200 protein-coding genes, 3 tRNA genes and 2 pseudogenes (2 of these 205 cut by a window edge) are annotated in these 228,757 nt (G+C 69.8%); 122 read left to right on the forward strand and 83 right to left on the reverse strand.

Annotated features, from left to right (window positions below):
• From ABGB01_RS18445 to ABGB01_RS18455, 3 genes are all read right to left on the reverse strand, one after another.
• Positions 1–18, reverse strand: partial view of a hypothetical protein gene (locus tag ABGB01_RS18445; protein WP_347774671.1) — the start only. The gene continues 1,494 nt to the left of window position 1, outside the view; 18 of the gene's 1,512 nt are visible here — the first part of the coding sequence; its start codon is at positions 16–18; the stop codon falls past the left edge of the window.
• A gap of 434 nt (positions 19–452) precedes the next feature.
• Complete coding sequence (locus tag ABGB01_RS18450; RefSeq protein WP_347774672.1) at positions 453–1,961, reverse strand: hypothetical protein; 1,509 nt, start codon at positions 1,959–1,961, stop codon at positions 453–455.
• Positions 1,962–3,049: 1,088 nt separating this feature from the next.
• Positions 3,050–6,031, reverse strand: coding sequence for a BTAD domain-containing putative transcriptional regulator (locus ABGB01_RS18455; RefSeq protein ID WP_347774673.1), 2,982 nt, complete (start codon positions 6,029–6,031; stop codon positions 3,050–3,052).
• Between the two features lie 453 nt (positions 6,032–6,484).
• Here ABGB01_RS18455 and ABGB01_RS18460 point away from each other — a divergent pair, with 453 nt between their 5' ends.
• Positions 6,485–13,702, forward strand: a complete 7,218-nt coding sequence (locus ABGB01_RS18460; RefSeq protein WP_347774674.1) for an RHS repeat-associated core domain-containing protein — start codon at positions 6,485–6,487, stop codon at positions 13,700–13,702.
• Positions 13,699–14,187: a hypothetical protein gene (locus tag ABGB01_RS18465; RefSeq protein WP_347618352.1), complete on the forward strand. Its 489-nt coding sequence runs from the start codon at positions 13,699–13,701 to the stop codon at positions 14,185–14,187. The genes ABGB01_RS18460 and ABGB01_RS18465 overlap by 4 nt, the downstream gene beginning before the upstream one ends.
• Positions 14,188–14,268: 81 nt before the next feature.
• On the opposite strand, the pseudogene ABGB01_RS18470 reads toward ABGB01_RS18465, so the two are convergent.
• Together ABGB01_RS18470 and ABGB01_RS18475 are read right to left on the reverse strand one after the other, a co-directional pair.
• Positions 14,269–14,431 (reverse strand): annotated as a pseudogene (locus tag ABGB01_RS18470) (IS5/IS1182 family transposase); the annotation flags it as partial.
• A gap of 58 nt (positions 14,432–14,489) precedes the next feature.
• Entirely contained in the window at positions 14,490–14,981 is a 492-nt protein-coding gene (locus ABGB01_RS18475; protein ID WP_347774675.1) for a hypothetical protein, read from the reverse strand.
• 137 nt (positions 14,982–15,118) lie between these two features.
• On the opposite strand from ABGB01_RS18475, the gene ABGB01_RS18480 reads away from it, so the two are divergent.
• The gene (locus tag ABGB01_RS18480; protein ID WP_347774676.1) at positions 15,119–16,195 is read left to right on the forward strand and encodes a DUF418 domain-containing protein; all 1,077 of its coding nucleotides are present in this window, start codon (positions 15,119–15,121) and stop codon (positions 16,193–16,195) included.
• A 25-nt stretch (positions 16,196–16,220) separates the two neighbouring features.
• On the opposite strand, the gene ABGB01_RS18485 is transcribed toward ABGB01_RS18480, so the two are convergent.
• The gene (locus tag ABGB01_RS18485) at positions 16,221–16,457 is read right to left on the reverse strand and encodes a GntR family transcriptional regulator (protein ID WP_347774973.1); all 237 of its coding nucleotides are present in this window, start codon (positions 16,455–16,457) and stop codon (positions 16,221–16,223) included.
• Between the two features lie 417 nt (positions 16,458–16,874).
• Between ABGB01_RS18485 and ABGB01_RS18490 the strand changes: the two genes are divergently transcribed.
• Positions 16,875–18,911 carry a sugar transferase gene (locus ABGB01_RS18490; protein ID WP_347774678.1) on the forward strand — a complete coding sequence of 679 codons (2,037 nt, stop codon included), beginning with the start codon at positions 16,875–16,877 and terminating at the stop codon, positions 18,909–18,911.
• 126 nt (positions 18,912–19,037) lie between these two features.
• Here ABGB01_RS18490 and ABGB01_RS18495 read toward each other — a convergent pair whose 3' ends face one another.
• The 3 genes from ABGB01_RS18495 to ABGB01_RS18505 all read right to left on the reverse strand — a co-directional run bounded on the left by ABGB01_RS18495 (position 19,038) and on the right by ABGB01_RS18505 (position 22,568).
• Positions 19,038–19,811: a hypothetical protein gene (locus ABGB01_RS18495; RefSeq protein WP_347774679.1), complete on the reverse strand. Its 774-nt coding sequence runs from the start codon at positions 19,809–19,811 to the stop codon at positions 19,038–19,040.
• A gap of 182 nt (positions 19,812–19,993) precedes the next feature.
• Entirely contained in the window at positions 19,994–21,103 is a 1,110-nt protein-coding gene (locus tag ABGB01_RS18500) for a trypsin-like serine protease (protein ID WP_347774680.1), read from the reverse strand.
• A 340-nt stretch (positions 21,104–21,443) separates the two neighbouring features.
• Positions 21,444–22,568, reverse strand: a complete 1,125-nt coding sequence (locus ABGB01_RS18505; protein WP_347645529.1) for a trypsin-like peptidase domain-containing protein — start codon at positions 22,566–22,568, stop codon at positions 21,444–21,446.
• A 284-nt stretch (positions 22,569–22,852) separates the two neighbouring features.
• On the opposite strand from ABGB01_RS18505, the gene ABGB01_RS18510 reads away from it, so the two are divergent.
• The 6 genes from ABGB01_RS18510 to ABGB01_RS18535 all read left to right on the forward strand — a co-directional run bounded on the left by ABGB01_RS18510 (position 22,853) and on the right by ABGB01_RS18535 (position 28,002).
• Positions 22,853–24,304 carry an acetyl-CoA synthetase gene (locus ABGB01_RS18510; RefSeq protein WP_347774681.1) on the forward strand — a complete coding sequence of 484 codons (1,452 nt, stop codon included), beginning with the start codon at positions 22,853–22,855 and terminating at the stop codon, positions 24,302–24,304.
• 99 nt (positions 24,305–24,403) lie between these two features.
• Entirely contained in the window at positions 24,404–24,682 is a 279-nt protein-coding gene (locus ABGB01_RS18515; RefSeq protein WP_132513837.1) for a hypothetical protein, read from the forward strand.
• Positions 24,669–25,097 carry a type II toxin-antitoxin system VapC family toxin gene (locus ABGB01_RS18520; RefSeq protein ID WP_347774683.1) on the forward strand — a complete coding sequence of 143 codons (429 nt, stop codon included), beginning with the start codon at positions 24,669–24,671 and terminating at the stop codon, positions 25,095–25,097. The genes ABGB01_RS18515 and ABGB01_RS18520 overlap by 14 nt, the downstream gene beginning before the upstream one ends.
• A gap of 44 nt (positions 25,098–25,141) precedes the next feature.
• Entirely contained in the window at positions 25,142–26,047 is a 906-nt protein-coding gene (locus tag ABGB01_RS18525; RefSeq protein ID WP_347774684.1) for a hypothetical protein, read from the forward strand.
• Positions 26,048–26,112: 65 nt separating this feature from the next.
• Entirely contained in the window at positions 26,113–27,069 is a 957-nt protein-coding gene (locus ABGB01_RS18530; RefSeq protein WP_347774685.1) for a zinc-binding dehydrogenase, read from the forward strand.
• A 75-nt stretch (positions 27,070–27,144) separates the two neighbouring features.
• A complete protein-coding gene (locus ABGB01_RS18535; RefSeq protein ID WP_347774686.1) occupies positions 27,145–28,002 on the forward strand; it encodes an oxygenase MpaB family protein in 858 nt (285 codons plus the stop codon).
• 33 nt (positions 28,003–28,035) lie between these two features.
• Here ABGB01_RS18535 and ABGB01_RS18540 read toward each other — a convergent pair whose 3' ends face one another.
• The 5 genes from ABGB01_RS18540 to ABGB01_RS18560 form a co-directional block, all read right to left on the reverse strand.
• Positions 28,036–28,776 (reverse strand): PadR family transcriptional regulator, encoded by a 741-nt coding sequence (locus ABGB01_RS18540; protein ID WP_347774687.1) that lies wholly within the window; start codon positions 28,774–28,776, stop codon positions 28,036–28,038.
• Positions 28,773–29,576 carry a DUF4097 family beta strand repeat-containing protein gene (locus tag ABGB01_RS18545; RefSeq protein WP_347774689.1) on the reverse strand — a complete coding sequence of 268 codons (804 nt, stop codon included), beginning with the start codon at positions 29,574–29,576 and terminating at the stop codon, positions 28,773–28,775. The genes ABGB01_RS18540 and ABGB01_RS18545 overlap by 4 nt, the downstream gene beginning before the upstream one ends.
• A 98-nt stretch (positions 29,577–29,674) precedes the next feature.
• The gene (locus tag ABGB01_RS18550) at positions 29,675–29,854 is read right to left on the reverse strand and encodes a DUF6104 family protein (RefSeq protein WP_090772809.1); all 180 of its coding nucleotides are present in this window, start codon (positions 29,852–29,854) and stop codon (positions 29,675–29,677) included.
• Between the two features lie 98 nt (positions 29,855–29,952).
• Positions 29,953–33,591 carry a multifunctional oxoglutarate decarboxylase/oxoglutarate dehydrogenase thiamine pyrophosphate-binding subunit/dihydrolipoyllysine-residue succinyltransferase subunit gene (locus ABGB01_RS18555; RefSeq protein ID WP_347774690.1) on the reverse strand — a complete coding sequence of 1,213 codons (3,639 nt, stop codon included), beginning with the start codon at positions 33,589–33,591 and terminating at the stop codon, positions 29,953–29,955.
• A gap of 204 nt (positions 33,592–33,795) precedes the next feature.
• Complete coding sequence (locus ABGB01_RS18560; RefSeq protein ID WP_347774691.1) at positions 33,796–34,440, reverse strand: phenylalanine--tRNA ligase beta subunit-related protein; 645 nt, start codon at positions 34,438–34,440, stop codon at positions 33,796–33,798.
• Between the two features lie 74 nt (positions 34,441–34,514).
• Between ABGB01_RS18560 and ABGB01_RS18565 the strand changes: the two genes are divergently transcribed.
• Together ABGB01_RS18565 and ABGB01_RS18570 are read left to right on the forward strand one after the other, a co-directional pair.
• Positions 34,515–35,090, forward strand: a complete 576-nt coding sequence (locus ABGB01_RS18565; RefSeq protein WP_347774692.1) for a helix-turn-helix domain-containing protein — start codon at positions 34,515–34,517, stop codon at positions 35,088–35,090.
• Positions 35,087–36,370: an MFS transporter gene (locus ABGB01_RS18570; protein WP_347774693.1), complete on the forward strand. Its 1,284-nt coding sequence runs from the start codon at positions 35,087–35,089 to the stop codon at positions 36,368–36,370. Before ABGB01_RS18565 ends, ABGB01_RS18570 begins: the two co-directional genes overlap by 4 nt.
• Here the strand turns inward: ABGB01_RS18570 and ABGB01_RS18575 are convergent.
• Positions 36,318–37,163: a glutathione S-transferase C-terminal domain-containing protein gene (locus ABGB01_RS18575; RefSeq protein ID WP_347774695.1), complete on the reverse strand. Its 846-nt coding sequence runs from the start codon at positions 37,161–37,163 to the stop codon at positions 36,318–36,320. The two genes, ABGB01_RS18570 and ABGB01_RS18575, sit on opposite strands and share 53 nt — an antisense overlap.
• A gap of 55 nt (positions 37,164–37,218) precedes the next feature.
• Between ABGB01_RS18575 and ABGB01_RS18580 the strand changes: the two genes are divergently transcribed.
• The 12 genes from ABGB01_RS18580 to ABGB01_RS18635 all read left to right on the forward strand — a co-directional run bounded on the left by ABGB01_RS18580 (position 37,219) and on the right by ABGB01_RS18635 (position 50,117).
• Positions 37,219–38,277, forward strand: coding sequence for an MBL fold metallo-hydrolase (locus ABGB01_RS18580; protein WP_347774697.1), 1,059 nt, complete (start codon positions 37,219–37,221; stop codon positions 38,275–38,277).
• Positions 38,278–38,414: 137 nt separating this feature from the next.
• On the forward strand, positions 38,415–39,287 hold the full coding sequence (locus ABGB01_RS18585) for an SDR family oxidoreductase (RefSeq protein WP_347774698.1): 873 nt from the start codon (positions 38,415–38,417) through the stop codon (positions 39,285–39,287).
• Positions 39,288–39,489: 202 nt separating this feature from the next.
• On the forward strand, positions 39,490–40,647 hold the full coding sequence (locus ABGB01_RS18590; RefSeq protein WP_347774700.1) for an ROK family transcriptional regulator: 1,158 nt from the start codon (positions 39,490–39,492) through the stop codon (positions 40,645–40,647).
• A 36-nt stretch (positions 40,648–40,683) separates the two neighbouring features.
• Complete coding sequence (locus ABGB01_RS18595; RefSeq protein WP_347774701.1) at positions 40,684–42,168, forward strand: sugar ABC transporter ATP-binding protein; 1,485 nt, start codon at positions 40,684–40,686, stop codon at positions 42,166–42,168.
• Entirely contained in the window at positions 42,168–43,199 is a 1,032-nt protein-coding gene (locus ABGB01_RS18600) for an ABC transporter permease (protein ID WP_347774702.1), read from the forward strand. The genes ABGB01_RS18595 and ABGB01_RS18600 overlap by 1 nt, the downstream gene beginning before the upstream one ends.
• The gene (locus ABGB01_RS18605) at positions 43,196–44,242 is read left to right on the forward strand and encodes an ABC transporter substrate-binding protein (RefSeq protein WP_347774703.1); all 1,047 of its coding nucleotides are present in this window, start codon (positions 43,196–43,198) and stop codon (positions 44,240–44,242) included. Before ABGB01_RS18600 ends, ABGB01_RS18605 begins: the two co-directional genes overlap by 4 nt.
• 11 nt (positions 44,243–44,253) lie before the next feature.
• Positions 44,254–45,405 (forward strand): Gfo/Idh/MocA family oxidoreductase, encoded by a 1,152-nt coding sequence (locus ABGB01_RS18610; protein ID WP_347774705.1) that lies wholly within the window; start codon positions 44,254–44,256, stop codon positions 45,403–45,405.
• A gap of 3 nt (positions 45,406–45,408) precedes the next feature.
• Complete coding sequence (locus ABGB01_RS18615; RefSeq protein ID WP_347774706.1) at positions 45,409–46,410, forward strand: sugar phosphate isomerase/epimerase family protein; 1,002 nt, start codon at positions 45,409–45,411, stop codon at positions 46,408–46,410.
• 495 nt (positions 46,411–46,905) lie between these two features.
• Complete coding sequence (locus ABGB01_RS18620) at positions 46,906–47,304, forward strand: peptidase inhibitor family I36 protein (protein ID WP_347774708.1); 399 nt, start codon at positions 46,906–46,908, stop codon at positions 47,302–47,304.
• Between the two features lie 55 nt (positions 47,305–47,359).
• Complete coding sequence (locus ABGB01_RS18625; RefSeq protein WP_347774709.1) at positions 47,360–47,749, forward strand: peptidase inhibitor family I36 protein; 390 nt, start codon at positions 47,360–47,362, stop codon at positions 47,747–47,749.
• Between the two features lie 82 nt (positions 47,750–47,831).
• Complete coding sequence (locus ABGB01_RS18630) at positions 47,832–48,725, forward strand: hypothetical protein (protein WP_347774711.1); 894 nt, start codon at positions 47,832–47,834, stop codon at positions 48,723–48,725.
• Positions 48,726–48,761: 36 nt separating this feature from the next.
• The gene (locus ABGB01_RS18635) at positions 48,762–50,117 is read left to right on the forward strand and encodes a Fic family protein (protein ID WP_347774712.1); all 1,356 of its coding nucleotides are present in this window, start codon (positions 48,762–48,764) and stop codon (positions 50,115–50,117) included.
• An 18-nt stretch (positions 50,118–50,135) separates the two neighbouring features.
• On the opposite strand, the gene ABGB01_RS18640 is transcribed toward ABGB01_RS18635, so the two are convergent.
• From ABGB01_RS18640 to ABGB01_RS18650, 3 genes are read right to left on the reverse strand one after another with little or no spacing between them, the layout of a single operon-like run.
• Entirely contained in the window at positions 50,136–51,224 is a 1,089-nt protein-coding gene (locus tag ABGB01_RS18640) for a Zn-dependent alcohol dehydrogenase (RefSeq protein WP_347774713.1), read from the reverse strand.
• Between the two features lie 59 nt (positions 51,225–51,283).
• Positions 51,284–51,475, reverse strand: a complete 192-nt coding sequence (locus ABGB01_RS18645; protein WP_347774714.1) for a ferredoxin — start codon at positions 51,473–51,475, stop codon at positions 51,284–51,286.
• Positions 51,472–51,924, reverse strand: coding sequence for a pyridoxamine 5'-phosphate oxidase family protein (locus tag ABGB01_RS18650; protein WP_347774715.1), 453 nt, complete (start codon positions 51,922–51,924; stop codon positions 51,472–51,474). The genes ABGB01_RS18645 and ABGB01_RS18650 overlap by 4 nt, the downstream gene beginning before the upstream one ends.
• An 85-nt stretch (positions 51,925–52,009) precedes the next feature.
• Between ABGB01_RS18650 and ABGB01_RS18655 the strand changes: the two genes are divergently transcribed.
• The gene (locus ABGB01_RS18655) at positions 52,010–52,639 is read left to right on the forward strand and encodes a class I SAM-dependent methyltransferase (protein ID WP_347774974.1); all 630 of its coding nucleotides are present in this window, start codon (positions 52,010–52,012) and stop codon (positions 52,637–52,639) included.
• Here the strand turns inward: ABGB01_RS18655 and ABGB01_RS18660 are convergent.
• The 5 genes from ABGB01_RS18660 to ABGB01_RS18680 form a co-directional block, all read right to left on the reverse strand.
• Positions 52,636–53,955: an MFS transporter gene (locus ABGB01_RS18660; protein WP_347774976.1), complete on the reverse strand. Its 1,320-nt coding sequence runs from the start codon at positions 53,953–53,955 to the stop codon at positions 52,636–52,638. The two genes, ABGB01_RS18655 and ABGB01_RS18660, sit on opposite strands and share 4 nt — an antisense overlap.
• Before the next feature lie 112 nt (positions 53,956–54,067).
• Positions 54,068–55,063: a DUF1702 family protein gene (locus ABGB01_RS18665; RefSeq protein WP_347774716.1), complete on the reverse strand. Its 996-nt coding sequence runs from the start codon at positions 55,061–55,063 to the stop codon at positions 54,068–54,070.
• Between the two features lie 131 nt (positions 55,064–55,194).
• Positions 55,195–56,277, reverse strand: a complete 1,083-nt coding sequence (locus ABGB01_RS18670; protein ID WP_347774717.1) for a prenyltransferase — start codon at positions 56,275–56,277, stop codon at positions 55,195–55,197.
• The gene (locus ABGB01_RS18675) at positions 56,274–56,984 is read right to left on the reverse strand and encodes a methyltransferase domain-containing protein (protein WP_347774718.1); all 711 of its coding nucleotides are present in this window, start codon (positions 56,982–56,984) and stop codon (positions 56,274–56,276) included. Before ABGB01_RS18675 ends, ABGB01_RS18670 begins: the two co-directional genes overlap by 4 nt.
• 41 nt (positions 56,985–57,025) lie before the next feature.
• Positions 57,026–58,270 carry a glycosyltransferase family 4 protein gene (locus ABGB01_RS18680; RefSeq protein WP_347774719.1) on the reverse strand — a complete coding sequence of 415 codons (1,245 nt, stop codon included), beginning with the start codon at positions 58,268–58,270 and terminating at the stop codon, positions 57,026–57,028.
• Positions 58,271–58,519: 249 nt separating this feature from the next.
• On the opposite strand from ABGB01_RS18680, the gene ABGB01_RS18685 reads away from it, so the two are divergent.
• Positions 58,520–59,551, forward strand: a complete 1,032-nt coding sequence (locus ABGB01_RS18685) for a GDP-mannose 4,6-dehydratase (RefSeq protein ID WP_347774720.1) — start codon at positions 58,520–58,522, stop codon at positions 59,549–59,551.
• A gap of 102 nt (positions 59,552–59,653) precedes the next feature.
• On the opposite strand, the gene ABGB01_RS18690 is transcribed toward ABGB01_RS18685, so the two are convergent.
• Entirely contained in the window at positions 59,654–60,508 is an 855-nt protein-coding gene (locus ABGB01_RS18690; protein ID WP_347774721.1) for an AraC family transcriptional regulator, read from the reverse strand.
• A gap of 60 nt (positions 60,509–60,568) precedes the next feature.
• Here ABGB01_RS18690 and ABGB01_RS18695 point away from each other — a divergent pair, with 60 nt between their 5' ends.
• The 6 genes from ABGB01_RS18695 to ABGB01_RS18720 all read left to right on the forward strand — a co-directional run bounded on the left by ABGB01_RS18695 (position 60,569) and on the right by ABGB01_RS18720 (position 64,402).
• Positions 60,569–61,147 (forward strand): helix-turn-helix domain-containing protein, encoded by a 579-nt coding sequence (locus ABGB01_RS18695; RefSeq protein WP_347774722.1) that lies wholly within the window; start codon positions 60,569–60,571, stop codon positions 61,145–61,147.
• Positions 61,140–61,973: an SRPBCC domain-containing protein gene (locus ABGB01_RS18700; RefSeq protein WP_347774724.1), complete on the forward strand. Its 834-nt coding sequence runs from the start codon at positions 61,140–61,142 to the stop codon at positions 61,971–61,973. Before ABGB01_RS18695 ends, ABGB01_RS18700 begins: the two co-directional genes overlap by 8 nt.
• Before the next feature lie 52 nt (positions 61,974–62,025).
• Entirely contained in the window at positions 62,026–62,436 is a 411-nt protein-coding gene (locus tag ABGB01_RS18705; protein WP_347774725.1) for a DUF2000 domain-containing protein, read from the forward strand.
• Between the two features lie 153 nt (positions 62,437–62,589).
• Entirely contained in the window at positions 62,590–62,940 is a 351-nt protein-coding gene (locus ABGB01_RS18710) for a nuclear transport factor 2 family protein (RefSeq protein ID WP_347774726.1), read from the forward strand.
• Between the two features lie 172 nt (positions 62,941–63,112).
• Positions 63,113–63,448, forward strand: a complete 336-nt coding sequence (locus ABGB01_RS18715; RefSeq protein WP_347774727.1) for a hypothetical protein — start codon at positions 63,113–63,115, stop codon at positions 63,446–63,448.
• A gap of 138 nt (positions 63,449–63,586) precedes the next feature.
• On the forward strand, positions 63,587–64,402 hold the full coding sequence (locus ABGB01_RS18720; RefSeq protein WP_347774728.1) for a hypothetical protein: 816 nt from the start codon (positions 63,587–63,589) through the stop codon (positions 64,400–64,402).
• A 148-nt stretch (positions 64,403–64,550) separates the two neighbouring features.
• Here ABGB01_RS18720 and ABGB01_RS18725 read toward each other — a convergent pair whose 3' ends face one another.
• Complete coding sequence (locus tag ABGB01_RS18725; RefSeq protein WP_347774729.1) at positions 64,551–65,735, reverse strand: cytochrome P450; 1,185 nt, start codon at positions 65,733–65,735, stop codon at positions 64,551–64,553.
• 366 nt (positions 65,736–66,101) lie between these two features.
• Here ABGB01_RS18725 and ABGB01_RS18730 point away from each other — a divergent pair, with 366 nt between their 5' ends.
• Genes ABGB01_RS18730 through ABGB01_RS18760 form a run of 7 tightly spaced genes read left to right on the forward strand, consistent with a single transcriptional unit; the run spans position 66,102 to position 73,405 of the window.
• On the forward strand, positions 66,102–66,947 hold the full coding sequence (locus ABGB01_RS18730; protein WP_347774730.1) for a fumarylacetoacetate hydrolase family protein: 846 nt from the start codon (positions 66,102–66,104) through the stop codon (positions 66,945–66,947).
• Entirely contained in the window at positions 66,944–68,236 is a 1,293-nt protein-coding gene (locus ABGB01_RS18735) for an enolase C-terminal domain-like protein (RefSeq protein WP_347774731.1), read from the forward strand. The genes ABGB01_RS18730 and ABGB01_RS18735 overlap by 4 nt, the downstream gene beginning before the upstream one ends.
• Positions 68,237–68,238: 2 nt before the next feature.
• A complete protein-coding gene (locus ABGB01_RS18740; protein ID WP_347774977.1) occupies positions 68,239–68,964 on the forward strand; it encodes an SDR family oxidoreductase in 726 nt (241 codons plus the stop codon).
• Positions 68,965–68,986: 22 nt separating this feature from the next.
• A complete protein-coding gene (locus ABGB01_RS18745) occupies positions 68,987–70,009 on the forward strand; it encodes a sugar ABC transporter substrate-binding protein (RefSeq protein WP_347774732.1) in 1,023 nt (340 codons plus the stop codon).
• Positions 70,009–71,490: a sugar ABC transporter ATP-binding protein gene (locus ABGB01_RS18750; RefSeq protein WP_347774734.1), complete on the forward strand. Its 1,482-nt coding sequence runs from the start codon at positions 70,009–70,011 to the stop codon at positions 71,488–71,490. The genes ABGB01_RS18745 and ABGB01_RS18750 overlap by 1 nt, the downstream gene beginning before the upstream one ends.
• A gap of 11 nt (positions 71,491–71,501) precedes the next feature.
• A complete protein-coding gene (locus ABGB01_RS18755; RefSeq protein ID WP_347774979.1) occupies positions 71,502–72,476 on the forward strand; it encodes an ABC transporter permease in 975 nt (324 codons plus the stop codon).
• 2 nt (positions 72,477–72,478) lie between these two features.
• Positions 72,479–73,405 (forward strand): aldo/keto reductase, encoded by a 927-nt coding sequence (locus ABGB01_RS18760; RefSeq protein WP_347774735.1) that lies wholly within the window; start codon positions 72,479–72,481, stop codon positions 73,403–73,405.
• A 10-nt stretch (positions 73,406–73,415) separates the two neighbouring features.
• On the opposite strand, the gene ABGB01_RS18765 is transcribed toward ABGB01_RS18760, so the two are convergent.
• The 3 genes from ABGB01_RS18765 to ABGB01_RS18775 all read right to left on the reverse strand — a co-directional run bounded on the left by ABGB01_RS18765 (position 73,416) and on the right by ABGB01_RS18775 (position 76,832).
• Positions 73,416–74,672 carry an ATP-binding protein gene (locus ABGB01_RS18765; protein WP_347774736.1) on the reverse strand — a complete coding sequence of 419 codons (1,257 nt, stop codon included), beginning with the start codon at positions 74,670–74,672 and terminating at the stop codon, positions 73,416–73,418.
• Between the two features lie 186 nt (positions 74,673–74,858).
• Positions 74,859–75,806 (reverse strand): DNA polymerase ligase N-terminal domain-containing protein, encoded by a 948-nt coding sequence (locus ABGB01_RS18770; protein ID WP_347774737.1) that lies wholly within the window; start codon positions 75,804–75,806, stop codon positions 74,859–74,861.
• Positions 75,807–75,815: 9 nt separating this feature from the next.
• Complete coding sequence (locus ABGB01_RS18775; protein WP_347774738.1) at positions 75,816–76,832, reverse strand: LacI family DNA-binding transcriptional regulator; 1,017 nt, start codon at positions 76,830–76,832, stop codon at positions 75,816–75,818.
• A gap of 81 nt (positions 76,833–76,913) precedes the next feature.
• On the opposite strand from ABGB01_RS18775, the gene ABGB01_RS18780 reads away from it, so the two are divergent.
• Positions 76,914–78,410: an alpha-N-arabinofuranosidase gene (locus ABGB01_RS18780; protein ID WP_347774740.1), complete on the forward strand. Its 1,497-nt coding sequence runs from the start codon at positions 76,914–76,916 to the stop codon at positions 78,408–78,410.
• A 31-nt stretch (positions 78,411–78,441) separates the two neighbouring features.
• Here the strand turns inward: ABGB01_RS18780 and ABGB01_RS18785 are convergent, their stop codons facing one another.
• The 6 genes from ABGB01_RS18785 to ABGB01_RS18810 all read right to left on the reverse strand — a co-directional run bounded on the left by ABGB01_RS18785 (position 78,442) and on the right by ABGB01_RS18810 (position 83,697).
• Positions 78,442–79,122 carry a FadR/GntR family transcriptional regulator gene (locus tag ABGB01_RS18785; protein ID WP_347774741.1) on the reverse strand — a complete coding sequence of 227 codons (681 nt, stop codon included), beginning with the start codon at positions 79,120–79,122 and terminating at the stop codon, positions 78,442–78,444.
• Between the two features lie 25 nt (positions 79,123–79,147).
• Complete coding sequence (locus tag ABGB01_RS18790) at positions 79,148–80,170, reverse strand: MBL fold metallo-hydrolase (protein ID WP_347774743.1); 1,023 nt, start codon at positions 80,168–80,170, stop codon at positions 79,148–79,150.
• A gap of 44 nt (positions 80,171–80,214) precedes the next feature.
• A complete protein-coding gene (locus tag ABGB01_RS18795; RefSeq protein ID WP_347774744.1) occupies positions 80,215–81,330 on the reverse strand; it encodes a steroid 3-ketoacyl-CoA thiolase in 1,116 nt (371 codons plus the stop codon).
• Positions 81,331–81,373: 43 nt separating this feature from the next.
• Positions 81,374–82,369: a sigma-70 family RNA polymerase sigma factor gene (locus tag ABGB01_RS18800; RefSeq protein WP_347774746.1), complete on the reverse strand. Its 996-nt coding sequence runs from the start codon at positions 82,367–82,369 to the stop codon at positions 81,374–81,376.
• A gap of 225 nt (positions 82,370–82,594) precedes the next feature.
• Positions 82,595–83,269: a TetR family transcriptional regulator gene (locus ABGB01_RS18805; RefSeq protein WP_347774747.1), complete on the reverse strand. Its 675-nt coding sequence runs from the start codon at positions 83,267–83,269 to the stop codon at positions 82,595–82,597.
• A gap of 167 nt (positions 83,270–83,436) precedes the next feature.
• Positions 83,437–83,697 (reverse strand): hypothetical protein, encoded by a 261-nt coding sequence (locus ABGB01_RS18810; protein ID WP_347774992.1) that lies wholly within the window; start codon positions 83,695–83,697, stop codon positions 83,437–83,439.
• Here ABGB01_RS18810 and ABGB01_RS18815 point away from each other — a divergent pair.
• From ABGB01_RS18815 to ABGB01_RS18845, 7 genes and pseudogenes are all read left to right on the forward strand, one after another.
• A pseudogene (locus tag ABGB01_RS18815) lies at positions 83,645–83,752 on the forward strand (hypothetical protein); the annotation flags it as partial. The gene ABGB01_RS18810 and the pseudogene ABGB01_RS18815 overlap by 53 nt on opposite strands.
• A gap of 98 nt (positions 83,753–83,850) precedes the next feature.
• Positions 83,851–84,060, forward strand: a complete 210-nt coding sequence (locus ABGB01_RS18820) for a hypothetical protein (RefSeq protein WP_347774994.1) — start codon at positions 83,851–83,853, stop codon at positions 84,058–84,060.
• Positions 84,060–85,091: an acyl-CoA dehydrogenase family protein gene (locus ABGB01_RS18825; RefSeq protein WP_347774749.1), complete on the forward strand. Its 1,032-nt coding sequence runs from the start codon at positions 84,060–84,062 to the stop codon at positions 85,089–85,091. The genes ABGB01_RS18820 and ABGB01_RS18825 overlap by 1 nt, the downstream gene beginning before the upstream one ends.
• Positions 85,091–86,245 carry an acyl-CoA dehydrogenase family protein gene (locus tag ABGB01_RS18830; RefSeq protein ID WP_347774750.1) on the forward strand — a complete coding sequence of 385 codons (1,155 nt, stop codon included), beginning with the start codon at positions 85,091–85,093 and terminating at the stop codon, positions 86,243–86,245. Before ABGB01_RS18825 ends, ABGB01_RS18830 begins: the two co-directional genes overlap by 1 nt.
• 32 nt (positions 86,246–86,277) lie before the next feature.
• Positions 86,278–87,174 carry a bifunctional MaoC family dehydratase N-terminal/OB-fold nucleic acid binding domain-containing protein gene (locus ABGB01_RS18835; protein WP_347774751.1) on the forward strand — a complete coding sequence of 299 codons (897 nt, stop codon included), beginning with the start codon at positions 86,278–86,280 and terminating at the stop codon, positions 87,172–87,174.
• Positions 87,174–87,587 (forward strand): MaoC/PaaZ C-terminal domain-containing protein, encoded by a 414-nt coding sequence (locus tag ABGB01_RS18840; RefSeq protein WP_347774753.1) that lies wholly within the window; start codon positions 87,174–87,176, stop codon positions 87,585–87,587. Before ABGB01_RS18835 ends, ABGB01_RS18840 begins: the two co-directional genes overlap by 1 nt.
• A 17-nt stretch (positions 87,588–87,604) precedes the next feature.
• Positions 87,605–88,771: a lipid-transfer protein gene (locus ABGB01_RS18845; protein ID WP_347774754.1), complete on the forward strand. Its 1,167-nt coding sequence runs from the start codon at positions 87,605–87,607 to the stop codon at positions 88,769–88,771.
• Between the two features lie 26 nt (positions 88,772–88,797).
• On the opposite strand, the gene ABGB01_RS18850 is transcribed toward ABGB01_RS18845, so the two are convergent.
• The gene (locus ABGB01_RS18850) at positions 88,798–90,300 is read right to left on the reverse strand and encodes a sigma factor-like helix-turn-helix DNA-binding protein (RefSeq protein WP_347774755.1); all 1,503 of its coding nucleotides are present in this window, start codon (positions 90,298–90,300) and stop codon (positions 88,798–88,800) included.
• 266 nt (positions 90,301–90,566) lie between these two features.
• Here ABGB01_RS18850 and ABGB01_RS18855 point away from each other — a divergent pair, with 266 nt between their 5' ends.
• From ABGB01_RS18855 to ABGB01_RS18875, 5 genes are read left to right on the forward strand one after another with little or no spacing between them, the layout of a single operon-like run.
• Positions 90,567–91,625, forward strand: coding sequence for an ABC transporter ATP-binding protein (locus ABGB01_RS18855; RefSeq protein ID WP_347774756.1), 1,059 nt, complete (start codon positions 90,567–90,569; stop codon positions 91,623–91,625).
• Positions 91,618–92,298, forward strand: coding sequence for an ABC transporter permease (locus tag ABGB01_RS18860; protein WP_132517367.1), 681 nt, complete (start codon positions 91,618–91,620; stop codon positions 92,296–92,298). The genes ABGB01_RS18855 and ABGB01_RS18860 overlap by 8 nt, the downstream gene beginning before the upstream one ends.
• Complete coding sequence (locus ABGB01_RS18865) at positions 92,295–92,987, forward strand: ABC transporter permease subunit (RefSeq protein ID WP_347774758.1); 693 nt, start codon at positions 92,295–92,297, stop codon at positions 92,985–92,987. Before ABGB01_RS18860 ends, ABGB01_RS18865 begins: the two co-directional genes overlap by 4 nt.
• Before the next feature lie 37 nt (positions 92,988–93,024).
• On the forward strand, positions 93,025–93,945 hold the full coding sequence (locus tag ABGB01_RS18870; protein ID WP_347774759.1) for an ABC transporter substrate-binding protein: 921 nt from the start codon (positions 93,025–93,027) through the stop codon (positions 93,943–93,945).
• A gap of 40 nt (positions 93,946–93,985) precedes the next feature.
• Complete coding sequence (locus ABGB01_RS18875) at positions 93,986–94,468, forward strand: flavin reductase family protein (protein ID WP_347774761.1); 483 nt, start codon at positions 93,986–93,988, stop codon at positions 94,466–94,468.
• 91 nt (positions 94,469–94,559) lie between these two features.
• On the opposite strand, the gene sppA is transcribed toward ABGB01_RS18875, so the two are convergent.
• Complete coding sequence (sppA, locus tag ABGB01_RS18880; RefSeq protein WP_347774762.1) at positions 94,560–96,257, reverse strand: signal peptide peptidase SppA; 1,698 nt, start codon at positions 96,255–96,257, stop codon at positions 94,560–94,562.
• A gap of 158 nt (positions 96,258–96,415) precedes the next feature.
• Here sppA and ABGB01_RS18885 point away from each other — a divergent pair, with 158 nt between their 5' ends.
• On the forward strand, positions 96,416–99,175 hold the full coding sequence (locus tag ABGB01_RS18885) for a BTAD domain-containing putative transcriptional regulator (protein WP_347774763.1): 2,760 nt from the start codon (positions 96,416–96,418) through the stop codon (positions 99,173–99,175).
• A gap of 473 nt (positions 99,176–99,648) precedes the next feature.
• On the opposite strand, the gene ABGB01_RS18890 is transcribed toward ABGB01_RS18885, so the two are convergent.
• The 8 genes from ABGB01_RS18890 to ABGB01_RS18925 all read right to left on the reverse strand — a co-directional run bounded on the left by ABGB01_RS18890 (position 99,649) and on the right by ABGB01_RS18925 (position 112,960).
• The gene (locus ABGB01_RS18890; RefSeq protein WP_347774764.1) at positions 99,649–101,004 is read right to left on the reverse strand and encodes a S8 family serine peptidase; all 1,356 of its coding nucleotides are present in this window, start codon (positions 101,002–101,004) and stop codon (positions 99,649–99,651) included.
• 122 nt (positions 101,005–101,126) lie between these two features.
• The gene (locus ABGB01_RS18895) at positions 101,127–102,497 is read right to left on the reverse strand and encodes a S8 family serine peptidase (protein ID WP_347774765.1); all 1,371 of its coding nucleotides are present in this window, start codon (positions 102,495–102,497) and stop codon (positions 101,127–101,129) included.
• 193 nt (positions 102,498–102,690) lie between these two features.
• Positions 102,691–104,685 (reverse strand): S8 family serine peptidase, encoded by a 1,995-nt coding sequence (locus ABGB01_RS18900; RefSeq protein ID WP_347774767.1) that lies wholly within the window; start codon positions 104,683–104,685, stop codon positions 102,691–102,693.
• Positions 104,686–104,847: 162 nt separating this feature from the next.
• Positions 104,848–107,013: a 1,4-alpha-glucan branching protein GlgB gene (gene glgB / locus ABGB01_RS18905; protein WP_347774980.1), complete on the reverse strand. Its 2,166-nt coding sequence runs from the start codon at positions 107,011–107,013 to the stop codon at positions 104,848–104,850.
• A 186-nt stretch (positions 107,014–107,199) separates the two neighbouring features.
• Positions 107,200–107,715, reverse strand: coding sequence for a pyridoxamine 5'-phosphate oxidase family protein (locus ABGB01_RS18910; RefSeq protein WP_347774769.1), 516 nt, complete (start codon positions 107,713–107,715; stop codon positions 107,200–107,202).
• A gap of 53 nt (positions 107,716–107,768) precedes the next feature.
• Positions 107,769–109,094: a phosphotransferase gene (locus tag ABGB01_RS18915; RefSeq protein WP_347774771.1), complete on the reverse strand. Its 1,326-nt coding sequence runs from the start codon at positions 109,092–109,094 to the stop codon at positions 107,769–107,771.
• Between the two features lie 3 nt (positions 109,095–109,097).
• Positions 109,098–110,798 (reverse strand): maltose alpha-D-glucosyltransferase, encoded by a 1,701-nt coding sequence (treS, locus tag ABGB01_RS18920; protein WP_347774772.1) that lies wholly within the window; start codon positions 110,796–110,798, stop codon positions 109,098–109,100.
• 71 nt (positions 110,799–110,869) lie between these two features.
• Complete coding sequence (locus ABGB01_RS18925; RefSeq protein WP_347774773.1) at positions 110,870–112,960, reverse strand: alpha-1,4-glucan--maltose-1-phosphate maltosyltransferase; 2,091 nt, start codon at positions 112,958–112,960, stop codon at positions 110,870–110,872.
• Between the two features lie 289 nt (positions 112,961–113,249).
• Here ABGB01_RS18925 and glgP point away from each other — a divergent pair, with 289 nt between their 5' ends.
• Together glgP and ABGB01_RS18935 are read left to right on the forward strand one after the other, a co-directional pair.
• Positions 113,250–115,832, forward strand: a complete 2,583-nt coding sequence (gene glgP, locus ABGB01_RS18930) for an alpha-glucan family phosphorylase (RefSeq protein WP_347774774.1) — start codon at positions 113,250–113,252, stop codon at positions 115,830–115,832.
• 42 nt (positions 115,833–115,874) lie between these two features.
• A complete protein-coding gene (locus ABGB01_RS18935; protein ID WP_132604877.1) occupies positions 115,875–116,771 on the forward strand; it encodes a MurR/RpiR family transcriptional regulator in 897 nt (298 codons plus the stop codon).
• Here the strand turns inward: ABGB01_RS18935 and ABGB01_RS18940 are convergent.
• The 4 genes from ABGB01_RS18940 to ABGB01_RS18955 all read right to left on the reverse strand — a co-directional run bounded on the left by ABGB01_RS18940 (position 116,734) and on the right by ABGB01_RS18955 (position 123,369).
• On the reverse strand, positions 116,734–118,647 hold the full coding sequence (locus ABGB01_RS18940; protein WP_347774776.1) for an N-acetylmuramoyl-L-alanine amidase: 1,914 nt from the start codon (positions 118,645–118,647) through the stop codon (positions 116,734–116,736). The two genes, ABGB01_RS18935 and ABGB01_RS18940, sit on opposite strands and share 38 nt — an antisense overlap.
• A gap of 143 nt (positions 118,648–118,790) precedes the next feature.
• Positions 118,791–120,542: an ABC transporter ATP-binding protein gene (locus ABGB01_RS18945; protein ID WP_347774777.1), complete on the reverse strand. Its 1,752-nt coding sequence runs from the start codon at positions 120,540–120,542 to the stop codon at positions 118,791–118,793.
• Positions 120,514–122,259, reverse strand: coding sequence for an ABC transporter ATP-binding protein (locus ABGB01_RS18950; RefSeq protein WP_347774778.1), 1,746 nt, complete (start codon positions 122,257–122,259; stop codon positions 120,514–120,516). The genes ABGB01_RS18945 and ABGB01_RS18950 overlap by 29 nt, the downstream gene beginning before the upstream one ends.
• Before the next feature lie 132 nt (positions 122,260–122,391).
• Positions 122,392–123,369, reverse strand: coding sequence for a zinc-binding dehydrogenase (locus tag ABGB01_RS18955; protein ID WP_347774780.1), 978 nt, complete (start codon positions 123,367–123,369; stop codon positions 122,392–122,394).
• Positions 123,370–123,525: 156 nt separating this feature from the next.
• On the opposite strand from ABGB01_RS18955, the gene ABGB01_RS18960 reads away from it, so the two are divergent.
• From ABGB01_RS18960 to ABGB01_RS19000, 9 genes are all read left to right on the forward strand, one after another.
• Entirely contained in the window at positions 123,526–125,604 is a 2,079-nt protein-coding gene (locus ABGB01_RS18960) for a family 10 glycosylhydrolase (RefSeq protein WP_347774782.1), read from the forward strand.
• Positions 125,601–127,550 (forward strand): beta-galactosidase trimerization domain-containing protein, encoded by a 1,950-nt coding sequence (locus ABGB01_RS18965; protein WP_347774784.1) that lies wholly within the window; start codon positions 125,601–125,603, stop codon positions 127,548–127,550. The genes ABGB01_RS18960 and ABGB01_RS18965 overlap by 4 nt, the downstream gene beginning before the upstream one ends.
• Positions 127,551–127,650: 100 nt before the next feature.
• Positions 127,651–128,937, forward strand: a complete 1,287-nt coding sequence (locus tag ABGB01_RS18970) for an extracellular solute-binding protein (protein ID WP_347774786.1) — start codon at positions 127,651–127,653, stop codon at positions 128,935–128,937.
• Between the two features lie 9 nt (positions 128,938–128,946).
• Complete coding sequence (locus tag ABGB01_RS18975; protein WP_347774788.1) at positions 128,947–129,849, forward strand: sugar ABC transporter permease; 903 nt, start codon at positions 128,947–128,949, stop codon at positions 129,847–129,849.
• Entirely contained in the window at positions 129,849–130,730 is an 882-nt protein-coding gene (locus ABGB01_RS18980) for a carbohydrate ABC transporter permease (RefSeq protein WP_347618440.1), read from the forward strand. The genes ABGB01_RS18975 and ABGB01_RS18980 overlap by 1 nt, the downstream gene beginning before the upstream one ends.
• Positions 130,727–131,656: a D-2-hydroxyacid dehydrogenase gene (locus ABGB01_RS18985; RefSeq protein ID WP_347774790.1), complete on the forward strand. Its 930-nt coding sequence runs from the start codon at positions 130,727–130,729 to the stop codon at positions 131,654–131,656. Before ABGB01_RS18980 ends, ABGB01_RS18985 begins: the two co-directional genes overlap by 4 nt.
• Positions 131,657–131,714: 58 nt before the next feature.
• Positions 131,715–132,401, forward strand: coding sequence for a GntR family transcriptional regulator (locus tag ABGB01_RS18990; RefSeq protein WP_347774791.1), 687 nt, complete (start codon positions 131,715–131,717; stop codon positions 132,399–132,401).
• 8 nt (positions 132,402–132,409) lie between these two features.
• Positions 132,410–133,216: a TIM barrel protein gene (locus tag ABGB01_RS18995; protein WP_347774792.1), complete on the forward strand. Its 807-nt coding sequence runs from the start codon at positions 132,410–132,412 to the stop codon at positions 133,214–133,216.
• Positions 133,213–134,253, forward strand: a complete 1,041-nt coding sequence (locus tag ABGB01_RS19000) for a 2-hydroxy-3-oxopropionate reductase (protein ID WP_347774982.1) — start codon at positions 133,213–133,215, stop codon at positions 134,251–134,253. The genes ABGB01_RS18995 and ABGB01_RS19000 overlap by 4 nt, the downstream gene beginning before the upstream one ends.
• Before the next feature lie 26 nt (positions 134,254–134,279).
• On the opposite strand, the gene ABGB01_RS19005 is transcribed toward ABGB01_RS19000, so the two are convergent.
• Entirely contained in the window at positions 134,280–134,930 is a 651-nt protein-coding gene (locus ABGB01_RS19005; protein ID WP_347774793.1) for a helix-turn-helix domain-containing protein, read from the reverse strand.
• A gap of 109 nt (positions 134,931–135,039) precedes the next feature.
• Here ABGB01_RS19005 and ABGB01_RS19010 point away from each other — a divergent pair, with 109 nt between their 5' ends.
• The gene (locus ABGB01_RS19010) at positions 135,040–136,071 is read left to right on the forward strand and encodes an NADP-dependent oxidoreductase (RefSeq protein ID WP_347774795.1); all 1,032 of its coding nucleotides are present in this window, start codon (positions 135,040–135,042) and stop codon (positions 136,069–136,071) included.
• Between the two features lie 136 nt (positions 136,072–136,207).
• On the opposite strand, the gene ABGB01_RS19015 is transcribed toward ABGB01_RS19010, so the two are convergent.
• Positions 136,208–136,348: a hypothetical protein gene (locus tag ABGB01_RS19015; RefSeq protein ID WP_347774796.1), complete on the reverse strand. Its 141-nt coding sequence runs from the start codon at positions 136,346–136,348 to the stop codon at positions 136,208–136,210.
• Between the two features lie 72 nt (positions 136,349–136,420).
• Positions 136,421–136,705, reverse strand: coding sequence for a HesB/YadR/YfhF-family protein (locus ABGB01_RS19020; protein WP_132595371.1), 285 nt, complete (start codon positions 136,703–136,705; stop codon positions 136,421–136,423).
• Positions 136,706–136,831: 126 nt separating this feature from the next.
• Here ABGB01_RS19020 and ABGB01_RS19025 point away from each other — a divergent pair, with 126 nt between their 5' ends.
• The 12 genes from ABGB01_RS19025 (at position 136,832) to ABGB01_RS19080 (ending at position 150,347) form a co-directional block, all read left to right on the forward strand.
• Positions 136,832–137,488, forward strand: coding sequence for an endonuclease (locus tag ABGB01_RS19025; protein ID WP_347774797.1), 657 nt, complete (start codon positions 136,832–136,834; stop codon positions 137,486–137,488).
• A 102-nt stretch (positions 137,489–137,590) separates the two neighbouring features.
• Positions 137,591–138,364 carry an enoyl-CoA hydratase-related protein gene (locus ABGB01_RS19030; protein WP_347774798.1) on the forward strand — a complete coding sequence of 258 codons (774 nt, stop codon included), beginning with the start codon at positions 137,591–137,593 and terminating at the stop codon, positions 138,362–138,364.
• 110 nt (positions 138,365–138,474) lie between these two features.
• Positions 138,475–138,897, forward strand: a complete 423-nt coding sequence (locus ABGB01_RS19035; RefSeq protein ID WP_347774799.1) for a hypothetical protein — start codon at positions 138,475–138,477, stop codon at positions 138,895–138,897.
• The gene (locus ABGB01_RS19040) at positions 138,888–140,093 is read left to right on the forward strand and encodes a DUF6395 domain-containing protein (protein WP_347774801.1); all 1,206 of its coding nucleotides are present in this window, start codon (positions 138,888–138,890) and stop codon (positions 140,091–140,093) included. The genes ABGB01_RS19035 and ABGB01_RS19040 overlap by 10 nt, the downstream gene beginning before the upstream one ends.
• 37 nt (positions 140,094–140,130) lie before the next feature.
• Positions 140,131–140,973, forward strand: coding sequence for a M55 family metallopeptidase (locus ABGB01_RS19045; RefSeq protein WP_347774802.1), 843 nt, complete (start codon positions 140,131–140,133; stop codon positions 140,971–140,973).
• A gap of 54 nt (positions 140,974–141,027) precedes the next feature.
• The gene (locus ABGB01_RS19050; protein WP_347774803.1) at positions 141,028–142,578 is read left to right on the forward strand and encodes a flavin monoamine oxidase family protein; all 1,551 of its coding nucleotides are present in this window, start codon (positions 141,028–141,030) and stop codon (positions 142,576–142,578) included.
• A gap of 60 nt (positions 142,579–142,638) precedes the next feature.
• Entirely contained in the window at positions 142,639–143,151 is a 513-nt protein-coding gene (locus ABGB01_RS19055; RefSeq protein ID WP_347774804.1) for a YbaK/EbsC family protein, read from the forward strand.
• 131 nt (positions 143,152–143,282) lie between these two features.
• Positions 143,283–145,289, forward strand: a complete 2,007-nt coding sequence (locus ABGB01_RS19060; protein WP_347774806.1) for a protein kinase — start codon at positions 143,283–143,285, stop codon at positions 145,287–145,289.
• Between the two features lie 16 nt (positions 145,290–145,305).
• Entirely contained in the window at positions 145,306–147,093 is a 1,788-nt protein-coding gene (locus tag ABGB01_RS19065) for a protein kinase (protein WP_347774807.1), read from the forward strand.
• A gap of 36 nt (positions 147,094–147,129) precedes the next feature.
• Positions 147,130–148,344 carry a serine/threonine-protein kinase gene (locus tag ABGB01_RS19070; RefSeq protein WP_347774808.1) on the forward strand — a complete coding sequence of 405 codons (1,215 nt, stop codon included), beginning with the start codon at positions 147,130–147,132 and terminating at the stop codon, positions 148,342–148,344.
• A gap of 248 nt (positions 148,345–148,592) precedes the next feature.
• The gene (locus ABGB01_RS19075; protein ID WP_347618458.1) at positions 148,593–149,372 is read left to right on the forward strand and encodes an electron transfer flavoprotein subunit beta/FixA family protein; all 780 of its coding nucleotides are present in this window, start codon (positions 148,593–148,595) and stop codon (positions 149,370–149,372) included.
• Positions 149,373–149,393: 21 nt separating this feature from the next.
• Positions 149,394–150,347 (forward strand): electron transfer flavoprotein subunit alpha/FixB family protein, encoded by a 954-nt coding sequence (locus tag ABGB01_RS19080; RefSeq protein ID WP_347618459.1) that lies wholly within the window; start codon positions 149,394–149,396, stop codon positions 150,345–150,347.
• 123 nt (positions 150,348–150,470) lie between these two features.
• On the opposite strand, the gene ABGB01_RS19085 is transcribed toward ABGB01_RS19080, so the two are convergent.
• From ABGB01_RS19085 to ABGB01_RS19095, 3 genes are all read right to left on the reverse strand, one after another.
• Entirely contained in the window at positions 150,471–150,968 is a 498-nt protein-coding gene (locus ABGB01_RS19085; RefSeq protein ID WP_347774810.1) for an HIT family protein, read from the reverse strand.
• Between the two features lie 16 nt (positions 150,969–150,984).
• Positions 150,985–152,172, reverse strand: coding sequence for an MFS transporter (locus ABGB01_RS19090; protein WP_347774811.1), 1,188 nt, complete (start codon positions 152,170–152,172; stop codon positions 150,985–150,987).
• A gap of 312 nt (positions 152,173–152,484) precedes the next feature.
• Positions 152,485–152,997 (reverse strand): TetR/AcrR family transcriptional regulator, encoded by a 513-nt coding sequence (locus ABGB01_RS19095; RefSeq protein ID WP_347774812.1) that lies wholly within the window; start codon positions 152,995–152,997, stop codon positions 152,485–152,487.
• A 54-nt stretch (positions 152,998–153,051) separates the two neighbouring features.
• Between ABGB01_RS19095 and ABGB01_RS19100 the strand changes: the two genes are divergently transcribed.
• Positions 153,052–154,281: a cysteine desulfurase family protein gene (locus tag ABGB01_RS19100; protein WP_347774814.1), complete on the forward strand. Its 1,230-nt coding sequence runs from the start codon at positions 153,052–153,054 to the stop codon at positions 154,279–154,281.
• Between the two features lie 70 nt (positions 154,282–154,351).
• Here the strand turns inward: ABGB01_RS19100 and ABGB01_RS19105 are convergent, their stop codons facing one another.
• Complete coding sequence (locus tag ABGB01_RS19105) at positions 154,352–155,404, reverse strand: DUF695 domain-containing protein (protein ID WP_347774816.1); 1,053 nt, start codon at positions 155,402–155,404, stop codon at positions 154,352–154,354.
• Positions 155,405–155,483: 79 nt separating this feature from the next.
• Here ABGB01_RS19105 and mnmA point away from each other — a divergent pair, with 79 nt between their 5' ends.
• Positions 155,484–156,542, forward strand: coding sequence for a tRNA 2-thiouridine(34) synthase MnmA (gene mnmA, locus ABGB01_RS19110; RefSeq protein ID WP_347774818.1), 1,059 nt, complete (start codon positions 155,484–155,486; stop codon positions 156,540–156,542).
• Here mnmA and ABGB01_RS19115 read toward each other — a convergent pair.
• Complete coding sequence (locus ABGB01_RS19115; RefSeq protein ID WP_347774819.1) at positions 156,535–157,167, reverse strand: MBL fold metallo-hydrolase; 633 nt, start codon at positions 157,165–157,167, stop codon at positions 156,535–156,537. The two genes, mnmA and ABGB01_RS19115, sit on opposite strands and share 8 nt — an antisense overlap.
• A gap of 24 nt (positions 157,168–157,191) precedes the next feature.
• On the opposite strand from ABGB01_RS19115, the gene ABGB01_RS19120 reads away from it, so the two are divergent.
• The 8 genes from ABGB01_RS19120 to gatB all read left to right on the forward strand — a co-directional run bounded on the left by ABGB01_RS19120 (position 157,192) and on the right by gatB (position 167,515).
• Complete coding sequence (locus ABGB01_RS19120) at positions 157,192–158,190, forward strand: methionine synthase (protein ID WP_347774821.1); 999 nt, start codon at positions 157,192–157,194, stop codon at positions 158,188–158,190.
• Positions 158,191–158,466: 276 nt separating this feature from the next.
• Positions 158,467–160,656, forward strand: coding sequence for an NAD-dependent DNA ligase LigA (ligA, locus tag ABGB01_RS19125; RefSeq protein WP_347774822.1), 2,190 nt, complete (start codon positions 158,467–158,469; stop codon positions 160,654–160,656).
• Positions 160,657–161,013: 357 nt separating this feature from the next.
• Complete coding sequence (locus tag ABGB01_RS19130; protein ID WP_347774823.1) at positions 161,014–163,086, forward strand: EAL domain-containing protein; 2,073 nt, start codon at positions 161,014–161,016, stop codon at positions 163,084–163,086.
• Between the two features lie 103 nt (positions 163,087–163,189).
• Entirely contained in the window at positions 163,190–163,708 is a 519-nt protein-coding gene (locus tag ABGB01_RS19135) for an AAA family ATPase (RefSeq protein WP_347774824.1), read from the forward strand.
• Between the two features lie 67 nt (positions 163,709–163,775).
• Positions 163,776–164,117, forward strand: a complete 342-nt coding sequence (locus ABGB01_RS19140) for a hypothetical protein (RefSeq protein WP_347774825.1) — start codon at positions 163,776–163,778, stop codon at positions 164,115–164,117.
• A gap of 121 nt (positions 164,118–164,238) precedes the next feature.
• Entirely contained in the window at positions 164,239–164,538 is a 300-nt protein-coding gene (gene gatC, locus ABGB01_RS19145) for an Asp-tRNA(Asn)/Glu-tRNA(Gln) amidotransferase subunit GatC (protein WP_347774826.1), read from the forward strand.
• The gene (gene gatA / locus ABGB01_RS19150; protein ID WP_347774827.1) at positions 164,535–166,025 is read left to right on the forward strand and encodes an Asp-tRNA(Asn)/Glu-tRNA(Gln) amidotransferase subunit GatA; all 1,491 of its coding nucleotides are present in this window, start codon (positions 164,535–164,537) and stop codon (positions 166,023–166,025) included. Before gatC ends, gatA begins: the two co-directional genes overlap by 4 nt.
• Positions 166,026–166,027: 2 nt before the next feature.
• Complete coding sequence (gene gatB / locus ABGB01_RS19155; RefSeq protein WP_347774984.1) at positions 166,028–167,515, forward strand: Asp-tRNA(Asn)/Glu-tRNA(Gln) amidotransferase subunit GatB; 1,488 nt, start codon at positions 166,028–166,030, stop codon at positions 167,513–167,515.
• Between the two features lie 124 nt (positions 167,516–167,639).
• On the opposite strand, the gene ABGB01_RS19160 is transcribed toward gatB, so the two are convergent.
• From ABGB01_RS19160 to ABGB01_RS19170, 3 genes are read right to left on the reverse strand one after another with little or no spacing between them, the layout of a single operon-like run.
• Positions 167,640–169,160, reverse strand: a complete 1,521-nt coding sequence (locus tag ABGB01_RS19160) for a tripartite tricarboxylate transporter permease (RefSeq protein ID WP_347774828.1) — start codon at positions 169,158–169,160, stop codon at positions 167,640–167,642.
• Positions 169,161–169,646 (reverse strand): tripartite tricarboxylate transporter TctB family protein, encoded by a 486-nt coding sequence (locus ABGB01_RS19165; RefSeq protein ID WP_347774829.1) that lies wholly within the window; start codon positions 169,644–169,646, stop codon positions 169,161–169,163.
• Positions 169,646–170,614: a tripartite tricarboxylate transporter substrate binding protein gene (locus tag ABGB01_RS19170; RefSeq protein ID WP_347774830.1), complete on the reverse strand. Its 969-nt coding sequence runs from the start codon at positions 170,612–170,614 to the stop codon at positions 169,646–169,648. Before ABGB01_RS19170 ends, ABGB01_RS19165 begins: the two co-directional genes overlap by 1 nt.
• A 165-nt stretch (positions 170,615–170,779) precedes the next feature.
• Here ABGB01_RS19170 and ABGB01_RS19175 point away from each other — a divergent pair, with 165 nt between their 5' ends.
• The 3 genes from ABGB01_RS19175 (at position 170,780) to ABGB01_RS19185 (ending at position 175,091) form a co-directional block, all read left to right on the forward strand.
• The gene (locus tag ABGB01_RS19175) at positions 170,780–172,357 is read left to right on the forward strand and encodes a sensor histidine kinase (RefSeq protein WP_347774831.1); all 1,578 of its coding nucleotides are present in this window, start codon (positions 170,780–170,782) and stop codon (positions 172,355–172,357) included.
• Positions 172,354–173,016 carry a response regulator gene (locus tag ABGB01_RS19180; protein ID WP_347774833.1) on the forward strand — a complete coding sequence of 221 codons (663 nt, stop codon included), beginning with the start codon at positions 172,354–172,356 and terminating at the stop codon, positions 173,014–173,016. Before ABGB01_RS19175 ends, ABGB01_RS19180 begins: the two co-directional genes overlap by 4 nt.
• Before the next feature lie 92 nt (positions 173,017–173,108).
• Positions 173,109–175,091 carry a VanW family protein gene (locus ABGB01_RS19185; RefSeq protein WP_347774835.1) on the forward strand — a complete coding sequence of 661 codons (1,983 nt, stop codon included), beginning with the start codon at positions 173,109–173,111 and terminating at the stop codon, positions 175,089–175,091.
• Between the two features lie 16 nt (positions 175,092–175,107).
• Here ABGB01_RS19185 and ABGB01_RS19190 read toward each other — a convergent pair whose 3' ends face one another.
• The gene (locus tag ABGB01_RS19190; RefSeq protein WP_347774836.1) at positions 175,108–176,196 is read right to left on the reverse strand and encodes a PQQ-dependent sugar dehydrogenase; all 1,089 of its coding nucleotides are present in this window, start codon (positions 176,194–176,196) and stop codon (positions 175,108–175,110) included.
• Positions 176,197–176,234: 38 nt separating this feature from the next.
• Between ABGB01_RS19190 and ABGB01_RS19195 the strand changes: the two genes are divergently transcribed.
• From ABGB01_RS19195 to map, 7 genes are all read left to right on the forward strand, one after another.
• Positions 176,235–177,143, forward strand: a complete 909-nt coding sequence (locus ABGB01_RS19195; protein ID WP_347774838.1) for a 2-hydroxyacid dehydrogenase — start codon at positions 176,235–176,237, stop codon at positions 177,141–177,143.
• A gap of 235 nt (positions 177,144–177,378) precedes the next feature.
• Complete coding sequence (locus ABGB01_RS19200) at positions 177,379–180,006, forward strand: EAL domain-containing protein (protein WP_347774840.1); 2,628 nt, start codon at positions 177,379–177,381, stop codon at positions 180,004–180,006.
• Positions 180,007–180,211: 205 nt separating this feature from the next.
• Positions 180,212–181,951, forward strand: coding sequence for an acetolactate synthase large subunit (locus ABGB01_RS19205; RefSeq protein WP_347774842.1), 1,740 nt, complete (start codon positions 180,212–180,214; stop codon positions 181,949–181,951).
• Positions 181,944–182,468: an acetolactate synthase small subunit gene (ilvN, locus tag ABGB01_RS19210; protein WP_132595400.1), complete on the forward strand. Its 525-nt coding sequence runs from the start codon at positions 181,944–181,946 to the stop codon at positions 182,466–182,468. Before ABGB01_RS19205 ends, ilvN begins: the two co-directional genes overlap by 8 nt.
• A 23-nt stretch (positions 182,469–182,491) precedes the next feature.
• Positions 182,492–183,475: a ketol-acid reductoisomerase gene (gene ilvC, locus ABGB01_RS19215; protein ID WP_347774986.1), complete on the forward strand. Its 984-nt coding sequence runs from the start codon at positions 182,492–182,494 to the stop codon at positions 183,473–183,475.
• 222 nt (positions 183,476–183,697) lie between these two features.
• Positions 183,698–183,856 carry a hypothetical protein gene (locus ABGB01_RS19220; RefSeq protein WP_347774844.1) on the forward strand — a complete coding sequence of 53 codons (159 nt, stop codon included), beginning with the start codon at positions 183,698–183,700 and terminating at the stop codon, positions 183,854–183,856.
• A gap of 269 nt (positions 183,857–184,125) precedes the next feature.
• A complete protein-coding gene (gene map, locus ABGB01_RS19225; protein ID WP_347774846.1) occupies positions 184,126–184,893 on the forward strand; it encodes a type I methionyl aminopeptidase in 768 nt (255 codons plus the stop codon).
• On the opposite strand, the gene ABGB01_RS19230 is transcribed toward map, so the two are convergent.
• Positions 184,880–186,091, reverse strand: a complete 1,212-nt coding sequence (locus ABGB01_RS19230) for an acyltransferase family protein (protein WP_347774848.1) — start codon at positions 186,089–186,091, stop codon at positions 184,880–184,882. The two genes, map and ABGB01_RS19230, sit on opposite strands and share 14 nt — an antisense overlap.
• Positions 186,092–186,350: 259 nt before the next feature.
• Here ABGB01_RS19230 and ABGB01_RS19235 point away from each other — a divergent pair, with 259 nt between their 5' ends.
• Together ABGB01_RS19235 and ABGB01_RS19240 are read left to right on the forward strand one after the other, a co-directional pair.
• Positions 186,351–186,602 carry a hypothetical protein gene (locus tag ABGB01_RS19235; RefSeq protein WP_347774850.1) on the forward strand — a complete coding sequence of 84 codons (252 nt, stop codon included), beginning with the start codon at positions 186,351–186,353 and terminating at the stop codon, positions 186,600–186,602.
• Positions 186,603–186,916: 314 nt separating this feature from the next.
• A complete protein-coding gene (locus tag ABGB01_RS19240) occupies positions 186,917–187,174 on the forward strand; it encodes a hypothetical protein (protein ID WP_347774851.1) in 258 nt (85 codons plus the stop codon).
• An 8-nt stretch (positions 187,175–187,182) separates the two neighbouring features.
• Here ABGB01_RS19240 and ABGB01_RS19245 read toward each other — a convergent pair whose 3' ends face one another.
• Complete coding sequence (locus ABGB01_RS19245) at positions 187,183–188,166, reverse strand: adenosine deaminase (protein WP_347774853.1); 984 nt, start codon at positions 188,164–188,166, stop codon at positions 187,183–187,185.
• 165 nt (positions 188,167–188,331) lie between these two features.
• Here ABGB01_RS19245 and ABGB01_RS19250 point away from each other — a divergent pair, with 165 nt between their 5' ends.
• The gene (locus tag ABGB01_RS19250; RefSeq protein WP_347774855.1) at positions 188,332–189,531 is read left to right on the forward strand and encodes a helix-turn-helix domain-containing protein; all 1,200 of its coding nucleotides are present in this window, start codon (positions 188,332–188,334) and stop codon (positions 189,529–189,531) included.
• Here the strand turns inward: ABGB01_RS19250 and ABGB01_RS19255 are convergent.
• Complete coding sequence (locus tag ABGB01_RS19255; RefSeq protein WP_347774857.1) at positions 189,496–190,677, reverse strand: amidohydrolase family protein; 1,182 nt, start codon at positions 190,675–190,677, stop codon at positions 189,496–189,498. The genes ABGB01_RS19250 and ABGB01_RS19255 overlap by 36 nt on opposite strands.
• Positions 190,678–190,894: 217 nt before the next feature.
• On the opposite strand from ABGB01_RS19255, the gene ABGB01_RS19260 reads away from it, so the two are divergent.
• From ABGB01_RS19260 to ABGB01_RS19275, 4 genes are read left to right on the forward strand one after another with little or no spacing between them, the layout of a single operon-like run.
• Positions 190,895–191,944 (forward strand): ABC transporter substrate-binding protein, encoded by a 1,050-nt coding sequence (locus tag ABGB01_RS19260; protein WP_347774859.1) that lies wholly within the window; start codon positions 190,895–190,897, stop codon positions 191,942–191,944.
• Entirely contained in the window at positions 191,941–192,726 is a 786-nt protein-coding gene (locus ABGB01_RS19265) for an ABC transporter ATP-binding protein (protein ID WP_347774861.1), read from the forward strand. Before ABGB01_RS19260 ends, ABGB01_RS19265 begins: the two co-directional genes overlap by 4 nt.
• Positions 192,723–193,472 carry an ABC transporter permease subunit gene (locus tag ABGB01_RS19270; RefSeq protein ID WP_347774862.1) on the forward strand — a complete coding sequence of 250 codons (750 nt, stop codon included), beginning with the start codon at positions 192,723–192,725 and terminating at the stop codon, positions 193,470–193,472. The genes ABGB01_RS19265 and ABGB01_RS19270 overlap by 4 nt, the downstream gene beginning before the upstream one ends.
• Positions 193,469–194,242 (forward strand): ABC transporter permease subunit, encoded by a 774-nt coding sequence (locus tag ABGB01_RS19275; protein WP_347774863.1) that lies wholly within the window; start codon positions 193,469–193,471, stop codon positions 194,240–194,242. Before ABGB01_RS19270 ends, ABGB01_RS19275 begins: the two co-directional genes overlap by 4 nt.
• A 159-nt stretch (positions 194,243–194,401) precedes the next feature.
• Here ABGB01_RS19275 and ABGB01_RS19280 read toward each other — a convergent pair whose 3' ends face one another.
• The 5 genes from ABGB01_RS19280 to ABGB01_RS19300 form a co-directional block, all read right to left on the reverse strand.
• Complete coding sequence (locus ABGB01_RS19280; protein WP_347774864.1) at positions 194,402–195,154, reverse strand: CAP domain-containing protein; 753 nt, start codon at positions 195,152–195,154, stop codon at positions 194,402–194,404.
• A gap of 205 nt (positions 195,155–195,359) precedes the next feature.
• Positions 195,360–196,904 (reverse strand): D-alanyl-D-alanine carboxypeptidase/D-alanyl-D-alanine-endopeptidase, encoded by a 1,545-nt coding sequence (gene dacB / locus ABGB01_RS19285; protein WP_347774866.1) that lies wholly within the window; start codon positions 196,902–196,904, stop codon positions 195,360–195,362.
• 99 nt (positions 196,905–197,003) lie between these two features.
• A complete protein-coding gene (locus tag ABGB01_RS19290; RefSeq protein ID WP_347774867.1) occupies positions 197,004–197,552 on the reverse strand; it encodes a DUF1707 and FHA domain-containing protein in 549 nt (182 codons plus the stop codon).
• Between the two features lie 121 nt (positions 197,553–197,673).
• Positions 197,674–199,035: an MFS transporter gene (locus ABGB01_RS19295; protein WP_347774869.1), complete on the reverse strand. Its 1,362-nt coding sequence runs from the start codon at positions 199,033–199,035 to the stop codon at positions 197,674–197,676.
• Between the two features lie 93 nt (positions 199,036–199,128).
• Complete coding sequence (locus ABGB01_RS19300; RefSeq protein WP_347774870.1) at positions 199,129–199,983, reverse strand: hypothetical protein; 855 nt, start codon at positions 199,981–199,983, stop codon at positions 199,129–199,131.
• Positions 199,984–200,226: 243 nt separating this feature from the next.
• Between ABGB01_RS19300 and serA the strand changes: the two genes are divergently transcribed.
• From serA to ABGB01_RS19315, 3 genes are all read left to right on the forward strand, one after another.
• Positions 200,227–201,816, forward strand: coding sequence for a phosphoglycerate dehydrogenase (serA, locus tag ABGB01_RS19305; RefSeq protein ID WP_347774871.1), 1,590 nt, complete (start codon positions 200,227–200,229; stop codon positions 201,814–201,816).
• Positions 201,817–202,353: 537 nt separating this feature from the next.
• A complete protein-coding gene (locus ABGB01_RS19310) occupies positions 202,354–203,391 on the forward strand; it encodes a 3-isopropylmalate dehydrogenase (protein WP_347774872.1) in 1,038 nt (345 codons plus the stop codon).
• Positions 203,392–203,600: 209 nt separating this feature from the next.
• On the forward strand, positions 203,601–204,698 hold the full coding sequence (locus ABGB01_RS19315; protein WP_347774874.1) for a branched-chain amino acid aminotransferase: 1,098 nt from the start codon (positions 203,601–203,603) through the stop codon (positions 204,696–204,698).
• A gap of 34 nt (positions 204,699–204,732) precedes the next feature.
• Here ABGB01_RS19315 and ABGB01_RS19320 read toward each other — a convergent pair whose 3' ends face one another.
• Complete coding sequence (locus tag ABGB01_RS19320) at positions 204,733–205,272, reverse strand: Uma2 family endonuclease (protein ID WP_347774875.1); 540 nt, start codon at positions 205,270–205,272, stop codon at positions 204,733–204,735.
• Positions 205,273–205,350: 78 nt separating this feature from the next.
• Positions 205,351–205,995 carry an O-methyltransferase gene (locus ABGB01_RS19325; protein ID WP_347774876.1) on the reverse strand — a complete coding sequence of 215 codons (645 nt, stop codon included), beginning with the start codon at positions 205,993–205,995 and terminating at the stop codon, positions 205,351–205,353.
• Between the two features lie 56 nt (positions 205,996–206,051).
• On the opposite strand from ABGB01_RS19325, the gene ABGB01_RS19330 reads away from it, so the two are divergent.
• Complete coding sequence (locus tag ABGB01_RS19330) at positions 206,052–206,696, forward strand: thioredoxin domain-containing protein (RefSeq protein WP_347774877.1); 645 nt, start codon at positions 206,052–206,054, stop codon at positions 206,694–206,696.
• Positions 206,697–206,923: 227 nt separating this feature from the next.
• A complete protein-coding gene (gene cimA / locus ABGB01_RS19335) occupies positions 206,924–208,501 on the forward strand; it encodes a citramalate synthase (RefSeq protein WP_347774879.1) in 1,578 nt (525 codons plus the stop codon).
• Between the two features lie 45 nt (positions 208,502–208,546).
• Here cimA and ABGB01_RS19340 read toward each other — a convergent pair whose 3' ends face one another.
• Positions 208,547–210,199: a heparinase II/III family protein gene (locus ABGB01_RS19340; protein ID WP_347774881.1), complete on the reverse strand. Its 1,653-nt coding sequence runs from the start codon at positions 210,197–210,199 to the stop codon at positions 208,547–208,549.
• Between the two features lie 151 nt (positions 210,200–210,350).
• Here ABGB01_RS19340 and ABGB01_RS19345 point away from each other — a divergent pair, with 151 nt between their 5' ends.
• Positions 210,351–210,947: an HD domain-containing protein gene (locus ABGB01_RS19345; protein ID WP_347774883.1), complete on the forward strand. Its 597-nt coding sequence runs from the start codon at positions 210,351–210,353 to the stop codon at positions 210,945–210,947.
• Between the two features lie 6 nt (positions 210,948–210,953).
• Here ABGB01_RS19345 and ABGB01_RS19350 read toward each other — a convergent pair whose 3' ends face one another.
• The 7 genes from ABGB01_RS19350 to ABGB01_RS19380 all read right to left on the reverse strand — a co-directional run bounded on the left by ABGB01_RS19350 (position 210,954) and on the right by ABGB01_RS19380 (position 214,210).
• Positions 210,954–211,295, reverse strand: a complete 342-nt coding sequence (locus tag ABGB01_RS19350) for an antibiotic biosynthesis monooxygenase (protein WP_347645340.1) — start codon at positions 211,293–211,295, stop codon at positions 210,954–210,956.
• Between the two features lie 16 nt (positions 211,296–211,311).
• Positions 211,312–211,887: a hypothetical protein gene (locus ABGB01_RS19355; RefSeq protein WP_347774885.1), complete on the reverse strand. Its 576-nt coding sequence runs from the start codon at positions 211,885–211,887 to the stop codon at positions 211,312–211,314.
• Entirely contained in the window at positions 211,884–212,528 is a 645-nt protein-coding gene (locus ABGB01_RS19360; protein WP_347774887.1) for a DUF6286 domain-containing protein, read from the reverse strand. Before ABGB01_RS19360 ends, ABGB01_RS19355 begins: the two co-directional genes overlap by 4 nt.
• A complete protein-coding gene (locus ABGB01_RS19365) occupies positions 212,525–212,977 on the reverse strand; it encodes a hypothetical protein (protein ID WP_347774889.1) in 453 nt (150 codons plus the stop codon). Before ABGB01_RS19365 ends, ABGB01_RS19360 begins: the two co-directional genes overlap by 4 nt.
• Positions 212,974–213,162 carry a DUF2273 domain-containing protein gene (locus ABGB01_RS19370; RefSeq protein WP_347774891.1) on the reverse strand — a complete coding sequence of 63 codons (189 nt, stop codon included), beginning with the start codon at positions 213,160–213,162 and terminating at the stop codon, positions 212,974–212,976. The genes ABGB01_RS19365 and ABGB01_RS19370 overlap by 4 nt, the downstream gene beginning before the upstream one ends.
• Positions 213,159–213,416, reverse strand: a complete 258-nt coding sequence (locus tag ABGB01_RS19375) for a hypothetical protein (protein ID WP_347774892.1) — start codon at positions 213,414–213,416, stop codon at positions 213,159–213,161. The genes ABGB01_RS19370 and ABGB01_RS19375 overlap by 4 nt, the downstream gene beginning before the upstream one ends.
• 308 nt (positions 213,417–213,724) lie before the next feature.
• Positions 213,725–214,210 (reverse strand): Asp23/Gls24 family envelope stress response protein, encoded by a 486-nt coding sequence (locus ABGB01_RS19380; protein WP_347774894.1) that lies wholly within the window; start codon positions 214,208–214,210, stop codon positions 213,725–213,727.
• A gap of 174 nt (positions 214,211–214,384) precedes the next feature.
• Between ABGB01_RS19380 and ABGB01_RS19385 the strand changes: the two genes are divergently transcribed.
• Both ABGB01_RS19385 and gltX read left to right on the forward strand, forming a co-directional pair.
• Positions 214,385–215,161: a fumarylacetoacetate hydrolase family protein gene (locus tag ABGB01_RS19385; RefSeq protein WP_347774895.1), complete on the forward strand. Its 777-nt coding sequence runs from the start codon at positions 214,385–214,387 to the stop codon at positions 215,159–215,161.
• On the forward strand, positions 215,154–216,527 hold the full coding sequence (gltX, locus tag ABGB01_RS19390; RefSeq protein ID WP_347774896.1) for a glutamate--tRNA ligase: 1,374 nt from the start codon (positions 215,154–215,156) through the stop codon (positions 216,525–216,527). The genes ABGB01_RS19385 and gltX overlap by 8 nt, the downstream gene beginning before the upstream one ends.
• Before the next feature lie 124 nt (positions 216,528–216,651).
• Here the strand turns inward: gltX and ABGB01_RS19395 are convergent, their stop codons facing one another.
• The gene (locus tag ABGB01_RS19395; RefSeq protein ID WP_347774897.1) at positions 216,652–218,622 is read right to left on the reverse strand and encodes a M3 family metallopeptidase; all 1,971 of its coding nucleotides are present in this window, start codon (positions 218,620–218,622) and stop codon (positions 216,652–216,654) included.
• A 164-nt stretch (positions 218,623–218,786) separates the two neighbouring features.
• On the opposite strand from ABGB01_RS19395, the gene ABGB01_RS19400 reads away from it, so the two are divergent.
• A tRNA-Gln gene (locus tag ABGB01_RS19400) sits at positions 218,787–218,858 on the forward strand.
• Positions 218,859–218,893: 35 nt separating this feature from the next.
• Here the strand turns inward: ABGB01_RS19400 and ABGB01_RS19405 are convergent.
• Positions 218,894–219,832, reverse strand: a complete 939-nt coding sequence (locus tag ABGB01_RS19405; protein ID WP_347774898.1) for an alpha/beta hydrolase — start codon at positions 219,830–219,832, stop codon at positions 218,894–218,896.
• A 108-nt stretch (positions 219,833–219,940) separates the two neighbouring features.
• Here ABGB01_RS19405 and ABGB01_RS19410 point away from each other — a divergent pair, with 108 nt between their 5' ends.
• The 5 genes from ABGB01_RS19410 (at position 219,941) to ABGB01_RS19430 (ending at position 222,745) form a co-directional block, all read left to right on the forward strand.
• On the forward strand, positions 219,941–221,131 hold the full coding sequence (locus ABGB01_RS19410) for a sensor histidine kinase (RefSeq protein ID WP_347774900.1): 1,191 nt from the start codon (positions 219,941–219,943) through the stop codon (positions 221,129–221,131).
• A gap of 31 nt (positions 221,132–221,162) precedes the next feature.
• Entirely contained in the window at positions 221,163–221,777 is a 615-nt protein-coding gene (locus ABGB01_RS19415; protein ID WP_347774901.1) for a response regulator transcription factor, read from the forward strand.
• 140 nt (positions 221,778–221,917) lie between these two features.
• Entirely contained in the window at positions 221,918–222,499 is a 582-nt protein-coding gene (locus ABGB01_RS19420; protein WP_347774902.1) for a hypothetical protein, read from the forward strand.
• A gap of 79 nt (positions 222,500–222,578) precedes the next feature.
• A tRNA-Glu gene (locus ABGB01_RS19425) sits at positions 222,579–222,654 on the forward strand.
• Between the two features lie 18 nt (positions 222,655–222,672).
• Positions 222,673–222,745 (forward strand) — tRNA-Glu (locus tag ABGB01_RS19430).
• Between the two features lie 554 nt (positions 222,746–223,299).
• On the opposite strand, the gene ABGB01_RS19435 is transcribed toward ABGB01_RS19430, so the two are convergent.
• Together ABGB01_RS19435 and ABGB01_RS19440 are read right to left on the reverse strand one after the other, a co-directional pair.
• Complete coding sequence (locus tag ABGB01_RS19435; RefSeq protein ID WP_347774903.1) at positions 223,300–225,006, reverse strand: hypothetical protein; 1,707 nt, start codon at positions 225,004–225,006, stop codon at positions 223,300–223,302.
• A 70-nt stretch (positions 225,007–225,076) separates the two neighbouring features.
• Positions 225,077–225,793, reverse strand: a complete 717-nt coding sequence (locus ABGB01_RS19440) for an IclR family transcriptional regulator (RefSeq protein WP_347618522.1) — start codon at positions 225,791–225,793, stop codon at positions 225,077–225,079.
• A 180-nt stretch (positions 225,794–225,973) separates the two neighbouring features.
• On the opposite strand from ABGB01_RS19440, the gene leuC reads away from it, so the two are divergent.
• From leuC to ABGB01_RS19460, 4 genes are all read left to right on the forward strand, one after another.
• Positions 225,974–227,359, forward strand: coding sequence for a 3-isopropylmalate dehydratase large subunit (gene leuC / locus ABGB01_RS19445; protein WP_347774904.1), 1,386 nt, complete (start codon positions 225,974–225,976; stop codon positions 227,357–227,359).
• A gap of 120 nt (positions 227,360–227,479) precedes the next feature.
• On the forward strand, positions 227,480–228,067 hold the full coding sequence (leuD, locus tag ABGB01_RS19450; RefSeq protein WP_347774905.1) for a 3-isopropylmalate dehydratase small subunit: 588 nt from the start codon (positions 227,480–227,482) through the stop codon (positions 228,065–228,067).
• The gene (locus tag ABGB01_RS19455; protein WP_347645311.1) at positions 228,046–228,285 is read left to right on the forward strand and encodes a hypothetical protein; all 240 of its coding nucleotides are present in this window, start codon (positions 228,046–228,048) and stop codon (positions 228,283–228,285) included. The genes leuD and ABGB01_RS19455 overlap by 22 nt, the downstream gene beginning before the upstream one ends.
• Positions 228,286–228,384: 99 nt before the next feature.
• Entirely contained in the window at positions 228,385–228,684 is a 300-nt protein-coding gene (locus ABGB01_RS19460) for an HU family DNA-binding protein (RefSeq protein WP_132334500.1), read from the forward strand.
• Between the two features lie 44 nt (positions 228,685–228,728).
• Here ABGB01_RS19460 and ABGB01_RS19465 read toward each other — a convergent pair whose 3' ends face one another.
• Positions 228,729–228,757, reverse strand: partial view of a hypothetical protein gene (locus tag ABGB01_RS19465; protein ID WP_347774907.1) — the 3' portion only. It continues 178 nt past the right edge of the window; the window shows 29 of its 207 coding nt (coding positions 179–207); its start codon lies beyond the right edge, outside the window — the gene reads right to left on this strand; the stop codon is at positions 228,729–228,731.

Here is a 228,757-nt window from a genome sequence, read left to right on the forward strand (position 1 = left end):
GATGAGGATGCGCTTCACAATGACTCCTTGCGCTGTCGTGGAACGCCTCTTGCGTCCCATGCGTCAGTAAAGGGATAGCCAGGAACATACAGTGTCGATCTTGGTGACCGGTAGCCGCTTTGGTAGGAAAAGCTGCGACAAGTCGGGCGTGATCATTTCGTGATGTTTAACTGGCCGAACCGCAGGAGCTGAGCGAAGCTCACCTTGTCATCGTTTGCCCTGATCAACATAAGTGCGTTGTCAGTGTGGCCGGTGAGGCGCGAAGGCCACGCGGACCAAGGCCGACGAACCTATGTGACACAGATCACAACGCATGCATGGCACCATCTGGCGGTCCCATGCGTCCAAATGCCTTCACTTCTGGGCCGGAAAACGCGAAGGGGCCCGGCAGATGCCGAGCCCCTTGCTGGTAACGCCTGACGAACGGTTTAGGGCCGGTCGCTATGGGTTACTTAGACGACCTTGCCGGACCACGAGGCCGCAGCGGCCTTGTAGACGGTGTTGGTCTCGCCGTCGAAGTACGGCGACGAGATGTAGTCAACGCGGCCGTTGCCGTCCTGGTCGTTGAAGGTGCTGATGACACCGTTCACGTAGCCGAGACGCTTGGCGTTGCTGTACTTGTACAGCCACGGGCCACCGTCGGCGCCCTCGGTCATGGCGCACTTGAGGGCGACGTGCTCCTCGATCTTCTTGGCCTTCGAGCCGACCAGCTTCTTCGTGGTGTTGCCGTAGCACCACTTCGGAGTAATGCCGGTGTAGGCCTTGTTGCCGTCGGGGTGAGGAGCGGCCGGGTAACCGAACACGCGGACGGCCTTGCCGGTGGGCTGGTTCCAGGCGAAGCCCTGGCCACCCACGTTGTCGCCGAGGCGACCGGCGTCCTTGGCGAAGTCCTCGATGATGTAGAAGTTCGTCCTGTAGTACTTCACCGAAGTGGACTTCTTCACCCAGTACTTGAGGAAGTAGTGGGTGATGGTGAAGTTACCCCTGGAGTCGATCTTCTGGTAGCCCGGGCCCTTGTAGGCCTTGTACTCGGACTCGGTGACGAACTCGGTGACCGTGGCCTTGACAGCCTTGGAACCGTTCTTCTTGCCGGTCGGAGCAGCGGTGTACTGGTCCTTGGAGACTTCCTTCAGGACCTTCACGGCACCGGGGTAGTCCGGGCCGACCGGGTCGCCGACGGTGCTGGCCTTGGCCCAGCAGTCCGGGGTCTCGCCGCCGTGGTAGTCCTTGCACTTCTGGTACTCAGAAGCGCTGATCTCCTCGTCCTTGGCGGTCTTGACGCCCTGGAACTTGTCCCACTCGTCCTTGGTGACCTTCTTGCCCTGACCCTCGCCGAGCTTGACGCCGTTGTACACGGTCACGAACGCGTAGTCGCGGTCGTAGTCCTCGTACACGTCGAAGTCGTAGTGGGTGAAGGCGGTCTTACCGACGTAGATGCCCCACGGGGACTTGCCCTGGTAGTAACCCGGGACGAAGACCCACTTGTCCATGGTGGCGGAGTTCGTCGCGGTGTCGTACACGCAGTGACCGGCCGTGGCGACCAGGTTGCGGTACTTCGACTGGATCGAAGTGGCGGAGCACCACTTCTTCTCGCCCTTGCTGTTGACGAAGAACACCTTACCGATGGTCTTCGGGAAGTTGACGTTCTGCGTCTTCGACGAGGACTTCTTCTCCTGGCCGATCGGAGCGGTCGAACCCGGCTTGGTGTCCGAGCTGTAGCCGCCCTTGCTCTGCAGCTTGGCGACGTCGGACTTGGTCCAGACGTCGGACTGCTTGGCGGCCTTAAGGGCAGCGCCGTTGTTGTCGGCCCAGAAGCTCGCGATGGCCTTCGCGTTGGCCGCGCTGGTCGCCATGTTGTCCTTGGCGACGTCGCTGTCGGCCTGAGCCGTACCGGCGAGGCCGGCGGCCAGAAGACCGGTGGCGAGAACGGCACCACCGGCGGGGATGAGAATGCGCTTCAAGGGAACTGCTCCTTGCTCTGTCGTGGGTCGCAACCTGCGTCCCATGCGTCAGTAAAGGGATAGCAAGGAACATAGCGTGGTGATCTCCGCAGGTGGAACCCGGTTTGGAACATCCGGAAGGCACCCCTACCGCCGTTACCGGACTGTTACCATTCAGAGATCTTCGCGTATGGTGACCGAGAGGTTACGTCTTTGCAGGGTATGGGCGACATGTTGCTGCTGGAACGAAAGTTCCGTTAGTGCCCTGACACAGTACGTAGCCAGCCAAACGTGACTTAGATCACAGGAACCGAAATGGAGCCTGCCCCGTCTAAAATGCTTGCCTCCGTTCAGGCGATCTTCAGGTTCCGACCCAATACATCCGCATTGGCCCTGTTTGTCGGGATTTCGTTGCCCGCGCAACGAGGCGCGTTCCCCTCGGGTGGCGACTCGGGACGGCGGGGCCGCTGCATGGCCGCCGCCTCACTTGCTGTGGAAGGCCGGCCGTCCCGGGCTCCGAGGGACGTTCCCCTATATAGAGGTGAGCCCTGGCTCGCCGTACGCGACCTATACGGTCCTCTGGCCGACGACCTCCGCCAGGTGGGCGCGGAGCCGCGCCAGCACCGGATCGCTCGGAGCCGCTCTCTTGCGCCGAGGTGCCGGCGGCGGGACGGCGCGCAGCTTGGGACGACTCGAGGCATCGTTGGGCGTCCGGGCGCTCGTGCCCTGAACGACTTCGATCGCGGACAACAACTGTTGCCAGGTCCCGTCCGCCGCCCACCGCCGGTGACGCTTATATATGGCGACCCAGCATCCGAACCGCTGTGGCAGATCTCGCCAGTGCTCCCCGGTGCGGGCCTGATAGAGCATCCCGTTGATCGCCGCCCGATGGCCGGTCCGCGGACGCCCGCGTCTGTCATCAAGGGGCAGTAGTTCTTCCGGGGGTAGCAGCGGGGCCAGCCGTTCCCACTCGGCGTTCGTCAGATCACCATGACGCATACGCTCATCGTGACCAGTTAAACACTGAGTGTCAGGAGAACCATAGAAGATCTTCCTACCAGGATGGCCCTGCCTACCTGGCTCCGCCGCCTTCCCCTTCTTCTGGATGCCTATCGGGTCGTGCGAGATCGTTCAAGCCCGTCGCGGGCCGCTGACATCTCGTACGGATCTTTGATTTTCTCAGCGATCTCCAGCGCGGTTTTGTGGTGCTGCATGGCCGCTTCGTGGTCCCCCAGGGCATGACATGTGCCGCCAAGGCTGTTCAACGCCCGGCACTCCAGGAGCCGGCCAGGCTGTTGTCTCGCCAGAGCCAGTCCTTCTTCTTGGGAACGGAGAGCCTCCGCGAACAGCCCCTGCTGCGCCTCGACGCTCCCGACTCTGCAGAGGGCCTCCGACTCCACCTCCCGGTTATCGATCTCGCGGCTGATCCGCAGCGCTTCGCGGTGACAGCCGAGCGCGTCGCGCAAGTTCCCGAGCCCGGCGTTGGCCAGGCCCATCTCCATGAGGGTGTGCGCCTCGTCGTAACGCCTTCCCCGCTCGCGGAGCCACTCCAGGCTGATGTTCAGGTGCTTCAACGCGCGAGGCATGTCACCGAGCCGCACGTAAATCTTCCCGAGCAAGTCGGTGACGGCGAACTCGCCTGCGTCGTCGTCATTCTCGCGGTACAGGTCGAAGGCCTGTGTGCACGTGTCGAGGGCGGATGGCAGCTCGCCCGTGCGGTAGAGGCCGTAGGCGACGTAGAAGAGCGCTTCTGCCTGCATCGCCCGGTCGTTGGAGAGGACCGCGAGATCCACCGCGCCTCGCTGGCAGTTCAGGAACTCCTCGTACTGGTCGGCGGCCAAAAGGGCATGGCCGAGCGCAGTGAGGATCTTTGTCTCGCCACTTCGATCGCCGAGTTGCCGGACGGCCTGTAGGGCGGCGCGGTGTGTCGCGATCCAGTCGTCCACGTACCCCATGAGGTGGAAGTGGTACGCGGTGATGTAGGCGAGCTGCCACGCATGCACAGGCCGGTCGTCGTCGGCGGCCAGCAGGACGAGGGCGACCGTGTTGCGGTGTTCGGTAGAGAGCCAGGCCATGGCCTCGTCGCGCACGATGAATCGTCGTACGCCTCCGGCGGGCAGCGGTTCAGAGGGGTACAGCAGGCCAGGCGCGGGATCCACGAAGGCCATCGCGGCGCGGGCGGTGTGGGCGTGCCAGTTGAGCAGGCGTGCCAACGCCAGCCGGTGTCCTTTCTGCGCCAGAGCCAGCTCCCTGGCGTACTCGCGGATGAGGTCGTGCATGGTGAGGCGATGCTGTGCATCGTGATGGACAAGGTGCGCCCTGGCCAGGGTGTCTACCGCATCGCGAGTCTCCTCGGGAGCCAGACCGACCATGGCTGTGAGCGCGTCCAAACTCAGGTCCGGACCAGGATGCAAGCCGAGCGATCGGAATACGGACTGTGCCGATTCGGGCAGCGCCTGGTAGGAAAGGTCGAAAGCGGCGCGTACGCCGATGTGGGGATCCTCGGAGATCTCCAGGGCGGTGAGTCGGTTACCCGCCCGTAATCGTGAGACCAGTTCGCGCGCCGAGCCCGCCTGGCGACCTCGCACATGCGCGGCCGCCAGGCGCAGTGCCAGCGGGAGACGGCCACACAACCGGGCGAGCTCGCTGATCGTGTCGTGCTCGTCGTTCCGCTCGTCCCCAAGGAGAATTCGGAGTAGCGCAGTCGCCTCCTCCAGCGGAAGCACATCAAGGAAATGGATGCCGACGTCATGGGTGGCCGCGAGTCCGCGCAGTGAGTCCCGGCTGGTAATCAGGGTTCTGCTCGGCGAGGCTCCTGGGAGCAGCGGGCGTACTTGCTCGGCGGTGGCGGCGTTGTCAAGCAGGATCAGCATGCGCTTGCTGGAGATCATGGATCTGTACATGGCCGCGCGTTCCTCCGGATCGTAGGGGACCTGGTCCGAGGCCACGCCGAGCCCGCGCAGTAGCTGGTGGAGGGCCCGGGCCGGATCCACCGGGGCGCTTCGCGAGTATCCGTGCAGGTTCACGTAGAGCTGACCGTCGGGGAAGTGGTCGGCTCTCCGGTGCCCCCAATGCGTGGCCAGCGCGGTCTTGCCTACGCCGCCTGCGCCCACAACCGCTGAGAGCACCAGCGTTCCTGTGTCGTGTGAGGCATCCAGCAGCTCGTCCAGCACGTCGAGGCTTTCCCCGCGGCCGGTGAACCGAGCGATGTTGGCGGGAAGTTGCCGGGGGACGAGACGATCAAAGGGCTTCTCCACCGTCAGGCCTGCCGCAGGGGCGCCTTGGGCGAAGTGCAGACCGGGGTCGGCGGCGAGTACTGCCTGATGGAGCCGGCTGAGCGACTCTCCCGGTTCCAGCCCGAGCTCGTCGCGTAAGCACGTACGCGCCAGCCTGTACTGCTCGAGCGCGTCTGCTCGGCGCCCGTCCCGGTACAGCGCGAGCATCAGCTGCTCGCGGAAACGCTCGTTCAACGGGTTGGCGTCGACCAGATGCCGCACCTCGCCGATCAGGTCCGCATGCCGCCCCAAGGCGAGATCCACATCGATCCGCTCGGCGAGCGCGGCGATCCGCCGTTCCTCCAGCCGATGGCCTTCCGCGCCCTGGAATTCCAGGCGGGTCCCTGAGAGGGCAGGGCCACGCCACAGAGCCAGGGCCGCCCGTAGCCCTTCGGCGGCTTGGACGAGGTCGCCGCGCAGACGGTGTTCGCCGGCAAGGGTGACCTCTGCATGGAAGGCAGCGAGATCCGAACCATGGGCCGAGAGAGCGAGCGCGTAACCTCCGGCACGTGTGGCGATCTCGGCGTCGTCGCCAAGGGCACGGCGCAGAGACCACAGATGGTTGTGCAGGGCCCTTCGCCCCGTAGGAGGTTGCCGGTCGCCCCACAGAGCGTTCAGCAGGTCCTCGTACGGGACGATCTTGTTGGCCCGCAACACGAATATGGCGAGCAGCGTCCGTTGTTTCTCCCCGATGATCGGTACCACCCGGTCTTCACTCTGGATGTCGACCGGACCCAGAATCCGAATCTGCAATGAACGCCCCCTCGATTCGCTTTCCTGCGAGACATCGTCCGCCACAGCGGTCTCGGTGGACACAACGTGCGGTAACAGATCTATGTGACAAGATCATGACAGACTCTGGAGAATCTCGAGAGAACCGGCATTCATGCTTGGTAGGTCATCTCCGGTCGAAGGGCTCGGCGCCACGGCCCGCGACCGGAGACCCCTCCAACGTGAATGGAGATACGGGTGCGCCTACGCCCCCCCACGCCGGTACGCGTCCGCAGGCACGTAGCCGCCGGATGCCACCGATCTGAGGGACTCCGCCCGCCTGCGGGGGCCAGCTGGGATACCCCTCATCCATTTCTTTTGACTTGTCTGTTTGCGCTCCGGGCTGCACGTGTCAGGGCTTCGGCCTCTGCCGGGTGGGGTGGAGCTTCGTCCGGTGTCCAAGGGCGCCCAGCACGGTTCGGAGTGTGACGGAGTATGCGTTGGTCATTGTCGCGCCCCTTTCTGTCCCGAGCAGCGGTCCTCATTCTTGTTGCCGTCATGCCCGGCTTGCTTTCGCTGGCAGTCGGTCCGGCATCCGCGCAGGCGGCGGCGAGCGGGGTGGCCGGGGTGCAGGGGAATTTAGCCTTCCCCAAGCAGCAGTTGGGTTCCGCGGGTGTCGTGCCCAGTCTCGTGACCACCACATCGGTCGCGGGCGGGCAGAAGCCTGTACGGGATTCCCGAGTACCGGGAGCCCTTCCTTTGGATAGGCGTGGCGAGGCGCTGGAGGTGGAGAAGTCCGATTTGCCGCCCGGTGTCGAGCGCGCGGAGCAGAGGGATCGGCAGGCTCTGCCGGCCGCGTTCCCGTTGATCAATCACGTGTATCCCGGCACGGGGTCGTTGGTCAGCGCGACTCCGCTGCTGACCGTGCGCGCGACCCGTCTGGGCGGTGGGACGGAGGCGGATCTGCGCTTCAGGTTCAACATCTGCGAGAAACCGGAGGAGGACGAGGGCCAGTTTCCTGACCCGGGGGAGCCGTTCCCGACGCCGCAGTGCTGGCAGTCCGCCGCCCAGTTGGGTGTGAGTAGTTGGCGGGTGCCTGAGGACACGTTGGAATGGGGCCAGCAGTACGAGTGGTGGGTTCGTGTCGTGGACCCGGAGAGTAGTGAGTCCGCGGTCAGTGACAGGCAGTTGGTCGTTACAGGTGCGCGTCAGCCGTTGAACAGTCTTCATCTGGGAGAGCGTGCGAGCGAGGGCCAGGAGTTCTCGCCCATTGCGGGGAACTACACCACGAGCGCTGTGGACGCGCAGGTGGCGACGGCGAGTCCGCCCTTGTCGGTGATACGGACGTACAACAGCCAGGATCCGCGCACGGACGGCATGTTCGGCGCCGGCTGGTCGACGCCCTGGGACATGAAGGTCGTAGCGGAGTTGTCCGGAACGTCGACGACGAGCCTGTTGGTGAGCTATCCGAGTGGTCGGCGGGTGCGGTTCGCCGCCAAGGGTGACGGTACGTACCAGCCGCCGCCGGGGATGAAGGATGTGCTGGCGGAGGTGGAGGGTGGCGGCTGGCGCCTGATGGACATCTCCTCCACCTCCTATTACTTCAACGCGTCGGGACGGCTGCTCAAGATCACGGACAAGCGGGGCCGGACGCAGACTCTCTCTTACGGAGATGACGGCACGTTCAGCTCGGTGACGGGAATCGGCGGCCGGGCGCTGCATTTCACCTGGAACGGGCCCCGCGTGGCCACCGTGTCCACGGACGCGGTGGACGGCAAGGTACTGACGTGGACCTATAGCTATACGGGTGACAACCTGACGTCGGTGTGCTCGCCGGCGGCCGCGCCGAACTGCACGACCTACAGCTATGGGGAAGGCTCCCGGTACCAGGGCATCGTTCTCGACGCCGAGCCCGTGGGCTATTGGCGCCTGGGCGACGCAGAGGACGAGCCCGCGGCCAACCTCGGCAGTGAGGGCGGCACGGGCATCTATTCCGGCGTTACCGTGGGCGAGCCGGGTGCGCTGGAGGGAAGCAGCGACACCGCCGCTGGTTTCACGAAGTCCACCATGGAACTTCCGTTCGACATGTTGGATCGTCTGAGGAACGAAGTCTCGGTCGAAGGCTGGATCAAGACCACCCAGAGCGGGGTCGTGCTCTCCGCTGGTCAGTTCGGCTACCAGTTCGGCGCAACAAGACCCGTCCTGTACGTCGGCACTGATGGCCGGCTGCGAGGTCAACTGGGCGAGTTGTCGGGTTCGGGGTTCACCCCGATCACCTCGGCCGATCCGGTCAACGATGGTCAGTGGCATCATGTCGTGCTCACGGTGGGGGGCGAGCAGCAGAAGCTCTATCTCGACGGTGAACTCGCCGGTGAGCTGAGCGGAACGATCGTGCCGGACTACCGCGCGTACGCGTTCGTCGGCAGCGGTGACCGTGCCACCTCCTGGTCGGATGTTCCGGGAGGCCAGACGGCTTCCGGTGCCTTCGCGTTCAAGGGCACGATCGACGAGTTCGCGGTCTACGGCAAGCCGTTGCCGGAGGCCACGATCCAGGCGCACTGGGCTGCCCGTGCGAAGGTCGGCAACAAGTTGACGCAGGTCACGCTGCCGTCTGGCCGGATCTGGGCCAAGAACACCTACGACACCGCGACAGACCGCCTCCTGACACACGTCGACAGGCACGGGGGCACGTGGAAGATCGGCAAGCCCGAGGTCGACTGGGTCGAGAAGGTCAACACGGTCGAGGTCATCGATCCGCGCGACGGCAAGCAGACCTACGGCTATGACCGGGGACGTGCCGATCGCCTGGTGTACGAGATCGACCAGCTCCAGTTCAAGACCAGCTACGAGTACGACACCGGTGGCTTCCCGGCCAAGAGGATCGACGGCAACGGAAACGTTGTCCGCTGGTGGAACGACGAGCGCGGGAACCCGATCCGCGGCAGGTCATGTCGTACGGACTCCAGTTGCCAATTCGGCTACGCCGACTATTACGTCAACGAGGATGACGAGTTCGACCCGCGCAACGACAAGATGGTCGTCCATCGGGATGCCCGCTCGTCCGACCTGGAGAGCGACACCTACGCGACCACGTGGGAGTACAACCAGTACGGCGAGCAGACCAAGCAGACCACCCCCGCCACCTCCGGCTTTCCCGACGGCCGCTCGGTCACGACCTCCTACACTGACGGCACGGAAGCAGCCGTCGGGGGTGGCACCACCCCGGCCGGGTTGGTCGCCTCCCAGACCGATCCCAGGGGCAACACGTGGACCTACCGCTATACAGCGGCCGGTGACCTGGCCGAGCAACGGGACCCCGAGGGATTGCAGGTCGAGCTGGACTATGACGCGTTGGGCCGGCTCCGCGAGAGCTCGCACGTGTCCGAAGCCCACCCCGACGGGGTGAAGACCGTCCTCACCTATGACGTGCTCGGCCGCCTGGCGACGCGGACCGAGCCGGGTGTGAAGAACGAGGTGTCCGGAGTCACGCACACCAAGCGCACCACGTACGCCTATGACCCGGACGGCGCCAAGCTGCGCGAGGCCGTCAGCGACCTGACCGGCGGCGACGCCGAGCGCGCGACCGTCTACACCTACGACGACCACGGCAGGGTGGAGACGATCACCGACCCTGAGGGCGGTGTGGTGCGTCAGAGCTGGAACACCATCGGCAAGCCGGCGACGGTGACGGACGCCAGGGGCGCGGTGGTCGAGCACGCCTACAGCGAGCGCGGCGAGCTGATCACTCAGACGTTGAAGGGCTGGACCGGCAGCCCGGTCGACCCGCAGCCCGCCACGGACAAGGTCCTGGCGTCGTTCGGCTATGACGCGGCGGGCCGCCTGGCGACCCAGTCGGACGCGATGGGCCGCAGGACCTCTTTCGACTATTTCGGCGACAACCTGCTCGCCAAGAAGATCGCCGACGACGTGAAGTTGAACGGCTCCGCGACCGCGCGGGACGTCGTGCTGGAGAGCCACACCTACGATGCGGCGGGCAACCAGATCAAGCTCGTCACCGGTGGCGGGAAGTCGACGACCGAGTATGTCTACGACGCGGCCGGTTTCCTGACCTCGCAGAGGTTCGACCCCGGCGGGCTGGACCGCAAAACCGCCTTTACGTACGACGCCAACGGCAACATCATCAAGACCACCCGTACCAGCGCCGGCAGCGACCGCGCCGAGGTCACCGAACAGGCCTACACCACGACGAACCTGCCCACCAGGACGACCGTCGAGAACGGCGAGGAGGACCTCGTCACCACTGTCGACTATGACGATCGCGGTCTGGCCACCGCGTCGACCGAGCCGCGCGGCAATGTGGCGGGCGCCGACAAGGACGCGTACACGACCGAGATGCGCTACGACGCGCTCGGCCGCCTCGTAGAGACCACCGGACCGCAGGTCAAGGTCGAGAAGGTCGGCACGGCCGGCGACGCGCGCCCCACCGTGCGGTTCGGCTATGACGTGCTCGGCGCCAAGACGCACGAGACGGACGCCGAGGGCCGTACCGTCACCGCGGTCTTCGACAAGGCCGGCCGGCTGACCGGCCAGAAGGCGCCCAGCTACACCCCGCCCGGCGGCACCGCGCTCACCCCGGCCACCTCGCTCACCTACGACGCGGCCGGCCAGCTCACCTCCACCACCGACCCGCGCGGCAACACCACCACTTTCGAGTACGACAGGCTCGGCCGTCAGGTGCGCGTCACCGACCCCGCCCCCGAGGGGCAGCAGGGTGGGACGTGGGTGACGGAGTACGACATGGCGGGGGAGAAGCTCGCCACGGTCGACCCTACCGGGGCGCGTACCGGTGCGACCTACGACGACCTCGGCCGGCAGATCACCGCCACGCAGATCGAGCGCAAGCCGTCCACGGCGTCTTACACCACCACCATGGAATACGACGACGCGGGCCGGCTGGTCAAGCAGACCGCCCCAGGCGAGCCGGGTGAGAAGGTCACCTCTTACGGCGTGAACGCGGCCGGTGAGGTCACCTCCGTGACGGACCCGCTGAACAACACGACCAGCATGGCCTACGACCTGGCCGGACGGCTGATCAAGACCACCGACCCCAACGGCAACGCGAACACCGCCGACTATGACCTGGCCGGCCGGCAGATCGCCGCCAAAGACCTCGACCGCAGCGGCGATGTGCTGCGCACCTACCGTTTCGGCTACGACGCCGCTGGCAACCAGACCAGCCTCACCTCCCCCGAGGGACACCTCACCCAGCACAGGTTCGACGCCCTAGGACGCCCCACCTCGCTCATCGAGCCGGTCTCGGACGGCGAGTCGATCACCACGAGCCTCGGCTACGACGCGACCGGCGCCCGCACCCGGCTCACCGACGGCCGGGGCAACGCCACCTGGACCACCTACAACAGCCTCGGTTTGGCCGAGTCGGTGACCGAACCCGCCACCACGGCCCACCCGGACGCGGCCGACCGCACCTGGACCCACCTCTACGACGCGGCCGGCAACCCGGTCGCCACCCTCCAGCCCGGCGGCGTCCGCATCGACCGCGTCTTCGACCACCTCGGCCGCCTGGCCAAGGAAACCGGCGCGGGCGGCGGCGCCGCCACCGCTGAGCGCACCTTCGGCTACGACCTGGCCAACCGCATGACCGCCGCCGGGAACCTGACCGTCGACTACAACGACCGCAACCTGCCGTTGAAGGTGATGCGCGGCAGCACCCAGGAGACCGCCTACAGCTACGACGCGCTCGGGAACCCCATTCAGCGGGTCGACGCCGCCGGCACCGCCGCCTTCACCTGGGACAACGCCAGCCGATTGGCCACTGCGACAGACCCGGTGACCGGCCGCACCCTCACCTACGGCTACGACCAGGCCAGCCGCCTGAAGACCGTCACCGCCACCAGCGGCCCGGCGAGCACCCAGAGCTTCGACTACGACCCCATGGACCGCCTCACCGGTCAGACGCTCGAGAACGGCTCCGGCACCCAGCTCGCGAAAATCACCTACGGCTGGGACAAGGACGACAACCTCACCACCAAGACCACCGCAGGCACGGCCGGGGCGGGCACCAGCACCTACGCCTACGACCACGCCGGCCGCCTCACCTCGTGGACCGCCCCTGACGGCGCCACCACCGCCTATGAGTGGGACGCCGCCGGCAACCGCACCAAGGCCGGCGACAAGACCTTCACCTACGACGAACGCAACCGGCTGCTGACCGGCGACGGCAGCACCTACACCTACACCCCGCGCGGCACCCTGGCCACCGAGACCAAGGCCGGCACGACCACCGACTACACCTTCGACGCCTTCGACCGGCTCATCGCAGACGGCGACAGCGTCTACGCCTACGACGCCCTCGACCGCCTCACCAGCCGGATCCACGGCACCGCCAAGCAGACCTTCGCCTACGCAGGGCTCGGCAACGACCTGGCCGCCATCACCGACAGCAGCGGCGCCGTCCAGGCACGCTACGCCCGCGACGTCGGCGGCGGCCTGCTCGGCCTCAAGGAAGGCAGCGGCGCGGCGGTGGCCGCGTTCACCGACCTGCACGGCGACCTGGTGGCCACCTACACCACCACCCTGCAGACCTCCACCGCCTACGACCCCTTCGGCGCCGTCACCGCCCAGACCGGAACCAAAACCAACCTCGGCTACCAGGGCGAATACACCGACCCGGACACCGGCAAGGTCAACATGCACGCCCGCTGGTACCAGCCCGACACCGGCACCTTCACCAGCCGCGACACCATGACCCTGGACCCGAACCCCTCGATCCAGGCCAACCGCTACACCTACGCCAACGCCTCCCCCCTCACCGGCACCGACCCCACCGGCCACAACACCGTCAGCACAGGAAGTGGGCACTACACACCAGGCATCGGCTACCAATCAGCCACCGATATTTATGCCCAGCACGGCATTGTCTACGGTGGCGACGAGGGAGGCGCAGGCGGCTATTGCATTGGTAGCTGTGGTATATCGAGAGGTGGCGGACCCATCGGCTGCGACACCTACGGTGGGTGCGGCGCGGTTGTCACCAATCTGGTCAACGTGATGACTGTCGAAGAAATGAAGCGAATGAACCTTCTCCCGAATGGATGGATCACTGCAAAGGGATTTTGGCAGTCGAGTGAGTGGATAATAGATGGATTTATCAAAGAAGCATATAACGGCATTGACCCTGCCGTACTTGACTTCGCGTGGAAGTATCGCCAGAAAGTGTTGCGTGAATTGGGGGAGCGGTCTGCAGTAGAGAAGAATGGCGGCGGCGGTGTGAGCGTCGTCCTCAAGGCTTCCAGTCCTTCCGATCGCATCTCGGAGGCCGAAAAGAACTGGTGTAAAAACAATCCGGTTTTATGTTTCCAGTCCTATGGATATGCCGAGTTGGTATCCGAATATCTCGACGAAAAGTACGGAAATAGAAAAAATACTCCTTCGAGAAATGCCATTCGCCACTTCATCTGGCAAGCTCTTTTGACGTGGGAGTATGGTGCCGATGCCGCCAAGGAGATCGGCGACGCGCACGAAGGTGGCGGTAAGCCTTGCAAGCCTCGCCTTTCATGTGACACTCGGGTCGACCAGTATAATAATAATGTGGCGCGCCAATGGGCATTGGATCATCGAACCGAGTGGTATCCGAGCTATCAAGTGGCGCGGAATGGCGCTCCTTGGAATGAAAGTATGAAGCCATTGCTGGATCGACTGTTCAAGGTGGGTCGAGACCTCTACGACAATAACGAACTGACAAGTGAAGATCGCATGTGTGTTGCGTATGGAGGAAGCAGAAAATGTAGGTCATGATGCGATCTGTTGAAGTTTCATGCCTCTGGGTGGAGATGGGAAATCGTATGGGAAAAAAGGCGTCCTGGCTACTCGTTCTTGTGGCATTCCTTGGCGCGGGGTGTACGGAACAGGGCAATGCGAATACTTCAGAAGGTCTGGAGTCCTGTTATGCCAAAGCTGAGGGCGAAGCGGAACTACTGGAAAAGGCAACTGCGCCTTTATTGACGCCGGAGATGCAAACGACACTGCAGACATACAATGATTGCGACTCTGACGTGGAGGGTGGTGTTTGGATTACCTATGATGCTGACACTGGCAAGACTTCTGCGGAATTATTGCGCAAATTTTATTCCGCGGGATGGGTTAATGTGTCACTGCCAATCGAGCCGTGTGGCGATCGTTGTGTTGCAGGAGTGACCAAGATCGTGCAGGGTCGGCGTATTCTGGTAACTGTTGAGAATTTCCCGGCTGATCGCGACCTAGTGGTTGTATTTGACGACTAGCTAGGATGAGGGGCAGTGGCGCAAGTCACGTGTGCAATTGAGCGAAGTGCTCATTAAGGCTGGTTGGGGGCCTCGCAGCGAGTATTCCTTGTCGGCCAGGGCAATGATCCCGGCCCGCTCCGGCGCGCAGGATGCCCCAGACCCGGGCGGCGCTCAGTTTGCGGTGTTCGCCCGGCAGCGCTCCGGAGGTCCACACGATCGTTCTGTCCGGGGAGGCGATCACCTGCACGTTCACCCGATGCCTGTAGCGCCATCATGCAGGATCAGCCGACGAGTGCTCCGTGCCGTTGTCATTCGGCGTCTTAGTGTGGGGAAGTCCGCGACTTTGTTACGTGCCCGTCGGGCAAGGAAATGTCCAGTTGCCGACACCAGGATCGGGGTGGTGTCCATCCCTCGGCCGGCGTGAAGTTCAGATGCAGCAGGCGGGCTGTGTTGGGAACCGGCCCGCCCAGGTGGCGAGTTCCATGCGCGGCCGTCTCGCCGTCCGGGTCGAATGCACCGTTGTTGTAGTCGTTGTAGGGGGTACCGAGGTCGTCCTCCGTGGACAACATCCAGTACCAGAAGAAGGGGCCCTTGGTTTCCTCCTCCTGTTCCCGCAGTCCGGGCACGAACTCGTAGTGCAGCACGCCGCCGGCGTCCGTCAACTCCAGCCCGCGGGCGACCACGTGGTGGCCTTCCACCAGCTCTCCGAGATCGACGTCGAAGACGATGTCGAGGCGTACCGATCCGCCCATCTTGGAGAGGTAGGCGTCGGTGGCCGTGCGCGGCGGAATGCGGAACATGACATCCAGCATCGGGCACGATCAGCAACCGGCCGACCCCGGGACGTCGCCACCGCCTGTGACTTTGCCCGAAAGTACGATCATGGATGCTGCTGACCCTGCTTTCGGCCGATACCGTCCCCGCGGGCGGCCCTGCAGGATTCGGCCCTATGCCTCGCGAAGAGTTCCCCCGAGAACCGACCAGCCATCCCGGTCGCCGTCTCCCGCACGACGCCACCGCCTCTACCGCTACGCCCGCGTCCGGCCGGCCGCAGACAGGCGCGCTCTCCTCCGGCCGGCCGCGGATCATCGCGCTCGACGTGCTGCGCGGGTTCACGTTGTGCGAGATCCTGTTCGCCAACATCCAGCTGATCGCCAACCACGGCACCGCCGTCGTGACGCAGCCCATGGGTGACTGGGATCCGTGGCTCGGGTTACCGATCTTCTCCCTGCTGTTCGGCATCGGGTTCACGCTGCTGCTGGACTCCGCCGCCGACCGCGTCTCCCGCCCGTGGCTGGTCCTGCTGCGACGGCTGGTGGCGCTGCTCGCGATCGGGCTCGTGCACATGGTGTTGTGGCCGGGGGAGATCCTGACCAAGTACGCGGTGGTCGGCGTGCTGGTGCTGCTGCCCTCGTCCTGGCTGCCGCGATGGGCCGTGGCCGGCCTCGCCGCCGTGCTCGTTCCGGTGGCGCTGTTCGGCGGGGGAGGGCCTCTGCTGATCGCCGGGCTGTTCCTCCTCGGCTCGGCACTGGTCCGGTACGGGGTGATCGAGCGGATCGAGCGATCCACCCGAGGGCCGCTCCTGCTGGGGCTGGTCTTCGCGGCTGGGGCGGCCGCTGCCCTGTGGGTGCACGCCCAAGTGGAGACCGGGACTGAGCTGATGCAGCCGTCGTTCCCGTCCAGCCTGGCCGACCTGCTCATCGCCGGCGTGGTGGTGTGCGCCCTGCTGGTCTTGCTGCGTACGCCGCTGCGGCCGGTGCTTCGGGTCGTCTTCGCGCCGCTGGGCCGGATGGCCCTGACCAACTACCTGACCGCCACGCTGCTCGTCCTGGCGGCCAGTCGCATCCTCGGCCTGCCGGTCGGCCAGTCCTTGCAGGTGGCGTTCCTGACCGCGGGAGCCATCCTCGCGGCCCAGTGGCTGCTGTCCGCCTTGTGGCTGCGCCGCTACCGCCAGGGCCCGCTCGAATGGCTCTGGCGCTGGGCCACCTGGGCCCGCCGCCCGCCCTTCAATCGGGTCGGTACGTGACGAGCTCGGGTCAACGGGCCGACAGTCATGTGCTCTCGGGAATGCTGACGAAGCTGCCCATGCCTCGCACGGTGTAGATGGAGCCCTCCTCGCGGAGGGCTCTCATGGTCTTGTGCGCCGTCATGCGAGCGATGCCGAACTCCTGCATGAGGTCGTTCTCGCTCGGCACCCGGGAGCCGGGACGGTATGTCCCTTCGGCGATGCGCTCGCGAATCACCTGGGCAACCTGCTGCCATCGGGGCTGGTCTTCGCGGAACTCCATCACCAGGCCACTGTAGAAACCTGTGCACCAGACCGGTAGGCGTACGACGCCATGACGGTCCCGGAGCCGTTCGCCTGGGGCGACTACCATGGCGTACACGTGCCGGCTCCTCAGCCTGGAGCTGAACGGGTGGACTGGCGACAAGGCCATCCACGCGGTTGCCGGATCCGGGTCAATGACTACACCTGCGACTGCCGGCGGCCCTCGTATGAACTGTGTGCGGCAGGGGGCCTGTCGTTCATTCGCCGAGCGTCCGGAGATAACGACGTGCCTGTGATCGTCGAGAGTCCTTGGACGTCGGTCCGCGAGGCGCAGGTGCTGTGGCTGCGTATCGTGAGCGGTCGAGCGTGGTGACACGTTGCCCCATGCGAGGAGTTCTGTATCCGAATTGCACCGTTCGGTGATCCTTGTACACTCTTGACAGTCTTCGCGACAAGATCAACCCGATCGTCGGTAACGCTCGCTGGGGTCGCAACCATGCTGGAAACCGCATTCTCCGCCAAACTCTGGATGGGAGCCGGGGGTGGCGTCCAGGACGCGGTGCGCGACCTGCGGATCGGTGTGGACGAGTTCTGCGACGCGATGAGCGAGCGGCCGTTCGGGAGTGACGATCTGGGCCGGGCCCTGTACGAGGGCGACCGGGCGCGGAAGGCGCCGGGTTTCGTGGGGCTGCGCGACGCCCTGCTGGAGAACCTGGTCGGTACGGTGAACCTGCTCCAGGGCATGGGCGCCGGGATGGTCAACGCCGGCACCGCCTATCGCAGCGCGAACAGCGCGACCATGGATGTCCTGGACGGGCAGAGGTCCTCGCAGCCTTCGCCATCCGCCGCGTTGGAGGAGATCGAGGAGTATCGGCCGGCGATCGAGGGCGGCAGGCTGCCCTCGACGGTCGAGCCGCCCGGTTTCGTGCAGCAGGCGGCATGGTTCTTGCAGGCCATGGGTTTCGGGTGCGCCTACCCTGACGGCGACATCGGCAAGGTGAACGTGCTGCGCGAGGCCGCGCTGTCGGTCGGCCGTGTGGTCGATCGGGTGGCGGAGGCGGTCGATCAGCACGCGGGGCGGGTGATCGCGTCCGGGGAAGGGCCGAACACGGACGAGTTCAAGAAGGCCGTGAAGATGCTCACCGGCGAGAAAGGGCTGCTGGAGGAGCTGAAACGGCAGTCGGATGAGCTCGCCGACTACTGCCGGACGGGGATGGACGCGATCTCCAAGGCGCAGTGGCACTACTGGGTGGCCGCCGCCTACGTGGTGGCCTTGGTGTATGTGGCGACCGTCATCAACCCCTACCTCAATGCCGCGGCGGCGAGGGCCATCCGGCTGGAGGGGATGGCCCTGCAGATCACCTTGCGGATCATTCGCGAGGCGGTGCTGGGCATGGCCTTCGCCGGTGGGCTGAACGTGATCGACCAGCTGTTCGCCACCGGTGACGTCGACCTGAAGCAGCTGCTCCAGACGACATGGCACGGGGCGGTCGCCGGCGGCCTCATGGGCGGCGCGCACGGCGCCCTGCCCTCGCTTCTGCGCAAGGGCGGCCCGCTGCTGACCGGTCTGGCCGCGGCAATGGAGAAACCGGGCTGGGAACGGGTCCTCTCCCGCCTCCTCGTCGGGGGAACGGTGAGCACCGGCGCCCTGGCGACGGCCGGATGGGCGAGCGGGTACGGCTGGGACTGGAAACATGCCGCACAGGCCGGCTTCGGCATGGCCCTTCTCGGCACCGGCGCGGAACTCGCCGGCAAGACGTTCGCGGCCGGCCGGCAGCGTGTGTCTCCCGAACTGGGACTTCGCCTGCCGTGGGAATCCTTCCCCAAGAAGGGACTGCAGTGGCTGCGCAGCCCCGAGAAAAGGTGGATGGAGTTCAAATGGTCCATGGCGTTCATGCCGCTCGCCGCGCCCGTGGCCGGCTTGACGGCGCTGGTGAAGTTCGCCGAGGACGGCAAGAATCCCTTCATGTCGCAGCCGCGGCTCGGGAAGGACGGCGAACTCTTCAACATGTGGAAACTGCGCTCGATGAAGAGCTCCGACGGCATGGATTCCAGCCTGGGATCCGCTGATACCCGGGTCACACGATTCGGCAACGTCATGCGAACCGCCGGATGGGACGAACTCCTGCAGCTGCCGCAGGTCGCCACCGGGAAGATGTCGTTCATCGGACCCCGTTCCCTGGTGCAGGCGACGCATGACGAAATGGCACGCGACCTGAGCCCGCAGGTCAACCACACGTGGACGACCGGCAAGAAGGCGGCCACTCCGGGGATGTGGAGCCACTTCGGGTACTACAAGGAGTACTTCGGCTATGAGGCGGCTTCCCCGCAGTTCAACGGGCTACGGGGAAAGCTGGACAACTGGTATTTCCAGCACGCCAGCGAGCCGATCGACCGGGAGCATTTCCGTAAGGAATTCGGGAAGATGATGAAAGCCTGGGGTTCCGCGGTGACGGGGGGAGGGAAGGGCTGAGCCCATCTTGCGTGCCCACATTCGAAGCGGATCCGCGCTGGGCGGGTGTCAGGGAGGGAGCGGGACAGTCGCCCGACTTGCCTTCGCACTTCACCCGCAGACCCCGACAGGGCAGAGCGGAGGGCGTTACAAGATACCTGGAGGGTTTTCGAAGTCCGGGTGGCATGAGGCAAGAAAAGCGAACGCGGTGGTGGCGTCTCTGGTCCGGTAGAAGCCGACCATGGTGGTGTTGAACTCCGCCCGCCGTGCGGCCGGCACGCTGATGGCGTCGATTCCGTGCGACATCAGGTGCCCGTTCATCATCGTACGGCCGGTGCGTTTGTTGCCATCGAAGTAGAACTGCTGGAGAGCGGCGAACAGGAAGTATGCCAATGCCTGCTCGAACGGCGACTCGATCTCGGTCCGGATGGCTGCCACGCCGACGGTGAAAATCCGGCGAAGGTTGTCTCCTCCAGGCTCGGTCGGAGGTGGCATATACCTGCCGTGTTCTCCCAGGCTTACTCCGGGCGTGAGAGTAAGCGGGCCTTCTCCTCTGAAATGCCCCACTTCGAGAGCCTCGCCCTGTGCGATCAGCTGCTGGAAATGATCCGACGTCGGCTTGTCCAGCGTGAATTTCTCAGATTTTACGACCCTGACCAGCTCCTTGGCCGACTCGGCGAGGTTGACCACCTGCCGTTCGTCGCTGATCTTGCGACCTCCCACCGTGATGCCGTCCATAATCGTCTGCACTTCTGGGTAGGTGAAGGGATTTCCCTCCAGTGCGGCGGCATCCCACACGAACTCCGGGAGCGCGCGCTGATAGCGCCAGACGGCCCGCTCAACCGAGTGCACACCCACGTCGTGCCTGATCGAGTCTCTGTCCCAGCGGAACCCCAGTGCGTCCGCCAGCTGCTCGGTCATCACATCTCCCGTGGTCAAAACTCTCGTCATGCATAGCAGAAGCGCTTGCTTCGCCCCGGCGCTGGTCGGTATCTGTCCGGCCGGGTATCGGCGTCCTATTTTGGCAGAAGCCCGGACGCCTCGAGCAGGCAGCTTCTCAGCTGGTGGATGCATCACATCGCTTGGACGTGCAGCGCCTGGGGTCAGGTGACTTTGGAGATCGTTCGTACGGAGGCGGCGTGCCGGTAGACCTCGCCCGTGGTGGTGTCGAAGTACGGTGACGACACGGCGTCGTACCAGCCCTGGGCGTCCCGGTTCCAGGTGAGGCTGTTGACCCCGACCAGGGTGCCGAGCCCGCGGTTCTCGTTCCAGCCGATCAGCCAGGGTCCGCCGCTCGCGCCGTGGCTGAAGTCGCACGGCTGGAGTTGTACGCCCTTCTGCAGGTCGAAGGCGGGGGCCACGGCTGCCCACAAGGTGGTGCCTCTCTCGCAGGTGCGCAGCTTCTTGCCGTTGAACGGGTGGCTTCTGTCGGGTTGGGGGCCCGCCGGGTAGCCGAACGAGAACGCCGAGTACGTGGACGGCTTCTTGTTGAGGTCGAGTCCCTGCCCGCCGACGTTGTCCTGGAGCCGGCCGATGTCCTTCATGACGTAGGAGTTGTTCTTCTTCGTCCAGGTGAAGCCGCGGTGCACGGTCACGAACGCGTAGTCGTAGTCGTAGTCGCCCTTGCCCGACCAGTCTTCGTGCATGCTGATGGCGGCGCCGACGTAGATGCCCTGGGATGCTTCGCCGTTGGGGCCGGGATTGGGGACGAAGATCCAGGAGTCGGCGGCTCTGGCCTGGCGTGAGTCGTACGCGCAGTGGGCGGCCGTGGCGACGACGCTGCGGTTTCGGGCGGCGACGGCGCTGGCCGAGCACCAGTACTCCTTGTCGCCGAAGCGGAAATAGACCTTGCCCATGGTCGTGGCCATCTTGCCCTTGCGCGGCATCGCGGACGCCACGCTCTGCGCGGCGAGGGTGCGCCTGATGGCGGCGACGGGGTTGCCCTGATCTGTGGCGGTCTGGGGCTCGGAGGTCGGGGCGGCCTTGGCGCCGGGCGTGGCCGGGCTGTAGTTGTCGGCCACCTTGAGCCGGTCGGGCTTCCAGTGCTCGGCGACCCTCTTCACGTCCGCCTGGGTCGTGGCCAGGGGGACGGCGTACACCTTGCTGTTGACTGTGCTGTTGGCTGTGGCGTCGGCGATCCCCGTGAGGGCGGACAGCACGAGCAGCGCGCTGCTCAGTGCAGCGAGCGCGACGTGCCTGGCCCGGGGGATCATCTTTTGCCTTTCTTAGGGTCGTAAGGTGGGATTTTTCCAGATGTACAGACGGTATTGCAGCGAGGATAGAGATTCGTTACCTGATCAAGGGTGCACTTCGCACTATAAGGAACCTGTCAGACATCCCCTCGGGATACCTCTAAATGATCATTAATCGGCGGCATCTTCGCAGGTCAGCGTAGGTGTAGCGGGCTTGATGATGCGTCGCGAAATGTCGTCATTCAGCTGTGTTTCGGTGTCGATCGAGTGGCGCACACCACGTCGCCGCCCACCCCATTCCGCCGCCAGGGGAAGGCCCCGGATCCCATCCGGGAACCGGGGCCTGGGGTGCCCGGCTTGATCACGGCATGTTGCCGGTCCAGCGGTTGGCGGCGGCCTTGTAGACCTTGTAGGTGTCGGTGTTGAAGTACGGCGACGAGATGTGGTCGTAGCGGTCGTTGCCGTCGGTGTCCCACGCGACGCTGTTGACACCGATCAGGTAGCCGGTGCGCGACGCGCTCTTGTAGGAGTAGAGGAGCGGCCCGCCGCTCGCTCCGGCGGTGAAGGAGCACTTGAGGCCGACGTGCTCCTGCAGGTTGTACTTCTTGGCCTCTGGCATCGGCTTGGTCTTGCCGTAGCACCACTTCATCGTGCGCCCGCTGAACGGCTTGTCGCCGTCGGGGTGCTCGCCGGCCGGATAACCGAAGGAGAACACGGTCGCCTTCGTGCTCCGGTTCCAGGTGAAGCCCTGCCCGCCGACGTTGTCACCGAGGCGGCCGACGTTCTTGACCGTCCACCTCCAGCGGCCCCTGTCCTTGGCCCAGTCGACCTTGATGCCGTTGTAGACGTTGACGAACGCGTAGTCGTAGTCGAAGTCCTCCTTCACCAGGAAATCGTCGTGCGCGTTGAACGTCTTGGCGGCGTAGATGCCGTAGGGCGCCTTGCCGTCCCAGACGCTCTTGCCGTCCCAGTACGACGGAATGAACACCCAGTTGTCGTAGAAGGTGTTCTTCTTGGTGTCGTACACGCAGTGGGCGGAGGTCGCCACGAGGTTGCGGTACTTGCCCTGCACCGAGCTGGCCGAGCAGTAACGCCAGTTCTTCGGGTTGCGCGGGTCGGCCTTGGGCAGCGTGAAGAACACGCGGCCGACGGTGTTCGGCAGGTTGACCTGCTTGCTCTTCTTGGTCTTCGTCTTCTTCTCTCCGCCGATCGGCGGAACGGATCCGGCGGGGCCGTCGGGGGTGCTGTTGCCGCCCCTGATGCCCTTGGTGGTCAGGTCGATGGTGTCGTCGTGGTCGGTCGCCCGCTTCACGCGGTCCGGCGTCCAGAACTGGATCGCCTGCTCCGCGGGGGTGGCGGCGTTCTTGGACACGACGTCTGAGGGTGCCGTCGCGCCGGCCGCGGCGCCGCTGACCGTTCCCGCGGCCAGTCCGACGGCCACCAGGCCGGCCAGCGGGATCGCGACGCGCCTTGCTCGGGAATTCATGGAGCTCCTTTCGGCTTTCGGCGGCCCAGAGCGGGGTGCTGCGCCCCGGGTGGGCCAGGAAAACGTTCGGAACGTTAATGAATGGCCGGACCGGCGGCCAGGAAACGGCCTGAAAAAGCATGGCCTGGTTCCGTTCCGTTATATAAATAGCGAGATCGCATGTATTCCTGATCGGCATTTCCGCAGGTGAGGGGTGCTGGTATTTCTTCTCCGGCAACAGTGGTAACTCGCTTTATCAGACACCACTGCTTATCAACCGAATGTTGTTCTGGTTAGATGGTTTCATGGATCCTCGCACGCCCTGCCTCATTGGCATCGCACAACGCACCATTCGCGAGCAGCCCGGCCCGGAGCCGCTCGACCTGTGGGAGGAGGTGGCGCGCGCGGCCACCGCCGACGCCCGCCTCCCCGCCGGGCGGCTCGACTCGATCCAGCTCGTCTACACCGACTCCTGGCAGTACGACTCCCCGGTGGGCCGCCTCGCCGAGCGCCTCGGCGCCGCGCCGCGCCACCGCGCCTACTCCAAGGTCAGCGGTACGGCTCCGCACCTGCTCATCGGCGAGGCCGCCGCGAGGATCGCGGCAGGGGAGATCGACTCGGCGCTGATCGCGGGGGCGGAGGCGCTGGCGACGCGCCGGGCGTACCGGCAGGCGGGTGAGAGCGTGCCCTGGAGCCATCCGGCCGTGCCCAAACCCCCTTACGGATGGGAACGGCCGCCGCATCCGGCGGCGCTGGCCCACGGGCTGTTCATGCCGGTGCACACGTACGCGATCATGGAGACGGCGCGGCGGGCGGCGCTCGGCCTCACGATCGAGGAGGAGATGCGCGAGCGGGGGCGCATGATGGCGCCGATGACCGAGGTGGCCGCCGCCAACCCGTACGCCTGGCGCAGGACCGCGCGCACCCCCGGCGAGCTGGTGCACGGCAACCGCTTCGTCGGCTGGCCCTACACCAGGAACACGGTCGCCGTCATGGAGGTGGACCAGGCGGCGGCCGTCGTCCTGGCCGGCTCGCGGCTGGCCGACCGGCTCGGGGTGCCCGCCGGTCAGCGCGTGTACCTGCGCGGGTGGGCGTACGCGGAGGACACCTGGGAGGTGGCGGCGCGGCCCGCGCTCGGCCGCTCGGAGGCCATGGGCAGGGCCGCGGAGGCCGCCTTCGAGCGCGCGGGGCTCGGGCCGGACGATGTGCACGCCCTCGACCTCTACAGCTGCTTCGCGATCGCGCTGCGGCAGGCGTGTGACGCCATCGGGTTCGACCCGCTGGACCGGCGCGGGCTCACGGTGACCGGCGGGCTGCCGTACGCGGGCGGGCCGGCCAGCGGTTACGTGCTGCACTCGACGGCCACGATGGCGGGGTTGCTACGCGCGCAGCCCGGGCACGGGCTGGTGACCGGGGTGGGGATGCACCTGACCAAGCACGCCTACGCCGTCTGGTCCAGCGAGCCCGGCGGGCTGCCGGGCGGGCTGCTCGACGCGGCCGCGCCGGTGTTCGTGGCAGAGGAGGCGCCGATCGTGCCGGCCTTCTCGGGGGAGGCGGTCGTCGCCGGGTACACGGTGGCGCACGGGCGGGACGGCGCGTCCGAACGAGGGGTGCTCGTGGTGGACGTGCCCTCCGGCGGGCGGGCGTACGCGGTGGTGACGCGGGACGAACTGCTGGCCGACGCCGAATCGCGCGAGCTGGTCGGGCAGGTGGTGCGGGTGGCCCACGACGGTGAGGTGAACGTGGCGACCTGGTGATCCTCTAAAGTGGATGCAAAATCTGTGACCGTGTGACTACTATCCGGTGTTGACATTTTTATGTCACTCGCCCAGGCTGGAGTCATGCGGAGGACCACGGTGCGCATCGACGAGACGCTCCTCAACGAGGCGAAGGCATACGCGGCGAGAAACGGACGCAGTCTCAACTCAGTGATGGAGGACGCCTTGCGGCAACTCATCAACCGCTCCACGGAAGTGGCGGAACGTCCCCGCGTGGAGCTGATCACATCAACCGCCGAGCCCGGCTACCAGACATGGGTCCAGAGGCGGCTGGACGCCGGCGAGAAGCTGGAGCACATCGTCTACGACCTCGATGACGAGGAGCGCTACCCGGAGCTGTTCCATGCTCCTCGCTGACATCAACATCCTCATCAACGCCTTCCGCCACGAGTCTCCCGATCACGATCGATGCCATGTGATCGTGGAACAGATGGTGAACGGTGACTCCAGCTACGCCGTGAGCGATTTCGTCGTCAACGGCTTCGTCCGCACGGTCACCAACCGGCGCATCTACAAAAACCCCGACGACCTCGATCGTGCCCTGACCTTCGCCTCGTCCTACCGCAACCAGCCGCATGCCCTGGTGGTCAGCGGCGCGGACAGGCACTGGGAGATCTTCGTCAGGCTGTGCCGGCAGGCGGGGGCGTCGGGCAACTTGATCCCGGACGCCTACCTCGCGGCGCTCGCCATCGAGCATGGTTGTGAATTCGTGACCTGCGACAAGGATTTCGCCAGGTTCGAGGGCTTGCGCTGGCGGTCCCCCCTCAACTGAACTGGAGGGAAAGGCGTAAGTCAGGCTACTCGGCGAGGAACGTCGTGGCTGACCGGTTCGACGTCATCGAGTCAGGCGGCGAGCGCGGACGCCGCCGCTGGATCGGGCTGGTGGTGGTGCTGGCGCTCCTGCTGGTCCCTGCTGTCAGCCTGCTCGTCAGCCGGGAGCCCGAGCGTGATCCCGAGCCCGAGGCCGTGCTGCCGCAGCCGGTCCCCGAGCCCATCAGGTCCTTACGGACGATCGACAACCCGCCCAACGTCCTGCACGCCCACGCCACGAAGAAGGGCGGGGACGAGGTCATCGACGTGGTGTTCCCGCACGGCGCGCGCGCCGAGGTGCGCTATCCGGCCGAGCTCGGCCTCGCCGAGATGGGCGTGCGACCGTTCCAGGGCGCCTGGGTGGAGGGCAACTACCGCCAGTTCGTCGCCCCGTACGGCGGCGAGACGCAGATCACCCAAGGCGGCGAGCCGATCAGGAACTACGCCCCCAACGTCACGCTCTGGCCGCGCCCGGCGGGCAGCGGCGGCTACGGGCAGGTGCTGATGTTCGCGTTCGGGCCGTGGCGGCTGGCGATGTACGACCGGGGGAGGGGGCTGTCGTTCGACCAGCGCACGACGCTCGCCGAAAGGATCAAGGGCAAGGTGACGAAGGACGGCTACCTGGTGTTGTCGGCCGGCGGCTCCACAGACGGCGTGCGCCTGGCCGGGCCTGGAGACACCGTGCGGGGCGAGCCGGTGGGGCCGCAGTTGTGGTTCGGCGGCGGGGCGGGGACGATGGTGGTGCTGGCGCCGGCGCCCGGTTGTAAGCGCACCGCCGCGATTCCCTACGTCATCGACGGACGCGGGCGGCCCGTCGACTCGGTGTGCCGCAGCGGGGTGCAGGTCACCGTCACCGGCCCCCAGACGTTCCGCGACCAGGCCATCAAGGGCATCCGGATCGCGTTCGACTAGAACGTGCGACGCGCGGCGGCAGGGTGGCGGGCCGTCGAGCGAAATCTTGTTAGTAGGGTGCGGCCATGTTCGCCGTAACCGCCACACAGACCGATCCTGACAATCCGCTCGCCGGGCTGACGCTCGGCGAGCACCCCGAGCCCAAGACGCCGGACGGCTGGACGACCGTCTCCGTGCGGGCCGCCGCGCTCAACCACCACGACCTGTGGACGCTCAAGGGCGTCGGCATCCGGCAGGACCGGCTGCCGATCGTGCTGGGCTGCGACGCCGCCGGCGTGGACGAGGACGGCAACGAGGTCATCGTGCACGCGGTGATCGGCTCGGGCCCCGACGAGACGCTGGACCCCAGGCGCAGCCTGCTGTCGGAGACGTACGACGGCACGTTCGCCGAGCGGGTCGCCGTGCCGCGCCGCAACCTCGTGCCCAAGCCGGCCGCGCTCAGCTTCGAGCACGCCGCCTGCCTGCCGACGGCGTGGCTGACCGCGTACCGCATGTTGTTCGACAAGGCCGGGCTCCAGCCCGGCGCCACCGTGCTGGTGCAGGGCGCGGGCGGCGGCGTCGCCACCGCGCTGATCGCGCTCGGCAGGGCGGGCGGCTACCGGGTCTGGGCGACCAGCCGTACGGAGGCCAAGCGCGAGCGTGCCCGCGAGCTCGGCGCCGACCAGGTCTTCGAGACGGGCGCGCGGCTGCCCGAGCGGGTCGACGCCGTCATGGAGACGGTCGGGCAGGCGACCTGGGACCACTCACTCAAGTCGCTCAAGCCCGGCGGCCGCATCGTCGTGTCCGGTGCCACCAGCGGCGCGGTCCCGCCCGCCGATCTCAACAGGGTGTTCTTCCTGCAGCTGTCCGTGGTCGGCTCGACGATGGGGACGCGCGACCAGCTGCAGCGGCTGGCGGTGTTCCTGGAGCAGACCGGAGTACGTCCGGTCGTCGACCGTACGGTGCCGCTGGCCGAGGCGCGTGACGGGTTCGCGGCCATGGCGGAGGGGGAGATCTTCGGGAAGATCGTCTTTTGCGGATGAATAAGTAAATGGTTACTTCTGGCGCTTCTGGGTGATACAAGCAGAGAAAGCCGTATCACCCGGGAGGTCGTCAGCATGGACGTCGAACCCTTCGGCCCAGGTTCGCTGCACTGGGATACGGCCGGTGAATATCGCAACCTGCTCGTGGCCGGCAGCGCGCTGGTCCTCCAGACCATGCACCCGGCCGTGGGCGCGGCCGTAGCCGAGCACTCCACGTACAAGTCGGACCCGTGGGGGCGGCTCACCCGTACGCTCGCCTCCGTCCAGACCTGGGTGTACGGCGGCGCCGGCGGCCCGGCGGAGGGCGAGCGGCTCAGGAGGCTGCACCGGGACATCAGCGGGGTGGACGAGCACGGCAGGCACTACCACGCGCTGAACGGCGAGGCGTGGGCCTGGGTGCACCTCTCCCTGTTCGAACGCTTCATCGCGCTCAACCGGTGGTTCGGCACCCCGTTCACCCATGAGCAGGAGGAGCGGTTCTACGCCGAGTCGCGGCAGCTCGGCGCGATCCTGCGGGTGCCCGAGCGGGAGATGCCGGGCGATCTGGCGGCGTACTGGCGGTATTTCGACGACATGGTGGCCGACCGGTTGGAGCCGCACCCGACCGCGCTGGAGGTGCTGGCCGTCATGCGGGGCACCCCGGCGCCGCCCGGCCTGCCCCGGCCGCTGCGCGGGTTGTGGACGCCGGTCGGGGTGGGGTCGGGGGAGTTCAACCACTTCGTGACCGTCGGCACGCTGCCGCCGGCCGTACGCGGGAAGCTGGGGCTGCGATGGGCGGCCCGGGACGAGCGGCGGCTGCGGCGGATCGGGCACGCGGTGGCGACGCTCACGCCGCGCCTGCCCGAACGCCTGCGCTACATGCCCATCGCCTACGGTGCCCGCCGCACCGCACGGAGGGCACGTCGTGTCGAGCGTCTCCTGCGTCCCGCCTGACGCCCACGCTGCGGGCGGGGTGCGCGGGTCGGGTCAGCGTTCGAGGATGTCGCGGACGTTGCGGGCGGCGTCGTCGAGCGTCACGCGCAGCGCCGCCACCTTCTCCGGTGTCAGGCGCGTGCCCGACGCCTCCTCGCGCGTCTGGGCGACGAAGTCGGCCAGCAACTCGCCCAGCTCTGCGTCGAGGTCGGCCCGGTTGGGCGGCGCGCCCCCGAGGGTGGCCCAGACCTCCGACCAGATCCTGCGCCATTCCTCGCTGAGCCGTTCGCCTTCGCCCTGCCAGTGGTCGGCGTGTTCCATCCACTGGCGTTTCTGCTGCTCCTTGAGCCGCCTGAGGCCCTCCCTCTGCTTGTCGAGCAGGTCCCTGGCGTCGTCGTGGCTGCTGGTCCGCACGTCCTTGGCCATCCGGGTCAGCTCGTCGCGCAACGACTTGACGGTGTCGCGGACGTCCTCCTTGACCTCGCGGGCGATGTCGCGCACGGAGGCGGAGATCTCCTCCTCCAGGTCGTCGAGCTCGTCGAGCCGGTCGTTCAGCTCCTCACGGCCCCGGTCGGTGATCGAGAACACCTTCTTGCCCTCGACCACCTCGTGCGTCACCAGGCCCTCCTCCTCCAGGCGGGCGAGGCGCGGGTAGATCGTGCCGGGCGAGGGCGAGTAGACGCCGAGGAACCGGTCCTGGAGCAGCCGGATGACCTCGTAGCCGTGGCGCGGGCTCTCGTCCAGCAGCTTGAGCAGGTACAGCCGCAGCCGGCCGTGACCGAAGACAGGGCTCATTCCTTCTCCCCCTTGAGCAGCGTGACCTCACCGGAGACCGTGATCGCCGACAGCGAGGCCATGCCGCCACCCAGCCGCCCCGACAGCGCTTTGGAGCCGGGGCCTCCCGTGTTGGACAGTTCGTCGAACGTGCTGACGAGCCTGCCCGAGGTGGATCTGAGGCTGACGTCCGCCTCGACGTTCTCCGGCAGTCTGACCAGGATGTCACCGGAGACGCTGTTGAGCGTCACGTGACCCGTGGGATTCAGCGCCAGGTCGGCCGTGAACCGGCCGGAGATCGTGGTGGCCTTCAGTCTGCGCGGAGAGCCGTCGGCCACCGTCAGGTCGCCGGAGACGCTCTTGAACGCCAGGTCGCCGGACATCGCACGGCTCTCGACAGGGCCCGAGACGGTGTTGGCCAGCACGTCGCCGCTCACGGCGTCGAGCACGATCTCGCCCGACACGCTCTTGACGTGGGTCCTCGTCTCGAACCCGGCCACCACGGCGGGCGCGGTGACCACGCCGGCGTTGACCCTGCACGTTTTCGGCACGGCGATCGACAACACCGTCCTGCGGCGGTCGCGGCGCAGCCAGCCGAGCATGCCGTCCCACGTCAGGTCCTTGTAAGCGACGGTGAGCGACCGGGTGTGCTCGTCGTAGGTCACGATGAGCGGCGCCGCCGAGTCGACCTCGGCCACCTCCAGCGTGGGTGGGCCCTCGCTGGCGAGCACGGCCAGCCGTCCGGCCACGATGCGTACGTCCAGCGTCTCCACCTGGCCGAACGTGAGCTGCTCGGGTGCCTCGATCGCCCACTGTTGCATGATCCCTGCCCTTCTTGGCGACACGTCGTCTAGTGACACGATATGTCGCGTCTGACGAGATCTCAAGATGTATCGCGTTTATGGGCGTCAGGAACGAGTCAGTCGTCGTCCTCGTCGTCCAGCCGCGCCAGCCACGTGGCCAGCCGCTCGACGGGCGTCTCGAACTCGGGGTTGAGGTCGACGAACTCGCGCAGCCGCTCGCCGAGCCACAGGAGGCTGACCTCCTCCTCGCCCCGGCGCTCGACCAGTTCCTCGATCCCCCGATCGGTGAAGTACATCGTCGTCCATTCCTTCCAGCGGGCGAATCGCCCGGCTCAACCTGTCAGAACGCCAGTGAGCCCCCGGACGGGCCGGGGGCTCACCGTGCGGACCTGCTTCAGCCGAAGAGCTGCTCGACAATGGCCTCGAGCTCATGGTCGTGCGTGTTGTGCGAGCCCGTGGCCGGCGAACTGTTGGGGGTGCGCGACACCCGCTGCAGCCGCCGCCCGCCCAGGACCTGCGGGTCCTCGGCCAGCTTGAGCGTCAGGTAGGGCCACGGCCCCATGTTGACCGGCTCGTCCTGGGCCCAGACCAGCTCCGCCTGATCGCTGTAACGCGCCAGCTCGGTGGCCAGCTCGTCGGCAGGGAACGGGTAGAGGCGCTCCAGCCGGACGATGGCGACGTCGTCACGGCCCTTCTTGTCGCGCTGCGCGGCCAGGTCGTAGTAGAGCTTGCCGGAGCAGAGCACGACCTTGGTGACCTTGCCCGGGTCGGCCGTCGTGTCGCCGAGCACCGGCTGGAAGGTGCCCGAGGTGAAGTCGGACGCCTTCGACGTGGCCGCCTTGAGCCGCAGCAGCACCTTGGGCGTGAAGACCACCATCGGCTTGTGCCGCTTGGACTCCACCTGCCAGCGCAGCAGGTGGAAGTAGTTGGCCGGCGTGGTCGGCTGCGCGACCGTCATGTTGTCGAGCGCGCAGACCTGCAGGAACCGCTCGATGCGGGCCGAGGAGTGGTCGGGGCCCTGGCCCTCGTAGCCGTGCGGCAGCAGCAGCACGACCGAGGACCTCTGGCCCCACTTCTGCTCGCCCGACGAGATGAACTCGTCGATGATCGTCTGGGCGCCGTTGACGAAGTCGCCGAACTGCGCCTCCCAGGCGACCAGCGCGTCGGGCCGCACGACGCTGTAGCCGTATTCGAAGCCGAGCGCCGCGAACTCGCTGAGCAGCGAGTCGTAGACGTAGAACTTCGTCGTGCCGTGGTTGAACGTCTTGAGCGGCGTGTGGTCGGCACCGGTCATCCGGTCCACCAGGACGGCGTGGCGCTGGGTGAACGTGCCGCGCCGGGAGTCCTGGCCGACCAGGCGCACCGGGTGGCCGTCGATCAGCAGCGAGCCGAACGCCAGCGTCTCGCCCATCGCCCAGTCGATGGCGTCCTGCTCGACCATCTGGCCGCGGCGCTGCAACACCGGCGCCAGGCGCGGGTGCGGCGTGAAGCCCTCGGGCAGGCTCAGCTGGGTGTCGACGATGCGCTTGAGCGTCTCGTCGCTGATCGCCGTCGGCGTGTCGTCGTGCGACCACTTGTCCACCTCGGCCGGCGGCACCCGCATGGCGCCCGCCTCCAGCGGCTTCTTGGCCGCCTCGCGGGTCTCGGTGAACGCCTGCTCCAGCTTGGCCTGGTAGTCGCGCAGCGCCTGCTCGGCCTCCTCGACCGTGATGTCGCCCCGGCCGATCAGCGCCTCGGTGTAGAGCTTGCGGGTCGAGCGCTTGGCGTCGATCAGGTCGTACATCAGCGGCTGGGTGAAGGCCGGGTTGTCGCCCTCGTTGTGGCCGCGGCGGCGGTAGCAGATGAGGTCGATGACGACGTCCTTGCGGAACGCCTGGCGGTATTCGTAGGCCAGCTCGCCCACGCGCACCACGGCCTCGGGGTCGTCGCCGTTGACGTGGAAGATCGGTGCCTGGATCATCCGCGCCACGTCGGTCGCGTAGACCGACGAGCGGGACGAGGCGGGCGAGGTGGTGAAGCCCACCTGGTTGTTGACCACCACGTGCACGGTGCCGCCGGTGCGGTAGCCGCGCAGCTGCGACAGGTTGAGCGTCTCGGCCACGACACCCTGGCCGGCGAAGGCCGCGTCGCCGTGGACGAGGACGGGCAGGACGGTGAAGCCCTCCTCGCCGCGCTCCAGGAGGTCCTGCTTGGCGCGGACGACGCCCTCCAGGACCGGGTCGACCGCCTCCAGGTGGGAGGGGTTGGCGACCACCGACGCGGTGATCGTCTTACCGCTCGGCGCGGTGAACTCGCCCGTCGCGCCCAGGTGGTATTTCACGTCGCCGGAGCCGTGCGCCGTGCGCGGATCGATGTTGCCCTCGAACTCGCCGAAGATCTGCGCGTAGGACTTGCCGACGATGTTGGCCAGCACGTTGAGCCGGCCGCGGTGGGCCATGCCGATGACGACCTCGTCGAGGTCTTCGTCGGCGGCGTCGCTGATCACCGAGTCGAGCAGCGGGATCAGGGACTCGCCGCCCTCCAGCGAGAAGCGCTTCTGGCCGACGAACTTCGTCTGCAGGAACGTCTCGAACGCCTCGGCGGTGTTGAGCCGCGACAGGATGTTGAGCTGCTCGTCGCGCTCGGGCGACTTGTGCGGCTTCTCCACCCGCTCCTGGATCCAGGCCCGCTCTTCGGGGTTCTGGATGTGCATGTACTCGATGCCGACCGTGCGGCAGTAGGAGTCGCGCAGCACGCCCAGGATCTCGCGCAGCTTCATCAGCGGCCGGCCGCCGAACCCGCCGGTGGCGAACTCCCGCTCGAGGTCCCACAGCGTCAGGCCGTGCGACTGGATGTCGAGGTCGGGGTGCTTGCGCTGCTTGTATTCCAGCGGGTCGGTCTCGGCCATCAGGTGGCCGCGCACGCGGTAGGCGTGGATCAGCTCCAGCACCCGCGCCGACTTGGACACGTCGTCGTCGTGCGACGTCGACACGTCCTGGACCCAGCGGACCGGTTCGTACGGGATCCGCAGCGACTCGAAGACCTCGTCGTAGAAGCCGTCCTCGCCCAGCAGCAGCCGGTGGATCTGGCGCAGGAAGTCGCCCGACTGGGCGCCCTGGATGATCCGGTGGTCGTAGGTGCTGGTCAGCGTCATGACCTTGGAGACGGCCAGGCGCGAGAGCGTGTCGGGCGAGGCGCCCTGGTATTCGGCGGGGTATTCCATCGCGCCGACGCCGATGATCGTGCCCTGGCCGGGCATCAGGCGGGGCACGGAGTGCACGGTGCCGATGGTGCCGGGGTTGGTCAGCGAGATCGTGGTGCCGGCGAAGTCGTCGACGCCGAGCTTGCCGCCCCGCGCCTTGCGGACGACCTCTTCGTAGGCCATCCAGAACTGCCGGAAGTCCATCTCTTCCGCGCCCTTGATCGAGGGCACGAGGAGCTGGCGCTCGCCGTTGCTCTTCTGCACGTCGATCGCCAGGCCGAAGCCCACGTGCTCGGGCTTGACGAGCGTGGGCTTGCCGTCGATCTCCGTGTAGGAGTAGTTCATCTCCGGCATGGCGCGCAGCGCCTTGACGATCGCGAAGCCGATCAGGTGGGTGAAGGACACCTTGCCGCCGCGGCCCCGCTTGAGGTGATTGTTGATCACAATGCGGTTGTCGACCAGCAGCTTGGCCGGGATGGCGCGCACGCTGGTCGCGGTCGGCACCGACAGCGACTGCTCCATGTTGGCGGCCGTGCGGGCCGCGGCCCCGCGCAACTTCACCTCCTCGGCGCCCTTGGGCACCGGGGTGGCCGGTTGCTTCGGCTTCTCGGCCGCAGGTGGCGCCTTCGGCGCCGCCTTGGGAGGCGCGGGGGCGGTCACAGTGCCGTTCCCCGCCTCCTTGGCCGGGGACCGGCCCGGTCCGTAGTCAGGGTTGTAGTCAGCGAAGAAATTCCACCAAGCCTTGTCGACCGACTCGGGGTCTTGGAGGTATTTCTGGTACAGCTCGTCGACAAGCCACTCGTTCTGACCAAAGCTTGCCAGCGGGTTTGTCCGCGACGACTCAGACGACACGGCGGAAATCGCCCTCTTCCGCAGATCGGCGTTGATGTTAGAGAACCTTTCCAAGGCTACTCGCCCGGACTGGCAGCGCGCGCCTAGGTGGGCGTGCCGCCACGCACGATCCTCTCAGGACGGCGCGATGAGGTCACGACCCCCTAGTCAACCCGGGGGGTTGCGCGATTATCACTATTTGGTATCAACACCCTGTCCGGAGGTTTACTTCCCTCCAGACACCAATCTGCTGGCGATTCGCACCTGAGGGGACAACACGGACAGTAGGTCGGCGAGTTCCTCGCCCGCCTGCTTGAGCTCCTCCAGCGACATCGGCTCCAGGCGCTCGAGCAGGAAGATCGCGTTGGTGGTCTCCTCGGTGAGCCGGGTGCGCGCCACCTGGCGCCAGTTCCACCTGCGGCAGGTCACCCCGAGGTCGTCGCGCCAGATCACCTCGCCGGGGTCGGGCGTGCCGAGCGCCTCCTCGGAGGCCTCGTCGCCGCTCGCCCTGACCAGCCGTGCCGGGCCGGAATAGCGGTCGAGGTCTTCCCCGCCGATGGGCAGCGCGTGCTTCACGCTGATCGAGTTGTAGGCGTCGACGACCTGGTTGATCTCCGGAAGCGGCATCCGGCGGGTGAGCGCGTCGACCGAGGGCCTGGTGCGCTGCGGCTTGGCCCCGAACGCGCGGTAGGCGTCCTTCCAGGCGTCGATCTTGTCGGTCTGGACGGAAACGGCCGAGGCCTCGGCGAGCCAGGCGCGTGAGCGCTCGTCGGTGGGCCCGTTGCGCAGGTCGCGGGCGGTCATGACGAGGACCGCGAAGTCGGGGCGCAGCGCGAAGACCGCGTCGTCCACCTGGATGTCGTCAAGCATCCCCACAGTTTATGAGCCGGAGAAATCGCCAAATACACTTTGCAAAATTGTCTTTGCGGTCTACGGTGGAGGGCATGGAGGAGCAGTACCAAATCAGTGACGCGCAGGTGCTCAAGGTCGTCGCCCACCCGCTGCGGGTGCGCCTGCTCGGCCTGCTGCGCAGCGACGGGCCGGCCACCGCGAGCGAGCTGGGCCGCAAGGTCGGCGAGAGCTCCGGCTCGACCAGCTACCACCTGCGCGAGCTGTTCAAGTACGGCTTCATCGAGGAGGACCCCGACCGGCGCGACGGGCGCGAGCGCCGATGGCGGGCCCGTCACCGCTACACCTCCTGGGACGCCGTCGAGCTGTCCGGCACCGAGGAGGGCCGCGAGGCCGTCAAGGTCGTGCACCTGCGGCAGGCCGAGATGGTCGGGCGGCTGATGGAGGCGTTCGACCCCGGTGACTGGGCCGACGACTGGGTGGAGGCCGCTGGGATGAGCGACCACCTCCTCACGCTGCCGCCCGCGGCGATCCAGGAGCTGAAGAACAGGATCGAGGAGCTGATGGGCGAGCTCTCCACCCGCTACGCCGCCGACCCGGCCGCGAGGCAGGTCACCGTCTGGTTCGGCGCGATCCCGCGCAACCGTGAGGAGGGGCGGGACGACCGATGACCGCGCGATCGGCCTTACACCGCTACATGCTCGTCAGCTTCCTGACCTGGTTGCCGCTCGGGCTCGCGATGGCCGCCCAGGTGCTGCTGATGACCGAGCGAGGCCTCAGCCTGGCGCAGATCGGGCTGGTGACGACGGTGTTCTCGATCGTGACCGTGAGCCTCGAACTGCCCACCGGCGGGCTGGCCGACGTCCTGGGGCGGCGCGTGGTGCTGGCGGCCTCGGCCGCGTTCACCGTCGCGGGCCTGGCACTGATGAGCGTGTCCACGACGCTCGGGATGTTCATGGTGGCCGGCGTGCTGAAAGGCGTGGCCAGGGCCCTGTCCAGCGGCCCCGCCACCTCCTGGTACGTCGACACGCTGCACGGCCTCGAGGGCCACGACGCAGACCTCAAGCCCGGCCTGGCCAGAGGCGGCGCGATGGAGTCCGTGGCCCTGTGCGTCGGCGTCCTGGCGGGCGGCGGCCTGCCGCTCCTGGTGCCGCCCTCGCTGATCCTCCCCCTGGCCGCGCCGTCGATGCTGGGCGCGGTAGCGGCGGCGGTGCTGCTGTTCGTGGTCATGCTCGCGCTGCCCGAGCCGGCCCACCCGCGCCGCACGCTGTCGAGCGTCCTGCGCGGGGTGCCCGTGACGGTGGCGGGCGGCATCCGGCTGGCGGCGGGCCACGCGCTGCTGCGCAGGCTCATGATGGTCGCGGTGGCGACGGGCGTGGTGCTGATGACCATCGAGCTGCTCACCCCCGGACGGCTGGCCGAGCTGGCGGGCACGGCGGAAGAAGGCAGCCTGGCCTATGCCGTGGTCGCGGCGCTCGGCTTCGCGGGCAGCACGATGGGCAACGTGCTCGCGCCGCGCGTGGCCCGGGTGGCCGGTGGCTCGGCCGGGGGAGCGGTCGCGGGGACGGTGCTGGCCGCGCTCTCCGTGGGCGCGCTGGCCGCGACCGCGGGCCTGGACGGCCTGCCGGGAACGCTGAGCGCGGGGATGGCCTACGTCGTGCTGTTCGTCGGCCTCTCGCTGACGGGCGTGCTCTGCCTGGAGCTGACCCACAAGGCCGTCACCGCCTCCGAGCGCACCACGGTCACCTCGACGAGCTCCATCGCCCTGCAGTCCGGCGGGACCCTGGCCAACCTCACGCTCGGCGCCCTGGCCGCCCAGGCGGGCCTCGCCGCCGCCTGGGGTGTGGTGGCCGTGGTGACGCTGGCCTCGGCGCTGTTGTTCGTCCGGATACCCGCGCCTACAGGCTCCAGTCCAGCTCGGGCCCTACCGGCACGATCCGGCTCGGGTTGATGTCGGTCTGGGTGATGTAGTAATGACGCTTGATCTGGTCGAAGTCGGTGGTTTCGCGGAAGGCCGGGAGAGCGTACAGCCTGCGCGCGTACGCCCACAGCGCCGGATAGTCGGTCAGCCGCCTGATGGAGCACTTGAAGTGCGCGTGGTAGACGGTGTCGAACCTGGCGAGGGTCGTGTAGAGGCGCACATCACTGTCAGTGAGCGTGTCGAAGAGGAACTCCGACTCCGCCAGGCGTACCTCCAGGAGGTCGAGGGTGGTGAAGACGCGGGTGACCGCCTCCTCGTACACCTGCTGGTCGCGGGCGAAGCCGGCCTCGTACACCGCGTTGTTGAGGCCGTGGTAGAGGCGGTCGTTCATGATGTCGATGTCCGGCCGCAGTCGCTCCGGGTAGAGGTTCGGCGAGGTGCCCCATGACGTCTCCAGATCGAGGGTGATCTGGGGGAAGTCGTTGGTGACGATGCGCTGGTCCTTCGTGTCCCAGACGCAGGGGACGGTGTAGCGGCCCGTGTAGCCGGGGTCCGTCGCGTGGTAGAGCTCCGAGAGATATTCCGGGTCGCCGCCGGGAACGCGCCAGCCCTTCTCGTCGCGGACGGGATCCACGATCGTGACGTCCAGCAGGTCCTGCAGCCCGAGAAGTGACCGTACGATCAGCACGCGCTGCGCCCACGGGCAGGCGTAGGAGGCGTAGAGCCGGTACCGTCCGGGCTCGGGCGGGCCGAGCCGGTCCGTGAAACGGTTGGGCTGCCGGACGAAGCGGCCAGTGTCGGAATGCTCGCGGCTCTGCTTCATGATCCTAGTAGAACATGATTCGGATGCCGAACCTCGTTCGGGCACAATCGAGTCCATGACGAAACTTGTGGTGACCCCTGCCAATGTGGCACAGCGGGACGCGTGGGCGGGCGGGGCGATCCCCGAGGTCGAACGGGTGCGCCCGGGGTTGTGGTCCGTGCCGGTTCCGATCCCGGTCAATCCCCTGCGGTACGTGCTGGTCTACGTCCTGGAGCTGCCCGACGGGGTGGCGATCATCGACGCCGGGTGGAACACCGACGAGGCGTACGACGCGCTCGTCGCCGGCCTGGCCGTGGCGGGCTACGCGATCACCGACGTCAAGGGCGTGCTCGTCACCCACATCCACCCTGACCACTACGGGCTGGCCGGGCGCGTCCGTGAGATGTCGGGCGCGTGGATCGCGCTGCACCCGGCCGACGCGCGGCTGGTCCGCGAGCGTTACGACGACGCGGCCATCGACTCCCTTGTGGAACGGGAGCGCGAGCTGCTGCGCCGCTGCGGGGTGCCCGAGCTGACGCTGGACGAGCTGGCCGGGGCCTCGATGATGATCCGGCACGTGGTCACCATGGCCAAGCCCGACCGGCTGGTGGAGGACGGCGACGAGCTCGGGCTGCCCGGCTGGGACCTGCGGGCCGTCTGGACGCCCGGCCACTCGCCCGGGCACCTGTGCTTCGTCTCGCCCGCGCGCAGGGTGCTGTTCTCCGGCGACCACGTGCTGGCCAAGATCACGCCGATCGTGGCCGTGCACCCGCAGTCGGGCCCCAACCCGCTGGCCGACTACCTCGACTCGCTGGCCGCCGTGCGCAAGCTGGACGTCGAGGAGGTGCTGCCCGCGCATGAATACCGTTTCCTGGAGCTGGCCGAGCGGGTCGACACCGTGATGGCGCACCACGACGAGCGGCTGGCCGAGATCGAGCGCGTGGTGGGCTCACTCGACGGCGCCGCCTGCTGGGACCTGGCCACCCGGCTGACCTGGTCGCGGCCGTGGGAGACGATCCCGCCGTTCATGCGGCGCGCGGCCAACAACGAGACGCTCGCGCACCTGGCCTGGCTGGAGGCCAGAGGGCGGGTGCGCCGGGTGGCGGGCGAGCAGGACCTGTGGTTCCCGGCCTGACCGCGGCGCCGGCTCCGTGGTTCCGGGTTTGATCGGTGCCGCCGGGACGAGGGCTCCCGAGCGCCGGGCGGGCGCTGGAACCGGCGGCGGGTTATCGTACCCGTACTAGAATGTTGTTCTCCTGCCTGGGAGGTTCGATGCTTCGGTTCGATGACAGGGTCGCGATCATCACGGGGGCGGGGCACGGCCTCGGCAGGTCGCACGCGCTGCTGCTGGCCGAGCGCGGGGCCAAGGTCGTGGTCAACGACCTCGGGGGCGCGCTCGACGGCACCGGCGCCTCCGCGGGGCCCGCCGCCGAGGTGGCCGAGCTCATCACGAAGAACGGCGGCCAGGCCGTCGCCAGCACCGACAACGTCGCCACGCCCGAGGGCGCCAGGGCCATCGTGAGCACCGCCGTCGACGCGTTCGGCAAGGTCGACATCGTCGTCAACAACGCCGGCATCCTGCGCGACAAGTCGTTCGGCAAGATGACGGTCGAGGACTTCGACGGCGTGCTCGCCGTGCACGTACGCGGCTCCTACCTGGTCACCCAGGCCGCCTACCCGCTGATGAAGGCGGCGGGCTACGGCCGCATCGTCAACACCTCCAGCCCGGCCGGCCTGTTCGGCAACTTCGGCCAGGCCAACTACTCGACCGCGAAGATGGGCCTGGTCGGCCTGACCAAGACCCTGGGCATCGAGGGCGCGCGCAACGGCATCAAGGCCAACGCCATCGCCCCCATCGCGTGGACCCGGATGACCGAGGCGCTGCTGCCGGCCGAGTTCGAGGCCAAGTTCACGCCCGAGCGGGTGAGCGCGCTGGTGGCCTACCTCGTGCACGACTCGTGCGAGGCCAGCGGCGAAGTGTTCAGCGTCGGCGGCGGCCGGGTGGCGCGGGTGTTCGTGGCCGAGGGTCCCGGCTGGAAGACCGACGACCTCACACCCGAGACGATCGCCGGCAACTGGGAGGCGATCATGGCCGAGCAGCCGTACGTGCTCACGGCGGGTGACTCGATGAAGGCCATGCTGTAAGGCGGCGGCCTCCCGAGCCGGTCCTCGCCTGTGGCGGGGACCGGTTTCGTCGTTCTGGGGTCATCAGACAACTGGCCAAATGTCAAGCAATGGGGGGAATGTCGGGAATCGAATAGGCTTTGTTCGATCTTCGGCGGAAGTTGGGGGAGTTTGGGCGATCTATACTCTTGATTTGCCGTATCGGTGATCTTATTGTCGCCACATGACCCCCCAGCCGGGCTCCGCCGGCGACGTGCTGACGCTGATCAGCGCCGGATCGGCGACGACCCGTTCCGATCTCGCGCGGCTCACCGGCCTCGCCAGATCGACGATCTCGCAGCGGGTCGACGCGCTGATCGAACGCGGCCTGGTGGAGGAGACCGAGAGCGGCGAGTCCACCGGAGGGCGGCCGCCGCGGCAACTGCGCCTGCACACCGAGGACCACGCCTTCGCCGGCGTCGACCTGGGGGCCACGCACTGCCGCGTCGCACTGATGGACATCTCCGGCAACGTGCTCGCCGAGTGCGAGGACTCGTTGCTGATCAGCGAAGGCCCAGAGAAGGTGCTCGCCCACGTCGACCAGCGGCTCGACCGGCTGCTCGGCACGGCGGGACGGCCCAGGTCCGCTCTGCGCGCCGTCGGCGTCGGGGTTCCGGGACCCGTCGAGTTCGCCACCGGGCGGCCGAACAACCCGCCGATCATGCCGGGCTGGAACGACTACCCCATTCCCGACTACTTCGACGGGGTGGAGGTGCTGGTCGACAACGACGTCAACGTGATGGCGCTCGGTGAGCACCGCACCTCCTTCGCCGACGCCGGCCACCTGCTGTTCGTCAAGGTCGGCACCGGCATCGGCTGCGGCATCGTGGCCCAGGGCAGACTGCACAGGGGCGCGCAGGGCTCGGCGGGCGACATCGGCCACATCAGGGTCAGCGGCCACGAGGACGCCGGCTGCCGGTGCGGCAACAGCGCCTGCCTGGAGGCCGTGGCGGGCGGCGCCGCGATCGCCAGGCGGCTGACCGAGCTGGGCCTGCCCGCCGAGACCGGGGCCGACGTCGTCGCGCTGGTGCAGGCCGGCAACACGCAGGCGCTGCGGCTGGTCAGGGAGGCGGGCCGGCTCATCGGCGAGGTGCTGGCCAGCCTGGTCAACTTCTTCAACCCCGAGGTCATCGTCATCGGCGGGGCGCTGTCGCGCGTGCACGAGCACCTGCTCGCCGGGATCAGGGAGACGGTCTACCGCAGATCCCTCCCGCTGGCCACGCACCACCTGTCGATCACGCCCAGCCGTACGGGCATCAACGCCGCCGTGCTCGGCGCCGGGATGCTCGCCATCGAGCACTACCTGTCCCCCGACAACATCAACCGCATCGTCAACGCCTGAGCAGAACGCCCGGCAAGAACGCTGAAGGGATCTCCGATGCTGGTCATGAAGGGCATCGTCAAGCAGTTCCCCGGCGTGCGCGCGCTGGACGGCGTCGACCTGGACGTGCGGGCGGGCGAGGTGCACTGCCTGCTCGGCCAGAACGGCGCCGGCAAGTCCACGTTGATCAAGGTGCTGGCCGGAGTGCACCAGCCCGATGAGGGCACGATCGTGTTCAACGGCGCCGAGGTGCGCCCGAGCAGCCCGATCGACGCCATCAGGCTCGGCTTCGCCACCATCTACCAGGAGCTCGACCTGGTCGACGGGCTCAGCGTGGCCGAGAACATCTACCTCGGCCACGAGCACGCCCGCTTCGGCTTCGTGAACAGGCCGGCCGCCCGGCGCGCCGCCCGCGAGGTGCTCGAACGGCTCGGCCACGGCGAGATCCGCCCGTCGGCCGAGGTCGGCCGGCTGTCGCCGGCGGCCAAGCAGGTCGTCTCGATGGCCCGTGCGCTCTCCCACGACGCCCGCCTGATCATCATGGACGAGCCGTCGGCGGCGCTCGCCCACGACGAGGTCGCCAACCTCTTCCGCATCATCCGCGAGCTCACCGCCCAGGGCGTGGCCGTGGTCTACATCTCACACCGCCTGGAGGAGATCCGCGAGATCGGCGACCGGGTCACCGTGCTGAAGGACGGCCGTACGGTCGCCGTCGGACTGTCCGCCCGCGACACCCCCACCACGCAGATCGTCTCCCTCATGACCGGCAGGAACGTCGAATACGTCTTCCCCGCCAAGGCGGGCCGGCCGCCGGGCGAGGAGGTGCTGGAGGTCGAAGGGCTGAGCTCGCCGGGCGTCTTCTCCGACGTCTCGTTCTCCGTGCGCGCGGGCGAGATCGTCGGGCTGGCCGGCCTCGTCGGCTCCGGGCGCTCGGAGATCCTCGAAGCGGTGTACGGCGCGCGCCCGGCCACCGGCCGCGTGCTGCTGGCCGGCCGGCCGGTACGCCGCAGCGTCGTCGGCACGGTGCGCCGCGGCATGGGCCTGGCGCCCGAGGAACGCAAGGCCCAGGCGCTGCTTCTCGACCAGAGCGTCACCGCGAACATCACGCTGGGCAGCCTGACGGGATTCGCCCGGTTCGGCTGGCTTGACCGTAAACGCGAGCGGGAGGAGGCCAAGCGGTTGGCGGAGATGCTGGACATCCGGCCGCCCGACCCCGAACGCCCGATCAGGACCCTGTCGGGCGGCAACCAGCAGAAGGCCGTGCTCGCCCGCTGGCTGCTCGGCAGCCGCAAACTCCTCCTGCTGGACGAGCCCACGAGGGGCGTGGACGTGGGCGCCAGAGCCGAACTGTACGCGGTGATCCGCAACCTGGCCGAGCAGGGCATCGGCGTGCTGCTGGTCTCCAGCGAGGTGCCCGAGGTGCTCGGCCTGGCCGACCGCGTGCTGGTGCTGCGCGAGGGGAGCGTCATCCACGAGGGCGACGCCGCCGGCCTGGACGAGCACGGCGTACTCGACATGATCATGAATGGGAGGGCGGCGTGATGAGCGAGCCCACGAAAGCGGAGGCGCCCTCGGCCGCGGGAGGCGGCGGGCCGTCGCGCGGAGGCATACCCGGGCTGGGATCGCTGGGCGGCCTCGGCGAGATGCGGCATCTCGGCCTGATCGGCGCGCTGGCGCTGCTGGTCGTCGTCGGCCTGGTCACCCGGCCGGACAACTTCGCCACCGCCTCCAACCTGGTCAGCATCCTGTCCCTGGCCGCCACGATCGGCGTGATCACGGTCGGGGCCACGTTCGTGATCATCGGTGGCGGCATCGACCTGTCGGTGGGCGCGGTCATGGCGCTGGCGTCGGTCTGGGCGACGACGGTGGCCACGCAGTCGTACGGGCCGGTGGTGATGGCGATCTGCGCGATCCTCGTCGGCACCGGGGCGGGGCTGGTCAACGGGCTGCTCATCGCCTACGGGCGGCTCGTGCCGTTCATCGCCACGCTCGCCATGCTCGTCGCCGCCCGCGGTCTGGCGCAGCGCATGTCCGACCGCAAGACCCAGCTCATCGACGCCGACAACGCCGCCCTCGTGGAGTTGTCGACCACCCGCGTGCTGGGCATCCCGCTGCTGGTCTACATCTTCGCGCTGGTCGTGGTGCTCGGCTGGGTGGTGCTCAACCGCACGACCTTCGGGCGGCGGACGTACGCGGTCGGAGGCAACCCCGAGGCGGCCAGGCTCGCCGGGATCGACGTGCGCAGGCACACGATGCTGCTCTACGCCCTGTCGGGGATGTGCTGCGGCATCGCCGCCATCCTCATCATGGCCCGTACGACGACGGGCTCGTCCACCCACGGAGACCTGTACGAACTCGACGCCATCGCCGCCGTGATCATTGGCGGCACGCTGCTCACCGGGGGCCGGGGCACGATCATGGGCTCGATCCTGGGCCTGCTGATCTTCACGCTCATCACGAACCTGTTCATTCTCAACGGGCTCAACACCAGCGACCAGCTGATCGCGAAGGGCCTGATCATCGTCGCCGCCGTCCTTCTCCAGCGGCGGAACCTGAAGGAGAGAGCACCATGAGTGAGAACGTCGCGCGCAGGGGATTCCTCGTCGGCGGAGCCGTACTCTTAGCGGCGGGCTGCACCAGCAACGAGCCCGAGGCCGCGCCGACCAGCGCGGCCGCCGTTCCCGCCCCCGCGGCCAGCGGCAACGACGAGCCGGGCCAGAAGGTGGTGATCGGCTTCTCGGCGCCGGCGGCCGACCACGGGTGGATCGCGGCCATCGCCAAGAACGCCGAGGCCACCGCGAAGCAGTATTCCGACGTCGAGTTCAAGCCGGTCGAGCCGACGAACGACATCAACCAGCAGATCTCCGCGGTCGAGTCGCTCATCGCGGCCAAGGTGAACGCACTGGTGATCCTGCCCAACGACGGCCAGCAGCTCAACCAGGTCGCGCTGCAGGCCACCGAGGCGGGCATCCCCGTCGTCAACCTCGACCGAGTCTTCCCCGACAAGCTGGCCTACCGAACGTGGGTCGGCGGCGACAACTACGGCATGGGCGTGGCGGCCGGGCACTTCATCGGCAAGCAGCTCAAGGACAAGGGCGTGTCGAACCCGGTGATCGTCGAGATCCAGGGCATCGCCACGCTGCCGCTGACCCAGGACCGCACCAAGGGCTTCGCCGACGCGCTCAAGACGTACGGGTTCAGCGTCACCGCCAAGCAGGACGCGCAGTTCACGGTGGAGACCGGCAACGAGGTGGCCACGTCGCTGCTGCAGGCGCACAAGAAGATCGACGCGCTGTGGAACCACGACGACGACCAGGGCGTCGGCGTGCTCGCCGCCATCAAGGAGGCCAGCAGGAACGAGTTCATCATGGTCGGCGGGGCCGGCTCGCTGAACGCGATGAAGGAGATCCAGTCGGGCACCTCGGTGTTGCAGGCCACCGTCACCTACAGCCCGACGATGGCCTCCTCGGCGATCAAACTCGCGCGTCTGATAGCACAGGGTAAGGGCATGAGTGATCTGGTGGAGAACCAGGTTCCGCAGTCCATCACACTCGCGTCCGAGACCATCACCAAGGAGAACGTCGAGAAGTACCTGTCGCTCGGCTTCGAATCCTGATCGGGGGTTGCATGTCAGACAGAACCACCATCGGCGTGGGCATGGTCGGCTACGCCTTCATGGGCCGCGTCCACTCGCAGGCCTGGCGGAGCGTGGGGGCCTTCTTCGACCTCCCGCTGGCGCCGCGCATGGCGGTGCTCGCGGGCAGGTCGAAGGAGCGCACCGAAGCGGCGGCCGCGCAGCTCGGCTGGGACGCCGTCGAGACGGACTGGAGAGAGCTGGTCAAGCGCGACGACGTGCAGATCGTCGACATCTGCACGCCGGGCGACTCGCACGCCGAGATCGCCGTGGCCGCGCTGGAGGCCGGCAAGCACGTCCTCTGCGAGAAGCCGCTGGCCAACACCGTCGCCGAGGCGGAGGTCATGGTGCGGGCCGCCGCGGCCGCGCCGGGCAAGAGCATGGTGGCCTTCAACTACCGGCGGGTGCCCGCGGTCGCGCTCGCCCGCCGGTACGTCGAGGAGGGCAGGCTCGGCGAGATCAGGCACGTGCGGGCACAATACCTGCAGGACTGGATCGTCGACCCGGAGTTCCCGCTGGTCTGGCGGCTGCAGAAGGACAAGGCGGGGGCCGGCGCGCTCGGCGACATCGGCTCCCACATCGTCGACGCCGCCCAGTTCATCACCGGACAGAACGTGGTGGGAGTGTCCGCGCTGACGGAGACGTTCATCAAGGAGCGCCCGCTGGCGGCCGAGTCGGCCGGGCTCGGCGCGACCGGCACCTCCGCCACGGGCCAGGTCACCGTCGACGACGCCGCGCTGTTCATCGGCCGGCTCTCGGGCGGGGCGGTGGCCTCGTTCGAGGCGACCCGCTTCGCCACCGGGCGCAAGAACGCCATGCGCATCGAGATCAACGGCTCGCTCGGCAGCCTCGCGTTCGACTTCGAGGCCATGAACGAGCTGTGGTTCAGCGCGGGCGGAGGCGGTTTCGAGCGCATCCTCGTCACCGAGCCCGACCACCCCTACGTGGGTGCCTGGTGGCCGCCCGGGCACGGGCTCGGCTACGAGCACACCTTCACCCACGAGGTCAAGGACTTCCTGGAGGCGATCGCCACCGGAGCCGATCCCACGCCGTCGTTCGCCGACGGGCTGCGGGTGCAGCGGGTGCTGGCGGCGGTCGAGCAGAGCGCGGCTGAGGGCAGCCGCTACACGAACGTGGAGGACTGACTCATGCGACCCGTCACGCTGTTCACCGGACAGTGGGCCGACCTGCCGTTCGAGGAGGTGTGCCGGCTGGCGGCGGAGTGGGGCTACGACGGCCTGGAGATCGCCTGCTCCGGTGACCACTTCGACGTCGCCCAGGCCGTGGCCGACCCGTCGTACGTCGAGCAGAAGCGCGCCCAGCTGGACAAGCACGGCCTCAAGGTGTGGACCATCTCCAATCACCTCGTCGGCCAGGCCGTCTGCGACCTCATCGACGAGCGTCACAAGGCCATCCTGCCCGCCCGCATCTGGGGCGAGGGCGACCCCGAGTCGGTGCGCCAGGCCGCCGCCGAGGAGATGAAGGACACCGCGCGGGCCGCCGCGCTGCTGGGCGTCGACACGGTGGTCGGCTTCACCGGCTCGTCGATCTGGCACACCGTCGCCATGTTCCCGCCGACGCCGGCCTCGATGGTGGAGGCCGGCTATCAGGACTTCGCCGACCGCTGGAACCCGATCCTCGACGTCTTCGACGAGGTCGGCGTGCGTTTCGCGCACGAGATCCACCCGAGCGAGATCGCCTACGACTACTACACCACCCAGCGCACGCTGGAGGCCATCGGCCACCGGCCGGCGTTCGGGCTCAACTGGGACCCGTCGCACATGGTCTGGCAGGACCTCGACCCGGTGGCGTTCATCCTCGACTTCAAGGACCGCATCTACCACGTCGACTGCAAGGACACGCGCATGCGCGTCGGCGACGGGCGCAAGGGCCGCATGTCCTCGCACCTGCCGTGGGCCGACATGCGGCGCGGCTGGGACTTCGTCTCCACGGGCCGGGGCGACGTGCCGTGGGAGGACTGCTTCCGCGCCCTGAACTCCATCGGGTACGACGGCCCGATCTCCATCGAATGGGAGGACGCCGGCATGGACCGGCTGGACGGGGCCAGGGAGGCGCTGAGCTATATCCGCACGCTCAACTCCATCACCCCGCCCGCCACGGCCTTCGACGCCGCCTTCTCCACCGAGTAGCCCCCCTCCGCGCGGCGCGCCACCGGTCTCGGCCGGCGCGCCGCGCTTGCCACTGGACGCGGAGTTCGTCCTGCCTCCCCCAGAACACCTCCACCCGTTCACCGGGCAGTGGGCCGCACGGTTGTCAACCTGCGCCGCCTGGCTCCCCTCGCGAGTCTGCCCGATCAGTCTGGTGCTGCTCACCGGTCGGATACCCATATCGGCGGCCTGACCGCGTCGTAAAGGCACGCCGGAGACCCAGGCCGGAAGAGGTCCGCTGGGACACCTGGGCTGTCCTAAAGTGAGGGATTTCTGGCCGCGCATTCTGCCGTCGCGACTCGCGCCCCATCGGTAAAGTCTTTGTCGCGCGCTGCTCATGACATTTGTTTGGGCGGCGCGACCTCCGTATCGAAACGGCGGGACTCACGGTCGGTGAAGTTCTTCTGCGATTCCCGAGCGGCCTGGGTGATGCCCCGGCCGGGCTTTCGGCGTACGCACAGAACGGAAAGGGTGTAAATGAAGAAGGTCGTTGTCGGGTCTTTGCTTGCGGTGGTCGCCGTGGTGGGGGCGCCTGGGGTCGCGGCGGTGCAGGCTGATTCGCGGTCGTCGTCGGCTGCGGGGTACTTCTACCTTTATGAGCATGACAACTACAAGGGCGGATGGGCCCGTTTCAAGACAGGTGACGGTGACCTGAGGAACAACCGCTGGAGTGGCACCAGCCGGTCGGTCAACAACGGTGCGAGTTCGATGAAGAACCAGACCAGATACTACGTTCACCTGGTCGACAGCACGAGCGGCGGAGTGTCGGGCTATATCGCCAGGCCGTACTCCGTGGACGCCGACCTGACGAATAACTCCGGTCAGAAGTCGTTCGACAACAAGGCCAGCAGGATCTTCTTCCGCAATTACGGATGAGGAATATTATTCACCGGCCGGACGAGGTTCGGCCAGTAAAACAGAAAGGATCTTCATGAAGAAGGTCGTTATCGGTTCTTTGCTTGCGGCTGTGGCCGTGGTGGGGGCGCCTGGGGTGGCGGCAGTGCAGGCTGATTCCCGGACCTCGTCGGCGGCAGGATCCATCTGTCTTTACGAGCATGACAACTACAAGGGCGGCCGGGCCTGTTTCAGCAAGAGTGACAGTAACCTGGCGAACAACCGATGGAGCAGCACCTACCGGTCCGTCTATAACGGTGCCAGTTCCATGAGGAACAACACCGGATACAGGGTCCACCTGTGGAGCGGCCGGTTCTACTCGGGCACGTCCTACACTGCGCAGCCGTACTCCTACGACGCCGACCTGACGAAGAACTCCGGCAACCCGTCGTTCGACAACAATGCCGAATCGTTGAAGATCGGCTAGGGCCGTTTGGATCAGTGCATGAACGCGGGCCCGTTCCTTCCCCATCGGACGGGCCCGCTCCGGCGCCATCAAGGAGTTTCGGATGTATTGGCGTTCGGTGACGGCTGTCTGTTGTGCGCTGTTCCTCGCCGGGTGCGGTGACCAGAGCCGCGAGGGTGAGGTGGTGGCCGCTCTGCCCGCCGGTCCCGAGGCCAAGGTGCTGCGCCTGCCGCTGGACGCGTACAGGTTGAGCGCTGACGAGTCCGCCATGCTGGACCATGCCGCGGACACGCTGGTCGAGATCTGCATGCGCGGCAAGGGCGTGCCGTGGACCAGGTTGCCCCGTTTCCACGTCGATGACGCTCCCCACCGCAGGAGGTACGGGGTCATCGAGGAGGAGGTCGCGAAGCGATTCGGCTACCACCCCGTGCGTGACCCGGGGGAACTGCGGAAAGAGCAGGCCTGGCAGGCGCGCGACGACAGGCTCACCTCGGAGGAGCACGTCGCCGCCTACGGCGAGGACGGCAAGAGCGGTTGCATGAGGGACGGCTACGTCCGGGTCAACCAAGGAGCCGCCGAAGGAGAAAGCCGCGCGCTGAGAAGGCTCGACCAGGAGTCCTACGACATCTCCGCGAAGCATCCGGAGGTGCTCTCGGCGTTTCGGAAGTGGAGCGCGTGCATGCGCGAGCAGGGATTCTCCTACTCCGATCCGGCCGAGGCGGTGGGTGATCCCCGGTGGCGGGCTCCCGCTCCGACCGGCGACGAGATCCGCACCGCCGGCGCCGACGTACGGTGCAAGAAGCTCTCGAACCTGGTCGCCGTCTGGTCAGGGGTGGAACGGGAGTTGCAGGAACGCGGCCTGCGAGAGCACCGCGATCAATTCGCGGCTCTCGCGGACGGGAAGTCCCGGTGGCTGGAGGATGCCGAGTCCATCATCTCCCGAGGGCTTCCGAGTCACGGACCCTCCAGCAAGCGTGCCGGACAGGTCAGTCGATGACGACGATCCCCGTATCCTTTCGCTGAGGCAGCCTTAATGAAAGGATACAGGTTATCCTTTCATCGCCAGAAGCTGTGTGAAAGGATATCCGCCGTGGCTGCATACCTGGAGGCATCGTGGCCCGCGGCATGGGGCGCTCCGAGTCGGCGAGACAGACGGGGCGGGGTCTACCGTCCTTATCTGCCCGATGAGTTGGTGAGTGGGCCCCTCGTGCTGTCGCCGGAAGTGGCACAAGAAGCAGCCAGGGCGGAAGGTCTCGTGCGGCGCCTCACCGCGCATTCCGCCGGCCACGGCGTTGACGGGCTCGCCCGCTTCCTCCTCAGGTCGGAGGCGATCGCCTCCTCCCGCATCGAAGGGCTCCAAACGTCCCCCCAGCAGGTGGCTCTCGCTGAACTGGCGGCCCACGAGAGCGGTGGGGTGTCCAAGGGCTTCACGGCGACGGCGGCGCTGGTCGCCAACAACGTCTCGACGCTTCGGCAGGCCGTGACCGAACTCGTCGCCGTCGACGCGGTCTCCATCGAGGACATCGTCGCCCTGCACGCAATGCTGCTTCCCGAGGAGAAGCATCACGGGCTCCGCGAGGTGCAGACCTGGGTGGGGGGCGGGCATTGGCAACCGCTGGACGCGGAGTTCGTTCCGCCTCCACCGGAATACGTCCGGCCGTTGATGGACGATTTCGTGTCGTACGTCAACCGGGCGGAGCACGCGCCCTTGATCCAGGCGGCCATGGCACATGCACAGTTCGAGACGATCCACCCGTTCACGGATGGCAACGGCAGGGTCGGCCGGGCAATGGTCCACACGATTCTCACCCGACGTGGCCTGACACCCCATGCGATTCTCCCTATCAGCCTGGTGCTCCTCACCCGATCGGACGCCTACATCAACGGTCTGACGGCGTACAGGTACGCCGGAGACGCCGGGTCGCAAGAGGCCAGGCAGGGGATCGACGCGTGGCTCCGCGTGTTCCTGGCGGCCACCGTGACCGCTGTCGAGCAGGCCGAAAGGTTCGCGGACGAGCTTGAGGAGTTGCGCGAAGAGTGGCGTGAGCGGCACCGCCGATTCCGCGAATCCCAAGGGCTGCGGCCGGTGCCGCGGGCTGACTCGGCCGTCGTGCGCCTGCTGGACCTCCTGCCCGCCGCGCCGCTCGTGACGGCCAGAACAGTGCAGGGTCTGCTCTCAGTCACGCACCCGGCCGCACGGCAGGCCCTGGAAGAACTCTCGGCGGCGGGCATCCTGCATCCGAAGCAGGTCGAGAGGAACACCAGGGGATATCTCGCTCGTGAGGTCTTCGACCTGCTCACGTTGACGGAGCGCCGCCTGGCGAGCACTCGCTGGGACACCCGCGAATCACCGCCGGCCCGCCTCGTGCCCGCCCGCCCTCAGCGGTAAAGGGCCAGGGCGGGATTGTCAGTCCATGATGACGATCTGGCGCAGGACCTCGCCGCCGCGCAGGGCCGCGACCGCGTCGTTCAGGTCGGCCAGGCGGATGCGCGAGCTGATCATGGATTCCAGGTCGAGCTTGCCGGCCTTGTGGAGCTTGGCGAAATAGGGGAAGTCGTGGCGTACGTCCGCCTCGCCGTACAGGCTGGACAGCAGGTTCTTGCCCTCGAACAGCAGGCTGAACGCCGAGATCGACACCATGTCGTCCGTCGCGCCCGCGCCGACCACGACGACGTCGCCGCCCGCCCGCGTGACCTGCCAGGCGCTCTGGATGGTGGCCGACTTGCCGACGACCTCGAACCCGTAGTCGAAGCCCGCGCCGCCGGTGAGCTCGCCCACCGCCTCGGGGACCTGCTCGGGCGTCACCGCGTGCGTGGCCCCGACCTTCCTGGCCAGCTCGTGCTTGGACTCCAGCGGGTCGACCGCGAGGATCGTGCGCGCGCCGGAGAGCCGGGCGCCCTGGATGACCGACAGGCCGACGCCGCCGCAGCCGATCACCGCGACCGTGGAGCCGGGGCGGACCCTGGCGGTGTTGATCGCGGCGCCCACGCCGGTCGTGATGCCGCAGCCGATCAGGGCCGCCGCCTCCCACGACACGTCGTCGTCGATCTTGATGGCGCCCTGCCACGGCACGATGATCTCCTCCGCCCAGGTGCCGCACCCCGCCATCCCGAACACCGTCGCCTCGTCGCCGCCGAGCCGGAAGTTGCCCTTGCTGAAGGACTCGATCACGTACTTCATGCACAGGTACGGCTGGCCGCCCACGCACAGGTCGCACTCCTGGCAGGCCGGGCGCCAGCTGATGACGACGTGGTCGCCCGGCTTGACGGAGGTGACGTGCTCGCCCACCTCGACGACCTCGCCCGCGCCCTCGTGGCCAGGGACGAGCGGCACGGGCTGCGGGAGCACGCCGCTCATGGCCGACAGGTCCGAGTGGCAGACGCCCGTCGCCCTGACGCGCACGCGCACGTCCGACGGCCCGACGGGGGCCAGGGTGACGTCGTCGCGGATGTCGAGCTTGTCGTTGCCTACGGCGTGCAGGATCGCGGCGCGCATGTGGAGTCCTCCTCGGTGGGACGTGTGCGGGGTGCTGGGGGCGGTGAACCCCCATCGGGCTATTCCTCCAGCGAAAGGGCGGCCTTGGGGCAGGACCTCACCGCGTGGCGGACGCGGTCCTGCATCTCGGGCGGTGGTTCGGGCAGCAGGATGTGCAGCTGGTCGTCGTCGTCCACCTCGAACACCTCGGGCGCGAGGCCCATGCACACGGCGTTGGCCTCGCAGACCAGCTCGTCGACGGTGATTTTCATGCGAGCCTCCTGTGATCCCATGAGACCACTTTGGTGCGCTCGACGACGTACGCGACCCGTTTGAGCCCGGTTTTCTCGACGTACGGGCGCAGCAGCTCGTCCGGCACGCCGGGCGTCGTCCTGCGGGCGACCATCATGCCGACGTCCATGACGCGGTCGCGGTCGTCGAGGCGTTCGGCCCTGCCGTAGACCAGGACGCCGCGCAGCTCGTCGTAGGCGTCGCCGGTCTCGACGAGGCAGGTCACCCGGGGGTCGCGGGCGAGGTTGCGGGCCTTCTGCGACTTGGCGTAGGTCCAGAAGGCGATCCGCCCCTCGGAGAGCCCGTAGAACATGGTCACCAGGTGCGGCGTGCCGTCCCTGTTGATGGTGGCCAGCTGCAGCTTGCTTGCGGCCTCCAGGAAGGCGGTGACATCGTCGTCGGACATCGCGATGCGAGCGCGCTGATTCACGTTGCAAGTAGAACAGGTTGCAGAAGGACCGGGCAAGAGCCCGACGGAATGTTATTCGGTTCGGCTAGGGTGCATGCTCATGACCATGCCGCCAGAGCTGCTCCGCGCGGCCGAGCACGCCAAGGGATTCATGCCGCCAGAAGAGGGGATCGCCCTCTTCGAGACGGCCCTGCGCTACGGCCCGCTCGGTCCCATCTGCGAGATCGGCACCTACTGTGGCAAGTCGGCGATCTACCTCGGCGCGGCGGCCAGGCAGGCGAGGTCCGTGGTCGTCACCGTCGACCACCACCGGGGCTCCGAGGAGATCCAGCCGGGCTGGGCCCACCACGACCCGACGCTGGTCGACCTCCGGTTCGGGAAGATGGACTCACTGCCGACGTTCCGGGCCACGATCGCGGCGGCGGGCCTGGAGGACGAGGTGATCGCGGTCGTGGGGAGGTCGGAGCGGGTCGCCGGGCTCTGGAACACCCCGCTCGGCATGTTGTTCATCGACGGCGGCCACTCCGACGAGCCGGTGACCCTCGACTACGAGGGCTGGGCGCCGCACGTGATGGAGGGCGGCGCGCTGGCCTTCCACGACATCCATCCCGACCCGGCCGACGGCGGGCAGGGCCCCTACCGGGTCTACCGGCGGGCGCTGGCGTCGGGCGCGTTCGCCGAGGTGGCGGTGCACGGATCGCTCCGCGTGCTGGAGCGCGTCGGCCCGGGCATCTAGACGCGTGACCGTACGCCCTCCTCTGCGGTTTCCGCGCCGGTCCGCGTCTCGGGCGTCGTGAGCGCCACCGCGAGCGCCACGAGGGCGACGACGAGCAGGTAGCAGCCCGGTGCCACCGGCGTGCCCGTGACGTCGACCAGCCAGGTGGAGACGAACGGCGCCGTACCGCCGAAAAGCGCGAGGGCCGCGTTGTAGCTGATGGCGGCGCCTGTGACGCGGGTCGCCGACGGGAGCAACTCGACGAAGAAGGTGTAGCTGCCACCTCCGTACGCGCACAGCGCCGCGGCGAGCAGGAGTTGCCCGGCCACCGCTGAGGCCAGGGACCCGCTCGTGACCAGGAGGAACGCGGGCAGGCTGACCATCGCGACCGCCGCGGCGCCGGCGACCAGCATCGGCTTGCGGCCGAACGCGTCGGAGAGCCTGCCCCCGATCGGCAGCAGCACCGTGAAGGAGAGCAGCGCGACGGCGTTGGCCACGAGCGACTCCAGCAGGCTCAGCCCGCCGACCGTCTGCAGGGAGGTGACGAAATAGCCGACGAGGACATAGAAACCGAGCCCGGACAGGGCCATGACGGCGAAGATCTGCCCCAGCCGGGTCCCGTTGCCGCGCAGGCTGCCGCGCACCGGATGGCGTTCGATGGCGTTGTGCCGCTTGAGCTCCTGGAACACCGGGCTCTCCTCGGTACGCCCGCGGATGTAGATGCCGATCAGGGAGAGCGGCAGGGCGACGAGGAAGGGGACACGCCAGCCCCACGAGGCGTACGCCGCGTCGGACAGCACTCCGGAGACCGCCATGATGAACACCAGAGCGAGCACGGACGCCGCCCCCGTGGCCGCGACCGAGACGGCGATCCAGGTGCCGCGGCGCTCGAACGGAGCGTGTTCGAGCACGAACGAGGGCGCGCCGACCGCCTCACCTCCCGCCGAGAACCCCTGTACCAGGCGGCACACGACCAGCAGGACGGGCGCCACGGTCCCGGCGGCCGCATACGCCGGCAGCAAGCCGATCAGCGCGGTCGCGACGCCCATGCACATGAGCGTCGCGTAGAGGACGGCCCGTCGCCCGGCGCGGTCGGCCAGCGCGCCGAAGAACACCCCGCCCAGCGGCCGGGCCACGAACGCGACACCGTACACGGCGAAGACCGACAGCAGGCTCGCCACCGGGTTCGCGCCCGGAAAGAACGCCTCGGCGACGGCCACGGCCGAGAAGCCGTAGATCGCGAAGTCGTAGAACTCGACGAACTGGCCCGTGCCGGCGCCGAGGAGCACCCGGCGCTGCGCCGCGGTCGTGCCGCCGGGGCTGATGAGGTCGCGCATCAAGAGAAGGGCTGCCTCCTTCCGGCCTGGTGGTCAGACCGAGAAGGCTAGCGCGTACGCGCCCGGAGCTCGCGCTGGTCAGCCACGGGAAGGCCGGCGCGCGTGCCGGTGGTCAGCTGCGCAGGCGGTGGGTCCACGAGCGGCGGATCTGTGCCTGCCAGCCGCGGAAGTCCTCGTGCGTGTGCGCCTCGTGCCCGAGCGCGATGAGCGCCCGGTCGGTCCACGAGGCCGCCTCCTCCGCGTCGGTGCCGGCCAGGATCGGCACGGCCCGCGCCGCGTGGCCGGGCAGCACTCCCGAACGCAGCCGCGCGGCCACGGCGAACGCGCAGCCCTGTGCCAGGTGTGCCCGGAACCCGTCGGCGCCCGCTTGCTCGGCCAGCCACCACAACTCGTCGGTCTCGGCCCCGCCCGTGTAGGTGGCGGCGAACCCGATCCCGCTCCACAGATCGGCCCGCCGCCCCGCGGGGAACCCGGCGATCCTGGCGGCGAGGTCGCCGGCCGAGGCGCCGTCGTGGTACCACAGCAGCCGCCCCAGCCCCTGGTCGAACACGGCGCAGTGGGCCCTGGTGAGCAGGTCGGGCATCATCCGCTCGCCCACCATCCGGTCCGCCCTGGCCAGGCTCCACTGGAACCCGAACCCGTCGACGGCAAGCCAGCGCAGCAGCGGATGGGCGCGCCGGGCGCCCCTGACGGGCCGCAGCCGCAGCAGCGCGTACCCGCGGCCGGCGCCGAGGTAGGCGGCGTGGCGATGGTGCTGGGCGGGGCCGGCCAGTAGCTCGTGAAGGCGCCGGCCCCGGGTCAGCGTGAGAAGGTCGAGGACGGTGCAGGCGGAAGCGGCCCCTTCGTAGCCGAAGGGCCGCTGCTCAGCCGACATTTCCTCGATCTTCTCGACTTCTCGCGACATCACTGCATTGAAGCCGAGAACGTACGACTGCTCGGCATCGGTGAATTCTGTCGGAGAAGCTCCATCTCTGAGCCGGAACCTTCGCCGGCCCAGATCGGAATCCCGTGCGTCTTTGGCCAGGAACCTCCGCCATCCGCGTGCCGGAGACAGTGTCGGCTCGGTCCTGACCTGGTCCAAGAACGTTGTTGTGCCCGTGTCGCCCACGCTTCCCCCGAAGACGTCTCGTACCGGCCACTGACGAAGCTAGTTACCTCATTGGGCCTTTCATCGGCGGCGCACCGGATTTCCCCGGCAAAGAACCCGCAAAAGGCCTTGTGGACCGCCGAAGTACCAGGTCAGACACCTTCCCCCGGGCGCCCCTCGGTCACCGGGGGAGGCAGGCGCCGGCCTGTCCCGGCGGCGCAACCGCAGACATCCGGGTCGAACACGGACGTGCCCGCGATGTCGCGGAACAGCCCGGACCCCGGCGAGATGCCCATCAGCGCGTCGGCCGCCAGGACGACCGCCGCCGCGGTGTAGCCGGACCGCTCGTGCGGGAAGTGTTTGCGGTTGGCGTACTGCCACCCCGTCCAGTACGAGCCGTCCTCGTGCCGCAGATGTTGCGCGTCGGCGAACAGCGCGGCCGCCCGCTCCCGATCGCCCAGCGCGTCGAGCGCCAGCACCAGCTCGCACGTCTCCGCCCCCGTCACCCACGGCTGGTCGGACACGCACCTGATGCCGAGCCCCGGCACCACGAACGTCGCCCACTCGCGCTCCAGCAGTTCGTACGCCTGCCGCCCGCGCACCGCGCCGCCCAGCACCGGGTAGTACCAGTCCATGGAGAAGCGGCTCTTGTCCGCGAACGCCTCGGGATGCGCCGCCAGCACGTGCGCCAGCCGGTCGGCGGCCAGCTCCCAGTGGGGTTGCGGGTCGCCCAGATGGTCGGCGAGCAGCACGCCGCAGCGCAGCCCCTGGTGGATGGAGGAGCAGCCGGTGAGCAGCGCGTACGCCGAGGGCCTGCCCTGCGCGTCGCGCTCCCAGGCGATCTCGCCCCGCTCGGTCTGCAGCCCTGCCACGTAGTCGAGCGCGGCCTTCACCATGGGCCAGCTCTCCTCGGTGAAGCGCTGGTCAGCGGTGACGAGATGGTGGTGCCAGACGCCGGCGGCGACGTAGGCGGCGTGGTTGGTCTCGCCGCCCGGCTCCGCGGGCACGCCGTCGACCAGCTTCATCGGCCACGAGCCGTCGGCGCGCTGGTGGCGGGCCAGCCAGGCGTAGCCGCGGCGTACCGGCTCGGCCAGCCCGGCTACGGACATCGCCATCAGGCACTCGATGTGGTTCCACGCGTCGACGTGGCCCTCCGGCCACGGTACGCCGCCGTCGTCCTGCTGTATCGCGGCGATGCTCTCGGCCGTACGCACGACCTCCGCGTGGGAGATCATGGCTTCCGGACGTAGAGGACCACGCTCTTGCCGATGACCGGGTTGAGCACGGCCTCGGCGATCCTGGTGGCGGCAGGGCGTTTCATGATGTCCCAGACCAGCAGCTCGTGGTAGGCCTTGGCGAGCGGGTGGTCGTCGTTGTTGACGCCGACCGCGCACTTGATCCACCAGTAGGGCGCGTGCAGGCCGTGGGCGTGGTGGTGCGGGCCGATCACGAAGCCGACGGACTTCAGCTTGGCCGACAGCTCCGCCAGCGTGTAGATGCGCACGTGGCCGCCCGGCGCCGTGTGATAGTCCTCGTCCAGCGCCCAGCAGATACGTTCGGGCAGGAAGCTCGGCACGGTCACCGCAGCCGTGCCGCCGGGCCGCAGCACGCGGAAGATCTCACGCATGGCCGCCATGTCGTCCGGGATGTGCTCCAGCACCTCGGCGGCGATGACCCGGTCGAAGGCGCCGTCCTCGAACGGCATGTCGAGCGCCGTGCCCTGGACGGTTCCCCCGGCGCCGCCCTCGGGCACCTCGCCCGCCTTGTCCATGGCCGCGAACATGGCCGCCACGCTGTCCAGCTCCGCCTGATCCATGTCGAACGCGGTCACGTCCGCGCCGCGGCGGAGCACCTCGAAGGCGTGCCTGCCACCGCCGCAACCCAGGTCGAGCACGCGTACGCCGGGGCCGACGGGAAACCGGGCGAAGTCCACGGTCAGCACTTGTCGCTTCTCCTCGTGATCGAGTAGTGATCGAGTGTTGATCAGCTCGCGCGGGCCGCGATGGCCTCGCGGTAGGCCTCGACGGTCCTCTTGGCCACGACGTGCCAGGTGTAGCGCTCCATGACGCGGTCGTATCCGGCTTTGCCGACGCGTTCGCGCTCCTCGGGGGAGTCGTGCAGGCGGCGCAGCACCGCGGCCAGCTCCTCGGCGTCGCCCGGCGGCACCTGCACGGCCGCGTCGCCCACGACCTCGGGCAGCGCGCCCGTACGGCTGGCCACCAGGGGCGTGCCGCAGGCCATGTGCTCGACGGCGGGCAGCGAGAAGCCTTCATAGAGCGAGGGCACGACGGAGATCTCCGAGGTGGCGATCAGCTCGCCCAGCTCGTCGTCGGAGATGCCGTGCACGAAACGCACGCGGTCCTGCAGCGACAGCTCCTGCACGAGCTGCTCGGTGGGGCCGCCGGGGGTGGGCCGGCTGACGACGGTGAGGTTGACGTCGCGCTCGGTGGCCAGCTTCGCCACGGCTCTGAGCAGCGTGGCGACGCCCTTCATCGGAGAGTCGGCGCTGGCGACCGCCACGATGGACCCTTTGCGCTTGGGTTTGCCGGGACGGGGGTGGAAATAGCGGGTGTCGACGCCGAGGGGGATCAGGCGCATGTTGGCCTGGGGGACGTTGAAGTCGCGGTGGATGTCGGCCAGCGACGACTCGCTGACGGTCAGGATCGGGCTCAGCCGGGGAGCGACGCGGGCCTGCATCTTGACGAACGCGTACCACCGGCGCATGGTCAGCTTCTTCGTGCCGCGGGCGGCTTCGAGCTCGATGCGGCGGTCGACGCTGATCGGGTGGTGGATGGTGCCGACGACGGGGAACAACTTCTGGATGCCGAGCAGGCCGTAGCCGAGGGTCTGGTTGTCCTGCACGACGTCGAAGTCGCCGACCCGCTTCTTCAGCTCGCGGTAGGCCCGCATGGTGAACGTCAGTGGCTCGGGGAACCCGGCCGTCCACATGGTTCCGACCTCGAGCCAGTCGATCCAGTCGCGATATTCGTGCAGCTTGGGCGTTCTGAACGGGTCTTCGTCGCGGTAGAGGTCGAGGCTGGGCACCTCGCGCAGGACGACGCCCTCGTCGAGCTCGGGGTAGGGCTGGCCGGAGAACACCTCGACGTGGTGCCCGAGTGCGACGAGTTCACGGCTCAGATGGCGGAGGTAAACGCCCTGGCCACCGCAGGTGGGTTTGCTGCGGTAGGACAGCAGCGCGATCCGCAGCGTTCGCTCCCGCACGGACACCCCTTTCTCGCCGGTATGGCCCAGAGACGGGCGTGTACCGTAAAGATGACCTTAGTGCGAGAAGGCTACCATTCGGTAGGTTGCCGAGAATTGTTCACAGTGGCTCTCACAGGCCGTGCGAACTGCGAAGTTGCAGTAACCGAGCGTGGTTCGGTGGAACGCGTTCTAGGTGGCTTGATGCCCTATCGGGGCGCTTAGCTGTACATTCCCGTCCCAAAGGGACGCGGGACGCGATCGTTGGAGGACCCCTTGGCCAGGCGCGCTCTGATCACCGGCATCACCGGCCAGGATGGTTCCTACTTGGCGGAGCACCTGCTGGAGCAGGGCTACGAGGTCTGGGGGCTGGCCCGGGGACAGGCGAACCCGCGGGTGTCGAGGATGCGTAAGCTGCTCGCCGACGTACGCGTGGTGCGGGGCGACCTGCTCGACCAGGGTTCGCTGATCTCCGCGGTGGAACGCGTTCAGCCGGACGAGGTCTACAACCTGGGCGCGATCTCGTTCGTGCCCATGTCGTGGGAGCAGGCCGAGCTCACGGCCGAGGTGACCGGGATGGGCGTGTTGCGGATGCTTGAGGCGATCCGCGTGTGCTCGGGCGTGTCGCGGGGCGGCGGGGGTGCCGGCTCCTCCGGACAGATCCGCTTTTATCAGGCTTCATCCTCCGAAATGTTCGGCCAGGTCAGCGAGACCCCGCAGACCGAGAGCACCTCGTTCCACCCGCGCTCGCCGTACGGGGTGGCGAAGGCGTACGGGCACTTCCTCACCCAGAACTACCGCGAGTCGTACGGGATGTTCGCGGTGTCCGGAATCCTGTTCAACCACGAGTCGCCGCGGCGGGGGGCCGAGTTCGTCACCAGGAAGGTGTCGCTCGGGGTGGCCAGGATCAAGCTGGGGCTGGCCACGCAACTGCGCCTCGGCAACCTGGAGGCCCGGCGCGACTGGGGCTTCGCCGGCGACTACGTCAAGGCGATGCACCTGATGCTGCGGGCCGCCGGCCCCGAGGACTACGTGATCGGGACCGGGCGGATGAAGTCGGTCAGGGAGCTGGCGGAGGCGGCGTTCGCGGCCGCGGGGCTCGACTGGGAGCGGCACGTCGTGACGGACCAGGCGCTGCACCGGCCGGCCGAGGTCGACCTGCTCTGCGCCGACCCGAAGAAGGCGCGCACGCAGCTGGGGTGGGAGCCGAAGGTGTCCTTCGACGAGCTCGTCGCCATGATGGTCGACTCAGACCTGCGCCTTCTCGCCGACGGCGGCGACCCCGATCAGGACTCTTCCTGGCCGTAAACCATCTTCATCCTTTACGGCACCGCCAAACCGCGGTCCGCGCGGTCACCGTCGGCGTGGCCGCCTCCTGGCCCGGCCCGCTGTTCTTGCCCGGTTCACCGTTCACCCCTGGTCGCCGTTCTCGCCGGGCCCTGCGGGGTGGATGGCCCGGCGGTAGGTGCCTGGGGTCAGGCCGAAGTAGCGGGTGAACCACCGGGTCAGGTGGCTCTGGTCGGCGAAGCCCGTCGTGGTGGCGGCCTCGCTGATGGGGACGCCGCCGGCGATCAGCGCGCGGGCGGTCCTGAGCCGTAGCTGGCGCTGGTAGTCGCTCGGCGGCAGGCCGTACTCGGCGTGGAAGGCACGGTAGACCGTGTAGCGGCTGGCGCCGGTGGCGCGGGCCAGGTCGTCGATGGTCAGATCGTCCATCAGGCGGTCGTGAAGGAGCTGCCTGGCCTGTCGCGCCACCCGCGCCGATCGTCCCGCCGGGCCCGCAGAGTGGATCGGGCGGGTGGCGGCGCGGCGTACGAGCCGGGCGATCGCCGTCGTGAGCAGCTCGTCGCGGCGCAGCGACGGGGCCTCGCCCAGCAGGGCGCTGTGCAGGAGGCGCAGCGTGCCCGCCAGGCCGGGGTCGTCGACCACGGGCTCGGTGAAGAGCGGCAGGCCCGTCAGGCGGCCCGTCGCGTCCGTCAGGGTGTCGGAGACGAGCTCGGGGCCGATGTGCACGATCCGGTAGGTGAACCCGAGGGCGTCGGTGGCGTGGCCGTCGTGCGGGTCCTCGGGGTTGAAGGCCATGATCATGCCCGCCGCGCTGGTGTGCGCGGAACCCCGGCAGGTGAACGACTGCGCGCCGCTCTCCGTGACCCCGAACGAGTAGGTCTCGTGGCTGTGCCGGTGGTAGACGTGCCGTTCGAAGTGGGCGTGCATGGCCTCCAGCGGGCGGTCGGGTGAGCGCCAGTAGCGCGACCAGTCCTGCGCCATGTCTCCATTCTCCCCGCCCTATTGACAAGATGGATTTTTACGTAAAGGATTGTTTTTGCGATGAGAGACATCCTGTACCTGGAAGAGATCGAGCAGGCCGAGGCACTGCTCAAACCGCAGCGCGTGGAGGTGCTGCGGCAACTGGCCGAGCCGCGCACCTGCTCTCAGGTCGCCGAACGGCTCGGCCAGACGCCGCAGCGGGTCTACTACCACGTCAAGCGGCTGGTCGATGCCGGTCTCGTCGACCTGGTGTCCGAGCGCAAGGTCCGCGGGATCAGCGAGGGCATCTATCAGGCCGGCGCGCGGTCGTACTGGCTGTCGCCGCGCCTGGTGGGCCGGATCGGGCTGCGCAAGGCTCGTGACGAGCTGAGCCTCGGCTACCTGCTCGACCTCATGGAAGAGGTGCAGGCCGACATCGCGGCGCTCGACAGGACCGCGCCCGAGCTGCCGTCACTCGGCCTGTCGGGAGAGATCCACGTGCGCCAGGAGAACCGGCACCAGTTCATGACCGAGCTGCAGGCCATGCTGCAGGACCTGTTCACCCGGTACGGCGGCGCGGAGGGTGACGCCTTCAAGATCGCCGTCGCCTGCTACCCCAAGACCACGGACCACCCAGAGGAAGAGCGAGACGATGACTGAGCCCATGATCATCCGTGTCCGCGTCCAGGCGCCGCTCAAGACGGTCAGGCACGCGCTCACCGACCCGGCCGCGCTCCGCGTCTGGCTGGGCGAGCACGCCGAGGTGGCGCTGCCCGCCACCTTCGGGTTCTGGGGGCGCACCATCCCCGAAGGGGACGCGCCGCACCAGCGGCCGCTGCACGCCGACGAGCGCACCCTGCGGTTCGCGTGGTTGCTCGACGGCGAGGAGACGACCACCGAGTTCACGCTCGAGGAGGACGGCGACGCGACCATCGTGTCGGTGTCCCAGACGCACTTCGACTTCCAGGACGTGATCACGGGCAAGAGCGTCAGGGGCGTGCTGCAGACGTTCTGGTGCTGCGCGCTCGCCAACCTGGCCGAGCACCTCGAAGGGCGCGAGCTCACGCCCAGGGTCGACTTCACCACTTCGGAGATGCGGGCCCAGATCACGATCGACGCCTCGCCGGCCGACGTGTTCGGCTCGCTGACCGACTCGGAGGCGGTGACGCGGTGGTTCGGCTATCCCATCGAGATCGAGCCGTACGTCGGCGGGCGCTTCGCCATGGGCGGGCTGGCCGACAACCCCGACCCGGCCAAGGTCGTCGAACTCGAGCCCGGACGCAAGCTCGCCGTCGACTGGGGCGACGCGGGGGTCGGCACGTGGGAACTGGAGGGGTCCGGCGGCAAGACACGGCTGACGCTGGTGCAGAGCGGGTTCGACGAGGGCCGGCCTCCGTACGCGGCGTGGGGCGGCTTCCTGTCGGGGCTCGCGGAGCTGCGGCGCTACCACGAGGTGCCGGACTGGCAGCCGATGTTCCTGCCGTAGGTCGCGCACGAGCGTTCAAGACCTGCCGGGCGGTGACGTCGAGACTTCAGCCATGCGATTCGATACCAAGATCGGCATTGTGGTGCGCGCGGATCTGGCCGCGTGGCAGAGGCTCAACGTCACCGCCTTCCTGTCCGGCGCGGTCGCGGGCGGGGTGCCGGACACCATGGGAGAGCCGTACGAGGACGGGTCGGGCAACGCGTACCTGCCGATGATCCGGCAGCCGGTGCTGATCTACGCGGCTGATCTGACGCAGCTGCGGGCCGTCAGGGAGAAGGCGATGGCGCGGCAGATGGACGTGGCCGTCTACATCGAGGAGATGTTCAAGACCGGGCACGACGCCGACAACCGGGCGGCCGTACGCGCTGTGGAGGCGGAGGAGCTGGCGCTGGTGGGCGTGGCGGTCCACGGGCCGAAGAACGGCGTGGACAAGGTGCTCAAGGGCCTCTCCCTGCACCCCTGACCGCTCGCTCGTCTCCCGGGGTTGACCTTCACATGGATGTGACGCCCTAACGTCGGCGCGGTCAGGCATCATCCAGCGAAGGGGTCGTCCCATGCCACTCTCAATCGGAGCAGGTCCGTCATCCGGCCAGGCGGGGACGAGAGGTGACGGCCGGTGACCGGCCTCACAGGCACGAGCCCCGCGCACGACGTCGTCAGGGAGACACTGGACCGGTGGCGGCGCGCGTTCGACGGCCGGTCGGTGGCCGAGATGGTCTCGCTGTTCGTCGAGGACGCGCTGTTCCAGGGCATCAGTCCGCGGCTGCGGGCCGGCAGGGCCGAGATCGCCGAGTACTACGGCGACGCCGGGGAGGGAACGCGGGCGACCGTGCAGGTGCTGGAGGCGCAGCGGCTGGGCGACGGACTCGTGGGGGGGTTCGCGGACGTGACCTTCACCGCCCGCGCCGGCGAGACCTTTCCATCCGCCTGTCGGTCGTGGTCCGGCACCGCGAGGACGCCTGGCTGATCAGCCAGTACCACGCGGCGGCCCGCTGACGCGTCACCAACGAGGCGCTGCGTCGTACGGCGAAGCGCGTGGCGGCAGGGCCGGCCCGGGTAGCGGGCCCGAAGAGCGGCGCCATCCACAGAACGTGGTTCGGTACGTCGGCGCCCCGGGCCCGTGGAGCACCCTTGGCGGCATGCAGCAGCCATCCCGCACCGCCTCCCTGATCGTCCGGGCCGCCAGGATCACTCGGGCGGTGCCGCAGGCCGTCGTGTGCCGCCGGACGGCCGCCCACATCTGGGGCGCGAGCGTGCTGACCGCTCCGGAAGCCGACTGGCCCGTCGAGCTGGCCGCTCCCGCCCACCTGGCGCTCCCCGGTTGCGTCACCTACCTGACTTCGCTTCCCGGCGCGGACGTCATCGCGCACAAGGGCGTCCGGCTCACCACCATGGAACGCACGGCTCTCGACTGCGCCCGCTGGTTGCCGCGACACCGGCGAGCGGGCGGCCGTACGAGCTGCGGAGGCGCCTAAAGCACGTGAATTAGCATCACTTATCGTGCTGGTGATGTAACACTTAGTGTCATGCCGTCCCCCCGACATGACACTCTGGTCAAGATGTTCGGCGACCGTCCGCAACTCGCCGTGGAGATTCTGCGCGACCTCATGGGTGTGAGCCTGCCCGACACCCCGCTGATCCGGCAGGAGGAGCGGACCTTCAACACGCGCAACTCCGACGACATCGAAGTCGATCTGATCTTCACTCTGGGGCCACCGAACGAACCCGCACACGCCATCATCGTCGAAATCCAGCAGGGCACCTCCAAAGATCCCCGGCAGCTCGCCCGCTACGCCGCCGCCACCTGGTTGCTCCTGGGGTGCGACGTCACCGTGCTGATCGTCTGTCCCGACCACAAGACCGCCGCACACTACGCGCGCCCCATCGAGTCAGGGCTGACCGGCTACTGCCTGCTCCCCGTGGTGCTCGGGCCGGACGGCATACCGGCCATCACCGATCCCCAGCAGGCCGCCGCCAACCTCGACCTCGCCGCCATGTCCGTCATGATCCACGGCAACGACCGCAAAGTCGTCGAGGCATTCGCCACAGCACTCGCCGACACCCATGACGAACACGCTCCGCAGTACTATGAATACGCCTACAGCATTGCCGCGCCCGAGATCCGCTGCCTCATGGAGGAGATCATGACGTCCACCACCTGGCCGGTCTACAGTCCTTTCGCTCGCGAACATTTCGGCCGTGGCCTCCAAGAGGGCCAAGCCAAGGGCAAGGCGGAAGGCAAGGCGGAAGGCAAGGCGGAAGAGGCGGCGCGGATGGTGCTGCTGGTGTTGACCGCTCGCGGGTTCGACGTCCCTGACGACACCCGCGCCCGGATCGTGACCTGCACTGACGTGGCGCAGCTCGAGGCCTGGGCCGTCCGCGCTGCCACGACCCAGACTCTTCACGACCTGTTCGGCGAACCGGCCTGATGCTGGGCGCCCCGAAGCCGGGTGCTCGCGCGAACTGACCTTAGAGAAACGGAGCCGAACGCATCTGCGGCGCCTTGACCGTGCGAACTGGCGCGGCGGGGACGATTGCGTCGGCGGGCGTCCTGACGAGGGATGTATGGCCGGGGCGTCAACCGATGGTTACCGGGAGTTCCTTGATGCCGTTGATGAAGTTCGAGCGCAGCCGGCGGGCCGGGCCGGTCTGGCGGAGGCGGGGGCGGCGGCGGGCGAGTTGTTCGAAGAGGATGCGGAGTTCCAGCTTGGCCAGGTGGTTGCCGAGGCAGAAGTGGGCGCCACCGCCGCCGAAGCCGATGTGCGGGTTCGGGTCGCGGCCGATGTCGAAGACCTCGGCGTCGGGGAAGACCGTGGTGTCGCGGTTGGCGGAGGAGTAGAAGACCACGACCTTGTCGTCGGCCTTGATCTGCTGCCCGCCCAGCACCTGGTCGGTCGTCGAGGTGCGGCGGAAGAGGTTGACCGGGGAGACCCAGCGGACGATCTCGTCGGCGGCCGTCCTGGCGAGGGCGGGGTCGGCGACCAGGCGCTCCCACTGGTCGGGGTGCTCGAAGAGGGCGAGCATGCCGCCCGAGGCGGCGTTGCGGGTGGTCTCGTTGCCCGCCACGACCAGGAGGAGGACGAACAAGTCGAATTCGTTCTCGTCGAGCGTCTCGCCCTGCTCGTCGGGCTGGATGAGCTTGGTGACGATGTCGTTCTTGGGGTTGGCCCGGCGTTGCGCCGCGAGCTGGTTGGCGTAGGCGTAGACCTCCATGGCGGCGGCGGAGCCCTCTTCTGGAGAGGCGGCGTAGTCAGGGTCCTGGGCACCGATCATGCGGTTCGACCAGTTGAAGACCTTGTCGCGGTCGGCCACGGGCGCGCCGAGCAGCTCGCAGATCACGTAGAGGGGGAGGGGCGCGGCCACTTCGGTGACGAAGTCGACCTCGCCGGAGCACTTGTCGAGCAGGTCGTCGCAGATGTCGCGGATGTGCTGCTCGAGGGCTCCGATCGTGCGCGGGGTGAAGCCCCGGTTGACCAGGGAACGCCGCCTCGTGTGCTCGGGCGGGTCCTGGTTGAGCATCATGTGCCGCTGGAGGGCGATCTGGTCGTCGGCCATCTCGTCGAACAGGGCCAGCCGCCGGTAGGAGGAGAAGAGATCGGAGTGCCGTGAGACGTGGACGACCTCGTCGTACGTGGTGACGGCCCAGAAGCCGGGATCACCGTCGTGCCAGTGGATCGGCGAGTTCGCGCGCAGCCAGGCCAGCTGGCCGTGCGGAGGGCCGGTGGTCGCGTAAACGTCCCTGTCGACGAGGTCGATGTGCACCCGGATCACCCTCTTGATCAAGCGCTTGGTTACGCTGTACTGAAACGTGTTCTATTACGTCACTGTACGGCCGTCAAGGAGGCCTGTCCGTCGAAGCCTTAGATCGTTCCTGGCAGGCTCGATGGATGCTCCCGCCGTCTTCCTTCCATGGTGCACGTTTTACCTCCGATGTTTGGGGCGGTGAAATTCTGGCTATGTGAACGTAGCCATCGGAGCGATACCGCGTTTCACAGCCCATGACCCTGTCCCAGGAATCTTCCACGAGTCACGTATCGGATGTATCCGGGTCGGTGCCCCTTGACATGCTCAGCACGCTCGCACGAGCATCAGGGTTGAGACATCCGATGTATAGATGAAGGATGCGGTGTGAAGCTGCTGCGAGTAGGACCTGCCGGCCAGGAGCGGCCGGTGGTGCTGGATGACGCCGGGAAGCTGCGCGACCTCGGGGAGCCCGAGATCGACGGCGCCTTCCTCGCCTCCGGGGGAGTGGCGCGCGTCCGCGAGGCCCTCGAACGCGGCGATCTGCCCGTCGTCGACGCCGAGGGGTTGCGGATCGGCGCCCCTCTCGCGCGCCCCGGCAAGATCGTCTGCATCGGCCTGAACTACAGCGACCACGCCGCCGAGTCCGGCGCTGAGGTGCCGGCCGAGCCGGTCGTGTTCATGAAGGCCTCCAGCACCATGATCGGACCTGATGACGAGGTGCTGATCCCGCGGGGGAGCGTGAAGACCGACTGGGAGGTGGAGCTGGCCATCGTCATCGGCCAGGAGGCCCGCTATCTGGGCAGCGCGGAGGAGGCCCGAGCGGTGATCGCCGGCTACGCGATCTCCAACGACGTCTCCGAGCGCGAGTTCCAGCTCGAACGCGGTGGCCAGTGGGACAAGGGGAAGTCGTGCGAGACGTTCAACCCGTTCGGTCCCTGGCTGGTGACGGCCGACGAGGTGGGCGACCCGCAGCAGCTGCCCATGCGCCTCTGGGTGAACGGCGAGCTGCGCCAGGACGGCGACACCAAGAACATGATCTTCGATGTGGCCGAGGTGGTGCGCTACCTGAGCCAGTTCATGGTCCTGGAGCCGGGCGACGTGATCAACACGGGGACGCCCGCCGGGGTGGCGATGGGGATGCCGGGCCAGCCGTACCTCCGGGCCGGTGACGTGATGGAGCTGGAGATCGAAGGGCTGGGCCGGCAGCGCCAGACGGTGGGCCAGGCATGAGCGGCTACCGCATCACCGGGATGAGGACGCACGACGTGCGTTTCCCCACCTCGCGTGAGCTCGACGGCTCGGACGCGATGAACCCCGACCCCGACTACTCCGCCGCCTACGTCGTCCTCACGACCGACGACGGGCACGAGGGCCACGGGTTCGCGTTCACGATCGGGCGCGGCAACGACATCCAGACCGCGGCCATCACCGCGCTGGAGCCGTACGTCGTCGGCCAGGACGTCGAAGACCTCGGCGCCCTCTACCGCGACATGGTCAACGACTCGCAGCTGCGGTGGCTGGGGCCGGAGAAGGGCGTCATGCACATGGCGATCTCCGCCGTGGTCAACGCCCTGTGGGACCTCAAGGCCAAGCGGGCGGGCAAGCCCTTGTGGCGGCTGCTGGCCGAGATGTCGCCCGAGGAGATCGTCGGCCTCATCGACTTCCGTTACCTGAGCGACGCACTGACCCAGGACGAATCCCTCGAAATCCTGAAAAAGGCGGAAAAGGGGAAGTCGGAGCGGATCAGCCACCTGGTCGAGGCCGGCTACCCCGCGTACACGACCTCGCCCGGCTGGCTCGGCTACGACGACGAGAAGCTGCGCAGGCTCTGCAAGGAGGCCATCGACCAGGGCTTCGGGCAGATCAAGCTGAAGGTCGGCGCCGACCTCGACGACGACCGGCGCCGCTTCAGGGTGGCCCGCGAGGTGTGCGGGGCCGGCTACCCGATAGCGATCGACGCCAACCAGCGCTGGGACGTCGGCTCCGGCATCGCGTGGATCAACGCGCTGCGCGAGTTCGGCCCGCACTGGGTCGAGGAGCCGACCAGCCCCGACGACGTGCTCGGCCACGCCGCCATCGCGCGGGGCATCGCGCCGATCCCGGTGGCCACCGGCGAGCACGTCCAGAACCGCATCGTGTTCAAGCAGCTGCTGCAGGCCGAGGCCGTCTCCTACGTGCAGATCGACTCGGCCCGCGTCGGCGGGGTCAACGAGAACCTTGCGATCTTGCTGCTCGCGGCCAAGTTCGGAGTCCCGGTGTGCCCCCACGCGGGCGGCGTCGGGCTGTGCGAGCTGGTGCAGCACCTGTCGATGTTCGACTACGTGGCGGTCACCGGCTCCATGGACGGCCGCGTGATCGAGTACGTCGACCACCTGCACGAGCACTTCGTCGACCCCGTCGTCATCAGGAACGGCCGGTACGTCGCCCCGTCCGCGCCGGGCTTCAGCGCGGAGATGCACGCGGCGTCGATCGCCGCCCACACCTTCCCCGACGGAGAGGTCTGGAGGAACGCGTCGTGACGATGAAAGCGATCGTGACCGGCGGCGGTTCCGGCATCGGCCTGGCCACGGCCGCCGAGCTGACCGGGCGCGGGATGAAGGTCGCCTGCCTCGACCTCAACCCGCCGGGCGAGCCGTACATCGGGATCAAGGCGGACGTCACGGACGACGCCGTGGTCAGGTCCGCGGTGGCGGAGGCGGCCGAGCGCCTGGGCGGCATCGACGTGCTGGTCAACAACGCGGGCGTCGGCGCTCAGGGCACCATCGAGGACAACCCGGACACCGAGTGGCACAAGGTGTACGACATCAACGTGCTGGGCATGGTCCGGGTGGCACGGGCGGCGCTGCCGTACCTCAGGAGGTCCGAGCATGCCGCCATCGTCAACGTCTGCTCGGTCGCGGCCACCGCGGGGCTGCCGAACCGGGCGCTCTACAGCGCGACCAAAGGCGCCGTGCAGTCGCTGACGCTCGCCATGGCCGCCGACCACATCCGCGAGGGCATCCGGGTCAACTGCGTCAACCCGGGCACCGCCGACACACCGTGGGTCGCCCGGCTGCTCGACGTGGCCGACGATCCCGAGGCGGAGCGGGCGGCGCTGAACGCCAGGCAGCCGATGGGCCGCCTGGTCACCCCGGAGGAGGTCGCCGCGGCGATCGCCTACCTCGCGGACCCGCAGGCAAGCGCCACCACCGGCACCGTGCTCGCGGTCGACGGCGGCATGCAGGGGTTGCGGCTCAGACCCAACTGATCGAGAAAGGTGACACCCCCCCATGAAGCTCGGATCGGCGGTCGCGGCGGCGGCCCTGTTGACGATCGTCACCGCGTGTGGATCAGGGACCACGGCGGGAGGAGGGAACGGCGGCACCAAGATCGGCATCGATCACCCGCGCGCCGACTCCGACTTCTGGAACTCCTACATCAAGTACGTTCCGCAGATGGCGGGCGAGCTCAAGGTCGACCTCATGCCCGCCACCAACTCGCAGAACGACGTGGCGAAGCTGGTCAACAACGTGCAGGCGCTGATCGGTCAGGGGGCCAAGGTGATCGTCATGGCCCCGCAGGACACCGGCGCGGTCGCCAACACGCTCCAGCAACTGGAGAACAAGAAGATCCCCGTCGTGACCGTCGACACCCGGCCGGACAAGGGCAAGGTCTACATGGTCGTACGCGCCGACAACCGCGCGTACGGCACCAAGGCGTGCGAGTTCCTCGGCGAGAAGCTCGGCGGCAAGGGCAAGGTCGTGCAACTCCAGGGCGCGCTCAGCTCGATCAACGGCCGGGACAGGTCGGAGGCGTTCCTGCAGTGCATGAAGGCCAAGTTCCCCGGCATCACGGTCTTCAGCGAGCCGACCGAGTGGGAGGGCAGCAAGGCGGCGTCCATGTTGCAGACCCGTCTGGAGCAGAACCCCGACATCAAGGGGATCTACATGCACGCCGGTGGTGTGCACCTGGCCCCGACGTTGCAGGTGCTCAAGCAGAAAGGGCTGCTCGTGCCGCCGAGCGACCCCAAGCACATCTTCGTGATCTCCAATGACGGCATCCCGCAGGAGTACGAGTCGATCCGCAAGGGGGACATCGACGCCACCGTCTCGCAGCCGGCCGACCTGTACGCGAAGTACGCGCTCTTCTACGCCAAGGCGGCGGCGGACGGCAAGACGTTCAAACCCGGCCCGACCGACCACGGCAGCACGATCATCCAGCTCCCGAACGGCCTGGAGGACCAGCTTCCCGCGCCGCTCGTGACCAAGGAGAACGTGGACGACAAGGGTCTCTGGGGCAACCAGGCCGGCTGATGAACCATCACGTCGCAGCCAGGAACATCGTCAAGAGGTTCGGCCCCACCACTGCGCTCGACGGCGCGGGCATCGAGATCGCCGAGGGCGAGACCCGCGCGCTCGTCGGCAGGAACGGCGCCGGCAAGTCCACCCTGGTGTCGATCCTCACCGGACTCCTTCGCCCCGACCAGGGCGAAGTGCTGTTCTCGGGAGAGCCGGCCCCGCCCCTCGCCGACCGCGACGCCTGGCGGCGGCGCGTCGCCTGCGTCTACCAGCACTCGACGATCATCCCGGCGCTGTCGGTCGCCGAGAACCTCTTCCTCAACCGCCAGTCGGGCAGGGGCAGCGTGATCAAGTGGCGGGCGCTGCGGGGCAGGGCGCGCGAGCTGCTGGACACGTACGAGGTGGACGTCGACGCGCAGGCGCTGGCCGCGGACCTCACCGTGGAGCAGCGCCAGCTCGTCGAGATCGCCCGCGCGCTGTCGTTCGGGGCCAGGTTCATCATCCTCGACGAGCCGACCGCGAGGCTGGACGGGCCGGCCATCGAGCGGTTGTTCGCCCGCATGCGCTCCCTCCGCGAGCAGGGCGTCACGATGATGTACATCTCCCACCACCTCGACGAGGTCTACGAGATCTGCCAGAGCGTCACGGTGTTCCGCGACGCCCGCCACATCGTGACCAGCCCGGTCGCCGACCTCCCGCACGACGAGCTGGTCACCGCGATGACGGGGGAGACCACGGTCGCGTACGCGTCCCGCTCGCGCACGCCCGGCGACACCGTCGTGCTGTCGGGTGCGGGCCTGTCGCTCGCCGGCCGCTACCAGGACGTCGACCTCTCGGTCAGATCCGGTGAGGTCGTCGGCCTGGCAGGCTCCGCGAGCAGCGGCAAGGTCGGCCTCGCCGAGACGCTGGTCGGGCTGCACAAAGCCGATTCCGGCACGGTCACGGTCAACGGCAGGCGGATCCGGCCGGGCGACGTGCCCGCCGCGCTGCGGGCCGGGCTCGGCTGGGTGCCACAGGACCGCCATCGCGAAGGGTTCGTCCCGCGGCTGTCCGTGGGGGAGAACGCCACGTTCCCGATCGCCCGCAAGCTGGGGCGCTACGGCCTGGTGTCGCCGGCGCGCCGCCGGGCCAAGGCAGAGGAGATGATCGAAAGTTTGCACATCAAGACGGAAGGAGCCGATCAGCCGGTCGGCGACCTGTCCGGGGGCAACGCCCAGAAGGTGGTGTTCGCGCGGGCGCTCGTGGACGACCCGTCGGTGCTGGTGGTGATCAACCCGACCGCGGGCGTCGACGTCAAGGCCAAGCAGGCGCTGCTCGGCGCCGTCGAGGACGCCGTCGAGCGGGGCGCGGGCGCCGTGGTCGTCTCCGACGAGCTCGACGACCTGCGCATCTGCGACAGGGTGCTGGTGATGTTCCACGGCAGGGTCGTCAAGGACATGCCGCGTGGCTGGACCGACCACGAGCTCGTGGCCGTGATGGAAGGCATGGAAGAGTGACCAGTTTGACTGTGCCGGCCCCCCGGGTGCGGCTGGCCCGGTTCCGCGACCTGACGCTCGTGCCGGTGATCGTGCTGCTGCTCGTCGTGGGCGCGTTCCTCGACCCGACCTTCCTGACGGCGGGCAACCTGACCAACGTGCTCCAGCAGCAGGCGGCGATCTCGCTGCTCGTGCTGGCCGAGGCGATGATCCTCATCGCCGGCAAGTTCGACCTGTCGCTGGAGTCGACGGTCGGCACCGCGCCCGCGATCGCCGTGATGCTCATCATCCCGGTGTCGGCGGGGGGATTCGGCATCGGCCTGCCAGGGACCCTGGTCATCCCGCTGGCGCTGCTGGTCGGCGCCGCCATCGGAGCGTTCAACGGTTTTCTGATCATCAGGTTCCAGCTGTCGGCGTTCATCGTCACGCTGGCCATGCTGATCGTCGTACACGGCTTCCTGCAGGGGCCGACGGAGGGCAAGACGCTGTTCCAGCTGCCCGACTCGATCCTCTATCTCGGCAGCGCGCTGTGGCTGGGCCTGCCCGCGGCCATCTGGATCGCCGGCGCGCTGTTCGCCGCCGGCATCTTCGCCCTCGGCTATCTCCGCGTCGGCCGCGCGCTCTACGCGATCGGCGGCAACGCCGACGCCGCCCGCGCGGCCGGCATCCGCGTCGACCGGGTGCTCTGGGGCGTGTTCATCCTGGGCGGCACGCTGGCGGCGCTGGCCGGGATACTCGAGACCGGACGTCTCGGGGCGATCGGCAACAACCAGGGCGTCGGGTGGATCTTCATGGTGTTCGCGGCGGCCGTCATCGGCGGCGTCAGCATGGACGGCGGCAAGGGCACCATCCTGGGCGCGCTCACGGGCGTGCTGGTGATCGGCCTGGTGCAGAACATTCTCACGCTGATCGGCGTGTCGGGCTTCTGGCAGCCGGTCATCTACGGCGCGATCATCCTCATCGCGCTGATGATCAGCAGAATAGCGGGCGGGAAGGCACAAGATTGAACATGATGGAGCTGCCGCGCCACGGGCTCGGCGGGGCGCCCCTGGGCAACCTCTACGAGTCGGTAGCCGACGAGCAGGCCCGCGCCACGGTGGACGCCGCGTGGGAGCGGGGCGTGCGCCTGTTCGACACCGCGCCCCACTACGGGCTGGGCCTGTCGGAGCGCCGCATGGGCGCGGCGCTGGCCGGGCGCTCGGGCCACGTGCTCTCCACGAAGGTCGGCCGCCTGCTGGTGCCCACGTCGTCGCGGGGCGGGCATGACGGCGAGGGTTTCGACGTGCCGGCCGCGATCGAGCGGGTGTGGGACTTCTCGGGCGACGGCGTACGCAGGTCGCTGGAGGAGTCTCTCGACCGACTCGGGCTGCCGGCCGTCGACATCGTGTTCATCCACGACCCGGACGACCACGTCGATCAGGCGATCGTGCAGGCGTACCCTGCGCTGGCCGAGTTGCGCGACCAGGGCGTGGTGAAGGCGATCGGCGTCGGGATGAACCAGTGGCAGGCGCCGCTGCGCTTCGTCCGGGAGACCGGCATCGACGTCGTCATGCTCGCGGGCCGCTACACCCTGCTCGACCAGTCGGGCCTTCCGCTGCTTGAGGAATGCGTCGAGCGCGGCGTCAGAGTGCTGGCGGCCGGGGTGTTCAACAGCGGCATCCTGGCGACGCACGAGCCGTCGGGCACCTACGACTACCAGCCGGCGCCGGCCGAGCTGGTGGCGCGGGCCAGGAGCATCGCCGCCGTCTGCGAGCGGCACGGCGTCACGCTGCCCCAGGCGGCCATGGCCTTCCCGCTGCGCCACCCGGCCGTCGCGTCGATCGTCGTGGGCGCCCGCGCCCCCGAAGAGGTCCACACGAACGCCGCCCTCTGGTCCCGGCCGGTCCCCGGCATGCTCTGGGACGATCTCAAGGCGGAAGGGCTGCTGCCGGGCTGACCCCGGCCGCTCACCCGGCCTCCCACAGGGCGCTCACGGGGATCGCGCGCATCCGGTCACCGAAGGACAGCGTCTGCGTGCCGGTGTGCAGGACGATCCCCGCGATCAGGTCGCCGCCGAGCCGATCGGCGAGGTGCCGCAGCCCTCTGAAGTCGTCGGCCCGGACGGTCGAGGCGGCCTTGACCTCGATGCCCACCGCCTCACCACGCCGGTTCTCCAGCACGGCGTCCACTTCGACTCCGTCCTTGGTCCGGTAGTGGTAGAGGTCGGCTGGGGTGTCCGACCACGTCAGCTGGCGTGCCAGCTCCATCAGAACGAATCCCTCGAGCAACGGGCCGAAAAGGCCGTTGGGACGAACAAGCCCGCGTGCGTCGATGCCGAGCAGGTTCGCCGCGATGCCGGAGTCCACGAAAGCGATCTTCGAAGCGTTGACGGCGCGGCTGCTGAGATTGCGGGACCAGGCGGGAACACGTTTGATCAAATAGACCTCTTCGAGCAGGCTGAGGTATCTGGATGCCGTGCTCGCGGGCAATCCCAGCTCGCCGCCGACCGACTGACGTGCGAGCAGTTGCCCGGATCGTGCGGCGAGCAGGCGAATCAGCGCATGCATGTCGGGCACCCGCTCGATTTCCGAGAGCTCACTCACGTCACGGGCGACCAGATCTCCCACGTAGGAATCGAAGAAGCGTTGCCGCCTCCGGACGTTCGTGCGGGTGACCGCTTCGGGGAAGCCTCCTCGAACGATGCGGTCCGCATAGTCCGCGCGCGTGACCTCGGACGTGTGACGCAGGTCGGTGCCTTGTGCGAAGACCGCGTCGATGAAGCGGTCAGGAGTGCCGTCGATCTCCCCCTGTGAGAAAGGCCAGAGTTCGATGGTCTCCATGCGCCCCACAAGGGTGTCCGGCAACGTCCGCAGGCCGAGTACGCGAGCGGAGCCCGTCAGCAAGTAGCGGCCGGGTCTGGGATCGGCGTCGACCTGCGCCTTGATGGACAGCAGCAGGTGCGGCACGCGTTGAACCTCATCGATGACCATGAGCCCCGGGAAGTCGACGAAACCCTCCGGATCGCTGACCGCCGCTTGGCGCACGAACTCTCGATCCAGATCTCGCCACTCCGCCGATGGTCCTTTGGCGACCTGTTTCACCAGTGTGCTCTTCCCGGACTGGCGCGCACCGTTGATCAGGACCACACGGGTGTCCGCCAGGGCTTCCGCCACGGCTGCTTCGGCATGACGGGACACCATCCGGCCGAGAGGAGTATTCACCATGGCTTCAGCATGGCACGTGAGCGGGCCCTCAGTGGTGGTTTGGTCGCGGGTCCCATGGTGGTTTGGTCGCGGGATACGTGGTGGTTTGGTCGCTGTAGCCATGGTGGTTTGGACGCCGGCCTCGTGGTGGATCGGTCGCCACGGACGTGGGCGTCGCGGCCATGCCGGCGGCGGTGGATCGGGTGGTCAGGAGGGGATGAAGAGCCAGGACTTGGACGGCCCCGGTTCGTACGGTGCGTCCAGTCGCTTGGCCACCACCCCCGGCAACCCCTGTTCGCGGGCCGCCTGCCGCACCGGCCCCGCCTCGCCCGGCCAGGACGGCGCGGTCTGCCAGTGGGCGCCCGCGAGGTCGAGCGCCTCCAGCGCGGTCCTGCGGGCCGTGTAGGGCTGGTCCACCAGCGACTGCCCGTCGTCGTAGAGGAGGTCGTAGAAGACCAGGATCTCGGCGCCCCCGAGGGTGGCGAGCTCGCCGTCGAGCAGGGCCGTGCGGCTGCCGAACGACTCCGCCAGCTCGCGCAGCCACGGGTGCTCGCGGGATGCCGTGGTGCGGCCGCCCTCGACGGGCACCAGGAGCCGGCGCCCGCCCCACGCGAACTCGTAGGCGTAGGCGGAGGCGTCGCGCGGCGGTCTGGCGCGTTCGGTGGGCAGCATGGGCTCGACGTCGGGGAACGGGTCGCGGACCGGGGGGTCCATGCGGTGGATCATCCAGTTGTCGCCCCGGGTCTGGAACAGCACGAACCGGCCGGAGGCCCGCGTGCCGTGCAGGACGACCTTGACCTCGCGCTCCGACCACTTCTCCGTGTCGTACGTGCCGGTGTCCCAGATGGTCATGGTGCCGCCGCCGTACTCGCCCTTGGGGATCTCGCCGTGGAAGGTGAGGTATTCCATCGGGTGGTCCTCGGTGTGCACGGCCAGGTGGTTGGTGGCGGGGTCGGCGGGCAGGCCCTTGGGCACGGCCCAGGAGACCAGCACGCCGTCGCGTTCCAGCCGCAGGTCCCAGTGGAGCGACCGCGCGTGGTGCTCCTGGATGACGAACGCCCGGTCGGCTCCAGGGGCCGGGGCTTCGGCGGGGATGGGTTCGGGGGTGCGTTTGTCGTCGCGCTTGCTCCGATATCTCGCGAGTTTGTCGGACACAGCAGGGTCCTACCCGCCCGTGCTCTCTCTGATCATCAGCTCGTACGCCACCCGGACCTCCCGAGCCTCGGCCGGCGAGCCCTTGGCCATGCGGGCGGCCAGCAGATCGACCGCCTGGCGGGCGATCGCCTGTTTGTCGGGGGAGATCGTGGTGATGGTCGGGGTGGCGTACCTGCCGTCCTCGATGTCGTCGAAGCCCGCCAGCGCCACCTCGCCGGGCACGGCGTGGCCGCGCTCCAGCAGCGTGCGCAGGGCGCCGAGGGCCAGCAGGTCGTTGAAGCAGAAGACCGCGTCCGGCGCCTGGCCCGAGTCGAGCAGCCGGGCCATCGCGCGCGCGCCGTCGGCGCGGTGGTAGGTCTCGACGTGCTGGACGAGCCGGTCGTCGGCGGGCATGCCGGCCTCGGCGAGTGCCTCGAGATAGCCCGCCAGCCGCAGCCGTGACGTCTCCGCCGCGGGGTCGTCCTGGGCGCCGATCGCCGCGATGCGCCGCCTGCCGGTCGCGGCCAGGTGAAGGGTGGCCTCCTTGGCCGCCGCCACGTTGTCCACCACGACGTGGTCGGCGGGCCCGTCGTAGACGCGCTCGCCCAGCAGGACCATGGGCGTGTCGTCCATGCGGGCGGCCAGGTCCTCGGGCGTCAGCGCGAGCGGGCTGAAGATCAGGCCGTCGATCAGGTGGGCGCGGAACCCCTCGGCGACGAGCTGTTCGCGCTCGCGGGACGCGCCCGTCTGGTCGATCAGCACGGTCAGCCCGTGTTCCCCCGCCGCGGTCACCACCAACCTGGCCAGCTCCGCGAAGTAGGGGATGTCCAGCTCGGGCACGGCCAGGGCGATGATCCCGGTGCGGCCCTGCCGCAGGTTTCTGGCCGACAGGTTGGGACGGTAGTTGAGCTCCTTGATGGCCGCCTCGACCCGGCTCCTGGTGGCGGAGGTGACGTGCACGTAGCCGTTGACGACGTTCGAGACGGTCTTCACCGAGACTCCGGCCAGCCTGGCCACGTCCTTGAGACCGACACGGGGTTTCTCCATGACGTGTAAGTGTAAAACCTGTTTACAACGTTGAATACAACGATGTATAGATGGGCAGAGCCCCGAGAAGGAGGACTGCCCATGGAATCCGCCAAGCTCACCCTGGACCCGGCGTTCGAGGTCGGCCCGGTCGAAAGACGACTGTTCGGCTCGTTCGTCGAGCACATGGGGCGCTGCGTGTACACGGGCGTGTTCGAGCCCGGGCACCCGCGGGCGGGCGACGACGGGCTGCGCCGCGACGTCATCGAGCTGACCAGGGAGATGGGCGTCACCACCGTGCGCTACCCGGGCGGCAACTTCGTCTCCAACTACGAATGGGAGGACGGCGTCGGGCCCGCCTCCGAGCGGCCCACAAGGCTCGACCTGGCCTGGCGGCAGATCGAGACGAACGCCTTCGGGCTGGACGAGTTCATGACCTGGATGCGCGAGGTGGACGCCGAGCCGGTGATGGCGGTCAACCTGGGCACCAGAGGCATCCGGGAGGCGCGCGACCTCGTCGAGTACGCCAATTTCCCCGGTGGCACCCGGTGGTCCGACCTGCGGATCAAGCACGGCGTGCCGGAGCCGTACGGCATCAGGGTCTGGTGCCTGGGCAACGAGATGGACGGGCCCTGGCAGATCGGGGGCAAGACCGCCGACGAGTACGGCAGGCTCGCGTTCGAGGCGGCCAAGGCCATGCGCCGGGTGGACCCCGGCCTGGAACTCGTCGCCTGCGGCAGCTCGAACATGCGGATCGCGACGTTCGGCTCGTGGGAGGCCACGGTCCTGGAGCACTGCTACGACCAGGTCGACTACATCTCCGCGCACTCCTACTACGACCCGGTGGGCGGCAGCCGGGCCGACTTCCTGGCCTCGGCCGTGGAGATGGAGCAGCAGATCGAGGGCGTGATCGCCACTGCCGACCACGTGGCCGCCAAGCTCGGCAGCCGCAAGCGGCTCAAGGTCTCCTTCGACGAGTGGAACGTCTGGTCGCAGAGCCTGTTCGGCGGCGAGAGCAGCCTGGACTGGGAGCACGCGCCGCGCATCATCGAGGAGGAGTACGACGTGGCCGGCGCGGCCGTCGTAGGCAGCCTGCTTATCACCCTGCTCAACCATGCCGACCGGGTCGGCATCGCCTGCCAGGCCCAGCTCGCCAACGTGATCGCCCCCATCCGCACCGAGCCGGGCGGGCCCGCGTGGCGGCAGACGATCTTCCACCCGTTCGCGTTGACCGCCGCCCATGCCTGCGGCCGCATCCTGCGCGTGCAGGCCACGGCGCCGGTCATGCCGACCGAGCGGTATGGAGAGGTGCCCGTGCTGGCCACCGCGGCGACGCTGGACGACGACCGGCTCGCCGTCTTCGCGGTCAACCGCGGCGACCGGCCGCTGCCGGTGGAGATCGACCTGCGCGGCCTGCCGCAGGCGTCGGACCTCTCGCACGTCACGGTCGCCGACGACGACACGGGCGCGCGCAACACCGAGAGGGACCCGCACCGGGTCGAGCCGAGGATCATCGACGGGGCGGCGATCGACGGCGACCGGCTCACCGCGGTCCTGCCGCCGGTGTCCTTCAACGTCCTGAAGGCGCGGCTCTCCTAGCGCCGGGAATCGGCGGCGTGCCGCCCGGCGATCAGTCGAGCTCCAGGGCCCGGCGCAGCCACGACTCCACCCCGGCCACGTGCACGGTGGCCCAGGAGCGGGCGACGTCGGGCCGGCGGGCGGCGATGGCGTCGTAGATCGCGGCGTGCTGCTCCCTGGTCTTCTCCATCGCGCCCTCCTGCGTGAGCCCGCGCCAGATCCGCGCCCGGGTGGTCGGACCTGACAGGCTCTCGATGAACGAGCAGAGCACGCTGTTGCCCGACCCCCTGGCGATGCGCTGGTGGAACTTCAGGTCGTTGGCCACCAGCTCCTCGACCGTGGGCTCGGCGGGCAGCGCGTCGAGGATCTCGCGCAGCTCGGTGATGTCCCGGTCGGTCATCAGCTCGGTCGCCATCGCCGTCGCGGCCGGCTCGAGGATGCGGCGGACCTCGAAGAACTGCAGCACCGTGTCGTCGCGGTGCAGGTCGAGCACGAACGACATGGTGTCGAGCAGCAGGCGCGGCTCCAGGCTGGTGACGTAGGTGCCGTCGCCCTGGCGCACGTCGAGCACGTTGATCAGCGACAGCGCGCGCACGGCCTCGCGCAGCGAGTTGCGTGACAGGCCGAGCCGTTCGGCGAGGTCGGCCTCCTTGGGCAGCCGGTCGCCGGGGGCGAGCTCGCCGGAGACGATCATCTGCTTGATCTTGTCGATGGCCGCGTCGGTGACCGCCACGCTTCTCTCCCTAGACATCGGATGTCTAGGAGTCTAGGGCCTGGAAGCGGACCGGCTCGACACCGGCGTGGCGGCGCACGTGGCCCTGCACCTCGAGGGCGCGCAGGTGGGCCGCGGCCTCACCGGCCGCCATGCCTCTCAGCATGGGGGACAGCTCGTCCCACGGCCTGTTCCAGGTCATCATCGCGGCGACCTCCCAGATGGTCAGCGGCTCCGGCCGCTCGGCCAGGAGGGCGCGCAGCCGTTGGAGCTTCTCCTCGTGATGGTCGCGGATCTCGGCCGCCCGCGCGGCCACATCCGGAAATGTCCATTCATGTGCTGGCAGCGCGTCCAGCGGCCCGAACCCGGCCACCCGGTCCAATGATTGCAGGAAATCACCGAGCGGATCGATGTCGTCCCGGTCGTAGGGATAGATGCCGACGTGCGGGGTGATGCCGGGAAGGACGTGGTCACCGGTGAAGAGCCGATCCGCGTCCTCCAGGTGCAGGCAGATGTGGCCGGGGGTGTGGCCGGGCGTGTGCACGGCCCGCAGCCGGCGTCCAGGCAGGTCCACCAGGTCGCCGTCGCGCAGCTCGCGATCGGGCGGCGCCGGCGGCGCGGGACGGCCGCCCATCGCCTCGCGCGCCTCGCCGGGATCGGCCCCCGCCCGCCTGAGCATGTCGGACTGGAACGCGTCGTGCGCGTCGCCCGCGTACTCGATCATGAGCCTGACCAGCGCCGCGTCGTCCTCGTGCATGGCGATCCACGCCCCGGACGCCTCCCTGACCTGCCCGGCGAGCCCGGCGTGGTCGGGGTGGAAATGGGTGACGACCACCCCGTGCACGGAGGCCACGTCCATGCCGAGCGCGGCCAGGCCGCCGCTCAGCGCCTCCCACGCCTCCGGGTGGTTCCACCCGGCATCGACCAGCACCGGCCCCGCGGGTGACTCGACGGCGTAGACGAGCGTGTAGCCGAGCGGGTTGCCGGGGATCGGCACCGGCACGCTCCACACCCCGCCGCCGAGGTCCTGCGGACGTTGCTCGATGTACGGCCTGCGTCTGGTCTTCATATGCCCCCGATCGTGTTTCCCTGCGTGACAAGCGTGCTGAAGAATCAGCCGATGCGCTCCAGGATCGTCGCCGTGGCCAGCGCCCCACCCGCGCACATCGTCACCAGCGCGGTCGCCGAGTCCGACCGCTCCAGCTCGTGCAGAGCCGTGGTGACCAGCCGCGCTCCCGTGGCGCCCACCGGGTGGCCGAGCGCGATCGCGCCGCCGTTCGGGTTGACCCGGTCCAGGTCGGGCTCGTGCACGCTCGCCCATGACAGCACCACCGACGCGAACGCCTCGTTCACCTCGAACCTGTCGATGTCGCCGATCGTCATGCCGGCCGCGGCGAGCGCCTTCGCCGTCGCGTCCACCGGTCCGTCCAGATGGTAGTAGGGCTCCGCGCCGACGAGGGCCTGCGCCAGGATGCGCGCCCGGGGCCGCAACCCGTGCCGGCGCGCCGCCCCCTCGCTCATCACCAGCACGGCCGCCGCTCCGTCGGAGATCTGGGAGGACGTGCCCGCCGTGTGCAGCGCGCCCTCCGCCACCGGCCTGAGCCCCGCCAGGCTCTCCACGGTGGTCTCGCGCAACCCCTGGTCCCTGCGCACCTCGCCGACGGGCACGATCTCCCGCTCGAACCGCCCGTCGGCCCACGCCTTGGCCGCCAGCCGCTGCGAGCGCGCCCCGAACCAGTCGAGCCGCTCGCGCGTCAGCCCGCGCCGCCGCGCGATCCGCTCGGCCGCCGTGAACTGGTCGGGCAGGTCGATGGCCCAGTCGTCGGGGCGCGGGCTGGCGGGGCGTACGTTGCTGCCCAGCGGCGCCCGGCTCATCACCTCGACCCCGCACCCGATGCCGGCCTCGATCACGCCCGCGCTGATCAGGGCCGCCGCCAGGTGCACCGCCTGCTGCGACGACCCGCACTGCGCGTCGATCGTGGTGACGCCCGTCTGGTAGGGCAGCCCGGCGTAGAGCCACGCGTGCCGGCCGACGTGCCCGCCCTGCTCGCCCGCCTGCGTCACGCAACCGGCGAACACCTGGTCGACGGCGGCCGGCTCGAGGCCGGAGCGCTGCACCAGCCCGTTCAGGGCCGTGGCCAGAACCTGTTGCGGTTTGAGATCGGCGAGCCAGCCAGCCCGCTTGCCGATGGGAGTGCGGACGGCCTCGACGATCACAGGTGTGCCCACTGTCGCCTCCAGAACGATGCTCTGGAGGCGACAGTAACGCGTTCTACTTTGTCGCGGAAGCCTCGGCCGGCAAAGTCTCCGGCAGGCCGAACGTGTCGAACAGGCGCTTTTCGAAGAACATCCCGACGTGGCCGATGTGCTCTCCGGAGAACGTCACCACCATCAGCGCGAACCGCCGGTGGACGCCGCCCTCGAGGTGGTAGAGCGCGTAGGCCGGCTGGCCGTTGGCCGCGATCGGCACCAGCCGCAGGTCGCCCGCCTTCTCCGCCGGGCAGCGCCCCTTGACGAGCTCGACGATCGTCCGCGGCCCTTTGTACCACCCCACGAACGGCGGCATCTCCCAGATGGCGTCCTCGGTGAACAGGTGGACCAGGCTGTCGATGTCGTAGCTCTCGAACGCCGCGACGTAGCGGTCGAGCTGGTCACGCTGCTCCGGCGTCAGCGGCTCGACCGGGTCGTCCATGGTCGGCGACACCTCCTTGAGCTGGGCACGGGCCCGCTGGTGGAGGCTGTTGACGGCCGCGGTGGAGACGCCGACCGCCTCGGCCACCTCGGCCGCCTTCCACCGCAGCACGTCGCGCAGGATCACCACCGCGCGCTGCCGGGGCGGCAGGTGCTGCAGCACGGCGATCAGCGCGAGCCTGATGCTCTCGCGCGAGGTCACGATCGTGGCCGGGTCGTCGGCGCCCGCGCCCGCCAGCGCGTCGGGCACGGGCTCCAGCCACGGCACCTCGTGGTCCTGCACCAGAGGCGCGGTGGCCTCCGTGCTCGGCGCCCCGAGGCCCGTGGGCAGCGGCCGCCTGCCGCGGCTCTCCAGCGCGGTCAGGCAGGTGGTGGTGGCAATGCGATAGAGCCACGTACGCAGCGAGGAGCGACCCTCGAAGCCGTCGTAGGCGCGCCACGCGCGGAAGTACGTCTCCTGGACGAGGTCCTCGGCGTCGTGCACCGAGCCCGTCATCCGGTAGCAGTGCGCCAGCAGCTCGCGCCGCATCGGATCAGCCTGCCGAAGGAAGTCTTCGTTCGTCGGCTTGTCGGTCATACCTCCCTGTATAAACGCCGCCACTGACATAACGGCGATTCCTTTACCTTCGGCCGGTCGAACCGGGTGGAACAATCATGAATCGACAGGGAAACCACGACCGGTCGGCGGGCCCAGGGCACGCTCCGTAACGGTGGCGCGCCACTGAAGGGTCAGCGGGCGTTTCCTGGAGGGCGGCCGGCCGGCGACGGCGGGTGGCCGGCCACGGCGGAGCCGTAAGGGATCTCAGATGTCGGCGAGCAGTCTGGTGGCGGCGGTCTCGATGCGGCGCTGGATCTGGTCGTACGTGCGCCGCCCGCGCAGCATCTCCAGCAACTCCTGTACCCACACGCTCGCCAGCGACCCCGCGAGGTCGAGCTGCTCCTCGCCGGCGTCCTCGATCGGCAGGCCGTCGGCCGAGACGCGCAGCAGCAGCCCCGTCATCCGGTCGCCGAACGGGGTCTGCACCTCGGCCATGATCAGGGAACGGATGAGCGCGTCGGCCAGCTCGGGCTCGCGCATGAGGCCGCGGGTCGCCCGCATCAGCACGTCGACCGCGCGGCTCGCCGGGGTGGCGGCGCCGGGCGGACGCCGCTCGATGCTGCTCTCCAGCAGGTCGATCTCCTCGCCGACCACCGCCACGACGAGATCCATCTTGGACGGGAAGTAGCGGTAGAGCGTGCCGAGCGCCACGCCCGCGCGCTCGGCCACCGTGCGCATCTGCATGGCCTCGACCCCGCCGCGCGAGGCCAGCGCCGCCGCGGCCTGGACGATGCGCTTGCGGCGCTGGTGCTGGCTGCGACTACGGACGCTGTGCCCGCCGGGGGCGGGGTTGCTGTCGACGGCCCCGTCGATGGGCCCGTCGATGGGCCCGTCGGCGTCGCCGGAGGGCGCGGGGGGCGTCGCGTGCGTGGTACGCATGAGAACACGTTATCTGATTTCTCGATGGCGCGGCTTGTTACTCGCGGGTTACAAACTTGCCGTATAGCCCCATGTCTGTGGGGTTACAGGCGTATATCCCGACTCATTGTGATTGGTGACTACTGGACAGATATTAGAATCTGTTCTAGTTTGCGATTCGTCTGAACCTAGCGCTTGCTGGAGGAGCGATGATCGCGGACACGCTCGCGTCCCTGCTTCTCGCCCGGGCCGAGGACGACCGGCCGGGGCTCGGCATCGCGACCCTGCCCCTGCCCTCCGTCCCGCCCGGGACGTCGCAGCCGGCTCCAGCCGAGCCCGCGGAGCGTCATGTTGTTGTTCACGTCCGGCACCTCGGGACGTCCCAGGGCCGTACGGATCGCGCAGCGCAAGCTCGCCGTCCCCGGCACGAGCCTGGCCGTGATGCTCACGCCCGAGGACGTCGTCTACTGCTCGATGCCGCTCTTCCACTCCGGCGCCCTGATGGCCGCCTACGCCCCCGCCGTGGCGTCGGGGGCGGCGCTGGCGTTGCGGCGGCGTTCCTGGCCTTCCTCGAGTCGCGCCGCGACCTGGGCGCCAAATCCTTGCCCCGCTATATCCGTCTTTCTGAACACTTACCCCAGACGCCGTCGCACAAGGTCATCAAGCGGATCCTCGCCCGCGAGGCCTGGCGCGCCGCCGACCCGGTCTGGCTCCGGACCCCCACCGGGTTCCGGCCGCTGACCGGCGCGGACGTCAAGGGGATCGAGGAGGAGTTCGTACGGCACGGCAGGCACCACCTCTTGGAGCGGTGATGGATTTCAATCTGGACGAGACCCAGCAGGATCTGAAGAAACTGGCGGCCGAGGTCCTGGCCAGGGAAGGGGACGAGGACCGGCTGTGGCAGGCCGGGCTCATGGGCGTGTGCGTCCCCGAGGCGGCGGGCGGGGCCGGGCTCGGTCCGGTGGAGATGGCCGTGGTGCTGCGCGAGGTGGGGGCGCGGGCGGCGCCTGTCCCCGCGCTCGCCACGTTGGTGAGCACGCTGGCCGTGGCCCAGTATGGCACCCCTGACCAGCAGCATCGCGTCACCCGGGCCACCGTCGCGCTCCGCGAGCCCGGCCGCGCCCTGACCGATCCGCCCGTGACGGCGGCGCGCCGTGCGTCCGGTGGGGGCGATGGCGGGTGGGAGCTGACGGGGCGGAAGGTGTCGGTGTCCCATCCCGGTGCGGCGATGCTGGTCGCCGCCGACGAGGGGCTGTTCCTGGTCGAGGATCCCTCCGGCGGCGCACAGACCGGGGCGTCCGGGGGCGGGGTGCGCGGGATGGAGGTGATCCCCGAGTTCGCCTCCACCGGCGAGCCCGCGGCCACCCTCGTGCTCGACCGGACCCCGGCCGAGCGGGTCGGCGGGCCGGAGGCGGTGGACGGGACCAGGCGGCTGTTCATGGCAGCGGTCGCCGCCCAGGCCGCCGGCGTCCTCGCGGGAGCCCTGGAGCTGACCACCTCGTACGTCAGGACGCGCCGGCAGTTCGGCCGGGCGCTGGCCGAGTTCCAGGCGGTGACCATGCAGATCGCCGACGTCTACATCGCGGGAAGAGCGCTCGACGTGGCCGTGTGGTCGGCGGCGTGGCGGCTGGGGGAGGGGCTGCCGGCCGACCAGGACCTGGCGCTGGCCGCGTACCACGTCGGCGAGGCCGTCAAGGCGCTCCACACCTGCCAGCACCTGCACGGCGGGCTCGGCCTCGACGTGACGTACCCGCTGCACCGCTATTTCGCGCAGGCCAAGCACCTGTCCCACCTGCTCGGCGGCGCCGACGCCCAGCTCGACCTGATCGGAGCGCTCGTCTGATGCTGATCGACCTCACGCCTGAACAGCGCGCGCTCCGGGACGAGTTGCGCGAGTACTTCCAGGGTTGCCTGACCGCCGATGACCGCAGGAAGATCGCCGAGGACCCGTTCGGCGAGACGTACATGGAGCACTGCCGCATCCTCGGCCGCGACGGCAAGCTCGGCCTGGGCTGGCCCAAGGAGTACGGCGGTGGCGGCTACGGCCCCCTGGAGCAGCAGATCTTCGCCAACGAGATCGCGCGGGCGGGCGTGCCGTACCCGATCATCACGGTGCAGACCGTCGGGCCCACGCTCATGCAGTACGGGACGCGCGAGCAGAAGGACTTCTTCCTGCCGCGGATCCTCGCCGGCGAGTGCCACTTCGCCATCGGCTACAGCGAGCCGGAGGCGGGCACCGACCTGGCCTCCCTGCGGACCACGGCGGTGCTCGACGGCGACCACTACGTCGTCAACGGGCAGAAGATCTTCACCAGCGGCGCGCACTACGCGCAGTACATCTGGCTCGCGGCCCGTACGAACCCCGAGGCCAAGAAGCACAAGGGCATCACCATGATGATCGCCGCCACGGACGACCCCGGCTTCTCGTGGACGCCGATCGTCACCATGGACGGCCGCCACCACACCAACGCCACCTACTACTCCGACGTGCGCGTCCCCGTGACCATGGTGGTCGGCGAGGTGGACCGGGGCTGGGACCTGATCGTGAACCAGCTCAACCACGAACGGGTCACCCTGGGCCCCGCGGGGAACCTCGGCCAGACCTACGACCGTTTCCTCGCCTGGGCCCGCCGTACGGGGTTGGCCGACCATCCGGACGTACGGCGCGCGCTGGCCAGGGTGTGGGCGGCCTTCCGCACCAACGAGCTGCTCAACTGGCAGGTCGCGGCGAACATGGACCTCGGCTGGCTTGGGGCTCCCGACGCGTCGGCCACCAAGATCTACGGCTCGGAGCGGATGCAGGAGGCGGGCAGGATCGTCGGCGACACCCTGGCCAGGTACGGCGACCCGTCCGATCCGGAGACGGCCGAGCTGCTCGAACGCGTGGACCACGGGGTCAAGGGCGCGGTGGTGCTGACGTTCGGCGGCGGGGTGAACGAGGTGCAGAGGGAGCTGATCGCGATGCTCGGGCTGGGTCTGCCGAGGCCCCCGCGATGAGCGACCCGCGACCCGGAACTCGCGCTCCCGCGATGAGCGAGGACGAACTGCACGAGCTCGCGGGCAAGCAGGCGGCGCTGGGCGAGGTGCGCGGCGCCCCGGCCCCCGACCCCGTGAACGAGCCCATGATCCGGCACTGGCTGGCCGCCATGGGCGACGCCAACCCGGCCTACCTGGACAAGGGCCTGGCCCCGCCCGCGATGGCGCAGGTGTGGACCATGCGGGCCGCGCGAGCCAAGGACCGCTCGCCGGTGGACGACCTGCTGGCCGCGCTCGACGCCGGCGGCTACACGGGCGTGGTGGCGACGAACTGCGAGCAGACCTACCACCGCTACGCGCGCCTGGGGGAACGGCTGACGCCCGCCACCAGGTTCACGGACCTGGCGGGCCCCAAACGGACCGCGCTCGGCGTGGGCTACTTCGCCACCTGGAACGTCACCTGGTACGGCGACGGCGACGAGCCGGTGGCGGAGATGCTCTTCCGCGTGCTCAAGTTCCGGCCGCGGGAGGGCGCCCGCGAGGAGCGGCCGCCGTACCCGCTCCAGCCGGCGACCAACCAGGACACGGCGTTCTTCTGGGAGGGCGCGAAGAGCGGCGAACTGCGCATCCAGACCTGCGCCGACTGCGGGCGGTTACGCCACCCGCCGGGCGCCCTGTGCCCCCGCTGCCGCTCCTCCCGCCTCACCTACACGGTCGCGAGCGGCCTCGGGACGCTCTACAGCTACGTCGTCCACCACCATCCGCCGGTGCCCGGCCGCGAGACCCCGTTCGTGGTGGGCGTGGTGGAGTTGCCGGAGGGCGTACGGATCGTCGGCAACGTCGTGGACTGCCCGCCCGGGCAGGTGGAGATCGGCATGGCGCTGCGCGTGACGTACCGGCCGATGGACGACCGGCTCGTCCTTCCGATGTGGGCCCCGGAGGAGTCGTGATGCGAACGCTGACAGCGGACGAGGTCGAGGCCGGCTCCGAGCTGCCGGAGTCGTCGATCGACCTCACGCCCACCGTGGTCGTCTCGACCGCCCTGGCCACCATGGACTTCACCCCGGTGCACCACGACCGGGACCGGGCCCGCGCCCAGGGCTCGAAGGACATCTTCCTCAACATCCTGACCACCATGGGCCTGGTCGAACGGTACGTCACCGACTGGGCGGGCCCCGAGGCCGTCATCAGGGGCATCGACGTCCATCTCGGCGTCCCCGCGTACGCGGGCGACCGCCTGAGCTTCACCGGGACGGTCGTGTCGCGCGAGGACGGCCACGTCACGGTCGAGGTGCGCGGCAAGGTGAGCCTGGGCTTCCACGCCACCGCCACCGTCGCCCTGACCCTTCCCCCAGCCGGTTGAACCAGAAGGAGCAGGCGTTGTCGCGAACGAGCGCCGCCATCGCGGGCATCGGCGCCACCGAGTTCAGTAAGAAGTCAGGACGATCGGAGCTGCGGCTCGCCGCCGAGGCCGTGCTGTCGGCGCTGGACGACGCCGGGCTGTCACCCGGCGACGTGGACGGGCTGGTGACCTTCACCCAGGACGCCAACCAGGAGATCGCCGTCGCCAGGGAGACCGGCATCGGCGAGCTGACGTTCTTCTCCCGCGTCGACTACGGAGGCGGCGCGGCCTGCGGGACCGTGGCGCACGCCGCCATGGCCGTGGCGACGGGCATGGCCCGTACGGTGGTGTGCTACCGCGCCTTCAACGAACGTTCGGGACGCCGCTTCGGCCAGCCGAACGCCGGGTTGGGTGGCGAACCGACCTCGCAGGGGCTGGAGATGAGCTGGCACGTGCCGTTCGGGCTGATGACGCCGGCGGCCTGGGTGGCCATGTTCGCGCAGCGCTACCTGCACGTCCACGGCGCGACCTCCGAGGACTTCGGCCGGGTGGCGGTGGCCATGCGCAGGCACGCGGCCACCAACCCGGCCGCCTGGTTCTACCAGCGGCCCATCACGCTGGAGGAGCACCAGGCGTCGAGGTGGATCGTCGAGCCGCTGCACCTGCTCGACTGCTGCCAGGAGAGCGACGGCGCGGTGGCGCTCGTCGTGACCAGCGCGGAGCACGCCCGCGACCTGCGCCGCTCCCCGGCGGTCATCACCGCGGCGGCCCAGGGCGCGGGCGCGGACCAGATGATGATGACGAGCTACTACCGGGACGACATGACCGGCCTTCCCGAGATGTCCGTCGTCGGCCGGCGGCTCTGGGAACAGTCCGGCCTGACGCCCCAGGACATCCGGACCGCCATCCTGTACGACCACTTCACCCCGTTCGTGCTCACCCAGCTGGAGGAGCTCGGCTTCTGCGGTCGCGGCGAGGCGCCGGAGTTCCTCAAGGACGGGGGCATCGAGCTGGACGGCCGCCTGCCGGTCAACCCGCACGGCGGGCAGCTCGGGGAGGCGTACATCCACGGCATGAACGGCATCGCGGAGGCGGTGCGACAGATCAGGGGCACCGCCGCCAACCAGCTCACCGGCGTCACGAACGTCCTGGTCACGGCGGGAACGGGCGTGCCCACCAGCGGCCTCATCCTGTCCGCGGGCTGACCCGCGGGCCCGGTGGCCGGCGGGCCTCAGCCGTTGAAGACCGGCATGGAGAAGAAGACGATCATCGCGATCGCCACGCACATCAGGAACCCGACCAGCTCCCAGGCCCAGTCGTAGTGGCGATCCCCGCGGCGCCGCGCCTTCTGCGGCCCGACCGGCGCAGGACGTCGTTTCGGCGCGGGCCTGGCCCGCACCGGACGCGGCGCCAGCACGGACGTTTCGCGAGCGGACGTCTCGCGAGCGGGCGCCTCGCGAGCGGGCGTCTCACGAGCGGACGGCTCGAACGCGGACGGCCCGAACGCGGACGGCTCGCCGGCGGGAGCCTCCTTGCTCAGAGGGTCCTTCTGCAGGTCAGGCAGCCGATAGACCGGCTCGGGCGGCTTGGCGGGCGTGGTGGACGGGGCGGGCGCGGCGGGTGTGGGTGCGGCGGCCTTCCCGCCGGTCCTGGTACGCGGCCGGAACAGTGGCGCGGCCTCCCGCACCTCGTCCTCCCCCCGCGACGGCGGCGCGACCGCGCGGGCCGGCCCCTTGTGGACGAGGACGTCCCCGGTCATGTACGGGTCGGGCGCGTCCTTGGGCAGGATCACGTCGCCCGTCGCGAACGGCCCGGGACCGTCGGGCTCGGGAGCGGCCATGAAGAACGGACGTTCCCCCGCCGGCGAGGAGGACGGCCAGGAGCCGCCGAGCGGATCCCTGAGCGGCCTGATGGAGCCCAGCGGGTCGCGCAGCCGATGGTGATCGTCGGTGGACTCGCGGAACTTGGGCATCGGGGCGGTGGTCGCGTCGTGCTCCGGCACCTGCGCAGGCGAGGGCGGCGTCAGCAGCTCGGCGGGGAAGATCACCGTGCTGGTGGCGGGGTCCGCCTCGGCCAGTGGCTGCGGCCACATCGGTGGGCTGGGCCAGCGCGGCTTCACGAACAGCGGCCCAGGAGCCGCGGAACGGGAGCCCGCGAAGTGGATGCGCAGCGCGCCGGGCGGCTGCGGCCACGGCAGGCGGCCGAGCACGTCGTGCAGCGGCGCCACGTGCAGCGCGCCGTAGACGTCCGCCACCGGCTTGGGCACGCGGATCCCGGTCGCGGCCAGTGCCGTGCCGAGCGTCTCCCTGAACCGGTTCGCGGCCGCCACCGTGAGCTCGTCGGCGGTGTCGGGCGCGATGTCCAGCACCCACGCGAGCTCGGCCCTGCTCAGCCCGCACACCGCGGACAACACCAGCACCTCGCGCTGGTGGGGCCGCAGCTCGCGCAGGACGCGCTCGACGAGGGCGGTGGCCGGGTCGATGAGCGGGTCGACGGCGGGCGGCGAGTAGACGATGTCCCGCCGGTGGATCTCGCGGCGGGCGAACGCGTAGAGGGCTGCGCGGGGCGGCTGGGCGACCGGGACCCCGGTCAGCACGGCCACCAGGACATCGGACGCTGAGCCGAGGTCCCCGAGCTGGTCAGCGCAGTACGCGAACAGCCCGGAGGCATGACGGTCGTAGAGCTCTGCGATCAGTTCGGCGCGGGGGCGCTGATCGGTGAGCGGCTGGGACACGGGCCGATCCTCTTGCTGTGGGCCGACGCTGAGGGTGAGGGTGCGCGTCAGGAGATTGTTGTGGTAATCATGCCAACCCGGATGGTCCGGCGCACTACCAGATGCAGATTTCGTGTGAATATCCCTGGTCAGTGAAACGCTTAAGCCCGCCCCGATGGGGACAGAGCGGTCCGGATCGCCGTAGTGTGTGGGTTCAAGAGATCATGCGGCGGTCGTGGCAGGGGGCTGCGACCCCTGCCAGAAGCCCACGGAGCGAGAGTTCGCGCGTGATCACATTCGACGCTGTCACCAAACGTTTCCCGGACGGAACGGTCGCCGTGGACGACCTCACCATGGAGGCTCCCACAGGAGAGATCACCGTGCTCGTCGGGCCCTCGGGCTGCGGCAAGACGACCTCACTCCGGATGATCAACCGCATGATCGACGCCTCGGAGGGACAGATCCTCCTCGACGGGGTGCCGGTGCAGAGCATCGACCCGCCGACCCTGCGTCGCGGTATCGGGTACGTCATCCAGCAGGCCGGCCTGTTCCCGCACCGGAAGATCGTCGACAACATCGCCACCGTCCCCTACCTTCTCGGCTGGGACCGGAAGAAGGCCCGCGACAGGGCCATGGAGCTGCTCGAACGCGTCGGGCTCGACCCGGCGCTGGCCGGCCGTTACCCGTTCCAGCTCTCGGGCGGGCAGCAGCAGCGCGTGGGCGTGGCCAGGGCGCTGGCCGCCGACCCGCCCGTGCTGCTCATGGACGAGCCGTTCAGCGCGGTCGACCCCGTGGTGCGCACGACCCTGCAGGAAGAACTGCTCAGGCTGCAGGACGAGCTGAACAAGACCATCGTGTTCGTCACGCACGACATCGACGAGGCCATCAAGCTCGGCGACCGGGTGGCGGTGCTGCGCGTCGGCGGCCGGCTGGCGCAGCTGGCCGCGCCCAAGACGCTGCTGTCGGAGCCGGCCGACGACTTCGTCCGCGAGTTCCTCGGGCACGACAGGGGGATCAGGCGGCTGCAGTTCGTCTCGACGGAGGGGCTGCGCCTGCGTACCGACCTGACGGTCCGGCAGGACGGCGGCGGCTCGTCGCAGGAGCCGTGGCGGCTGGTCGTCGACGAGCAGGGCGGGCCGGTCGGCTGGATCTCCGGGGAGCGCCCCGACGAGCTGGAGCCGTTCGGGACGTTCCTGTACGGCCGCGACTCGATGCGCTCGGCGCTCGACGCGGCGCTGCTGTCGCCGTCCGGCTGCTCGGTGGCCGTGGACGACGAGGGCAGGGTCGTCGGCGTGGCCACCAGGGAGGCGCTCGACGAGGCGCTGGCGGAGGCCGCAGATGGGTGACGGTCCCCCCTCTCTGTGGGAATGGATCGGGCGCAACTGGGACACCGGCCGGGCGGGCAGCATCAAGGACCTGCTCATCGACCACCTGACCATGTCGCTCGTGCCGATCCTTTTCGCGCTGATCGTGGCACTGCCGCTGGGCCTGGCCTGCGTGCGCTGGCGCTGGCTCTACCAGCCCGCCTCCGGCCTGATGAACGTCGTCTACGCGCTGCCTTCGCTGCCCGTCTTCATGCTGCTGATCTCGGTGACCGGGCTGTCGCAGACCACAGTGATCATTCCGCTCGCCTTCTACGGTGTGGCCGTCCTGCTCCCGGCCGTGGTCGGCGGGCTGGACTCGGTGCCCGACCACGTGCGCCAGTCGGCGGTCGCGATGGGCTTCTCGCCGCTGCGCCGGCTGCTGGCGGTGGAGCTGCCGATCGCGGTGCCGGTGGTGCTGGCCGGCCTCCGGGTGGTCGCGGTCTCCAGCATCAGCCTGGTCAGCGTGGGCGCGCTGATCGGGCAGGGTGGCCTCGGCGGGCTGTTCACCCGGGCGTACCAGAACCCGTTCATGCCGCCGGTGATCGTCGGCATCGTGCTGATCGTGCTGCTGGCACTGATCGCCGACGGTCTGCTGGTCCTGGCTCAGCGGGTGCTCACCCCCTGGGTACGCGTGCGGAAGGGGGCGGCGTCGTGAACTGGCTGACCTCGTTCTTCGTCTGGATGGCCGAGTTCTTCGGCAACGGCGCCAACTGGTCGGGGCCCGGCGGGATTCCCACGCGGCTGCTGGAGCACCTCGAGTTCTCGGCGCTGGCGCTGCTGCTGGCCGTGCTGGTGGCCGTGCCGCTGGGGCTGGCGATCGGGCACACGGGCCGGGGAGAGGTGCTGGTCGTCGTCTCCGCGAACCTGGCCAGGGCGCTGCCCACGCTGGGGTTGCTGGTGATGTTCGTGCTGCTGCTGGGCACGGCCTCGATCTGGCCGGTGATCATTCCGCTGGTGTTGTTGTCGGTGCCGCCGATCCTGGTCAACACCTTCGAGGGCATCAAAGGGGTCGATCCCGAGCTGCGCGACGCGGCGTACGGGATGGGCCTGCGCGGCGGGCAGGTGCTCGGCCGGGTGCTGGTGCCGGTCGCGCTGCCGCTGATCCTGCTGGGCTGCCGGCTGTCGGCGATCCAGGTCGTGGCCACCACGACGGTCGCGGCCTACACCGGGCTCGGCGGCCTGGGACGCTACGTGATCGACGGTTTCGCGACGAAGGATTACGCGAGCGTCGTCGGGGGTTCTGTACTCATTGTGCTGCTCGCGCTCGTGGTGCAGCTCCTGTTCGCGCTCGCGCAGAGGGTGACGGTCTCGCCGGGGGTGAGCCGGCGAGTAAATGTTCGATAGCCTCCTGTATTACCTCCCGCTTGAGAAGGGAAACACCATGAGACGCATGTTCGGCACCGCGGCGGTGCTCGTGTCAGCGGTCCTCACGCTGGCCGCCTGCGGTGGCGGCGGCAGCACGGGCAACCCGCTCGACACCACGAGCGCGGCCCCCAGCGGTTCGGCCTCGGGCGGGGGCAAGGCCGTCATCGGATCGTTCGACTTCGACGAGAGCGTGCTGCTCGCCTCGATCTACGCCCAGGCCCTCGAGGCCAAGGGCGTGCAGGTCGAGGAGAAGCCGCGCATCGGCAGCCGCGAGGCCGTCTACGACCAGGTCAAGAGCGGCGGCCTGACCATCGTGCCGGAGTACAACGGCAACTTGCTCGCCTTCATCGACCAGGCGGCCACGGCCGCCACCACCGACGAGGTGAACACCGCGCTGAAGGAGAAGCTGCCGGCCGAGCTGGAGGTGCTCGACTCCTCGCCCGCCGAGGACAAGGACACCCTGTCCGTCACCAAGGACACCCAGACCAAGCAGTCGCTCACCACCATGGAAGACCTCGCCAAGGCCTCCAAGAGCATGATCGTCGGTGGCCCGCCCGAGTTCAAGAAGCGGTGGGAAGCGCGGTTCAAGGAGGTCTACGGGGTCGAGTTCAAGGAGTGGAAGCCCACCGGGCCCACCACGGCCGACGCGCTGAAGGACGGCACGATCCAGGTCGGCAACGTCTTCAGCACCGACCCGAAGATCGCCGCCAACAACCTGGTGCCGCTCCAGGACACCAAGAACATCTTCCCGGCCCAGAACGTGACGCCGCTGCTCCACAAGGCGTCCGCCTCCGACACGATCCGCACGACGCTCAACGGCATCTCCGCCAAGCTGACCACGCAGTCGTTGCTGGAGATGATGCAGAAGATCTCCGTCAACAAGGACGAGCCCGCCATGGTGGCCGAGGAATGGCTGACCTCCAACGGCCTCGCCTGACGCCCGCCGCGAGGGCCCCACGAAGCCGGAGGCCCTCGCGGTGAGCGAGTTCACGGAGGCGATGGCACAGCTCGCGGCCGGCGTGGCGGTGGTGACCGTACGCGACGGGCGCGACGACCTGGGCGCCACGATCTCGGCGCTGATGTCCGTCTCGATGGAGCCGCCGCTCGTTCTGGTGAGCCTGGGCAGCCGCGGCTACCTGAACGAGGTGCTGCTGCGCCAGGACCGCTGGGCGGCGTCACTGCTGTCGTCGGGACAGGCTGCCATCGCCAGCCGGTTCGCCACCCCCGGGCGGCCCAGCGCCCGCCTGCTGGTGGCCGGCACGCCGCACCACCGGGGGCCGCACACGCAGGCGCTGGTGGTGGAGGGCGGGGTGACCGCGCTGGAGGCCGAGACCACCAAGGTGGTGCCGGCCGGCGACCACACCCTCTACATCGCCACCGTCCTCGCGATCGACTACGTCGAGCCCGAGCTCCAACCCCTCGTACGACTCCGCGGCCGCTATCGCCCCACAGGCGCGTGACCGCGGGTGTCACGTCACCCGACGGCTCCGCTGCCGCGCCACGCGCGCGTGACGGCGGATGTCACCCCGGCGGGCTTTACGTCAACCGAGGTCAGCGGATCGTGTACCACGCGGGCAGGATGAGCGGACCCGCGGCGGGCAGGCCGAGCTCGGCCGACAGCCGGGCCAGCGGTCCCCAGGCGTCCATGCGGATCCTGGCCAGCGCGGCCGACTTGTCCTCGCTCGAGTCGGGGCCGCGCAGGCGCTCCAGCGGGTTGAGCCGGGGATAAGCGCGCACCGGTGCGTCGTCGGCGAGCCCGGCCCGCCTGCGCGCCAGGGCCAGCGCGTCCTCCAGCCCGCCCAGCTCGTCGACCAGCCCGCTCGCCTGCGCGTCTGCGCCGGTCCACACCCGGCCCCTGGCCAGCTCGTGAGCGCGGTCGCGGGTGAGGTCGCGGCTCGCGGCCACCTTGCTCACGAAGTCGTCGTAGATCCGGTCGAGCCAGGCGTTGATCCGCTCCCACTGCTCGGGGGAGAACCCGCGGGACGTGGCGAACATCCCGGCGTTGGCCCCGCTGCCCACGAGCTCGGTGTTCATCCCGATCTTCTCGAACAGCTCGGCGAGGACGGCCTTGCCGCCGTAAACGCCGATCGAGCCCGTCAGCGTGCCCGGCTGCGCCACGATCACGTCGGCGCCCATCGACACGAAGTAGCCGCCGGAGGCGGCCACGTCGCCCATCGACACGATCACCGGCTTGACCTTGCGCGTCAGCGTCACCTCGCGCCACACCGTGTCGCTGGCGACGTAGGAGCCGCCCGGGCTGTCGACCCGGAACACGACGGCCTTGACGTGCTCGTCGCGCCGGGCCGCCCGGAGTGCGGCGCTGATCGTGTCGGAGCCCATCGCCCCGCCCCCGCCGACCGGGCTGCGCCCGCTGCGGCCGGACCTGATCATGCCGTGGCCGTGGACGAGCGCGACCGCGTCGGCCATCGGCTGCGGCAGCTTGCGCACGGCCGCGCTCTTGGCGTAGCGGGAGACGTACAGCAGGTGCGCCTCGGCCCCCGCGGAGCGCTTGACCTCGTCGTAGACCTCGTCGCGGTAGGCCAGCTCGTCGACCAGCCCCGCCTCCAGCGCCTCGGCGGCGGTGAACGGGCCCCGGTCGATCAGCTCGCGCACCTTGGCGGGGTCGAGCCTGCGCCCCTCGGCGATGCCCGCGACCAGGCTCTCGGTGACCGACTCCACGATGCGGCCGATGGACTCGCGGTGGGCCTCGGTCATGTGGTCCTGGGTGAAGGTGTTGGCGGCGGTTTTGTACTCGTGCCGCTGGCCCACTTCGTAGCCGACGCCCAGCTTGGCCAGCGTCCCCTTGACGAAGCGCTGCTCGACCGCCACGCCGGTCAGCCCGACGTCGCCGCTCGGCTGCAGGTAGACGCGCTCGAAGGCGGTGGCCAGGTAGTAGGGCACGGTGCCGCCGCCGAACTCGCCGAACGTCTCCGCGAACGCCACGGCCGGCTTGCCCGAGGCGCGGAAGTGGGTCACCGCCTGGCGCAGCTCCTGCACCATGGCCAGGCCCATCGGGTGTCCCCCGACCTTGACGACCAGCCCTCTGACCCTGGGGTCCTGCCTGGCCCGCCGCAGCCCCGACAGGACGTCGGACAGGCGCGGTTTGCGCATCGACAACACCGCGGCGAGCGGATCCGACGGCGGGCCGTCGGTGAGGCCCTCGGTGAGGTCGAGCTCCAGCACCAGCGGGGCGGTGCGCCGCTGGCGAAGCTTGTCGACGGTTTCGAAGATCGCCTTGCCTGCGTCCATGAAGCCACCCTAAGCGACACGATTCGAAACGCGCTTAGGAGTACGCAGCTACGGGAGACGTCCGGCGGGTCGCCCTCGACGACCTGTACGCGTGAGCACCCGGTTACCGCGATAGCTTCGACCTGAACGCATGGCTCAGGAGAAAGGAGCGGAGCGGGGTGCCCGAGGTTTCGATCCGTCTTCTCGGACCGTTCGAGGTGCGGCTGCCGGACCGTACCGTGACGATCGCCTCGAAACGGCAGCGGGCTCTGCTGGCGAGCCTCGCCCTGCCGCCGGGGCGCGTCGTGCCCGTCGACGTCCTGACCGAGCGCATCTGGGGCGCCGACCTGCCGTCGAGCCCTCGCGAGGCCGTGCAGAACAACGTGCACCGGCTCCGGCGGCTGCTCGGGCCGGAGTTCGGCGGGCTGGTGCGCAACGTCGTCGACGGCTACCTGCTGGACGTCGACCCCGATCAGGTGGACGCGTCGCGGTTCGACCGGCTCGTCCGCGCCGCGGAGCAGGCCACGGACGAGCCCGGGCGCGCCCGGGAACTGCTGCGGGCCGCGCTGGAGTTGTGGCGGGGCGAGCCGCTCGGCGACGTCGCGTCCGACTCGCTCGAGCGCGACCACGCGCCCGCGCTGACCGAGCTTCACCTGGCGGCCGTCGAGCGGCGGATCGATCTGGACCTGGCGCTGGGCGACCGCCCGCCGAGCGCGATGATCGCCGAGCTGCGCGTGCTGACCGCGCGCTTCCCCGTACGCGAGTCGCTCTGGGAGCGGCTGCTGACCGTGCTGATCACGGACCGGCGGCAGGCCGAGGCACTGGAGGCGTACGAGTCCGTACGGAACACGCTCGCGCACACCCTCGGCGCGGACCCGTCGGCGCGGCTGCGACGCCTGCACCGGCAGTTGCTGGCGGGAAGCCCCGAGCCGGAACGCGTGACGCCGCGGCAGCTGCCGCCGGCGCCGGCGGGTTTCGCCGGTCGGACGGCCGAGCTGGCCGCGCTCGACGAGCACCTCGAGCGCTGGTCCGGCAGCGGGTTCGCCCTGGTGGCGGTCCACGGCGTCGGCGGCGCGGGCAAGACCGCGCTCGCGGTGCACTGGGCCAGGCTCAGGCAGGATCGTTTCTCCGACGGGCAGCTCTACCTCGACCTGCACGGCTACGGCCCTGGCCGGCCGGTCACGGCGGAGGCGGCGCTCGGCCGGCTGCTGCGCGCGATCGGCACGCCGCCGGACCGCGTTCCGAACGACGCGGGGGAGGCCGCGGCGCTGCTGCGCACCCTGCTCGCCGGTCGCCGGATGTTGCTGCTCCTCGACAACGCCCACGACGCCGAGCACGTCCGGCCGCTGCTGCCGGGCTCCCACTGCTTCGTGATCGTGACCAGCCGGAGCGACCTGCGCGGCCTGGCGGCACGCGACGGGGCGCACCGGGTGGCGCTGCGCGAGCTGCCCGACGCCGACGCCATGGCGCTGCTGACGGCGGCGATCCCGCGGCACAGGGCGGAGGCGGAGCCCGGCGCGCTGGCCGAGCTGGCCCTGCTGTGCGGACGGCTGCCGCTGGCCCTGCGCATCGCCGCCGAGCTGGGATCCCAGCACCCCGACCGTTCCCTCGCCGAGCTGGTGGACGACCTGAGGCAGCGCCGGAGCCCGCTGGACGCCCTGGCCGACAGCGATCCGGGAGCCGACCTGCGCACGGTGTTCTCGTGGTCGTACGACCTGCTTCCGCCGGACCTGGCGCGCGCGTTCACCCACCTCGGCTGCTACCCGGGCAGCGACATCGGGTTGCCGGGCGCGGCGGCGCTGCTGGACGTCGTGCCGGCCGAGGCGCGCGCCCTGCTCGACCGGCTGGCCGCCGTGCACCTGCTGGAAGCGCGCCGGCCGGGGCGCTACCGGCTGCACGACCTGCTCAGGGAATATGCCGCCGAGCGGCTGGCCGCCGACAGGCCCGAGGCGGGCGGGGCGGCGTTGCGCCGGGTGCTCGACTGGTACGTCCGGGCGGCGACCGAGGCGCGGAGCGCGCTCGGCTTCTCACGCCCGGTCCCGCTCTCGCGCGGCATCGGCGAGAGCACGGTTCCCATGCCCGCCCTTCCCAGCAGCGGTGCGGCAACCGAATGGTTCGAGACCGAACGGAGCACGCTGGTCGCCGCCGTCGGTGCCGCCGCCGACAACGGCCTGCCGGATCACGGCTGGCAACTGGCTGTCGAGATACGGGACTTCCTTGACCGGTCACGCTATTTCGCGGACTGGCTGGCGGCGGGCCGGTCCGGCCTGGAGTGCGCGGAAAAGCTCGATGATCCGCTGGCCGGATACCAGGCCGCGTTCGTGCTCGGCGGCGCTTACTCCAACACCGGCGCCTACCACGAAGCCGACGCGACGCTGCGCGAAGCCCTGCGGCACGCCGAGCGGCTCGGCGACCCCGCGAAGACGTCCCGCGCGCTGAGCGTGCTCGGGCTGGTCTGGCAGCGGGCCGAGGACTTCGACCGCGCGCTCGCCTGCCACCGGCAGGCGGAGATCGCCGCCCGGCCGGCGGCCTCCGCGGTGGCCCGGGCGCACGCGCTGCTCAACTACGGCGCCACCGAAATCCTGGCGGGCTACTGCGCCGAGGCCCTGGGCCACACCCGCGAGGCACTGGAGATCTACCAGGAGCACGGCCTGGAGCTGCAGGAGGCGTGCGCGTTGACCAACCTCGCCGCGGCGTACGAGGGGACCGCCGAATACCCGACGGCCTTGGACCACTGCCAGAAGGCGCTGGTGATCTCGCTGCGGCTGGCCGACGTGAGCGGCCAGGTCGAGTCGCTGACGACCCGGGGCGAGATCCAGCTCGCGATGGGCCGCCCGGATGACGCGCGCGCCTCCTGGGAGGAGGCGCGCGCACTGCTCAGGCCGGCTGATCCCAACTACGCCAGGCTCGATCAGCTGCTCAAGGGCCTGGGCTGCTGATCACGCAGCGCGGACATTGGAGACCTGGAGGGGGTTGCTGTCGGCGCACCTGAGGGTGCGCACCCCGGACTTCGTGCTGTGATCGAGGCACTTGCCGGTGTTCACGGCCGACGCCGGTGCGGCGGCCGGCGTGCGCGGCCCCGGGCGGAACGGGGTCCCCGAAGGACGGGTCACGAGCTTTTTCCCTCCTGTATGTGCGGACACGTCAGTCGACGTCGGCCAAGCACATCAGGGCTCGCTATCAGATCGCTCTCACCTTCCCACCGCTACGGGGAGCGGGGGCGGAGCGGCTGCGGGACGTTCCGACGCAGCGGCGGCGTCGCACGCTCACGATGCCCTGCGGGATCTGTAGGGCTCGACGCAGGGGTGCGTGGATTCTCGGAGGGAGTCGAGCACGGGGCGCATGGCAACGCCGGCGCCCGCAGTGAATGCGGCGGGTGGGTGGTGGAAGACGCGCACCCACCCGCCAGCGGTCAGCGGCCTCGCAGCGCGGCCCACACGTCGATGCGGGGTGTGGTGACCTCCGTGCCCGCGCTCTCGTACGCGATCGGCTTGCCGGTGCGCTTCAGCGTCCCCAGCAGCTTGTCCACCGGGGCGTGGCGGCGCTTCTGGTGCAGCAGCGCGAAGGCGCCCGCCACGTGCGGGGCGGCCATCGAGGTGCCGCTGAGCGTCGCGTACGTGTTCCCGGCGATCGCCCCCGTGATGGACACCCCCGGCGCGTAGACGTCGATCAGCGTGCCGCGGTTGGAGAAGGAGGCCACGGCGTCCTGCTTGTCCGTGGCGCCCACGGCGACGGTGTTCGAGACGCACGCCGGCCACGACACCGACGCGTCGAAGCCGTTGTTGCCCGAGGCGACCACCGTGGCGACGCCCTTGGCGTAGAGCTTGTCCACCTCGGCCTTGAAGTCGGCTCCATCGCCCGTGTCACAGGAGGTGGCGTACTCCCCGCCGCCCAGGCTGAGGTTGACGGAGGCGATGTTGTACTGGTCGGCCAGCAGGTCGACGTACGCCATGCCGGTCAGGATCGACGAGTCGTAGGCCAGGATGCAGACGGGCCGGCCGGAGCAGTACGGCGAGTTGTCGAAGCGGCTGAACACCTGCACCGGCACGATCTGAGCCTTGGGCGCGACGCCGTCGGCGGCGAACTCGGGCGTCCGCTGCCCGGCGGTGATGCCGGCGACGTGCGTGCCGTGGTAGCAGAGGCCGTACTGCGGCTGCGGGGCGTCCTTCATACAGGCCGTGCTCTCGGCGTTGGCGGCGCCGTCGCCGATCTGGAACTGGCTGCCGTTGGCGCACAGCGGCGTGGAGCGGTCGGCGGAGTCGCCCGCCGAGAAGCACGCCTGGGCCACGATGCGCCCGCCGAAGGCCGGGTGGTCGTTGTCGATGCCGGAGTCCAGGATCGCGACGGCGGTGCCCTTGCCGTTGGAGCCTCGCTTGTGCGCCCGGTCGGCGCCGATCAAGGGGATGCTCTCCACCAGTGAGGGCTCGTTGAGCTTGTCCTTGCGGATCGAGACGACCCCGGTCTGCTCGGCGAGCTGCTCGAGCTCCGCGCGGGTACCGCGGTAGACGAAGAAGTCCAGCAGACCGGCCACTTCGGCGGGCGGCTCCGCGAAGACGTTCTTCTTGTCCCGCTTGATCCCTTCTGCGCTGGAGAGCATGGACTTCACCAGGGCGGGCTGTTGCACGCGGACGATGGCGCGGTGCTCGCCGCTCGCCGTGATCGCAGGATCGATCTTGGTTTCGGGGTCGGCGAGAGCGGGTGTGGCGACGAGCGCGGCCGAGGTGGCGGCTAAGGCGATCGCGCCGGCCAGCAGAGACGACAGTCTCAACTGATCCTCCGGTGGTTCGGGGGGCATTTCTCACCGGAAGTGTAGTAATCGGACAAGTGTTGTCAGAGAGGCGGATGGGTTCTGTTACCTGTTCTTGTTCTGTCCCGTTCCGTGGCGCCCGTTCAGACGCGTGCGGCAGGGGTGGCCCGCTCGGCGTCGATCCTGGCGGTGACCGTCGACGTGCCCCTGGCGTCGTACCGGATGGGCGTGCCCGTGCTCTTCAACCGCTGCAGGCTCTGCGCGACGGTGTTGTTCGCGTACGCCTGCTTCATCAGCGCGAACATCCCGGCCACGTGGGGTGCGGCCATCGAGGTGCCGCTCAGCTCGCCGTACGCGTCGCCGGGAACCGAGGAGTTGATGTCCACCCCGGGCGCGAAGAGGTCCAGCATGGCCCCCCGGTTGCTGAACGCCGCAGGGGTGTCGTCGTCGCCGGTCGCGCCCACCGTGACGGCGGTGGAGATGCAGGCGGGGGAGGAGACGCTGTTCGGGGAGCCGTTGTTGCCGGCCGCCACCACCGGCGCCACGCCCAGCGCCACGAGCGCGTCGAACTCCGGCTTGACCCCCGCGGCGGCGGGGTCCGCGTCGCACGCCTCGCTGAACAGGTCCCCGCCGGCCATGCTCAGGTTCACCGCCGCGACGTTGTTGGCCCTGGCGACCCGGGCCACGTACTCCAGCGCCAGCTTCTGGTCCGAGGTGTAGCTGAGGAAGCAGGGGGTGCCGCCGCCCGACCCGCAGGTCATGGGGTTGTCCACGCGGCTGAAGACCTGGATCGCCAGGATGCGCGCCGCGGGGGCGACACCGTTGGACGGCGCCCCCGCGGTTACGGCGCCCGCCGCGATGCCGGCCACGTGCGTGCCGTGCGAGCAGGCGTTCGACCCGTTGACCAGGCACTGGGCGGTTTCGGCGTCCGCCGAGCCCGGCCCGGTCTGGCTCGGCTGGCTGTTCGGGCAGAGCGAGACGGTGCCGTCGCCGGCGTCGGAGGAGGAGAAGCACGCCTCGTCCACCAGCCGGCCGCGGAAGAACGGGTGGTCGCGGTCGATCCCCGTGTCGAGCACGGCGACCGTCGTGCCCCTCCCCGTCCAGCCGGCGGTGTTCGCCCGGTCCGAGCGGATCAGGGCGGTGCTGGCGTCCAGCGTCGGGTGGCGCAGCTCGTCCTTGTAGACGGACTGGACCCTCGCGTCCTTCCTGAGCTTGGCCAGCGTGCGCTGGTCCACCTCGGCGACGAAGAAGTGCGGCGATGACGCCGCCTCCAGGACCCGGCTCCCCTCCGAGGCCTGTTCGAGGTCCTTGGCCACGGCCTGGGCGTTCTGGCCCGGCTTGACCTGGATGATGGAGCGTACCCGGGTCTTCGCCTTGATCTCCGCGACGAGCGCGGGGCTGATGACGGGGTCGTTGGTGTCTTTCGTGTCGGCTTGCAGCGGCGGGGTCGCACACAGCACGGCGCACAGGACGGCCAGCGCGCTCGCGCGGGCCGTCAGAGACCGTAGCCTCACATGTTCCTCCGAAGGTCGGTTTCGTCCTCGAGGCGGGAGCGTTCCGGCTCCTGGCCCGCGTACAGCCGCATACATCCCCCTTGCCACAAGGGTGATGTGGGAGATGAAAGCGAGCTGCGCGACCTTGGAGACGTTTTTGCCTCAGGGCGACCCATGGGAAAGGCCGGTCGTAAGAGACCGGCCTTCCCATTGATCACTTGGTGGACTTGATGACCTTGTTCGCCGCCTTCTTCAGCGCCGTCGCGGAGGGCCTCTTGCTGAGCCGCACCTTCTCGGCGGCGGCCAGCGTCGTAGTGCCGTTCGTGCCGTGCGCCCAGTTCAGCCAGGCCGTCAGCAGCGCGCCGTCCAGCTTGGCCTTGCCGGTGCGGGTGTTCTTCAGCACCCGGTACGCCTTGCCGAGCGAGGACGCCTTCGTCAGCTCGGGGAACACCTTGCTCGACTTGCTGATCAGCTTCAGGTAGCAGGTGAGCGTGTCGTCAGGGATCGTCCCGCTGCTGCGGTGGATCTCCACGGCCCACTTCCCGGCCGTCAGCTTCCTGGCCGCCTTGCCCCGCGTGCAGACGGTGGCCGCCGGTTTCGCGACCGGGCTCGCGGTGACCGTCACCGTGACCGTCACGGTGGGCAGCGGCACCGGCTCGGGGTCGGGGGCAGGGTCCGGGCCCGGGTCCGCCGGGTCGTCGGGCTCGGGGGAAGGGCCGCTGCTGTCGCCGGGGTCGGGCTCGGGGTCCTGGTCGGGCGGGGCCACCGGGGTCTGCGAGATCGGCGGCTGCGGCGCCGTCCCGGCCAGTGCCGCCGCCAGGTCGAGGCGCGGCGTGGTGACCTGGGTGCCGTTGGCCTCGTACACGTACGGCCTGCCGGTCGCCTTCAGCCTGTCGATCAGGTCGGCCATCGGGGTCTCCGGGGAGGCCGCCTTCATCAGTGCCAGCGCGCCGGCCACGTGCGGTGTCGCCATGGAGGTGCCGCTGTAGACGGTGGTGGTGTTGTCCGGCACCGACGACTCGATGTCCACGCCGGGCGCGAACAGGTCCAGCAGGGCGCCGCGGTTGGAGAAGTCCGCGATGGCGTCGCCTCCGTCGTTCGCGCCCACGGTCACGGCGCTGGAGACGCAGGCGGGGTACGAAGCCCCTTCGAAGTACTCGTTGCCCGCGGCCACCACGGTCGCGATGCCCTTGGCCAGCAGCGCGTCGATCTTCGGCTTGAAGACCGAGCCTTCCTCGGAGGTGTCGCACGCGCCTTCGTACAACATCCCGCCCAGGCTCAGGTTGACCGCCGCGATCGGCTGGCTCAGCCCGGCCACGTGGTCCATGGCCTGCAGCAGCGACGACTCGTAGGCCAGCAGGCACGACGGCTCGCCGCAGAGGTTCTCGTCGTTGACCCGGCTGAACACCTGCACCGCCACGATGCTCGCCCCTGGCGCCACGCCATTGGCGCCGGCCGCGATGCCCGCCACGTGGGAGCCGTGGTCGCACAGGTTCACGCCGCCGGACAGGCACTTCTCGGTGGTCGCGTCCGCCGCGCCGGGCCCGGTCTGCTGCGTCTGCTGGTTCGGGCAGAGCGTCTCGACGCCGGGCTCCACCGCGGAGAAGCAGGCCTCGGCCACGACCCGGCCGTTGTACCACGGGTGGTCGGGGTCGATGCCGGTGTCGAGCACCGCCACCGCCTGGCCGGCGCCGGTGTGGCCCTTCGCGTGCGCCTGGTCGGCGCCGATCAGCGTGAGGTTGGAGCCGACCTGGGTGGGCGTGTACGTCCTGTCACGGCGGATGGAGGCGACCCGCGGGTCCTCGGCCAGCTTGGCCAGCTCCTCCGCGGTGCCGTTCACGACCATGAACGTCTGGCTCTGCGGCTGCAGCACCACGTCCACGCTCTCGGCGGCGGCCTGGGCCGCCACGGGAGCGTTCTGCGCGGGGCCGGTCAGCTCGACGATGGCCCGAGCCGTGCCGCCGTCGACCCCTAAGCCCTCCTCGACCTTGTCCTCGGGCGAGGCCGGGGCAGGGGACTCGGGCGGTGTGTCCGGCGGTGTGTCCGGAGGGGCCCCGGACTCGGCCGGGGGCGGGGACTCGGCCGGGGGCGCCTGGGACCCCGTCACGGTGGGCGACGGGGTGGTCGTCGGATCGTCGGCATGGGCCGGGCCGGACAGTGGCAGCAGGGCCAGGACGATCGAGCATACGATCAGGGGGCGAAGTCGCACGCGTCCTCCGAGAGGGGATGATCTCGGAGTTTATGGTGATTTACCCGACAGGCACAGGGCTCCCGCCCGCTTTCTCACCGAACTTTCAGTGACCGCCGTCAACCACCGTGCATCGCCGATCGACCACCGATCAGCCGCCGTCCGCCGCCGATCAGCCACCCATCAGCCGCTGTCCACCGCCGGCGCCTCGTGCGTGAGCCAGACCGCGCCGAGCGGCGGCACCCGCAGCGTCGTCGAGTGCGGCAACCCGTGCCACGGCTCGTCACCCGCCTCCACCATGCCCATGTTCCCCACGCCGCTGCCCCAGTAGTCGTAGGCGTCGGTGTTGACGATCTCCGTCCACTGGCCACCGTACGGAAGCCCGAGCCGGTAGTTCTCGTGCGGCCCGCCGCTGAAGTTGACCACGCACGCCACCGCGGACCCGTCGCTCCCGTAACGGACGAACGAGAACGTGTTGCCCGAGGCGTCGTCGGCGTCGATCCAGCGGAACCCCTCGGGCGCGTGGTCCTGCTGCCACAGCGCCGGGGTCTCCTTGTAGACGCGGTTGAGATCGCGTACGAGCCGCTGCACGCCCTGGTGCCCGTCGAACTCCAGCACCCACCAGTCGAGCCCGCGCTCCTCCGACCACTCCGAGCCCTGGCCGAACTCGCTGCCCATGAACAGCAGCTGCTTGCCCGGATGGGCCCACATGAACGCCAGCAGCGCCCGCAGCTGCGCGAACCGCTGCCACTCGTCGCCGGGCATCTTGCCCAGCAGCGAGCCCTTGCCGTGCACGACCTCGTCGTGCGACAGCGGCAGCACGTAGTTCTCCGAGTACGCGTACAGCAGCGAGAACGTCATCTGATGGTGGTGGTACTGGCGGAAGACCGGCTCGTGGCGCAGGTATTCGAGCGTGTCGTGCATCCAGCCCATGTTCCACTTGAACCCGAAGCCGAGACCGCCCAGATGCACCGGGCGCGACACCCCCGGCCAGGCCGTCGACTCCTCGGCCACGGTCGAGATGCCGGGCGCCTCGCGGTAGCACACGGAGTTCATCTCCTTGAGGAAGTCCACCGCGTCGAGGTTCTCCCTGCCGCCGTGAACGTTCGGCGTCCACTCGCCCTCGCGGCGCGAGTAGTCGAGGTAGAGCATCGACGCCACCGCGTCCACCCGCAGCCCGTCGACGTGGAACTCCTTCAGCCAGTAGAGGGCGTTCGCCACCAGGAAGTTCCTGACCTCCCTGCGACCGAAGTCGAACACGTACGTGCCCCAGTCGGGGTGCTCGCCCCTGGCCGGGTCGGCGTGCTCGTACAGCGGCGTGCCGTCGAAGCGCGCGAGCGCCCAGTCGTCCATGGGGAAGTGGGCCGGCACCCAGTCGAGCAGCACCCCGACGCCGCGCTGGTGCAGCAGGTCCACGAACCGGCGGAAATCGTCAGGCGTGCCGAACCTGGCCGTCGGCGCGTAGTAGGACGTCACCTGGTAGCCCCACGAACCCCCGAACGGGTGCTCGGCCACCGGCAGCAGCTCCACGTGCGTGAATCCCAGGTCGGACACGTACGCGGAGAGCTGCTCGGCCAGCTCGACGTACGACAGCCCCGGCCGCCACGACCCCAGGTGCACCTCGTAGATGCTCATGGGGCCGTGCTGCGGCTGCCGCTCGCGCCGCTCGGCCATCCACGTGCCGTCCTCCCAGATGTGCTCGGACCTGTCCACCACGGACGCCGTCATCGGCGGCACCTCGGTCCGCCTGGCCATCGGGTCGGCCTTGTCGCGCCACATCCCGTCGGCGCCGAGAATCTGGTACTTGTACCGCTCGCCCACCCCGAGCCCCGGAATGAACAGCTCCCACACCCCCGAACGCCCCAGCGAGCGCATCGGGTAGCCGGCGCCGTCCCAGTGGTTGAAGTCGCCGACGACCCTGATGCCGCGCGCGTTGGGCGCCCACACCGCGAACGCCGTGCCGTTGACGTCCTCGTGCTCCATCACGCGGGCGCCGAGCACCTCCCAGAGCCGCTCGTGCCGCCCCTCGCCGATGAGGTGCAGGTCCACCTCGCCGAGCGTGGGCCAGTGCCGGTAGGGGTCACGCATCACGTACGGCTCCGCGCCGGCGTACCTGACCCTCAACGCGTAGCCGGGGACCTTGTCGAGCCCGGGGACGGTGACCTCGAACACGCCGTGGGCCTGGTGTTTCATGGTGTGGGCCGTACCGTCGTCGAGCACCACCTCGACCCGCTCGGCCAGCGGCCGCAGGGCGCGGAAGACCATCCCGCCCGCCACGGGATGCGCGCCCAGCACGGAGTGCGGATCGTGATGCGCTCCGCCCGCCAGGCGGTCGAGCTCTGTCCTCATCGGCATACTCCCCACCTTGCCCCATGATGACCGTCCATCCCAGGCACTGCCCGCTATCACCGAGACAATCACCGAAAGTGCAAAATCCGGGTTCATCCACAAGGTGGAGCTCAGAGTCTTTTCCCGTTCTTAACCCGGCATACCGTCCCCCCGCCGCCGCGCAACCAGCGCCGCCGGCCAGGTTGGCTAGTCGGTGAAGTCCCACCGGGTGTGGCTGAACCCGCCCGTCTTACCGAACCCCAGCGCCTGGGCCGGGCGCACTTGGTACACCAGGGGTTCGTGCCCGTGCATGCGGAAGACGCCGTCGTCGTCGACCTCGGCGGCCCAGGCGCTGCCGTATTTGGCGGTGTGGGCGTCGGCCACCCGGCGCAACACCTGCCGGTCCCGCACCGGGACGGCGTCGCCGTGCAGGACGATGTCCAGGCCGTCGTTCCACCGGTTGCACCCGGTGGTCACCGCGCAGTGTGCGCCGGCCGCGAGGTTCTTCGACTTCTGCTCCTCCGGTCCGCTGGAGAAGTAGAAGGTGTCGTCCAGCCAGACCCCGACGACCGGAGTGACGTGTGGCCGCCCGCCGGGCCGGACGGTGGACACCCAGAACAGCTCCGCGTCCCGGAGGTGGGCGACAGCGTGCGGCCACGGGGTGGGCCGGGCGTCGTCGCTGCTGTACCGCGGATCGATGGTGGTTTCTGGCGTACGTACCACGGTTCCCCCTCAACGGCGGTCGGCGAACCATCTGCTACCCCGATCCCGGCACTCTAGCGGGGGCGGAAGGCGGCCAGGGGGATCGGCAACCACGAGGGCCGGTTGCGGGCCTCGTAGAGCACCTCGTACACGGCCTTCGACAGCTCGAACGCCCTCAGCAGCACCGCGTCCCCGCGCGTGATCACGCCGCCGCCCTCGGCGTACCCGTCGAGGAACGCGGCCCTGTTGCGGTCGGCCCACTCCTGGGCCCGCGGCTCCAGTGCCTCCGCCTCGGAGTGGCCGGCCAGCAGGTGCCTGGCCGCGTAGTCGAACGAGCGCAACATCCCCGCCACGTCGCGCAGCGGCGACGACAGCGCCCTGCGCTCGGCCAGCGGCTGCCCCGGCTCGCCCTCGAAGTCCAGCACCACCCAGTCCGTCGTGGTGCGCAGCACCTGGCCGAGGTGGTAGTCGCCGTGAACACGCTGCACGGGCACCTCGTTGGTGAGCAGCTCCACCTGGTGGTAGGCGTGCTCAATGCCGGTCACATGCCGGCGCAACTCGGGCACCTCAGACACGGCGCGGCCGAGCCGGCGTCGGAAGCCCTCGGCCATGCGCTTGACCTCGTGGGGCTCGATGACGTCCGTGGGGAAGGCGGCGGCCAGCTCGCGGTGCACGCGGGCGGTGGCCGTGCCCAGCCGCAGCGACTCGGCCGCGAAGTCCCCTCCGGCCTCGGACGCCGGGACCTCGGGCAGCAAGGCGTAGAGGTCGCGCACGCTGGCCAGGGCGAGGTCCCAGCCGTCGTTCGCGGTGGACAGGAACTCCTGCATGAACGCGAGCGTGGTGCCGGTGCCGTCGAGGTCGGTCTCGATCCACCCGTACGGCTGCGCGATGTGCGGCGCGTTCCTGGCGGCCAGTGCGGTGACGATCTCCAGCTCGGGGTTGACGCCGGGGATGAGCCGGCGGAACAGCTTGCAGATGTAGGCGTCGCCGTACACGAGAGAGGTGTTGGACTGCTCGGCGCTCAGCACCACGCTGCGCGGCTCGGTGTCGATGACGGCGCCGGGGACGTGGCGCATGCGCAGGCCGCTGCGTTCCTCGTCGTGGGCCATCCCGTCGAGCAGCCAGTCCGTGCGCTCGGCGTCGTGCACGGCGTCGTAGAGGTAGACGTCGCCGATCGTGCCGATCAGCGCGTGGGCGAGCCGGTCGGGGAGCGAGGGGCGCTCCCCGAGCAGCACCTGGTAACGCTCGCGCGAGCCCTCCTGCCAGACGGCGACGATCAGATGCCGGAGCCCGGGGGTCAGCTCGACGTCCGAGTCGATCGACAGACTGTCGATCAGGCGCCCCTTGCCACCGAACCAACGCTGGCGGCCGATCCATGCGGCAAGGAGCTCGTCAAGCACGTCCTACTCCTCCTGGATGACGGCCGGCGGGAGTGTGAACCAGTAGAACCCATGCCCGGGAAGCGTCAAAAGATACGGAAGTTCGCCAATTGCCGGGAATGGGACCCCACCCATCGTCTCCACGGGAGCGACGCCGACGAACCTGCGCAGATCGAGCTCGACCGGCTGCGGGAAGCGCGACAGGTTGTTCACGCACAACATGCGGTCGTCGCCCAGCTCGCGTACGAACGCCAGCACGCTGGGGTTGGAGGAGTTGAGCTCGGCGTAACCGCCCAGCCCGAAGACCGGGTGCCGCTTGCGGATCTCGATCATGCGCCTGGTCCAGTGCAGCAGCGAGCCGGCGTTCTTCTGCTGGGCCTCGACGTTGATGGCCTGGTAGCCGTAGATCGGGTCCATGATGACCGGCAGGTAGAGCCGCCCGGGGTCGCAGTCGGAGAAGCCGGCGTTGCGGTCGGGGTCCCACTGCATGGGGGTGCGCACGCCGTCGCGGTCGCCGAGCCAGATGTTGTCGCCCATGCCGATCTCGTCACCGTAGTAGAGCACCGGAGAGCCCGGCAGCGACAGGAGCAGCGCGGTGAACAGTTCGATCTGGTTGCGGTCGTTCTCCAGCAGGGGGGCCAGGCGACGGCGGATGCCGACATTCGCCCGCATGCGGGGGTCTTTAGCGTATTCGGTGTACATGTAGTCGCGTTCTTCGTCCGTGACCATTTCGAGCGTGAGCTCGTCATGGTTGCGGAGGAAGATTCCCCATTGGCAATTTTCCGGAATTTTCGGCGTTTGGGCGAGAATTTCGGAAATGGGGTAGCGGGATTCCCGGCGTACGGCCATGAAGATCCGCGGCATCAAGGGGAAGTGGAATGCCATGTGGCATTCGTCCCCGCCGCCCACCGGGTCGCCGAAATACTCCACGACGTCCGACGGCCACTGGTTCGCCTCGGCGAGCAGCACCCGGTCGGGGAAGAGGCGGTCGACCTCCGACCTGATCCGCTTGAGGTACTGGTGCGTCCTCGGGAGGTTCTCGCAGTTGGTGTTCTCCTCCTCGAAGAGGTAGGGGACCGCGTCCAGCCGGAACCCGTCGATGCCCAGGTCCAGCCAGAACCTCAGCACCTCCAGCATCGCGTCCTGCACGGCCGGGTTCTCGTAGTTGAGGTCGGGCTGGTGGTGGAAGAAGCGGTGCCAGTAGTACTGGCCGCGCACGGGGTCGTAGGTCCAGTTGGACGTCTCGGTGTCGATGAAGATGATCCGGGCGTCCTGGTACTTCTCGTCGGTGTCGGACCACACGTAGAAGTCGCCGAACGGGCCCTCGGGGTCGTGCCGCGAGGCCTGGAACCAGGGGTGGGCGTCGCTGGTGTGGTTCATGACGAGGTCGGCGATGACGCGCATGCCGCGCTTGTGTGCCTCGTCCACGAGCTTCACGAAGTCTCCCAGGTCCCCGAACTCGGGCAGGATCTTCATGAAGTCGGCGATGTCGTAGCCGCCGTCACGCAGCGGCGACTCGTACAGCGGCAGCAGCCACAGGCAGTCGACGCCGAGCCACTGCAGATAGTCGAGACGGCTGATGAGCCCTCGCATGTCGCCGGTCCCGTCGCCGTTGGAGTCGGCGAAACCCCTGATCAGGACCTCGTAGAAGACCGCACGTTTGTACCAGTAGGGGTCGCGTGGCTTCTCTTCGTCAAAGGTGTTGGGAATGGGTGTGATGCTCATGAGCGGCCTCGCAGGGTGCTCATGAGGGAGGCGCTGTCACACACGTTGAAGACTCCCCGCTGAATTCAGTTCTACCGTGGCGCGGCTCGTACGGTGAGAATATGGGCAGGTTGGATGTGGGGGTCGAGGCGTACATAGTTGCTCTGTCTCCAGCGGTACGACTCGCCCGACAGCTCGTCGTCGACGACGAACTCCGCGTTCCAGTCGAGACCGATGGCGGGCAGGTCGAGATCCACGGTCGCCTCATGGGTGTGGTGTGGATCCAAGTTGATGACCGCGAGCACGACGTCGCCCATCCCGTGCCTTCGTGTGGCCGGGTCGTAGGCGCCCGGCAGCCGTTTGGAGAAGCAGACGATGTCCGGTTGGTCGACCCTGTGGAATCGTAGGTTACGCAATTCCTGCAGTGCCGGATGCGCTCTTCGGAACAAATTCAGATGAGTGATGAAGGGAGCCAGACTACGTCCCTCGCGTTCGGCTGTAACCCAATCGCGAGGCTTGTACTGATATTTTTCGCTATCCAGGTATTCTTCGCTACCCGGGCGTACCGGTACGTTCTCCCCCAGTTCATACCCGGAGTAGACACCCCAGGCCGGCGACGTCAGCGCGGCCAGCACCGCCCTGATCTTGAACGCCGGGACGCCTCCGTGTTGCAGATATTCGTGCAGGATGTCCGGCGTGTTGACGAACAGGTTCGGCCGCAGATAGTGCGAGGTCTCGTGGGCCAGCTCCGACAGGTAGCCCTCCACGTCGTGCTTGGAGTTCTTCCACGTGTAGTACGTGTACGACTGGTGGAAGCCGACCTTGGCCAGCGCGCGCATCATCGCCGGCCGGGTGAACGCCTCCGACAGGAAGATCACGTCGGGATCGGTCGTGTGGATGTCGGCCAGCAGCCGCTCCCAGAACACCACCGGCTTCGTGTGCGGGTTGTCCACCCGGAAGATGCGCACGCCGTGCCGTATCCAGTGCAGCAGCACCCGCTTGACCTCGGCGTAGACGCCCTCCGGATCCTTGTCGAAGTTGACCGGGTAGATGTCCTGATATTTCTTCGGCGGGTTCTCGGCGTACGCGATCGACCCGTCCGCCCTGATCGTGAACCACTCCGGGTGCTCCTTCACCCACGGGTGGTCGGGCGAGCACTGCAACGCGAAGTCGAGCGCCACCTCCATGCCCAGCTCCCTGGCCCGGCCGACGAACTCGTCGAAGTCCTCCAGCGTGCCGAGGTCGGGGTGGACGGCGTCGTGACCGCCGTCCTCCGACCCGATCGCCCACGGCGAGCCGGGATCGTCGGGCTCGGGACTGAGCGTGTTGTTGCGCCCCTTGCGGTGCGTCGTGCCGATCGGGTGGACGGGCGGCAGGTAGACGACGTCGAAGCCCATCTTGGCGATCGCGGGCAGCCGCCTGGCGGCGGTCTGGAAGGTGCCGGACTTGGAGACGCCGAACTCGTCGACGATCGCCCCCTCCGACCGGGGAAAGAACTCGTACCAGGAGCCGTAGAGCGCCCTGCGCCGGTCGACCCTGATCTTGTGCGACCTGGACCTGGTCACCAGCTCGCGGAACGGGTGGGCCTGCAGCAGCGCCGCGGTCTCGGGAAGCTGGGCGATCGACAACCGCGCCCGCGGGTCGAGATCCTCGTCCCGCAGCGTGGCGGAGATCGACAGCAGCGCCGCGCGGTGCCCGCACGCGCTCTCGCCGTTGCCGTTCTGCCTGCGCTGCCCGTTCGCGCCGGCGTGCCCCTCCTGGGCCGGCCGGTCGTTCGCGCAGTCGGCCACCCGCACGGCCCTGGCGGCCCGCTCGAACAGCCGCGCGCCCTCCTCGCACATGAGGTCGACGTCCATCCCGCGCGGGATCTTGATCTCGGCGTCGTGCAGCCACGTGCTGATCGGATCGCTCCACGCCTCCACGCGGAACAGCCAGTCGCCCTCGGCCGGCAGGCACACCTCCACACCCCAGCGGTCGGTGCCCGGCGCCAGCTCGCGCATCGGTCTCAGCGGCCCGCGCTGCCCGTCGGGCGCGGTCATCACCACGCCCGCGGCCACCGCGTCGTGGCCCTCTCTGAACACGGTCGCCGAGACCTCGAAGGTCTCGCCGGCGACCGCCTTGGCGGGCCACTGCCCGCAGTCGACGACGGGGGAGATGTCCGTGATGGGAATTCGTCCGATCATCGCATTCAAGGGTTTGCGGCGACACACTCGGTGCCGCCGGAGGCTTTCCGTGGATGCACACGCCGTTGCCGGTGGTCCGCTGGAGGCGGCCTACCCTGGCAGTAACGATCCTTGCACGTTATTTCTGGACAGCAGCGGATAGACCTCCCGAGTGTGTCTGTGGGAGGGCCAACAAAGAGGAAAGTTGCCCCAATGGTGCCTCTTCATGCTTGTTCCTGGAAGGGGTTTGAACGGTCATCATGAGGGTGAAGGACTGAGAGGTCCCTCCTAGCCCGTAGGGTGCAGAAACGTGAGAGCTATCCGCCGGTTTACCGTCCGCACCGTCCTGCCCGCGGAGCTGGCCGCCCTCGGCGAGCTCGTGCACAATCTCCGCTGGTCCTGGCACCCGGAGACGATGGATCTCTTCTCCGAGGTCGACGCCGGCCTCTGGGAGCGGGTCGGGCACGACCCCGTCGCCCTGCTCGGCGCGGTCACCCCCGCCAGGCTGTCCGAGCTGGCCGCCGACCGCCGCTTCCTGCGCCGCCTCGCCGACGCCGCCGACGACCTGCGCGAGTACATGACCTCGCCGCGGTGGTACCAGACGCTGCCCGACGCCGCGCGCGCCATCGCCTACTTCTCCCCCGAGTACGGCATCGCCGCGGCTCTCCCGCAATATTCGGGCGGTCTCGGCATCCTCGCGGGAGACCACCTCAAGGCCGCCAGCGACCTGGGCGTGCCGATCCTCGCGGTCGGCCTGCTCTACCGCCACGGCTACTTCACGCAGTCGTTGTCGTCCGAGGGCTGGCAGCAGGAGCACTACCCGTCGCTCGACGCCGGCGGGCTGCCGCTCACCCTGCTCAAGGACGCCGACGACACGCCGGTCAAGATCCGCATCGGGCTGCCGGACGAGCGGATGTTGCACGCCCAGGTGTGGGTGGCGCAGGTGGGCCGGGTGCCGCTGCTGCTGCTCGACTCCGACGTGGCCGACAACGACACCGCCGCCCGCGACGTCACCGACCGGCTCTACGGCGGCGGCACCGACCACCGGCTCATGCAGGAGCTGCTGCTGGGCGTGGGCGGTGTGCGCGCGATCAGGGCGTACTGCAAGATCACCGGGCATGCCGACCCCGAGGTGTTCCACACCAACGAGGGCCACGCCGGATTCCTGGGCCTCGAGCGCATCCGCGAGCTGACCGAGGCGCGGCTCTCCTTCGACGAGGCGTGGGAGGCGGTGCGGGCCGGCACGGTGTTCACCACGCACACGCCCGTGCCCGCCGGGATCGACCGCTTCCCCGTCGACATGATCGCCCGCCACTTCGGCGGATCGAACGCCTGGCCCACCGTGCCCGTCGATCGCATCCTGGCGCTGGGCGCGGAGTCCGATCCAGACCGGTTCAACATGGCCGTCATGGGCATGCGCCTGGCGCAGCGCGTCAACGGCGTGTCCCGGCTGCACGGCGAGGTCAGCAGGAAGATGTTCAAGGGCCTCTGGCCGGGCTTCGACCTGGACGAGGTGCCGATCGGCTCGATCACGAACGGCGTGCACGCCCCCACGTGGGTGGGGCGCGAGTTCATGGAGCTGGCCGACCGCGAGCTGCCCTCGCTGATCGAGCGCGCCCGCGGCTGGGACGGCATCCAGAAGATCCCCGACGGCGACATCTGGCAGATCAGGGGAACGCTGCGCAGGCAGCTCGTCGAGGGCGCCCGCGTGCGGTTGCGCCGGTCGTGGCGCGAGCGCGGGGCCTCCGACGCCGAGCTGGGGTGGATCGACGACGCCCTCGACCCCGACGTGCTCACGATCGGGTTCGCCAGGCGTGTTCCCTCCTACAAGCGGCTCACCCTCATGTTGCGCGACCCCGAGCGGCTCACCGAGCTGCTGCTCGACCCCGACAAGCCGGTCCAGATCGTGATCGCGGGCAAGGCCCATCCGGCCGACGAGGGCGGCAAGAAGCTGATCCAGCAGATCGTCAAGTTCGCCGACCAGCAGAAGGTCCGCCACCGCATCGTCTTCCTGCCCGACTACGACATGGCGCTGGGCCGGCTCATGGTGCAGGGTTGCGACGTCTGGCTGAACAACCCGCTGCGCCCGCTGGAGGCGTCCGGCACGTCCGGGATGAAGTCCGCGCTCAACGGCGGCCTCAACCTGTCCATCCGCGACGGCTGGTGGGACGAGTGGTACGACGGCTCCAACGGCTGGGCGATCCCCACCGCGGACGGCGTGGCCGACACCGACCGCCGCGACGAGCTGGAGGCCGCCGCCCTCTACGACCTGATCGAACACGAGGTGTCCGACCGGTTCTACGACCGTCCCGGCGACGGGCTGCCCCGGCGCTGGATGGAGATGGTCAAGCACACGCTGGCCTCGCTCGGGCCGAAGGTGCTCGCCGGGCGCATGCTGCGCGACTACGTCGTGACCCTGTACAACCCGGCGGCCACCGCTGCCAGGGCGCTGTCCGCCGACGGCTACGCGCCGGCGAAGGCGTTCGCCGCCTGGCGGCTGCGGGTCGCCAAGGCGTGGCCGGGCGTCAGGGTCGAGCACGCCGAGGCCACGGGCGTGGGCGACACCCCGGAGGTCGGGTCGTCCATCGAGCTGCACGCCACGATCGCGCTCGGCGACCTGGAGCCCGCCGACGTGCGGGTCGAGGCCGTCTACGGCAAGGTCGGGCCGCACGACGAGCTGGTGCGTCCCGCGTACGCGAAGCTGGAGATGACCTCGGCGGAGGACGACGGTCGGGCGCACTACACCGGGGTCGTTCCGCTCGACCACACGGGCGCCTTCGGCTACACCGTGCGCGTCGTCCCGCACCACCCGCTCGTCGTCACCCCGGCCGAGCTGGGCCTCATCACGGTGCCCGAGGAGCCCGCGGGCATGACGAACGGGACTCTGCGCTAACCAGCAGTTCGGGATCCCGGCGCAAGCGGCATAATCGGGACCGTGGACGACAGCGGCAACGGCCTGCGGGCCGACACTCTGGTGGCCACGGTCCGCGGTGTGCTGCCGTCCCTGACGCCTGCCGCCCAGACCGTCGCCCGCCTCATTCTCGAAGATCCCGCGACGGTGGCGCGGAGCACCATCACGGAGCTCTCCGCCGCCTCCGGCACCAGCGAGGCCACGATCGTGCGCACGGCGCGGCTGCTCGGGTTCGCGGGCTATCCGCAACTCCGGTTAGCCCTGGCGGCGGCCGCCGCGCAGCCCGACCGGCTGGTGCCCGGCGACCTGGCCCCCGACGACCCGCTGTCGGAGGTCATCCACAAGGTGGCGCGGGCCGAGTCGGAGGCGATCAACGACACGGTCGCGCAGCTGACCTCCGAGCGGCTCGGGCTCGTGGTCGACGCCGTCGTCGGCGCGCGGCGGATCGACGCCTACGGGGTCGGTGCGTCGGGCCTGGTGGCCGAGGACTTCGCCCAGAAGCTGCTGCGCATCGGGCTGTCCAGCCACGCGTTCCAGGACGCGCACCTGGCGCTGACCAGCGCGGTGCTGCTGAAACACGGCGACGTGGCGCTCGGGGTCAGCACCTCGGGGGAGACTCCCGACGTGATCGAGCCGCTGACCCGGGCCGCCGAGGGCGGGGCCACGACCGTCGCCATCACCAACAACCCCCGGTCCACCATCGCGGAGCTGGCCGAACACGTGCTGATCTCGGCCGGACGCGAGACGGAGTTCCGTCCCGGCGCCCTGGCCAGCCGGATCAGCCAGCTCCTCGTCGTCGACTGCGTGTTCGTCGGCGTCGCCCAGCGTACGTTCGACTCCTCTCAGGAGGCGCTCGCGAGCACCAGGCGCGCCGTCAACGCATTCACCCGGAGAACGTCACCCGCACGTCGTCAGCCTTGACGAACATCACGCGGTGGCCGAACTGGATCTGCAGATACTTCGTCCTGCCCCGCACCACCTTGTGGTCCTCCAGGTTGAACGTGACCGCCCGGTAGTACTCCGTCGCGGCCGGCCCCGCGAGGGTGTACTTCTCGCCGGCCGAGAACGTGTACTGCAGCGGGGTCACCTGCTGGTAGGGAATGCCCTCGGGGTAGGCCTCCGCTTCCGGGTACGCCCGGCCGTAGACCGGGACGGTCGCCTTGCCGGGCTTGGGGGTGACCACCAGGCCCATGGAGGGCACGGCCGTGGGCGCGCTCTTCGGGTTGTGGAACCACGCCTTCTGGCCGAGGTACCAGATGGCGGTCCAGTCGCCCTGCCGGCCGGCCACGGCGAAGCGCTGGCCGGTGCTCGCGCGGGCGCTGTGGTCGTACACGCTGTAGAGCGACTCGCCCGTGGGGTGCTTGCCGATGTCCTTGACCAGCGGGGCGTCGTCGCGCGGCTCGGTGCGCAGCCAGACGGTGTGGGCGGGGAGCGGCGGGCAGGCGGCCTCGGGGTTCTGGCGGTCGCAGCCATAGAAGTACGGCTTATTCGTCGCGAAGTCCGGCTTGATCATGATCGAGCCGGACCTGGGGCCGCCGAGGCCGTGCAGCGGCGCGCCCATCAGCTGGAAGTAGTGCGCCCAGTCCCAGAACGGGCCCGGGTCCTCGTGCATCTGCCTGACCGTGGTCGGCAGGGTGCCGGGGACGTTGTCATGGCCCAGGATGTGGGCCCGGTCCATCGGGACGCCGTGCCGCAGCGCCAGGTAGCGGACCAGGCGGGCGGAGGAGCGGTACATCGCCTCGGTGTACCAGGTGCCGCCCTCGGCCAGGAAGCCCTCGTGCTCGATGCCGATGGACTTGGCGTTGACGTACCAGTTGCCGGCCTGCCAGGCGACGTCCTTGGCCTTGACGTGCTGGGCGATGTGGCCGTCGGTGGAGCGGACGGAGTACTGCCAGCTGGCGCCGTACGTCGGGTCCTGGTTGAGGCGGATGGAGGGCAGGAAATATCCCTCCATGTCATGAATGATGATGTACTCGATCTTCTGGCTGAACGGGCGGTTCGCCAGGTCGTAGTGGCCGTAGTCGTCGTTCGGAAGCTCCTGGTAGGCCGACGGGATCCACTCGCACGAGATCGACGCCGGGCACTCCACGCCGTCGGTCCTCGGCTTGCGCAGCCCGAGCTTGTCCAGCCACTTCTCGATCTTCGTGAGCCCGGGGACGGGGGCCAGCCTGACCTGGTGGCCGTCGTCCGTCGTCCGCTCGGCGCCTTCCCTGATCGTCGCGAAGACCTCGTCGGCGAAGAACCTGGCCGCGCCCGCCTCCTCGGCTCCGGAGTACTTCGCGACGGCGCCGTACCAGTCGCCTGGCTCGTCGCTCAGCGGCGCGCCGAGCGCCTTCTGGTAGTCCGCGAGCAGCGCCGCGCCGCCGCGGATGTTGGCGGCGGCGTCCGTACGCAGGCGCTCGCGGCTCTCGCCGGTGAGCTCGGCGGCCTTCTCCACCGTGCGGAGCGAGGCAGGGAGGTCGGCGGGCGCGGGACGCGCGCTCGGGGCGGGCAGGGGCCTGCTGTCGTCGCCGCGCGCGTCCTCCTCGCCTTCGTGGTGGTGGTTCGATCCGGTGAAGGCGGCGGCGTCGGTCAGGTGCATGGGCCCGAACCCGGCGTCGCTGGACGGCTGGCCGGCGTGGGCGTCCCAGCGCGACTCGAGGTAGGAGACGCCGAGCAGCACGCTCTCGGGCACCCGGAACTCCTCGGCGGCGGAGGCGAAGGCCTTCTGGCGGCCGGCGGGTTCCTGGGCGTGCGCCGCTGTCACGGTGCTTAACGGCAGGGCGGCGACGAGGGAGATCGCCAGTAGTCTGCGCATGAACCACTCCTTGGGGCTGGGGGCGCGTGGTGGGGTTCAGCGTCTCAATATTTTCCTTCGCAGGCGAGATCTTTGCGAAGAGATTCTTCATCCCGTACGGGGGCCGGCCTCGCACTCCGCCGGGGGGCGGGAACCGGCGGCGCTCACTCCGGGTGCCCGCCGTGCCAGGAGCGCCAGAGCGCGGCGTACGCGCCGTCCGCCGCCACGAGCTCGTCGTGCGTGCCGAGCTCGGTGAGCCGGCCGTCCCGCAGCACGGCCACCCGGTCGGCGTCGTGGGCGGTCTGGAGTCGGTGGGCGATCGCGATGACGGTGCGCCCGGCGAGCACGGCGGCCAGCGCGCGCTCGGTGTGCCGCGCGGTGCGCGGGTCCAGCAGGGCGGTGGCCTCGTCGAGGATCAGCGTGTGCGGGTCGGCCAGCACCACGCGGGCCAGGGCCAGCTGCTGGGCCTGCGCGCCGTCCAGCCGCTCGCCCTCCGGGCCCGGCTCGGTGTCAAGCCCGTCGGGGAGCTCGTCGATCCAGCCCGCGCCGACGGCGGCCAGCGCGGCGCGCAGCTCGTCGTCGGCGGCCTCGGGCGCGGCGATCCGCAGATTGTCGCGTACGGTGCCGAGGAACACGTGATGCTCCTGGGTGACGAGCATGACCCGCTCGCGCAGCCGGGCGGGGTCGAGCCCGGCGACCGGCACCCGCCCGACGGTCACGGAGCCGACGCTCGGGACGTCCATGCCCGCCAGCAGCCTGCCCAGGGTCGTCTTGCCCGCGCCGGACGGCCCGACGACGGCCAGCCGCTCGCCTGGCTGCACCGTCAGGTCCACCCCGTGCAGGACGTCGGGGCCACCGTCGTAGGCATAGCGCACACCAGACACCTGCAGCCGGTCGTCTACCGGCTCGGTGGCGGCGGCGTCCTGGTCCGCCCGAGGGGCCAGGCCGGCGCCCTCCACCCGGGCGAAGGAGGCGGCGCCGCTCTGGAGGCGTTCCATGTTGAGCAGGATGACGTCGAGCGGCTGGGAGAGCTGGCGCAGGTAGAGCGCGGCGGCGACCACCGTGCCCAGGGTCACGGCGCCCTGCCCGAGCAGCACGCCGCCGGCGAGCAGGACGGCGACCACCGGGATGGCGTAGGAGACGTCCACGACGGGGAAGAGCACGCTGCGCAGGAACAACGTCCGGGTGCGGGTGCCCCGGCACCGGTCGATCGCCTCCTGGCAGGTCTCGAGGCGGCGCCGGCCCAGCCCGAGGGCCTCCACCGTACGGGCGCCCGCGGTGGTGGCCGCGAGCTGCTCGGCGAGCTCCGAGTTGGCGGCCCCTTCGGCGAGGTAGGCCGGCACCGCCCGGCGCAGGTACCACCGGGCGGCGAACCAGATGCCCGTCAGCCCGAGCACGCCGCACCCGCCCAGCAGCGGGTCGAGGACGACGACCGCGCCCATCACGAACACCGCCTGCACGCTCGCGATCAGCACGTCGGGACCCGCGCCGCGCAGCATGGTGCCCACCGCCGCGACGTCGGCGGTGCCGCGGGTGGTCAGGTCGCCCGCCCCGGCGCGCTCGACCACCCCCACCGGCAGCGCGAGCACGCGGCCGGTGAACTCCTCGCGGATGCGCGCCAGCGTACGCTCGCCGAAGCGGTGCCCGATGTGGCCGGCGTAGCGGACCAGCAGGAACTGGGCCAGCGCGAACCCGAGGAGCGCGAGCGCCAGCCGGTCCACGATGGCGACCCCGGCGCCGTTCCGCACCTCGTCGATGACGCGGCCGAGCAGCCACGGGCCGGCCAGTCCCGCGGCGGAGGCCAGCGCGTTGAGCCCGACCATGGCGCAGAACGCGCGCCAGTCCAGCCGGATGAGCCGGAACGCCGCCCTGCGCAGCCGGGCGGAATCAGCCACCGGCAGGGCGCCGCCCGTCATCGGGCCGCTTCCCTGCTGCCGTCGTCCTCCCTGGCCACCAGGGCGCGGTAGCCGGGGTGCCCGCCCAGGAGCTCGCCGTGCCCGCCGGTCGCCACGACGGAGCCGCCCGCCAGGTAGTGGACGGTGTCCGCATGGGCCAGCACGAGGGGCGACGTGGTGGTGACGACCGTGGTGCGGCCCGCTCGCGCCGTGCGCAGCCGGGCGGCGATCGTCGCCTCGGTGTGCGCGTCCACGGCCGAGGTCGGCTCGGCCGCGAGGAGGATCTCGGGGTCGGCAAGCAGGGCCCGGCCAGGCGTACGCGCTGGCGCTGGCCTCCCGACAGGTTGCGGCCCTGCGCGTCGACGCGCGCGTCCAGCCCGCCGGGCAGGCCGCGGACGATGTCGTCCGCCATGGCCGCGTGGACGGCGAGGCCGAGGGCGTCGTCGTCGGGGTCGAGCCGGCCCGCGACGACGTCGCGCAACGTGCCCGCGAACAGGTCGGCCTCGTTGTCGGCCACCAGGATCCGCTCCCGGAGCCGCGCCGGGTCGATGCCGCTCAGCCGGATCCCGCCCCAGGTCGCGGCGGGAGCGGCGAACCCGCCCAACCGGTCGAGCACCGCCGCCGCCTCCGCCGGTCGGGCGCTGACCAGGGCGGTCAGCCGTCCCGGCACGATCTCCACGCCTGAGACCGGATCGCGCAGCACCGACATGGGGGCGGGCGGGTCCACCGGGTCGTCGTTGACCGCGGCGGCGGGTTCCAAGCCCAGAAACCGCACGACCCTGCGGGCGGCGACCAGGCCGCGGCTGAGGCCGTAGCCGCCCTCGATGAAGAACGACACGGGCACCACCAGCACCGCGGCGTACCCGTAGACCGCCACCAGCTCGCCCGCGGTGATGTCGCCCCGCGCGGCCATCCGGGCCGCCAGCCAGGTCACCGCGCCGAGGAACAGGGTGGGCAGGCCCACCCCGAGAGCCTGGATCCAGCTCGTCACCGCGCCGACCCGGTAACCCTGCTCCCGCAGCTCCTGGGAGCCGCGGCGGTAGCGCTCGGCGTACACGTCCTTGCCGCCGACGCCGTTGAGGACCCGCAGCCCCGCGGCGATGTCCCCGAACCGGGCGGCGAGCTCGCCCTGCCGCGAGCGGTAGCCGGTCTCGGCGCCCCGCAGCCGCCCCAGCAGCGGGCCGAGCACGACGACCAGCAGCGGCACGCCCAGCAGGACGACCGCGGCGAGCAGCGGCGAGACCGACAGCAGCAGCCCGGCCACGACGACGTAGGCGAGGACCGAGCCGACGCCGGGGCCGGTGACGGTCAGCGCCTCGGACATCATGGCCACGTCGGTGAACCCGATCGTGACCACCTCCCCGGCGGTGACCTGGCGCGGCAGCGCCGCGCCCAGGCGCGTCGCCTGCAGGGCCAGCACCTGTACGGAACGGAACGCGGCGTCCATCCGCACCCGGGTCATCGTCCGGTGCCGCATGATGGCCAGCCACGCGGTCAGCACCCCGTAGCCCAGTAACGCCGCCGCCCAACCGGCCAGCGCGGGCCCGGGCTCCGGCGTCAGCCCGTCGTCGATGGCACGGGACAGCAGGTAGGGGGCGAGCGTCAGGCAGACCGTCCAGGCGGTGCCCAGCAGGGCGCCGGCCGCGACCCTTCCGCGCTGGCTGGTGACCAGCCACCACAGGTAACGCCCGGCGCTCCGGCTGTCAGGAGTGCCGGGGTCCATGGTGGCCGAGGTCATGGCTGGACCTTATGTGCCGGTCCCCTCGGCCTGACCGGGGGGTTCGCGGCGGGCGTACGAAGAGTCCGCGTGGCCGCTCGATGGACGGCGGCTCGCACGTGGCCGCTCGGAGGAGGACGGCCGCGTGGCCGCTCAGGGGATGAGGACGACCTTGCCCGTCGTCGCCCGGCTCTCCAGCGCGGCGTGCGCGGCGGCGGCCTGCGCCAGCGGGAACGCCTGCACGGCCGGCGTCAGCGTGCCGTCGGCGGCCGCCGCCAGCGCGCGGGCCTCGTACGCGGCCCGCTGCTCAGGCCTGCCGATCAGGATCAGGAGGGCGTTGGTCACCGTGATGTCCCGCTCCTTGAGCGTCTCGGGGTCCGGCCGGAAGTCCTGCTGGGAGGCGTTGCCGATGGTGACGTAACGCCCGCCGTCGGCCAGCAGCCCGAACGCGGCCCGCGCCTTGTCGCCGCCGACCCCGTCGAGCAGGGCGGTGACCGTCCGGCCGCCCAGCCGGTCGGCCACCGACCGTTCCCAGCCGGGCTCGTCGTAGTCGACGGAGAGGTCCGCGCCGAGCTCGCGCACGGCGGCCACCTTGGCGGGGCCGCCCGCCGCGCCGATGACAGTGGCGCCGAGGGCGTGCGCGTACTGCACGACCAGGCGGCCGATCCCCCCGGCGGCCGAGGTCACCAGCACCACGTCGTCGGAGGTCAGCTTGGCCACGTCGAGGAACTCCAGCGTCGTGCGCCCGGTGACGACCATGGCGACGGCCGTCTCGTGTCCCAGCCCGGCGGGCAGCCAGTGCACCGAAGCGACGTCGGCGACCGCCAGCTCGGCGTAGCCCCCGGGCTCCCCGGCCGAGGTCACGACGTCGCGCCCGAGCCAGGAGGGGTCGACGTCCGGGCCCACGGCGTCCACCCGGCCGGCCACCTCGCCGCCGAAGATGGCCGGCAGTTCCGGCAGGGGCGGCAGCGAATCGCTGACCATGCCCGAGCGCATCATGGTCTCCACCAGGTGCACGCCCGCCGCCTTGACGGCGATGCGCACCTGGCCGGGGCCCGGCTCGGGGTCGGGGACGGTCTCGTAGCGGAAATTGCCGGCCGGGCCGAAGGCGTGCAGGACGACGGCGTGCATGGGTTCTCCTTGGAGGTCGTGGCTTTGCCCTCCGAGGGTGCAACCTCAACCTTGCTTGATGTCAACCGCGACGTCCAGGACGGCTTGTCACTCTTGCAATCTTGTATGACAATGTTTCGCGTCTGACAAGAAGCCTGATGGAGAGGTGTGTGTCGATTGCGAACTTCCGACTGGCCGCGTAAGGCGACCCGCTGGACACAGCTCACGCTGGCCGAGGACGATCCGGCGCATCTCGATGTCGACTTCTGGACCTCTGTGATGCGCGACAGCAAGTCGAATGCGCTCTGCATCAGCGCGGGCGGCTACATCGCCTACTATCCGACCCGCATCCCCTTCCACCACCGCAGCACCTACCTCGGCGACACCGACCCCTTCGGCACCCTCGTGGAGGCCGCCAGGGGACTGGGCATGCACGTCATGGCGCGGGTCGACCCGCACGCCGTGCACGCCGACGCCGCGCGGGCACATCCCGAATGGCTGGCGTGCGACGCGGAGGGGGCGCCCATCGAGCACTGGTCGTATCCCGGCATCTGGCTGACGTGCGCCTTCACCGGCTACCACCGGGAGTTCATCACCGATGTGGCCCGCGAGATCATCCGCGAGTACGACGTGGACGCGATCTTCGCGAACCGGTGGGAGGGATACAGCGGCATCTCCTACAGCGAGGCCGCGCGGCGTTCGTTCCGTGACGACACGGGATTCGACCTGCCGCGACGTGAGCGCGACCCGTCCGACCCCGCCTGGCCCGTCTACGTGGCCTGGCGCCGGCGCAGGCTCAGCGAGCTGGTGGCGATCTGGGACGCCGCGGTCAAGGACGTGCGACCGCATGCCCGGTTCATCCCCAACCTGGGCGCGTTCGCCGCCCGCGACCTGGAACCTGGGCTGGTCGAGCGGGTCTACCCCATGTTCGTGGTGGACAAGCAGGGGCGTTCCGGCATCGAGGCGCCATGGGTGGCGGGCCGGGTCGCCAAACGCAGCCGGGGGTTGTTCCCCGACCGGCCGGTCGGGCTGATCACCTCCGTCGGCCCCGAGTACCACCAGCACCGGTGGAAGGACTCCGTGGCGCCGCCAGAGGAGGTGACGACGTGGATCGTGGACGGGTTCGCGCAGGGCGCGCTCCCGTGGTTCACGAAGTTCAACGCCACCGTCTCCGACCCCCGGTGGGTGCCGGCCGTGGTCACGGCGTTCGGCCTGCACGCGCGGCTGGAGCCGGTGTTGTCGGCGATGCCGGTCAGCGCCGAGGTCGCGCTGCTCGACCCGAGCACCAGCGGGCAGCTGCGCACGGGGGCGGCGCACACCTCTCCCGACGACGACGGTTTCTACCAGGCGCTGGTGGAGGCGCGGATCCCGTTCGACCTCGTCGCCGCCCAGGCGCTGTCCGCCGAGCGGCTGCGGCCGTACAAGGTGCTGGTCCTGGCCAACAGCGAGCAGCTCAGCGACGAGCAGTGCGCGGTGATCCGCGCGTACGTGGCCGCGGGCGGCGGGCTGGTGGCCGCGCACCAGTCGTCCCTGTACGACGAGCACGGCGCCCCGCGCGCCGGCTTCGGCCTCGCCGACGTGCTGGGCGTCGACCTGGTCGAGCCCGTCAGGGGCCCGGTGCGGAACAACTACATCGCCCTGACCGGCGAGCACCCGGTGAACGCGGGCTTCGGGAGCGCCAGGCGGATCATCGGCGGCACCCGGCTGCTGCGGGTCGAGGCCCGCGAGGGCACGCAGGTGCCGTTCCGCTTCGTGCCGGACTTCCCCGACCTGCCGATGGAGGAGCTCTACGCGCGCGAGGAGCCGGGCGCCCCGGCCGTCGTCACCAGCGACGCTCAGGGCCGGGTGGTCTACTTCGCGTTCGACCTGGGGGCGGTCTTCTGGGAGGCGCTCCAGGCGGACCACGGCCGGTTGATCGCCGACGCGGTGCGATGGTCGCTCGGCGGCGAGCCCGCCGCGACCGTGCGCGGGCCCGGCCTGGCCGACCTCGCCGTACGCCGCGACGACGACGGCGTCGCGGTGACCGTGGTCAACCTCAACAACCCGATGGCCATGCGCGGCGCCATCAGGGAGACCATCCCGCTGCCGCCGCAGACGGTCAGCGTCGCGCTGCCGCCGGGTGTTCAGGGGGCCACGGCGCGCCTGCTGGTCGCGGACTCCGAGACCGCCGCCGAGGTCCGTGACGGCCGCGTGGAGGTGGCGCTGACCGGCGTCGAGCTCATCGAGGTCGTGCACCTCACGTGGGAGCGCCGGTGACCGGGCGGCCCTGGTGGCGGGAGCCGTTCCGGATGTTCCAGACCAATCTCCGCGAGGTCGACGCGGGGCTCGACGTCGAGCGGGTGCTCGACCACCTGGAGGGGGCCGGGGCGAACGCGTGGCTGATCAGCGTCGGCGGCATTCTGTCCAACTATCCGACCGGCCTGGACTTCCAGACGCGCAACCCGTACCTCGCCGGGCGGCCGTCGGGTGACCTGGTCGGCGACGCGGTCGCCGCGGCCCGCCGCAGGGGGATACGCGTGCTGGCCCGCATGGACTTCTCCAAGATCGACCACCGGCGGGCCGAGGAGCACCCCGAGTGGTGCTTCGTCGCCCCCGACGGCGCCGCCCAGGTCTACAACGGCCTGACGAGCGTCTGCCCGAGCGGCGACTACTACCAGGTCAAGCTGTTCGAGGTGATCGGCGAGGTCCTCGACCGGTACGCGGTCGACGGCTTCTTCCTCAACTGGATGTCGTTCAACGAGGTCGACTACAGCCGGCGCTACTGGGGGGTGTGCCACTGCCTGGCCTGCGCCCGCCGCTACGCCGGGCAGGCCGGCGAGGAGCTGCCCGAAGGCCGGGACTCGCCCGGATACCTGCGCTGGCGGCGGTTCGCGCGCGAGACGCTCGACGACCTGCACGCCCGGATCAGAGCGGCGATCGCCGGCCGGCGCCCCGACGCGGCGCTGATCCTGGGCGAGCACGCCGACATCGTCTTCCACGAGGCGAACAACGCCGTCGGCCGGCCGCTCTGGCACCACCGCACCAGCGAGCACGTCAGCGCGGCCAAGTCGTATCGGCCGGACGTTCCCGTGCTGGTCAACTCGGTGGGGTTCGTGGACATGCCGTACCGGATGGCGGGGGAGGAGCCGTACCACTTCGCCCAGTATCTGCTCCAGGCGATCTCCCGGGGAGCGGTCCCGTCCACGTACATCATGGGGACGCCTGACGACAGCCCGTACGAGTGCCTGGAGATCGCGGGCGAGATCACCCGCTTCCACCGCGACCACGCGGAGACCTACCGGGACCTCGTCTCCGAGGCGCGCACGCTGCTGGTGCGTCCCGACCCGCTGAAGGATCCGCCGAAGGGCGCCCTCTCCGAGTTCCAGGGGCTCTACCTGGCGCTGCTGGAGCGGCATCTCCCGTTCGACGTGCTGCCGGAGGACAGGCTGCCGGTGAGCGACCTGTCCAGGTACCGGCTGATCGTGTTGCCGGATCTCGGCCCGATGGAGTCGGGGCGGGTGCTCGACGCGTACGCGGCGGCCGGGGGGACGGTGCTGGCGACCGGTTCGAGCGGCTTCGACGCGGACGAGGCCCGGCTCGCCTGCCTGCCCGTGACCCGCCGCCTGGCGAGCAGGGAGACCGAGGAGGCGACGCGCTCGCTCCACCTGCGCGGCGACAGGGGCATGGTGCCGGTCATCGGCGCCTTCCACGTGGTCGAGCCCGCCGAGGGGGCGGAGACGGGGCTGTTCGCACTCTCCAGGGCCAGGTACGGCCCGCCGGAGAAGTGTCACGGCCACCGCGAGACCGGCCATCCCGGCTGGTTGGGCGCCCGGTACGGCAAGGGCAATGGCGTGCTCATGCCGTGGACGGTCGGCCGCGGCTACCGGGAGACCGGGCTGAGCGCGCACCGGGACCTGTTCGCGGACCGCGCGCTGGCCGCCGCCGAAGGGCTGGCGGTGGAGACCGGCCTGCCGGAACAGGTGGAGATCGTCCCCGCCCGCTCAGCCGCCGGGCACGTGATCCACCTGCTCAACCGGTCGGGCGACGCCGACCAGCGGTTCCGCCGCCCGGTGCCGATCGGCGCGTCGTGGCTGGGGCTCCCGTGGCCGGGCGAGCGGCGGGTGCGCGCCCTGCGCGCGGGCCGCGAGCTGGAGGTGTCCGGCGGCCGCGTGCGGCTGCCCGAGGTGGGCCTGTACGAGGTCCTGCTGATCACTGACCGCTGAAGATTGTCAAACAAGTATTCATGACCTATTGACGGTCACGTCATACAACTGAACACTAGGGCTTCACTCAGCCCCTGTGAGAACGACGGGAGTAACAGTGATGAGCGGACTCGATCGGCGGGGATTCCTGAAGCTGGCTGCGGCGGGGGCGCTGGGGGCCGGCCTCGTGGCATGCGGCGGTGACTCGGGGAGCGGCGGCGGCGCCACGCTGAGATACGCCTGGTGGGGTAACACCATCCGCCAGCAGAACTACACCAAGGCCCTCAAGGAGTTCGCCGCCAAGAACCCGGGCATCCAGGTCGAGCCGGAGTTCGCCGACTACTCCGCCTTCCAGGAGCGCATGACGACGCAGATGGCGGCCCGCGACGTCGCCGACATCTTCTGGATCGCCTCAGCGCAGGTGCTCACCTACCACACGAGCAACATCTACCGCCGCCTCGACGACATCCCCACCCTCGACCTGTCCGACTACTCCCAGCAGGAGCTGGACTCGTTCAAGCTGGGCGGGCAGCTCAACACCATGCCGTTCGGCGTCTTCGTCCCCGTCATGCGCTACAACGAGACGTTCGCCGAGGAGGACGAGGTCGAGCTCCCGCCCGACGACGCCGACTGGGACGCCTGGGCGACCTTCCTCATCGACTACTCCAAGGACAACTCCGGCAAGCGCAAGGGCATGCCGTACGAGGCCGACGCCGACATGTGGTTCGAGGCGTGGCTGCGCCAGCGCGGCGAGCACCTGTGGACCGAGGACGGCAACGTGGGCTTCACCGCCGACAGCGTGCGCGCCTGGTTCGACTGGTGGGACAAGATGCAGAAGGCCGGAGCCGTGCTGACGCTCAGCGAGCAGGAGGGCATGGGCCCCGACTGGGCGCTGGTCGGCGAGAAGGTGCTGGCCAAGGTGGGCAACTCCAACCACATCATCGACGACGCCAAGATGTTCCCCGACCACCGCTTCAAGCTGCGCGGCGTGCCGGTGGCCAAGGACGCGCAGGCCGGTCACCCGTTCCTGTACTACCCCCGGATGGCGATATATCAGGGCATCGACGAGGAGAACCTGGAGGCGGCCGGCAAACTCATCAGCTACAACACCAACGACCCGGCCATGCTCAAGACCGTCGGCCTGACCATGGGCGCGCCGGTCAACCCCAAGCTCTTCCAGCAGACCCTCGACAGGGCTAGCGGGGACGAGAAGGAGATGCTCACCGCCGTACAGGCCGTCCGCGAGGCCGAGCGCCGTCCCCGCTTCGAGGCGCCCCCCGGCACGAGCACCTGGCGCACGGCCATGGCCAGGGCCGCCGAGGAGATCTCGCTCGGCCGGTTGAGCACCGCCGACGGTGCCCAGCGGCTCCTCGACGAGATCAAGACCGGCATCACGCGGGCGCGTTAGGAGATCGTTGTGCCGATCACGCGAGCCAGACGCGGGCCGCGCGGCCAGGGCGGGGCCGCGCACGTCTTCCTCATCCCGTGGTGGCTCGGCCTCGTGCTGGTCACGGCCGTGCCGCTGCTCGCCTCCCTCTACCTGGCCTTCACCGACTACAACATCCTCAGCTCGCCGGAGTTCAACGGCCTTGCGAACTTCCGGCGGATGTTCGAGGACGGCTATTTCTGGGCGGCCGTCCGGGTGACGCTGGTCTACGTCCTGATCTCCATCCCGCTGCAACTGGGCTTCGCGCTGCTGCTCGCCCTCATCCTCGACCGGGGCCTGCGCGGCCTGGCCTTCTACCGCAGCGCCTTCTACCTCCCGTCGTTGCTCGGCAGCAGCGTCGCGGTCGCGATCCTGTGGCGGCAGGTCTTCGGCGACAACGGCCTGATCGACCGGGCGCTGTCGGGGTTCGGGCTGGAGCTGGGAAGCTGGCTGCAGAACCCGAGCCTGTCGCTGTCGACGCTGATCGTGCTGAACGTGTGGACGTTCGGCTCGCCGATGGTCATCTTCCTCGCCGGCCTCCGCCAGATCCCCGAGGAGTTGTACGAGGCCGCCCGGGTCGACGGCGCCGGCGTCGTCCGGCAGTTCACCGCCGTCACGATCCCGCTGCTGACCCCGATCATCTTCTTCAACCTGATCCTGCAGACGATCGGCGCCTTCCAGTCGTTCACCCAGGCCCACGTCGTCAGCGGTGGCACCGGAGGCCCGGCCAACTCGACGCTGTTCTACACGCTCTACATCTACCAGCAGGGATTCACGAACTTCGACATGGGCTACGCCTCCGCGCTGGCGTGGGTGCTGATGGCCGCGATCGCCGTGGTGACGGCCGTGCACTTCGTCCTGTCGAAATACTGGGTCTTCTACGGAGACGACTGATGACGACCGCGACCCTCGACTCCACGCGTACGCGCTCCAGGGCGGCCGCGCGGCGGCGCGTCCGCCGCGACCTGCTCAAACATCTCGGCCTCGGCGCCTTCGTGCTGCTGATGCTCTATCCGCTGGTCTGGATGATCGTCAGCTCGCTCAAGCCCGACCACCTCGTCCTCACCGAGCCCGGGCTCATCCCCAGCGAGATCACCTTCGACAACTTCGTCGAGGGCTGGCACGCGCTGAACCGCCCGTTCTCGGTCTTCTTCCTCAACTCGCTGGTCGTCACCGTCGGCGCGATCATCGGCAACCTCTTCTCCTGCTCGCTGACCGCGTTCGCGCTGGCCAGGCTGGAGTTCAGGATGCGCAAGGTCTATCTCGCGATCACGCTCCTGTCGGTGATGTTGCCGATGCACGTGCTGGTGATCCCGCAGTACATCTTCTTCTCGCAGTTCGACCTGGTGAACACGTACTATCCGCTGCTCGTGCCGAAGTTCCTGGCCACCGACGCGTTCTTCATCTATCTGATGGTGCAGTTCATCAGGACCATCCCGCGCGACCTCGACCGGGCGGCCTGGATCGACGGTTCGGGGCCGTTCCGCACCTTCTGGTACGTGATCCTGCCGCTGATGCGGCCCGCGCTCGTCACCACCACGATCTTCACGTTCATCTGGACGTGGAACGACTTCTTCGTGCCGCTGATCTATCTCACGTCGCCGAAGATGTTCACGGTGCCGGTGGCGCTCAACTCCATGGTCGACTCCGAGTCGCAGGGCGGCGTGGGCATGTTGTTCGCGATGTCGCTGGTGTCGCTGCTGCCCGTGCTGATCTTCTTCGCCGTCGCGCAGAAGCAGCTCATCCGCGGCATCGCCACCACGGGGCTCAAATGAGGATCCTGTTCACCGGCGAGCACGACGAGAGCGTGCGCCGCGGCGTGCGCGCGGCGGCCCCGGAGGCGAGCGTCACGTTCGGGGCGGACCTGGACGAGGGGATCGAGGAGGCGGACGCCGTGGTCGGCCGCGTGCCGGACGCGCTGCTGGCCAGGGCGCGCAGGTTGCGCTGGGTGCACAGCCCGGCCGCCGGCGTGGACGGCGTGCTGTCGGGCGCGCTGCTCGACAGCGACGTGACGCTCACGTCCTCCGCGGGCAACGGTGCGATCCCGCTGGCCGAGCACGCGATGTTGCTGATGCTCATGCTCAGCAGGGACGCGCCCCGCTGGCTGCGCGCGCAGGCGGAGCGCCGCTGGGACCGCTACACGCACGGCGAGCTGGCCGGCGCGACCGTCGGGCTCTACGGGCTGGGCAACGCGGGGCTCGACCTGGCGGCCAAGGCGAAGGCGTTCCACATGCGGGTGCTGGGCATGCGCCGCAGGGCGGGCGTGCCCGCGCCGGGTGTGGACGAGCTGTTCGGCCAGGACGACCTTCCCCGGTTCCTGGCCGCGTGCGACTTCGTGGTGGTCACCGCGCCGCTCACGCCGGCCACCGCGGGCCGGTTCGACCGGGCCGCGTTCGCCGCGATGAAACGTACGGCGTGCTTCGTCTGCGTCTCGCGCGGCGGCATCGCGGACGACGACGCCCTGCTCGACGCGTTGCGCCGGGGTGAGATCGCGGGGGCGGGGCTGGACGCGCACGGCGTGGAGCCGCTGCCGGAGGAGAGCCCGTTCTGGGCGGTGCCGAACGTCATCGTCACCCCGCACAACGGCGCCACCACGGGAGGGACCGCGCGCCGCGGGGTGCGGATCATGCTGGACAACGTCGGCAGGTTCGCCCGTGGCGAGCCGCTGCGCAACGTCGTCGACAAGGCGGCCGGGTATTGAGAGCTAGTATACTTGTCTGACGATTCTGCTCGCGTTCGGCGATCCTTGGGAGGGTCCTTTGGACGGCCAGACCAGCTTTTCTCTCGGACCGTCGTCTCTGACGGAAGCGCTCTACGAGTCCGTGCGCAAGCGCATCGTCAACGGTGAGATCGCCCCTGGGGAGAAGCTCACCGAGATCCGCATCGCCGGCGAATACAGCGTCGCACGGCCCACCGCGAAGGCCTGCCTGGAGCGGCTCACCGCGCTCGGGCTGCTGCGCCGCACCACCCACAAGACCGCGGTCGTTCCCAAGCTCGACGAGGACGACATCCGCGACCTCTACTTCAGCCGCGAGACCGTCGAGCGCGCGGCGGTCGCGGCGCTCGCCCGCACCGCCACCGTGCCGCCGGCCGCCGCCCGCGCGCAGGCGGCGATGAAGGCGGCGGCCGGCGACATGGCCTTCGCCAGCCAGGTGGAGGCCGACATCGCGTTCCACTCCGCGCTGGTCGCGGCCGTGGGCAGCCGGCGGCTGTCGCGCATGCACGAGGTGATCCTCGGCGAGGTGCACCTGACGATGGGCCAGTTCCAGGCCCACAGGACCACGCACCCCATGAACGTGGTGCACGAGCACGACGACATCCTCAAGGCGATCGGCGACGGCGACCCCGAGCGGGCCCAGCAGCGCCTCGCCCACCATCTCGACCAGGCCCAGGGCCGCCTGCTCGGCCAGTTGCGCCGCGAGCGGCCGGAAGAGGCCACCGCGTAGGAGCTCATGTGACCAGCTGGACCGTCAACTGCTCGATCCTCTACACCGGACTGCCCCTGCTCGACCGCCCGGCCGCGGCGGCCGCCGACGGGTTCACGGCGGTGGAGTTCTGGTGGCCGTGGCCGCAGGCCGTGCCCGCCGATCGTGAGGTGGACACGTTCGTACGCGCCGTCGAGGACGCGGGCGTGCACCTGACCGGGCTCAACTTCTTCGCCGGCGACATGGCGGCCGGAGATCGCGGCCTCGTGTCGTGGCCCGAGCGTTCCCGCGAGCTGCTCGACAACATCCCCGTGGTGGCGGCCATCGGCGAGCGGCTCGGCTGCCGGGCCTTCAACGCCCTCTACGGCAACCGCGTCGAAGGGATCGACGCGAAGGAGCAGGACGACCTGGCCGTGGAGATGCTGGCGGCCTGCGCGCGCGGCGTCGACGGCACCGTGCTGGTCGAGCCGGTCAGCGGCGCGCCGCGCTATCCCCTGCTGACGGCCGCCGACGCGGTGGCCGTGCTCGACCGGCTCGGTGACGTGCCCGGCGTGGGGCTGCTGGCCGACTTCTACCACCTGGCCGTCAACGGCGACGACGTGCCCGCCGTCATCGAGCGGCACGCCGCGCGCATCGCCCACGTGCAGATCGCCGACGCCCCCGGCAGGGGCGCGCCGGGCGGGGGTTCGCTGCCGGTCCGGCAGTGGATCTCTGACGTGTACGCAGCCGGATATAACGGATATGTCGGCCTGGAATACCGCTCCGACGGCCCGGGCGCCTTCGACTGGCTCCCCCGCACGGAGCGAGCCGCCGCCCCGGAGAGACCGGCGCGATAGAGACTCGCGCGACAGAGAGACTCGCACGAGAGACCCGCGCGTCAGGAACCGTTCGCGCGACAGAGAGACTCGCACGAGAGACCCGCGCGACAGGAACCCGCACGAGAGACCCGCGCGGCAGGGATCGGCGCGAAAGCAACCGATGGGAGAGGAACGTCGTGAGCACCATCGCCTTCATCGGCCTCGGCATCATGGGCAGCCCCATGGCCGTGCACCTGGTCAGGGCCGGGCACACCGTGACCGGCTACAACCGCTCGCCCGAGAAGACCAAGGCCCTGACCGAGGCGGGCGGGCGCGCGGCCGCCTCGATCGCCGACGCCGTGACGGGGGCCGACGTGGTCGCCCTCATGGTGCCCGACTCTCCCGACGTGCAGGCCGTGCTGACCGGGGATGACGGCGTGTTCGCGCACGCCGCGCCCGGCACGTTGATCATCGACTTCTCCTCGATCCGGCCCGATGTCACCCGCGAGCTGGCCGGAGAGGCGGCCGCCCGCGGCCTGCGCTATCTCGACGCCCCCGTCTCCGGAGGCGAGGCGGGCGCCAGGAACGCCGCCCTGTCGATCATGGTGGGTGGCGAGAGCGACGCCTTCGCGGCGGCCAAGCCGATCTTCGACGCGGTCGGGAAGACCGTCGTGCACGTCGGGCCGAGTGGCGCGGGCCAGACGGTCAAGGCGGCGAACCAGCTCATCGTCGCCGCCAACATCGAGGCGCTGGCCGAGGCGGTCGTGTTCCTGCGGGCGTACGGAGTGGATCTGGAGGCGGCGCTGGACGTGCTGGGCGGCGGCCTGGCGGGCTCGGCGGTGCTGGCCCAGAAGCGTGGCAACATGCTCAACCACACGTTCGAGCCCGGCTTCCGCATCGCCCTGCACCACAAGGACATGGGCATCGTCACGTCGGCGGCCCGCGAGGCCGGGGTGGTGCTGCCGCTCGGCGCGCTGGTCGCCCGGCTCGTGGCCGACGCCAACGCGTCGGGCGACGGAACGCTCGACCACTCCGCGCTGCTCCGGGGCGTCGAACGCCTCTCCGGCGAGCTGTAGGGCCGCCGCCGGGCTGCCGGAGCGGCTCAGCTGTCGCGCTCGGAGGTGAAGCGCCGGATCAGCTCTTCGGACGTCAGCGGCTCCTCGGGCGGGGAGGGCGCCGGGTGGGCGCGCATGCCGGCGAGCACCAGCCGCGCCGCGCGCTCCCGCAGCTCGTCGCCCAGGGCGGCGGGCAGGGCGGGCAGCCCGCGGACGAGCAGCCCGACGACCCCCATGACGTCGCCCGTGCCGACGTCGGTGCGCAGCGCCCCCTCGTCGTGGGCGGCGCTCACGATCTGGTCGAGGACCTCCAGCAGGCGGACGCGGCCCTCGTTGATCTCGGGCGTGCCGGCCACACGGTGCACTTGCTCCCCCGCGACCGAGATGAGCAGGTCGAGCCGCAGGTCGGCGCAGCCGCGTACGAACCGGCTGAGCGCGTCCCATGCCCAGGTCTCCTCCTCGCGCGCCTTCTGCGCGAGCGCGATCATGCGTTCGAGGGCGTCGGCCAGCACGGCGTGGATGAGGCTGTCGCGGTCGGGGAAGTGCCGGTAGAGCGTGCCCGCCCCCACGCCGGCGAGCCGCGCGACCTCATCCATCGTGGCTCCAGGGCCCTGCTCGGCGAACACCTCCCTGGCCGTGTCGATGATCAGCTCCCGGTTGCGTTGTGCGTCCGCTCTCAGTTGGCCCGGCGCGCGCATATCGGCTGGCCGCCTCTCGTGTGCTGGAGATCGCTTGACGTGGCTCTCCACAGCAGCATAACGTCGGAAAGCGGAGAAAATTTCTCCACTTATAAGGAGGGGTGCGCCCATGATGCAAGCACTAGTCGCCCGGAACTACGGCCCGCCCGGGCAGCTCCAGATCGAGGACCTGCCGATTCCCGAGCCGGGCCCCGGCCAGATCCTGGTGAAGGTCGCGGCGGCCTCGCTCAACCCCGCCGACCTGATGCTCACGAGCGGAGCCATCAAGGACAGTTTCGAGCTGCGCTTCCCCTACGTCCCTGGCACCGACTTCGCGGGCACGGTCACCGGGCTCGGCCCCGGCGTGACCTCCTTCGCGACGGGCGACGAGGTGTTCGGATTCGGCGCCCCGCCCTCGTATGCCGAGCGCTTCGGCCTGGCCGCGGTCACCTCGGGCGCGCTCGCCGAATACGCGACCTTCCAGGCCGAGGGCCCTTACGTGGCCACGAGGCCGGAAGGGCTCGCGCCCGAGACCGCCGCGGCGCTGGCGAGCACCGGCATGACAGCCGCGGCGGCCCTGCAGGACGGCGCGTTCCTGCCGGGCGAGCGGGTGCTGGTCATCGGCGCGACAGGCGGCATCGGGAGCATCGCCGTGCCCCTGCTGGCCAAGGAGAAGCAGGCCGAGGTCATCGCCACCGCGATCGCCGAGCACACCGGCTACGCGCGCGGTCTCGGCGCCTCCGCCACGATCGACTACGTGGCATGCGACGTGGTCGAGGAGACCCTGCGCCTGCACCACGGCGGCGTCGACGCCATCGTCAACCTGGTGCTCGACGGCGAGGGGCTCACCGAAGCGGTCAGGGCGCTGCGGCCCGGCGGCCGGCTGATCACCACGACGCTCGGCTCGCTCGGCCACGGCTCCCTGGGCAGGGACGACATCACCGTACGGGTCGTCAACGGCCCTCCCAGCCTGCGCGCCGGCACCTTTTCCACGCTCGCCCTCCGCGCGCTCGACGGAACCCTCGGCGACATGATCAGCCGCCGTTACCCGTTCGCGGAGGCCGGGCGGGCCCTGCGGGACCTCGCCGCCGCCCGGTACACCCGCGGCAAGTACGTCGTCTCGATGGCGGACGCTCAGGCCGGCCGCCCCGGCGGGCCCTGACCACCTTGGCGCCGCGTGGCGGAGTCGCGCACCACCCGGCGACCCCGCCGAGGAGGTCTCCGAGCTGATCCTGGGAAACCTCGGGATGGCGCCCGGCGAGCCGGCGCAGCCCGGGCCCCGGAAGTCGTACCGGTTGTCAGAGGAAGACGGTGGTCCCAGCCTGGACGACGTAGGTGAGGGGCGGCTCGCCCCAGCAGGCACCGTGCGCGTCACGCAGCGCTCGGTAGCCGGCCAGCGCGCGAGCCACCGGTTCGGGGAGCAGCGGATCGTCACTCATCGGACACCCCCCTGAATCGGACGCGTCGTCATCGTGACATGAATCGACCGCTACGTCCCCTGCGATGCACGGTCAGGCACGCCGACCGAGGCTGAACGTGGGCTGTCCCGGAACGCTCTGCTGGGCGTCCAGCGCCTTGTCGTCCAGGATCGGCGCCGCGTCCTCCGACACGAAGACGCGTACGTCTCCCTTCTCCACGACCTGGTCGCCCGCGTACGGCGTGCTCACCAGGGTGACTTCGAGTGTTCCCGCCTCGTCGGTCTTCGGGGCGATGCGCAGCCCGGCGTCGGCGGGCACGTCCTCCCCGACCATGAGGTCGCGGATCGCCTCAACGGCGTTGTCTGTCAGTGTCAGCACAACAGACTCCTTTTCGCTCGGGAAACCTTCGCCTCCCCTCCGGCCTTCGCCCCAAACCCGGGCCGGTCTCCTCCGCGAACCCGGCGGCCCGGCATGCCCGTAAGGGCCGCGGGTAGCGGGACACTCATGAGCAAGACCGACAGAGCCGTCATGGACGTGCTGCTCGACCGGTACGGTCGCACGTTCGCGAACGAGGCCGGAATCAAGCTGGCCGACCAGCCGAAACCGCTCTACCAGCTGCTCGTCCTGGCCACCCTGCTCAGCGCGCGGATCTCGGCGGACGTGGCGGTGGCGGCCGCCCGGGAGTTGTTCGCGGCCGGGTACGCCACCCCGAAGGCCATGCGGGAGGCGACCTGGCAGGATCGGGTGGACGCGCTGGGCCGCGGCCACTACCGCCGCTACGACGAGCGCACCGCCACCATGCTGGGCCGGGGGGCCGAACTGCTCCTCGACCGGTGGAAGGGCGATCTGCGCCGCCTGCGGGACGAGGCGGGCGGCGATCCGCGCGGCACCGCCGGGCTGCTGATGGAGTTCCCCGGCATCGGGCCGACCGGCGCGGACATCTTCCTGCGCGAGGCCCAGGCCGTCTGGCCCCAGGTCGCGCCGCACCTGGACAAGAAGGTGCTGGACGGCGCGGCCAACGTCGGGCTGCCGCGCCAGGAGCGCTCGCTGGCCCGGCTGGCCCGCTCCGGCGACGAACTGGCCCGCCTGTCCGCCGCCCTCGTACGGGTGTCCCGCAGCAAGCGGACCGCGGAGGAGGTGAAGTCCGCCGCGGCCCGCTGACGGCGCGGGCTGACGGCGCGGGCTGACGGTGGGCTGACGGTGGGGGGAGGGCGTGCGGGAAGGCGGCGGCCCGCTGACGATCTGCTCTGTTAGGTTCGACGTATGGGTGAGTTTGTGAGCGTCGAGGTGGCCGACCAGATCGCCACGATCCGTCTTGACCGTCCGAAGATGAACGCCCTCAACGGTCAGGTCCAGCAGGAGATCGGCGAGGCCGCCGGTCTCGTCGACGCCGACCCGCAGGTGCAGGCGGTGATCATCTACGGAGGCGAGAAGGTCTTCGCGGCGGGCGCGGACATCAAAGAGATGGCCGACATGTCCTATGCCGACATGTCCACCCATTCCCGTGCGCTTCAGGACTGCTTCACCGCGGTCACCCGCATCGGCAAGCCGGTCATCGCCGCCATCACCGGCTACGCCCTGGGCGGCGGCTGCGAGCTCGCCCTCTGCGCCGACTTCCGGGTCGCGGGAGAGTCGGCCAAGCTGGGGCAGCCCGAGATCCTGCTCGGCATCATCCCCGGCGCGGGCGGCACCCAGCGCCTGCCCCGCCTGGTCGGCCCGGCCCGGGCGAAAGATCTGATCTTCACGGGCCGCCACGTGCCGGCCTCCGAGGCCCTCGAAATGGGCCTGGTCGACCGGGTGGTGCCGGACGAGCAGGTCTACACCGCCGCCCTGGAGTGGGCCGCCACCTTCGTCGGCGGTCCCACGATTGCGCTCCGCGCCGCCAAGCAGGCCGTCGACCAGGGGCTGGAGGTCGACCTCGACACCGGCCTCGAGATCGAGCGGCTGCAGTTCTCCGGGCTCTTCGCCACCGACGACGCCAAGGTCGGCATGCGCGCGTTCGCCGAGAAGTCCAGGCCCAAATTCACCGGGCAATAGCGCTCTTCTGGACATGTCACCGCAAACTGGACGGAGCTTTCGGGGGACTCTGATAACCCCTCGGTAGCTTCGTCCGTCCGGGCTGTGGATTGCCAGTATCGTGGCGTTTCATGATGCGCGTTCCCGTCCCTGTCCGGCTGCGCAAAGCCGTGCGTACGTGGTTCGACTCCCGTTACATCTCCATCGCCGATCATCGCCAGGACATCAGGGACGCGCTCTGGGAGGTCCAGACCCTGCGGCGGGAGATGGCGACCCTCCAGGGCGAGGTCGAGCGGCTGCGGAACGCGCGCCCGCCGTCGGCCGGAGGCGGCACGGCCGACAGCAAGATCGACAAACTCGGCGGCAAGGCCGACGACGCCCACCGGCTCGCCCAGGAGACGGCCAAGGCGCTGGACGGCGTGCTGCAGAACGAGGTCCTCGTCTGGCAGGCCATCGACGACCTGCGGACCCGCCTGCCCGTGGGAGACGCTCCCGCGGCAGGCCGGGCGGACGAGCGGGCACGGGGGCGTTCCGAGGAGCAACCGTGCGCGTGACGTGGGCAGGCGCGGATCTGACGTTCCGCCTCGACCCGGACGACGAGATCACCGGCAGGGCCTCCGACGAGCACCCCATCAAGCTCGCCACCAACTCCTGCTCCGTCGGCGGCGTCCCCGACGACGCCCACCCCGACCTCTTCGCCCTCGCCGCCTGGACGGTCGTGGCGCCGTGGACCCGCCGGCGCATCTCCTTCGACCGGGCCGTATCGGCGGAGCTGGCCGAAGCCCTGCATGCCGGCTGGGGGATCGAGGCGGGCCCCGTAGGGGCGGAGCCGCGCAGGCCGGGGGCCAGGCTCGCGATCTCGTACAGCGGCGGCGCGGACTCCGTCGCGACGGCCGCCATGTACCCGGAGGCGCCGTTCGTGCACTTCCAGCGCGTGCCGCACCGGCGGGTCCCCAACCGCTGGCCCCACTACCGGTCCGACGTGCTGGCCAGGCTCGCCGAGCGGACGGGCCGCGAGTTGTCCACGGCCACCTCCGACCTGGAGTACACCCTCGCCGAGCCGCGTCCCGGCTATCCGGAGCACCACGCGGTGGCGGTGGGCGCGCTGCTCCTGGCCGACCAGCTGAACCTCGGCGGGCTGGCCTTCGGCTATGAACTCGGTTCACGCTGGCTCGGCGGGGATCGCTACGTGTTGCGCTACACGCCGGACAACCCCATGTGGGCGCCGAACGGCAGATGGGGCAGGTTATTCGCGGCGGCGGGCGTGCACATCGTGCTGCCCGTGGGCGGCGTGAGCGAGGCGGTCACCATGCGCCTGGCCCTCGACTCCGATATGAAGAAGTACGTGCGCTGGTGCCTGCGCGGCACCGACGGGCCGTGCCGCACCTGCGGCAAGTGCCTCTACAAGGAGCTCATCCAGGCCGCCGTCGAGCGCCGCCCCCTGAACACCCCCATGACCGCAAGGCACCGCGCCGCACAGCCGTGGCTCAAGAAGCCACCCTACGGCGGCCAGGAGATGGTCGAGTACGGGCTGGCGCGCGTCCCCGGGATCGAGCACACCCTCTTCGCCGGGGTGCTCGACTACTTCGACGCCACGGAGGAGTCCACGAGCTGGCTGGACCACTGCTACCCGCCGGCCCTCGACGAGATCCCGGCCCCGTGGCGGGCCGAGGCGGCCGCGTACATCGAGGCGAACGTGGGGCTCATGACGGAGGATGAGGTGCGCCGGGTGGAGACTTGGGGCGCCTGACCCCGGGCGGGCGTGGAGCGATGAAGGAGCAGGGCACGTGAAGGTCTATCTGTCGGTGGACATGGAGGGCGTGACGGGGCTGACGGACCCCGAGGAGATGCACGCGGGCAAGCGCGGCTACGAGCGCGGCTGCGAGCTGATGACCGCCGACGCCAACGCCGCCGTCGAGGGCGCGTTCGACGCGGGGGCGGCGAGCGTGCTGGTCAACGACGCCCACGGGTCCACCAAGAACCTCCGGATCGACCTGCTCGATCCCCGGGCCAGCCTCATCCGGGGGCCGGGCAAGGCACAGCGGATGGCGCAGGGGCTGGACGGGTCGTTCCAGGCCGCCTGCTTCGTGGGCTATCACGCCCGCGCCGGCGTGCAGGACGGCGTGCTGAACCACACCTGGATGGGCAAGGAGATCCAGAACGTCTACCTCAACGGCGAGCTGTGCGGGGAGACCCGGCTCGTCGCCGCGTGCGCCGGGTTCCACGGGGTGCCGGTCGCGGTGGTGACGGGGGACGAGGCCGTCGGCGAGGAGGCGCGCGAGTTGCTCGGCGACGTCGAGACGGTCGCGGTGAAGAAGGGGATCGACAAGTTCTCGGCCGAGCTGCTGCCGCCGAGCGTCGCCCAGGCAAGGATCCGTGAGGCCACGGCGCGGGCGCTCGGCAGGTTGAGCGACTTCACGCCGTATGAGGTGGCGGCGCCGTACACGCTCGGGGTGGAGTGGAACTCCACCGCCATTGCCGCCGCTGTGGCGCTCATCCCCGGCGTGAAGTCGGCGGGGTCGCGTCACACGGAGTTCACCACCGACGACTTCACCCAGATCATGGCGCTGTTCGGCATCTTCGCCACCATCGGCGGCCAGGTCGCCTGCGGCAGCGGACCGTACGGGTGACAGGGCGTGGGGATGACGGTGAACGCCCGGGACCGGGTGTAGGGGGCGGGTGACGTGGAAGGCGCGGCGCTGACCCGGCGCGGGCTGCTCGTCGGGATCGGCGCGGTGGGCGGCGCGGGCGCCATGTACGCGGCCATGGGCGCGTTAGGGCTCGCGCCCTCGGAGCAGTCCAAGGATTACGTGGCGCCCAGGCCGGGCGACTTCACCTTGCGCGGCAAGGGCACGGCCAAGGTCGTGATCATCGGTGCGGGGGTGGCGGGGCTGACGGCGGCGTACGAGCTGGGCAAGGCCGGTTATGACTGCACGCTGCTGGAGGCCAGGGAGAAGGCCGGCGGGCGCAACCTCACGCTGCGCGGCGGCGACCGTCTCAGCGAGCAGAACGGCCCGGCGCAGGAGGTGACGCTCGGCGACGGCGTCTACTTCAACGCGGGCCCCGCCAGGATCGCCCCGTGGATGGTGACCCTCGACTACTGCCGCGAGCTGGGCATCCCGATCGAGACCTTTATCAACGACAACGCCGCCGCGTACGTGCACACCAACGGGCGGACGATGCGGGCGCGGACCGCCCGAGCCGACATGTATGGATATGTCGCAGAAATGCTGGCGAAAGCCACAAATGTCGGTGCGCTGGATAAGGCCATCACCAAGGACGACCAGGAACGCCTGCTCGATTTTCTCAGAAGGTTCGGTGACCTGGGCCCACGGCTAAATTATGAAGGCTCGTCGCGCCGCGGTTTCACGAAATTTCCGGCAATAGACGGTGGTGTCCTCCTCGACGCCCCCGGCTCCCTCCACCAGATCCTCGCCGCGGGCACCGGCCGCGCCATCACCAACAACTTCGGCTTCGACCAGGCCACCCCCATGTTCCAGCCCGTCGGCGGCATGGACGCGATCGTCACCAGGCTGGTGGAGGCGGTGGGCGAGGACAACATCACGACGGGCGCCAAGGTCACCAGGATCACCACTCTGGACGACGGCGTCGAGGTCGTCTGGACCGGCGGCAGCGTCAAGGCCGACTACTGCATCGCCACCCTCCCGCCGCACGTCCTCGCCAAGATCCCGCACAACCTCGGAGCCCAGGTCACCAATGCGCTCAGGACGCCGGCCCCGATCGCCGCGGGAAAGATCGGGCTGGAGTACGGCAGGCGCTGGTGGGAGCTGGAGGACCACATCTACGGCGGCGTGACGGAGACGGACCTCGACATCACCCACATCTGGTACCCCTCCCACGACTACCACGCCGAACGCGGCCTGCTCGTCGGCTACTACAACACCGAGCGCGACGCCGAGCTGTACGGAGCACTCACCCCTGAGGACCGCAGGCGCAGGGCGCTCACCCAGGGCAAGAAGATCCACGGCGAGAAGTACCGCCAGAACCTCCTGTCCAGCGTCTCCATCGCGTGGGAGCGCCAGGAGCACATCCAGGGCGGCTGGGTGCGCTGGCCGTCCTTTGATTCGTCCTTCACTTTTCTGCAACGCCCCGCCGGAAGGGTTTACTTCGCGGGCGACTGGCTCACCCATCTGATCGCCTGGCAGGCGGGGGCCATGGAGTCCGCCCGCGGCGCCGTCACGCTGCTGCACCAGCGGGTGCTGCAGTCCCCGTGACGTCGCACGCTGCTCCGACGCCCGGGTTAGGGTCCAAGGAGAAGCGATCGAGGAGATGGGATGAGCTTGCACTGGGTGCCCGCGACCGAACGGATCGACCTCCTGGCTGATCCGGTGGCGCGGGCCGTTGCGCACGTGGAGAGTGTCGAGGTGGCCGAGATCGACCCCGATCTGGCCGACACGGCGGCGTTCTGCGAGCGCTACTCCGTGCGGCTCGACGAGTCGGCCAACTGCGTGGTCGTGGCCGCGAAACGAGGCGGCAAGATCCGCTACGCCGCCTGCATGGTGCTCGCGACGATGCGGGCGGACGTGAACGGCGTCGTGCGCAGGCATCTCGACGCCAGGAAGGCGAGTTTCGCGCCGATGGCCGACGCGGTCGAGCTGACCGGCATGGAATACGGCGGCATCACGCCACTGGGGCTGCCGGATGACTGGCCGATCCTGGTGGACACGCACGTCGCGGAGCACCCGAGGGTGGTGATCGGAAGCGGTGTGCGCAGGTCGAAGCTGGCCGTCTCCGGGGCCGGGCTGGCCGGGCTGAAGGGGGCCGAGGTTCTCTCGCTGGCCGGCTGACACAAACTGAAGCCGATTCGAGACCGTTGGATGGGAAACCGATGAGCCCTTTCCGGACGTTGTACGAGTGGGAATGTGGCCTCATGGTTCATCTCGTGGGCGGTGACTAAGCCGATATGGTGCTTCATGCCATGAACGATGACCGACTTGGCCCTTACCGGTTGCTCAGGCGGCTCGGTGAAGGCGGGATGGGCGTTGTCCACCTCGCTGCCGACCCGCAGGGGCGCCAGGTGGCGGTCAAGGTCCTGCGCGGGGAGGTCGCCGGCGACGAGGTCGCCAGGCGGCGGCTTTCGCGCGAGGTCGAGACCATGCGCAGGGTGCGGAGCAACTACATCGCCGAGGTGCTCGACGCCGACGTGACCGGCCATCGCCCCTACATCGTCACCCGCTACGTGCCCGGCCGTCCTCTCGACGAGATCGTCAAGGACGACGGCCCGCTCGACCTGCCGGCGCTGGTCAAGGTCGCGCACGGCGTGGCGTCGGCGCTGGCCGTCGTGCACTCGGTGGGGGTGATCCACCGCGACCTCAAGCCGGGCAACGTGCTGATCCTCGACGGCGAGCCCGTGCTGATCGACTTCGGCATCGCGCAGGCGGTCGACGCGACGCGGCTGACGCAGACCGGCATGTTCATCGGCACGCCCGGCTATCTCGCGCCCGAGATCATCGAGGGCCAGGAGGCAGGCCCCGAGGTCGACATCCACGCGTGGGCGGGCACGCTGCTGTTCGCCGCGACCGGCCAGCCGCCCTTCGGCAAGGGCACGCTGGAGATGGTCTTCTACAACATCACGGCGGGCAAGGCCGACATCAGCGCCGCTCCGGCCTCGTTGCAGCCGCTGCTCAAGGCGGCCTTCCAGCGCAATCCGGCCAAGCGCCCCAAGGCGGCAGACCTGGCCGAGCAGACCGCCAGGATGATGCCCCAGCCGCCGCGGGGCGGCTCGCCTGACGAGTTGTCCACCGTGCCGCGTCCCGGCACGTCCCCGGCCGGCCTTCCGGTCCCGCGGCCCGCGGCCGACAAGCCGCCCCACGACGTGTCCACGCCGCCGGTGACGCCGCGGCGGCTGCTCGAGAGCCAGGACCACCCGGCCACCCCGCCACCGCAGGATCAGCAGTACGTCTCGCTCCTGCCCAACCAGCCCGACCCCTGGCCGACCCGCAGGGTGTCGCCGGAGGAACTGCGCAGGATCCAGCGTGAGAGCGGGGTGTCGCAGCCCTGGCCGGCGCAGCCGGGCGCCCACAACGCGCCGCCGGGCGAGGCCGACGTGCCCACCAGGCGGGTGCGGCCCGACTCTCCCGAGTTCCGCGGGCTCACCGCCGGCCCGCCCGCCGACGCCAGGCCCGGCACGGGTCCCGCTGGAGGGCCGGGTGGAGGGCCGGGTGGAGCGGCAGGTCCTGGCCGGTCCGGGCCCGGCCACGACTACGCCAGGCCGACGCCCACGCCGGCGCAGCCGCCGCCCTACATCCCGGCGCAGCAGCACTACCAGCCCGGCCCCACGAAGCGTGAGCCCTTCATCCCGGCCGTGTCACCAGGCAACGTGCTGCAGCGTTCCAGGGCCTACGGCGTGGCGAGCGCCATGCTGCTCGTCCTCATGATCGTGGCGGCCGTGCTCGCGCCCGTGCTGGTGGCGGTCCTCGCGATCCCGGTCGCGGTGTTGTTGCGGGCGGCCGACCTGGCGCAGCCCGCGCTGATGGCGCGCCGTGCCGCGGGTGCGGCGGCGCTCGACGTCGTCAGAGTGCTCTCCTACCCCAAAGAACTCGCCAAATCGGCGGGCATCACGTTCGCTCTGCTGCTTTATGCCGTCATCCTGGGATTGCCGGTGACGCTGCTGCTCACCGTGGTCGCCAGGATGGACGCGTCCTACGCCCTGGCGTGGGGCGCCGCGATCGCCCTGTGGACCGTCTGCGCGGGTCCAGGGGTGGAAGGGCCAGGCAAGCAGATGCGCAGAACGCTCTCATCGCTCGTACCCTCGAGAACAGCGGCGATGGTGATGGCCGGAGTGCTCGCGGCAGGCGCCGCGCTCTCGCTGATCCTCGCTTACGGCACGTTCGGGGACAAGCCAAGGGGGGCCGTATGGACTCCGCTGAACGTCGATCCAGTGGTCAAGCAGCTCGAAAGTCTGAGGGGGAATTCAGGAGGATGACGCGGGGAAGGTGGCGATGAACACCCAGGCACCAGAGCGCCTCGGCCCCTACCGGCTGGTCAGGAAGATCGGCGAAGGCGGCATGGGGGTCGTCCACCTCGGTCTCGACGGTGACGGCCGCGAGGTCGCGATCAAGGTGCTCCATCCGCACGTGGCCGCCGACCTCAAGGCACGCGACCGGCTGACCCGCGAGGTCGAGACCATGCGCCGGGTGCGCAGCCCGCACGTGGCCGAGGTGATCGACGCCGAGCTCGTCGGCGGCCAGCCGTATGTCGTCACCCGCTTCGCGCCCGGCCGCACGCTGGAGGACACCGTCCTGGCCGAGGGCCCCCTGGAGGCGCGCGACCTCATCAGGCTCGCCCAGGGGCTGTGCAGGGCGCTGGTGGCCATCCACGCGGCCGACGTGATCCACCGCGACTTCAAGCCGTCCAACGTGATGCTCGTCGACGGCGAGCCGCTGGTCATCGACTTCGGCATCGCCCACCTGGTGAACGCCACCAGGCTCACCCAGACCGGCATGTTCGTCGGCACGCCCGGCTATCTCGCGCCCGAGATCATCCGCGACTCCGAGATCACCCAGGCGGCCGACGTGCACGCGATGGCCTCGACGGTGTTCTTCGCCGCGACGGGGGCGCCGCCGTTCGGCACGGGCACGTTCGAGGCGGTCTGCTTCAACATCATGGAAGGGCGGGCGCAGATCGACAAGGCGCCCGCGTGGCTGCGCGGCTGGCTCACCCGCGCGCTGCAGGTCGAGCCGTCGGCCCGGCCCGACGCGCACGAGCTGCTGCGGATGGCCAAGGCGCTCGACCCGTCGGTGACCGCGTTCAACGAGGCCTCGTTCGACGGCCCCACGGGCACCAAGCGCATGGGCGACCGCACCCGGACCATGGACACGTTCTCCGATCTGCTGCCGCCGGTCGACTACGGTGCGCCACCGGCGCCCCAGCGGCGTGAGGCGCCGCCGCGGCGTGACGAGCGGCCCCCGCCCTACGTGCCCGCGCCGGTCTCGGCCAGGCCGCCCGTGCCGCGTGCCGACCAGCACGTGGCGGGCTACGCCGCGCCGCGGCCCACCGCTCCTGCGCAGGCCAGGCCCTACACGCCGCCGCCCGAGCCGCGGAAATACACACCGCCGTCCGAGCGGAAGAAATACCTTTTCGGCAGCCAGTTCGTGGGGCTGCTCATGCTCGTCACCCTGGTCGCGCTGACCGTGATGATGCCGGTCATGGTGGGCGCGATCGCCGTGGCGATCGTGCTGGTGCTGCGCATCGGCGAATACCTCTTCGGCGACCTGGTCAAGCGGCGCCAGGTGCGGGGGAGCAGCGCGGCCGACCCGTGGCTCGTGGTGGTGGGCACGCCGTGGGCGCTGGTCAAGTCCGCGCTCGTGTCGGCGGTGCACGTGCCGCTGGCGCTGCTGTTCGGCGTGTGCGTCTGGGGCCTGCTCCACTGGGTCGGCCAGATGAGCGTCAACGTGGCGGCCTCCTACGCCGCGGGCGCGTTCGCGACGGGCCTGTTCGTGTTGCCCGGCGGCGGCGCGCCGCGCAAGGCCGTCACCCGCACGCTCACCGGCGTGCTGCGCAGCCCGGGAGCCGCGCTGGTCGCGGTCGTGCTGATGGGCACGGCGGCGTTGTTCGCGGTGATGTTCGCGCTGGGCCAGGACGCGGTGTGGACACCATGGCGGGCGCCGGAGACCGTGATCGAAGACCTGGCGAGCGACGCCAGGCAGACCACGGTCGGCCTGATCACCGGGATGATCGACAGCTTGCTCGACGGGCTCGGGCTGGGGTTCCTGACTCCCTGGAACTGAGTGTCCCCGCGGGCTCTCGAGGGGAGAAGAAGAAGTATGGGCGACAGGCTCGGTCCGTATGAGCTCCTCTCCCGGCTCGGGGCCGGTGGGTTCGGCGAGGTGCACCTCGCGCTCGACGCCGAGGGCCGCACGGTCGCCGTCAAGGTGCTGCATCCGCATGTCGCGGCCGACGGGGGCGCGCTGGCCAGGCTCGCGCGCGAGGTCGAGACCATGCGCAGGGTCGGCGGGCCGCACGTGGCGGAGGTGCTGGACGCCTCCCTTGAGGGCGCCCGCCCCCACCTGGTGACCCGCTACGTCCAGGGCCGGCCGCTCAGCGCGGTGCCCGTGCCCGTCGCCGACCTTCGCCGGCTGGCCGGCGGGCTGGCCGACGCGCTGCTCGCCATGCACGAGTCGGGCGTGGTGCACCGCGATCTCAAACCGGCCAACGTGATGATGACCGAGGGCGAGCCGGTCGTCATCGACTTCGGCATCGCCAGCGCCCTCGACTCGTTGTCCGTCACGGCCTCGGGCGCGGTGGTGGGCACGCCCGGCTACCTCGCTCCCGAGGTGCTGGAGGGCAAGAACGCGGGCCCTGAGGCCGACGTGTTCTCCTTCGGGGCGACGCTGGCCTACGCGGCGACCGGGCGGCAGCCGTACGGGCAGGGCCCCGCGTCGGCGGTCGCCTACCGGGTCGTGCACCACGAGCCCGACCTGGAGGGCGTGCCCGGCTGGCTGGAGCCGCTGTTAGCCGAGTGCCTGTCCACCGATCCCGCTGCGCGGCCGACGGCCGCGCAGATCTGTGCCAGGCTCGACGTGGCGCCCGTCTCCCACGTGCCCCGCGCCTTCGTCCAGCCCGCACGTCCGCGCTCGGACGCCGACGACACGAGCACGAGGGCGTGGCGGCCGGGCAGGGAGCGCCGCCGGCGTTCGGTGGAGGAGTCGAGGGCGTGGCACAGGGAGAAGGTGCGCAGGCGGTGGGTGATCGGTTCCGGGCTGTTCGTGGGGCTGCTGGCCGCCGCCGCCCAGGAGACGCTGCCCGAGGTGGCGCTCTTCCTGCTGGCCGCGTACGCGCTGGGTGTGGTGTCCGACGCCGGGGTGGCGCTCTTCTCGCGCGCCCTCTACCGGCGGCGCCGCGTCGTCACGGATATGGTCAGTGTGGCGGGCACGGTCGGGCTCTGTTTCGGGCTGGCGGCGGTGTTCAGCACGTTCACCCTGGCCTTGTTCGCGGGCACGGCCCTGGTGGTGGGGATCGTGTTCCTGCTGTCGGCCTGATCCCCGCCGCGAAGGGGTGGGAGGCAGCAACAGAATGAAGTTCGGTATGGTGGTGCCGGCGGGATCCTCCGCCGGCCGCCCCCACCCGGCGGTTGCACACCAACTACCCATGGGTAACATAACGCCAGACCATGGCACACCCTCTGTCGGGAGCCCGGCGGGCACCTGGCAGTCTGGACAGCATTGCATTCGGCGCCCACCGCAGCGAGGCGGTGGCGCACGCGAACACGGGAGGTCGGCCACCGGCCATGAACATCGTCGTCTGCGTGAAGCAGGTCCCCGACACGGCGACCGAGCGCAAGCTGCGGTCCGATGACAACACGCTCGACCGCGACGCCGCCGACGGCGTGGTCAACGAGCTCGACGAATACGCGGTCGAGGAGGCACTGAAGCTCAAGGAAGCCCACGGTGGCGAGGTGACCGTGCTCACCATGGGCCCCGGCAAGGCCACCGAGACCATCCGCAAGGCGCTGGCCATGGGAGCCGACAAGGCCGTCCACCTCAGCGACGACGCGCTCCACGGCTCCGACGCCCTGTCCACCTCGTACGCGATGGCGCAGGCGCTCAACAAGATCGGTTTCGATCTCGTCGTCCTGGGCTCCGAGTCCACCGACGCGCGCACCGGCGTGCTCGCCGCCATGCTGGCGGAGCGCCTCGGCGTGGCGCAGCTGACGCTGGCCAACAAGGTCGACGTCGACGGCACGTCGATCACGATCCAGCGCCTCACCGACTATGGCTACGACCGGGTCGAGGCCACGCTGCCGGCCGTCGTGTCCGTGGTCGAGAAGATCAACGAGCCGCGCTACCCGTCGTTCAAGGGCATCATGGCGGCCAAGAAGAAGCCGGTCGAGACGCTGGCCATCGCCGACGCCTCCATCGACCCCTCCCAGGTCGGCCTGGCCGCCGCCTGGTCCGAGGTCGTCGACTTCGCCGCCGCGCCGCCGCGCGCCGCCGGCACGATCGTCAAGGACGAGGGCGACGGCGGCGCGAAGGCCGCCGAGTTCCTGGCCTCCAAGAAGTTCATCTGAGCACGGGAGAGAACACCTGATATGTCGGAAATTCTCGTTCTCGTCGAGCAGGTCGAAGGCGAGGTCAAGAAGGTCACGCTGGAGCTGCTGACCCTGGCCCGCTCGCTGGGCACGCCCGCCGCCGTCTGGGCGGGCCCGGGCATCACGCCCGAGGCCAAGGCCAGGCTCGCCGAATACGGCGCGGAGACGATCTACGTCGCAGGTTCGAGCGACATCGTCGACCACGTGGTGGCGCCCAAGGCCGAGCTGCTGGCCCAGCTCGTTTCCGCCAAGTCACCCGCCGCCGTGCTCGTGGCCGCCACTGCCGAAGGCAAGGAGGTCGCCGGCCGGCTCGCCGTCAAGACCGATTCCGGCGTCATCACCGACGCCGTGGGCCTGGGCGAGGGCTTCGTGGCCGACCAGTCCATCTTCGGCGGCGGAGTCAACGTGCACTCCCGGGTGCGCAGGGGCACGCCCATCGTCGCCGTACGCCCCAACTCCACCGCCCCTGAGGCCGCCCAGGGCGCCGGAGCCGAGGAGGAGGTGACGGTCGCGCTGACCGACGCCGCCAGGTCGGCCCGCGTCGTCGAGCGGGTCAAGCAGGAGAAGGGCGCCAGGCCCGAGCTGACGGAGGCCGCGATCGTCGTCTCCGGCGGGCGCGGCGTGGGCTCGGCCGAGAACTTCTCGGTCATCGAGGGCCTGGCCGACGCGCTCGGCGCCGCCGTCGGCGCCTCCCGCGCCGCCACCGACGCCGGCTGGTATCCGCACCAGTTCCAGGTGGGGCAGACGGGCAAGACGGTGTCGCCGCAGCTCTACATCGCGGCCGGCATCTCGGGCGCGATCCAGCACCGGGCGGGCATGCAGACCGCTAAGACCATCGTCGCGATCAACAAGGACCCCGAGGCGCCGATCTTCGAGCTGGCCGACTACGGCGTCGTCGGCGACCTGCACCAGGTCGTCCCGCAGCTCACCGAAGAGGTCACCAAGCGCAAGTAGGGCCCGAGGGTCCGGGGGCGGCGCCGCACGACGCGGCGCCGCCCTTTCTGGCGGGATCACTGCCCGCGAAGGGGGGCAGGCGTACGTGGAAGGCTCCCGCCGGGATCCACAGAGAACTCCCAGTCACGCCAGCGCCCGCCTGAGGCGGGCGGCCAGCTCCTCCGCCTGCTCCTGCGTCCACGGGATCGTGCCGTTCTCCGACATGAGCGCGTGATACTGCTGCTCGTCGTACGGGGTGCCGGGCGGGAGCGGGGCCACGTGCCAGTGCAGGTGGGCGTTGCCCTGCTGGCTGCCCAGCGACAGCAGGTACGTCCGCTCCGACGGCACCACCGACTCCACGGCCAGCGCCACCTTCCTGACCACCCGCATGAGCTCGAGGTAGGCGTCCTCGCCGAGGTCGCGCACGACGTGCTCGATGTGCCGTTTGGGGCTCACCAGCAGGTAGCCGGGCATGGTGGGGTAGCGGGACAGGAAGGCCAGGTGGTGGTCGTCCTCGTAGACGATCTGCTCGGTGGTGTAGGCGGGGTCTCCGGCGACGATGGCGCAGATGAAGCAGGGACTCGACTTCACCCGGGCCACGTACGCCTCGACGTCGAAGGGCACGCTGCGATCAAGGCTCACCGTACGAGCCTGCCACTCAGGCGGCGGCTTCGGCGGGTTCCCTGACGGGCAGCGGGGTGACCGGGGCGGGCTCCTCGCGCGGGAGCAGGCGGGAGGCCAGCGCGATCAGCACGCCCAGGACGACCGCGACGCCGAGCGCCGTACGCAGGGAGGAGGCGTCCGACAGGAAGCCGATCACCACGGGCCCGAGCAGCAGGCCCGCGTACCCCATGGCCCCCGCCTGGGCGATCGCCGGCCCCGGCGTGCGCGTCGCGGTGCCGGCCAGCGACAGCGTCAGGGGCGAGATCGTCGCCACGCCGAGCCCGACGAAGAACATCGCCGCCACCGCCACCAGCGCCGCGGGCGCGACCAGCACGACCGCGAAGAAGCCTGCCGTGGCCACCCCGGAGACGGTCAGCATGCCGCGCACCCCGAACCTGGCCCGCAGCCGATCGCCGGTCAGCCGGGCGGCCAGCATGCCGGTCTCGAAGACGGGGTAGCCGAGCGCCGCCAGAGCCTCGGGGGCGCCGAGCTCGTCACGCATGTAGAGGCCGTTCCAGTCGGCGACCGTGCCCTCGACCATGAACGCGAAGAACATGATCGCGCCGAGCAGGTAGACGACCGGCGGCATGCGGCGCCGGCCCGCCGGCTCGGTGCCGGTGGACGAGGGCTCGGGCAGGTGCGTACGGCCGATCAGCACGGCCACGGGCAGCGCGGCCAGGCCGACCAGCGCCACGTTGGCGGTGAACGGCAGGCCGGCGGCGATGGCCAGGCTGCCCAGGGCCCCGGCGGAGATGGCGCCGACGCACCAGCCGGCGTGCATGCCGTTCATCAGCGGCCGGCCGTGGGCCCGTTCGACGGTGGAGCCCTGGGCGTTCATGGCGACGTCCATGACGCCGAAGGCCATGCCGAAGAGCGCCACGGCCACCAGCAGCAGCGGCAGGTCGGGGGCGAGCGCCACACCCACCAGGCTGAGTGCCGTCAGCGGGCCGCTGATCCGCAGAACCGCCCTGCTGCCCGCGCGCGCCATGACGCGCCGCATGGACTGCATGGTCACCAGAGCGCCCAGGCCCCACACCAGCAGGATCGTCCCGACCATGGCCTCGGACAGGGCCAGCTTGTCGGTCAGGGCGGGGATGCGCACGGTCATCGTGCCCACCATCAGGCCGGCAAGGACAAAGGTGAGGACCGCCCCGTAACGGGCGCTCCTCAGCTCGCGGGTCATATGGCCACACCTCTCACAAAGCTCGTTGTCTTCAGTGGTCCGGACGCGCGGGCGTCCAGGCAGGGGAGGGTGAGCGGGCTCGCTCACCGCAGGGGGAAGGCCCCGGCTCGGTCGGCCCGTGAAAGGGCCGTGAGCAGGGGTGAGGGTTTCGCGCGTGGGGTCGGCTCGGAAGGATCCGCACGAGGGCCGGCTCGGGGTTCCGCACGGGGATCCGGGCTCGAAACTTCGCGCGGAGGATCCGGGCTCGGGGCTTGGACGCGGGGGATCCGGGCGAGGGCCGGCCGTCCGGGGAGCCGGGCGGCCGAGGGCGGCTCAGGCGGGAGGTTCGAGCAGCGCCCTGAGGCGGCCCTCCAGAGCCTGGAGATCGTCTTCCGTGTTGAGCTCCGGATCGTGGCTCGCCACGTCCCAGAGCCCTTCACACGCCAGTCGCACGATCTGCGCCGCCACCGGGTCGGGCTCCTCGCCCAGCTTCTCGCGATGCCATCGGGTCATCGCCTCGCGCAGCGGCGCGAGCAGGAACAGGTTGCCCGACGCTCCGGTGACGACCGCCCATCGTCGCAACCTGCCTGACCGTACGGAGGCCAGGGTCGCGCCCAGATAGCGACCGGTGTAGGTCTGGTCGGGCTGGGCGGCCATGAGCTCGTCGAAGTCGTCGATCAGGCGCTCCACCATGCCCTTGATCAGGGCTTCTTTGGAGGCGTAGTGATAGAGCAGGCCACCCTTGCTGACGCCCGCCCGGTCCGCCACCGCGGCCAGGGTGAGCGCGGCCGAACCCTGGTCGCAGAGGAGCTCCTCCGCCGCGTCCAAAAGCTCGTCCTTTCGCATGCCCATGACTGTACCGTCCGGACGGTACAGTCGCAAACGAGATACCCTGAAGTCGTGACCAGACCGTCGGCCTATCTTGATCATGCAGCGACGACCCCGATGCTGCCCGAAGCGATCGAGGCCATGACGGTTCAACTCCAACAGGTCGGAAACGCTTCCTCGCTGCACGGCGCCGGGCGCCGGATGCGCAGGGTGGTCGAGGAGTCACGCGAGGCGATCGCCGACGCGCTCGGGGCGCGGCCCAGCGAGGTCGTGTTCACCTCGGGCGGCACCGAGGCCGACAACCTCGCCATCAAGGGCCTCTATTGGGCGCGCCGCCCCCGCAGGCGCGTGCTGATCAGCTCCGTTGAGCACCACGCCGTGCTCGACCCGGCCCAGTGGCTGGCCGACGGCCAGGGCGCGGAGATCGAGCTGCTGGAGGCCGACGCGTACGGCCGCGTCCATCCCGAGACCCTGCGCGCCGCCATCGCACGAGACCCCGACGGCGTGGCCATGGTCAGCGTCATGTGGGCCAACAACGAGGTCGGCACCGTCCAGCCGGTGCACGCCCTGGCCGCCGTCGCCCGCGAGCATGGCATCCCGTTCCACACCGACGCCGTCCAGGCGGTGGGGCAGATGCCCGTGTCGTTCGCCGAGTCGGGCGTAGACGCGCTCACGCTGACCGGCCACAAGATCGGCGGCCCGATGGGTGTCGGCGCGCTGCTGCTGGCCAGAGGGCTGACACCGGTCTCCGTACAACACGGCGGGGGGCAGGAGCGCGACGTGCGCTCCGGCACGCTCGACGCCCCCGCCATCGCGGGGCTCGCCGCCGCCGTCAGCACCGCCGTCAAGGAGCAGGAGGCTCTGGGGCGCCGCCTGGCGTCGCTGCGCGACGAGCTGATCGAGCGCGTACGCGCGGCCGTCCCCGACGTCGTGCTCAACGGCGATCCCGGCGCGCGCGAGACATCCCCCGCGCAAACTTCCCCGACCGAACGGCGAGAGACCCCTCCGGCTTCACCGGGGCGGCTGCCGGGCAACGCGCATTTCTCCTTCCCCGGCTGCGAGGGCGACGCGTTGCTCATGCTGCTCGACGCCAAGGGCGTGGAGTGCTCGACCGGCTCGGCCTGCTCGGCCGGCGTCGCCCAGCCGTCGCACGTGCTGCTGGCGATGGGGGCCGGCGCGGCGGCGGCGCGCGGCTCGCTCAGGTTCACCCTGGGGCACACCTCGACCCGCGACGACGTCGACCGCCTGATCGAAGTGCTGCCCGCCGCGGTCGAACGCGCCCGCCGCGCCGGCCTCGGCTGACCGCCCGCCCGGTCGTCAGGTGAGGAACGGCGCCGCGGCGGTCAAGTGGGAAAAGGCCCTGGGATCGGGGTCAGGTGAGGAACGGCGCCGCGGCGGTCCAGCCGGGGTCGGCGGTCACGTCGACGCGGGGCTCGCCCTCCTCCCAGCCCACGATCAGCTCCTTGGCGTGGATCGCGGCGTCGCCGGTCGGGTCGGCGTAGACGTGGATGATCCGGTGCCCCTCCGTGCTCAGGTGGGCGGCCAGCACCGCGTCGTCACCCAGCTTGAGCAGGCGGGCCACCAGGCGCTCCTCGAAGTCGCGCAGCGCCTCCAGCGAGCCGTCGACCGGCAGGCCGTTCTCGTCGCGATGCGCGTACGGCAGCGTGATCGCGATGTGCTGGTCGCAGAGCGGATGATCGACAGGGCGCAGCGGGTGGCGGACCGTGGCGACGAGCGGCGCGCCGGTCGCGGTCTGGCCCTGGAGCAGCACCCACTCCTCCTCCGCGTAGCCGGAGGCCACGTCGGCGACCACGGCCGGCAGGTGCATGGCGGCCACGGCGTCGATCGGCTGGAACGTGGCCGGCGTGATCTCGCCCACCCACCTGGCGACGTCGTCCTCGCCGAGCAGCCAGTCGAGGGCCAGCAGCGTGGCCTCCATCCTGGTTTCCTCGTCGAGCTCGGCGAAGATCGGGTGGTAGGCGGCCACGTCGACCCTCGGCTGGTTGCGCGGCACCCGCAGCCCGAGCATCAGCTTGTCGAGCGCGAACGCGTAACCGCCCACCTCGATGGTGAGCTCCGCCGCCTGCGGATTGGCCTGCCGCGAAGGATGGAACTCCCACAGCAGATCGGCGGCGGGCGCGGCCCTGGCCCAGCGGTGGGCGAGCGGGCGCAACTCGGCGTCGCCCGCCGCGGTCACCACGAGGGCGTGCGCCGCCTTCTTGCCGGGCGCCACCTCCCAGACCAGCTCGGGATGGATGGCGGCGACCGCCGGGGCCAGCCACTCCTCCAGCCCCGCGGCCTCGCCCTCGGCCACCAGCGAGTCGAGCCGCGGCCTGGTCTCCTGCCACCACGTCCAGAACCCGGCGATGGCCTCGTCCTGCCCGCCGGCCTCTTCGTCTTCGTCCTTGCGCCCGAACAGTCGCATGCGCTGAATCCTCGCAGACCCTGGCCCCTATCGCGCACATGGCCGCGCACTCCCGTACGGACAGTACGCTGAGAAGGTCATGGGACTGCGTGTGCTTGCCGCCATGTCGGGCGGCGTCGACTCCGCCGTGGCCGCCGCTCGGATCGCCGAGGCCGGTCACGACGTCACTGGTGTCCACCTCGCTCTTTCCGCCAACCCCCAATCCCACCGCACGGGTGCCCGGGGCTGCTGCACGATCGAGGACTCTCGCGACGCGCGGCGTGCCGCCGACGTGATCGGCATCCCCTTCTACATCTGGGACATGGCCGAGCGGTTCCAACGCGACGTGATCGAGGACTTCGTGTCCGAATACGCCGCGGGCCGCACGCCCAACCCGTGCCTGCGCTGCAACGAGAAGATCAAGTTCTCCGCGGTGCTCGACCGGGCGCTGGCCCTGGGCTTCGACGCGGTCGCCACCGGCCACCACGCCAGGCTGACCGACGGTGTCCTGTCCAGGAGCGCCGACCAGGGCAAAGACCAGTCCTACGTGCTCGGGGTGCTCACCCGCGAGCAACTCGGCCATGCCATCTTCCCCCTGGGCGACTCGACCAAGGCCGAGGTGCGCGAGGAGGCCGCGCGGCGCGGGCTGACGGTCGCCGACAAGCCCGACAGCCACGACATCTGCTTCATCGCCGACGGTGACACCCGCGGCTTCCTGTCCAAGCGGCTCGGCGCGGCGGAGGGGCCCATCGTCGACCAGAGCGGCGCCGTCGTCGGCAGCCACCAGGGCGCTCACGGCTTCACGGTCGGCCAGCGCAAGGGCCTGCGCATCGACCGCCCGGCCTCCGACGGCAGGCCACGCTACGTCCTGTCGATCGAGCCGGTCTCCAACACCGTCACGGTGGGGCCGCGCGCGGCGCTCGAGGTCACCTCGATCACCTGCGGCGCCCCGGTCTGGAACGGCCCGTCCCGCTTCGACGACCTGACCGTGCAGCTGCGCGCCCACGGAGAGGTCTACGGCTGCCGGTTCGAGGAGACCGGCGGCGGGCTCCGCATCGACCTCGACCGCCCGGCCACGGGGGTGGCGGCCGGGCAGGCCGCCGTCCTCTATTCCGGCGCCACGGTGATCGGCTCGGCGACGATCCTCTCCGCTAGCTGAGGGTGACCGACTCGCCGACCTCCATCCGACGTATCTCGGCGCCCTGCTTGTCGGCCTCCACCTTGAGCCAGTTGTCCACCACCGCGAGCCCTCTGGCGTTGATCAGGCCGTCATGGGTGGAGAACGCGCGTCCCGGGCGCACCTCGCGCAGATAGCCGACCATCTCCACGAGCTTCAGCCAGGGCGCGTTGGTCGGCACCAGCAGCGTCGGGACGTCCACTCCGGGCACGGTCAGGGCGTCGCCGGGGTAGAAGAGCTCGTCGTCGAGCATGAAGCCGACGTTCTGCACGATGGGAATGTCCGGATGGTTCAGCGCGTGCCACTCGCCGAACACCTTCACCCCGAAACCGGCCGTCTCGAAGGCGTCGCCATGGCGTACGACCTGCACCTTGGCCGGCACGTCCGCCAGCTCGGCGGCGACCGCCTCGCACGTCCAGATCTCCAGGTCAGGCGAGGCCGCCTTCAGCTTGCCGACGTCGACGTGGTCGAAGTGCTCGTGGGTGATGAGGACGGCGTCCGCGCCCTCCAGAACGGGGCCCTCGCTGAACGTGCCCGGGTCGATGACCAGGACCTTGCCGTTCTTCTCCACGCGGACGCACGCGTGCTCGTATTTCCTGAGCTTCATGCGGCAGAGCCTACGCTTGTGCCCATGTCTAATGTGCCCATGTGGCAGGCCACCGGGGTCGGCTCGCATCCCGGCGAGGACCATCTTGAGGCGATCAAAGTCGTGTTCGGTGAGGTGCCCGGGCTGCCTTACCTGCCCGAGCTGCCCGCCCGGGGCGTCGGCGCCGACATGGTCGGGCGTACGGCGGGGCTGCTCGTCGACCTGCCGGTCGAGGTGCAGCCGTCCGGCTGGCGGCTGAGCGACCGGCCAGGGCGCGACCACCGGCGGTCGCTCGACCATATGCGCCGCGATCTCGACGGCATGGAGGAGATCGCCCACGACTACTCGGGTCCGCTCAAGCTGCAGGTGTGCGGGCCATGGACGCTGGCGGGCGCGATCGAGCTGAAGCACGGCGACAAGATGCTCTCCGACGCGGGGGCCGTAGGCGATCTGACGGCGTCGCTGGCGCAGGGGGTCGCCGACCACTGCGCGGAGGTGCGGCGGCGGCTTCCCGGGGTGACGGAGATCGTGCTGCAGCTCGACGAGCCTGGGCTGCCGGGGGTGCTGGCCGGCACGGTGCCGACCGCCTCGGGTTTCGGGCGGCTGGCCGCGGTGGAGGGATGGCGGGTGGAGGAGTCGCTGCGGCTCTTCGACGCCCCCGTGGTGCACTGCTGCGCGCCCTCGGTGCCTTTCGGTCTGCTGCGGTCGGCGGGGGTGCGGGGGGTCTCCGTCGACGCCGCCCTGCTGCGGCGCAGGGACGACGACGCCCTGGGCGAGCTCTTCGAGGCCGGGATGGTGCTGTTCATGGGCGTGGTGCCGGGCAGGGTGACCAGGCTGCCCGACCCGGGGGTGGTCGCCGAGCCCGCGGTGGGCTTGTGGCGGCGGCTGGGGTTCGCGCCTGACAGGCTGGCGGCTCAGGTCGTGCTGACGCCGGCGTGCGGGCTGGCGGGGGCGACGCCGCGGTACGCCAGGGCCGCGCTGGCCGCCTGCGCGAAAGCCGCCCAAGTGCTCAGGGACGATCCCGCGAACGGGCAAGCCGGGTGACCTGTCCGGGCACAAGGGGTGCTCGTGGCCGACGTTGCGGAGACGTTTCGACGCGTACACGTTCGTTCCACGCGTGTTCCGGCGCCAGGCCGCTCGCGGTGCCGTTCCTGGATGGAGGGCGAGGTGCGCCACGGCAGTTTCGCGGAAGGCCTCAGCAAGCTCTCCACCTGCGAAGGCGTCCGATCCCATGGCGGCCGGGAGTCCGTACGCAGGCGGCGTTTTCTGTCAGTGCTGAGCGGTAGCGTTTGCTCAGAATGCTGGACGGAAGGAGAGGCCGTGGGCGAGCCATCCACTGAGGTCGCCGGGGTGCCGGTGCCCGCGCTCAAGCGGCATGCCGAGCTGAGCGAGCTGGTCGAGGAGGCTCGCTGGCGCTACTACGTGCTCGACCAGCCCACGGTCAGCGACGCCAAGTTCGACGAGTGGTTCAGAGAGCTGCTGGCGCTGGAGGAGGCGCATCCGTCGCTCCAGACGCCCGGTTCGCCCACCCAGCAGGTGGGCGCGCCGGTCAGCGGTGACTTCGCCAAGGTCCGCCACCTGGCCAGGATGGAGAGCCTCGACAACGCCTTCAACGACGCCGACATGGCGGCCTGGCAGGTGCGCGCCGAGCGGCTGGCCGAGGGCGATCCGGGCCCCTACCTGTGCGAGCTGAAGATCGACGGGCTCGCGATCGCCCTGGTCTACCGCGACGGCAGGCTGGAGCGCGCGGCCACCAGGGGCGACGGGCGCACGGGTGACGACGTGACGGCCAACGTGCGCACCATCAAGGGCGTGCCCCACCGGCTCAAGGGCGACGACGTGCCGAGCCTGGTCGAGGTGCGCGGCGAGGTCTACATCCCGGTCGACGACTTCAAGAAGCTCAACGAGCAGCTCGTCGAGCAGGGCAAGCCGCCGTTCGCCAACCCGCGCAACTCCGCGGCCGGCACGCTGCGGCAGAAAGACCCGCGCATCACGGCGCAGCGCCCGCTGCGCATGCTGGTGCACGGCATCGGCGTCTGGGAGGGCGCGACGGAGCCGCGGGCGCAGTCGGAGGTCTATGACCGGCTGCGCGAGTTCGGCCTGCCGGTCAGCGACCTCTACCAGGTGCTGCCGGGTCTCACCGAGGTCAACGAGTTCATCGAGCACTACCGCGCGCACCGCCACGATCCGCCCTACGAGATCGACGGGGTGGTCGTCAAGGTCGACGACTTCCGCACGCAGCGTGAGCTGGGCTCCACCTCGCGCGCTCCGCGCTGGGCGATCGCCTTCAAATATCCGCCGGAAGAGGTCAACACCAGGCTGCTCGACATCCAGGTGGGCGTCGGGCGCACCGGGCGCGTCACCCCCTATGGCGTGATGGAGCCGGTCGTGGTGTCGGGCTCGACCGTCGAGCGGGCCACGCTCCACAACGCCGCCGTCGTGGCCAAGAAGGGCGTGCTCATCGGCGACACCGTGGTGCTGCGCAAGGCGGGAGACGTCATCCCCGAGATCGTCGGGCCGGTGGCGGCGCTGCGCGACGGGTCCGAGCGGGAGTTCGTCATGCCGACGCACTGCCCGGAGTGCGGCACCGCGCTGGCTTACGAGAAGGAGGGCGACGCCGACCTGCGCTGCCCCAACGCGCGCGGATGCCCCGCCCAGATGCGCGAGCGCATCTATTTCGCGGCAGGGCGGCGCGCGCTCGACATCGACGGCCTGGGCTATGTCGCGGCCACGGCGCTCACCCAGCCGCTGCCGCCGCAGCAGCCGGTGGTGCGCACCGAGGCCGACCTGTTCGACCTGACGCTCGACCAGCTGATCCCGATCAAGTCGGTGGTCCGCGATCCCGACACCGGCCTGCCCAAGATCGACCCGAAGACGGGGGAGCAGAAGGTCGTCTCCTTCTTCTCCAACATCAACGGCGAGCCCAGCCAGAACGCGCTCCAGCTCATCGAGGAGCTCGAGCGGGCCAAGCAGGTGCCGCTCGCGCAGGTGCTGGTCGCCCTGTCGATCAGGCACATCGGGCCGCCCACGGCGCGTGCACTGGCCGACGCCATGAGGTCGATCGACGCGATCATGAACGCCTCGGAGGAAGAGCTGGCCGCGGTCGAGGGCATCGGGCCCCGGGTGGCGGCCACGATCCGGGATTGGTTCGCGGTCGACTGGCACCGCGCGATCATCGACCGGTGGCGCGCGGCCGGGGTCCGCATGGAGGACGAGCCTGCCCCCGAGAAGGGCCCGCAGACTTTGCAGGGGATGACGTTCGTGGTCACGGGCACGCTGGATGGCTACACCCGCGACTCGGCCGCCGCCGAGCTGACCGGCAGGGGCGGGAAGGTCGCGTCGTCGGTGTCGAAGAAGACGTCGTTCCTGATCGCGGGTGACAACGCTGGGTCGAAATATGACAAGGCGGTCAGTCTGGGCGTGCCGATCCTCGACGGTGCGGGCTTCGAGATCCTCCTGAACGAAGGCCCGGAAGCGGCCACGGAGGCCGTGACCACCCCCGAGTCCTGACCCTCCCGCGTTGACGCGGGTCCAAGGGCTCGCATGGGCACGGTTGGCCCGTATGGGAGCGGTCGGGTCGCGAGGGCTCGTGCGCGGTGGCGACCGCGGTTCCGGCATGGGTGAGCGTGGTTTCGCGGCCAACTGCTGCAGGGCGACCGCGCTCCGACGGATGACCGTGCTCCGAGAGGGGACCCCGCATGCGTCCTGGGGCGGCACGGAGAGACCGCAGCGTGCATGGTGTGCTACCCAGGGTGTTTTCTGGGTATATGTCGGAAAGGAGAAGTGACGGAACGTACGCGCTTGGTTTCGCGAAGTGGGGTGAAGGTCGTACCCTCCCATAGTGACCTAATGGGGGTTCTGTTACCGATGACTGACCCAACCGACACCCGCGACACCGGCCCACGCGTCGGCACGCCACTGTGGGCGTTTCTCGCGGGCATCACCGTGATCGGGTTCACCGCACTCGTGGTGGCCATGCTCAGGCTCGACATGTCCGAGCTGGTGGAGGTCGCCCGCACGCCGCTGTTCTGGGTGCTGGCCGTGCTGGTGGTCCTGGGCGAGCTGAGGCCCGTCATGGTGTCCTCGGCGGCGGCCGTGGGCGGCACCTACCCCTCCACCATGTTCACTTTCGCCGTGCTCCTGCACTTCGGGCTGCCCGCCGCGGTGCTGATGCAGGGGGTCGCGGTGGCCATGAACGGCGTGGTGACGCGCAAGTCGTGGCATCGGGTCATGTTCAACATCGCGCAGTCGACCCTCGCACTCACCGCCGCGGGTGTGGTGCTGGGGACGTTCGGCATCGTGCCGAGCCCGGCCCTGCCGTGGGTGCCGGGCGGCGGTGACCTGCTGGCGATCGGGCTGGCGGGGATCGCGTACTTCGCGACCAGGGCGACCCTCGTGTGCAGTGCGGTCGCGCTGCACGAGCGGCGCTCGCTCACCCGCGTGCTGAAGGCCACCGTCGGCCCGCAGAGCCTCGTCTACGCCGGTCTGCTCGGCCTGGCGCCTCTGGTCGTCGTGGTCATGAACCATTCGCCGGGGCTGGTGCCGCTCTTCGTCGCGCCCCTGGCCGCCGTCTACTTCACCGCCACGCTCTCCATGCGCCGCGACCACCAGGCCATGCACGACGAGCTGACCGGCCTGCCCAACCGCAAGCTGCTCATCGTCAGCACGGAGGAGGCGCTCGCCGAGGCCAGGCAGGACGACCGGGTCGGCCTGTTCCTGCTGGACCTCGACCGGTTCAAGGAGGTCAACGACACGATGGGCCACCCGGTGGGCGACCGCTTGTTGCAGATGGTCGCGCACCGCCTCACCCACTCCGTACGCCCGGGAGACGTCGTGGCCCGGCTGGGCGGCGACGAGTTCGCCGTGCTGCTGCCCTCGATCAGGGACACCCACGCGGCCAGGGAGGTCGCGGCCAGGCTGCGCGCGGCGCTGACCGAGCCGGTGCGCCTGGAGGGCATGACCTTCGACGTGGACGGCTCCGTCGGCATCGCGCTCTACCCTGATCACGCCCCCGACTTCGAGCTGCTGCTCCAGCGCGCCGACGTGGCGATGTACCTCGCCAAGGAGGGCCGTACGGGAGTGGAGCTCTACCAGCCCGACAAGGACAGGAACTCGCCGGAGCGCCTGAGCCTCCTCGGCGACCTGCGCCGCGCCATCGACAACCGCGAGTTGCGCCTGCACTACCAGCCCAAGGTCAGTCTCGGCGCCGGCGCGGTCCAGGGCGTCGAGGCGCTGCTGCGCTGGCGCCACCCTGTGCACGGGCCGATCCCGCCGTCCGATTTCGTCCCGCTGGCCGAGCAGTCCTATCTGATGCGCCAGCTGACCGCGTACGTCATCGACGAGGCGCTGGAGCAGGCCGCCCGCTGGTGGCACACGGGTCTGCGGGTGCAGATCTCGGTCAACATCTCCGCCCGCGACCTGCTCGACTCCGCGCTGCCCGAACGGCTGGAGGTGGGGCTGGCGAAGTACGGTCTGCCGCCCGCGGCCATCCAGCTGGAGGTCACCGAGCGCATCCTGACCGGCGACCAGGCCTACACCCAGGAGACCATCAAGGCGCTGGCCACACTCGGCGTCCCGCTGGCCATCGACGACTTCGGCACCGGCTACTCCTCGCTGATCAGGCTCCAGCGCCTGGCGGTGTCGGAGGTCAAGATCGACGCGTCGTTCGTCCGCAGGATCGCCGAGTCGGAGGACGACGAAAGGATCGTGCGCTCGATCGTCGACCTGGTGCGCTCGCTCGGCCTGCGTTCGGTGGCCGAGGGAGTCGAGTCCGACGAGGTGGCCATCCGCCTGGCGGACATGGGGTGCGACGTGGGGCAGGGATGGTTGTTCTGCGAGCCCATGCCGGCCGCCGACGCCGCGGCCTGGCTGCGCGACCACGCGGAGGCGGTGCCGAAGGTCGATTTCGGCTACGCGCCCGAGGTGACCCGGACCGCGTGACTCTCTGGAGTTGTGTGTTTGCAGTAGTGAACTTCTACGAAGTGTAGTTCTGCGATGTACACTCCTGCGAAGTGCAGTCCTATGGCGCAACTCCGGACGCCCGTTGATCGCCAAGCCTGAGCGCATCTTTGCTCGAGACTACGAATGGCAGTGCTTGGCCAGGTTCGTGGAACGAACGGGTACGCGGCCCAAATTCGGTGTTGTCAGCGGGAGGCGTCGCCAGGGCAAGACCTTCCTCCTGGACTCGCTCGCCGATGAGACGGGGGCCTTCTACTTCGGAGCGACTGAGGCGACGGAGACCGAGTCGTTGCACATGTTCGCGGCAGCGCTCGCCGAGCACGTCGGCGCCCCTGCGCCATTCGACTTTCCGGGCTGGGATCATGCGATCAAGCAGCTGTTCGCGATCAGTGCGGAGCGGCGCGATCTCGTGGTGATCGACGAGTTTCCCTACTTGAGCAAGGTCACTCCCGCTCTGCCCTCCATCATCCAACGGGAGATCGATCGGGCGGTCGCCACGGAGTCGCCTGTGTCCCTGCTCCTGCGCGGGTCCGCGATGTCCGTCATGGGGCGCCTGCCGGCGGGGGCTGCTGGAAAGCCGCCGGGCGGCAAGCGTATGGGCTGATTCGAGAGCCAGGTTCAGCGATCAAGTGCTCGGCCCGCACTTCGAGGAGTTGTGCCGACAGTTCGTGATGCTCGAGATCGATTTCTTCGGCGACCTGCCCGGTGAGGTGGGTTCCGGAACGGTCACAGACCCGGTCCGGCGCGAGCAGATCCAGGTCGATGTCGTGGTTTTCGCGCCCGCCATGCCTGGCGAGCGCAAGCGTGTGCTCTCGCTGGGCGAGGTGAAGTGGGGCAGGACGATGGGCCCCGGGCACGTGGCCCGGCTCAGGAGGGCCAGGGACCTGCTCGACGCGAAGGGTTATGACGTCAGGGACACCTTGCTGACGTGCTACAGCGGAGTCGGGTTCGATGCGGCTCTGGCGGGGGAGAGCGGCGTGCGCAGGGTGGGGCTGGAGGAGTTGTACGGGTGAGGCCGTGCTCGCGCACCCGGATGCGGTGTTGCCAGGGTGTTAACCGTTCGGGCGTGGTTCGTCAAGCCCTCTAGGATGGCAGTGTCCAAAGACTCCATCCACGAAACGGGTTCAACGACTCATGTCCGCCATAACCCGCGACGAGGTCGCACACCTGGCCCGGTTGTCCAGGCTGGCGCTCGCCGGTGAAGAGCTCGACCACTACGCCGCCCAACTCGATGCCATCATCGAGGCGGTCGCGAAGGTGGCCGAGGTCGCCGCCGAGGATGTGCCGCCATCGTCGCACGCGCTTCCGCTGACCAATGTCTTCCGTGCCGACGAGGTGCGACAGTCCCTGACGCCCGAGCTGGCGCTGGCCGGTGCTCCCGCCGTCGAGGACGACCGATTCCGGGTGCCGCGCATCCTCGGGGAGGAGGCATGAGCCTGATCCGCAAGACCGCCGCTGAGCTGGGCTCGATGATCGCCGCGGGTGAGGTGTCGTCGGTCGAGGTGGCCGAGGCGCATCTCGACCGCATGGCCGAGGTGGAGCCCAAGGTCAAGGCGTTCCTCCACGTCGACCGCGAGACGACGATCGAGCAGGCGCGGGCCGTCGACACCAGGCTGAGGGCCGGTGAGAAGCTCGGGCCGCTGGCCGGGGTGCCGATCGCGCACAAAGACATCTTCACCACGCGCGACATGCCGACGACGGCCGCGTCCAAGATCCTCGAAGGCTGGCGTCCGCCCTACGACGCGACCGTCACCAAGCGGCTGCGCGAGGCGGGGCTGGTGATTCTCGGCAAGACCAACCTCGACGAGTTCGCCATGGGCTCCTCGACGGAAAACTCCGCCTTCCACACGACGCGCAACCCGTGGGACCTGGCGAAGGTGCCGGGTGGTTCCTCCGGTGGTTCGAGCGCGGCCGTGGCGGCCTACGAGGCGCCGCTGTCCACGGGCACCGACACGGGCGGTTCGATCCGGCAGCCGGCCTCGGTGACCGGCATCGTGGGGATGAAGCCGACCTATGGTGGCTCGTCCCGTTACGGGCTGATCGCGTTCGCGAGCTCGCTCGACACGCCGGGGCCGTTCGCCCGCACCGTGCTCGACGCGGCGCTGCTGCAGGAGGCGTTCTCCGGGCACGACCCGATGGACTCGACCTCCATCGACGCGCCCGTGCCTTCGGTGGTCGAGGCGGCCCGGCACGCCGACGTCGCCGGCATGCGGATCGGCGTGGTCAAGGAGCTGGGCGGTGACGGCTACCAGCCGGGCGTGCTGGCCCGCTACAACGAGGCCGTGCAACTCCTCGAGTCGCTCGGGGCCAAGGTCGTCGAGGTCTCCTGCCCGTCGTTCACCACCGCCCTCTACGCCTACTACCTGATCGCGCCGTCGGAGTGCTCGTCCAACCTGGCGCGCTTCGACGCGATGCGTTACGGCCTGCGCGTCGGCGACGACGGCACCCGCAGCGCCGAGGAGGTCATGGCGCTGACCAGGGCCGCCGGGTTCGGCCCCGAGGTCAAGCGGCGCATCATGCTCGGCACGTACGCGCTGTCGAGCGGCTACTACGACGCCTACTACGGTCAGGCACAGAAGGTGCGCACGGTCATCTCCCGCGAGTTCGAGGCCGCCTACCAGCAGGTCGACGTGCTGGTGTCGCCGACCACGCCGACCACCGCGTTCGCGATCGGCGAGCGCGTCGACGACCCGATGGCGATGTACCTCGCCGACCTGTGCACCATCCCGTCCAACCTGGCCGGCAACGCGGCCATCTCGGTGCCGTGCGGGCTGGCCGAGGAAGACGGTCTGCCGGTGGGCCTGCAGATCATGGCGCCCGTGCTGGCCGACGACCGCTGCTACCGCGTCGGCGCCGCCGTGGAGCAGGCCCTGGAGAGCCGCTGGGGCGGCCCGTTGCTGAAGGAGGCCCCGTCGCTATGACCATGGTCTATGACGAAGCGCTCGACAAGTTCGAGCCGGTGCTCGGCCTGGAGACGCACGTCGAGCTGGGCACCAGGTCGAAGATGTTCTGCGGCTGCAAGACGACGTTCGGCGCTCCGCCCAACACGCAGGTCTGCCCCACCTGCCTGGCGCTGCCCGGCGCGCTGCCGACGGCCAACACCATGGCCATCGAGTCGACGATCCGCATCGGCCTGGCACTGAACTGCTCGATCGCCGAGTGGTGCCGCTTCGCCCGGAAAAACTACTTTTATCCGGACATGCCGAAGAACTACCAGATCTCGCAGTACGACGAGCCGCTCTGCTTCGACGGCTACGTCGACGTCGAGGTCGACGGCAAGACCGTGCGGATCGAGATCGAGCGCGTGCACCTGGAGGAGGACACCGGCAAGTCCACCCACGTGGGCGGCGCCACCGGCCGCATCCACGGGGCCGACTACTCGATCGTCGACTACAACCGGGCCGGCATCCCGCTCGTCGAGATCGTGACCAAGCCCATCCCGGGCACCGACCGGCTCGCGCCGGAGGTGGCCAGGGCCTACGTCACCGAGCTGCGCGAGATCATGCGCTCGCTCGGCGTCTCCGACGTGCGCATGGAGGAGGGCTCGCTGCGCTGCGACGTCAACGTCTCCCTCATGCCGCGTGGCGCGTCCGAGTGGGGCACCCGCACCGAGACCAAGAACGTCAACTCGCTGCGCAGCGTCGAGCGGGCCGTCCGCAGCGAGATCGAGCGGCAGGCGGGCGTCCTCACCGACGGTGGGAAGATCGTCCAGGAGACCCGCCACTTCCACGAGGACACCGGCACCACCACGTCCGGCAGGTCCAAGGAGGAGGCGCAGGACTACCGCTACTTCCCCGAGCCCGACCTGGTGCCGATCGCGCCCGACCCGGCCTGGGTGGCCGAGCTGAAGGCGGCGCTGCCGGAGCTGCCGTCGGTCAGGCGCAAGCGGCTGCAGGCCGAGTGGGGGCTGTCCGACCTCGACATGCAGGCCATGCACAACGCCGACGCGATCGAGCTGGTCGAGGCCACGGTCGCGGCGGGGGCTCCGCCCGCCGACGCGCGCAAGTGGTGGATGGGCGAGCTGGCGCGGCGCTCCAACGAGACCGCCACCCCGCTGGCCGACCTGCCCATCACGCCGGTCGACATCGCCCGCGTGACCGAGCTGGTCGCCTCGGGCGCGCTCAACGACAAGCTGGCGCGCGAGGTGCTCGAAGGCGTGCTGGCCGGCGAGGGCACGCCCGACGAGGTGGTCGAGAAGCGCGGGCTGCGGATCGTCAACGACGAGGGAGAGCTGTCCGCGATCATCGACCAGGTGCTGGCCGACAACGCCGACGCGGCCGACAAGGTGCGATCCGGCAAGATCGCCGCGGCCGGTGCGCTGGTGGGCGGCGTGATGCGGGCCAGCAAGGGCAAGGCCGACGCGGCCCGCGCCCGGCAGTTGATCCTGGAGAAGCTCGGCGTCTCCGAATAACCGGGCCTCTCACGGCCACCGGGGCCCCGCCGCTCCAACGGCGGGGCCCGGCGCGTGGTCGTGGTGGACGACGTGTTCAGGGGTGACCGGGATGGCCCGGCCCGGTCACCGGTGCGTGGCCTACTCACTCGTTGCGGGATGGCGGGGCCGTCTCGACGTGGCGCCGGGCCAGCGCCTTCCTCAGCAGTGGCGTGAGCAGGGCGAGGAGCGCCAGCACCAGCAGCACGACCGCGATCGGGCTGCCCACCAGCACGCTCGCGTCCCCCGCGCCGATGGCCAGTGCCCTGCGGAGCTGGATCTCCGCCATCGGGCCCAGGATCATGCCGATCACCGCGGGGGCGACCGGCAGGCCGAAGCGCCGCATGGCGTAGCCGAGCAGGCCGAGCACATAGAGCACGAACAGGTCCACCACGGTGCCGTTGACGGCGTAGACCCCGAGCGCGGCGAAGAGGATGATCCCGGCGTACAGGTACGGGCGGGGGATCCGCAACACGCGCGCCCACAACGGCGCCATGGGCAGGTTGAGCACCAGCAACATCGCGTTGCCGATGAACAGCGAGGCGATCATGCCCCACACCAGCGCGGGGTTGTGGTCGAACAGTTGCGGGCCGGGCTGGAGCCCGTACTGCTGGAAGGCGGCCAGCAGGATCGCGGCCGTGGCCGACGTCGGCAGGCCCAGCGTGAGCAGCGGGACCAGGGTGCCGGCGGCGGAGGCGTTGTTGGCCGCCTCGGGGCCGGCGACGCCCTCGATCGCGCCCTTGCCGTACTCCTCGCGGGCCACGCCGCGCGCCAGGCGCTTCTCGGCCGCGTACGACAGGAAGGTGGGGATCTCCGCGCCGCCGCCGGGCAGCGCGCCGAACGGGAAGCCCAGTGCGGTGCCGCGCAGCCAGGGCAGCCAGGAGCGTCCCCAGTCGGAGCGGCCCATCCACGCCCGGCCCACGGGCACCACCTCGGGCATGGCGTGGCGCAGCCGCGAGGCCACGTAGAGGGACTCGCCGAGCGCGAACAGCCCGACCGCCACGATCACCACGTCGATGCCGTCGAGCAACTGCGGGATTCCCAGCGTGAGCCGGGCCTGGCCGGTCTGCTGGTCGATGCCGATCAGCCCGATCACCAGGCCGAGCCCCAGGGAGGCCAGGCCGCGTACGACCGAACGGGACAACACGGATGAGACGGCGGTGAACGCGAGGACGGCCAGCGCGAAGTAGTCCTCGGGGCCGAACGAAATCGCGAAGCTCACCACGGCGGGCGCCGCCACGACCAGCAGCGCGGTCGCGATCGTCCCGGCCACGAACGAGCCGATGGCCGCCGTGGCCAGCGCCTGGGCGGCCCGGCCCCGCCTGGCCATCTTGTTGCCCTCCAGCGCCGTGATCATGGAGGCGGACTCGCCCGGCGTGTTGAGCAGGATGGAGGTGGTGGAGCCGCCGTACATGCCGCCGTAGTAGATGCCGGCGAACATGATGAACGCGCTGGCCGGCGGCACCGTGAACGTGATCGGCAGCAGCAGCGCCACGGTCATCGCGGGCCCGATGCCGGGCAGCACGCCGACGAGCGTGCCGAGCGTGACGCCGATGAGCGCGTACATGAGGTTGACCGGGGTGAGCGCGGCGGCGAAGCCGTCGAGGAGGAGCTGCAACGACTCCACCTAGATCACCCCCGTCAGCGGCCCGCCGGGCAGCGACACGCCGAGCCCTTTGACGAACAGCAGGTACGTGGTGATCGCCACGACCACCGCGATCACGGCGGCGCGCGTCCTGTGCTCGGCGCCGAGCACCACGGCGAGGCCGAAGAAGAGCAGGCTCGCCCCGATGATCCAGCCGAGCACGTTCAGCAGCGCGCTGAACGCCAGGAAGATCCCGCTGACCAGTCCGACGCTGCGCCAGTCGGCGGGCGCGTCGACGTCGACGTCCTCGCTCTCCTCGGGGTCGCCCCGCCCGCCGCGTACGACGTCGGCCACGTAGAACAGGCCGATGAGCACCATGGCGCCGCCCACCAGCATGGGGAAGAAGCGCGGCCCGAGGCCGAGCTGGGAGGCCGCGGCGGAGACGTCGAGCGTCCCGACCACGACGAGCACGCCCAGCACCAGCACGACGAGCGCCAGCCCGAGCTCGGGCCGCCACCAGCGGGCCATCAGGAGACGAGCCCCATTTCGGCGATGATCGCCTTGACCCTGGTCTGCTCGGCGGCCAGGTAGTCGGCGAACTGCTGTCCCGTCTGGAAGGAGTCGATCCAGCCGTTCTTGGCCACCGCGTCCTTCCACGGCTGCGCGTCGTGCATCTTGGTGACCAGGTCGGTCAGCGCCTTCTTGTCGGCGTCGGAGAGCCCGGCAGGGGCGACGAAGCCGCGCCAGTTGGCCAGCTCGACGTCGAGTCCGGCCTCCTTCAGCGTGGGAGCGTCGAGGTTCGGCAGCCGCTCGCCCGAGGTGACGCCCAGCGCGCGCAGCTTGCCCGACTTCACGTGCTCGGCGAACTCGGCCACGCCCGAGATGCCCGCGCTCACCTTGTTGCCGAGCAGCTCGTTGAGCGCCTCGCCGCCGCCCGAGTGGGCGATGTAGTTGACCTGCTTGGGGTCGATGCCCGCGGCCTTGGCCATCAGACCGGCCACGATGTGGTCGGTGCCGCCCGCGGAGCCGCCGGAGATGGACACCTTCGACGGGTCGGCCTTCCAAGCCGCCACCATGTCGTCCAGCGTCTTGTACGGCGACGCGGCCGGCACGACGACGATCTCGTATTCCTCGGTCAGCTTGGCGATGGGCGTGGTCTCCGCCAGCGTGACCTTCGACTTGTTCTGCTCGATGGCGCCCACCATGACCAGGCCCATGGTCATCAGCAGGTTGCCGTTGCCCTTTTCGCCGGCGAGCTGGGCCAGGCCGATCGTGCCTCCGGCGCCGGGCACGTTGTACACCTCGACCTTGCGCTGCGGGTCGGCCGCTTTGATGGCCTGCTCGGCGATGCGGGAGGTCTGGTCCCAGCCGCCCCCCGGCGCGGCCGGGGCCATGATCCGCAACGGCGAGCTCGCGGAGGTGCCGGTCGTCTCGCCACAGCCGGTCAGGGCGCCAAGGGAGAGTGCCGCGAGGGCGGCGAATACGCGCAAGCGCATGATCACTCCAAGAAGGGTTTTCACGGTGACGAAACCCGGATCGTGATGCCCCTACCTTCCGGAGTCGACCCTTTGCGCGGTTGCCGTCATAGTGGTCGTATTGGTCGCGGGTTCCTGCGGCACCCCCGCGACCTGGCCGTGACCTCGATTTGTTTCCATGTGCCCGTGAGACGGGTTCGTGAGGCCTCACTCGGGACCCAGCTGTTCGCGCTTCAGATGGTGATCGTGCTGCTCGCCGTGGGGGGCACCGGTGGCGTGTGGGCCGAGCACACGCGTGATCAGCTGGCCTCGCTCCACCAGCAACGGGCACTGGCGATCGCGCAGTCGGTGGCCGCGCTTCCGCAGGTCCGGGAGGCGTTCAAGCTGAGCGAACCGGAGACGGTGCTGCAGCCGCTGGCCATGAGCGTCCAGCAGGAGACCGGCGCCGACTACGTCGTCATCGCCAACACCGACCAGAAACGTTACGCCCACCCCAACGCCTCGCTGATCGGCAGGCAGCTGTCCACCGACGGCAGCACGGTGCTCAGGACGGGCCGGAGCTGGGTCGGCAAGGAGACGGGCACGATCGGCACTACGGTCAGGGGCAAGACGCCCATCCGCGACGAATATGGCGACATCATCGGCCTGGTCTCGGTCGGCGTGCTGGAGACCACGGTCATCAGCCAGGTCGTCGACGCGCTCCCGCCGCTGATCTGGACGGCGCTCGCCGTTCTGCTGGCCGGTCTCGCGCTGGCCGCGCTGATCACCGCGCGGGTGCGCCGGCAGACGTTCGGGCTGGAGCCGCGCGAGATCGCCGCCCTGCTGGAGCAGCGCGAGGGGGTGCTGCACGGCGTCAAGGAGGGCGTGCTGGCGCTCGACCTCGGCGGGCGCGTCACCCTGGTCAACGACGCCGCCCGCGAGCTGCTGGGCGACGTGGGCGCCGACCTGACCGGGATGCCGGTCTCCGAGCGCATGCGCGACGTTCTCGGGGGCGCCGACCCCGGCGAGGACCGCGTCGTGCTGCACGGCGACCGGGTGCTGGTGCTCAACCGCACCCCGGTGTCCGTGCGCGGCCACCACCGCGGCTGGGTGGTGACCCTGCGCGACCGCACCGAACTCATCCACCTGGCCCGCGAGCTCGACGACGCCAGCAGCGCGACCGAGGCGCTGCGGGCGCAGGCACACGAGTTCGCCAACCGCATGCACACCGTCGTCGGGCTGCTGGAGCTGGGTGAGCACGAGGCCGCGATCGGCTTCATCACCCGCACCACCGGCGGCTCGTACGCGGCCGGGTTGCGCGAGCGGGTCCAGGACCCGACCCTGGCCGCGCTGCTGCTGGCCAAGTCCGCGGAGGCGGCCGAGCGGGGCGCCACGCTCGTGTTGTCGGACGACTCCACCGTGCCGGTCGGCCTGCTCGGCGACCCGCAGGACGCGGTGCTGGTGGTGGGCAACCTGGTCGCGAACGCCATCGACGCGCTCGACGGCGCCGAGGGCACGATCGAGGTGTCGGTCCGGGCCGATCACGACGGGCTGCGGGTGCGCGTCGGCGACTCGGGCCCCGGCATCGCTCCCGGCCTGGTGGAGGAGGTCTTCAGGGAGGGCTTCACGACCAAGGCCGCCCAGTCGGGGCCGCGCGGTCTCGGCCTGGCCCTGACCCGGCAGGCGTGCCTGCGCAGAGGAGGCTGGGTACGGGTGACGAACGCGGACGGCGCCGTCTTCACGGCTCTCCTTCCGGCGAGGGAGCGGGCGGGGGCGGGCTCGTGAACGCCATCAGGGTGCTCGTCGTCGACGACGACTTCATGGTCGCGCGGATCCACAGCGGCTACGTGTCCCGCCTGCCGGGGTTCAGCGTCGTCTCCGTCGCCCACAACGGGGCCGGCGCGCTGGCCGCGGCGGCGGAGCTGCGGCCCGACCTCGTGCTGCTCGACATCTACCTGCCCGACATGTCGGGGCTCGAGGTGCTCAAGGCGCTCAACGACGTGGACGTCATCATGATCAGCGCGGCCCGCGACGTGCCGACGGTCAAGGAGGCCATGCGCGGCGGCGCGGTCAACTATCTGATCAAGCCGTTCACCGCCACCGCGCTGACCGAGCGGCTCCAGCAGTACGCCGACACCCGCAGGCGCATCACCGCCATCGGCCCCGAGGCCCGCCAGGACGACGTCGACCGGCTCTTCGGCACGCCCATGACCGCGGCTCCCATGCCGAAAGGTCTGTCGCCGGCCACGTGCGCGCTGGTCGCCGACAGCCTGCGGCAGGCGGGCCGCGACCTGTCGGCAACCGAGGCCGCCCAGCTCACGGGCCTGTCACGGGTGAGCGCCCGCCGCTATCTCGAACACCTCTGCGCGGCAGGGCAGGCCGAACTCCGGCCGCGTTACGGCACGGCCGGTCGTCCGGAACATCGCTACCGGTGGCTAGGTTGACACACTTCCGTAGTCATTTCCCGTGACATATGCGGATCCGCGTGCCTTACTGTTGCCTGAGACTTGGCTGCGGACCGGGAGGAGATTGAGGCGTGCGAAACGCCGGACCGATCGAATCACCGACCGACCCGTTCGCCTCGGTGCCACTGCCCACGTCGAGCGTCTCCAAGAAGCCGCGGATCGAAGGCCTGCCCCCGGGGGTCTCCCGGGACATCTTCGGACCGCCGGAACGACAGGAGCCCCGGCAGGCCCAAGCCCCGAGCGCCGCGGGCGGTCCCTCGGGCGGTGCGCTGCCCCCAGCCCCGCCACCGGCGCAGCCGTGGCCGATGGCGGGCAAGGACTCGGGGTCCGCGTTCGGCCAGGAGAGCCCGCGCGAGCACCCGCCCTCCTTCGAGCCCGAGCCGCGCAAACGGCGCCTGCTGCCGGGCCTGCTCACGGTCGTCCTGCTGCTCGGCGTGCTGTCGTACGTCGTGCCCGCCGTGCTCATGTCCGGCAGCGTGCTGCGCGGCACCCGCGTGTCGGGGATCGACATCGGCGGACTGACCGTCACCCAGGCGGCCGACAAGCTGCGCACCGAGCTCGCCGCCCAGCTGAGCAAGCCGGTCGTGGCCGACATCGGCGGCAAGAAGGACACCATCCAGGCCGACGAGGCCGGCCTGGAGCTCGACGTGGTCGGCACGATCGGCCAGGCGCCCAGCGGCTTTCCCAGCCCGCAGGAGGTGTGGCGCGGCCTGACCGGCACCACCGAGCTCGAACCGCAGATCGACATCGACACCTCCCAGCTCACCAGGACCGTCGAGGGCCTGGCCGAGTCCGTGGACAAGCGCGCGCAGGAGGGCCGGGTGGCCTTCTCCGGGCTGACGCCGAAGGCGCGCCAGCCGCAGGACGGCGTGCTGCTCGACAGGGACGACGCCGTGAAGAGGATCGGCGACGCCTTCCTGCGGGGCGGCGGCTCCGTCGTGCTCACCCTGAGACCGTCCAAGCCCACCACCACCCCGGAAGCCGTCAGGGCGGCCCTGGCCAAGGCGAAGCGGGCCGTCGCCGCCCCCATCACGCTGACCCTCGACGGCAAGCAGGCGCAGGTCCCGCCCGCCGCGATCGCGGCCAACCTGTCCTTCGCCTCCGACGGCAGCGGCGGGCTCGCACCGCAGTTCGACGCCAAGGCGGTGCTCACCGAAGTGGAGAGCAGCCTGGTCTCCGCCGCCCAGCAGCCGCGCGACGCCACGTACGACATCGTGAACGGCAAGCCGGTCCTGGTGCCCGCCCGCACCGGCCATGGCGTGAACGACAAGCTCCTGGCCAGGGACGCCGAGAAGGTGTTCGCCGAGGGCGGGGACCGGACGATCCCCGTGCGGCTGGGCACCGTCGCCCCCACGGTCGCGACATCGGAGATCAACAAGCTCGGCATCAAGGAGACCCTCGCCACCTTCACCACGAACTTCGCCTGCTGCCAGCCGCGCGCGAAGAACATCCAGCGCATGGCTGAGGAGCTCGACGGCCACATCGTCAAGCCGGGCGAGACGTTCTCGCTCAACGATGTCGTGGGCGAGCGCACCCTCGAGGACGGATACGTCGAAGCGGCGGAGACCGTCGGCGGGCGCCTGGTCAACATCGTCGGGGGCGGAGTCTCGCAGTTCGCCACGACGATGTACAACGCGGCGTACTTCAGCGGGCTCGAAGACGTCGAGCACAAGCCGATGGACTACTACACCGACCAGTTCCCGGCCGGGCGTGACGCCGTGCTGACCTATCCGGAGTCGGACCTGAAGTGGCGCAACGACTCGGACAACGGCGTGCTGATCAAGACGACGTTCACGCAGACGTCGGTGACGGTGGCGCTCTGGGGCACCAAGCGGTACGACAAGATCGAGGCGATCGAGTCGGAACGGCGGGACTTCACCCAGTCACGGCGGGAGACCAGCAACGAACCCGGCTGCCTGGCGACGACGGGCGCCCAGGGGTTCACCATCGACGTCATGCGGGTGTTCCACAAGGACGGCCGGGTGGTCAAGAAGGACGACAAGCTGACCACCAGATACCGTGCCCAGCCCCAGATCACCTGCACCGCGCCCTGACGCCGAACGGCCCTGATCACGAGGTGGGGACCGACAGGACGCGGTCGTCGCCCTCCCGCGGCGACCCCCTGCCGTCCTTGTTGCTGGTGCCCACCCACACGGTGCCGTCAGGGGCGGTGGTGACCGCGCGGAGGCGGCCGTAGCGGTCGGCGAAGTGGGCGACCGGCCGGCCGGCGGCGCCGTCAGCGCCGAGCGGCACCTGCCACAGGCGCTCCCCGCGCAGGGCCCCCACCCACAACGACCCGCCGGCGTACGCCATGCCGGACGGCGAGGCCTCGTCCGTCGACCAGGTGAGGATCGGGTTCACGAACCGCTCGTCATCGCCCCGGCCCTCGACCTCGGGCCAGCCGTAGTTGGCGCCCGGCTCGATCAAATTGATCTCGTCGTAGGCGTTGGCGCCGAACTCGGAGGCGTACAGGCGGTCCGAGCCGTCCCACGCCAGGCCCTGGACGTTGCGGTGGCCGTAGCTGTAGACGAGCGTGCCGAACGGGTTGCCGGGGGCGGGCGCGCCGTCCACGGTCATGCGCAGGATCTTGCCCGCGAGGGAGTCGCGCTGCTGGGCGAGGTCGCGGTCGCCGGTCTCGCCGGTGGAGGCGTACAGGTGGCCGTCGGGGCCGAACGCCAGCCTGCCGCCGTTGTGGATGCCGCCCTTGGGGATGCCCTGGACGATCACCCGGCGGTCGCCGAGCGCGTCGCCGGTCAGCCGGTAACGGACGATCCGGTTGTCCTCGGCGGCGGTGTAGTAGAGGAAGACGTGCTGGTCCTTGACCGCGACCCCCATCAGACCGCCCTCGCCGTCCGGCGTCACGTCCTCGATCGTGCCCAGCTCGCTCACCTTGCCGTCCTCGGTGACCCGCAGCAGCCGGGCGGTGTCGCGCTCGGTGACCAGGGCGTCGCCGTCGGGCAGGAACGCGATCGCCCACGGCACGGCCAGCCCGGTCGCCACGTCCTCAGGGTCGCCGGCGGCCGGCCCTCTGGCCGTCACGGCGGCCGTCGGGAGCACATCGCCGCCGGCGCTGGAGCAGCCGGCGAGCCCGCTCAGGAGCACGGTCAGCGGCACGGCCAGCGACAGGAGCGCGCGGTGTTTCCTCATGGGCTTCCTCATGTGTTCCATACTTCCCCCGGAGTCGTAAGGTTCTCCGCATGAAGACCTGGGTTCCGTCCGATTCGGCGGCTGATGCTCTTTCCGACCTGTCCGGGGTGGAATGCGCCGTGTACAACAGCACGACCTCGATGCCGGAGGGCGTCGATGAGGTGGAGGTCTGGATCCCGCCGCTGGTCACCGTGCCCGACGTGCGCGGGACGATGGCGCGGATGAGCTCGTTGCGGCTCGTGCAGACCGTGACCGCGGGGGTGGAGCCGTACCGCCCGCACATCCCCGAAGGCGTGACGTTGTGCAACGCGCGCGGCGTGCACGACGCTGGGACCGCGGAGTGGGCGGTCGGGGCGATGGTGGCGGTGGTGCGCGAATTTCCCGGGTTCGTGGACGCGCAGCGCAGGGGAGAGTGGACCTACCACCACACCGGCGTCCTCGCCGACTCCACCGTGTTGATCGTCGGCTACGGCTCCATCGGTGCGGCGCTGGAGCGGCGGCTCGCCGGGTTCGAGGTCGAGGTCGTACGCGTGGCCAGGACCGCCCGCGACGGTGTGCACGGTATGGCCGACCTGCCCGCGCTGCTGCCGGCGGCGGACGTCGTGGTGCTCCTCGTGCCCGCCACGCCCGACACGGCCGGCATGGTGGACGCCGCGTTCCTGGCCCGCATGAAGGACGGCGCCGTGCTCGTCAACGCCGCCCGGGGCGGGATCGTCGACACCGACGCCCTGATCGCCGAACTGAAGACCGGCAGGTTGCGCGCCGCGCTGGACGTGACGGCACCGGAGCCGTTGCCGGAGGGCCATCCCCTCTGGAACGCGCCGGGCGTGTTGATCACCCCGCACGTCGCGGGCAGCACCCCCGCGTCCGAGCGGCGCGTGCTCCGCCTCATCCGGGCCCAGGTGGAGCGTTATCTCGCAGGTGAGCAGCTGATCAACGTCATAACCGACACGTACTGAGAGGATTCCCGAACGTGGCTGGTCCGTGACCTTCGGTGCGTAGCGTTACGTTTGCAGGGAGTTCCTGACTCACTGTCAAGGCGCTATTGGCAGCAATTGGTCCGTGTGGTTATCAGATCGGTGACGACATCGGCGTTGTCACCACCCGCGCACCCACAACCGCACACACTGGCGAAGTGGTCCGCCGGGCTTCGGCGGTCATGGAGGCAGAGACGAGACGGGATGGGCAACGACTGTGATCCGCTGGCGTGATCCACGGGTGCCGCTGACCGCGGCGGCGACGGTCGGCGCGGTGGCATTCGCCGCCGCGCTCCTCGCGGGCGGTCAGCCCTTGCTCACCGGCGCGGTCGCGGGAGGGCTCGCGGCGCTGGCCGCCGCCACCGCCCTGCTGATCGCCTCGGTGAAGTCGGCCGCGCATCGCCCCATGGCGATGGGCGCGCGCTGGATGGGCGGCGGCGCCGTCATCTGGGCCGCCGGTGTGGCGCTGCGTCCCTTCGCCGAAAGCTTCGTGGTCAGTTTCGCCGACATGTTCGTGCTGCTCGGCGCCGGTGTCACGGCCGGTGGCGCGCTGATCGCCGCCGACCGCAAGTTCCCGGCCAGAGCCGTGTTACGGCAGGTCACCGATGCCTATCTGTGCGCCGCCTCGCTCTTCCTGATCGGCTGGGTGGTGGCGCTGCGCCACGTCTACGCCAACGCGGCCGACCCCGCCGCCTTCACGTTCGTGATGTTGCCGCCGATGATCGCGCTGCTGGTCACGTTCGCCGTCATCCCGTCCGTGCTCACCAGCAAGGCCACCTCATGGCTGCTCGGGCTGGCCGGCGTCGGCGTGCTCGCCACCATGACCGTGGCGGGCCTGGCGGTCGCGGTGGCGCGGCTCGACGGCGGCGACGCGCCGCTCTGGAGCGTCATGCTCGCGCCGGTCGCGTTCCTGCTCCTGGCCGCCGTCCCGTGGGGTCCGCCCGGCAGGCAGGCGGGCGGGCCCGCCGTGGCCGGCGTGATCGGCGTGGTGCCGCTGGCGCTGGTCGCGATCGCGGCCTGCACACTGCTCGCGCACCTGGCGGGAGGGTCGAAAGGGCCGGCGGTCACCGGCGTCGTGGTGGTCGCGGTCTCCGTCGTGCTGCTCCTGCTCGTGCGCCTGTTCGTGGTGTCGGCGACCAACCTGCGCCTGCGCGGCCTGGTCAAGCTCGGCGAGCGGCAGCTCAGGGAGCTGGCGGAGAGCACCGGCGACGTGGTGTTCCTGTGCGACTACGAGGGCGTGGTGCGCGAGATCGGCGCCGGGGTCGAGGCCACCTACGGCTACCGCCCCGACCAGCTGGTGGGCGGGTCGATCTTCGACTACATCCACCCGGAAGACGTGCCCGGCATCCAGGTCGCGATGCGGGCCATGCACCTCGACGAGGAGGGCGCCTCGCCGGGCGCCTGCCTGATCGCGTGCCGGGTGCGGGCCGCCGACGGCACCTGGCGCCCCACCGAGTCGGTGGCCACCCGCCACGTCCGCGGCGACGAGCTGATGCTGGTGACCACCAGAGACGTCAGCGACGAGGAGGCCCTGCGCAACCAGGTCGCCCACCTCACCTTCCACGACGGCATCACCGGGCTGCCCAACCGCGCCTACTTCGAAGAGCGCACCCGTGAGGTGCTCTCCGGCCGCACGCCGGGCACCGGAGGAGCCAACACCGCGGTCATCTTCCTCGACCTCGACGGGTTCACCTCGGTCAACGACTCCGTCGGACACGCCAGCGGCGACTACCTCCTCGGCCAGGCGGCCAGGCGGTTGCGCGGCGCCGTCCGGGCCGACGACACGCTGGCCAGGTGGGGCGGAGACGAGTTCGCGGTGCTGGTGGAGACGGGCGGTGAGGCGCAGCTCGCGGTCGACCTGGCCGAGCGGCTCGTCCGCGCGGTCTCGCAGGAGCCGTTCCGCGTCGCCGACCGCGATGTGGCCCTGACCGCCAGCGTGGGCGTGGCCTTCACCGAGGACGACATGCCCGCGGGCGACCTCATCCGCAACGCCGACGTCGCCATGGCACGCGCCAAGGAGCTCGGCGGGCGGCGGGTCGAGGTGTTCGCCGCGCAGATGCACGCCGACGTCGTGCGCCGCCTGGAGCTGGCCGCCGATCTGCAGCGGGCCCTGATCGACCAGCAGTTCGCGATCGAATACCAGCCGGTGGTCGACCTCGCCACGTCGCGGGTGACCGCGGTGGAGGCGCTGGTGCGGTGGTGGCGAGGGTCGGTGTTCGTGCCGCCCGAGCAGTTCCTCGGCCCGGCCGAGGACACCGGGCTGATCGTGCCGCTGGGCGAGTGGATCCTGCGCGAGGCGTGCCGCGAGGTGGCCGCCTGGCGGGCCGAGTCCTGGGACATCGGCCTGTCGCTCAACCTGTCGGCCCGCCAGATCACCGCGCCCAAGTTCGTCGAGACCGTGGAGGAGGCGCTGGCCGAGAGCGGGCTGCCCGCCTCCGCGCTCACCCTCGAAGTGATCGAGGAGATGCTGGTCGAAGACGCCGAGGAGACCATCAGGCGGCTGTCCGAGCTGCGCGCGCTCGGCGTGCGCCTGGCCATCGACGACTTCGGCACCGGCTACGCGTCGCTGGCGTTCCTGCGGCAGCTCCCGGTCGACATGATCAAGATCGACCCGTCGTTCGTGTCGGGCCTCGGCAAGGACGACACGCTGACGCTGCTCACGCGCACCATCGTGCGGCTCGGCCACGACCTGGGGCTCATCGTGGTGGCCGAGGGCATCGAGCGTCCCGAGCAGTTGGAGCTGCTCAAGCAGATGGGCTGCACGCGGGGGCAGGGCTTCCTGGTGGCCAGGCCCATGGCGGCCCGCGGGGTCGACTCCCTGATGCGGACGAGTCTCACCGTTTGAGACATGTGTCCACCAAGTTGACACTGGGGCGTTCGGAGCGGCTATCGTGTAAGCCATGCTTCGCAGTGAGATTCTCGTAGTACTTCGCCGGCGCGCAGGCCGATAGCGAAGCACGACGACCTGCGCGCCGCCCCAGGCCCACCTCCATGGTGGGACGGGGCCTTTTTTATGTCCTTAAGCGAGTAGCCACGCAAGGAACGAGCCGATGACCGAACGCATGACAGGTGCGCAGTCCCTGGTGAGGGCGCTGGAGCACATGGACGTCGACACAGTGTTCGGGATCCCTGGCGGCGCCATTCTGCCGGCCTACGATCCTCTCTACGACTCGACCAAGGTCCGGCACGTCCTCGTACGCCACGAGCAGGGCGCGGGCCACGCCGCCGAGGGCTACGCGCAGGCGACGGGCCGGGTCGGGGTGTGCATGGCGACCAGCGGCCCCGGCGCCACCAACCTGGTGACCCCGATCGCCGACGCATATATGGACTCGGTGCCGATCGTGGCGATCACCGGGCAGGTGGCGAGCGCGGCCATCGGCACCGACGCCTTCCAGGAAGCCGACATCTCCGGCATCACCATGCCGATCACGAAGCACAACTTCCTGATCACCGATCCCGCGGACATCCCGCGTACGATCATGGAGGCCTTCCACATCGCCTCCACCGGCCGCCCGGGTCCGGTGCTCGTCGACATCTCGAAGGACGCGCTGCAGGCGGAGACCACGTTCTCCTGGCCGCCGGTCATGCAACTGCCCGGCTACCGCCCCGTGACCAGGCCCCACTCCAAGCAGATCCGCGAGGCCGCCAAGCTGATCGCCGAGGCCAGGCGCCCGGTCCTGTACGTCGGCGGCGGCGTGCATAAGGCGGGCGCGTCGGCCGAGCTGCTGGAGCTGGCCGAGCTGACCGGCATCCCGGTCGTCACCACCCTGATGGCCAGGGGCACCTTCCCCGACAGCCACCCCCAGCACATGGGGATGCCGGGGATGCACGGCAGCGTCTCGGCCGTCGGCGCGCTGCAGCAGTCCGATCTGATCGTCGGCCTGGGCGTGCGCTTCGACGACCGGGTGACCGGCCAGCTGTCGTCGTTCGCGCCGCGCGCCAAGATCGTGCACGCCGACATCGACCCGGCGGAGATCTCGAAGAACCGCCACGCCGACGTCCCGATCGTGGGCGACTGCAAGGAGGTCATCACCGACCTCGTCAGCACGATCCGGGCCTCGGGCGAGCACGGCGACTACACCGACTGGTGGACGGCGCTCAACGGCTACAAAGCGACCTACCCGCTGGGCTACGACACGTGGGAGGACGGCTCGCTGGCGCCTCAATACGTGATGGAGCGGCTGGGCGCCATCGCCGGCCCCGAGGCCTACTACGTGGCAGGCGTGGGGCAGCACCAGATGTGGGCCTCGCAGTTCATCGGCTACGAGAAGCCCGGCACGTTCATCAACTCCGGCGGCCTGGGCACCATGGGCTTCGCCGTGCCGGCCGCGATGGGCGCGAAGATGGGCCGCCCCGACGCCACGGTGTGGGCCATCGACGGCGACGGCTGCTTCCAGATGACCAACCAGGAGCTCGCCACCTGCGCCATCGAGGGCGTGCCGGTCAAGATCGCCGTCATCAACAACGGTAACCTCGGCATGGTCCGCCAGTGGCAGACGCTCTTCTACGACGAGCGTTACTCCAACACCAACCTGCAGACGACGCGCCGCATCCCGGATTTCGTCAAGCTGGCCGAGGCCTATGGTTGTGTGGGTCTGCGTTGCGAGCGTCCAGAAGACGTCGACGCGACGATCGAGAAGGCCATGGAGATCAACGACGTTCCTGTCGTGATCGACTTCGTCGTCCACCAGGACGCCATGGTCTGGCCCATGGTCGCGGCGGGCACCAGCAACGACGACATCAAGATCGCCCGTGACATGGCGCCGAAGTGGGAGAACGAGGATGACTAGACACACGCTCTCCGTGCTTGTCGAGAACAAGCCGGGCGTGCTCGCGCGGGTGTCGGCGCTGTTCAGCCGCCGGGGCTTCAACATCGACTCGCTGGCGGTCGGCCCGACCGAGCACGACGACATCTCGCGGATGACGATCGTGGTCAGCGTCGAGGAGCTGCCTCTCGAGCAGGTCACCAAGCAGCTCAACAAGCTGGTGAACGTGCTCAAGATCGTCGAGCTCGACACGTCGCAGTCCGTGCAGCGCGAGCTGATGCTGATCAAGGTGAAGGCCGACGCCGACAGCCGCTCCCACGTGCTGGAGCTCGTCCAGCTCTTCCGGGCCCGCTGCATCGACGTGGCGGCCGACGCCGTGACCATCGAGGTCACCGGCACCACCGACAAGCTCGAGGCGTTCGTGAAGGTCCTCGAGCCGTTCGGTATCAAAGAACTCGTACAGTCGGGCATGGTGGCCATCGGCCGCGGCGCCCGTTCCATCACCGACCGGTCCCTCAGGGCACTGGACCGTACCGCCTGAAAGGTTTTGAGCAAGTGACCGAGATCTACTACGACGACCAGGCCGACCTGTCGATCATCCAGGGGCGCCACGTGGCCGTGCTGGGGTACGGCAGCCAGGGCCACGCCCACGCGCTCTCCCTGCGTGACTCCGGCGTCGACGTGCGCGTCGGCCTGCCGGAGGGCTCCAAGAGCCGCGAGAAGGCGGAGAACGACGGCCTTCGCGTCGTCACGCCGTCCGAGGCGGTCGAAGAGGCCAACCTCACCATGATCCTGGCTCCCGACCACATCCAGCGCCAGCTCTACTCCGACCACGTGGCGCCCAACCTCGTCGAGGGCGACGCGCTGTTCTTCGGGCACGGCCTGAACATCCGCTACGGCCTCATCGAGGCCCCCGAGGGCGTCGACGTGTGCATGGTCGCGCCCAAGGGTCCTGGCCACCTCGTGCGCCGCCAGTTCGAGGCGGGCCGCGGCGTGCCGGTCCTCGTGGCCGTGGAGAAGGACGCCTCGGGCAAGGCGCTCGACCTGGCGCTGTCGTACGCGAAGGGCATCGGCGGCACGCGCGCCGGCGCGCTGCGCACGACGTTCAAGGAGGAGACGGAGACCGACCTGTTCGGCGAGCAGGTCGTGTTGTGCGGCGGCGTTTCCGAGCTGATCAAGGCGGGCTTCGAGACGCTCATCGAGGCCGGCTACCAGCCCGAGGTCGCCTACTTCGAGTGCCTGCACGAGATGAAGCTGATCGTCGACCTCATGTACGAAGGCGGCCTGTCGAAGATGTACTGGTCGGTGTCCGACACCGCCGAGTACGGCGGCTACACCCGCGGTCCGCGCGTCATCGGCGAGGAGTCCCGCCAGGCGATGCGCCAGATTCTCGCCGAGGTCCAGGACGGCACCTTCACCCGGCAGCTCGTCGAGGAGTTCGACGGCGGCCAGAAGGAGTTCCAGCGCAAGCGCGAGGAGCTGGCCGACAACCCGATCGAGAAGACCGGCGCGAAGCTCCGCCCGATGATGAGCTGGCTGAAGGCCTGAGATCCCACCGGGGCCGGCGGGCGGGTGCAGGCCCGCCCGCCGGCCCTCGGCGCACCGTGAGCACCGTCCTGGGCGGTGCGGCTACGAAGCGCACCCGCCGCGAGCCGAACACGGCCGAGGCGAGCACAACCGCAACCGCATCCTCGAAGCCGCGCGCGAGGCGTTCGCCGCCCGCGGTGTCGACGTGCCGGCTTCGACCGGTCGGATCTGACGCTGCTGCTCATGGCCAACGGCGGCCTGGCGACCGGATCCCCGGAGGCCGGGCTGGCCGCGTCCCGGCGGCATGTCGCGTACCTGCTGCAGGCCCTCCGGGCCGACCGGCCCGACCCCGCCGATCCGCTGCCGCCACCCGCCCCGGTCGGCCTGTACCCGATGTGCTGACCGCCGCGGCGTGAAAGAAGATTTCACCCGCAGCGCGCAGAAATACCACCTTTTCCCCGCCAATATTGCGAATCGTTCGTCATCCGCCTGTCGGCGCGTGCTTGCCCCGCGCGGCACCTTCGTGCACGGCTGCGGCTCGGGCGGCCCTGGAAAATCCCCCGGTAGGCACTCCGGAGATCACGATGTGACGTCCGGGTCGCCGGCCGAGGGGTCCCTCCGCGCGTGGCTGTGATAATAATACCGGTATAGTTATCGAGCGAGGAGGCGCCGTGATCGAGCTCAAGTCGGCCGGAGAGATAGCCGCGATGCGGGAGGCGGGCAAGGTCGTCGCCGCCGTCCAGGCGGCGGTGCGGGAGCGGGCCGGCATCGGGGTGACGCTGAAGCAGCTCGACGAGGTGGCCAGGACCGTCATCGAGGAGGCCCGCGCGGGGGCGTCGTTCCTCGGCTATCACCCGTCGTTCGGCGCGACGCCCTATCCCGGCGTGATCTGCACCTCGGTCAACGGGGTGATGCTGCACGGCCTGCCGACAGCGTACAAACTGCGGGACGGCGACCTGATCAGCGTCGACTGCGGCGCGTACATCGACGGCTGGCACGCCGACGGCACCGTCAGCTTCACCGTCGGCCACGCCCGCGAGGAAGACCTCAAACTGATCAAGGTCGCCGAGGAGACGCTGGCCGCGGGCATCGAGGCGGCCCTGCCCGGCGGCAGGATGGGCGACATCGGGCACGCCATGTCCACGGTCGGGCGCGGCGCCGGCTACGGCATGCAGAACGACTTCGGCGGCCATGGCATCGGGCGGGCCATGCACGAGTCGCCGTTCGTGCCCAACGAGGCGCGCAGGGGCCGCGGCCTGCGGCTGCGGCCCGGCCTGGTCATCGCGATCGAGCCGAGCCTGATGGCCGGCGGCGGCGACGGCTACTACGTGGCCGACGACGGGTGGTCGTTGTGCTCGGCCGACGGCAGCAGGAGCGTGCACGTCGAGCACACGGTCGCCATCACCGGCGACGGCCCGGTCGTCCTCACCGTCCCGTAGGCTCCCGCATCCCGAACAGGAACCTCGTCACCCTCGTCCTGCGCACCAGCACGTCGTAGACGGCCACCGTCAGCACCAGCGACAACACCACGATCACCGCGTACTCGACCGGGATCGGCGCCTGCCAGCCGGCGACGAAGAAGGCCACGGCCACGACGATCGGCTGGTGCAGGATGTAGAGCGGCAGCACGGCGGACGCCAGGTAGGCCGAGAGCCGGTTCGGCGGCCGGGCGGGTGCCGCGGCGGGGCGCGGGCGGTCGAGGAAGCCTAGGATGGCGACCAGCCAGCACCATCCGGCCAGCCCGTACAACGTGCGCATCGCGATCGGGAGCGGGGTGAGGTCCGTGAACGCGTCGGCGCCGGGGGCGTCGCCCGCGATGATGAAGCCCGGCACCCCCACCAGCATCAGCACGGCGCCCGCGACGGCCGCGATCCGCCGGTTGCGCCGCATCGCCGCGCGGAAGGCGGGATCGGTCACGAGCAGGAAGCCGTACAGGAAGAACACCAGGTACGCCCAGCGGTCCCAGCCGCCGAACGCCTCCTCGAGACCGGCGACCGCGCAGATCGCCGCGATCGGCAGGCCGGGCAGCAGGATCGCGCCACGCGGCCGGCAGAGCGCGACCAGGCGTTCGCGCGAGCGCAGCGCCCAGCCACGCGGCACCCACCGCACCAGCGGCGCGAGCACGAGCGAGAAGGTCAGCAGCAGCACCACGAACCACAGGTGCCCGGTCTCGAAGTACGGCCCCTCCACGACGAACGGGAAGTCACCCGGATCCGGTCGCACGGCGAAGAACTTCGGCAGGAACTCCAGATAGGACTCGTGATAGCCGGGATCGGCCCGCAGCCGCAACCACTGAGGCACCGGCAACATCGTGACCAGGGCGAACAGCAGCGGCACGCCCAGCCGCGCTAATCGTTCCACGGCGAATCCGCCGGGCCCCCGGCGGCGCAGCGAGAGCCACGCTCCCAGCCCGGCGATGAGGAAGAGCAGCGGCATCGCCCAGATCACGCAGAGCGCCGCGATGACGAACGTGATGTCGGTCGTCTCGGCGTTCTTGACGTAGAAGTCGTCGCGCGAGTCGAACACCAGCGACGCGTGGAAGAACACCAGCCCGACGACCACGAGAGCGCGCATGGCGTCGAGTTCGGTGCGCCGTTCGCCGGTCGCGGTCCTGGACGATCCGGTGCCTGCGGTCATGATTGCCTCCCGTGACAGGCACCAGTCTGGGGCCACGGGAGGGGCGCGCGCCATGGTCGCGGAACGGTCATGTGATCTTCACCCGCTCCTCCCGGGAGCACACCTGACGGTCAAGCCGGACGTTCATCGGCACGGCTATGCCAGGCGCTGCTTTCGCGCAGGTCAAGACAGAAACGCCGGAGTTTGTCGAAGGGAGGGGCAGGGCAGATCTCACCCCGGTAGCTACGGAGAGTAGTCAATAGGTACCAGAGGAGATAACATGTACAAATCAGGCCTCATCCTGGCCGGGCTCGTCGGGGGGCTGCTCATGTCCGGCGGCGCCGCGTCCGCTGCGACGTTCAACAACGACGGCCGCGACGGCGACGTGAGGATCATCCTCGTCTGTGGTGACGGAAACGTCGCGCAGAAGGTCGACAACCACCAGAGCGCCAACGGCCTGCTCGGTATCGCCGTCGGCGACTCGCTGAACCACATCCTCAGCCACGAGCACAGGGAGTGCAACATCGGCTGAAGTCGCTTTGCCGGCCGATGAACACCAGGGGTCCGCCCGATGGGTGGACCCCTGCGTCGTGCCCGGCCGCGGGTGCGCAACCGGGGGCCCGTCCTGCGGGATGGGCCCCTTCGCCGTGCCCGGCCTCGAATGGCAAGGCCGTCCCCGCTAAGCACACATGATCGTCAAGCGAAACGATCCCCGGCACGGCTTTGCCAGGTGCTGCTTTCGCGCAGGTCAAGAACAAGATCGGGGAGTTTGTCGACGAGTGGGGCAGGGCAAACACCTCCCGGTAGCTACAGAGAGTAGTCATTACGTACCAAAGGGGATACGACATGTACAAATCGGGGCTCATCCTGGCCGGGCTCGTCGGAGGGCTGCTCATGTCCGGCGGCTCCGCGCTCGCGGCGACGTACGACGACCACGACCACCGCGGCAAGGACGTGAGGATCATCCTCGTGTGTGGTGACGGCACCATCGGCAAGGAGGTCGACAACCACCAGAGCGCCCACGGCTTCCTGGCCGGCATCGGCCTCGACAACGTCCTGAACCACGTGCTCAGCCACGAGCACAGGGAGTGCAACATCGGCTAGGTCATATCTCAGCTGGTGAGTGATGACGAGGGGTCCGCCCTGCGGGGGCGGGCCCCTTCACCGTGCCGGGGCTCGTACGCGAAGGCCGCGGCGAAGGAGTTGCGGGCGATCAGGTCGAGCTGCTCGCCGGTCATTCCCAGCTCCCGCCGCAGCGCTTCGTAGTTGTCCTCGACGTAGCCGCCGAAGTAGGCGGGATCGTCGGAGTTGACCGTCACGACCAGCCCTTCGTCCAGCATCGCGGGCAGGATGTGGTCGCGCAGGGACGGCACCACCCGCAGCCGCACGTTCGACAGCGGGCACACGGTCAGCGGGATCCGCTCCTCCCTCAGCCTGGCCACGAGCTGCGGATCCTCCATCGCCCTGATGCCGTGGTCCAGCCGCTCCACCCCCAGCACGTCGAGCGCCTCCCACACGTAGTCGGGCCCGCCCTCCTCGCCCGCGTGCGCCACCCGGTGCAGGCCTTCGGCGGCGGCGATGTCGAAGACCCGCCGGAACAACGACGGCGGATATCCCACCTCCGCCGAGTCCAGCCCCACTCCGATGAACTGCTCGCGGAACGGCAGTGCCGCCCGCAGCACCTGCTCCGCCTCCTCCGCGCCCCGGTCACGAAGGAAGCACAGGATCAGCGCGGCCGACACCTCGCTGCCGTGCAGCGCCGCCGACAACCCGCCGAACACCGCCTCCAGCGGCACGCCCCGGCTCGTGTGCGCCTGCGGGTCGAAGAAGATCTCCGCGTGCCGCACACCCTGCCCGGCGGCCCGCCGCAGGTAGGCGGCGGCCAGGTCGTGGAAGTCCTCCTCGGTACGCAGGACCGCCAGGTTGTCGTAGTAGACGTCCAGGAACGAGCCCAGGTCGGCGAAGTCGTTGCGGGCGCGGACGGCCTCCGCGTCGAAGGCCGGCAGCTCGATCCGGTTACGCCTGGCCAGCTCGACGACGAGCTCGGGCTCAAGGGTGCCCTCGATGTGCAGGTGGAGTTCCGCCTTGGGACGCATGGCACCGAGTAAACCGGACCGCCCGGCCCGGCAGATATCGTGCGAACCTCCGAACTCTCACGGGGATTTCCGTGCGGAAACCTCCCCCTCAGGGAGCCGCGCCGCTCCCGTCCGTGGTAGGCACCCCGGCGGCCGTCCGTGCGGCCTGGCATACCATCGGATTTCATGAGGCTGGCGGATCTGCTCGCACGCGACGACCTGCGGCTGACGCTGGTGACAGGTGGTGCCGCACTCGACCGCGAGATCCGGCGCGCCTACCCGACCGACCTGCCCGACCCCCGCCGCTACCTGCGGCCCGGCGACCTGGTGCTGACCAGCGGCGTCTGGTACACCGAGCCGTCCGACTGCGAGCGCTTCGCCGACGCGCTGTGGGCCAGCGACGCCGCCGGCCTGGTCGTGGGCCTGATCGTGCTCGGCGAGCTGCCGCGGGAGCTGGTCAAGGCGTGCGAGCTGCGCCGGCTGCCGCTGCTGCTGGCCGCTCCCGACCAGTCGTTCGGCACGATCACCGAGGTGGTGACCGTCGAGGGGTTCGCCGCCGAGCAGCGCAGGGCCGAGCGGGTCAGGGCGCAGACGCTGCTCGACGTCCTCGGCCAGATCCCGCCCGGCGAGGTTTCGGCGCATATGCGGCTGCTCGGCGCCGACCCCGGCCTGCCGACCGCGGCCATGGCGGTCACCCAGACCGGCGGCCCCGAGCTCGACCTGCCGGAGTTGCTGCACGAGGGCCTGGCGAGGAAAGGGCGGCACCTGATCGTCGGCGGCACGCCGCGCGAGGCGATCGTGCTGGTCAACGGCCGGGCCTCGCGCAAGAGCCTGGCCGACGAGCTGCGCGGGCTGGTCGCCGGGCGGGGAGTGAGCCGGGAGACGAGCCCGGGAACGAGCCGGGAGATGAGCCTGGGGACACGCTCGGGAGTAAGCATCGCGGCCGGCATCAGCGAGATGGCGGCCAGCGTGTCGCAGCTCGGCGAGGCGCTGGAGACGGCCAGGCGCGGCATGGAGTCGGCCAGGGGCGGTCCCGGGCCGGTGTCGATCATGTCGGTGGCCGACATCGACAGCTTCGACCTGCTGCTGGCCTCGCTGCCGGCCGGCGTGCGCAGGTCGTTCCGCGACCGCCTGCTGGCGCCCGTCGAGGACTACGACGCGCGGCACGGCTCCGAGCTGCTGCGCACGCTCGACCTCTTCCTGGAGACCTGCGGATCGTGGCAGCGCACGGCCGACGAGCTGTACGTCCACGTCAACACGCTGCGTTACCGGATGCAGCGGATCGAGGAGCTCACCGGCCGGCGCATGTCGTCGATGCGCGACCGTACGGACCTCTACCTGGCGCTGCGGTCAGGGCAGCCCGCCCGCGACGACGGCGCCCCGTGACACGACGGCCACGATGTTGCCGGTGGCCAGGTCGCCGATGCGCTCCCACGGCCGGCCGCGCAGCACGATGAGGTCGGCGCCCAGCCCGGGCGCGATCCTGCCCACGGGAATGCCGATCGAGTCGGCCGCGTCCGAGGTGGCCGCGCGCAGCGCCGACGCCGCGTCCATGCCGAGGATCCCGGCCATGTGGCGGACCTCGGCGAGCTGGTCGCCGAACTGCACGTGGTGGCCGTTCGCGTCGGTGCCCAGCACGAACCGCACGCCGAGCGCGGCCGCTTGGGCGAGCAGCACGTCACGGGTGGCGACGAGCTCGGCGGCCTTGGCCCTGGCCTCGGGGGTGACCGGGACGCGGCCTTCGGCGATGGCCTCGTTGATGAGCAGCGTGGGGGCCACGGGAGTGCGGCGGGCGGCCAGGACCTCGGCCAGGTCGGTGCTCATGAGGGTGCCGTGCTCGATCGAGTCGACGCCCTCCTCGACGGCCACCCGGATGCCCTCCTCGGAATGGGCGTGGGAGGCCACCGGCATGCCGAGCGCGTGCGCCTCGTCCACGACGGCTCTGATCTCGGCGCGGGTGTAGTTGCGCCAGGCGTTCCTGTCGCCGATCGACAGCACGCCGCCGCTGGTGGTGAGCTTGATGCCGTCCATGCCGGCCCTGGCCCAGGTGCGTACGAGCTTGCGGCACTCGTCGGGCCCGTCGGCCGTGGGCTTGCGCTGAGGCGAGGCGGGCGGCACGAACAGGTCGTTGTGCCCGGCGGTCATCCCCACCACGCCGTGCACCTGGAGGCGCGGCCCCTGCAGCACCCCGGCGTCGAAGGCCCGGCGCAGCGCGACCTGGGCCTCGTCGCCCGCCAGGTCGCGCAGTGTCGTGACGCCGTGCCGCATGGCCCGCTGGGCGTGGGCCACGCCGTGCAGCACCTGCTCGTCGCGCGTGGTGACCAGCGGCCACGTCGCGAAGTCGGGCGGGTCGCCGGGGCCGGCGTGGCCGATCAGGTGGACGTGCGTGTCCACCAGGCCGGGGATGACGCACAGGTCGTCGTGGCGTGGCGCGGCGGGGCTCACGTCGATGATCCGGTCGGGCTCCCAGCTCAGATCGACAGGGCCGCGAAGTTCGGTACCGTCCCAAAGGGGGATTCCGTCGAGTCTCATTTCCCGCCCGACGCTACCGGAGCCCTGGGGCCGCTGGAGGGATCTACGGTCCTCGTCCCCCGCTCTCGTAGGGACCTACAGGGGCCGCCAGCGGTTTTTCCGCCATCCCGCGCGACGGCCGTCCGCCCGGCCAGAAGTCCGAAAATACCGTCACTTGATGGTAATAATCGGTAGATAACGTCCTGACCTGCACCTTCACGGCCGCTCAAGGAGAATCATGGCTACCTTCGACCGTCGCGCGTTCCTGCGGACGACAGGCCTGGCCGGTCTGGCGCTCGGTCTGGCCGCCTGCGGCGACAGCGGCTCGCCGGCCGGTTCCTCATCCGGCGGCGGGCTGGGCTCGGTCAAGCTCCAGCTCTCCTGGAAGAAGAACGTCGAGTTCGCCGGCGAATACTTCGCCGACAGCAAGGGCTACTACAAGGCTGCCGGGTTCTCCCAGGTCGAGCTGCTGTCGGGCGGCGGCTCCGGCACCTCGGTCGAGTCGGGACTGGCCACCGGGCGCTGCTGGGCGGGCCTGTCCGCGCCCACCATCACCGCCCCCGCCGTGCTGCAGGGCGCCCCGCTGAAGATCGTCGGCGCCACCTTCCAGAAGAACCCGTTCGCCATCATCTCCCTGAGCAAGAACCCGATCGAGAGCGCCAAGGATCTGGCCGGCAAGAAGATCGGCGTCCAGGACTCCAACGAGCTGGTCTGGAACGCGCTGCTCAAGGCCAACGGCATCGACGAGGGCAGCGTGACGCGGGTGCCGTTCCAGTCCGACCCCTCGATGCTGACCTCCGGGCAGCTCGACGGCTACGTCGGCTTCGTCACCAGCGGCCCCGTACGGCTGAGGATGGAGGGCCACGACGCCACCCACCTGCTGCTCGCCGACGCCGGCCTGCCGCTGGTCGCCGAGACGTTCACGGTCACCCAGGAGACCATCGACAACGAGCGCGACAAGCTCAAGGCGTTCCTGACCGCCGAGATCAAGGGCTGGAAGGACGCCGTCGCCGACCCGGCCAAGTCGGCCGAGCTGGCCGCCACCGTCTACGGCAAGGACCAGAACCTCGACGTCAAGGAGCAGACCGAGGAGGCCAAGATGCAGAACGAGCTCGTCGTCACCCCCGACGTCAAGGCCAACGGCCTGTTCACGATGACGCCCGAGCTGATCGAGCAGAACATCGCCTCGCTGGCCAAGGCGGGCCTGACCATCAAGGCCGAGCAACTGTTCGACCTGACCGTCCTGGACGAGGTCTACAAGGCCGACCCGAGCCTGAAGCTGTCATGAGCGATTCGGTCGAGGCCATCGATGCGCACGGCGCCGGCATCAGCGTCACCGGGCTGAGCAAGACGTTCGGCAAGGGCCTGACCGCCGTCGACGGCGTGGACCTCCGTACGCCGAAGGGTTCGTTCCTGTCGCTGCTCGGCCCTTCCGGCTGCGGCAAGTCGACGGTGCTGCGCATGCTCGCCGGGCTGGAGCAGCCCACCAGCGGCGAGATCCGGGTGAACGGCGAGACGCCCGCCGAGCTGCGCAGGAGCCACCACCTCGGCATCGCCTTCCAGGACTCGGCCCTGCTGGCCTGGCGGAGCGTCGCCGCCAACATCCGGCTGCCGCTGGAGGTCGCCGGGATCAGGCCCGAGCCCGGCGTCATCGACGACCTGATCAAGCTGGTCGGCCTCGAAGGGTTCGAGAAGGCCAGGCCCGCCGAACTTTCGGGCGGCATGCGCCAGCGTGTCTCCATCGCCCGCGCGCTCGTCGTCAAGCCCAGCGTGCTGCTGCTCGACGAGCCGTTCGGCGCCCTCGACGACATGACCAGGCAGCGGCTCAACCTGGAGCTGCTGCGCATCTGGACGGAGAAGCCCGCCACCACGCTGATGGTCACCCACGGGATCGGCGAGGCGATCTTCCTGTCGGACGTGGTCGCCGTCATGAGCCCGCGCCCCGGCCGGATCGTCGAGCTGGTGGAGATCGGCCTGCCGCGCCCGCGCACGCCCGGCATGATGCGCACGCCGGAGTTCCACGCCCTGCACGACCACCTCAGCGACCTGCTGTTCGGGCACGGCTCATGAGAAGGGCGCAGGGGCTGGCCGGCGTCGTCGCCCTGGTCGCGGTGTGGTGGCTGCTGGCCGTGACGGTGTTCGCCGGCGGCGGAGCGGTGCCCACGCCGTGGGCCGTGCTGGCCGGGATGGGCGACGACGGGTGGGCCTTCTACGGCCCCAACGTCATCGCCACCGTGTCCGCGGCGGCGCAGGGCTTCCTGTGGGGCAACGGGCTGGCCATCGGCGTGGCGCTGCTGGTGCTGCTCGTGCCCCGGCTCGAAGCCGTCGCCACCCAGCTCGCCGTGATCAGCTACTGTGTCCCGCTGCTCGCCATCGGCCCCATCGTGCTGGTCGTCTTCGGCGGCGAGGCCACCGTGGTGTTCCTGGCCGCCATCTCCGTCTTCTTCACCACGCTCATCGGCGCCCTGCTCGGGTTGCGCTCCGCCGACCAGGCCGGCCTCGACCTCGTCACCGTCTACGGCGGCGGCCGCCTGGCCAGGCTCCGCTACGTGCAGGTCATCTCGGCCCTGCCCAGCACGTTCGCCGGTCTGCGGATCTCCGCGCCCTCCGCGCTGCTCGGCGCGATCATCGGCGAATATCTCGGCAGCAACGACCAGGGGCTCGGCGTCTCCCTGATGATCTCGCAGCAGCAGTTCCAGGTGCCGCGGACATGGGGACTGGCGCTCGTGGCGGGGCTGATCGCCGGTCTCGGGTACGCCGTCGTCGCGCTCGTCGCCCGCGTGGTCACCCCGTGGTCGAAAGGCGAGGCGCAGTGATCGGCCGTACCATCCTGCGGGTCGTCGGGCCGCTCGCGCCCTGTGTGGTCATCGTCGTGGCCGCGTGGTGGCTGGCGCTGGAGGCGTTCGGCATCAGCCCGCTCGTCGGCAAGCGCCCGCCCCAGGTGTGGGACTACCTGACCGCGTCGGCGGCCCACCGCGAGGCCGTGTTCGGCGCGCTGGGCATCACCGTCAGGGACGCCGCCATCGGGTTCGCCTCGGGGATGGTCGCCGCGATGGCCGTCGCGGTCACGTTCGTGCTGTTCAGGACCGTGGAGCAGACGTTCATGCCGGTCGCGATGTTGCTGCGCTCGGTGCCGCTCGTGGTGATGACGCCGCTCATCACGCTGATCTTCGGCAGGGACCTGGTGGGCGTCGCCGTCATCGGCGGCATCGTGGTGTTCTTCCCCGCGCTGGTCAACATCGTCTTCGGGCTGAGATCGGCCTCGCCGCAGGCCACCGACCTGGTCATGGCCTACGGCGGCACCCGCATGACCGTCCTGCGCAAGGTGGCCGTGCCGACGGCGATGCCCGCGGTCTTCGCCTCGGCCAGGATCTCGGTGCCGGCCTCGATCATCGGCGCGCTCATCGCCGAATGGCTGGCCACCGGCGAGGGGATCGGCGCGGAGATCCTGCGCGCGATCGGCGGGTTCCGCTACGACGAGGTGTGGGCGGACATCGTGGTGGTCACGACCGTGTCGATCCTCGCGTACGCGGTCGTCGGCGTGGTCGAGTCGCTGGTGCTGGCCCGCTTCTCCGACCGGGCCTGACACCGGAGGGAGGATGCGGGCCCGGCCGCGGTCCTTTGTGCGGGGGGGAGGCGCGGCCGGGCCCGCCAGGAGGGGAGCGTGTGGGCGTGCGGTGGGAACCGGCGCTGAGGCCGGTGAAGCCCGACGCTCCCTTGGCTTCAGCAGGGCTTGAGCGGAGTTTCAGCGGGCGGCGAAGATCTGGGTCCAGGCTTGCTTCTCGGCGCTGTATCCGACGCCGATGTGGGTGAACGAGCAGTTGAGGATGTTCTTGCGGTGACCTGGGCTCTTCAGCCAGTCCTTGAGCACCGTGGCGGCGGCGGGGTAGCCCATGGCGACGTTCTCGGCGATCAGGCTGTAGGAGAAGCCGACCGCCTTGATGCGCTCCGCGAACGCGCGCCCGCCTGAGGTGTGCCTGAGACGCCCCTTGGCCGCCATGTCCGCCGAGTGGCGCTCGGCCGCGAGGTGCAGCCTGGGGTCGTGGGCCAGGGGCTTGCAGTCGTTCCCGGCCCGCGCCTTGTTGGTGAGCTTGACGAGCGCCTCCTCGGTCGCCGAGGCGAACTCGCCGCACGCCAGCCGTACCGTGCGCGACCTGGCTTTGTGCCCCTTGGCGTCGAGCGCGATCACGTAGTAGGTGCGCGGGGTGGTGGTGCAGCGCACCTGCGCGGTGACCGAGCCGGTCCTGACGGTCCTGGAGCCGCTCTTGACGACCCGGTCGGGGCCCGGCACGGCCATCGCGACGCGTACCCGGAGCAGTGCCTTGCCGGAGCAGCCCGCCCTGGTGGCCGTGCCGCGGACGAAGCCGTGGGAGAGCGCGGGCTTGGCCGCGGCCACCCGGCAGGCCTGCGCGCTCGTGGCCGCCTGCGCGGCCGGTGCGGGGAAGGTCAGTGCCGCCAGACTCCCGAGGCAGGCCCATGCCTTGAGCTGTCTGCGCATTCTCTCCTCCGGGTCGGCGGTTTCACACAAGGTCGAACCGCATTCTGGCGCTCCAGGGTCGGCTATGTCCTGAAAAGACCGCTCCAAGTGGCTGAATCGTGATGCAGCCTGCCTTATCGGGGTAAACCGCGGCGGCCCCCTGCGCGTCAGGAGGCCGCCGCATTCACCCCACGATGATCAGCGCAAGATGATCAGCGCAAGATGATCAGCACTGCGCGGGCTTCAGCCAGGAGCACTCCAGGTCGCCCGCCGGGCCCGGGTCCGTGGCGCGGAGCTGGACGGGGTCACCGCCCGCCGAGGTACGGGAGAACTGGGCGAGGCGTACGGCGATCTTGTCCTCGATGTCCTTCGGCGAGCCCGACAGGTACTGGTTCAGCATGATCGAGAAGATCAGCGGCTCGCCGTCGGCGCTGGTGACATAGCCGGACAACGCCGTGACCCCGGTCAACGAGCCCGTCTTGGCGTGCACGTTGCCCGCGGCGGCGGTGTCGCGCATCCGGCTGCGCAGCGTGCCGCCGACGAAACGATCGGCGTTGCCCGCGACGGGCAGAGACTCGTACCAGGTGTCGAACCACGGCTTGCCGCGTACGGCCGACAGGAACTGCACGATCGAGCCGGGCGAGAAGCCGTCGCGGCGCGACAGTCCCGAGCCGTCACGCATGTTGATCACCTGCGCCCCGTTGGCCTTGGCGAAGTCGGTGGTGACCTTGAGCCCGGCCGGCCACGTGCCCTGGTTCGCCGCCTTGCGGCCCATGGCCTTGGTGAGGATCTCGGCGTGGATGTTGTTGCTCAGCTTCATGAACGGCACCAGCAGCTCGCCCAGCGTCATCGACTCGTGCGCGGCCAGCTCCTTGGCGCCCTCGGGCGCCGCGCCGCTCACCGTGCGGCCGAGCACCTTGACGCCGTGCCTGGTCAGCGATTCACGGAAGAGGGAGGAGGCGTAGGCCGTGGGGTCGTCGACGGCCACCCACTCCTGGTACGGGTCCGCGACCGTACCGGTGATCACGACGGTGCGGGTGCCGTGCTGCCGCTCGATGAGCACGTCGGTCTCGGAGCCCGCCGTCGCCCGGTTGACGATCTTCAGGTAGCCGGTGTCGGGCGTGGTGGTCACCTTGACCTTGCCGTTCTCGGCCGTCACCGCGACGATCACCGAGCCGGCGTCGTAGTCCTTGTCGGGGGAGGCGGTCAGGGCCGAGATCGGGGCCGCGTAGTACGCGGTCTCGTCGTCCCAGGCCCAGTCGTTGCCGAGCCGCCGCGCGTCGAACCAGGTGTCGTCGGCCACGAGCTTGCCGGTGACGACCTTGACGCCGACGCCGGCCACCTTGGCGGCCAGCGCGTCGTAGTCCTCGGCCAGCATGGTCGGGTCGCCGGTGCCGCGCAGCACCAGGTCGCCGGTCAGCACCTTGCCGGCCTTGCGCCCGGTGCTCAGCACGCTGGTGGTGAAGCGGTAGTCGAGCCCGAGCGTCTCGGCCGCCGCGGCCGAGGTGAACAGCTTGGTGTTGGACGCCGGGATCAGCAGCTTGCCGGCGTCGGTGGCGTACAGTTCCTCGCCGCTCTCCGCGCTCTTGACGACGACGCCCGCCCTGGCGATCGTGAGCCGCGAGTCGCTGAGGATCTGGTTGAGGTCCTGGGTCAGGTCGGCCACACCCACCGAGGGGTCGAGCGCGACGGCTGGTGAGGAAGGGCTGGACGCCCACGCGAGGGCCGCGACGAGCGCGCCCGCGACGAGGGATGCTGAGGTGCGCCGCATGGGGTCTCCAATAAGACTGGGGGATCGCCTGCAGCATGGAGCAGCACCGTCAGCCTGTAATCCGCAAATATCCGTATTTATTGGAGAATGCGCGAGCGCTCACATCGACGGCAAACCCGACGTGAGCAGAAAACCGCAGTCTCCGAACGAGATCTCGTCACCCGACCTGACCCGGGCGGGCCCCACCAGCCGCCACCCGTTGAGCCGGGTGCCGTTGAGCGAGCCAAGGTCGACCAGCAGCCACCCGTCGCTCTCGCGCCGCAGCTCGGCGTGCACGCGGGAGACCGTCAGGTCCGACAGCACGAGGTCGCAGGCCGACCCCCTGCCCACCACGTAACGCAGCCGGTCGTCGTCGGGCAGCGCCAGCCGGGGCAGCCGCGGCCGCCGCCACGCCGACTGCACCCTGGTGGTGAACTCCGACACCGACGCCACCGCGTCGGTCAGCCGCTGCCTGAGCGTCGCCCGCCGCGGCAGGTCGGCCACCACCTCGTCGAGCTCGTGGCGGTTCTGCGCTCTGAGCACCTGGTCGACCCGGCCCACGAACGTGTCGTGGGAAATGCGCCCCTCTACGGCGCGATCTCTGAGCTCGTCGATCGCACGGTCGCGTTCCCCATCCGAGGCACGAAAGGGCGGAAGCGTGGAGCTCATGTAGCGAGTATCGGCCTGAACCGCGCTCCCTGTCCAGAATACGCGGATCGGTGGTGATGACCGTCCCGCGCGCGCATGGCTGTCACCCACGTTGACCAGGCACGCCGTGCGGCCGGGTCCGTCACGCGGACGCGTCCGGTTCCGGCGCGCCGGGTGGCGCGAGGCGGTATCTCAGCGTCATCACCACCGACGCCAGGATGATCAGCGCGGGGACCGTGGTCTGCCCGATGAGCACCGCGGTCACCGCGCTCTCCGGCTGCTCGACCGGCCTGCTCGGCTCGGACTCGATGAAGCCGCCGAGCGACAGGATGACGCCGAAGATCAGCGCGCCGAACGAGCTGACCCCGCTCTCGATGGCCGTCCACAACCCGGTCAGCACGCCCGCCCTGCGCTTGCCGGTCTTCGCCGCGTCCACCGCGATCACGTCCGCCAGCATGGAGAACAGCAGCAGTTGCACGCCCGCGATGCCCACGCCGACGACGAGGATCGTCATGTGCGCGTACAACGAGCCGAAGATCGGGGTCGCCATCGCCGCCGCGGTGCCGCCCCCGAACATCAACGCGGCCAGCACCATCGCGCCGCGCTTGTCGAACCGCTTGGACAACCGCACCCACAGCGGCATCGTCAGCAGCATCGGGCCGACCAGCGCCGCGAACAGCGTCTGCGTGGCGTCCGGCGTGCCGATCGTGTAGGTGGCGAAGTACGGCGCCGCCGCCAGCATCATGCTGACGGCCAGCATCTGCGTGCAGGCCAGCGCCGTGATCCAGAGGAACGGCGCGTTGCCCTTGATCGCCGCGAACTGCTCCCGCCACCCGCCCCGGTCGGGCTCGGGCGCGCCGGTCATGGGGGCGCGGGCGGTGCCGAAGAACGAGCCCAGCATCGAGACCAGCAGGATGGCCGCGATCGTGGCGGCCATCAGCCGGTAGCTGCCGAGGGTGCCGTCGCCGCCCTGGCTGGTGACGATCGCCGGGGCCAGCACGCCGCTGATGGCGGTGGCCGCGCCAATGAAGATCATCCGCCACTGGAGCAGCGAGGTGCGTTCGTGGTAGTCGTGCGTCATCTCGCCGGGCATCGCCTTGTACGGCACCTCGAACAGCGCGTACGCCGTCGCCGTGGCCAGGAAGCACACCCCGACGTACAGTGCGGCGGGCACGCCGGTCAGCGGCGGGCCGGCGAAGACCAGGAAGAACGCGATCGGCAGCGTGCAGGCGCCGGCGAGCAGCCAGGGCCTGCGCGGGCCGAGCCGCGATCTGGTCCGGTCGGACCAGCGGCCGACCAGCGGATTGATCACGAGGTCCCAGGCCTTGGGCGCGGTCACGACCACCCCGGCCAGCCACGCGGGAACGGCCAGGAAGTTCGTCATGTAGTACAGCAGGAGCAGCCCGGGCACGGCGCCCACGGTGGCGGTGCAGAACGACCCCACACCGTAGCCGACGCGTACGCCCCGGGGGACCGTGGAGACGCTCGCCGCCGGTGCGATCATGCCCTCATTGAAGCCCAGCAGAGCGTTGTTCGGTAGGGCCCAGTTCCGGCGCGGCGAGGCGGGCCCGGATCGGCCGGGCCCGTCGCGCGTGGGTCAGTCGCGGACGTCGGCGCACACCACGTGCGCACCGATCTCGATCATCCGGCGTTCGCTGTGCGTGTCGGCCACCCTGGCCATGAGGATCGGCGCGCCGGACGCCGCGAACTGCGGCAGCCGGGCCCGCACCAGGCGGTGCAGGTCGCGTACGACGTCCTCGGCGGCGGACATGTGCACCTTCACGTGCAGCATGATGCCGGGGGCGCCGGACGCGGTGCTCGCCTCGGAGATCCACACGTGGTGCACGAGCGGGAAGTCCATGAGCAGTTGCGCGATCGCCTGCCGCAGCGCGGGCAGGATCGGGTGCGTGCACCGCCGGTAGCCGGGATCCACCTGCTGCATGGGCCCCGACAGGTGCGGCCGGGGCGCGGGCACCCACGGGAACGCGGGCGCCTGGGTGGAGGGCGGTGCGACCTGGGCCAGCGCGGCACCGCGCGAGACGGTGGCCATGGCGCCCGTGGCGTAGGCGGCGGGGGCCGCCCCCGACAGCACGGGCGTCGGTCCGCTGCGCGTCGAGGTGAGGAAGCGCTGGAGATCGTCGATGGGCACGGCCGCGGCGGCTGGTCCGGCCGCGTCGATCACGATCTCCCGCACGCCGGTGACGCGCTGGATGTCCAGGATGGTGTCGGCGTCACACGCCGACAGGGAATGGCTGCCGCGGTGCCTGGCATAGGTGGCAGGGCCGGTGTAGCCGAGCAGGACCCGGTCACCGGCTTGCGTCGTCCCCAGGACGACTGAACGGTCTGTTCGCACTGCCACCAGGATTCCACCGTCGGCGAGAGCGCCCAGCAGGCGATGGGGGGTGCCATGCTGGGCGAGCACGTCGGCAAGCGCAGGATTCCCGATGCTCATATGACGAACCATAGGTAGTCGGCCACGGCTTATCAGGCTAATGGCGAAGAAATCTCCCGATCAAGACAAAGACGGCCGCGATATGGATGAGTTTGCCGCCCGGTGGGTACGGCCGCCCCTGTCCTACATCATGGGTCCCTCGTGAACGCGTTCACAAGCGACCGTTAGACTCTGTGGGACCGTCGGGGGGCCGGACGTGTGACGAGTCCCCCGAAGCCCGCCTGTCCCGGAGGATCCACACCCGTGAACAAGCCCGTCGTTCTGGTCGCAGAGGAGCTGTCCGAGGCCGGCCTCGCCGTGCTCGGCGCTGATTTCGAGGTCCGCCACACCGACGGCGCCGACCGTTCCCAGCTGCTGCCCGCACTCGCCGGCGTGGACGCGCTGATCGTCCGCTCCGCCACGCAGGTCGACGCGGAGGCCATCGCCGCGGCGCCCAAGCTGCGCGTGGTCGCCCGCGCCGGCGTCGGCCTCGACAACGTCGAAGTCGAGGCCGCCACCAAGGCCGGTGTCATGGTCGTCAACGCGCCGACCTCCAACATCACCAGCGCCGCCGAGCAGACCCTCGCGCTCATCCTGGCCAGCGCGCGCAACACGGCCCAGGCGCACGCCGCGCTGAAGAACGGCGAGTGGAAGCGGTCGAAGTACACCGGCGTCGAGCTCGACGAGAAGGTCGTCGGCATCCTCGGCCTCGGCAAGATCGGCCAGCTCGTGGCCCAGCGCCTGCAGCCGTTCGGCGTCGAACTGATCGCCTACGACCCCTACCTGCCGCCGGCCCGCGCCGCGCAGATGGGCGTCAAGCTGCTGAGCCTCGACGAGGTGCTCAAGCAGGCCGACTTCATCACCGTGCACCTGCCGAAGTCGAAGGAGACGGTCGGGCTCATCGGCGACGACGAGCTGCACAAGGTCAAGCCCAACGTGCGCATCGTCAACGTCGCCCGCGGCGGCATCGTCGACGAGGCAGCCCTCTACTCGGCCATCAAGGAGGGGCGGGTCGCGGGGGCCGGCCTCGACGTGTACGCCAAGGAGCCGTGCACCGACAGCCCGCTGTTCGAGCTCGACCAGGTCGTCGCCACGCCGCACCTGGGCGCCTCCACGCACGAGGCCCAGGAGAAGGCCGGCACCCAGGTCGCGCGGAGCGTGAAGCTGGCGCTGGCGGGCGAGTTCGTCCCCGACGCGGTCAACGTCCAGGGCGGCGTGGTGGCCGAGGACGTCAAGCCGGGCCTGCCGCTGGCCGAGAAGCTCGGCCGGGTGTTCACCGCGCTGGCCGGCGAGGTCGCGACCAAGCTCGACGTCGAGGTGCGGGGCGAGATCGCCGCGCAGGACGTCCGGGTGATCGAGCTGGCCGCGCTGAAGGGCGTGTTCGCCGACGTGATCGAGGAGCAGGTCACGTACGTCAACGCGCCGCTGCTGGCCAAGGACCGCGGCATGAACGTCGAGCTGGTGACCAGCTCGGAGAGCCCCGACTGGCGCAACGTGGTGACCGTGCGGGGCGTGCTGGCCGACGGCCGCCACGTCTCGGTGTCGGGCACGCTCTCCGGCCCTCGCCAGATCACGAAGATCGTCGAGGTCAACGGCTACGAGATGGAGATCGAGCCGACGGCCCACCTGTCGTTCTTCACCTACACCGACCGTCCCGGCATCGTGGGCGTGGTCGGCCGCCTCCTCGGCGAGCACGGCATCAACATCGCCTCGATGCAGGTGGCCAGGTCGGTCAAGGGTGGCAAGGCGCTCATCGCGCTGACCGTCGACACCGCGATCCCGGCCGACGTGGTCGACCAGATCGTGGCCGAGATCGGCGCCGAGAGCGGCCGCTCGGTGGACCTGGAGGACTGACCCTCCCCGGTCGTACGAGGCCGCCGTCCCGCAGGGGGCGGCGGCCTTTCGCGTCTCAGCATGCAAGATAGTAGGACGTCCAACGAGACGGCTGAGGTACTGTAGCGGAGATGCGCCAGGTGCTCGTACTTATTACCTGCCGCGGCGGGGCCTGTTAGGGCAGGTCGACGACTCGCCGCGGTGAGTGGCGCTGCGTCGGCCGTCAGACCCTTCCTCCCGGTCCGTGACCCGGACCACGAGAGCAGACTCGCCCGGATTCGTGACCGGAGTCCGGCTTTCCATCGGAACGCATCCGCGAAATGAGATGAGTCACATGTACGAGATGTATGCCTGGAACCGTGCGGAAGAACACGACGACGAGGCCGCCGAGGCCCTGCAGACCGCGCTGGACCGCAGGGACAACGGCGGCGCCCCGCAGAGTTCCGGCCGCTAGCTCAGGACGTGGCCTGGGCGCTCCCGCGTGCCCAGGCCGCCGATCCGTCCGCAAGCTGAGATGATGTGTTCGTCAGTCGAGACGAGCCGGTAAGGTAACCACCCATGGAGTCGCGTAACATCCGCTTGGCCGTCATCCCGGGTGACGGCATCGGCGCCGAGGTCGTGGCCGAAGGACTCAAGGTCCTGGAGGCCGTGGGCACCAAGATCGAGCCCACCCACTACGACCTTGGGGCAGCCCGCTATCACCGCACCGGAGAGACTCTGCCCGACGCGGTGCTCGAGGAGTTGCGCGGCTACAACGCGATCCTGCTCGGCGCGGTCGGCGACCCCAGCGTGCCGCCCGGCGTCCTCGAGCGCGACCTGCTGCTGCGGCTCCGCTTCGCGTTCGACCACTACGTCAACCTCCGCCCGGTCAAGCTGTTCCCCGGCGTGCGGACGCCGCTGGCCGGCTCGTCGGCCGACGACATCGACATGATCGTCGTTCGTGAGGGCACCGAAGGCCTCTACGCAGGCACCGGTGGCGTCATGCGGCGCGGCACGCCCCACGAGATCGCCACACAGGAGTCGCTCAACACCGCCCACGGCGTCGAGCGCGTGGTGCGCTACGCGTTCGAGAAGGCGCGGTCCCGGCCGCGCAAGAAGCTCACCCTGGTCCACAAGACCAACGTCCTCACCTACGCCGGCGACCTGTGGCAGCGCACGGTCGACCGCGTGGCCGGCGACTACCCCGACGTCGCCACCGACTACGCCCACATCGACGCGGCCTCGATGTTCTTCGTGAGCCAGCCCGAGCGTTTCGACGTGGTCGTCACCGACAACCTGTTCGGCGACATCATCACCGACCTCGGCGCGGCCATCGCGGGCGGCATCGGCCTGGCGGCCAGCGGCAACATCAACCCCGAGCGCACCGCGCCCAGCATGTTCGAGCCGGTGCACGGCAGCGCCCCCGACATCGCCGGGCAGGGCAAGGCCGACCCGACCGCGACCATCCTGTCCGTCGCGATGCTCCTCGACCACCTCGGCCTGCACGCGGAGGCGGCGAGGGTCGAGCAGGCGGTCGCCGCCGACATCGCCGAGCGGCGTCCCGGCCGCGGCACCCACGAGATCGGTGACGACATCACCGCGCGAGTATCCGGCTAGGACCGCCTAGCCCCGCGAGCGCCTGGCGATCCGACACGGACCGCCAGGCGCTTTTTGGTGTGCCAACGGCCTGACCACCCCAACGGCCGCTTGCCATCCCATATAGCGAGACAATAGGAAGTACGGGCTGCTCTTTTCGGGGCGGCACTGCTTCACACCGCACTTCAGCGGCCCCCGTTCGTAGATTCGCAGAGAGAAGGACCGCCGTCATGACCATCGCTCAGAAGCTCAGCTTCGACGTGCAGCTATCCGACCACGCTCGCACCGCGGCCGAGCGGGAGCAGGTACTGGCGAACCCCGGTTTCGGGCAGACCTTCACCGACCACATGATCTCGATCGACTACACCGAGGGTGAGGGCTGGCACGACGCCCGGCTCATGCCGTACGGGCCGCTCTCCCTCGACCCGGCCACGTCGGTCTTCCACTACGCCCAGGAGCTGTTCGAGGGGCTCAAGGCCTACCGGCAGACCACGGGCTCGATCGTGGCCTTCCGCCCCTACGCGAACGCGGGCCGCTTCAACCGCTCCGCGGCCCGCATGGCCATGCCCGAGCTGCCCGAGGAGACGTTCGTCGAATCGCTGGAGCTGCTCGTGCAGACCGACAGGGAATGGGTGCCGACGACCGAGGGGCACAGCCTCTACCTGCGGCCCTTCATGATCGCCACGCAGGCGGGGCTCGGCGTCAACTACCCGTCCAAGTCCTACAAGTACATGGTCATCGCCTCTCCCGCGGCCTCCTACTTCACCGGCGGGCTCAAGCCGGTCTCGGTCTGGCTCTCGACCGAGTACACCCGCGCCGCCCCCGGCGGCACGGGCTTCGCCAAGTGCGGCGGCAACTACGCGGCCGCGTTCGTGGCGCAGCGGCAGGCGGTGGAGAACGGCTGCGACCAGGTGGTGTGGCTGGACGCCCACGAGCACAGGTACGTCGAGGAGATGGGCGGAATGAACCTGTTCTTCGTCTTCGGCGACAAGCTCGTCACGCCGGCGCTGACCGGCACCCTGCTGCCCGGCATCACCCGTGACTCGATCCTGCAACTGGCCGGCGACCTCGGCCTGGAGACCGAGGAGCGGCTCCTCTCGGTCGAGGAGTGGCAGGCGGGCTGCGAGTCGGGCGAGCTCACGGAGGTGTTCGCGTGCGGGACGGCGGCCGTGGTGACGCCGGTCGGCACCGTCAAGGGCGCCGACCGTTCCTGGACGGTGGCCGACGGCGCCCCCGGGCCGGTCACCATGCGGGTGCGCGACGAACTGGTCGGCATCCAGTACGGCTCCCGCCCCGACTCCCACCACTGGGTGCACAAGATCGTTTAGTCGGGTGATCCCCCGGGAGCGGCGCTCCCGGGGGTCACATCAGCCGTGCCGTGTCGACGGCGAGCCCCCACGGATCGGGCAGCGGCAGCGGCTCGCCGGCGGCCACCACGATCTCCGTGGCATAGGTTCCGCGGGAGGGGTCGCAGAAGAGCTTGACCGACCGCTGAAACGGGTCGATCACCAGGTAAAGCGGCACCCCGGCGGGGGCGTAGCCGCAGGGTTTGACGTAATAGTCGTCGTAGCCGCTGCCGGCCGAGACGACGTCGGCCAGCAGCAGCGTCGCGTCGCCGTGCACGGCGTGCTCCTCGTGCATCCTCGGGGAGGCGGGCACCACGGTCAGGTCGGGGACGTACCGGTCGGCGTGCTCGCCGAGATAGACGGTGATGTTGGGCCAGATCTCCCAGCCCCGCCCGGCCGCCGCGCCGGCCAGTTGCAGCAGCAGCCGGAAGAGGATCGTGTTGTGCTGCCAGGTGCCGGACTCGTTCACCACGATGCGCCCCTTGACCGTCTCCACCCGATATTCGGGAAACAAGTCGCGGGCCGTACGGAAACGCTCTTCGAGTGGCCTGACCATGCCGCCGTCCTCTTGTAGTCACGGGATCACCAAGCGTAGGGCCTGGCGCCCGCGCCGGGCGGCGATTCGGTGGTATGGCTATCTCTTCCTGATCATGGTCATCCCGTCCGCGACGGGCAGCATGTAGACCGTCACCCGCGGATCCCTGATCACCAGGTCGTTGAACCGGCGGATGTGCACCGTCGTGGCCTCGTCGCGCGCGGGATCGGCGACGTGCCCCCGGCGCAGCGTGTTGTCCGCGACCAGCAGCCCGCCGGGCCGCATGCGGCTGATGAGCAGCTCGTAGTAGCCGGGGTAGTTCTCCTTGTCGGCGTCGAGGAAGGCCAGGTCGATCGTCTCGTCGAACGCGGCGAGCGTCTCCAGGGCGGGTCCGAGGGTGAGCGTCACCCGGTCGGCGACGCCGGCCTCCTGCCAGTAGCGGCGCGCCATGGACGTCCACTCCTCGCTCACGTCGAAGCAGTGCAGCCGCCCGCCGGACAACCCGCGGGCGATGCACACGGACGAGTAGCCGGTGAACGTTCCCACCTCCACGGCCACCTGGGGCACCATGATCTGTGTGATCATGGTGAGGAAGCCGCCCTGGTCGGGTGAGATCTGCTTGACCGCGTCTTCTCCGGTCGCCTCCGCCGACTCCTTCACCAGCCTCTCCAGCAGGGGATCGGGCGGCGTGCTGTGCTCGAATACGTATCGCGCGATGTCAGCGTCAAGAAGGTATGTCTTCATGCCGCCATTGTTTCGGTTTCCGATAGGGTCTGCGCGATCAACGAGATGAGAGTGGCATGGTGAAGCGGTTGGTGGCGGTGGCGATCGCCTGCGCGGTGATCGCCGTTATCGGGGTGCTGGCGTTCGCGGAGCCGGGCGCGTCGTCCGGCGAGGTGCGGCTGACCCGGCAGGCGGACGGGTCCATGGTCCTGGCGGACCGGTCGAGCCAGGCACCCGTGCTCGACCTGTACGAAGACTTCGACTGTCCCGTGTGCAAGCAGATGCACGACGCCGTGGACGGCATGCTTCAGCGCCTGGCGAGGGAGGGCAAGGTGAAGATCGTGTTCCACCCGGTGACGATCTTCAGGGCCGAGCCCATGCGCTCCAACTCCATCCGCGCCGCCGCGGCCGCCCGCTGCGTCCCCGAGGACAACTGGCTGGCCTTCAGGGACCAGCTGTACGCCATGCAGCCCGCGCCGCACGGCGTGGCCTCAGGGTTCACCGTCGAGGAGCTGGCCGGGGCGGCCAGGAAGGCGGGCGCGGTGGTGGACGAGTGCGTCCGGTCGCAGGCGTACGCGAAGGCGCACCTGGAGCAGACGGCGAAGGCGGGCATCCGGGGCACGCCGACCGTGCTGCTCGACGGCCGGATGCTCGGCAACGAGGTGTTCGACGCGGCCGCGCTCGAACGCGCCATCACCGGCGGTGACGGCGTCGTCGTATGACGCCCCGCACGACACGGGTGTCCACTCGGTGAGACCCGCGTGCCAGATGGTGAATCCGTATGGCAGACTGGTGAGCATCATGTTCTACGGTCTGCTCATTATCGGCAGGCGCGCTGGCTGACAAAGGACACCGCCAGCGCGCAGACCTCTCACGTCCGTGAGGGGTCTTTTTGTTTTCCAGAAAAGACCACACCCAGCGCGAGCCTTCCGGAGAGAAGAGATCACCCATGGCCGACGACCGTTTCCACGTATACGACACGACGCTGCGTGACGGCGCGCAACAGGAGGGGCTCAACCTCACCGTCGCCGACAAGATCGCCGTCGCGCGGCAGCTGGACGGCCTGGGCGTGGGTTTCATCGAAGGAGGCTGGCCGGGCGCCAATCCCAAGGACACAGAGTTCTTCAGGCAGGCTCGAACAGAGCTCGACCTGAAACACGCGCAACTAGCCGCGTTCGGCGCGACCCGCCGGGCCGGTGTGAAGGCAGCCGACGACCCTTTGGTGGCCGCTTTGCGCGAATCCGGCGCGCCGGTCGTGACCCTTGTCGCCAAGAGCCACGACCGGCACGTGGAGCTGGCCCTCCGCACGACTCTCCAGGAGAACCTCGCGATGATCCGCGACACGGTCTCTCACCTTCGTGCGGAGGGACAGCGAGTCTTCCTCGACGCCGAGCACTTCTTCGACGGTTACACCTCCAACCCAGCCTACGCGCTGGAGGTCCTCAGGACCGCCGCCGAAGCCGGTGCCGACGTCATCGCCCTGTGCGACACCAACGGCGGCATGCTCCCCGACGAGCTCGCCGAGATCGTTCACGAGGCCGTCCAGACCAGCGCCCGCGTCGGCATCCACTGCCACGACGACACGGGCTGCGCCGTCGCCAACACCCTGGCCGCGGTCAAGGCCGGCGCCACCCACGTGCAGGGCTGCGCCAACGGCTACGGCGAGCGCTCCGGCAACGCCAACCTCTTCACCGTCGTGGCCAACCTCCAGCTCAAACGCGGCTTCGACCTGGTGCCGCGGGAGGCGCTGGCCGACATGACCCGCATCGCCCACGCGATCACCGAGGTCACCAACGTCACGCCCAACTCCCACGCCCCCTACGTCGGCGCCTCCGCCTTCGCCCACAAGGCGGGCCTGCACGCCAGCGCCATCAAGGTCGACCCCAACCTCTACCAGCACATCGACCCCGCCGCCGTCGGCAACGACATGCGCATGCTCGTCTCCGACATGGCGGGCCGGGCCTCCGTCGAGCTCAAGGGCAGGGAGCTGGGCTACGAGCTCACCCCCGACACCACCAAGACCCTCGTCGAGCGGGTCAAGGACCTCGAGTCCAAGGGCTTCACGTTCGAGGCCGCCGACGCGTCGTTCGAGCTGCTGCTGCGCGACACCCTGCACGGCTCCCGCAGGCGGCACTTCGAGGTGGAGTCCTGGCGCGTCATCGTCGAGCGCACGAAGGGCGGCGAGCTGGTCAGCGAGGCCACCGTCAAGCTGCACGCCAAGGGCGAGCGCATCGTCGCCACCGGCGAGGGCAACGGCCCCGTCAACGCCCTCGACAAGGCGGTGCGCCTGGGCCTGGAGCAGCTCTACCCCGAGCTGGCGAAACTGGAGCTGGTCGACTACAAGGTCCGCATCCTCGAAGGCACCCACGGCACCGACGCCATCACGCGGGTCCTCATCACCTCCAGCGACGAGACCTCCGAATGGGCCACGGTCGGGGTGGCCGAAAACATCATCGACGCCTCGTGGCAGGCTCTGGAGCAGGCGGTGACGTACGGCCTGCTCCGCGCGGGCCGGGACGTCTCCTGACGTGACCGACCGGCGCAGGGGGCCCGGAGCCCCCTGCGCCCGTCACTAGAGCAGGCCGGAACGGAACGACACGCCCTCGACCGTGACCTTCCCGCCGGAGCACGACACCTTCGGCGAGTCGGTGCCCGGCACGATCACCGTCAGCAGCGACCTGGCCGACGGCGAGACCACGACGTTCGTGCGCTTCTTCGACAGGTACGTCGGCGAGACCCAGCCCAGCTTGCCGCCGCGCTCCACCTTCTGCCCGCCGACCCGGTCGCACGACGACAACTGCAGCAGCGTGACCTTGAAGTTCCCGTCGCCCAGCACCACCTTGCCGCCGCCCTTCGAGACCAGCTTCAGCGACGGGTCGAAACGCCACACGTTCCTGACCTTCTTGCCGCCGGAGGCGGTGTCCAGCACCGCCATCAGGTCGTCGCCGTGGTTCACCAGCACCGACCTGGTGCGGCTCGCGCCGTACGCCTTGTCCGTCAGCCTGAACGCCTGCCGGTCCTTGCCGTAGGAAGTCTTGACCAGCTTGCTCGGCGTGCGGGGCCGGAACTTGCCGCCCGCCACCGTGGGCACGTTGTGCGCCTCGGGGGAGAGCGTCCAGTAGCGGTAGGCGCTCTTCTCGTACGAGTGGAAACCGCCGTCCACCAGGATGTCGCGCCCCTTCGCGTAGTAGGTCACGCCCAGGTGGTCCTCGTGGCCGTGGTACTTCATGCCGGGCCCGAACCGGATCGAGTAGTACGCCGACTCCTTCTCGCCCCAGGCCGTGCGGCCGAACACGTACCCGGCGCGGTAGGTCCTGACCTCCTGCTTCGGCGTCCCCGTCTCCATCTTCGGCTCGGTGTCGGCGCTGCCGTCGCCGATGGGCACCATGTAGCCGTTGGGCATGGTCGCGTGGGCGACGAAGTCCTTCAGCGCCTCGGCCCGCCTGGTGATCTCACCGGGCACCTTCCGCTTGCACGCCTTCATGCCGGTCATCGCGACCTGGAGCCGGCCGTACACGTAGACCGCGTAGCGCGGGGCCTGCTCCATGAGCGCGCCCTGGCTGTCGACGTCGAGCTTCACCGTGCCGGTGAGCCGGCGGGAGGCCAGGTTCGCCCAGTCCGTACGGCCGTACCTGCAGCCGATCCCGAGGAGCGCGATGTCCTGGTCGATGCCGTGGTTGTGGCCCTTCTTGTACAGCCGGGGGTCCGACAGGAGCTTGGCGTGGTCGGCCAGGCTGTCCTTCAGCCAGGCGGCGTTGACGTGCCGGCTGAGGCAGAGCAGCGGCTGCGTGCGCAGCGAGACCGGGTGGTCCTTCCACACGTACGGCTTGGTGCCGCGCGCCCCCCGCTTGTTCTTCGCCACCCAGTCCTTGGTGATCTCGGTGGCACGATCCAGGTAGCGTTGCTCGCCGGTGTTCTCGTACTCGACGACCAGCGTGCCCATCCAGCGCAGCGACTGGAACACGTACTCCCACGAGCGGTTCCTGTACGGGCTGGCCGACCAGTCGACCTTCTTGCCGATCTTGTACACCGGCAACCCGACCAGCGAGATCTCGCCTTTCATGACGTCGTTGGCCGTGGGCGTGCCGGGCAGCCAGTCGCCTTGGCACTCCGCGGTGCGGGTCACCCCGTCGGCCTGGGCGCCGGCCTGGAGATGGGCCTGAGCGGGGCCGGCTAACCCGCCGAGGGTGAGCGTGAGGGCAAGAGGTAGCGCAAACCGGCGCACGCCAGTTCCTTCCGCGACAGAACAATGAGGGCGGCACATGCTTTCGCCCCCGCGATCACCGGGTCAAGCCGAGTGTCCGATTCGTTAGCCGCTCGATGTTGCGCCGGTGCTCCGGCTGGCGGAGCGGTGCGGAGAAGGAGATGCTGAAGCCGTGAGATTCGACGACCTGGTGATCCCCGACACGCCCGCCTGCCGCGGGGCACTCGAAGTGGCCACGCGCTACCACACGCCCTCGCTGCTCAACCACTCGATCCGGGCCTACCTGTTCGCCGCCGCCCACGGGCAGGCGCACTCCATCGCCTTCGACGCCGAGCTGCTGTACGTGGCGGCCATGCTGCACGACATCGGCCTGGTCGCCGAGTACGACAGCCACACGGTGCCGTTCGAAGAGGCGGGCGGCCACGTGGCCTGGGCCTTCTGCGCCGGCGCCGGCTGGTCGCCGGAGCGCAGGGAACGCGCGGCCGAGGTGATCATCCGGCACATGTGGGCCGAGGTGCCGGTGGCGGACGACCCTGAGGGCCACCTGCTGGAGCTCTCGACCGGCATGGACATCTCGGGCCGGCGCACCGACGAGATCCCTGAGAAGGTGCGCGCCGAGGTGCTTGCCCGCCATCCGCGGCTGGAGATCGCCAAGGAGTTCGGTGCGTGCATCGCCGACCAGGGCGCGCGCAAGCCGTCGAGCTTCGCCGGCGGGTTCGTCCGCGACGGCATCATCGACCGCATCGCGCGCAACCCGCTCGACGCCTGAGAACGCTCAGCCCTTCGGGCCGGCGCTCTCCGCCACCTCGAACGACCACAACTCCGAGCCGGTCGCCGCGGGGCCCTGCCCGTGGCCGTGCCCCTGCCCCTGACCCTGCGCGGCCTGGGCGTGCCCGCGCTGGAACGCCTGGCCCTGCTGCCAGTTCTGGAAGTCCTCCTCGCTGCGCCAGCGGGTGTAGACGAGGTAGCGCTCGGTGCCCTCCACCGGCCTGAGCAACTCGAACCACTCGAACCCGTCGGCCGACTCCACCATCCCGGCCCGCTTCGAGAACCGTTGTTCCAGCTCCGTACGCATGTCGGCGGGCACGGTCAGCACGTTGATCTTCACGACGGACACCACAGAACCCCTCTCGTCAGCGCACCACCCGGTGCGGCGAAGGTGAGGGCTCCAGGCTAACGCGGGCGATCGCCGGCACCTGATCCCGCTCCAGCGCGTCGCGCACATGCCGCAGCACCACCGTGGACAGGTGCCGGCTGAGCTCGTACAGCGGGGCCGACTCGTCGGCGACCACGCGCAGCCGTACGGAGGGGCTGCCGCGCGCGTCCACCAGGTCGGCGCGGGCGCTCAGCACGGACGGGCCCGACACGACGTCGTCGGCCACCGCCTGCGCCATGCCGCCGGGTGACACCTCGGTCACCCCGGTCGGCCCCGACTCGACGCGCAGCGGGCCGTGCGGCTCCCCGCGCGCCTGCGCGAGCAGCCACCACAGCGCCAGCAGCGCGACGGCGAGCGCCACCAACGCGACGACCCACCAGATCCACGGGCTGGTACGCGCGAAGAACCCGCGCACGCCGCCGTCGACGATCGGAGTGCCGGCCGTGCCGAACGCGCCCAGGCCGCGGGCCAGCGCGAGACCGCCCAGCACCGTCAGCACCAGCCCGACCAGCGCCAGCCCCCACCGGTTGCCCCGGCCGATGTTTCCGCTCATCGCGGCTCCTTGACCTTCACGACCACCCGGTACGGCTCCACGGGCTCCAGCGCCGCGAGCCGGGTCAGCACGGCGTCGCGCACCTCCTCGCCGAAACGTTCCTTGTCCCACCCGGACGTGGCCGCCGTGACGACGACCGCGTGGCCGCGCATCCTGGCGCGCGCCGCGTGCACGCCGGGCACCTCCTCGGCCGCGTGGGCGAGGGCCCTGGTGACGGTCCTGTTCCGCAGGCCGATGATCAGGCCGGGGTCGCCGCTGCGCGCGGGCACCATGCTCGGCCGCCCCGGCGCCAGCGCGACGGCAAGCAGGGCCAGCCCGAGCAGCGTCACCACGGCCGAGGAGAGCAGGAACAGCGGATTCGACCACAACGTCGTGGACGCCCACGAGAGCATTTCGTCGTAGGGCACGAGGCGCAGCGGCCGGCCGACGAGCCCCGAGATCGTCTCGGCGGCGACGAGCAGGCCGAGGAGCGTCAGCAGGACGCTCACCACGATGGCGGGGATCCTGCGCCGCGGCCGGAACGCCCGCACCGCCGCCCTGTCTGCTGCCCTGTCGCCTGTTCCGGCTCGCCTCGGCGGGCCGGCCCGGTGCGCGCCTCCCTCGTCGTCGGGAGGTACGGTGCACATCTCCTGAGTGGTCATCGCGGTTCACCGCCCAGATCGGTCACGATCACGTCGAGGCGGGTGACCTCCAGCCCGGTCTGGACGGCGACGCGGCGGCTCACGTGCTCCCGCAGCCGGGCGGCCACCACACGGAGCGGCGCCGGGTAGGCGACACTAACGTGCAGGCGGATGGTGGCCCGGCCGCCCCGCACCTCGGCGCTCGACGAACGCCGCCAGGGCGCGGCCTTCCCGCCCGGCGTATTTCCCCGTGCGGTCGCACCGGCGTCCGGGGAGCGGCTCCACGGCGCGGTCCTGGAGTGCACCTCGCGCACTTCTGGAACCTCCGCGGCCGCCAGACACGCGATCTTGAGCACCACCTGGTCGGCGACCTCGGTGCGGCCCCGCCCCTCCGGTGGCGGTTGCGGAGGGCGGCGCTGCGCGGGCACCGTCACGGTGGCCGTGCCCTCCGCCGGCGTGACGTCGGTCATCTCCGCCTCGTGGACAGGCTCGACAGGTTCACCTCGCCGGTCTCGACGACCCGGCCGACGACGAAGCCGGCCGCGCCGAGCACGAGGACGAGCAGGAACGCGGTCAGCCCGCCGAACGCCGCCGTCAGGCCGAGGATGAGACCGACGGCCAGGCCGACCAGCGTCGGCCAGTGGGCGTTGTTCATGGTTCCTCCACGATGTCGTCGATACGCACGTTCACCCGGCGGCCGCCGGCCAGGTCCGTCACGGCCTGCCGTACGTCGTCGGCGGTCTCCGGCAGCGGGCGGTCCATCCTGGCGACGATGGCGATCTCCACCACACGGTCGTTGACCGACACGCCCAGAAGCCGTTCGCCCGGCATGTACGTGGCCACCGTCCCGAACGGCCCTCCGGACAGCCTGATCACACCGGAACACGCCCGCACCCGCTGAGCGATCACCGGCGCCTCGCCGCCCCCGTCCCGATCGCCGCCATCCGCCCCGCCCCCGGCCGCCCCAGTACGGGCTGACCCGGCACGGGCCGGCTCGGCACCGGTTGACCCGGCACCGGTTGACCCGGCACCGGTTGACCCGGCACCGGTTGACTCGGTACCGGCAGCCCCAGCACCGACCGGCCCGGGATCGGCCGGCCCGGCACCGGCCGGCCCGGCACCGCTTCGGTGGCCGGGGCCGGTGGCGGGCACGGGCTTCCCCGGGCCGCGTCTCGGGCCGTCGTCGGGGCCGCGCGCGGGGCCGTCCTCCGGCGTGGTCATTGAACCCTGGGTTCCTGCTCCGCGTCCCGCTGCTCGCCGGTGTCCCGGTCCCTGCCCCGCTCCTGGCCGGGCAGGTGGACGTCGTCGACGCGGATGTTGACCTCGGTCACCTCCAGCCCGCACATCCGCTCGATCGCCGCGATCACGTTGCGCCGCACGGCCGCGGCCAGGTCCGGGATCGCGGTGCCGTACTCGGCCACCAGGTCCAGGTCCACCGCGGCCTGCCGTTCGCCGACCTCGACCGACACGCCCTGGGACACGCTGACGTCCCCGCCGACGATCCCCTTCATGCTGCCGAGGGCCCGCGCCGCGCCCGCGCCCATGGCGTGCACGCCGGACACCTCGCGCGCCGCGAGTCCGGCGATCTTGGCGACCACCCCGTCGTCGATGCTCGTGGTGCCCTTGTCGGTGACCAATGAGGTGGCCGAGCCGCCCTCATGAGCCCGCGCCCGTGGTACGGCACCCGTTCCTGTGTTTGACACCGTGTCCATCTGTCGCCCCCGATGTGTCGCTCTTGAGGACAGCTAACCCACAGCACTCGGCCGATACCCGCCAAAACGGACTTTTGGCTTATTTAACGGCGAATCCTGGCCTGTGCCTGGTGGCGGGCGGCCGGGATGGGCGGACCCCACCGGCGGCGGCGATAGCCTTGTCGGGTGCGTATAGCGAGGTTCTCCACAGGCGAAGGCGTGTCGTTCGGCGTGGTCGAAGGCGGTCCGGGCGAGGAGTTCGTCTCCATGGTCGCCGGCCACCCGTTCGGCCAGGTGCAGTTCACCGGAGAGCGGTTCCCGCTGTCCCAGGTGAAGCTGCTGGCCCCGATGCTGCCGAGCAAAGTGGTCGCCATCGGCAGAAACTACGCCGAGCACGCGGCTGAGCTGGGCAACCAGGTGCCCGACGAGCCGCTCATCTTCATGAAGCCGTCCACCTCCGTGATCGGCCACGGCGAGGACATCGCCTACCCGACGACGCTGTCCGACCGCGTCGACTACGAAGGCGAGCTGGCCGTGGTGATCGGCCGGCTCTGCCGCGAGGTGCCGGTCGAGCGGGTCAAGGACGTCATCTTCGGCTACACGTGCGCCAACGACGTCACCGCCCGCGACCTGCAGAAGAAGGACGTGCAGTTCACCAGGGCCAAGGGCTTCGACACGTTCTGCCCGCTCGGGCCGTGGATCCAGACCGACCTTGACGCGGCCGACCTCGCGCTGACGACCACGGTCAACGGCCAGATCCGGCAGAGCGGGCGCACCAGCCAGCTCATCCACGACATCCCGGCGCTGGTGGCCTACGTCAGCGCGGTCATGACGCTGATCCCCGGCGACGTCATCCTGACCGGCACCCCGGCGGGCGTCGGCCCGCTCGAGATCGGCGACGAGGTCAGCGTCGGCATCGAAGGCATCGGCACACTCACGAACAAGGTGGTCTCCCGTGACTGACGTACGGGTGCGGTTCGCTCCTTCCCCTACCGGCATGTTCCATGTGGGCAGCGCCCGCGCCGCGCTGTTCAACTGGGCGCTGGCCGAACGCGCCCAGGGGCGGTTCGTCCTGCGCATCGAGGACACCGACGCCTCCCGCAACCGGCCCGAGTGGACCGAGGGCATCATCGCGGCGCTCGACTGGATCGGCATCAACGGCACCAACCCGGTGTTCGAGGGCCCCTACTTCCAGTCGGCCAACCAGCCGCAGCACCGCGAGGCGGTGGCCAAGCTGCTGGCCGACGGCCAGGCATACCACTGCGACTGCACCCGCGAGCAGGTGCAGGAGCGCACCGGCTCAAAGGACAAGGGCTATGACGGCTACTGCCGCGAGCGCGGGCTCTCCGCCGGCGCGGTCCGCTTCCGCACCCCCGACGAGGGCGTCACGGTGGTCGACGACCTCGTCAGGGGCAGGGTCGAGTTCCCCAACAAGGCCCAGGAAGACTTCGTGATCGCGCGCAGCGACGGTTCGCCCCTCTACGTGCTGGCCAACGCCGTCGACGACATCACGCAGTCCATCACCCACGTCGCCCGCGGCGAGGAGCACCTGCCCAACGCGGCCAGGCAGGAGCTGCTGTGGCCCGCGCTCGGCGCGAAGCCGCCGGTCTGGGCGCACCTGCCGGTCATCGTCAACGAGCAGCGGAAGAAGCTCTCCAAGCGCCGCGACAAGGTGGCCCTGGAGGATTACCGCCAGGAGGGCTACCTCGCCGAGGCCATGGTCAACTACCTCATGCTGCTCGGCTGGGGCCCGGGGGACGACCGCGAGATCATGCCGTGGTCGGAGATGGTGCAGCTGTTCAGGCTGGAGGACGTCAACCCGTCCAACGCGTTCTTCGACGAGAAGAAGCTGCGGGCGTTCAACGGCGAATACATCCGGGCGCTGCCGCTGGAGGTCTTCGAGGAGCGCTGCGCGCCCTTCCTCGACCCGTCGTGGGACCGCGAGCTGTTCAGCAAGGTCGCCGCGCTGGCGCAGACCCGCATCGGGGTGTTGTCGGAGATCCGGCAGAACGTCGACTTCCTCTTCCTCGAAGAGCCGGTCTTCGACCAGGCGTCCTGGGACAAAGCGATGAAGAACTCCCCGCGGGAGATCCTCACCGGCTACCTCGACCGCCTTGAGTCGGTGAGCTGGGACCCTGAGTCGCTGAAGCAGGCACTGGAGGAGGTCGGCGCGGCCGTGGGGCTCAAGCTGGGCAAGGCCCAGGCTCCCGTGCGCGTGGCGATCACGGGCCGGACGGTGGGCCTGCCGCTGTTCGAGTCGATCGAGGTGCTCGGCCGCGCGCGCAGCCAGGAGCGCCTGCGCGCCGCGCTGGCGCGCCTGCGAGGCTGACGGCGGCACCTGGCGGCCCTCTCGACGATCGCACCCCGATGACGCCGCCCGCGCGACTCGGGGTGCGGAGCCGGCACGCGCAGTGGGCCGCCGGGACGGTCGGGCCCACTGCGCGTGCCGGCTGCTAGACGAGCCCGCGGCGGGCGAGCAGCGGCTGGATGCTCGGCTCGCGGCCACGGAAGTTGCCGAAGGCGGTCAGCGGGTCGATGCTCCCGCCCCTGGAGAGCAGCTCGCGGCGGAAGTGGTCGCCGTTCGCCCTGGTGAGCCCGCCGTTCTCCTTGAACCACTCCACGCTCTCCGCGTCGAGCACCTCGCTCCAGATGTAGGAGTAGTAGCCGGCGCTGTAGCCGCCGGCGAAGATGTGCGCGAAGTAGTTCGTACGGTAACGCGGCCTGATCTGCGGCATGGCGATCCGGGCGGCCTCCAGGGCGGCGGCCTCGAACGCCTCGGGGTCGTCGACCGTCTCTCCCGGCGACAGCTTGTGCCAGGCCCAGTCGAGCAGCGTGGCGGCCAGATATTCGACGGTCTTGAAGCCCTGGTTGAACGTCGACGCGGCCGTCAGCTTCTCCACCAGCTCCACCGGCATGGGCTCGCCCGTCTCGTGATGCTTGGCGTAGTTGGCCAGGACCTCGGGCCAGGTCACCCACATCTCGTTGACCTGTGACGGATATTCCACGAAGTCGCGGGGCACGCTGGTGCCGGACACGCGCGGGTAGCGCACGTGGGAGAACAGCCCGTGCAGTGCGTGGCCGAACTCGTGGAAGGCCGTGTTGACCTCGTCGTACGTCAATAGCGTGGGCCCCGAGGCGGGCTTGGTGATGTTGAGGTTGTTCATCACCACGGGCAGCTGCCCGAACAGGAACGACTGGTCGACCAGGTTGTTCATCCACGCCCCGCCGCGCTTGCCCGCCCTGGCGTACGGGTCGAGCACGAACAACCCCAGCCGGCTCCCGTCCTCGTCGAACACCTCGAAGACGGTCACGTCGGGGTGGTAGCCGCTCAGGTCGGGCCGCTCGGCGAAGGTGACCCCGTACAACTTGCCGGCGGCGAAGAAGATGCCGTCGCGATAGACCCGGTCGAGTTCGAAGTAGGGCCGCATCGCGGCGCCGTCGAAGTCGTAGCGGGCCTGGCGGACCTTCTCCGAGTAGTACGACCAGTCCCACGGCTCGATCGCGAACCCGGCCTGCTCGGCCAGCGCCTCCGCCTCCTTGTACGCGTTGCGCACGGCCGGGCCGACGAGCTGGCCGAGCATCTCCTCGACCGCCTCGACGGTCTTGGCGGTCTGGTCGGCCACCGTGTAGGCGGCGTGGTTGGGGAAGCCGAGCAGCGCCGCCCGCTCGGCGCGCAGCGCCGCCATCCTGGCGGCCCGGTCGAAGTTGCCCGGCGCCCGGCCCACGCTCAGCCCGTAGAGCCTGCGGCGTACGTCACGGTTGGTGAGCTGGGCGAGGCCCGGCTGGTTGGTGAAGTTCAGCAGCGGCAGGGCGTACGTGCCGTCGTCCTTGCGCAGCGACTCGATCTTGGCCTCGTCGAGCCCGTCGAGCTCCTTGCGGTCCGTCACCACCAGCGCCGACTCGGTCGACGCCTTCAGCAGGCTCTGCGCGAACTCCGTGGAGAGCTTCGACAACTCCTCGTTGAGCTCGCGCAGCCGGCCCTGCTCGGTCTCCGTCAGGTCGGCGCCGGCCCTGATGAAGTCGTCGCGGTATTTCTGCAGCAGCCAGGACTCCTCCGGGTCGTCCGTGGCCACCTGCTTGATGCGCGCCCACAACGCCCGGTTGAGCCGGATCGCGTCGCTGTGCCTGGTCAGCTGAGGGGAGATCTGCTTCTCGATCTCCATGATGCCGTCGGTGGAGTTGGAGGAGGCGATGCTGGAGAAGGCCGTGGCCGTGCGATCGAGGATCCGCCCCGATCGTTCGAGTGCGGCGATCGTGTTGTCGAAGGTCGGCGGCTCTGGGTTGTCGGCGATCGCGTCGACCTCGGCCAGTTGCTCGGCCATGCCGCGCTCGAAAGCGGGAACGTAGTGCTCCTCGCGGATGTCCGCGAACGGCGGCAGCTGGTAGGGCAGATCACTAGGGGCGAAGAACGGATTCTCGGCCAACGCTCGGGCTCCTCCACGTGGTGTTTTGTCCCCTTCAGCTTGGCATGACCGGACCGGTGCCGCAGGCAGCGGAGGACGGGTTGGCCGTTCGTTTTGGTCTTAGGCCTCCGGCTGGGCTATTCTTTCGGACATCGCCGAAGCGCGCCCGAGAGGGTTCGCCCCGGTGGGGTATGGTGTAATTGGCAGCACGACTGATTCTGGTTCAGTTAGTCTAGGTTCGAGTCCTGGTACCCCAGCATTTGATGGACGCCTCTCGTAGAGGCGTCCTTTTTTATTTCGCCAGCCGGTGCAGAATTTCGCTGATCTGCTGATACGCCTTGGCGGTCGGCGCGTGCGAGGTGTTCACCGTGAAGACCTTGAACGTGTTCTTCGGCGTCGCGGCGTCCGCCTCCCTGATCATCCGGTCCTGCAAGGCGATCGGGATCACCCGGTCACGCGAGTGCCTGATGTAGACCCGGGGCACCCGCCCCCACCTGTCCTTGTGCCCCCGGGCGTCGGCGTTCGGCACCTGCAGGGACTCGTCGGGCAGCAGTGCGTTCAGCATCGCGAGAAACTCGCCGTCGCTTGCCTCTGCCATGAACGCCGCCTTGACACCGTCCAGGAACTTCTTGTCGTTCGAGCGCCAGTTGACGCGGATCGCCTTGATCACCCGGGGGTCGGCGATCACGCCCGGCACGATGTTTCCTGACAGGCTCGGCTTGCCCTCGGGCGTCTCCAGATACTCGGCCGGCGACTTCAGTTTGGTGCAGCAGTAGGCCGTGTCGTAGACGAGCCGGTCGATCAGGTCGGGCACCTCGTCGGCCGCTTTCGTGATCGCCGCACCGCCCAGGCTGCCGCCGACCAGGATCACCGGCCCGTACCGGGAGACCCTGCGCACGGTGTTCACCGTCGCCTCGACGTAGTCGTCCAGCGTCACGCCCGCCACCGGCGACGGCATCGTGGCCAGCTTGTTCATGTCCTGCGGCGTCTGGTAAGCGCGGGTGAACTGCTCGGAGGGGCCGTGCCCGGGCAGGTTCACGCCCACGGAACGGTGGCCGCGCATCGTCAGCTCGGCATCGGCCGCGGCCGTGCCGTTCGCGCCGGTCACGAAGACGAACGTGGTCACCTCCTTACGTTTGGGCGCGACCCTGGCGCCGACCGTCGCGGTGGCGGCGCTCGCGCCCGCGACCGCGGCGTACTGGAACATCGTGCGTCTGCTCGGAGTGCTCATGAAGCGATGCTCTCGGAGGGCGCCGGGCCCGCACATCGCCCGCCGGGCTCGACGTGCGGTCGACGCCCGGCATCCACCGATCGGTTGATGTCGTGCCAGGCTTGACCCATGAGCCGGCTCGACGGGCGTGAGCGCTGGGTCTATCTGGCGCTCGCCTACGCACTGCTCGCGGTCTCCGCGACCGCGGCCGCCGTCATGGGCGGTGACGGCCCCGCCCCGGCGCGGTGGCCGGGCTGGCCCGTGCTCGTGCCGGCCGCCGCGGTGTGGCTGGCGCCGATCGCCTGGCTCCATTCGCGCCGCGACACGCACCGCGCGCTCGTCGTGGGCCATTTCCTGGTGCTCATCGCCCTCGCGGGGGCGCTGGCCGCCGAGCACGCCGCCTTCACGGTGTTCGCCTCGGTCGGCTACCCGCTCGCCATCGGGATGTTGCCCGCCCGGCTGGTCATGCTGGGCGTGACGGTGACCGCCGTGGTCAGCTTGGCCGCCCAGGCGAGCCCGGGAGCCCGTGCCTCCCTGCTCAGCGTGATCGCCGCCGTGGCCCTGCCGCTGGCCCTTGCGGGCTGGTACGTCTCCGCCGAGCACGACAAACGCCGCCGCCTGGTCGAGCGGCTGCGCGCCGCCATGGACGAGAACGCCGAGCTGAACGCCCGCCTGCTCGGCCAGGCCAGGAGCGCCGGCGTGCTGGACGAGCGGCACCGCATGGCCGGCGAGATTCACGACACGGTCGCCCAGGACCTCGTCGCGCTGATGGGCCAGATCCACGCCGCCGCCCGCGTCTGCGACGGCCCGGCCCGCCGCCACCTCGACCAGGCCGCCGAGCTGGCCCGCCGCAGCCTGTCCGAGGCCCGCAGGTCCGTACGCGCGCTGCGCCCCGAGCCGCTGGAGGACTCCCGGCTGCCCGAGGCCGTCGACCGCATGGCCCGATCCTGGTCCGAGTCGTCGGGCGTCGGCCTCGCCGTGGAGATCACCGGCACCCCGGTCGCGCTGGCCGCCGACGTGGAGGCGGCGCTGTTCCGCATCGCCCAGGAGGCGCTGGCCAACGTCGCCAAGCACGCACGCGCCACCAGAACGGCCCTCACGCTCTCCTACACCGACGAATCCGTGCTTCTCGACGTTCGGGACGATGGAGCCGGCTTCGACCCGCAGACGCCCGCTGACGGGTTCGGGCTCGACGGCATGCGCCAGCGGGTACGCGGCGTGGGCGGCACGCTGGCGATCGAGTCCGAGCCCGGCCAGGGCACGGCCGTCGCCGTGTCCGTGCCCGCCATCCCGCCGGCCGGGCTGGACGATCCACGTTGACGGCGGACGACCACCTCACGAAGGGAACCCGATGCGGCTGAGGTTGCTGATAGCCGACGACCATCCGATCGTGCGCGACGGCCTGCGCGCGGCCCTCGGCGGCGAGCCCGACATGGAGGTCGTCGGAGAGGCGGCCGACGGGGCACAGGCCGTGCGCCTGGCCGCCGAGCTCCGGCCGGACGTCGTCCTCATGGATCTGCGCATGCCCGGCATGGACGGCGTCAGCGCCATCCGTGAGCTCTCCGGCACCGGGCCGCGGGTGCTGGTGCTCACCACGTTCGACACCGACGTCCTGCCCGCCCTCGAAGCCGGTGCCAGCGGCTACCTGCTGAAGGACGCCCCGCCCGACGAGCTGGTCCGAGCCGTCCGCGCCACCCACGAGGGCGAGACCGTGCTGGCGCCCTCCGTGGCCGGGCGTCTGGCCAGCGACCTGCGCAGGCCCACCCGGGGCCGGCTGAGCAAGCGCGAACTCGAGGTGCTGCGCCTGGTGGCCGGGGGAGCGACGAACAAGGAGGCGGCGGCCGAGCTGTTCATCAGCGAGGCCAGCGTCAAGACGCATCTGCTGCACGTCTACGCCAAGCTCGACGTCCGCGACCGCGCCTCCGCCGTCGCCGAGGCCTACCGCCGCGGGCTGCTCAACGGCTGACGGATCAGCCGTCGTGATGGCGACGCGCCATGGTGACGATCGAGGGGGCGACGAGAGGCCAGCGAGGCGCCACCTAACGGCCGAGAGCGCGATCGGATGCCAATGAGGCGCCAAGCTGGTGCGCTAGAGTCGCCCGGCTTATGGAGGAATTTCGTATTCGCGCGGGCAGTTTCCCCCGCTTCGTCGCTCCGTTCGCCGCGCTCCTCGTGCTCTTCTTCGTCGTCATCCTGCTGCTCGGCGCCATCTTCACCGGCAGCACCCTGCTGGGCATCGCCATCGGTGCCCTGGCCACCGGCGGCCTGCTCGCCGTCCTCGCCGCCAAACACCGCCGCATGAGCTCGGGTAGCGTCGTCCGCTTCACCGCGGAAGGCGTCGAACTGACCGACTCGCTCGGCTTCCGCGTGCACCTCCGCTGGCCCGACATCACCCGGATCGACGTCGTCGACACCCAGCTCGCCAACCCCAGGAGAGTCGGCCGGCCGGGTGGGGTGCGGGTGCGCGCCCAGGCGCTGCGCTCGGTGGGGCTCATCGGCTGGGGCGAGCGCACGGTCCCGCCCCGGATCCCCGGCTGGATGCGCGACCGGCTTTCCGGCGTCCCCGTCGACCCGGCGACGGGCCGTCCCGAAGTGACGATCCCGCTCGGCGAGTTCGACGCGCTGTGGCAGCGCGGCCGGATGGGCGACTGGGTCCGCCACCACAGGCCCGATCTGATGGGTCGCTAAGTGGTTTGGTTGTGGTCTCCGGGGTGCGGTAGAGTTACGCGCGTCGCCGGGGGAACCCGGCGCATCAGCTTGTGGACAGGGTCCCGTCGTCTAGTGGCCCAGGACGCCGCCCTCTCAAGGCGGTAGCGCCGGTTCGAATCCGGTCGGGACTACCACTGTCACAAGCCAGCGAAGGTCCCGTCGTCTAGTGGCCCAGGACGCCGCCCTCTCAAGGCGGTAGCGCCGGTTCGAATCCGGTCGGGACTACGTCTGCATCACCGCTCCGGCGCGATTCCGCTCCGGAGTTTTTCTTTTCCGCCGGGGGTTTCCGCTCGGGTTCCTTTCTCCAGAACCGCACGTCGGCGCCCTCCGTGACGGGCACGTCGCGGGTGAGGCCGATGCCGGCCCACATTCTGTCCCGCATGGGCCCGTTTCCGGAATTCTTCGCCGGTCGCCGGCTCTCACGCGATCGGCCCACAGCGCGCACGTCACGGCGCCCGGCCCCGCGAACCGCAGGAGCGTTTCCCTGGACGGGGGCCGGCCCCGTGCGGCGGGTGGGGGCGGCCGCCGTCAGCGTAAAAGGGTGGGAGGAGCCCGGCCACGCACGGCGCCGCAGCCTGATCGTCCAGCGGCACCCCGCAACGGAACACCACGCGCGGTGCCGCGCCGGAAACGATGGTCCAGCCACGCGTGCCGCACGACCGGGAAGGCCCGCGCAGCCGATCGCGACACGCGCGGATGGCGAAGGCTCGCGCCGCATCGACCAGAGGGCCCGCGCCGCCGATCGCGAAACGCGCCGCGGACGGGCCCGGGTGGTCAGGTCACAGGGAGCGGGCCTTGAAGAGCGCGCGCCGCGCGGCCTTGGCCACCTGCTTGTCCGGATGCACCTGCGAGATCAGATCCAGCAGCTCCTCGACGTGCGCGTGCGGGATCTTCCAGATCACCTCCAGAAGGTTGCCGACCATGTCGGGGCCGATGTCCTGCAGGCTGCTCACGAACTCCGACCGGCCCAGCCCGGCCGAGATGGTCCACATGTCGAGGATCAGCCAGTGCGTGTCGTCCTGCGTCGGCTCGGGCGCCCCTTCGACCTCCAGCTGGCTGAGGTGGGTGGCCGCGTAAGGGCGCAGCGTGGGCTGCTTGAGCGCCTCCCGCCAGGCCGGGATGGCGGCCTCGCCCAGGGTGCCGACCACGCTGGCCGCCTGCACCCTGATCAGCGCGTCGCTCTCGTCCTCGCCCGCCGCCTCCAGCAGCTCCTCGGCGGCCCTTCCCGGCTCGCGCAGCCGCATCCAGGCGGCGAACTCGGTGTCGGCCTCGTCCTCGGGCAGCTCGGCGCTGAGCGCCAGCAGCTCGTGGGCGCTCATGGACTCGATCGCCGGTCTGGCGTCGACCTCGATGTCGGCGTCGTCGACCAGGTGGACGACCCCCTCGGTGCCGAGCGGCGTGAGCATGAGGGTCCTGCCGTCGACCTCGATCATGCCGTAGCCGACCAGCCAGTCGATCGCGGGCGCGAGCGGGTCGCCCGCCGCCTCCCACGCGTCCGATCCGAGCTCGTCGAGGTCGGCGGCGGCCTCCGCCAGCTCCTGGCTCAGCTCGTCGAGGTCACGTGAGCCGCCGGCCAGCAGGAGCCTGACCAGCAGGCCGCGGGTCAGGCCCGCCAGCGCCATCGTGAGATCATCGTCGTCGAGCTCGGGGTCGCCGTAGTCGACCGAGTGCAGCCCGAGCATCCAGGCGTCGAGCACGTCCTCGTCGTCGTCGAACGGCCACTCCGACGTGTCGTCCTGGACCGCCACCGTGTTGGCGTCGCCCGGCTCGAGGAACTCCAGATCGACGGCCAGGTTCCAGATGTTCCACAGGTAGGGGACGGCCTCGGCGACCGGGCCTTCGGTCTGCGGCCTGGGCAGCCCGACGGCCGCCAGCGCCTCCTCCACTTCGGCGTCGCTGAGCAGGGTGTCCTCGCCCACGCGCCGGCCCGAGCCCACCCACACGGCCAGGTCGCGGGCCTTGGCGATGAGCGGCGCCTCGCGGGCGGCCGCGGCCAGCTCGGTGTCGGGCCGCAGCCTGATCGTGTCGAGCTCGGCCAGCTCGTCGGCGAACATCTCGAAGTCGCCGAGGTCGCCGGTCTCGTCGTCCTCCTCGCCCTCGGTGTCGTCGATCAGCTCCTCCATCAGGTCGACGAACTCGTCTTCGACGTCGTCGAGCTCGGCCTGCAGATCGGCGAGGGAGTCGGAGCCCTTGGCGAGCCTGCCGGTCTGAGAGAGGAACGTGAGGTACGCGTCCACGGCCGGGAGCATCCCGTCGGCGGCGGCGTCGGGATCCTCCACGACCTTGGGCATGCGGTCGAGCAGCAGGTTACGCAGGTCGGCACGCTTCCACGTGCCGAGATCCTGCGAGAAGGCGAGACGGTGCCAGAGTGCGGCAGGCCCCACGAGCTCGGGGTCGCTTCCGGGCGCGTTCGCACGCGCCCACATGATGAACTCTTCGAGCAGGGGTCGCAGCTCAGTGGCGGCTACCTCGATGCGATCTGTCACGCACTCAGGCTAGTGCGCCCGCGATGCTGTCGGCCCCAGAAATACCTGGTTTCGCCGATCATGACAGCGATCATGACGTGCGGCGCATCGCCTCAGTGATGCGTTCGGCCGCCGCCATGACGGGCACCGCGTGCAAACGCCCGGGGGCTCGCGTGAGCCGTTCGATGGGCCCGGAGACCGACACGGCCGCGATCACCTTGCCTCCGCTGCCCCTTATGGGGGCGGACACGCTGGCCACCCCCTGCTCCCGCTCGCCGACGCTGTGGGACCAGCCCCTGCGGCGAACGGACGCGAGCGTGGCGGCGGTGAACTTGGCGCCGCGCAGCCCGCGGTGCAGCCGGTCGGGCTCCTCCCAGGCGAGCAGGATCTGCGCTGCCGAGCCCGCCGTCATGGGCAGCGCCGAGCCCACGGGAACCGTGTCGCGCAGGCCGCTGGCCCGCTCCGCCGCCGCGACGCAGACGCGCTCGTCGCCCTGGCGGCGATAGAGTTGCGCGCTTTCCCCGGTCAGGTCCCTGAGCTGCATCAGCACGGGGGAGGCCACCGCCAGCAGCCGGTCCTCGCCGGCTGCGGTGGACAACTCGGAGAGCCGCGGGCCCAGCACGAAACGGCCCTGCGTGTCGCGGGTCACGATGCGGTGGTGCTCAAGTGCGACGGCCAGCCGATGGGCCGTGGGACGGGCCAGACCGGTGGCCTGGACGAGCTGCGCCAGTGAAGCAGGTCCCGCTTCGAGGGCATTGAGTACAAGAACTGCCTTGTCGAGTACTCCGACTCCGCTAGAGTTGTCCATAGGACGATACTGCCGTCTCGACATATGAGAAGGCAAGTCACAAAGGTTCTCCCGCGAGGGAGCACCGGTCTCTGGACTGAGGAGCGCAGGGAACGGGGCGACCGCAGCGACGAGGGAAGAGACCGGATCCGAGCGACTGAGCCGCGATGCGTCGCATCGCTCTATGCAGGAGGAGATCACATGGGCCGCACACTGGCCGAGAAGGTCTGGGAGCAGCACGTCGTCAGGCGCGCCGACGGCGAGCCCGACCTGCTCTACATCGACCTGCACCTCATCCATGAGGTGACCAGCCCGCAGGCGTTCGACGGGCTCCGTCTCGCCGGCCGGAAGGTGCGGCGTCCCGATCTCACGATCGCCACCGAAGACCACAACGTGCCGACCGTGCTCGGCCCGATCGCCGACCCGGTGTCCAAGAAGCAGGTCGAGACGCTGCGCAAGAACGCCGCGGAGTTCGGCATCAGGCTCCACCCGATGGGCGACGCCGGACAGGGCGTGGTGCACATCATCGGGCCGCAGTTCGGCCTGACGCAGCCGGGCATGACGATCGTCTGCGGCGACTCCCACACCTCGACGCACGGCGCGTTCGGCGGCATCGCGTTCGGCATCGGCACCTCCGAGGTCGAGCACGTGCTGGCCACCCAGACGCTGCCCGCATACCGGCCGAAGACGATGGCCATCGAGGTCTCGGGCGAGCTGCCTCCCGGCGTCACGGCCAAGGACCTGATCCTGGCGATCATCTCCAAGATCGGCACCGGTGGCGGCCAGGGCTACATCGTCGAATACCGCGGCGAGGCGGTGCGCAAGCTCTCCATGGAGGGCCGCATGACGGTGTGCAACATGTCGATCGAGGCAGGCGCCCGCGCCGGCATGATCGCGCCGGACGAGACCACGTTCGCCTACCTCAAGGGCCGCCCGCACGCTCCGCAGGGCGAGGCGTGGGACCAGGCCGTCGAATACTGGAAGTCGCTGCGCACCGACGACGACGCCGTGTTCGACAAGGTCGTGCAGATCGACGCCTCGACGCTGACCCCCTACGTCACGTGGGGCACCAACCCCGGCCAGGGCCTGCCGCTCGCCGAGTCCGTGCCGAGCCCCGACTCCTTCGCCGACCCGGTCGCCCGCTCGGCGGCCGAACGGGCGCTCGACTACATGGGACTCAGCGCGGGCACCCCGCTGCGCGAGATCGAGGTCGACACGGTGTTCGTCGGCTCGTGCACAAACGGCCGCATCGAGGACCTGCGCTCGGCCGCCGAGATCCTGCGCGGCCGACAGGTGAAGACCCGCACGCTGATCGTCCCCGGCTCGATGCAGGTCAAGCTGCAGGCCGAGGAAGAGGGCCTGCACGAGGTGTTCAGGGCCGCGGGCGCCGAGTGGCGCGAGGCCGGCTGCTCGATGTGCCTGGGCATGAACCCCGACACGCTCAAGCCGGGCGAGCGCAGTGCCTCGACCTCCAACCGCAACTTCGAGGGCCGTCAGGGCAAGGGTGGCCGCACCCACCTGGTGTCGCCGCAGGTCGCCGCCGCCACCGCCGTGACCGGCCGCCTCACCGCTCCCGCCGACCTCTGACGCGGTCACGGTGAGTCGGCCAGGCCGCCTCACCGACGCACTTTCCCGTGCCGACCTCTGACGCGGCCGACGCGCTTTCCTGCGCAGACCTTCAGACCTGTAGACCCGTAAGGAAAATCGATGGAAGCCTTCACCACCCACACCGGTACGGCGGTGCCACTGCGCCGCAGCAACGTCGACACCGACCAGATCATCCCGGCCGTCTGGCTCAAGCAGGTCAGCCGCACCGGCTTCGAGAAGGGCCTGTTCGCGGCCTGGCGTGAGGACCCGGAGTTCGTCCTCAACGACGCCGCCCACGAGGGCGCCTCGATCCTGGTCTCCGGCCCCGACTTCGGCACCGGCTCCTCGCGCGAACACGCTGTCTGGGCGCTCCAGCAGTACGGGTTCCGCGTCGTGATCGCCGCCAGGTTCGGCGACATCTTCCGCAACAACTCCACCAAGATGGGCCTGCTGCCGGTCGTCCTGCCCGGCGACAGGGTGGCGGACCTGCAGTCGGCGGTCGAGGCCGACCCGAAGCTCGAGATCACCGTCGACCTGCGGGAACGCCAGGTCCGCTGGGCGGATGAGGTCATCGCTTTCGAGATCGACGACTACACCCGCTGGCGGCTCATGGAGGGCCTCGACGACATCGGGCTGACCCTGCGTCACGCCGGCGACGTGGCGGCGTACGAGAATGGCCGGCAGCCATGGCTGCCGACGACCGTCTAGAAGACGACGAACTGGCGCGGCGGTTGCGCGAGGCGCACCGCCGCGTCCGCATGCTCCCCGCCGCCGACAAGGAACGGATAGCGCGCCGCTATCTGTCGATTTGTGACCTTGCGAAGCACGATCGGAAAAGGGCCGCGCTGCGCCTCGACGCGTTTCTGGCCTCGCTTGACGAGCTTCCCGACACGCCACGAAGTGCGGAAAACGCGCCCGGTGATTGAGTTCCCCTGCGATCCCGCCTACTTTCGAGCCCGTAAGGGGTTTCTCCGTCAAACACGTAAACTGGAGCCCCGAGCCGTAACTGGGGGAGCAGGACTTTCATGAACAAGCGTGAACTCGTCGAGGCCATCGCGGATCGGGTGGGCGACAGGAAGACGGCCACCGAGGCCGTGAACGCGGTCGTCGACGCCATCCAGAAGGCCGTGGCCAGCGGCGACAAGGTCTCGATCACGGGCTTCGGCGCGTTCGAGATGGTGAACAAGCCCGCCCGCACGGCGCGCAATCCGTCGACCGGTGCGGAAATCAACGTCGCGGAGAGCTGGGCGCCGAAGTTCCGTCCCGGCTCCGATTTCAAAGAGCTGGTGAACGAGGGCGGCAAGAAAATCGGCAAGAAAAAGTAAACTCAGCGGACCACGCCCGGGCCGTCCGGCCCGGGCGTCCGCATTTAAGCGCCGGGCACCGGGAAAGTGGAGA

Origin of the sequence: Nonomuraea sp. B5E05, from assembly GCF_039880665.1 — a bacterium.
GTDB lineage: Bacteria > Actinomycetota > Actinomycetes > Streptosporangiales > Streptosporangiaceae > Nonomuraea.

What these genes read in the sequence shown, in the direction of transcription:
- ABGB01_RS18745 (WP_347774732.1), top strand. Translation starts at nt 68,987, where the DNA reads ATGAAGCTCGGATCGGCGGTCGCGGCGGCGGCCCTGTTGACGATCGTC.
- ABGB01_RS18600 (WP_347774702.1), top strand. Translation starts at nt 42,168, where the DNA reads ATGAGCGAGCCCACGAAAGCGGAGGCGCCCTCGGCCGCGGGAGGCGGC.
- ABGB01_RS18705 (WP_347774725.1), top strand. Translation starts at nt 62,026, where the DNA reads ATGCGATTCGATACCAAGATCGGCATTGTGGTGCGCGCGGATCTGGCC.
- ABGB01_RS19365 (WP_347774889.1), bottom strand. Translation starts at nt 212,977, where the DNA reads ATGACCGACGTCACGCCGGCGGAGGGCACGGCCACCGTGACGGTGCCC.
- ABGB01_RS19130 (WP_347774823.1), top strand. Translation starts at nt 161,014, where the DNA reads ATGACTGACCCAACCGACACCCGCGACACCGGCCCACGCGTCGGCACG.
- ABGB01_RS18460 (WP_347774674.1), top strand. Translation starts at nt 6,485, where the DNA reads ATGCCCGGCTTGCTTTCGCTGGCAGTCGGTCCGGCATCCGCGCAGGCG.
- ABGB01_RS18630 (WP_347774711.1), top strand. Translation starts at nt 47,832, where the DNA reads ATGTATTGGCGTTCGGTGACGGCTGTCTGTTGTGCGCTGTTCCTCGCC.
- ABGB01_RS19405 (WP_347774898.1), bottom strand. Translation starts at nt 219,832, where the DNA reads ATGAGCACTCCGAGCAGACGCACGATGTTCCAGTACGCCGCGGTCGCG.
- ABGB01_RS19220 (WP_347774844.1), top strand. Translation starts at nt 183,698, where the DNA reads ATGGCCAACGGCGGCCTGGCGACCGGATCCCCGGAGGCCGGGCTGGCC.
- ABGB01_RS19290 (WP_347774867.1), bottom strand. Translation starts at nt 197,552, where the DNA reads ATGAGCTCCACGCTTCCGCCCTTTCGTGCCTCGGATGGGGAACGCGAC.
- ABGB01_RS19300 (WP_347774870.1), bottom strand. Translation starts at nt 199,983, where the DNA reads ATGAGCATCGGGAATCCTGCGCTTGCCGACGTGCTCGCCCAGCATGGC.
- ABGB01_RS18580 (WP_347774697.1), top strand. Translation starts at nt 37,219, where the DNA reads ATGACGAAACTTGTGGTGACCCCTGCCAATGTGGCACAGCGGGACGCG.
- ABGB01_RS19075 (WP_347618458.1), top strand. Translation starts at nt 148,593, where the DNA reads ATGAACATCGTCGTCTGCGTGAAGCAGGTCCCCGACACGGCGACCGAG.
- ABGB01_RS18670 (WP_347774717.1), bottom strand. Translation starts at nt 56,277, where the DNA reads ATGATCTCCCACGCGGAGGTCGTGCGTACGGCCGAGAGCATCGCCGCG.
- ABGB01_RS18575 (WP_347774695.1), bottom strand. Translation starts at nt 37,163, where the DNA reads ATGAAGCAGAGCCGCGAGCATTCCGACACTGGCCGCTTCGTCCGGCAG.
- ABGB01_RS18925 (WP_347774773.1), bottom strand. Translation starts at nt 112,960, where the DNA reads ATGATCGGACGAATTCCCATCACGGACATCTCCCCCGTCGTCGACTGC.
- ABGB01_RS19330 (WP_347774877.1), top strand. Translation starts at nt 206,052, where the DNA reads ATGGTGAAGCGGTTGGTGGCGGTGGCGATCGCCTGCGCGGTGATCGCC.
- ABGB01_RS18570 (WP_347774693.1), top strand. Translation starts at nt 35,087, where the DNA reads ATGACCGCGCGATCGGCCTTACACCGCTACATGCTCGTCAGCTTCCTG.
- ABGB01_RS18835 (WP_347774751.1), top strand. Translation starts at nt 86,278, where the DNA reads ATGAGCGAGGACGAACTGCACGAGCTCGCGGGCAAGCAGGCGGCGCTG.
- ABGB01_RS19005 (WP_347774793.1), bottom strand. Translation starts at nt 134,930, where the DNA reads ATGCGCGCGCCGGGCCAACTGAGAGCGGACGCACAACGCAACCGGGAG.
- leuC (WP_347774904.1), top strand. Translation starts at nt 225,974, where the DNA reads ATGGGCCGCACACTGGCCGAGAAGGTCTGGGAGCAGCACGTCGTCAGG.
- ABGB01_RS19205 (WP_347774842.1), top strand. Translation starts at nt 180,212, where the DNA reads ATGACCGAACGCATGACAGGTGCGCAGTCCCTGGTGAGGGCGCTGGAG.
- ABGB01_RS18465 (WP_347618352.1), top strand. Translation starts at nt 13,699, where the DNA reads ATGATGCGATCTGTTGAAGTTTCATGCCTCTGGGTGGAGATGGGAAAT.
- ABGB01_RS19315 (WP_347774874.1), top strand. Translation starts at nt 203,601, where the DNA reads ATGACCATCGCTCAGAAGCTCAGCTTCGACGTGCAGCTATCCGACCAC.
- ABGB01_RS18980 (WP_347618440.1), top strand. Translation starts at nt 129,849, where the DNA reads ATGACGACCGCGACCCTCGACTCCACGCGTACGCGCTCCAGGGCGGCC.
- ABGB01_RS18640 (WP_347774713.1), bottom strand. Translation starts at nt 51,224, where the DNA reads ATGCGCGCCGCGATCCTGCACGCCGTAGGCAACGACAAGCTCGACATC.
- ABGB01_RS19370 (WP_347774891.1), bottom strand. Translation starts at nt 213,162, where the DNA reads ATGAACAACGCCCACTGGCCGACGCTGGTCGGCCTGGCCGTCGGTCTC.
- gatB (WP_347774984.1), top strand. Translation starts at nt 166,028, where the DNA reads ATGGTCTATGACGAAGCGCTCGACAAGTTCGAGCCGGTGCTCGGCCTG.
- ABGB01_RS19360 (WP_347774887.1), bottom strand. Translation starts at nt 212,528, where the DNA reads ATGACCACTCAGGAGATGTGCACCGTACCTCCCGACGACGAGGGAGGC.
- ABGB01_RS18605 (WP_347774703.1), top strand. Translation starts at nt 43,196, where the DNA reads ATGAGTGAGAACGTCGCGCGCAGGGGATTCCTCGTCGGCGGAGCCGTA.
- ABGB01_RS18760 (WP_347774735.1), top strand. Translation starts at nt 72,479, where the DNA reads ATGATGGAGCTGCCGCGCCACGGGCTCGGCGGGGCGCCCCTGGGCAAC.
- ABGB01_RS18635 (WP_347774712.1), top strand. Translation starts at nt 48,762, where the DNA reads ATGAAAGGATACAGGTTATCCTTTCATCGCCAGAAGCTGTGTGAAAGG.
- ABGB01_RS19410 (WP_347774900.1), top strand. Translation starts at nt 219,941, where the DNA reads ATGAGCCGGCTCGACGGGCGTGAGCGCTGGGTCTATCTGGCGCTCGCC.
- ABGB01_RS19295 (WP_347774869.1), bottom strand. Translation starts at nt 199,035, where the DNA reads ATGATCGCACCGGCGGCGAGCGTCTCCACGGTCCCCCGGGGCGTACGC.
- ABGB01_RS19055 (WP_347774804.1), top strand. Translation starts at nt 142,639, where the DNA reads ATGAGCTTGCACTGGGTGCCCGCGACCGAACGGATCGACCTCCTGGCT.
- ABGB01_RS18545 (WP_347774689.1), bottom strand. Translation starts at nt 29,576, where the DNA reads ATGCAACAGTGGGCGATCGAGGCACCCGAGCAGCTCACGTTCGGCCAG.
- ABGB01_RS18700 (WP_347774724.1), top strand. Translation starts at nt 61,140, where the DNA reads ATGACTGAGCCCATGATCATCCGTGTCCGCGTCCAGGCGCCGCTCAAG.
- ABGB01_RS19255 (WP_347774857.1), bottom strand. Translation starts at nt 190,677, where the DNA reads ATGAGACTCGACGGAATCCCCCTTTGGGACGGTACCGAACTTCGCGGC.
- dacB (WP_347774866.1), bottom strand. Translation starts at nt 196,904, where the DNA reads ATGCGGCGCACCTCAGCATCCCTCGTCGCGGGCGCGCTCGTCGCGGCC.
- ABGB01_RS18805 (WP_347774747.1), bottom strand. Translation starts at nt 83,269, where the DNA reads ATGCGTACCACGCACGCGACGCCCCCCGCGCCCTCCGGCGACGCCGAC.
- ABGB01_RS18475 (WP_347774675.1), bottom strand. Translation starts at nt 14,981, where the DNA reads ATGCTGGATGTCATGTTCCGCATTCCGCCGCGCACGGCCACCGACGCC.
- ABGB01_RS19320 (WP_347774875.1), bottom strand. Translation starts at nt 205,272, where the DNA reads ATGGTCAGGCCACTCGAAGAGCGTTTCCGTACGGCCCGCGACTTGTTT.
- ABGB01_RS19265 (WP_347774861.1), top strand. Translation starts at nt 191,941, where the DNA reads ATGAGCGATTCGGTCGAGGCCATCGATGCGCACGGCGCCGGCATCAGC.
- treS (WP_347774772.1), bottom strand. Translation starts at nt 110,798, where the DNA reads ATGAGCATCACACCCATTCCCAACACCTTTGACGAAGAGAAGCCACGC.
- ABGB01_RS18590 (WP_347774700.1), top strand. Translation starts at nt 39,490, where the DNA reads ATGACCCCCCAGCCGGGCTCCGCCGGCGACGTGCTGACGCTGATCAGC.
- ABGB01_RS19195 (WP_347774838.1), top strand. Translation starts at nt 176,235, where the DNA reads ATGAAGACCTGGGTTCCGTCCGATTCGGCGGCTGATGCTCTTTCCGAC.
- ABGB01_RS19105 (WP_347774816.1), bottom strand. Translation starts at nt 155,404, where the DNA reads ATGCGACTGTTCGGGCGCAAGGACGAAGACGAAGAGGCCGGCGGGCAG.
- ilvN (WP_132595400.1), top strand. Translation starts at nt 181,944, where the DNA reads ATGACTAGACACACGCTCTCCGTGCTTGTCGAGAACAAGCCGGGCGTG.
- ABGB01_RS19165 (WP_347774829.1), bottom strand. Translation starts at nt 169,646, where the DNA reads ATGGCCCGCTGGTGGCGGCCCGAGCTCGGGCTGGCGCTCGTCGTGCTG.
- cimA (WP_347774879.1), top strand. Translation starts at nt 206,924, where the DNA reads ATGGCCGACGACCGTTTCCACGTATACGACACGACGCTGCGTGACGGC.
- ABGB01_RS19440 (WP_347618522.1), bottom strand. Translation starts at nt 225,793, where the DNA reads ATGGACAACTCTAGCGGAGTCGGAGTACTCGACAAGGCAGTTCTTGTA.
- ABGB01_RS19095 (WP_347774812.1), bottom strand. Translation starts at nt 152,997, where the DNA reads ATGCGAAAGGACGAGCTTTTGGACGCGGCGGAGGAGCTCCTCTGCGAC.
- ABGB01_RS18765 (WP_347774736.1), bottom strand. Translation starts at nt 74,672, where the DNA reads ATGGTGAATACTCCTCTCGGCCGGATGGTGTCCCGTCATGCCGAAGCA.
- ABGB01_RS19060 (WP_347774806.1), top strand. Translation starts at nt 143,283, where the DNA reads ATGAACGATGACCGACTTGGCCCTTACCGGTTGCTCAGGCGGCTCGGT.
- ABGB01_RS18940 (WP_347774776.1), bottom strand. Translation starts at nt 118,647, where the DNA reads ATGCGCAGACTACTGGCGATCTCCCTCGTCGCCGCCCTGCCGTTAAGC.
- ABGB01_RS18830 (WP_347774750.1), top strand. Translation starts at nt 85,091, where the DNA reads ATGCTGATCGACCTCACGCCTGAACAGCGCGCGCTCCGGGACGAGTTG.
- ABGB01_RS18645 (WP_347774714.1), bottom strand. Translation starts at nt 51,475, where the DNA reads ATGAAAATCACCGTCGACGAGCTGGTCTGCGAGGCCAACGCCGTGTGC.
- ABGB01_RS18620 (WP_347774708.1), top strand. Translation starts at nt 46,906, where the DNA reads ATGAAGAAGGTCGTTGTCGGGTCTTTGCTTGCGGTGGTCGCCGTGGTG.
- ABGB01_RS18870 (WP_347774759.1), top strand. Translation starts at nt 93,025, where the DNA reads ATGAGACGCATGTTCGGCACCGCGGCGGTGCTCGTGTCAGCGGTCCTC.
- ABGB01_RS18800 (WP_347774746.1), bottom strand. Translation starts at nt 82,369, where the DNA reads ATGACCGACAAGCCGACGAACGAAGACTTCCTTCGGCAGGCTGATCCG.
- ABGB01_RS18825 (WP_347774749.1), top strand. Translation starts at nt 84,060, where the DNA reads ATGGATTTCAATCTGGACGAGACCCAGCAGGATCTGAAGAAACTGGCG.
- ABGB01_RS18535 (WP_347774686.1), top strand. Translation starts at nt 27,145, where the DNA reads ATGGACGTCGAACCCTTCGGCCCAGGTTCGCTGCACTGGGATACGGCC.
- ABGB01_RS19080 (WP_347618459.1), top strand. Translation starts at nt 149,394, where the DNA reads ATGTCGGAAATTCTCGTTCTCGTCGAGCAGGTCGAAGGCGAGGTCAAG.
- ABGB01_RS19090 (WP_347774811.1), bottom strand. Translation starts at nt 152,172, where the DNA reads ATGACCCGCGAGCTGAGGAGCGCCCGTTACGGGGCGGTCCTCACCTTT.
- ABGB01_RS18790 (WP_347774743.1), bottom strand. Translation starts at nt 80,170, where the DNA reads ATGAAGACCAGACGCAGGCCGTACATCGAGCAACGTCCGCAGGACCTC.
- ABGB01_RS19070 (WP_347774808.1), top strand. Translation starts at nt 147,130, where the DNA reads ATGGGCGACAGGCTCGGTCCGTATGAGCTCCTCTCCCGGCTCGGGGCC.
- ABGB01_RS19015 (WP_347774796.1), bottom strand. Translation starts at nt 136,348, where the DNA reads ATGAGTGACGATCCGCTGCTCCCCGAACCGGTGGCTCGCGCGCTGGCC.
- gatA (WP_347774827.1), top strand. Translation starts at nt 164,535, where the DNA reads ATGAGCCTGATCCGCAAGACCGCCGCTGAGCTGGGCTCGATGATCGCC.
- ABGB01_RS19025 (WP_347774797.1), top strand. Translation starts at nt 136,832, where the DNA reads ATGAGCAAGACCGACAGAGCCGTCATGGACGTGCTGCTCGACCGGTAC.
- ABGB01_RS18955 (WP_347774780.1), bottom strand. Translation starts at nt 123,369, where the DNA reads ATGCACGCCGTCGTCCTGCACGCCTTCGGCCCGGCCGGCAATTTCCGC.
- ABGB01_RS18715 (WP_347774727.1), top strand. Translation starts at nt 63,113, where the DNA reads ATGCAGCAGCCATCCCGCACCGCCTCCCTGATCGTCCGGGCCGCCAGG.
- ABGB01_RS19420 (WP_347774902.1), top strand. Translation starts at nt 221,918, where the DNA reads ATGGAGGAATTTCGTATTCGCGCGGGCAGTTTCCCCCGCTTCGTCGCT.
- glgB (WP_347774980.1), bottom strand. Translation starts at nt 107,013, where the DNA reads ATGAGGACAGAGCTCGACCGCCTGGCGGGCGGAGCGCATCACGATCCG.
- ABGB01_RS19120 (WP_347774821.1), top strand. Translation starts at nt 157,192, where the DNA reads ATGTCTAATGTGCCCATGTGGCAGGCCACCGGGGTCGGCTCGCATCCC.
- ABGB01_RS18610 (WP_347774705.1), top strand. Translation starts at nt 44,254, where the DNA reads ATGTCAGACAGAACCACCATCGGCGTGGGCATGGTCGGCTACGCCTTC.
- ABGB01_RS19310 (WP_347774872.1), top strand. Translation starts at nt 202,354, where the DNA reads ATGGAGTCGCGTAACATCCGCTTGGCCGTCATCCCGGGTGACGGCATC.
- leuD (WP_347774905.1), top strand. Translation starts at nt 227,480, where the DNA reads ATGGAAGCCTTCACCACCCACACCGGTACGGCGGTGCCACTGCGCCGC.
- ABGB01_RS19355 (WP_347774885.1), bottom strand. Translation starts at nt 211,887, where the DNA reads ATGAGCGGAAACATCGGCCGGGGCAACCGGTGGGGGCTGGCGCTGGTC.
- ABGB01_RS19240 (WP_347774851.1), top strand. Translation starts at nt 186,917, where the DNA reads ATGTACAAATCGGGGCTCATCCTGGCCGGGCTCGTCGGAGGGCTGCTC.
- ABGB01_RS18505 (WP_347645529.1), bottom strand. Translation starts at nt 22,568, where the DNA reads ATGAATTCCCGAGCAAGGCGCGTCGCGATCCCGCTGGCCGGCCTGGTG.
- ABGB01_RS19455 (WP_347645311.1), top strand. Translation starts at nt 228,046, where the DNA reads ATGGCTGCCGACGACCGTCTAGAAGACGACGAACTGGCGCGGCGGTTG.
- ABGB01_RS18585 (WP_347774698.1), top strand. Translation starts at nt 38,415, where the DNA reads ATGCTTCGGTTCGATGACAGGGTCGCGATCATCACGGGGGCGGGGCAC.
- ABGB01_RS18550 (WP_090772809.1), bottom strand. Translation starts at nt 29,854, where the DNA reads ATGTACTTCACCGATCGGGGGATCGAGGAACTGGTCGAGCGCCGGGGC.
- ABGB01_RS19140 (WP_347774825.1), top strand. Translation starts at nt 163,776, where the DNA reads ATGCTCGAGATCGATTTCTTCGGCGACCTGCCCGGTGAGGTGGGTTCC.
- ABGB01_RS18485 (WP_347774973.1), bottom strand. Translation starts at nt 16,457, where the DNA reads ATGGAGTTCCGCGAAGACCAGCCCCGATGGCAGCAGGTTGCCCAGGTG.
- ABGB01_RS18780 (WP_347774740.1), top strand. Translation starts at nt 76,914, where the DNA reads ATGGAATCCGCCAAGCTCACCCTGGACCCGGCGTTCGAGGTCGGCCCG.
- ABGB01_RS18530 (WP_347774685.1), top strand. Translation starts at nt 26,113, where the DNA reads ATGTTCGCCGTAACCGCCACACAGACCGATCCTGACAATCCGCTCGCC.
- ABGB01_RS18565 (WP_347774692.1), top strand. Translation starts at nt 34,515, where the DNA reads ATGGAGGAGCAGTACCAAATCAGTGACGCGCAGGTGCTCAAGGTCGTC.
- gatC (WP_347774826.1), top strand. Translation starts at nt 164,239, where the DNA reads ATGTCCGCCATAACCCGCGACGAGGTCGCACACCTGGCCCGGTTGTCC.
- ABGB01_RS18625 (WP_347774709.1), top strand. Translation starts at nt 47,360, where the DNA reads ATGAAGAAGGTCGTTATCGGTTCTTTGCTTGCGGCTGTGGCCGTGGTG.
- ABGB01_RS18735 (WP_347774731.1), top strand. Translation starts at nt 66,944, where the DNA reads ATGAGCGGCTACCGCATCACCGGGATGAGGACGCACGACGTGCGTTTC.
- ABGB01_RS19115 (WP_347774819.1), bottom strand. Translation starts at nt 157,167, where the DNA reads ATGAAGCTCAGGAAATACGAGCACGCGTGCGTCCGCGTGGAGAAGAAC.
- ABGB01_RS18970 (WP_347774786.1), top strand. Translation starts at nt 127,651, where the DNA reads ATGAGCGGACTCGATCGGCGGGGATTCCTGAAGCTGGCTGCGGCGGGG.
- ABGB01_RS18655 (WP_347774974.1), top strand. Translation starts at nt 52,010, where the DNA reads ATGCCGCCAGAGCTGCTCCGCGCGGCCGAGCACGCCAAGGGATTCATG.
- ABGB01_RS18495 (WP_347774679.1), bottom strand. Translation starts at nt 19,811, where the DNA reads ATGACCGAGCAGCTGGCGGACGCACTGGGGTTCCGCTGGGACAGAGAC.
- ABGB01_RS18660 (WP_347774976.1), bottom strand. Translation starts at nt 53,955, where the DNA reads ATGCGCGACCTCATCAGCCCCGGCGGCACGACCGCGGCGCAGCGCCGG.
- ABGB01_RS19065 (WP_347774807.1), top strand. Translation starts at nt 145,306, where the DNA reads ATGAACACCCAGGCACCAGAGCGCCTCGGCCCCTACCGGCTGGTCAGG.
- ABGB01_RS18985 (WP_347774790.1), top strand. Translation starts at nt 130,727, where the DNA reads ATGAGGATCCTGTTCACCGGCGAGCACGACGAGAGCGTGCGCCGCGGC.
- ABGB01_RS18595 (WP_347774701.1), top strand. Translation starts at nt 40,684, where the DNA reads ATGCTGGTCATGAAGGGCATCGTCAAGCAGTTCCCCGGCGTGCGCGCG.
- ABGB01_RS18690 (WP_347774721.1), bottom strand. Translation starts at nt 60,508, where the DNA reads ATGGCGCAGGACTGGTCGCGCTACTGGCGCTCACCCGACCGCCCGCTG.
- ABGB01_RS18540 (WP_347774687.1), bottom strand. Translation starts at nt 28,776, where the DNA reads ATGAGCCCTGTCTTCGGTCACGGCCGGCTGCGGCTGTACCTGCTCAAG.
- sppA (WP_347774762.1), bottom strand. Translation starts at nt 96,257, where the DNA reads ATGGACGCAGGCAAGGCGATCTTCGAAACCGTCGACAAGCTTCGCCAG.
- ABGB01_RS18615 (WP_347774706.1), top strand. Translation starts at nt 45,409, where the DNA reads ATGCGACCCGTCACGCTGTTCACCGGACAGTGGGCCGACCTGCCGTTC.
- ABGB01_RS19250 (WP_347774855.1), top strand. Translation starts at nt 188,332, where the DNA reads ATGAGGCTGGCGGATCTGCTCGCACGCGACGACCTGCGGCTGACGCTG.
- ABGB01_RS19030 (WP_347774798.1), top strand. Translation starts at nt 137,591, where the DNA reads ATGGGTGAGTTTGTGAGCGTCGAGGTGGCCGACCAGATCGCCACGATC.
- ABGB01_RS18950 (WP_347774778.1), bottom strand. Translation starts at nt 122,259, where the DNA reads ATGACCTCGGCCACCATGGACCCCGGCACTCCTGACAGCCGGAGCGCC.
- ABGB01_RS18740 (WP_347774977.1), top strand. Translation starts at nt 68,239, where the DNA reads ATGAAAGCGATCGTGACCGGCGGCGGTTCCGGCATCGGCCTGGCCACG.
- ABGB01_RS18560 (WP_347774691.1), bottom strand. Translation starts at nt 34,440, where the DNA reads ATGCTTGACGACATCCAGGTGGACGACGCGGTCTTCGCGCTGCGCCCC.
- ABGB01_RS19230 (WP_347774848.1), bottom strand. Translation starts at nt 186,091, where the DNA reads ATGACCGCAGGCACCGGATCGTCCAGGACCGCGACCGGCGAACGGCGC.
- mnmA (WP_347774818.1), top strand. Translation starts at nt 155,484, where the DNA reads ATGGGACTGCGTGTGCTTGCCGCCATGTCGGGCGGCGTCGACTCCGCC.
- ABGB01_RS19010 (WP_347774795.1), top strand. Translation starts at nt 135,040, where the DNA reads ATGATGCAAGCACTAGTCGCCCGGAACTACGGCCCGCCCGGGCAGCTC.
- ABGB01_RS19325 (WP_347774876.1), bottom strand. Translation starts at nt 205,995, where the DNA reads ATGAAGACATACCTTCTTGACGCTGACATCGCGCGATACGTATTCGAG.
- ABGB01_RS18750 (WP_347774734.1), top strand. Translation starts at nt 70,009, where the DNA reads ATGAACCATCACGTCGCAGCCAGGAACATCGTCAAGAGGTTCGGCCCC.
- ABGB01_RS19260 (WP_347774859.1), top strand. Translation starts at nt 190,895, where the DNA reads ATGGCTACCTTCGACCGTCGCGCGTTCCTGCGGACGACAGGCCTGGCC.
- ABGB01_RS19235 (WP_347774850.1), top strand. Translation starts at nt 186,351, where the DNA reads ATGTACAAATCAGGCCTCATCCTGGCCGGGCTCGTCGGGGGGCTGCTC.
- ABGB01_RS19190 (WP_347774836.1), bottom strand. Translation starts at nt 176,196, where the DNA reads ATGAGGAAGCCCATGAGGAAACACCGCGCGCTCCTGTCGCTGGCCGTG.
- ABGB01_RS19035 (WP_347774799.1), top strand. Translation starts at nt 138,475, where the DNA reads ATGATGCGCGTTCCCGTCCCTGTCCGGCTGCGCAAAGCCGTGCGTACG.
- ABGB01_RS18480 (WP_347774676.1), top strand. Translation starts at nt 15,119, where the DNA reads ATGCCTCGCGAAGAGTTCCCCCGAGAACCGACCAGCCATCCCGGTCGC.
- ABGB01_RS18695 (WP_347774722.1), top strand. Translation starts at nt 60,569, where the DNA reads ATGAGAGACATCCTGTACCTGGAAGAGATCGAGCAGGCCGAGGCACTG.
- ABGB01_RS19245 (WP_347774853.1), bottom strand. Translation starts at nt 188,166, where the DNA reads ATGCGTCCCAAGGCGGAACTCCACCTGCACATCGAGGGCACCCTTGAG.
- ABGB01_RS18945 (WP_347774777.1), bottom strand. Translation starts at nt 120,542, where the DNA reads ATGACGGGCGGCGCCCTGCCGGTGGCTGATTCCGCCCGGCTGCGCAGG.
- ABGB01_RS19460 (WP_132334500.1), top strand. Translation starts at nt 228,385, where the DNA reads ATGAACAAGCGTGAACTCGTCGAGGCCATCGCGGATCGGGTGGGCGAC.
- ABGB01_RS19170 (WP_347774830.1), bottom strand. Translation starts at nt 170,614, where the DNA reads ATGCGCTTGCGCGTATTCGCCGCCCTCGCGGCACTCTCCCTTGGCGCC.
- ABGB01_RS18775 (WP_347774738.1), bottom strand. Translation starts at nt 76,832, where the DNA reads ATGGAGAAACCCCGTGTCGGTCTCAAGGACGTGGCCAGGCTGGCCGGA.
- ABGB01_RS18860 (WP_132517367.1), top strand. Translation starts at nt 91,618, where the DNA reads ATGGGTGACGGTCCCCCCTCTCTGTGGGAATGGATCGGGCGCAACTGG.
- ABGB01_RS19415 (WP_347774901.1), top strand. Translation starts at nt 221,163, where the DNA reads ATGCGGCTGAGGTTGCTGATAGCCGACGACCATCCGATCGTGCGCGAC.
- ABGB01_RS18520 (WP_347774683.1), top strand. Translation starts at nt 24,669, where the DNA reads ATGCTCCTCGCTGACATCAACATCCTCATCAACGCCTTCCGCCACGAG.
- ABGB01_RS19270 (WP_347774862.1), top strand. Translation starts at nt 192,723, where the DNA reads ATGAGAAGGGCGCAGGGGCTGGCCGGCGTCGTCGCCCTGGTCGCGGTG.
- ABGB01_RS18510 (WP_347774681.1), top strand. Translation starts at nt 22,853, where the DNA reads ATGGATCCTCGCACGCCCTGCCTCATTGGCATCGCACAACGCACCATT.
- ABGB01_RS18500 (WP_347774680.1), bottom strand. Translation starts at nt 21,103, where the DNA reads ATGATCCCCCGGGCCAGGCACGTCGCGCTCGCTGCACTGAGCAGCGCG.
- ABGB01_RS19280 (WP_347774864.1), bottom strand. Translation starts at nt 195,154, where the DNA reads ATGCGCAGACAGCTCAAGGCATGGGCCTGCCTCGGGAGTCTGGCGGCA.
- ABGB01_RS18840 (WP_347774753.1), top strand. Translation starts at nt 87,174, where the DNA reads ATGCGAACGCTGACAGCGGACGAGGTCGAGGCCGGCTCCGAGCTGCCG.